This window comes from Nonomuraea sp. NPDC051941, from assembly GCF_044593615.1.
Window position 1 is genome coordinate 1 of sequence record NZ_JBIUCF010000015.1, and the last position, 222,998, is coordinate 222,998.

Genomic DNA, 222,998 nt, shown 5'->3' on the forward strand with positions numbered 1-222,998 from the left:
CTCGGCACCGGGAACGGGGTGGCGGCGGCGTTCACCGCGGCGGTGGCGGTGCTGATCATCGCGTGCCCGTGCGCGCTGGGGCTGGCCACGCCGACCGCGTTGCTGGTGGGCACCGGGCGGGGCGCTCAGCTCGGGATTTTGATCAAGGGTCCGGAGGTGCTGGAGTCCACCCGCAAGGTCGACACGGTTGTGCTGGACAAGACCGGCACGGTCACCGAGGGCAAGATGACCCTGGTCGCGGTGCACCTGGCCGAGGGGGAGAACCGCGAAGAGGTCCTCCGGCTGGCGGGTGTGCTGGAGCACGCCTCTGAGCACCCGATCGCTCAGGCCATCGCCCGCGCGGCCCAGTCAAAAACGGCGGTGGAGGACTTCGCCAACGTCGAAGGCCTGGGCGTGCAGGGCATCGTGGACGGCCACGCGGTGCTGGTCGGCCGGCCCCGGCTGCTGGCGGAATGGTCCCAGCAGCTGCCCGACGGCCTGAACAGCGCGCTGGAAGCCGAGCAGGCCAAGGGCCGCACCGCGGTGGCGGTCGGCTGGGACGGCCAGGCCCGCGCCGTTCTCGTGGTGGCCGACGTCATCAAGCCCACCAGCCGCCAGGCGATCGAGCAGCTCAGGGCGCTCGGCCTGCGGCCGGTGCTGTTGACCGGGGACAACGAGGCGGTGGCCAGGACGGTGGCGGCCGAGGTGGGCATCGATGAGGTGATCGCCGAGGTGCTGCCCGCCGACAAGGTCGAGGTGGTCAAGAAGCTGCAGGCCGAGGGCCGGGTCGTGGCCATGGTGGGCGACGGGGTCAACGACGCCGCCGCGCTGGCCCAGGCCGATCTGGGGCTGGCGATGGGCACCGGCACGGACGCCGCGATCGAGGCTGCGGACCTGACGCTGGTGCGGGGTGATCTGCGGGTGGCGCCGGAGGCGATCCGGTTGTCCCGCAGCACGCTGAAGACGATCAAGGGCAACCTGTTCTGGGCGTTCGCCTACAACGTGGCCGCCCTTCCGCTGGCCGCCCTGGGGCTGCTCAACCCGATGATCGCGGGTGCGGCGATGGCGTTCTCAAGCGTGTTCGTGGTGAGCAACAGCCTGCGGCTGCGCCGCTTCAAGTGACCGCTGTCCCCATCTTACGGCCGGCGCCATCAAGGCGCCGGCCGCCGCGAACGCCGCGCCGAGCAGCAGCCAGCCGAGGGTGCCACCGCCGAGCACCAGCGTGGTGAGCGCGACGGGCCCGAGCATCCTGGCCACGGCCACGCCGGTGCCGAAGAAGCCCTGGTACTGGCCCTGCTTGTGGTCGGGGGCGAGCCCGAAGCTGATCTCCCAGGACCCGGAGGCCAGCAGCATCTCGCTGAGGACCTGCAGGCCGGCCGCCACGAGCAGGAACAGCCACCCGTACGGGCTCAGTGCGAACACCGCGCAGGCCGCGAACATCACCAGACCCGCGTACCGCACCGACCGGGCGGCGGACTGCAGTCCCTTCACGCGCCGGGCCACCCGCACCTGGAAGAGCAGCACGGTGACGGTGTTGAGCAGCAGCAGGACCGAGACCATCCAGGTGGGCGCACTCGTACGTGAGGCGATCCAGAGCGGCACGATCAGGCTGAGCAGCGGCATGTAGAAGAGCATCACCGCGTTGATCAGCGTGATCAGCGCGTACGGCCGGTCTCTGAGCACCGCCAGCCGGGGGCCGGGCGCGGCCGGCGGGACCCGTACGGAAGGCAGTTTGAGCAGCAGCCCGGCGGCGACCAGGAAGCTCACGGCGTCGAGCGCGAACACCGCCAGATAGGCCGGCCGCGTGCCGAGGTGCAGGGCGAGCCCGCCCAGGGCGGCGCCGACGGCCAGGCCGCCGTTGAGCGTGGACTGCAGGACCGCCCGAACGACCGTGCGCTCCTCGGGGGCGATCAGCCCGGCGAGCAGGGCCTGGCGGGCGGCCGACAGGCCCGTCTGCGCCGTCCCGTACAGGCAGGTCACCAGCACGAAGAGCCCGAACGAGCGGACGAACAGGAACGAGGCGACCGCCGTGGCGGTCGTGAGCGCGAGCAGGACGGCGACGCCGCGCGGCCCGCGCCGGTCGGCGAGGTGGCCGAGCGGCACGCCGGCCACCATGCCGACGGCCCAGCCGAGAGTAAGGCCGAGGCCGATCTCGGCGGCCGACAGGCCGACGATCCTGGTGAAGTAGAACGCTGAGGTGACGAGGTAGACGCCGTCGCCGATGGAGTTCGCGAGCTGGGCCTGAGCCAGGATGCGCCGGGGTGCCATACCCTCATCTTCGATCCCCCATTGTCCCGATATAAGCTCCAATTTCCGGCAAAGTGATTGGGCCAAGTTGGACGTTCACATAAGCCTTCAAGGGCGGGGTGACCTGGCCGCACAGGTCTACCGGCAGCTGCTCGACGCCATTCTCGACGGCCGGCTCAGATCGGGCGAGCGGCTGCCTCCGACCAGGGAGCTGGCGCGCAGGCTGGAGATCTCCAGGAACACGGTCGCCGTGGCCTATGACCGCCTGGTCGCCGACGGGTTCCTGGTGGGACGGGCGGGGGCGGGCACGTTCGTGTCGGGGGAGTCGGTGCGCGGCAGGGCGGCCCCGAAGGGCGTGGTGCGGCCGAGGGCGTTCTGGCAGGGGATCGAGGCACCGCGAGCCATGCGAGGCGCCCGGTACGACTTCCGGGTCGGCATGCCGGACCCGCGCCTGTTCCCCATGGAGACGTGGCGCCGGCTGGTGGCCCGCGAGCTACGGGTGAGCGCCGCCGCGTACAGCAGCCCGTCCGGATATGAGCCGCTAAGAGCGGCTATTTCACGTCATATAGGTATCAGCCGCTCGGTCCACGCCGGCCCCGACGACGTGCTGATCACGAACGGCGCCCAGCAGGCGCTCGACCTCATCGGCCGCGTCCTGATCGAGCCGGGCGCCTGCGTGGCCGTCGAGGAGCCCGGCTACCCGCCCGCCCGCCTGCTGTTCCGCTCGCTCGGCGCCCGCGTGGCCGGGGTGCCGGTGGACGAGGAGGGCATCGACGTCCGGGCCATCCCCGGCGCCGCGCGCATCGTGTACGTCACCCCCTCACACCAGTTCCCCCTGGGCACACCCATGTCGCCGGCCCGCCGCGCCGCCCTGCTGGCCTGGGCCGAGCGCCGCAGGGCGGTGGTGATCGAGGACGACTACGACAGCGAGTTCCGCTTCGGCGAGCGCCCGCTCGAACCCCTCCAGAGCCTCGACCGCGCGGGCCGCGTCATCTACGTGGGCTCCTTCTCCAAGACCCTGCTCCCCATGCTCAGGCTCGGCTTCCTCGTCGCCCCGGCCTCGCTGGCCCCGGCGCTGCGCGCGGCCAAGCAACTGTCCGACTGGCACAGCGACGTGCCCGCGCAGGCCGCCCTGGCCCGCTTCATCGACGAGGGGCTCCTGTCCAGGCACATCAGGAAGGCGACCCGCGAGTACGCCGCCAGGCACGCCATGATCGCCGAAACGCTGGCGGGCGACGAGCGGCTGCGATTGGTCCCGTCCACCGCAGGCCTGCACCTGTGTGCCCGGCTCGCCCCGGATATAGAGGTACGTCCCGCGCCGGATCTCGCGGTGGAGCCGCTGGAGGCGTACTGCGGTGAGAGCCCGGCGCAGCCCGGCGTGGTCCTCGGCTACGGCGGCATCACCAGGGACGACATCCCCGAAGGACTCAGGCGCCTACGGATGTCGGCGGCTCCAGAACCGGCGGGCCCGCTCCCCTGACAGCTCAGGGTCGTCGGGCGGCGCCGGCTGCTGAACGATCACGACCGTGGTCCGCGCGTGGCGGGCACAGTACATGCTGGTCGAGGGCAGGAAGATGCGGCTGAGCAGCCCGCGCCGGCTCCGCCCCAGCACCAGCAGGTCGCCCTCGCGGGCCAGGTCGACGAGGTGATAGCCGGGATCGCCGACCCGGCCGATCACCGCCGTTCTGATGTCGTCGGGCACGCCGCCCGCGACGTCGTCGAACACGCCGGCGATCACCTCGCTGCAGCGCGCCTCCTCGCCGGCCCGGAGCGCGTGCTGGACGGGCAGAGCCTCGGGGAATGGGTGGACGGGCGCGCGGCTGACGTGTACGGCGACCAGGGCCATCCGGTGCAGCCTGGCCGCACCGATGGCCCAGGCAAGCGCCCAGCGCGAGGCCGGGGACTCGTCCACCCCCACGATCAGCCTCGCACCGCCGGGCAGTTCCTGTTCCACGGTGCCTCCTGTTAAGAAGTACGACCATAGTGCGCCCGCCGGTCTGTTACCGGGAGGTGGCACTTTTCGAACTATGGAGTCCCCCCGCGAACCCCGGCGTAGCATGCGGGGGTGGACCGAGGGTGGGTGCGACCCCGTCCCGCCCTCGACCGGCGGCTGGACGCGGCGCTGACGTACAGGCTCACCTCGCTCGTCGCAACTACAGGCTACGGGAAGTCGACTGCCCTGGCAGGGTGGAGCCAGGCCGTCGGCGCGGTGCTGCACCGGCTCGGGCCCGCTGATCGTGATCTTCCCACGCTGGCGGGGGCCGTGGCATCGGCTCTGTCGGAGCGGGTGGCCGGGTTACCCGCCGACCTGGTGACCGCCGCGGACGCCCCGCTCGGGCCCGACGCCGACGAGGTGTCCAGGGCCGCGGCGCTGGCGGGCGCGCTGGCCGAGGCGCTGGGCAGGCGGCTGCGGCGCGGCCTCGCGCTGGTCTTCGACGGCATCGACGCCATCGCGGGCGCCCCGGGCTCCGTGCGGTACGTGGAGACGCTGGTCCGCGTCGCCCCCAGGCACCTGCATCTGGTCACCGCGTCGCGGGCGCCGCTGCCGTTCCCGACCGCCCGGCTGCGCCAGGACCACGAGGTGCTCGACCTCGACGCGACCGATCTTGCGCTCACCCCGGACGAGACGGCCGCCTGGGCGCGCGACCGGCTGGGCGAGCAGGGCGCGGCCGTCGCCGCCACGCTCCACGACGCCTGCGGCGGCTGGCCCGCCGCCGTGCAGGCCGCGCTCGACGCGCTGGCCCGCGAGGACCCGTCCGGCTGGCCGCGCACGGCCGCCGGGCTGGCCGCCAACTCCGCCACGCTCGAACGTCTCACGCTGGCCGCGTTCAAGGACCTGCCGCCGGCGATGCGGGAGCTGCTGCGGGCCGCCACCGTCCTGCCCGTGCTGACCTCCGGGCTGGCCGCCACGCTGGGCGCGCCGCCCGACACGCTCGACTCGCTCACCAGCCGCGGCCTGTTCCTCGAGGCCGGTCAGGACGGCCACCGCCTGACCCTGACCAGCCGCCACGTGCTGGCCAAGCACGCGCCGCTCGACCGGCACGAGGCGCACGACGTGGCGGCGGTCGCGTCCCGCTGGTACGTCGAGCACGACCAGCCCGAGCTGGCCCTGCGGGCCGCCGTCGCGACCGAGCACCCGGGCCTGGCGGCCGCGCTCCTCGACTCGTACGGCCTGCGCCTGGCCGAGCGCGGGGACGTGGTCGCGGCGCTGGAGCTGCTGCCCGAGGCCGCCAGGAACGCGCCCACCATGATCAAGCTGGCCGGCGTCTCCGAGCAGAACCGCGGCCAGTGGACCCGCGCCCGCGACCTGCTCGCCCGGGCCGCCGAGGGGCCGGCGTTCGACGCGTTCGTGGCCAGGCGGCTCGGCCTCATCGACCACCTGCGCGGCGACCTCGACGCGGCCCTGACCGGGTACGCCAGGGGATACGAGTACGGCCTTCCGCCCGCCGACGCCGCCATGTGCGCCGCGTCCATGGCGTCGGTGCTCTGGCTGAAGGGAGACCGGGCAGGCTGCGCCGAGCTCGCCGACAAGGCGCTCGAACAGGCCGGCAGCCTGGGCGACCCGAGCGCGCTGGCCATGGCCAACACGGTCCTGGCCATGCTCGCCGCGCTCGACGGCGACCGCCGAGCCAACGACGCCCACTACCTGCGCGCCCTGGAGTACGCCGAACGCGCGGGCGACATCGTCCAGCTCATCCGCATTCACGCCAACCGGGCCTCCCGCCACGTGGACGAGGGCGCCTACACCGAGGCGCTGGCCGAGACGGAGATCGGGGGCCGGCTGTCCGACCTGGTGTCGTTCGCCCCCTATGCCGCCCTGAACGTCTCCAACCGCGCCAAGGCCCTGATCGGGCTCGGCCGCCTGGAGGAGGCGGCCACCGAGGCCGCCGACGCGGTGGCCAGGTGGGAGGCGATGGGCTCTCGCCTGGTCGGCACCGGCCTGAACCGGCTCGCCGAGATCAACGTCCTGCGCGGCGACCGCAGGGCGGCGGCGGCGATCTACCGGCGGATCATCGCCGACTCGGCGCCGTCGGGCGAGGTGCAGTCGCTGTCCAACGCGCTCAACGGCCTCGCCGAGCTGCTGGCCGACGACGATCCGGCCGAGGCCGCACGCGTCGCAGAGCAGGCGCTCGAACACGCCGAAGGCATCGCGGGGGTGACCGCCAGGGTCGTGGCCGCCCGCGTGGCGCTGGCGGGCGGGCGCCACGACGACGCCAGGGCGCTGCTCGACGAGACCGAACCCGTCGCGGTGAGCCGCAGGGACCACGCCTCGCAGGCCGCCATCGCCGAGCTGCGGGCCGAGCTGGACGGCGACACGCGGCCGGCCGACGAGGCCGTGCGCACGTGGACGATGCTCGGCGACCCGGTGGGACAGGCCAGGGCCGAGCTGGTCAGGGCGGCCCTGGCCGACCCGGCGACCGGCGGCGAGCTGGCGGCCGGGGTGCGCGAGCGCATGCACGCCATCGGCTGCCGGGCGCTCGACGACCGGATCGACGCGCTGATCGCCCGCGCCGCTCCCGCGCCGGGCGTGAAGGTGATCGTCGAGACCATGGGAACGTTCCGGGTGCTGCGGGGTGGCGTGCCGGTCCCGCGTACGGCCTGGCAGTCGCGCAAGGCGCGCGACCTGCTGAAGATCCTGGTCAGCCGGAGGGGGAGCGGGATCGGCCGGGAGCGGCTGGTCGAGATCCTCTGGCCGGACCAGGAGGGCGAGGCGGTCGGGCTGCGCCGGCTGAACGTCATGGTGTCCACGCTGCGCGCGGTGCTGGATCCGGCGCACGAAAGCCCGGCGGACGAGATCGTGGTCTCGGACGAGGGCGCGTTACGGCTTGACCTGTCCAATGTGGACGTCGATGTCGAGAAATTTCTGGATCTGGTGGCTCAGGCCGTACGGCTGGACCAGGCAGGACGTACGGCCGAGGCGTTGGAACGGTGGACGGCGGCCGAGAGCGCGTACGGCGGGGAGTTCTGCGAGGAGGACCCCTACGCGGACTGGGCCGTGGGGCTGCGCGAGCAGGCCCGCCTGGCCTACACGCAGGCGGCGGCCAGGCTCGCGGCGGCGCGGGCGAGCGAGCGGCGCTACGACGAGTCCGCCCGCTACTGGCTGCGGCTGCTGGAGCGCGACCGCTACGACGAGCGCGCCCACCTGGGCCTGGTACGGGTGCTCGACCTGGCCGGCCGCCGCGGCGACGCCCGCAGGCGCTACCACCTCTACACGGAACGCATGCGCGAGCTGGAGGTCGAGCCCGCCCCGTACCCCACCTGAACCAGACCTGAACCGCCCGGCGAGATGGTTTCCAGATGAGAACGGTCATCGTCCGGCTGGTCGAGCCCGAGCAATCCGGCGGCCAGCTCCGCGGGCTGCTCGAAGAGGTGGGGGGCGAGCCGGTGCCGTTCAGCGGCACGGAAGCCCTCCTCGACCTCCTGCGTTCCGCCGCCGGGCTGGGCATAGAGCATTCCTGAACCTCGCGCGAACCTCCGTGACGACGATGGGTGTCGAGAGGAGGCGCGATGAGCGAGCAGGGGAGCGGTTGGCCGTTCGTCGGGCGAGGGGGGCCGCTCACGACCGTGCGGGCGGCGCTGCGGTCGGGAGCGGGCATGATGATCGCCGGTGAGGCCGGGGTCGGGAAGAGCAGACTGGCGGCGGAGGCGCTGGCCGGGTTACCGGGGTACGCGGTGGTGCGCGCGCTCGGCACGGAGACCGCGTCGATGATCCCGTTCGGGGCGTTCGCGCACGTGCTGACGGGCCCGCCGGCGGGCGGCGAGAACCTGCTGAGCTGGGCCGCCCGCCACCTGCGCGAGCGCGCGCCGCGGGGCGAGCTGCTGGTCAGCGTGGACGACGCGCACCGGCTGGATCCGGCCTCGGCGGCGCTGGTGCACTACCTGGCGGACAGCGGCGCGGCGCGCGTCCTGGTGACGGTGCGGTCCGGGGAGCCGCAGCCGGCGCCAGTGGCCGCGCTGTGGAAGGACGAGCTGCTCGACAGGATCGAGCTGCCGCCGCTGACGAGGGCCGAGGTCGGGCAGGTGCTCGCGGGCGCGCTCGGCGGTGAGGTGGCCGCGGAGACCGTACGGCACCTCGCGCGGGTCAGCGAGGGGAACGTGCTCTACCTGCGCGAGGTCGTGCAGGCGGGCCGCAACGCGGGCTGCCTGACCGAGCGGGACGGGCAGTGGCGCTGGCGGGGCGAGCTGTCCATGACGACCAGGCTGCGCGAGCTGGTGGGCGACCGGATCGGCCACCTCGACGAGGACGAGCGCGAGGTGCTGGAGCTGGTGGCGTTCGGGGAGCCGCTGGGCACGGAGCTGCTGGTCTCGCTGACCTCGGCCCGGGCGGTCGAGCGGGTCGAGGACCGCGGCCTGGTCGTGGCCGTCAACGAGGGCAGGCGCGAGCAGCTGCGGCTCGGCCACCCTCTCTACGGCGAGGTCGTCCGCGGCGGCTGCGGCACGCTGCGGACGCGGCGGCGGCTGCGGATGCTGGCCGACGCGCTGGAGGCCAGCGGGCTGCGGCGGCGCGAGGACGAGTTGCGCGCGGCCGTGTGGCGGCTGGACTCCGGCTCGGTCGCGGCCCCCGAGATGCTGGTGTCGGCCGCCCGGCTGGCCTGGGGCAGGCAGGATCCCCACCTGGCCGAACGCCTGGCCAAGGCCGCGATCGACGCGGGTGGGGGCGTGGCCGCGGTCGCGGTGCTCGGCGAGGTGCTCATGGTGCTGGGCGACGCGGACGCGGCGCTGGCGGCGCTGCGGCGGGCGGCGCGCGACGCGGTCACCGAGGCCGATCGCGCCCAGCACGCCTTCAGCCTGGGGATCAACCTGGCGTGGGCGGGCGCGGACGCCGAGGCGTGCGAGGTGCTCGACCTGGCCGCCGTGACGCTGACCGAGCCCGTCTGGCTGCAGGAGGCGCACATCTACCGCGCTGTGACGGACTGCTTCGCCGGGCGGCTGACCGGGGCGGCGCGCTCGCTGGCGCGGTCCCGTTCGTACGGGCCGATGTCGCGGCGTGCCGACGCGCACGCGGCGGCCATGGAGGCGTGGGCCGCGGCGTACTCGGGGCGTACCGGGGAGAGCCTCGCCATCGCCGCGCGAACGCTGGAGAGCGTCGACAACTGGCGGGACGAGGCGCCGCACGCGCTGCCGAGCTTCCTGGACGCGCTCTGCGCCGCCCAGACGTTCGCGGGCCTGCTGGAGGCGGCGGACCGGTCGGCGGAGCAGGGGATGGAGCTGCCGGCCGCCGAGCTGTCGGTGTCGGGGTTCGCGGCATATCGGGCGATGGTCGGCCGGTTGCGCGGGGACGTCGCCGGGGCGCTGCGCTGGTGCCGGGACGACCTGGCCAGGATGCCCGGGCGGGAGCCCTATCTGGGGCGGGTGCTGGCCGAGCAGGCGCACGCGCTGGCGCTGCTGGGCCGTACGGAGCAGGCTCGGGAGGTGCTGGCGGAGGCCGGCGCGACGGCGTCCAGGTGGGCCTTCACCCGGCAGCACGTGCTGCAGGCCGAGGTGTGGGTGGCGGCTTCCGGCGGCGAGCTCGACGAGGCGGTACGGCTGTGCCTCGCGGCGGCCGACCACGCCGAGCGGCACGAGCTGCACGCCGGCCTGATGTTCGCGCTGCACGACCTGGTACGGCTCGGCGCCCCGGACCAGTCCGCCAGGCTGGCCGGTCGGGTGGACGGCCTCCTGGCCGTGCTCCTGGCCAGGCACGCCCGCGCGATCGGCGACCCGGTCGAGCTCCGGGCGGTGGCCGGGGAGTTCGAACGGCTCGGGATGCTCCTGTACGCGGCCGAGGCCACGGCCCAGGAGGCGGCGGCGCACCGGGACGCGGGCCGCGGCACGCTGGCCAAGGGCGCGCAGACCAGGGCGTGGGCGCTGGCCAGGCGCTGCCCTGGCGTGTCGACCCCGGCACTGGTGGAGCTGGCCACGCCCGAGCTGACGCCGCGCCAGCGGGAGATCCTCCAGCTCGCGGCCGCCGGGCTGACGAACCGGCAGATCGCCGACCGGCTCACGCTGTCCACGCGTACGGCCGCCAATCACCTGCAGGCGGCCTACGAGAAGCTCGGCGTGAACGACCGCACCCAGGTGGGCCGCCTGCTGGCGGCGCTTTAGATCAGTTTCAGCAGGCCGTCGTACAGCGCCCGCCGCTCGTCCTCGGCCAGCACCTGGTACGGCCGCGCGGCCCGCAGGTTGGTCTCCGCCTCGATCCGCGCGCGGACGGGCCCGTCCCGCAGGCCGACGATCTCGGTCGCGGACAGGCCCTCCGCCTGCCAGGCCCGGGCGTGGGCGTCGGCGCGGTGGTAGCGGAGGACGGCGAGCCGGTTGAACAGGAGCAGGCCCGGCCCGCTCCCCTCGGGCTCGTAGGGAGGTGCGACGAGTTCGAGCGCGCCGCCCGGCAGCCGCTCGGCCCCGTCGAGCACCCTGCCGGCCAGGTGGGCCAGCCGTGGCAGGTCCTGGCCTGCCCAGCTCCGCCCGGCGGCGGCGCCGTGCGCCTCGTACAGCTTCCGGATGAACGCCAGCCCCGGGGCCGTCGCCCTCAGCGCCCCGTCGCCGTCCTCGGCCAGGGTGCCCTCGCTCAGGTGCTCCCGGATCCCGGCCTCTCGCTCGGCCGCGTCGCGGTAGCGGTAGACGGCGCTCAGGCCGGCTCGGGTCAGCGGGCGCAGCGGCAGCACGAACCTGAGGTCGTACAGCAGCCCTGTGCTCACGCCGGTGGTCTCGGCCAGTGCGGTGATCGCTCTGCGGGCGGAGGCGTGCACGTTGACCTGGGCCGCGTCGATGACGGGCGCGATCGCCGCCGCATACTCAGATATTTCCCGAATTTCCGGCATTGTCCGCCATTATGCCCGCGTTCGTCGGGTCGGGGCCGTCATCTTCAGCCCTGCGTACGTCCTGCTGCTGACCCCGGCGGCGGGTCGCTGGTTCGATCGCTGAGCCCGGTGTCGCGCGTTCCGGCGATCAGACGGGTGTGTTCGCTGATCGCCGGTGCACGGCACCACGATCCGGGTCTTAGCCCTTGCTCCAGATCGCCGCGATGGTGCTGCCCTCGGTGTCCAGGACCTCGGGACGGTAGCCCAGCGCCTTCAGCTCGGTGGCCTTGAGCGTGTAGGTCAGCTTGGACAGGTTCAGGTACTCCTTCAGGCCGGTCGCGCTGCCCTTGCTCCACACGGTGGTGTAGAGCTTGCCGGGCTCGACGGCCATGAGGACGGGACGCAGCCCGGCCTTGGTCTTGGCAAGGAGCTCCTGGCCGCGCTGCGTGACCGTCTGGCCGGTGGTCACCTGCACGGCGCCGGTCGCGGCCCCGGCGACCCAGACGGCCGCGTAGAGGGGCTTCTCGACCGTGCCGTAGACGTCCAGCGAGGCGACGCTGAAGCCGGCGGCGGCGAGCTTGGCGTTGGTGGACGCGAAGACGTCCTTGGTCATGCCGAGCTTGGACTGGACCTTCTCGGTCGTCTTCTCGAAGACCGCCGCGAAGATGGCGCTGGGGCCCGTGCCCGTGCCGGTGATCATGGACGGCACGAAGCCGCTCTTCGCCTGCTCGGCGATACGCGTCGGCAGGTCGGTCGCCGACAGGCCCTGCAGGACGCTCACCTTGCGGGTGGTGTCCTTGATCCAGACGGACGTGTACTGCGGGTTGGCGGCGTTGGTCACGCTCAACGCCTCGGGGACGTAGCCGGTGCCGAGCAGCTCCTTGACCTTCTTGAGCTGCTCGGTCGGGTTGAGGCTATCGAGGGAGAGCCAGTCCAGCAGCGGCAAGCTCTGGACGCTCTTGGTGGTCTCGGTGGACTGCTGGGCGCTCGCCGGGGTCGCGATGGCCAGCAGGGGAGCGACTGTCGCCGCCACAGCCGCAGTGATGGCGACGGTCCTCGGGGTCCTCATGATCCTCCTCGGGTAAAGGGTGTCCGTTTCTGGACAGTGAGTGACCATAACAAAGGATGAGCGAGAGTTCACCAGGTGTGACCACATACGCCGCAATCTGCGTCAGAAAGCTGGGGGCCCAGGTGTCAGGATGACTGTCAACCCGGGGACGGCAGGGATCGTTCCAACATCGCGAGGGTCCGGTACGGTTCCAGGCGTGAATGCGGGCATCATCGGGCAAGCCGCCGGCCTGTTCGCCGTGACCAATATCGACGACATCGTCATCCTGGCGCTCTTCTTCGCCCAGGGGGCCGGGCACCTGCGGATCGTCCTCGGGCAGTACATCGGCTTCGCCGGGATCCTCGTGGTCGCCGTCGCGGCCGCCTTCGGGGCCACGTTCCTGCCCGAGCCCGCCGTCCCGTACCTCGGCCTGCTCCCCCTCGCCCTGGGCCTCAAGGCGGCCTGGCAGGTGTGGCGCGACCGCGCCGACGGAGGCGGCGACGACGACCCGCCCGCGCGGGGCGGCGGGCCGAAGGCGCTGGAGGTCGCCGCGGTCACCTTCGCCAACGGCGGCGACAACATCGGGGTCTACGTCCCCGTCTTCGCCACGTCCGGCACCTCGGGCATGACCGTGTACGTGGTCGTCTTCCTGATCCTGGTCGCCGTCTGGTGCCTGGCCGGGAGGTTCTTCGCCACCCGCCCGCTGATCGCCGGGGCGCTCAGCCGATGGGGGCACATCCTGCTGCCCCTCGTCCTGATCGGGCTCGGCGTGGTCATCCTCGTCGAGGGTGGCGCTTTCGGACTCTGAAGTCCGCCGAGAGCTGAAGATCGCGTGCCCTGGCAGCCCCCGCGGCTACGCTCGCACCATGACAGCTACCTGGGAGCCCACGGCGGCGGGAGTGCTGCGGCTGCCCTCAGGCCGGCTCGTCCGCGGCCGGGGCCTGCGGCGCCCGCTCCCCGAGGGGCCGCTCCCCACGTTCGCTCTTTACCTGCTGGGCCGCCGGCCCCCGGCCGTCGACTGGGAGCACCGGTGGGTGCGCTGGCCAGACTTCTGGCTGCCGTCCGACCGGGGCGCGGCGGCCGGCGCGTTCCGCGAGGCGTGGGCCCGCGCCGAGTCCGAGCGTGTCGAGGTCGCGTGCGGCGGCGGCCGGGGCCGCACCGGCACCGCCCTGGCCTGCCTGGCCGTGCTCGACGGGGTGCCCGGAGACCGGGCCGTCGCCTACGTACGCGAGCACTACGACTCGCACGCCGTCGAGACCCCCTGGCAACGCCGCTACGTCGCCCTATTCGACCGTTCTTAGGATCTGCTCGATCGAGGTGGTGCGGGCGCGCAGCTCGGCCAGGTCGGCGGCCATCCGCTGCTGGGCGTCCATGGTGTTCTCGGCGAGCTGCTCGAACCGGCGCACGAGCTGCCGCAGGTCGTCCGCCTGATGGGCGTCGAGCTTGGCCTTGCGCATCTCGAACATTCCCACGGCGAAAAGGGCGATCAGGAAGCCGACGACGAGCAGCACCCCTAACGAGAAGATCGCCGCGGGCCAAGAATCGATCATCAGGAGTGCTCCTTGGGTCCTGGACCCTTCCCCGGGTCCGGCCTGGTGAGGGTCTTGGCCGCCTCAGCCAGCGCCGACGCGGTCAGGTGCAGGCTGAAGTCCGCGACTTCGTAGTACTTCATGGCCTTGCCGTCGTCGGACAGCTCCAGGGTGCCGACGATCAGCCCGGCCGCCTCGAGCCGTTGCAGGTGCATGTGGAGGAGCGGGCGGCTCACCCCGATCTCGCGGGCCAGGTGGCTGACGTAGTCGCGCCCGTCCGCCAGCACCGCCATGATGCGCAGCCGCAGCGGGTTGGCCAGCGCCGCGAAGATCTCGACCAGGTCGTCACCTGTCGGCCCCGGCACTGTCATGGCTTCCCGTCACGTGTAATAACTTCCTTACACGTGACCCTAGCACTCAGGTGGCGGTCCGGGAAAGCTCAGGGCTGGGGGTCCCCGCGCGTTCCTGCGAGGACGGCGACCGGGCGCCGAGGGCCAGTCCCAGGGCCAGGCAGACCAGCGGGATCGCCGGGATCACGTACCGCACGTCGAAGGCCGCCAGGAACGGCGGCGAGCAGACCAGCGCGAGCGCCGTGACCCCGGGCAGCAGCGCGTCCCACCGCCGCCGCACGAGCGCCGTCGCCAGCGCTCCGACCAGGGCCAGCATGAGCAGCGGGAACGGCACGTACCCGAACCGCTGGTACGCCCGCAGCCACCCCGCGAACGGCTCCACGACCCGGGTGGCGGCCGGCCCGGCCTCGTACGACTCGGCGATGCCGCGTACCGACTCGCTCAGCGGCCGCTCCGCGGAGGGGAACTTGTACGGCGTCTTCTCGTCCACGGCCGTGCGCTCCCAGCGCAGCAGCTGCGTGAGGTCGGTCGCGACCGCCGCGGCGTAATCGACGGGCTGGGCGAGGATGGCCGCCCTGGCGAACTCCCCGGCGAGCTGGTTGCGATTGGCCGTCCCCGGCACCTTGAGCAGGGGGGAGAAGCTCTCCCACAGCCAGTACGGCGGATACGGGCGCTGCTCCACCGGCATGTTCGGGCAGAGCACGGCCAGCCGCTCCGGAGGCTTGATCACCGAGCAGTCGGCGAAGCTCATGGTCCTGGACCACAGGAAGTTCCCGTCCGCCTCGGTCAGCGCGAACTTCCCCTTCTCCACCTTCGCCCAGGTGGCGTACGCGCCCAGCGGGATCGCGCCCGCTACCACCAGCGCCACGAGCGGGCGCCAGCCGTACCGCCGGATCAGCAGGTAGGCGGCCGTGAGGATCAGCAGCGGCAGGCCGACCGTCCTGGTGATCCCGGCCAGGCCGAGCAGCAGGCCGCCGACGGCCGCCGTGGTGGGGGTGACGCGCCAGACCACGAGCAGGATCGCGACCGTGACCAGCACGACGAAGACCGCGTCCGCCATGATCATGTGTTCGAGCAGCACCAGGAACTCGTCGTACAGCAGCGGGGTGACCAGCAGGGCGGCGCCCCAGCCCGGCAGGCCGCGCCGTCTCAGCAGCGCGTACACCGCCACGGCCAGCGCCAGCATCAGCAGGTGCTGCAGGACCGTCACCAGCGTGAGGCTGTGCGCGGGGCGCAGCAGCGCCAGCAGCAGTGAGTATCCGGAGGGCCTGGTGGTGCCGGGGGTCAGCTCCTCGCGCAGGAAGGCGAACGAGTCGCCGTAGAAGAGGATCGACGGAGGGTATCCGAGCACGGCGAGCACCCGCAGCGCGATCGCGGGCAGCAGGGCGATGACCAGGGCGCGATGTGCCAAGGTGGATCCGCTTCCTCGTGTGTCCGGGCCCCCACAATAGTGGGTGAACCGGGCATCAGCCTGGCCTGATAGGTCAGTTCTGCTCAGGCAGGGGATCGACGAGGATCGCCGGGTCCAGATTTCGCAGGATGCCGGGGCGGTCGGTGAGGATCGGCCACTGGGTGGCCCGCGCGCATAAGATCACGTGGCCCGCGGTGATGTCGCTCGATCCGTCGAGGATCTCGGCGATGTCGGGCACCTTTCCCGCGGTGAGGTCGTCGACCTGGACGGCGGAGCTGCTGATCAGATCGAAGAGTTCGACTTTCGTGGCGAGCGGGACGATCGAATAGACGAGGGTGAGTGCGGTCGTGGGAATGCACAGCCCGCCGCCCCGATAAAGACACAGCGCCGCGATGCTGCGCGAATGATTCGTTTTGGCGACCGCGATGTCGACGAGCGCTCCCACATCGAGAACGCGCCCAGGAAGCATGGTCAATCCTCTTGATTCCGATGCAGGCCGAGCCTGAGCATCACGTCGTCCGAAATCCGGTCCACCTTGAGGGCGTCGGCCGCTCTGTCGAGGTCGTCGCACTGCAGGTTCCAGCGTTGGATCAAGATGGTCGCGTGCGTCATGTTGCCCACTTCGCGCTCCACCGCGGCGCGAATCACATCGGAAATCATACGGCCATCGGAGCGCGCTTTTTGATGAACCGCATCAAGTGTCGCCTTGTCTAAATTTACGATGATTGATGCTGTTTCCCCGGATTGTGCCCTGGGTTCGGCGGAAAGGCGGGGAGCCGACATAGGCCAGGACGGTGCGGCGGGGGTGTCAGGGGCCTTGTCGTTGTCCGCGGAATTCCGCCGTGATGGAATGGGGATCGCCATGCGCACGACGGTAGTCCCATAACGCCGCCGCCGATAGTCACCCATCGAGATCGGGTGGTCACAAGGGCCTCCGGAGGAGTCACATGTACCGCGTCACGGCGAAAGACGGCACGTCCATCGCGTTCGACCGGCTGGGCGTCGGCCCCGCGATCGTCCTGGTCGGCGGCGCCGCGGTCGACCGCTCGGCCAACGCGCAGCTCGCGCACGAGCTGGCGGAGCGGTTCACCGTCTACAACTACGACCGGCGCGGCCGGGGCGAGAGCGAGGACACCCTCCCGTACGAGGTCGACCGCGAGATCGAGGACATCGCCGCGCTCATCGCCGAGGCGGGCGGGGCGGCGCACCTGTTCGGGATCTCGTCGGGCGGCGCGCTCGCGCTCGAAGCCGCCGCCACGGGGCTGCCGATCGCGAGACTGGCCGTGTACGAGGTGCCCTACGACGTGGCGCCGGACGGGCCGCGGCGCTCGCGGGAGTACACCGACCGGCTCCGCGCGCTGCTGGCCGCGGGCCGCCGCGGCGAGGCGTTCGCGCTGTTCATGGTGACGGCGGGCGCCACCGAGGAGATGGTGGAGCAGGCCCGCGAGTCGCCGATGTGGCCGGGTTTGGAAGCCATCGCGCCCACGCTCGCGTACGACGCCGCCTGCCTGGGCGACGGCCGACCGCCCGCCGACCGCCTGCCCGGCATCGCCTGCCCCACGCTGGTGGCCACGGGCGGGGCCGGCGCCGACTCGTTCGTGGGCGGGGGCGGCGACTTCTTCGCCCGCGCCGCCGACGCGATCGCGGAGCTCGTCCCGGGGGCCCTGCGCGAGACCATCGAGGGCCAGACGCACATGGTGGACCCGAAGGCGCTGGCCCCGGTGCTCACCCGCTTCCTCGGACAGTAGACCCAGCACTACTGCCTGGCCCGCCAACCTGCGGATACCGTCAGAAAGTGCTCAACCGGACCGCGCTGGAGGCGCTCACGCAGCGGCCGCTGCCTTTCCTGTGCTCCGCGTGGCCCTGGCGGTGCGCGGCGTACCTGCTGGCCAGCGCCGTCCCCGGCGTGGCCGTCGGGGCCGCGGCGTTCGCCACGATCCCGCTCGGCGTGGTCGCGGCCCCGGTCGTGCTGGCGCTGTGCCTGCCGCTCGTCGCCTGGTTCGAGCGGCGCAGGCTGCGGCTGGTGGATGGCGTGCCGCTGCCCGAGGTGCCCGGCGGGCGCGGGCGGGAGGCCGGGCTGGCCGTCATCACGGTGCTCGCGCTGTGGTGGATCGACCTGATCATGCTGGGGTTCACGGTGGGCGGGCCGGTGGTCCTGATGCTCTCGCCGGTCGTGCAGCCCGAGGCGGAGCCCGGCGTCGCCGCCGTGGGCTCCGTGGCGGGCGTGCTGCTGCTGCCCGTGGCCGCGTACACGATCACCGCCTGGGGCGGCGCCCGTGGGGCGATGGTACGCGCGGTGCTCGCGCCGCAGGGCTCCGAGCTGAACGAGGTGCTGCGGTCACGGGCGCGGCTGGTGGACGCGTTCGAGACGGAGCGCCGCAGGATCGAGCGGGACCTGCACGACGGCGCGCAGCAGCGGCTGGTCTCCCTGTCGATGGCGCTCGGCATGGCCCGGCTGGACCTGCCGGACGACTCGCCCGCGGGCCGGATGGTCGGGCAGGCACACGAGGAGGCCAAGCGGGCGCTCGCCGAGCTGCGCGAGCTGATCAGGGGCGTGCACTCGCAGGTGCTCACCGACCGCGGGCTGGGCGCGGCGGTCCGCGACGTGGCCGGGCGCTCGCCCGTGCCCGTGGACGTGGACGTGGAGCTGGCCGGCCGGTTGCCCGCGCCCGTGGAGGTGACCGCGTACTACGTGGTCAGCGAGGCCCTCGCGAACCTGGCCAAGCACAGCCGGGCCACCAGGGGCGCCGTCACCGGGCGGGTCGAGGGCGGCACGCTGGTCGTGGAGGTGCTCGACGACGGCGTGGGCGGGGCCGACCCGGCCAGGGGCACGGGGCTGACCGGGCTGGCCGACCGGCTGGCCGTGGTGGACGGGAGGCTGTCCCTGTCGAGCCCGATCGGCGGTCCGACCCTGATGAGAGCGGAGATACCGTGCGCGTAGTGATCGCCGAGGACGCCGTCCTGCTGCGGGAGGGCCTGGTCGGGCTGCTGGAACGCTTCGGCCACACCGTGGCCGCCGCCGTCGGCGACGCGCCCGCCCTGCTCGCCGCCGTCGCCGAGCACCGCCCCGACGCCGTGGTGACCGACGTGCGCATGCCGCCCGGCTTCGCCGACGAGGGGCTGAGGGCGGCGCTGGAGCTGCGCGAGCGGCATCCGGACCTGGCCGTCCTGGTGCTCAGCCAGTACGTCGAGCAGACCTACGCCGCCGAGCTCCTGGAGCCGGGCGCCGGCGCCGGGATCGGCTACCTGCTGAAGGACCGCATCGGCGACGTGCGCGAGTTCGTCGACGCGCTCGACCGGGTGGCCGCCGGGGGCACGGTCGTGGACCCGGAGGTGGTCCGTCAGCTGCTCAGGCGGCGCCGCGACCCGCTGGCCCGGCTCACCCCGCGCGAGCAGGAGGTGCTCGGCCTGATCGCCGAGGGGCGGACGAACGCGTCGATCGCCAAGGAACTGTTCGTCACCGAGGCGGCCGTGGCCAAGCACATCGCGAACATCTTCGCCAAGCTCGACCTCCCGCCCGCCGCGGACGGGCACAGAAGGGTGCTGGCGGTGCTCGAATACCTCAAATGACGCGGCTTAAAAGTAGGGTTCGTTGGCATGAACGAGCAATGGCAGGAGGTCGGCGACCGGGTCTACGTCCGGCGCCACAAGTCGTACGACATGAACGTGGGTCTGGTCGTGGGCGACGGGCACTGCCTGGTCCTCGACACGCGCGCCTCACACCGGGAGGCCGGTGACCTGGTCGAGGCGGTCAGGAGGATCACCGCCAGCCCGTGGACGGTCGTCAACAGCCATTCCCACTTCGACCACTACTTCGGCAACGCGATCTTCCGGCCCGCCGAGATCTGGGGCCACGTCAGGTGCGCCGAGGAGATCGAGCAGTACGGCGAGCAGCAGCGTGCCGTAATGATCAAGGGGCGGCCCGAGCAGCGTGAGGAGTTCGAGGAGATCACGATCGTGCCGCCGGACCACACGTTCACGAGCGCGGCCAGCCTCGACATCGGCGGGCGGATCGTGCATCTGCAGCATTTCGGGCTCGGGCACAGCAGCAACGACGTGGTCGTGCACGTGCCGGACGCGGGCGTGGTGTTCGCGGGCGACCTGGTGGAGGAAGGGGCGCCGCCGGCGTTCAGCGACTCGTACCCGCTCGACTGGCCGCTCACCACGGCGGCGATGCTGGACGAGCTGCCCGACCAGGTGATCGTGCCGGGGCACGGCGCGGTCGTGGACCGGGCGTTCGCGCAGGCGCAGCAGGCCGAGCTGGCCCTCGTGGCCGAGCTGGCCAGGCGGGCCCACGTGGAGGGGCTGCGTGACCTGATCAAGCTCTTCCCCTATCCGGAGGACGTGGCCAGGCAGGCGATCGAGCGGACCTTCCTGCAGCTGGATGTCTGAGTTATATTGCAAAGTGCAATATGGAGGGAGGCATCATGGCGCAACGCCACAGCTTGGTCGGCCTGACCGTGCTGGCCCTGCTCACCGTGCGCCCGAGCCACCCGTACGAGCTGCACCGGTTCATCATCGACACGCACAAGGACTACATCACCGGCCTGCCGCGCAGTCTCTACCACGCGGTGGAGCGGCTGGCCAAGGACGAGCTGATCGTCCCCTCGAAGACCGACCGCGAGGGCCGCAGGCCCGAGCGCACGGTCTACGAGATCACCGACGAGGGCCGCAAGGAGCTGGTCACCCGGCTGCGGCAGCTCCTGGAGAAACCCGATCCCGACCGGCGCGCCTTCGTCGCGGCCGTCTCGCTCATCGGCTGCCTGCCGCTCGCCGAGGCGCAGCGGGCGCTGCGCGGGCGCGCTGCCACGATCGAGGGCGTCCTCGCCGGGATGGAGGCCCACCTGCGAGCCATGGCCGACAGCGGCCTGCCCGCGATCCTCATGCTGGAGGTGGAGTGCGAGCAGGCGCTCTACACCGCCGAGCTGGGCTGGATCAGGGGGCTGCTCGACCGGCTCGACAAAGGAGAGCTCGACTGGGAGACAACGGTCGAGATGTGAGAAAGGCCGCCGGGGTGCGCCAACACCCCGGCGGCCGGAAATCCGAACAAGGCGCCTGCCCTGCCCGAACTCGCATTCACAGGATAGGCGCCGCGACACAGGGAGCAGTGCCATGTCCACAGAGATCGTTCGGCTCCTCGCGCGGATCGCGGAGACCTGGAACTCCGGGGACGCCGAGGGTTACGCCGGTCTCTTCACCGAGGACGCCGACTACATCACGTTCTTCGGTCAGCACCTGGAGGGCCGGCAGGCCATCGAGGAGGCCCACCGCGAGCTGTTCAAGCTCGGCATCAAGCTCGAAGGGGGCGGCGGCGAGCCGCTGATCAAGCCGCTCACCGACGACGTCGCGCTGGTGATCGTGGGCGGTGGCTCGTCCGTGAACGGCGCGGCCGACCCGAGCCGCCGGTCCGTCGTCACGCTGACCGCGCTCCGCACGGCCGAGGGCTGGCGCTTCGCCTCCTTCCAGAACACGCGGGTGAGCGCGCCGTGAGCAGGCGGCTCATCGTCGAGGTCACCGGAGTGATCGAGGCTCCGGTCGAGCGGGTGTGGCCGGAGATCGTACGGGCCATACCGAGGACGGAGCTGGGCGAGCACGTCCTGGCCTACCAGGGCGGCTGGTGGTACCGCGGCGAGTGGTCGGTCACCCCCGACCACGGGGGCACGCGCCTGGTCCACCGCGTCTACAACGTGGCCGGCAACCACTGGGCCGTCGCCCTGGCCAACCGGCTGTTCATCGGGTTCCGCGAACGTACGCGCCGGTCGTTCGCCGAGGGCCTGGCCGACATCGGAACCCGGTTGGGGTGCGCCACCAGGCTCGCCTAGGCTGCCGGTCATGGAATGGGGACCGCTGACCGGGGCGGACGTCCAGGCTCTGGCCGAGCTCTGGGCCGCCATGGAGGCCGAGGACAGGACCGGCGAGGTCCACGACGTCGACGACGTGGCGGAGCAGGTCTCCAGCCACCTCATCGAGCTGGACACGGGCACGCTCGCGGCCAGGGACGGCGACCGGATCGTGGCCTTCGGCTACCTCCCCGTCAGGCAGACCGCCGACGACCTGCACATGATGCGCCTGTCGGGAGGCGTGCACCCCGCCTACCGCGGGCAGGGGCTCGGCAGGCACATCATGGACTGGAGCATCCGGACGGCGCCGGGGGTGAGCGAGCGGGCTCACCCCGGCGTCCCTCTGGAGCTCCACGTCGACGTCCCCGACGGCCGGTCCGACCTCGCCGCGCTGGTGGAGGGGGCCGGACTCACGGCCGTACGGTGGTTCGCCCGCATGGAGCGGAGCCTGCCGGGCGACCTGCCCCCGGTGCGGCCGCCGGAGGGAGTCTCCATCGCCGCCTGGTCGCCCGAACTGGACGAAGGCGCCCGCCTCGTGCGCAACGAGTCGTTCCTCGACCATTGGGGCAGCGTGCGGCACACGTCCGAGAGCTGGCGCGCCATGATGACCGGCTCCAGGAACTTCCGCCCCGAGTCGTCGTTCGTGGCCCTGGCCGACGGCCGCCCGGTCGGGGTGCTGATCACGCACTTCTTCGAGGCCGCCGCCCGGCGCGGCGAGCGCCAGGCGTGGATCCAGATCATCGGCACGCTGCGGGAGTGGCGCGGCAAGGGCGTGGCGAGCACGCTGATCGGGCACGCCCTTGCCGCGTTCGGAGATCAGGGCTACGAGAGCGCCGGGCTCGGGGTGGACGCCGACAACCCCACGGGGGCCGTGAACGTGTACGCCCGCGCCGGCTTCGAGATCACCAAGCGCAGCACCACCTACGCGTTGCCGATCAAGCCAGCCTGATCTTCCCCTTCGAGACCTTGATCTTCTTGCCGGCGAGCGGCTTCTTGGCGGGGCCGTTCACCACCGCGCCCGTCGAGGCGCTGAACTTGCTGCCGTGGCACGGGCAGTTGATCGTGCCACGGCTGACGCTCGCCACCGTGCAGCCCTGGTGGGTGCACTTGGCGCTGAAGCACTTGTAGACGCCCTTCCTCGGCTGGGTGATCACGTACTTGCCCTGGACGATCTTCCCGCCCCCTACCGGGATGCTCTTGGTGGTGGCGAGGACGGGCTTGGCCGCCTCCGCTTCCGCCTCTGCCGGGCGCGGCCACAGGAACACGACTCCTGCGCCCGCGGCGCTGCCTCTGGTGATCAATGCGCGGCGTGTGAGCATTGTTGCCTCCTTCAACCACTCACACGTTTGCAGATCTTCAGTGGTTCAGGGGAAATTTGGCGATAAATCCGGAATCTGCGTACACGAGCGTGCCACCGTGCAGGTGCGCGATGTCCCGCGCGATCGGCAGCCCCAGCCCGGCGCCGCCCGCGTCCCTGGCGCGCGCCTCGTCCAGCCTGGTGAACCGGGCGAAGACCGCCTCCCGCTGCTCCGGCGGGATCCCGGGCCCGTCGTCCCGCACCTCCAGCACGGCCTGATCCTCCTCGGCGCGTACAAGCACCCGCACGGTGGAGGCGGCGTGCCGGACGGCGTTGTCGGCCAGGTTCGTCATCAGGCGGTCGAGGTGGGCCCGGGAGCCCTTCATCACCACGTCCGGCTCGATGTCCAGCTCCAGGCGCACCTCGGGCCGCCGCCTGGCGCGTACCGACTCCTCGGCGGCCACCTGGCCGAGGTCCAGCTCGGCCGCGCGCAGCGGCTCACCCGCGTCCAGCTTGGCCAGGATGAGCAGATCGGCGGCCAGGGACTGCAGGCGTTCGACGTCGGCCAGCGCCTCCCTGGTCAGCTCGCTGGGCTCGGCCAGCTCCAGGCGGGCGCGCAGGGTCGCGATGGGGCTGCGCAGCTCGTGCGCCGCGTCCGCGACGAACCGCTTGTGCGTGTCCACGGCCGTCTCCAGGCGGTCGAGGGTGCCGTTCACGGTGGTGGCCAGGGAGGCGATCTCGTCCTTCGAGCCGGGTACGGGCACGCGCTGGTGCAGGTCGCGGGCCGTGATGTCGGCGACCTTGGCCCGGATGGCGGCCACGGGGGCCAGCGCGCGGCCCACCGAGATCCACGTCATCCCGGCCACCACGAGCAGCACGGCGGGCACGCCGGGCAGCAGCGCGCCGTAGAGCGTCTGCAGCGCCTTCTCGGTGCCCTCCAGGGGGACGCGCGACCAGACCATGGCGGGGCCGCCCACGGTGGCCACCTTGACGCCGGCGACGGCGTACTTCTGCGGCGCCGCCCACTCGGTGGCCGAGGCGCTCTTGTCGTCGGTCAGCAGGACGTCGGGGTCGGCGATCGTGGCCGTCGTGCCGTCGCGCAGCTGGACGGTGCCGCTCTTCCCGACGATCGCGAGCGGCTCGGCCTTGCCCCGCTCGGTCACGTCTTTGGTGATGGCGATCGAGCTCTCGTCGAGAGTGTCCGCGGGTGCCGCGACGCCGGGCGAGAGCGGCGTGGCGCGCACGAAGTCCAGCGTCTCCGCGTACGGCGCCGCCGCCACGGCCTTCCTGGTGGCCTCGGCGTCGGCGTTGTTCTCCAGCGTGCCGCGCAGCACCGCCACCAGCGCCAGCGCGGCCAGGCCCAGAGCGAGGGCCACCACCAGGGTCGCGGCGGCGGTCGCCCGCAGCCGTACGGACGAGAGCGCGGCCGACGCCTTGCGCAGTGGGCTCATGCCGCCTCCAACCGGTAGCCCGCGCCGCGGACCGTCATGAGCGTCGTCCGCCCGAAAGGCGTGTCGATCTTGCGGCGCAGGGCGCTGATGTAGACCTCGACGATGTTCGGGTCGCCGTCGTAGGAGAAGTCCCAGGCCTGGGCCAGCAGCTCGCCCTTGGACACGACCTCGCCGGACCGGCGGGCCAGCGCGTGCAGCACCGCGAACTCCTTGGGCGTCAACCCGATCTCCACCTCGCCCCTGCGGCACTTCAGCGCCGCCGGGTCCACCACCAGGTCTCCCACGGTGATCGACACGGGCCGCTCCCGCCCGCCCCGCCGCACCAGCGCCCGTAACCTGGCCAGCAGCACCACGTACGAGAACGGCTTGGCCAGGTAGTCGTCGGCCCCGTTGTCGAGCGCCTCGGCCTCGTCGTAGATGCCGTCCTTGGCCGTGAGCATCATGATCGGCGTCCAGTCGCCCGCCTCGCGCAGCTTGGCGCAGACGGCGTAGCCGTTCATCCTGGGCAGCATCACGTCCAGGACGATCACGTCGTACGCGTTCTCGGTGGCCATCCACAGGCCGTCACGCCCGTCATGGGCCACGTCCACGGCGAAGCCCTCGCCCGCCAGGCCGCCCTTCACCAGGTCGGCCAGCCGCTCCTCGTCCTCCACCAGTAGCACTCGCACACCGACCAGGGTGCCTCAGGCCACCTAAAGCCAACCTGAAGATCATTTAGGGCCTCTTCAGGATCACTTCAGGTACACCGGGCCAGTCTCGGAGGCGTTCGACCGATCTCAGTGAGGAGAACCCATGTTCAAGCGTCGTCTCGCGCTGCTCGGCGCGGTCGCCGTACTCGCCATCACCGGCCTGACCGGCTCCGCCATGGCCGACGAGACCCCGGGCACCGCCGGGGCGAAGGTGACCTGCAAGACGGCCGACGGCAAAACCGTCGAGGTGGCCGAATTCTCGCGAGCTGTCCCGGCCGACAAGATCGTCGGGCCTGACGGCAAGGTGCGCGAGTTCAAGCCCAGGGACACGGTGAAGGTCGACGCCCTTCCCGACGGCGAGGCGCCGCCGCTGGATGGGGCCCGGGCCGGGACCGTCACGCAGGAGGGCGAGGGGCTGGCGGTGACGAAGGCCGTGCCCGTCCCGGAGGACGGCGAGATGCTGGAGGTGACCAAGACCGTACCCCTCCCGGAGGACGGCAAGCTGCCCGAGGGCGTGCAGGCCATGCCCGCCCAGCCCGCTCAGCCGGCTCAGCCGGCGAAGCCCGGCGAGAAGCTGGACGCGCCGTCGGTCGCCATCAAGGCAGTGAAGATCATCTGCGAGAAGACCGACTAGGTCATTCCGGGAAGGACGGGTGCGGTCCGAGCGCCCAGTACTCGTAGAGGCCGTGGCCGACGAGCCCGTCGTACTCGAAGCGCCCGACGGCGTCCACCATGCCCCACATTCTGGCGGCGTCGTCGGGCAGCCGGTACGTCACGCCCTGCACGACCGGCCCCTCACCCTGGTACATGCCGTGCTTCCAGTCCGGCTCCAGGCCGTACCCGGTGCCGACCATGAGGTGCACCGGCAGGATCGGGGTGCAGCGCACGTCGAACGGCTTGCCGCCGGGAGGCGAGAAGGTGATCGTGGCCTCCACGACGTCGCGGGTGCCGGGGGCGTAGACCGGGCGGTAGTCCGGTCTGCCGAGGTATTCCTCCTCGCGGCCGTCGGGCCAGACGCGTACGGCCTCCTCCAGCATCCGGCGGCCGCGCTCGTCCTCCTGGATGATGCAGAGAATGGCGTGGTCGTCGAACTGCATGGGCGTGTAGAGCCAGTAGAACGTGCCCGCGTTCTTGGTCTGGATGCCGGGCGGCTCGGGCTCGCCGACCGGTCTGATGCCCCAGGAGCGGTCCCTGGTGCCCTGCCAGCGGTCGGGCGTGACCGGTATGTCCTCCTCGCCGATCCTGATATTTCCGGACCAGCGCCCCGTCTGTGCCAGGCGTACCGAGTCGAACATGACCCGCTCCTGCCACCGCAGGAAGTGCCGCGGCTCCAGCGTCGCCGGGATCGTGCCCTCCCAGAGCAGGTCGAAGGACAGGCCATGCTCGTTCGGCTCCAGGACCACCCTGAGCCGCTTGAGCCCTTCGAGCACCTCGACGCGGAACGGGCCGATCTCGGTGTTCATCCGGTCGGTTCCCAGCTCGCGGGAGGCCCGTACGACGCGGTGCAGGTCTCCGTGGCGTACGCAGGCGAAGGCGTCGGTGACGCCCAGGTTGGGATACTGGCCGAGGCCGACGATCAGCATGAGCTCGTCGGTGCCGGGGTGGCAGTTGAAGTAGTAGCGGTCGTAGAAGTTGCGGTCGGAGGTGGCGACGTGCCGCATGACCTGCGCGGCCTGGTGGACGGGGTAGTCGTCTAAGGGAGACAGCGCCATGCCGGGTTTGTAGCAAGCGCTTGGTGGTTAGTCAACGGGGGTCCGGAAACGGGAAGCGCGCCCTCGGGATCAACCGAGGACGCGCTCCCCTTCCGGCAGCACCGGATCAGGACATCTTGCGAGATGCCTCATCTGCCTTGTCGGACACACGGCCCGCCATCCGGTCCGCAGGCTCGGCGGTCCTGTCGGCCTTCTCACTGGCCCAACGTGACGCATCGGAGGCGGAGTCCTTCATGTGCTCGGTCCACTGCTGGGCGTTGCGGCGATAGAACATGTAACCGATCGCCCCCACCGCGAGGCCGGTCAGCAGAACGAGCGTCGGCCATCGCCGCGACCGCGTGGGCGTGGGGTCGATCTTCCTGGCCGCCGTGATCAGCATGGAGCTGACCCTGGGAGCGACCTGATCCTCGAACCCGTGCGCCGCGGAGTGAATCCGTGGCGCCGCCCAGTAGCGGGCGTCCTCGAGGCGCTGGGCGGCGGCCATCTTGGCCTGGTCCGCCACGGGCGCCATCAGGTGGCCGGTTCGCACGGCCCGGGCCTTCATTCGGCCCGTCCACGTGGCGGGTACCTCTATGACCACGCGGCGTCTTTTCATTGTCAGGGACACGACAACCTCCCCTGTCGTTGGGGCCCCGAGCCTGACCTTCCCTGGACAAGGCGGCTCAATCATGGCGAGCCGTGGGAGGATGGCTCTGGAGGCCTTACGGCCATAGTCCTCAAAACATCACAGAACTAACCCTGTACATAGAGGGGGCGGCTGTCTCGTGGCTGAGAAGCTGATCGCAAACCTGCAGACCAATCGTGGAAAAATCAAGGTGGAGCTCTTCCCCAACAGAGCCCCGAAAACGGTGCGCAACTTCGTCGAGCTCGCAGAAGGCTCGCGAGAGTGGACGCACCCGGGCACCGGGGAGAAGAGCACCGCACGCTACTACGACGGGACGATCTTCCACCGGGTGATCTCCGGATTCATGATCCAGGGCGGCGACCCGCTCGGCCAGGGCACCGGCGGCCCGGGCTACGAGTTCGACGACGAGATCCACCCGGAGCTGTACTTCAACCGCCCGTACCTGCTGGCCATGGCCAACGCGGGCGTCCGCTTCGGCAAGGGGACGAACGGATCCCAGTTCTTCATCACGGTCGTGCCGACGCCGCACCTGAACGGCAGGCACACGATCTTCGGTGAGGTGATCGAGGGCCAGGACGTCGTGGACGCCATCGCCAAGACCCAGACCGACCGCCGGGACCGCCCGGCGGAGGACGTCGTCATCGAGTCCGTCACCATCGACCGCGTCCCCGCCTGACCCACCACCCACCCCCGCCCCACCCACAAGGCCGTGGGGCGGCCCCACCCATGCCCCCACCGGCCGGCCCTCAGGCCGGCCCGGGGCTACGTCCCGCCGGACGCTTATCCGTCCGGCCCGGGGCCCATCCCACCGGGCGCTTATCGGGTCGGCTAGGGGCTACATCCCCATCGGGCGCTCATTGGTCCGGCTTGGGGTCGTATCCCCCTTCGGACGTTTCTCGGGCGCCTCGGGGCCGTGTCCCCCATCGGGCGCTTATCGGGCGGCTCGGGGTCGCGCCTGCGGCGGCGTTCTCGGGACGGGACGGCCCGGTCGCGCTCGGCCCGGCCGTCCTCCCTCCCGGTCGTCCCCCGTAGGAGGCACTCCGCCCGCCCTGCCCGCCCAGGAGCGGCGGACATCGGCACCCCAGCCCAAGCGGGCACCACACGCTCACACGGCCGACGTGGCGCCATGAACGAGCCAGCGCACTGGCCGCCGCACGATGGCGCCGGGCTCCAACGCACCCCACCTCGCCGACGCGGCGCAGTGAAGGCGGGTGTGGCGTCTCGATGGTGCGGCGGTGTGGTCGTCGCCGTGCGGTGACGCTGGGCCTTAGGGCCGCCGCGTTCCGTCGCCTAGCCGCCGTCGACCGTCCGCCGTCGACCAGCCGCTGTCCGCCATCCGCTGTCCGCCGCCCGTGAGCCGCCGTCCGTCAGTCGCGGGCCGCGTTCCGCTGGTCGGTGGCGGGGTTCGGGGTGAGGGGCGAGGGGTGGGGACACGCGGGTAGGGCGTGTAAGCCATAGGCTTTCGGTCATGACCAGCCAGCCGCCCAGCCCGCCCCCGCAGCCCGAGCAGCCCGCTGAGGCGGTGCCCACGTGCTACCGGCACCCTGAGAAGGAGACCTGGGTCCGGTGTCAGCGGTGCGAGCGCCCCATCTGCCCCGACTGCATGCGCGACGCCGCCGTGGGCTTCCAGTGCCCTGAGTGCGTGGCCGAGGGCAACAAGGGCATCCGCCAGGCGAAGTCCACCTTCGGCGGCAGCGTCGTACGCACGCCGATCGTGACGTACACCATCCTGGTCCTCAACGTCCTGGTCTTCGGCGCCCAATACCTCACCGGCGAGCGCGTCACCGCGGAGCTGGAGATGTTCCCGGCGCGGGTGGCCGTGCTCGGCGAGTTCTACCGGCTGATCACCGTCGCGTTCGTGCATGGCAGCATCTTCCACATCCTGTTCAACTGCTGGGCGCTCTACGTCGTCGGCCCCTACCTCGAGCGCGCCTTCGGTCACGTCCGCTACCTCGCGATCTACGTCATCAGCGCGATCGGCGGCTCGGTGCTGAGCCTCTGGATGGATGCCCTCAACCAGCCGACGGTCGGCGCGTCAGGGGCCATCTTCGGCCTGTTCGGCGCCGTGTTCGTGGTCGGGCGCAAGCTCAACATGGACGTACGCGGCATCGCCGCGCTCATCGCGATCAACCTCGCGATCACCTTCATCGTGCCCGGCATCAGCTGGACGGGCCACATCGGCGGCCTGATCACGGGATCGGTGCTGGCGGGCGCGCTGGCCTACGCTCCCAAGAACAGCAAGCCCCTGTGGCAGGTGCTGGCGATCGTGGGAGCGCTGGCCGTGCTCGCAGTGCTCGTGATGGTCAGGGTGTCGGCCATCATGAGCGCGGTGTGACTTCCCCAGGCTGTGGAAAAGGCTGTGGAAAGAACTAACGCCAGCGGGTGGAAAGCACCACCCCGAAGATGATGAAAACAAACCCGATCAGCAGGTTCCAGTTCTGGAGGTCGCTGAGGAAGGGCGCCCGTGGTGCGACGTAGTAGATCGCGATCCACAGGATGCCGATGATCCACGCCGCGACCATCGTGGGTGCCAGCCAGCGGGGGCTGACCTTGACCTGCTGCGATCTCTGCGGCGGCGTGTAGACCGCCTTCTTGCGAGCCTTGGGCTTGGGCACTGGTAACTCCTGCTGAGGGCCTGGGCTTCCGGATCGTCCACAGGCTCTTCGGTAAGCCTAATTGAAGTGTGGTCCAGGATAGCCGCCACGCGCGGGACATGGCGATCCCCGGTTGCGGCTTCTGACCCGAATACGCTGATCGCATGCGGGCCACGCTGCGGGCCGTGGGAGAGACGAGCATCACCGCGGGCCTGATCATGATGCTGTTCTGCGCGTACCTGCTCTGGGGCACCGGCGCGTACACCCAGAGCCAGCAGCGGCTGCTCCAGCGCCAGTTGGCGACGCGGAAGGCGGTCAAGCCCGAGCCGGGCAGGCCCATGGCGCTGCTGCGCATCCCCAAGCTGGGCCGCGACTACGAGTACGCCGTGGTCGAGGGTGTGGACACCGAGCACCTGAAGAAGGGCCCGGGACACTACCCGGACAGCGCCCTGCCGGGCCAGGTCGGCAACTTCGTGGTGTCGGGGCACCGCACCACGTACGCGGCCCCGTTCAACGAGATCGACGAGCTCGAACGCGACGACGAGATCGTCGTGGAGGCCGGCGGCACCACGTACACGTATCGGGTGACCTCTCAGGACATCGTGAAACCCGATGAGGTCGACGTGTTCGCCCCCGTGCCCGGCAAGCCCGACATCCGCCCTATCCGGGCCTTCATCACGCTGTCCACCTGCCACCCCGAATACTCGGCCGCCGAGCGCCTGATCGTCTACGGGGTGCTCAAGGACGCGACCGAGGACGAGGAGTGACATGTACGCCTGGCTCTGGCGCAAGCTGCCCGGCACCGCGCGGACCAAGCTGCTGACGGCCGCCGTGATGGTCGCCGCCGTGGGGGTCGTACTCTGGTATGTCGTGTTTCCGCTACTCGAGCCCATGGTGACACTCGACGAGGTGAGCGTGAGGAAATGAGCCGCGTGCTGGTCGTGGACAACCACGACAGCTTCGTCCACACCATCGTGCAGTACCTTCGCGGGCTGGGCGCCGACTGCGACGTACGGCCGCGCGACGACGTACGCGTGAGCGACGCCGACGGCTTCGACGGCGTCCTGATCAGCCCGGGCCCGGGCACCCCCGAGGCGGCCGGAGTGAGCGTGCCCCTGGTTCACCACGCGGCCGAGAGCCGCCGGCCGCTGCTCGGCGTCTGCCTCGGCCACCAGGCCATCGCCGTCGCCTACGGCGCCACCGTGTCCCGCGCGCCCGAGCTCGTCCACGGCATGACCAGCCCCGTCACCCACGACGGCAAGGGCGTGTTCGAGACGCTGCCCTCGCCCGTGCGGATGACCCGCTACCATTCGCTCGCCGTGCTGCCCGAGACCGTCCCCGACGTGCTCGACGTGACCGCCCGCACCGGTGACGGCGTCATCATGGGCCTGCGCCACCGTGAGGCGCCCATCGAGGGCATCCAGTTCCACCCCGAGTCCGTGCTGTCGGAGCACGGCCACCGGCTGCTCCAGAATTGGCTGCGAGGAATCTTGTAACAAATGTCCCCCGGCGAGCGACTACCAAGTGAACGTCCCCGCCGTTGCCCCCGAGCGGCGGGGGCGTTCTTGTGTCAGCGACGACATGAAGAAGGGCCGCCCGTTCCCGGGCGGCCCTTCTTCATGTCTCAGTTGCCGTTGCCTCCGAGGCCGTCGTCACCGATCGGGTTGTCGTCGGTCGGCTCGTCGCCGTCGGACGGGAAGTCCGTCTGGTCGTCCGTGGGCGTGTCCGTCGGCGCTTCCGTGGTGGGCTGCGGGTTGTTCGTGTCCAGGCCGGGACCTGTGGACACCACGATCGTGATGGTCGTGCCCGGTGCCTGCTTGGCGCCCTCACCCGGGTTCTGCTGGATGACCGTGCCCTCGGGCTGCTCGTTCGGCTGCGGGACGACCCTGGACTTGAAGCCGGCGGCCTTGATCTGGGCCTTGGCGTCCGCCTCCGTGAGTCCGATCACGCTGGGCACCTCACCGAGCTCCTTGGGCACGTAGAGGGTGACCGCGCCGCCCTTCTCGATCGCCTCGCCGGCCTTGGGACTGGTGTCGATGACCGTGCCCTGCGACTTGCTGGAGATCTTGGTCTTGACCGTGCCGCGCAGGCCCGCGTCCTCCAGCGTCTTCATGGCGTCTTCCTGCGATTGGCCGATGAGGCCGTCGGGCACCTTGACCTTCTCCGGGCCCTTCGAGATGACCAGCTTGACCGGGGAGCCCTTGTCGACCTTGGAGTTCTCGGGAGGGTCGGTCTTGATGACGCTGCCCTTGTCGACGTCGTCGCTGGACTCCTGCACCACCTGGACGGTGAGCCCGAGGTTCTTGAGCTGCTCTTCCGCGTACGCGCGCTCCTGGCTGGCCAGCGACGGGATCGTGACCTGCGTGGCGGCCGGAGTGCCCTTCGACCCGAACACCGAGTAGCCGACCCCGATGAACGCACCGATGATCGCCAGCGGGACGATGATCCACAGCGCGGTCTTGACGGCGTTGTTCCCGCCGCCGCTCGCCCTGCGCCGCCCGCCACGGCCGCCGCCGCCACTGCCACCCTCGTCGTACTCGTAGGGTGGGACCGCGGTGGTGCGCTGCGTGGCCGGGCCCTGTCCCGCCTGGGTCGCGGTCATCATCCGCGTGCCCTGGTTGAAGTTGCCGTTCATGGCCATCGTCTGGGCGTCGGTCGGCATCCCGGACATCGCCCGCTGGATGTCGGCCCGCATCTCGCCCGCGCTCTGGTAGCGGTGGGCAGGGTCCTTGGCCATGGCCTTGAGCACGATCGCGTCGGCCCACGGGGGGATGTCGCGGTCGATCTGCGACGGCGGGATCGGGTCCTCGCGCACGTGCTGGTAGGCGATCGCGACGGGAGAGTCGCCGGTGAACGGTGGCTGCCCGGTCAGCAGCTCGTAGAGCAGGCAACCGGTGGAGTAGATGTCGCTGCGCGCGTCGACCCGCTCGCCCCGCGCCTGCTCGGGAGACAGGTACTGGGCGGTGCCGATCACCTGCGCCGTCTGCGTCATCGTGGCCGCGGAGTCGGCCATCGCGCGCGCGATGCCGAAGTCCATCACCTTGACGTCGCCGGCGCGCGTGATCATCACGTTGGCCGGCTTGATGTCGCGGTGCACGATGCCGCCGCGGTGGCTGTAGTCGAGGGCTCGCAGGATGCCGTCGACCAGCTCGACCGCGCGCTCCGGCAGCAACCGCCGGTCCTGGCGCAGCAGGTCGCGCAGCGTCCGGCCGTCGACGTACTCCATCACGATGTACGGCACGGGGGTGCCTTCGGTACCGTCTTCGCCGGTGTCGTAGACCGCGACGACGGCCGGGTGGTTCAGAGAGGCGGCCGATTGTGCCTCGCGGCGGAAGCGGGCCTGGAAGGTGTGATCGCGCGCCAGGTCGGACCGGAGGGTTTTGATCGCGACTATGCGGTCCAGCCGGATGTCTCGGGCACGATACACCTCGGCCATGCCGCCGCGCCCGACGACACCGTCGAGCTCGTAGCGACCTCCGAGTAGCCGAGGCTGAGTCATTTCCTGCACTGTCCCTTACCGTTCATCTTGGGTACCGGCCTGCTCGGGGGGCCGCCGGTGTCCATCATCGACCCCAAAGCGCATCACGTCTCCTCCTTGGGCGGGTTTGTATCACCCGGGTCCGGCGAGGCGGTGGGTGTCGGAGTTTTGGGTGTAGTGGTGGGCGTTGGGGTCGGTGTGGGCGTAGGGGTACGGGTGGTCGGGGTCGGTTTCGGTGTCGGCTTCTTGGTGGGTGTTGCCGACTTGCTTACCGTAGCTGACCGCGAGGGTATAGGCCTCGGTGACTTCACCGGAACCACGGAAGGCCGCTTGGTACGTCTTTTCGTGGGCAAGGGTGTCGCCCGGTCCGGCGGCGCCACCGCCGACCTGGTCGGCTCGGCCACGTCCGGCGTGGGCTGCGTGGGCTGCCGGTCGGCGAACGTGATGGCGCTGAGCCCGACCGCGGCCGCGCAGCCCGCGGTGGCCACCAGGGCCAGCGTCCTCCTGTGGCGCTTTCCCACGGCCGGCTCCTGCGGCGTGGTGGCCGAGTGGAGGTGGTCCGTCTCCTGCTCGTCCTCCGGAGCCGGCTCGCGTACCCGGAAGCCTCCCGGGTCGGTGAGCATGCTGAGGTCGGCGCCCTGCTCGGCGCTGGCCAGCGACTCGCGCAGCAGGTAGGCCCGGTCGGCCACCTCCAGCGCCGAGGCCGGGCGCCGCGCGGGGTCCTTCGACAGCAGCGACATGACCAGCTCGCGCACCGGCGCGGGCACGTCCACCCCGAGGGGCGGCGGGTGCTCGTTGAGGTGCTGCAGCGCGATCGCCACCTGGCTGTCGCCGCGGAACGGCGTGCGCCCGGCCAGACACTCGTAGGCCACCACGCCCAGCGAGTAGAGGTCGGTCGCGGGAGTGAGCGGGAACCCCTGGGCCTGCTCGGGGCTGACGTACTGGGCCGTGCCCAGCACCGTGCCCGTCTGCGTGACCGGAGCCGCCTCCAGGGCCCGCGCGATGCCGAAGTCCGTGACCTTGATGGTCCCCTCTGAGGTGACCAGCAGGTTTCCCGGCTTGATGTCGCGGTGGATGATCCCGGAGGTGTGCGCGGCGTGCAGCGCCTTGGCCGTCTGGCCCACCACGTCCAGCGTCACCTCGGGCCCGATGGAGCGGTTGCGCGCCAGGATCGCCGACAGCGGCTCGCCGTGCACCAGCTCCATCACGAGATAGGCCAGGTCGCTCTGCTCGCCGTAGTCGAAGATCTGCGCCACTCCCGGGTCGGCCAGGGCCGCGGTGATGCGCGCCTCGTTCCTGAACCGCTCACGGAAAGTGGGGTCGGCGTAGATGTGGCTGCGCAGGATCTTCACCGCCACCTCGCGCCCGAGCAACTCGTCACGGGCGCGCCAGACCTCCCCCATACCGCCTGTGGCGATGCGGGAGATCAGGAGATAGCGGTTACGGAGCCGCATGACCCAGCAGGTTACCGTCACTCACTTGTTCAGCACCGCCTCCAGCACGGCCTTTGCGATCGGCGCGGCGGTGTGGCCGCCGGTCGCCTCCGCACCGACGTTGGCAGCACCGGACTCGACGATGACCGCCAGGGCCACCTTCGGGTCCTCGGCAGGCGCGAAGGAGATGAACCAGGCATGCGGTGGCTGGCCGTCGGCCGTCTCCGCGGTGCCCGTCTTACCCGCTACTTGGACGCCTGGGACCTGCGCCAGGTTTGCGGTGCCGTTCTGGACGACGCTGACCATCATCTCACGCAGCTTGCCCGCCGTCTCGGAGCTGACCGCTTCCGACAGCTCCTCGGGGTCGGCCTGGTTGATCGTGTCGCCCTTGGCGTCGGTGATCTTGTTGACCAGGTACGGCTTCATCACCTTGCCGTCATTGGCGATGCCCGCGGCGATCATGGCCATCTGCATCGGGGTCATGCGGTTGCTGCGCTGCCCGATCGAGGCCATGGCCAGGGCCGCCTTGTCCTCTTCCGGGCCGAAGTCGCTGGCGGTGACCGACATCGGCACGGCGACCGGCTGGCCCATGCCGAACTTCTCGGTCTGCTCCTTCATCTTGTCGTAGCCCAGGTCCATGCCGATCTTGCCGAACGGCGTGTTGCAGGACTTCTCCAGCGCGTACGTCAGCGTGACCGAGCCGGAGCCGCAGGCCGCGCCGCCGTAGTTGGGCAGGCTGATGTTCGTGTTGGGCAGCGGCAGCCGCTGCGGCGCGTCCACGGTGGTCTGCGGCCCGCGCGAGGAGTCGTCCTCCAGGTAGGCCGCCATGGTCACGACCTTGAACGTCGAGCCGGGCGGGTAGGTCTGCGCGATCGTGCGGTTGAGCAGCGGCTGGCCCTTCTCCTTGGCCAGCTCGTCGAAGCGGGGGAAGACCTTGCCCTTGTCGGTGCCGGACAGCTCGGTCGGGTCGTAGGTGGGCAGCGAGACCATCGCCAGGATCCCGCCCGTCTTCGGGTCGAGCGCCACGAGCGCGCCGCGCTTGCCGCTCTGCCGCAGCGCGTCGTAGGCCGCCTTCTGCGCCTTGGGGTTGATCGTGAGATCGACGTTGGCGCCCCTGGTCGGCTCGCCGGTGAACAGGTCGATGCTCCGCCGCAGCAGCAGGTCGGCGCTGGAGCCGTTGAGCAGCTGGTTCTCGGACCTCTCGACGGCGCTCTCGCTCTCCGGCGAGAAGAAGCCGGTGACGTGGGCGTAGAGCCTGGCCTCGGGGTATTGCCTGAGGAACCTGAACCGGGGGTCCTTGGTCTCGACGGACTGCGCGAGCACCTTGCCGCCCGCCGTGATCCGGCCGCGCTCGATGGCGTAGCGCTCGTAGAAGTTGCGGGTGTTGCGGGCGTCGCCGCGCAGGTTCTCCGCCTTCACCGCCTGCAGGTAGTTCACGTTGATCATCAGGAGCGCGAACATGGCCAGGCAGGCCACCGCCACGCGCTTCAGAGTGCTGTTCATCGCTGGAACACCTGCGTCAGTCCTTCGTTCTGGATCGCCTGGGGCGGAGGCCGCCGGGCCGCATCTGACATGCGTACCAATAGCGCGATAAGGATCCAGTTAGCCAGCAACGCCGAGCCACCCTGGGACATGAACGGGGTGACCAGGCCGGTCAGGGGGATGAGATTCGTCACACCGCCGACGATGATGAAGACCTGCCAGGCCAGGATGAACGACAGGCCGCCCGCCAGGAGCTTGGAGAACGGGTCGCGGGCCGCCAGCGAGGTGCGCAGGCCGCGCTCGACCAGCAGGGCGTACATCATGAGCAGCGCCATCAGGCCGGTCAGGCCCAGCTCCTCGCCGGTCGCGGCGAAGATGAAGTCGGAGAACGACAGCGGGATCAGCTGGGGGTTGCCCTCGCCGAGCCCCGTGCCCAGGATGCCGCCCGCGCCGAACCCGAACAGGCCCTGCATGATCTGGAAGCTCTTGCTGCACATCGGGTCGCCCGGCGGATCCTTCAGGCAGACGGGGTCGTTGCCGTAGTAGATCGGGTTGCTCGGATCGAGCCAGGCGTCGAAGCGGGCGCCGACGTGGTCGAAGACTTGCCCGGCGAGGAAGGCGCCGCCGACGAAGAGGAGCACGCCGATCAGCACCCAAGAGGTGCGCTGGGTCGCGATGTAGAGCATCGCGATGAACGTCCCGAACAGCAGCAGCGAGGTGCCCAGGTCCTTCTCGAAGACCAGGACGAGCAGGCTGAGCCCCCAGGTGATGAGGACGGGGCCGAGGTCCCTGGCCCTGGGCAGGTCGATGAAGAGCAGCCGCCGCCCGGCCAGCGCCAGCACGTCGCGCTTGGCCACCAGATAGCCGGCGAAGAAGACGACCAGCGCCAGCTTGGCGAACTCGCCCGGCTGGATGGAGAAGCCGCCGATGCGGATCCAGATCTTGGCGCCCTGCACCTCGCTGAGGCTGCCGGGCAGCAGCGCGGGGATGGCGAGCAGGACCAGGCCGACGGCGCCCGCGGTGTAGGTCATGCGCTGGAGCATGCGGTGGTCACGCAGCACGATCAGGGTGATCGAGAACATGACGACGCCGAGACCCGTCCACATGATCTGGTTGGTGGTGGACGCGCCGCCCATCTTGGCGGCCTCCAACCGGTAGATCATCACCAGGCCGAGACCGTTGATCAGGGTCACCAGCGGCAGGATCAGGGGGTCGGCCCAGGGGGCGAACTTCGCCAGCACGAGGTAGGCGGCCAGCATCAGGCCGCCCAGACCCAGTCCGTACGCCAGCATGCCCGCGGGGACCTTGCCGTCCACCGCCAGGCCCACGTTGGCGTAGGCCCCCATGACGATCAGCACCGCCAGAGCGAGCATGACGAGCTGGGCCATGCGGCGCTTGGCCGGCATCGGGACGGGGGAATCTGCGACTTCGCTCATTTACCGTTGCTTCGTCTTGGTCGCGCTCACGGATGGCGTGGGCGACGAGCTGGCGGTCGTGGCGGGGGTGTCGCTGCTGCCCTTGTCGTCCTCCTGGGCGAACTTCAAAGCGTTGATCTTCGTCATGCCCTCGTCGACATTGGTGACCGGAATGCCGCCCTTGATCAGCGCCTGGTCGGCATCGGACAGCTTGGAGAGCTGCCGGCCTGTGGCCTTGGAGACCTTGAAGAGCTGGAAGGGGCCCAGTTCTCTCTGGACCCCCTGGAACACGACCACCTCGTCGCCCCTAGCACCGACGAAGAACTGGTCCTGGGTCCACTGATATCCAAAATAACCGCCGACGCCGACGGCGACGACGCCTATGCCGAACACGGTGACCAGCACGGGCCACACACGACGACGCCTGCGCCGGGGCGCCTCGGCGACCGGCTCATCGAAGTCGTCGTCGGTGAGGACCGGCTGGGGCGCGGTCACCGCGCTGGCTCGCCCCGGATGGGTCTCCTGGGGGTTGCCATGCAGCCGGGTCATGCCGGCGGCACCGACGATGGCGGCCTCGGCGGGCACCTGCTGCCCGTCGGTGATCTCCACCACGTCGGCCAGCACGCAGGTGATGTTGTCGGGCCCGCCACCTCTGTTCGCCAGATCGATGAGCTGGCGCACGACCTCTTCAGGATCGTCGATGTTGGTGAGCGTGGCGTGCAACGTCTCCGCGCTCACCACGCCCGACAGGCCGTCGGAACACAGCAGGTAGCGGTCGCCGATCTGCGCCTCGCGGAGGGTCAGGTCGGGATCGACCTCACCACTGCCGTCGAGCGCGCGCAGCAGGATCGAGCGCTGCGGATGCGTGGCCGCCTCTTCCGGCGTGATGCGCCCGTCGTCGACGAGCTGCTGCACCAGCGTGTGGTCATGGGTGATCTGGTAGAGCTCCCCGCGCCTGAGCAGGTAGGCGCGCGAGTCGCCGACGTGCACCAGAGCGACCTGGGTGCCGTGCCAGAGCATGGCCGTCAGAGTCGTGCCCATGCCTTTGAGGCTGGGATCCCGCCCCACCATCTCGTGCAGCTTGCGATTGGCGTCGCGTACCGCTGCCTCGATGGCGTTGAGCAGGTCACCCCCCTGTTGGGCCTCTTCCAGAGAGGCCATGGCGGCGATGGCGACTGAGCTCGCCACCTCGCCGTGTGCGTGCCCGCCCATACCGTCTGCGACGGCGAGCAGGCGGCCGCTAGCGTACGCCGAGTCCTCGTTTCCTTCGCGGAGGAGGCCGACGTCCGAGCGGGCGGCGTAGCGGAGTGCGATGGTCATTTGCGCAATTCAATGACTGTCTTGCCGACGCGGATCGGAACACCGAGCGGCACCGGGGTCGGGCGGGTGACTTTCGAGCGGTCGAGATACGTGCCGTTGGTGGACCCAAGATCTTCCACGATCCATTGACCGTCCTGGGGAAAGAGCCGGGCATGCCGGCTGGAAGCGTAGTCGTCGGTGACTACCAGCGTGGCGTCATTGGCCCGGCCAATGGTGATGGGCGTCTCCGTGAGGTTAATGGTGGTGCCCTGCAAGGGGCCACCGGTAACGATGAGCTGGCGTGGCTCGCCCTTTTTGTTCTTGGGCTTCGCCGCCGGTTTGGTGGGTTTCACGCCTTTGCGTGGACCCGCGGGAGCCGTGCGTGAACCGAACAAGTCAGTCCGGATCACGCCGACTGCGGCAATGACGAAGAACCACAGCACCGCCAGGAAGGCGAGCCGGATCAGCAGCAGCGTGAGCTCGGACATGGACCGCTTGTCTACCCCTAATCGCGCCGGAACACCAGAGTCGTGCGCCCCAACGTCACTCGCGTGCCGTTCTGGAGCTCGATCCTGCGTACCGGCTGGCCGTTGACAAAAGTGCCGTTGGTGGACCCGAGATCGACGAGGGCCACCGTCTGGCCCTCGACCCGCAACTCCGCATGGTGTCGCGAGACTCCCGGATCGACCAGACGAAGATCGCAGTCGGTGCCCCTGCCGAGCAAGGTCACCGGAGTGGTGAGCTCGTAGGAACGGTCGCCCTGCGGGTCGTCCTGAGTGGAGACGAGCAGCCTCGGCCGCCCGTTGAAAGCGTTCGGCCTCGACGGAGGCAGGTCGCTCGCCGGCTGGCGAATCTCGTCCTGCTCGACCGTCGCGCCGCGGATGACGCCGGACCTGATGCGGAACAGCCCCACAGCCAGATCGCCGGCGGTCTCGAAGCGGACCCGGACCGGTCCCACAAAGGAGTAGCCCTGTTCCTTGGCGTACTCCCTGGCAAGGTTGGCCAGCTCGTGACTGATGCTGTCGGCGTAGACCTCAAGCCGTTCGCTGTCGGTCGTGGACAGCTCAACCACGAAGTCGTTGGGCACAAGCGTGCGACCTTGAGCGACGATCGCCGCACGCTCATCCATCTCCCGCTGAACCGCGCTGGCGACCTCGACCGGCTGAAGGTCAGATTTGAACGCCCGCGCAAAGGCCCCCTCAACCAAGCCTTCGAGCCTTCGCTCGAAGCGCTGAAGGACTCCCACCGGGTACCTCCCTTCCTCCGTGCATATGATCGCGGCCCCCAGACGCGTCCGGCGCCCGGTTCCCGCTCGTTCCACGTCACGGCATCCCTGGCGCTCGTCGGCTGTCGCGCCCAGCTCCTCCGCTCCCGTGTCTTATGCGATCGTATCCGGGTTCAGTACCAGTGGCTGTTCCGTGCTAGTGTTCTTTCCGCACCCACAAGGGCGGGTGGCGGAACGGCAGACGCGCACGGTTCAGGTCCGTGTGTCCGAAAGGACGTGAGGGTTCAAATCCCTCCTCGCCCACTCGGTGACTGGGGACTCTTGGTCGCAAGCTTTTGGCTTGCTTCCGTGGGTCCCCTCGTCATTTATTCCGGGGGATAACCCCCGGGCCCCCAGCGTTTTCCGGGGGAGGTCCCCCGGACCCCCCTGTCTGGGAGTGGGCTCCCAGACCCTCCATCGCCGCTGGCGTCTTCTGTCTTCTGTCATGGCAGACCCACACTGGCGAAGTGTTTGATGGATCGCAAGAGGGGGCGTCTCTCTTTTCAAGAACCTGTTGGTAACGGGCGTGCCGTGTTTTGACGGTACGCCCGTTTGGTTGCAACCTGCTTTCGGGTGACTTGTCGGTGTGTTTTACGTCACAGTGGCTAGGGTTCTGGTGTCCAGGAGTTCGCCGAGGAGGTCTGTGAGGCTCACCATGCCGATTACGTCGCCAGGTTGAGCTGTCACCAGTGCCAGGTGGGCTCTTGCCTCCTGTAGGGCCGTTACCGCCTCTGGGACCTGGGTTACGCACGGGAGCTTCGGTAGCGGGCGGCAGAGGTCTTCTGCCTTGCTTGCCGGCTGTAGGAGGGCGTCTCTTGCGTGGAGGGCGCCTCTTACGTTGCCTGGCGTGCCTACCAGGAGTCTGAGGTGGCCGCTCTTTGCCGCCGCTTCCTTGATCTCCTTCGCGTTTGCCTGGGGTGGGACCATGACCGCTTGGCCTATGGGGATCATCAGGCGTTCTATGCCCTCGTCGTCCAGGCGGAGGGCGCGGGTCAGGAGGTCGTGTTCGTCGCGGTCCAGGAGGCCCATGCGGCCTGACTCGCCCACCAGCATCGCCAGCTGGCGGGGGGTTCTGGTGGTGGCCAGCTCGTTCCTGGGCTGGACGCCGAACAGGCGAAGGATGAGGTTGGTCAGGCCGTTCAGGGACGACAGGAGCGGGCGCATCACCCAGGTGAAGGCGCGGAAGGGGACGGTCAGCAGCAGGGCCGAGCGTTCCGGATGGGTCAGGGCCCACGACTTCGGCGCCATCTCGCCCACCACCATGTGGACGAAGGTCACCAGGGCCAGGGCGATCGTCAGCGCGATGGGCATGCGCAGGCCCTCCGGGACGCCGAGGGCGGCGAAGACCGGCTCCAGGGTGTGCTCGATCGCGGGCTCCGTCACCTGGCCGAGGCCCAGGGTGCACAGCGTGATGCCCAGCTGGGCGCCCGCCAGCATGAGGGAGAGCTGCTTGGTGCCGCCGACCGCCGACCTGGCCGCCAGCCTGATCAGGCGGTTGTTGCGGGAGGCGATCTCCTCCAGGCGGTGGCGCCTGGCGGAGACGAAGGCGAACTCCGCGGCCACGAACAGCGCGTTGAAGGCCAGCAGGGCGAGGCTGACGACGAGCATGGTCATCGGGCCGCCTCCGCGTGCTGGACGGGGGCCACGCGGACCCACTCGGGCACTCTGCGGTTGAGAGATATCACTGTCAGCTCTGCCAGGTGTTCCTGCTCGTCCTCTGCGAAGGGGTCGGTGTCCTGTTCGATCGGCACCGTCACCGTGTCGCCCTCGTCGGGCATCCTGCCGAGCCTGGCCAGGACGAGGCCCGCGAGGGTGTCGTAGTCGTCGCTCTCCGGGAGCGCGACGCCCGTGGCGCGCTCGACCTCGTCGAGCCGCAGCCTGCCCGGGACCTCCCAGATGCCGCCCGGGTGCTCGACCACGCCGGCCGGCTCCGGGTCGTTCTCGTCGACCAGCTCGCCGACCAGCTCCTCGGCCAGGTCCTCGACCGTGATCACGCCGGCCAGGCCGCCGTACTCGTCGATGACGCAGGCGATGTCGTCCTTGGCCACGCGCATCCGGTCGAGCACGGCGGGGAGCGGGACCGAATCCGGGACCAGCAGGGCCGGGCGGGTGATGCTCGCCATCTCGCCCTCCTGCAGGCCCGATGAGAGGAGCTCGCGTACGCCCGTCACGCCTATGACGTCGCCGTCCTCGTTGATGACCGGGTAGCGGGAGTGGCCGCAGCTGCGCATGATCTCGATCAGGTCCGAGATGGGCTGTTCGGAGCGCAGCACGACGACGCGCGGGCGGGGGACCATGATCTCCTCCGCCGTGCGGTCGCCGAACTCCAGGGCCCGTTCCAGCAGGTCGGAGAGTCTCGGCGGGAGTTCGCCCGCCATGGTCGACTCCTCGATGATGCGGGAGAGCTCCTCCGGCGTCGCGCCGTGCTCCACCTCCTCCACCGGCTCGATGCCCACGCGCCTGAGCAGGCCCGTCGCCGCCGAGTCGAACAGCTTGACCACCGGGCCCACCACGGCCAGGTAGACCAGCGTCGAACTCGCCAGGAACTTGGCCACCGGCTCCGGTCTGGCGATGCCCAGGTTCTTGGGCGCGAGCTCGCCCAGGACCATCTGGACCACGGTCGCCACGAAGACCCCGATGGCGACCGAAAGTCCGGTGATCACGGTGTCGGACAGTCCGGTGTCCGTCAGCCATGGTCGTACGATCGTGGCGATCGCGGGCTCGGCCAGGAAGCCGACCAGCAGTGCGGTAACGGTGATGCCGAGCTGTGCACCGGAGAGCATGAAGGAGAGGCGGGACGTGACCTGGAGCGCTTTTTCGGCGGCCTGGTCACCCGCCGCCGCCTGCTCGCGGAGCAGGGCGCGGTCGGCGGCCACGAAGGCGAACTCCTGAGCGACGAAGTAGCCGGTCGCCGCCGTGAGGAGGATGAGGGCCAGCAGGCCCAGATAGGCGCTCACCATGGTGAGCTCTCAGAGGAACCCGTGCTGGCGCACGGGCAAAGACTCCACGGGTCCGGAGCGGACACGATCTTCCCTTCGATAGAGGTCGTCCATAACCGTAACGATGCTGGTGGCATCTATGTTTCCGTGGTGACTCTTCCCTGGTTCTGCGTACTTTTCCATGGGAAAACCTTGGCCGAGTGTCTTCACTGGTAAGGGGTTCGACGTAGCGTTTATGACAAACCGAAGGGAAGAAGGCGAAGTGTCTGAGGACGACCGTACGCGGGCCATGCGCTCACCAGGCGACGGCCGCCCGCTGCCGCCGAGGCCAGGTGACGGTCTGCGCGCCGGGGGCGCGCCGGCCCACCAGGTCCCGTCGGCGCCCCCCGGTGGGCCGGCTGCGCCCACGCACAAGCTGCCTGTGGCCCCGCAGTACCCCGAGCCGGGGTCAGGCGCCGCCTCTCCCGGCTCCGCCCCGGACGAGCCGCCCCAGGGTCGTTCGCGCGTGTACGGCCGGGCCCGCTCCGGCGGTGGCGGCGGTCCGGTCAAGCCGCTGCGGTCGAGGAGCGGCCCCTCGGACCCGTCGAAGCCCCGCAGGCGGGTGTCCGGCAAGACGATCCTGAAGATCGTCGGCGGGCTCCTGGTCGTGCTGCTGGTGGCGGGCGTGGGCATGCTCTTCTGGATCAACTCCCGAATCGCGGGCATCGACGGCGTGCTCGACGAATACACGGGCCGGCCCGCCGACACCCCTGGCACCAACTGGCTGCTCGTCGGCTCCGACAGCCGCAAGGGCCTGTCGGCCGCCGAGCGCAAGAAGCTCGCCACGGGCCGGGCGACCGGCGGGAACCGTACGGACTCGATGATGCTGCTGCACATCCCCGAGGGCAGCGACAAGCCGACGCTGGTCAGCCTTCCGCGCGACCTGGCCGTCGACGTCCCGGGCAAGAGGCGCGACAAGCTCAACGCCGCCTACAACGGCGGGCCTCAGCTGCTGGTCCGCACCGTGGAGTCGGTCACGGGCGTGCACATCGACCACTACATGGAGATCGGGTTCGCCGGATTCGTCGGCATCGTGGACGCCATCGGAGGCGTCGAGATCAACGTACGGGCCGCCGTGGACGACCCGAAGGCCGGGCTCAAGCTGAAGAAGGGCACGCAGGTGCTCAACGGCGCCCAGGCCCTGGGGTACGTACGGACCCGCAAGGGCGGCGCGCTGCCCGACTTCGAGCGGACCAAGCGGCAGCGGCAGTTCCTGGGCGCGGTCGTGAAGAAGGCGGCCAGCCCCGGAGTGCTGATCAACCCGTTCACGTCGATCCCGCTGGCGATGAGCGCCACCGACGCGGTCTCGGTCGACGGCGGCACGGGCGCCTTCGACCTGCTGTCGCTGGGACTGGCGATGGGCGACAGCCCGGTGACGACGGTGGTCCCGTTCGGCGGCACCGAGCGGCTCGCGGACGGCGGCGAAGCGATCAAGTCGGACCGGCCCAAGGCGCTGGCCCTCTTCAACGCCCTGAAGGAGGACAAGCCGGTGCCGAAGGACGTCATCGACACCGGCAACTAGCGCGGCTCACCCGGAGGTGGAGGTCGTCGCGGCGACGGTCGCCGCGGTGACCGCCGCGATCATGGCCGCGTTGATGGCGGCGATGGTCTGGGCGACCGCGTCGGCCGTCCAGGCGCCCTCCGCGATCTCCTTGACGCGCTGCCTGCTCGCCTCGGGGAAGGCCTTGCGGTCGAGCTTGGCTGCGTGCGCGATGGCGATCAGGACGGCCGTGCGGGCGTCGGGGTCGGCGCCCGCCAGCGCGCTGGTCACCCGGTCCCTGACCGCGGCCTCCACGTCGGGGTTGGCTTCAGGCCAGCGCGTCGTGGGGAAGATGCCCAGCACCTTGCCGCGCTGCTCGGTCAGCACGCCCGACTCCGCCAGCCTGGTGAGCAGGCGCCCGCGCAGCTTGGCCGACTGCAGCCGCTGGACCCACCAGGCGGGCTTGCGCTCCTTGCCCTCCTCGGCGATGCGGGCCAGCGTGGCGTCCAGCTCGGAGTCGCCGAGCGGGGACGGGTCCATGACCGTCACCTTCTTGTCCGACAGCTCCAGCCGGCCGTTGACGGCCAGCTCGGCGAGGAGCGCGCCGGCGAGGGCCGGGTCGAGCTGGGTCCCGGCGACGAGCGGCGTGCCCTTCTCGTCGTCGTGGGCGAGCAGGAGGAGCTCTTCGGCGATCGTCACAGTCATGCTTCGACACTAACCTCCCAGCCATGACTGTCTCGGAGAAGTTGCACGCCGTCGGCCGCCCGCTGCTCCGGGCTCAGCTCGACCATCCGACCGTGGCCGGCATCGCGCGTGGCGACCTGCCCGAGGCGGTGTTCAGGTCGTGGCTGGAGCAGGACTACCTGTTCCTGCTCGACTACGTACGGGTGTTCGCGCGGCTGGCCTGGCAGGCGCCCGACGGGCATCTGGGTGATCTGGTGGACCTGGCGCACACCACGTACCACGACGAGTTGAGCCTGCACAGGTCGTTGTCGGCGGAGTTCGGCGCCGATCTGGAGGGGGCGGTGAAGGGGCCGGCGTGCGCGACGTACACGGCGTTCCTGCTGGAGTCGGCGGCGTCGTATGGGGAGGGGCTGGCGGCGCTTTATCCGTGTATGTGGGGATATTCGAGTCTCGGACAGATATTGGCGGAAATTTCCCCTGCTGAGTCGAAATATCGGGCGTGGGTGGACACGTACGCGGATCCGGCCTTCGCGGCGCTCACCGCGCGGATCGCGCAGATGATCGACGAGGCCGCGCCGGACCCGGCGCGGGCCGAGGAGCTGTTCGCCGAGGGGATGGCGCACGAGCTGGCCTTCTGGAGTGTGCCGTAGCCGTCCACAGGCTGTGGACGGCCGGACGCGCACGTACCCTGGGGACATGCCGGAACTTCCCGAAGTGGAGTCGCTCACCCATTTCCTGCGCGAACGGGCCGTGGGCCGCACGGTCCTGGGGATCGACGTGGTGGCCTTCCAGGCGCTCAAGACGTTCGACCCGCCGGTGACCGCGCTCGGCGGGCTGACCATCACCGGGGTGTCGAGGCACGGCAAGTTCCTCGACCTCGACTGCGACGGCCTCCACCTGGTCATCCACCTGGCCCGGGCGGGGTGGCTGCGCTGGCGCGACGACCTGTCGGGCGCGAAGCCCGTACGTCCCGGCAAGGGCCCGCTCGCGGTACGGGTCCGGCTGGCGCCCGACGAGGAGGGCCTGGCGCCCGGGTTCGAGCTGACGGAGGCCGGGACGCAGAAGCGCCTGGCCGTCTACGTCACCAAGAACCCGGACGACGTCCCCGGCGTCGCCGCACTCGGCCCCGACCCCCTCGACGAGTCCTTCACCGTCGACGCGCTCAAGCGCATCGTGGGCGGCAACCGCACCCAGATCAAGGGGCTGCTGCGCGACCAGAAGATCATCGCCGGCATCGGGAACGCGTACTCGGACGAGGTGCTGCACGCGGCCAAGATGTCCCCGTTCAAGATCGCGGCCACGCTGACGGACGCGCAGATCGCCGACCTGCACGAGGCCATCATCACCACCCTGGGGGAGGCGGTGGAGCGGGCGCACGGGCTGGCGGCCAAGGACCTCAAGGCGGAGAAGAAGTCGGGGCTGCGGGTCCACAACCGGGCCGGGCAGCCGTGCGACGTCTGCGGCGACACGATCCGCGAGGTGTCCTTCGCGGACTCCTCGCTGCAGTACTGCCCCACCTGCCAGACCGGCGGCAAGCCCCTCGCCGACCGCCGGCTGTCCCGCCTTCTCAAGTGAGCTCGACGGAAGAAGGCACTGTGGAACCGCTCGACGACTACGACGTGCGCCAGTGGGACACGCGCGAGGACTGCGAGGTGCGCCAGATCCTCGACCGCATCGCCGACAAGTGGTCGCTGCTCGTGATCGCCCTGCTCGACTGCCAGAGCCTGCGCTTCACCCAGCTCCGCCGCGAGATCGACGGCGTCAGCCAGCGCATGCTCAGCGTGACCCTGCGCCAGCTGGAGCGCGACGGCCTGGTCAGCCGCACGGTGCACCCCGTCGTGCCGCCCAGGGTGGACTACGCGCTCACGCCGCTCGGCCGTACGCTGCACGAGACCATCAAGTCGCTGGTCACCTGGACGGAGACGCACCAGGAGGAGATCGCCGCGGCGCGTGCGGCCTACGACGCCAGGCGCGAGATGATGGAGTCATGACCGTTCCTGAGATCGAGGCCAGTGCCGTTCCGGCAGACGCTTACCTGCTCGACGTCCGTGAGCAGGACGAATGGGTCGCGGGGCACGCCCCGGAGGCCGTGCACATCCCCATGACCCAGATACAGGGGCGGGTCGACGAGGTGCCCGGCGACCGCACGGTCTACGTCGTCTGCCGGGTGGGCGGCCGGTCCCTGCAGGTCGCGGCCTGGCTCAACCAGCTCGGGCGCGACGCCGTCAACGTCGGCGGCGGCATGCAGTCGTGGGAGTTCGCGAGCCGCCCGATGGTCAGCGAGACCGGGCAGCAGCCGTTCGTGGCGTAAAAAGGCCCCACTGTGGCGGTTTCGCCGTCGCTGAGGCATGATGAGGGCGCCAACTGCAGATTGTCGCGGGAGCTCGGGGTGCGCCGGGCTGAGAGGGCAGCCATAGATCCGCTGCCGACCGCCTGAACCTGTCCGGGTAATGCCGGCGTAGGGAGTGTGCGATGACGCATGTCGTCGACGAAGTTCCGCTGACTCTTGAAGGCAGGCCGCCGAAGACCCTGGGCGTGCTCGATCAGGGCGCGCTCTGGGCGAATCTCGGAGTCAGCCTCCTGGGCTTCTCCGGCGCGTTGCTCCTGCTCAACCCCCTGTCCGACGCTCCCCTCAGCCTGACCGCCGCGCTCCTGGCGACCGTGGTCGGCAGCCTGATCGGCACCGCCATGGTGGGCCTGTCCGCCGTCCCCGGCACCCAGACGGGGCAGCCCGCGATGGTGCTGCTGCGGGGCCTGTTCGGGGCGCGGATCTCGTACGTCCCCACGGTGCTGAACATCGTCCAGATGCTCGGCTGGGCCGCGTTCGAGCTGTGGGTGATCGCCAAGGCGGCCAGCGCGATCTTCGGCGCCGTGCCGTACCAGGTGTGGGTGATCGCGGCGGGGGTGCTGACCACCGCGCTCACGATCTGGCCGCTCGGGTCCGTCAGGCTGCTGCGGCGGTACGTCACCATCGGCGTGATCGTGTCGATGGTGTGGTTCGCCTGGTTCTTTCTCACCAGGGCGCCCGCGCACACCGGCGGGTCCTGGACGGCCTTCGCGCCCGCCGTGGACTACGTGATCGCGCTGTCGGTGTCGTGGGTGCCGATGGCGGCCGACTTCGCCCGGCACTCCAGGTCGAGCAGGGCCGCGTTCACCGGCGTGGTCGGCGGCTACACGCTGGCACAGGTCGCCTGCCTGGGCCTGGGCGTGTTCGCGGTGGCCATGGCGGGGGCCGACAAGGTGGCGGCCGACGGGACGTCGGTGTTCGGCGCGTTCGTGGCGGTGCCGCTGGGCGCGCTGTTCTTCGCGATCCTGGTGCTGCGCGAGACCGACCAGTCGTTCGCCAACGTCTACTCCACCACGGTCTCGCTGCAGAACCTGATGCCGCGGGTGGACCGGCGCGTCTTCTCCGTCGCCATCGGCGTGCTGAGCGTGGCGATCGCCCTGGTCGTGGACGTCAACTCGTACGGGGCGTTCCTCGGGGTGATCGGGGCGGTGTTCGTGCCGATGTTCGCGGTGCTGGCCGTGGACTACTTCGTGCTCGGCGGCTCGCGGAGCTGGAACACCGCGGAGAACGCGCCCTCGCGCTGGTCGAGGCTGGTGCCGTGGGCCCTCGGCTTCGTGGCGTACTGGCTGACGACCTCCGCGCCCACGCTCAAGCCATGGGACGGCTTCTGGCAGGGGGTCCGCGACGCCATCGGCTTCACCCGGCAGCCGTGGATGAACGGGGCGCTCGGCGCGGCCGTCGTCGCCGTGCTTGTCACCCTGCTGATCAGCTGGTCGACGCGCGCCTTTCGACGTTGAGCAGGTGCTGCTTGGCGGCCACGCCGCCCGCGTAGTCGCCGAGCGCGCCGTCCTCACGCACCACCCGGTGGCACGGCACGATCACGCACACGGGGTTGGAGGCCAGCGCGTTGCCGATCGCCCGCAGCGCGCGCGGCCTGCCGATGCTCGCGCCGATCTCCTCCAGCGTCGTGGTGGTGCCGTACCGGACCGCCATCGTCTTCTGCAGCACCGTGCGGGCGAAGGACGTCGCCAGCGCCAGGTCGACGGGCGTGGTGAACGCGCGCAGGCGGCCGGAGAAGTAGGCGTCCAGCTCCCTGCGCACCGGGTCGAGCCGGCGCGGATCCGGCCCGATGAACCTGCCCACGTGCCTCGTGAGCAGCTCGTACACGGCGTTTTCCGGCTCGAAGCTGCACGCCGCGATGCCCTTGCCGGTGACCGCGAGCATCAGCCTGCCGACGGCCCCGTCATAGGGGCCGAACGCGATGTCAGGAGGCGCCTCACCTCGATAGGTGCTGGAGGTCACGCGCAACAGGGCATCGAGATCGTTGCTCGACATGCCGCCAGCCTCCCCGCCGCCGAGAATCACCGTGACCGCAGCGTATCGGACGGATCGCCCGACGCACTCACCACGCCACGTGCACTATGGAGGAGTGGGGGACGAATGGGCCGGTAGTGACGACGAAATAGCTCGCGCTGCCCTCGCCGGTTCGCCCAACGCCGTCGTGGTCGTCGACCGTGATCAGAGCGTACTGGTCTGGAACGAGGCGGCCGAACGGCTGTTCGGGTGGACGGCGGAGGAGATGCTCGGGCGCCGGGCGCCGATCGTGCCGGGCGAGCTGACCGCCGAGCACAACGCCGTGCTCGAACGCGTGCGCACCGGCGGCCAGGTCTCGGTCCGCACCAAGCGCCTACGCGACGACGGGACCGTGCTCGACGTGCGCGTCGACATCAGCGCGCTGCGCCTGGGCAGCTCCGTGGCCGGGTACGTCTGCGTGCACCACCTCGCGCGGGCCGACCAGGTGGCCAAGGACCGCATGGCGCGCCGGGCCAGGCTGGTGCGCCGGCTCACCGACGTGGTCGGCGACATCAACTCCGAGCTGGAGCTGTCGGCCGTGCTCGACCGGATCTCGGCCAGCCTCACGGAGCTCACCGGGGCGGACGCGGGCGGGTTCGTGCTGATCGAGGGTGAACGGTTACGGCTGGTCAGCACGTACCAGCTCCCGGAGGCCATCAGGGGCACCACCACGGACCTGCGCACGAGCCTCGTCGACAAGCTCTTACGCACCGGCAAGACCGTCATGCTGGAGTCGAACGGGCTCGAGGATCTGGTCTGGGCCCGGCTGAAGGGGCTGCACACGATCGCACTGGGCCTTGCCGCGGTCGGAGGGCGCCCGTACGGGGCCCTGTACGCGCTGTTCGCCCAGAGCACACCCGGACACCTCGAACTGGAGCTGCTGGAGCTCCTGGCCGGTCACGCGGGCATCGCCGTCGGCAACGCGGTGGCCTACCAGGAGGCGGTGCGGCAGCGGGCGCACGAGCAGGCCGTCTTCGACGCCAGCGCCGACGGCATCGCCGTGCTCGACGGATCGGGGCGGGTCGTCCGGTGGAACCCGGCCGCCGCCGAGCTCACCGCGTTCCCGGCCGACGCCGTCATCGGCGGGCCGCCGCCGTTCCCGCTGCCCAAGCCGGGCGAGAAGGTCACGTTCCAGATGGAGACCGGGCGGTGGCTGGACGTGGTGAGCGCGCAGATCGAGGAGACCGGCGAGGTGGTCATCGACTTCCGCGACGTGACCACGGCCAAGGAGCTCGAGGAGGCCAAGGACCTGTTCCTGGCCACGACCAGCCACGAGCTGCGTACGCCGATCACGATCGTGCGCGGGTTCGCCAGCACGCTCGACCGGCGCTGGGACAAGATGAGCGACCCCGAACGCCGCTCGGCCGTGCACACGATCTCCGAGCGGGCCAGGTCGCTGGGCGAGCTCATGGACCACCTGCTGCTCGGTGCCAGGGCGGGGGCCGACGAGCTCAAAGTGCGGATCGAGGAGTTCGACCTGGCCGAGCGGATCGACGCGGCCACGCTCGGGCTGCCCGCGCTGTCGGACAAGCACCGGGTCGAGGTGGTCATCCAGGACGGGCTGCCGAATGTGCTGGGGGATGCCCTGGCCACGGACATCGTGCTGGGGCAGCTGCTGGAGAACGCGTTCAAGTACTCACCCAAGGGCGGGCTGATCAGCGTGGAGGCCTGGGCCGAGGCCGACAACGTAATCGTGGTCGTGGACGATGAAGGGGTCGGTATCGCCCCTACTGACCGAGAGAGGATCTTTGAGAGGTTCGTCCAGGTGGACAGCGGCGACCGGAGACGGTTTGGTGGAGTGGGGCTCGGTCTCTACATAGTCCGCAGCCTCGCCAGGGCCCAAGGCGGAGACGTGAGCGCGCACCCGAGACCCGGAGGCGGCACACGGATGCGTCTCGAACTGCGAGCGTCGGGGGCCTAGTTTCACTATCGGATCCGACACACCGAGGCGGTAACGAGGTGGTCACAGTTGAGCTGATCTATCGTCCAATGTGTACAAGCTGTGATCGAGATGCGGTTTCTGGGATCGAGTAACGGGGCATTTCGGTCGTACCGGGGAGTGTTCCCGCGGGGGGCACAGGGAACGGGGAGGTGGGTGTGTCAAGCGTGGTGCTGCTGCCGTACGCGCCGTCCAGCGTCGCCGTCGCCCGCCAGCGCCTGAGCACTGAGCTGCAGGACAGCGGGGTTTTTTCGACGGCGATCGATGACGCGGTGCTCGTGGTGAGCGAGCTGCTGAGCAACGCGCTGAGGCACGCGCATCCCCTTCCGTCGGGGATGGTGAGAGTGGCGTGGCTTCGGAGTGACGATCACATCGAAGTGGCGGTGAGCGACGGGGGTGCGGCGACCGAGCCGCGCGCGGGCCGCCCGACCCTGTCGTCGCTCGGGGGCCGGGGGCTCGGCATCGTGGAGTACGTGGCGGAGAGCTGGGGGGTCCGGCACGACGGTGACACGACCACGGTGTGGGCCATCCTGCCCGCTCCTCGCGGGTCGATGAACGGGCAGGTCACAGCCCTCAGAGAGGCCGGCTAGCCAGCACCGCCCGCTCGGTCGTGGCCCATGCCATGGACACGAGCAGGTAGAGCCCGGCCGCGAGCGGCAGCACCAGCGTGGCGAGCACGGAGCCGTACGGCATCCATGGCAGGAGTCGCTTCAGCCAGTCCGGCTGGTCCTCGGTCACCTTGATGTTCCTGGCGGAGAACCATGCCACCACCGCGACCAGCGCGATGACCAATACAAAGACCAAAACCGGTGCACTGACCAGACCGAAATTGGCCACTGCCCCGGCGACCTGCTGACCCAGCGGAGCGCCGAAAAGGGTATGTCCGGCCAGCGCGGTCGGATGCGTGGCCACCCGGTACATCAGCCACATGAACGGAAACTGCACCAGCATCGGCAAGAACCCGGCGAACGGCGAAGTGCCTTCCTTGGCGAACAGCGCCGAGGTCTCCTTGGCCAGCCGCTCGGGGTTGCGCGCGTGGCGCTTCTGGAGCTCGCGCAGCTTGGGGGCGAGCCGCTGGCGGAGCTTCATGGTCCGGGACTGGCGGACGTTCAGGGGGAGCAGCAGGAGCCGTACGGCCAGGGTGAACAGCACGATGCCCAGCGCGGCACTGCCCCCGGACATGCTGATGACGAACGTGACAAGAGAATCGATCATGAGCCCTACTTGGAGTGAGATGAGGGAAAAGGGCTCACTCGTACGAGGAGCCCCGCTTGACGATGAAGCGGGGCATGCCTAAGGGGCTCGTGGACGCGAGCGACCGGCCGCGTCAGGGTCGCGCTGCCGCTGGAAGGCGGTACGGCGCGCGTAACTCAGCGGAAAGCTCGGCGGCCCTCCACTGAGGATGGGCAGGAACGTGGCTGCCCACGTGGCCAGCAGCAGGATCGCCAGCATGGTGATCCCGACCAGCCACGGGTCGAACAGGAAGAACGTCAATGCGATCGGGAGGACTTGCCCACCACGGTGACCGCGACGAAGACGAGCAGAGCGATCACCCCGATGATCAAAGCGATCTTGACCAGGCCTACCAGCATCGGCAGCAGGAAATTGAACAGCACGAAGAGACCCAGCAGGGTCCCCAGCACAAGCATCACGACTCTACCCATGCAGCAACCGTACGTCCTCCGGACATGATCCGCGAGGCTTACGAAGCAATGACGTACCTGACACTTACGTGTTCCCCGGCCGTACCGTGAAGTCGTGAACACGCGCATCCTGGTGGTCGATGATGATCCGACCGTTTCCGAGGTCGTCGCGCGCTATCTGGAGCGCGACGGTCACGAGGTCGAATGCGTCGGCGACGGGGCGGAGGCGCTGCGCAGGGCGCTGGCCCATCCGCCCGACCTCATGGTGCTGGACCTGATGCTGCCCAAGCTCGACGGGCTGCAGGTGTGCAGGAAGCTCAGGGAGCGCTGGCCCGTACCGGTGATCATGCTGACCGCGCTCGGCGAGGAGATCGACCGGGTGGTCGGGCTGGAGACGGGGGCCGACGACTATGTGACCAAGCCGTTCAGCCCGCGTGAGCTCGCGCTGCGCGTGCAGTCGGTGCTGCGGCGGGCGCGGGGTGCGTCCGTCACCGGCGGCACCGGGGTGCTGCGCGACGGGGATCTGGTGGTGGACGTGGGGGCGCACGAGGTTCGGCTGCGGGGGGACGAGGTGATGCTGACGGCGCGGGAGTTCGATCTGCTGGCGCATCTCATGCGCAATCCGCGGCAGGCCTTCAGCCGCTCCGCGCTGCTGAACCAGGTGTGGGGGTGGTCGTTCGGCGACTCCTCCACCGTGACCGTGCACGTCAGGCGGCTGCGGGAGAAGATCGAGCCGGATCCGACCGAGCCGCGGAGGATCGTCACGGTGTGGGGGGTCGGATACCGGTATGAGCCGATGGAGGGCGGTTCCTGATGCCGCAGCCCGGTGACCTGCCCATGGTCGTGGCGGTGGCGGCCGGGCTCGGGCTCGTGGTCGCGCTGCTGGGCATCGGGGTGATGTGGCGGCTGCGTACCAGGTCCATCGGGGTGATGATGGCCGTGGTCGTGGTGGTCGCCGTGGCGGCCACGCTGGTCGGGGTCGTGGCGATCATCATGAAGATGATCATCGAGGGTTCCGTCAAGGACTTCGTGCTGAGCGTGGTGGCCGTGGGTGGGCTGGTGGGGCTCGGGGTGGCGTTCGTGCTGGCCAGGCGAGTGGTCGCGGAGAGCCGGCGGCTGGTGGCCGCCGTACGCGACGTGCCGTTCATCGCGCCCCGGGGGCTGCCGGCCGAGCTCCAGACCATCGCGAACACCCTGGAGGAGGCGTACGCGCGGGAACGGGCCCTCGAAGGGGCGCGGCGGGAACTCGTCGCGTGGGTGAGCCACGATCTCCGTACGCCGCTGGCCGGGATGCGGGCCATGGTCGAGGCCCTGGAGGACGGGGTGGTGTCCGACCCGCCCACGGTCGCGCGCTACCACGCCCAGATCAAGCTGGAGGTGGAACGGCTCTCGGGGATGGTGGACGACCTGTTCGAGCTGTCGCGGATCCACGCGGGGGCGCTGCGGCTGTCGCGTTCGCGCATCGGCCTGGCCGACCTCGTGGCCGACACCGTCGCCGGGGCCGAGCCGCTGGCCAGGGCCAAGGGGGTGGTCCTGACGGCCGAGGCGTCGGCGTCCCTGCCGGTGGAGGCCGACGCGGGGGCGTTGGGGCGGGCCCTGCGGAACCTCGTGATCAACGCCATCCGGCACACGCCGTCGGACCGGACCGTGGTGCTGCGGGCCGGGGTGGATGAGGAGGGGATGGCTTGTCTGTCGGTCGCGGACTGCTGCGGGGGGATTCCTGAGGAGGACCTGCCCCGGGTGTTCGAGGTCGCCTTCCGGGGGGAGGCCGCTCGTACCCCTACGCCCGACGGCGGGGCGGGGCTGGGGCTCGCCATCGCGCAAGGGATCGTGGAGGCGCACGACGGGGTGATCGGGGTGGTCAACGACGGGCCGGGGTGCCGGTTCGAGATCCGGCTCCCCCTGGTCGCCGGCTGACCGGCCCGCTCGTTCCTGACCGGGCTCCTCGGCTGCCTCCTGCTGTACGGTAGCTCGTGCGCCCCTGCCACCAGCCTCGTGACGCTTGGCGCTGGGGCGCTCCTGGTATCGGCCTCCCGGCGCGGCCCTCAGACGCTCTCCGGGAGCTCCGGCTCGGCCGGATCCCTCGGGGCGCCGAACGACTCCGACATCGCTCGAAATGTCGGGCAGGGCCAGCGCCACATGCAGCTCCTGCACCGCAGGATCGGATGGGCGGCGTCGCTGGTGATGCCTCCCGCGTCCCTCGGTTGGTGAAGCTCGAGCAACCTCAGCCCGAGCTCCAAGAACCTGAGCAGATCAGCCCGGGCACCGCCCAGGAAGTCAAGGTCCTCGATCGCGAGCCGGGTGCGGATGGGGACGTAGCCTTCGCGGTTCACCAGGCTGCGGAGGCGCTCTGCTTCGTCATGCCATGAGGTGGCCTTCTCCGTACGGATGAGGATGTTCTCCAGGCGCTCTCGGAGCCCTTGACGCTGAGGGTCTTCAGGTTTTTCTGCTGTCATCGTCGCGGGACCCGTCTGTCGTGCCCCTGCCCCTCCTTCGCCGTGAAGTCGTGCCGTGTCCGGTGTCACGCTGTCAAGCTTCGCGTACTCTCCGTTTCCATGGAGCCCAAACGGAGGACAAAAACCTGTGGTTGCCCTATCGGCGTGACAACGTGACCGGAAGCCTCCGCGCCGCTAGCCTGCCCATGTGGAGCTCAAGGTCTCGACTCGATCACATGCCGGGTGCGCACTGGTTGCCATCACCGGGGAAATCGACCTCTATACGGCGCCTCACCTGCAGTCCGAGTTCACTCGGCTGCTGCAGGAAGGGCCCAGCCGAGTGGTCATCGACATGTCCGCCGTGGATTTCTGCGACTCCACGGGGATGAACGTCCTGCTGTCTGCGCTCAAGCGGATGAAGGAGCAGGGAGGGGCGCTCGACGTGGCCGCCCCACGTCCTGCGGTCCGCAAGATCCTGCAGGTCACCGGGCTCGACTCGGTGTTCACCGTGTACGACGAGGTGCCGCAGGAGTTCCTCATAACCGAGGGCTCATGACGGGATCCGTGCTCGGATCCGAGGACGTACAGAGCGGGGTCGCCTCGACCCTGGCCGCAGGGGCGGCGCGCTGGACAGCGGCGCCGCTGCTCGTGCATGCAGCACACCGGGCACCTGCGGCGCGCTCTGAGAACGTGTCGTGCAGGACTCGGGCAATGCGACCTGGGGACATGCTGCGCAGGACCTCAGCAGCGCATCCTGAGGGCGCGTCGCCGTCGCGCGGGACATTAGCACCGCGACCTGCCGGGACGTCCTGCGTTACGGCAGCACCCCGGCCGGCACATGGGACATGCAGGACAGCTGTGCCTCAGCCTGCGCATGGGACGTCACTCGTGGCAGCACTCCCGCCTCTGCATGAGGCCCTGCCTGAGGTCGTGCATGCGCTCCGGCACGAGGCCCTGCACGAGATGGTGACGGCGACGGTGGCGGTGAATGCCACCATGCGCGGCACGTTGCAACCGCCTCACAACGTGCCGTGCTGCCGCTGCCGTACCGACCGTGGCTGGAACGTCGGCTACGGTGGCAGTAACGGCCCGAGTCGGGTCGCGAGTCACGGCCCGGGTCGAGTCGCCGGCTACGGCCCGGACGTCGTTCCCGGCCCCGGCGCTCGGCTGAGGAGAAACGGAAGCGTCGTGTGCGGAGGTGGCGCTCGGTGAGCAGCAGCGGCGACACAGCGGTCATCATCCCGGCCGCCAACGAAGCCGACCGCATCGCGGCCACCGTCACGGCTGCCGCGGCCCTGCCAGGCGTGGACCTGGTCGTGGTCGTGGACGACGGCTCGCGGGACCAGACCGGCAGAGTGGCCCGCGCGGCCGGCGCCAGGGTGGTGCGCCACAGCCGCAACAGGGGCAAGGCCGCCGCGATGGAGACCGGCGCAGAGGCCGTCCGTCTCCTCGACGAGGATGCCACCCCCCGCCACCTGCTCTTCCTCGACGCCGACCTGGGCGAGACGGCTCACGCCGCCGCACCCCTCATCGAGCCCGTACGCGCGGGCAAGGCCGACATGACCATCGCGGTCTTCACGACCAGGGTGAAGCTGGGCGGCCACGGCCTGGTCGTACGCCTGTCGAAGGAAGGCATCCGCCGCGCCACCGGCTTCGAACCCGTCCAGCCGCTCAACGGCCAGCGCTGCCTCACCAGAGCCGCTTTCGAGGCGGCCCGTCCGCTGGCGCACGGGTTCGGGGTGGAGACTGCGCTGACGATCGACCTGCTCCACAAGGGGTACCGGATCGTGGAGGTCGAGGTCGACATGGCCCACCGTGCCACGGGGACGGACTGGCGAGCCCAGCTCCATCGAGCGATCCAACTCCGGGACGTGGCCCTTGCGCTAGCCACGCGAGAGCCGCTAATCGCCCAAAACCTCAACAAAGTCCGCCCCAATCGCTGACCATCTCCACACCTGGGGACGACCACAAAGCCGTTTTCCCTCCTCGGGCCAGGGCGGCGGCCTTCCCCTCCACAGGGACCCACAGCCTGATCCCGGTTATCCACAGGAAGGTCCCGTCCGGCCGAAGCCCCCTCGCGAGTGTGCTGGAATTTGCCGGTGACTTCGGAGAAGCGGCACGAAAAGGCACGGGGCCGGCTCGCAGGGCTGGTCACGGCGGCGATCGGCGCCTCGATCCTGCTGACGATCACCATAGGCCTCCTCGGCCCATCCCCGATGGTGCCCGCGTTGACCGGCCCCAGCTGGCAGCCGCCGTACTCTCTCGACGTCCACCCCAACCCTTACCTGGTGATCGCCTTCGCCGCCGCCGCGATCACCCTGGGCGGCCTCGGCCTCCTGACCGCCCTCACCCTGACCCGCCCCCCAAAGCTCCCCCACCCACCCACAGCCACCTCCGGCACCCCACCCACAGCCACCCCACCGCCCACCAGCCCGGACCACACCACCTCCCCACAACCAACTCCGACGCAACCCGATGGGCCGCAGCCACCTGCGCCGGGAGCAGCCGGTCCTCGGACCGACATGACGGGGACTGACGTGCCGCAACCCCCTGCGCCGGGGACAGCCGGGCCCGGGACCGACGCGACGGGGACAAATGCGCCGCGTGGGGCACTGTCGGGCAAGCTTTGGAGGCTGCCGAACGCCCGCCTCCTCGTCCTGATCGGCTGCGCAGCCGCCGCAATCCTGGCGTTCCTACCGCCATCCGGCTCCGGCGACCACCTCAACTACGCCGCCTACGGCCGCATGGTGACACTGGGCCTCAGCCCGTACACCCATGGCGCGGTGGACCTGCCGAGCGACCCCATCGCGGACGCGGTCGAGGAGCCCTGGCGCGAAGAGCCGAGCGTGTACGGCCCGGTGGCCACGGCCGTACAAGCGGTGGCGAGCTGGATCGGCGGCGACTCCCTCCGCCTGACGATATTCGTGCTGGCCCTGTTCAACGCCGCCGCGTTCATAGCGACGGGCCTGCTCATCGACCGTTTCACCAGAGACGACCCGACCAGACGCCTGCGCGCCGCCCTCCTGTGGACGGCCAACCCCCTCCTGCTCTACCAACTGGTGGCAGGAATGCACGTGGACACCCTCGCCATCGCCTGCATGGTCGCCGCCCTCCTGGCCAGAAGCCGCCCCACAGGATCCGGGGCCCTGCTCGGGCTGGGAGTGGCGATCAAGGTCAATGCCGGCCTCGTGGCCCTCGGACCCGCCTGGGAGCTAAGACGCCGGCCTGCCCGCCTGGCCCTCATGGCGGCCTGCGCACTCGCGGTAGTGGTCATCGGGTACGCGATCGTCGGCCCGGAAGCGATCGCCCCGATGACGCGCACCAGCAAGTCGATCTCCCACGCCTCGTTCTGGAAGCTCGTCCAGGGCTGGCTTCAGTCCATCGTGGGCACAGGCAGCGCCTACCGAGGAGAGATCCAGATCGGCTCACTCCTGGTGCTCGCACTCCTCGCCTGGTCCCTGCTCCGCCTGGCCTCCCGCTCCCGCCAACCCGGCCTCCCCCCAGCACCCACCCCGAGCAACGAGGCAACCCCCCTCCCATCGAACGGACCTGGCCACCACACGACCTCCACAACGAGCTACCGGGCAGCCAGCGAGCCAAGCAGCGCCATATCGAGCGCAGTGACCCACCCACCGGCAGGTGGACCAGGCAATGCCACCTCGAGCGGAGTGAGCCACCACCCGACGAGCCGGGTGAGTGACGCCCCATGGGGCGGACCGAGTACCGACCCAGGAACTGGGACAAGTAACGACCCAGGGAGTGGGCCGAGCAACGACGCGAAAGGTGGGACGAGTAACGGCGCAGGTCGCTGGTCGAACCGCTGGGCAGCGTCGCACGGCAACGGCGGGCTTGAAGCACCGGTCGTGGCGGCCGGGCTGATGGTCGCCTACGTATTCGCCACGCCGTACATCCTGCCCTGGTACGACGGACTGGCCCTCGGATTGCTGGCGCTGGTGGCAGCCTCCACGGTGGACAGGTTCGTGGTCGCCCACCTGCTGGTCCTGTCGTTGGCATACCTCCCGGCCAGAGTTAACGGGCAGCCAGAGGATCTCGACTGGCTCAGGGAGGTGGTCCGGCCTCAACTCGCGTGGATGCTGCTGGCCCTGACGGTGGCATTGGTCCTATGGGCGTGGCGAACTGCCAGACGCGAACGCCTCCCATCGGCGTCGGCTCAGGCGCGGCGCGTCGCAGGGTGAGCGCTGATCGTTGGCGTCGGCCGGGTGGGGCTTGGGTGCTGGTGGTTGGCGTCTGCTGGACGCTGTTGCCTACCGGCTGACCCTCGCTGCTGGCGTGTGTTGGGTGGGCGGATCGTAAGGCTGGCGCTGGTGCTGGTAGCCGCCGTGGTGATCGGCAGACGAGCCCAGGGGCACCCGGTCCGGTGTCGGACGCCACCGCCCCCTGCTCACCGGGAGCGATGGGCAGGGGCAATCGGGCCGTCCAGGCCGGACCGGACGCCTGCGGGAGTGAGGGACCCGACCCGGCTTCCCCCTTCCCCGGACCCCGTCATCCCGAACCGCAGACTCGAACCGCAGACCCCGGACCCCGGGCCCCGGGCCACGGATCACGGGCCACGGATCACGGGCCACGGATCACGGGCCACGGATCACGGGCCACGGATCACGGGCCACGGATCACGGGCCACGGAGCCCGGGCCACGGGCCACGGAGCCCGGATCACGGAGCCCGGGCCACGTACGCGATTTGTGCTGCCTGGGCGCGGTGCGTATGCGGGCGACCAGAACGCTCAGCACCGTTCGGAGCGTTCGGCTGAGCATGTGCCACTCATGCTCACTCCATAGGAACGGTGGTGAGCTGGAGGGCACGGACGCAGGCGGCCAGGGTCAGCGGAACGGCCACCGTCAGGGCCATGGCGGGGATGGCGATGCCGGAGTCGTTCATGAGGAAGCCGACGAAGGCGCACGTGAGGGCGCCGAACAGGCCGGCTCGGAGGGTGGGGGCCACGCGGTAGGCCTGGCCGAGAGCGGAGGCGCCCCATCGCGAGGGGCGGTCGAGTATCAGGAACAAGAAAGCCAGTGCGACCAGGGAGAGGAGGGTCAGTGACCAGTTCCCGACGGTTACGCCGATCATGGCGCTGAACTTGCGCCCGACGACGGTCCACGCCTGGCCGTCGATGACCTGCTGGACGAAGTTACCCAGGTGGGTGCGCTGGGAGTCAGGGCGCAGCCAGTCGAACACCGAGAGGGCGCCCACGAACGCGGCCCCCACGAGGCCGACGAGCAGGAGTCTCAACAGCGATACGCGTTTGCCGGAAAGCAGAATGAGGAAGACCGCCAAGCCGATCACGAACGCCGGTACACCGCCGAAGTCAGCTCCCCACGAAGGCCATCCGTCCGCGAAGACCGCAAGTCCCCCGTACAGGGCGCAGGCTGCCACGACCACGACCCTGGACACGCCTCTGCTGAGCAACCACTGCGCTACGCCTGCGAGTCCGAGGATGGTGCCTGTGGCGTAGACGGCGAAGGCGATGTTGCTGAAGCCGTAGAAGCGGCCTCCGGTCACGGGCTCGTAGCCGGTTACTGCGTTCACCTGGAGCTTGGAGCCGGTCATGACGTCGATGAGGAGCGCGAGGGAGGTGACGGCGGCGACCACGGTGAGCGGGCCCAGCACGTGCGCCCGCCACGGACCGGCGAAGGCCAGGGCGGTGATCAGTCCGGCGATGGCCACGATCGTCACGATCACCGACAGCATCGGTACGGGCAGGCTCCACCAGGGCACCAGTTGGGCCAGGAATGTGGAGACGGGGATGGCTCCGCTGATCACCGCGACGATCTGGACGGATTTGAGGAGCTTGGAGCTGCTCGCGAAATCGCCGCCTGGGGTGCCGGGGGCTGAGGTGCCATCCTGCGCAGTGGGCGAGGGCTTGATGGATGGGTGTTCGGCGGATGAGGGCCCGGTGGGCGGGAGGTTGGTGGCGGAGGGTGACGTGGATGGGTGTTCGGCGGCGGATGGGGATTGCGCGGATGGAGGTTCGGTGGCTGAGGGGTCGGTGATTGAGGAGGCGCTGGGCGAGGGTTCGGTGGGTGGGGGGTTGGTGGAGGGGGGCCTGGTGCCGGGAGGGGTGGGGGAAGTGGTGTCTCGGCGGCGGCGGAGGGCCAGGGCGGCGAAGGCGTAGAAGAGGAGCTGGACCGTCACGAGGACGGCGAAGAACGGGCCGCGTACCTCCCGGAGCACCTGGCTCGCCAGGTCCCCGTCCGCCAGTTCCGCCACCGTTTCGGCCGGTGCGGCGGCGGTCGGGCCGTTGGGTTGCCAGGGGCGGCCGACCACTTGGCGTGGGGCGGGGAGGCCCAGGAGTTGGATGGCGGTGGCGGTGAGGTCGGTGATGGTGACCAGGGCGTCCTGGCGGGTGGAGGTGGCCGTGAGGTAGCCGTGGTCGTACGGTCGGCCGTTCGGCGACGGGCCCTTGGCGATCGCCACGTGGAGGTGGGCGATGGCGGACACGTCCGAGATGCCGGCCACGAGGGTGGTGGTGTTGGGGGGCACTTTGGCGATCAGGGCGCCGATCTGCTGGTCCGCCTTGGTCGCGGCCGCCTGGCGGGCTGCGGCCGGCAGCGGGGTGGGGACGCCGTACTCGTCCAGTGGCTGCGCGGTCCAGGCGGTTGCCAGGTCGGCGGCTTCCATGATGATCAGGTTGTACGGGGTCAGGTCGCCGGCGGCGTCAAGGGTGGGGGCGTATTTGGCGATATTTCCGGACTTGTCGGCTCCGGCCAGTGCAGCGCCTGGGCCGATGGCGGCGACCTTGCCTCCGTTGTCCGTTACCAGCTGGCCCAGCGTGCCGAGTTGGGCGTCGAACCCGGTTTCGGACTGGTACGCGCTCAGGGCGGGCCAGCCCGGGATCTTGGCCGCTTCCCCGGTGAGCTGGGGGGTGGGGGGTTGGAGGCAGCCCTTGCCTGCCGTACCGGCTCGCTGGCCTGCTGAGATGGTCAGCCAGCCCGCTGTGGGGCAGGTGATGCCGCGGTCCGGGGGTGGTACGGCTCGCGTGGAGAGGGAGGCCGAAGCGCCCTGGTTGAGGAGGGACCACAGGTGGGGGGTCCGGGATGGGTTGAGGTCGCTCCATTCGAGGCCGGGCACGCCGATGAGGGCTACGTGGGCTTGATCGAGCCCTTGGGCGGACTGCCGGTGCTGCCGTGCAGCGGTGGTGGATGGGTTTGCGGACGTGCCGGGGGATGTCGCGGCGGAGGCCGGAAATGGGGCCAGCGAGAGGCAGGTTGCGGTGGCCAGGCCGAGGGTGAGGACGAGGGTGCCGAGAGTGCGCCTGCTCGCATGGGTGCGCTTGGGTGCTCTTGCCTTGGAGGCGGGCCGGAGCACCGACCTGGCGGAGGCGTGCGCGGGCGTGGGCCTGGTAGCGGTGTGGGTGGCCGGGGTTTGATGTGGTGCCGCGGTGGGGTGTTCTGATCTGGGCCGGGGGGCGGTGGCATCGGCTGTGCGCGTGGGCGTCAGTCCGGTGGTGCTTGGAGCGGGGGTGGGGTGGGCGCCGTCCCGATTGGGCGTGGCGTGTGGCATGTACGGACCCCCATTGTTTGCCCTCGATCAACAACAGCCACGGTAACGTGCCACATCGTGACAAGTGGCGAGGTGCGAGTGGTACGGCGGCAGTGGTGGGCGTGGGCGGTCGTGGTGCTCGTGGTCGCGGCGGCCGTGGCGCCCCTGGTGGTCGTGTGGCTCACCAATCCGGATGACCAGCGGCTGGTCGACCTGGACGTTTACCGTACCGGGGGCCAGATGCTGCTCGAGGGCCGGCCGGTGTACGACTATGTCACACCCGCCCCGCAGCTGTTGCCGTTCACGTATCCGCCCGTCGCGGCGATGCTGGCGGTGGCGCTGGCCGAGATGTCGTGGGGGACGGCCCAGTGGGTCTGGACGGCCGGGATATTCGCGGCGCTGGCCGTGACCGTGTGGCTGTCGTTCAGGCAGGCGCTCAGGAAGTACGTGCCCTGGGCGTTCGCGCTGCTCATGGTGGCCTGCACGTACCTGATGCCGATCAGGGACCAGGTGCGGTTCGGGCAGGTGGACATTCTGCTGGTCGCGTTGTGCCTGGCCGACTGCGTGGTCAAGCGGCCCTGGTGGCCGCGGGGGTTCCTGATCGGGCTGGCCACGGCCGTGAAGCTCACGCCGGGCGTCTTCCTGATCCACCTGCTGGTCACGCGGCAGTGGCGGACGTTCTTCATGGCGGCGTTCACGACGGCGGTGCTCACGCTGCTGCCGTTCGCGGTGATCCCGCGGGACGCGTCGCAGTTCTGGTTCTCGGCGCTGCTCGATCCCGACCGCCTCGGCTCGAACGCGGGCACCACCAACCAGTCGATCCGCGGCATGCTGATCCGGCTCTACCTGCCCGAGACGGCGACGTCCGCGATCTGGCTGGTGATCGTGGCCGTGGTCGGGTGGTACGGGTTCCGCGGCGCGCGGGCGGCGTACCGGGCGAATGACCAGCTCACCGCGGTCGCCCTCGTCGGGCTCATGGCCGTGCTGCTCTCGCCCGTCGCCTGGATCCACCACCTCGCGTGGGTGGTCGTGGTGCTCGGCGCGATCGTGGGCGACGGGCGCGATCCGGTCAGGCTGCGGGTGGCGGCGGGCGTGTGGCTCTATTACGTGCTGCCGATCCCCTGGTGGGGCGTCTCGTTGAAGGCGGCCGACATCCCGGGGGTCAGCCTGGTGCTGGGGAAGATCGTTCAGAACGGGTTCGGGCTGGGGGCGCTGGTCCTCGTGTGGTTGTTGGTGTCCTGGTTGCCGAAACGGCGTCAGATCGCGTGATCGAGCCATTACTCTCTGTGCCGTGCTCGTTACCACATGGGTCATCGTGGGCGTCGTCGCCGGGGTCAGCGGCGTGTTCGTCGGGTATCTGTCGCTCCGGCAGGCCAGAGCGGCGGTGGAGGACTGCCAGCGGATGCTCGCCCGGCAGACCAGCGAGGGCATGGGCGATCTCAGGGCCATCAGGGATGTGGCCGTCTGCCGGTACGACGCGCTCTCCGAGATGACCGGGCGGCTGTCGTTCTCGGTGGCGATGATCAACGGGCTGGGTGACGGCATCGTGCTGACCTCGATCAACGGGCGCAGCGAGACCCGTACGTACGTGCGGCCCGTGATCGGCGGGAAAGGGCGGGAGCCGCTGTCGCCCGAAGAGGAGGAGGCGGTGCGGGCGGCCAGGCTGGGGCTCGGGCCGATGATCCTGTCCCGGGCGTCGGGCCCGCTGTAGGCCGGTATGTCGCGGGCCGGGGCATCGTGCTCGTTGAGCAGCCGGGCCGCCGTAGGCGGGCGGTTCCCTGGGTGAAAGAGGCGCGCGGCGCGCCCACCTGCGGATACTCTGGATGCATGCCCAGACTCGCCTATCTCGGACCGGAAGGCACCTTCACCGAAGAGGCCCTGCGGCTCCTCGACCCCACGGCCGAGCGCCTGCCCTGCGCCAACGTGCCCGCCGCGCTCAACGCCGCCCGCAGCGGCGAGGCCGACGGCGCCGTCGTGCCGCTGGAGAACTCCATCGAGGGCGCGATCACCACGACGCTCGACGAGTTCGCGTGGGGCGAGCCGTTGCTGATCACGGCCGAGCTGCTGCTGCCGGTGCAGTTCTCGCTGCTGGCCCGGCCCGGCACCGAGATCCCCCACATCAAGCGGGTCTACACGCATCCCGCGGCCATCACCCAGTGCCGCGCCTTCATCGCGCGCGAGCTGCCCGACGCCGTCGTGGTGGCCGCTCCGTCGACCGCGGCGGCGGCCCAGGAGGTCTCGCTGCCCGGCTCGCCGTACGACGCCGCCATCGCCGCCCGCATCGCCGGCGAGCACTACGGGCTGGTGGAGCTGGCCACGGACATCGGCGACAGGTCCGACACCGTGACCAGGTTCGTGCGGGTGGCCCGGCCCGGTCAGCTGCCCGAGCCGACCGGCTCCGACCGCACCACGCTGGTCGTCTTCCTCGCCGACGACCACCCGGGCGCGCTGCTGGAGATGCTGACGGAGTTCTCCGTACGCGGGGTCAACCTGACGCGCATCGAGTCGCGGCCGACCGGTGACGGCATCGGGCGCTACTTCTTCCACTTCGACTTCGAGGGACACGTGGCCGACGCCCGGGTCGGGGAGGCCCTCGCCGGGCTCCACCGCATCTGCGGCGAGGTGCGTTTCCTCGGCAGCTACCCGCGCGCCGACGGCATCGCGCCGCAGATCAAGCGCGGCACGTCGGATCCCGAGTTCGCCGAGGCGGGCGGCTGGCTCGCCCGGGTCCGCGCGGGTCAGGTCTGAGGCCACGGCGGGCCGAGTCGGCGTGTACGCGCGGGTCAGGTCTGAGGCGACGACCGATCGAGTCCGCGTGTACGCGGTAATACTGGGGCGGGCTGCTGCCGCGCGCCGGTAGCCTTTGGCTTGTGATTGACCTGCGTACCCTTCGTGAGGATCCCGACCGGCTACGGGCGTCGCAGCGTGCCCGCGGTGAGGACGACTCCGTCGTCGACACGCTGCTCGACCTGGACGAGCGCCGCCGATCCGCGCTGACCTCGTTCGAGTCTCTGCGCGCCGAGCAGAAGAGCATGGGCAAGTCGGTCTCCAAGGCGCAGGGCGAGGAGAAGGCAGCGCTGCTCCAGCGGGCCAAGGACCTCGCGAGCCAGGTCAAGGCCGCCGAGGCCGAGGCGGAGAAGCTGACGGGCGAGCTCGACGAGCTCGTCCAGGCGGTGCCCAACATCGTCGAGGAGGGCGCGCCCGAGGGCGGCGAGGACGACTACGTGGTCCTCGAGACCCATGGCGAGCCGCGCCAGTTCGACTTCGAGCCCAAGGACCATCTGGAGCTCGGCGAGGCGCTCGGCGCCATCGACATGGAGCGGGGCGCCAAGGTGTCCGGCTCGCGGTTCTTCTTCCTCAAGGGCGTCGGCGCCCGCCTGCAGCTCGGCCTGCTCAACATGGCCATGCAGCAGGCCATCGAGGCCGGGTTCACCCCGATGATCACACCGGTGCTCGTCAAGCCGGAGACCATGCAGGGCACCGGCTTCCACGTGGCCCACGACAAGGAGATCTACCGCCTCCCCGAGGACGACCTCTACCTGGTCGGCACCTCGGAGGTCGCGCTGGCCGGCTACCACGCCCAGGAGATCCTCGACGGCGGCGACCTGCCGCTGCGCTACGCGGGCTGGTCGTCGTGCTTCCGCCGCGAGGCCGGCTCGTACGGCAAGGACACCAGGGGCATCATCCGCGTCCACCAGTTCGACAAGGTCGAGATGTTCTCGTACGTGCGCCCTGAGGACGCCCACGAGGAGCACCTTCGCCTGCTCGCCTGGGAGAAGGAGATGATGGCCAAGATCGAGGTTCCGTACCGGATCATCGACACGGCGGCGGGGGACCTCGGCATGTCGGCGGCCCGCAAGTTCGACTGCGAGGCGTGGATCCCGACCCAGGGCCGCTACCGCGAGCTGACCTCGACCTCCAACTGCACGGAGTTCCAGGCCCGCCGGCTCGCCGTCCGCTACCGCGACAAGGACGGCAAGCCGCGGCACCTGGCCACGCTCAACGGCACGCTGGCCACGACCCGGTGGATCGTGGCCATCCTGGAGAACCACCAGCAGGCCGACGGCTCCGTGGTGGTTCCCGAGGCGCTGCGGCCCTACGTGGGCCTCGACGTGCTGGAGCCGTCCAAGTAAGCGCGGCGGGCGTCGTTCCTGATGAGGACGGCGCCCCCGAGCACGACCAGGCCGGTCAGCAGCACAGCCAGGGCGACGGCGACCCAGTACGGGCCCGGGGTGCCCTCTGACCAGCCGTAGAAGGGCGTGTAGACGGTCAGGTAGACGAGAGGGGCGCCCAGCACCCCGACGGCGGCGGGAGCTGGCCGCGCCCGGCCGGCCCCGGCCAGCGCGAGGCACACCACCGCGCCCACCAGGGTCGCGAGCATGCCGAACAGGATCAGGCCCGCCGCGTACTCGCCGGCGAAGAACGGATCAGGGCTGCTGAGCGCAGTGAAGAGACCGAGGCTGGCGGCCGCGGCGAATCCGATGTACGCGCGCTGGTAGCGCTGCAACCCCGCTGCGGCGCCGCCGAACAGCATGCACACCGCCAGGAAGATCGCCACGTTGCGCTCCGGCGACAGGTCGACCCCGGTGGGTTCCGGCGAGCCGGGCAAGCCGACGCGCCGCCACTCGCCGGACACGTCGCGGACCAGGATCCCGTCCAGGCCGTTCGCGACGACCACGACGTGCCCGCCCGGACGGACCTGCACGGCCAGCGCCATCGAGTGCCGGCCGGCCCAGGACGGGTACCGCCGGGCGAGCCGCTCGCGATCGTCCGCGGTGAGCGCCCATGAGGGGCCCCAGGTCTTGCCGCCGTCGTCGGACTGCTCGACGGCCACCCGGTCGGGTATCACCCGGTAGCACCGCGTCGGCTGCCGAGGCACGCAGGCGGCGCTCTGCAGCGGCCTGCTCTCCCGCGCACCGCCGTCCTCCTCCCAGGTGACCCCGCCGTCGTCGGAGATCTGGGTGAGGCCGTCCCGCACGTGGACGACGATCGAGTCCCCGTCCACATTGACGGAGCTGGCGCGGGGCACGGGCGCGGCCGATGTGGCCGTCACCGCCAGTACGGCCAGCGGCATCGTGACGATCACGCGCCAGCGCGCGGAGTACGACTCCAGGCTGCGGCGGCGTACCCACCAGGCCAGGGCGAGCGCGGGCAGGGCGAGGAGGTCCGTGGGATCGGCCAGGACGCGCGATGGGCCCGCCACAAGGGTCCAGGCATGGGAAGCCAGCTCAGCGCCCGTCTCCGTGGTTTTCACGAGCGTGAAGAGCACCCCGGTCAGCACGGTGGCCGCCAGATCGGCCCGCCGCCAGAAGAGCAGGGCCACCAGCGCGGGGGCGACGACCAGTCCCGCCACGTCGCTGAGCTTGCCCGTGAGCGGCCCGGGCCAGGCCTGCTTGAGCAGGTGGTCGTTGATGAACAGCACGAACACCCCGGCAACGGTCACGGGGTGACATAACCAGGCGTACCTCATGTAGGGGTGGATGGCCGCGAAGCCCAGAAGGTTCGCGGCCGTGACCAACCCGGAACAAGCAAAAGACCGAGGCCCGCTGGAAGCGAACCCCGGCCTGTCTCGCTGCTACAAGGTCAGATGGCGCGGACCTGGGAGGCCTGCGGCCCCTTCTGGCCCTGCGTGATCTCGAACTCGACCCGCTGACCGTCTTCAAGGCTGCGGTAGCCACTGCCTTGAATCTCGGAGAAGTGCACGAACACGTCCGGCGCACCGCCGTCCGGGGCGATGAAGCCGAAGCCCTTCTCGGCGTTGAACCACTTGACGGTTCCCTGAGCCATAAAAGCTCTCCCTCAGGATGTGAATCTATGGGACCCACACCTCGTGGGTCCCGGTGTGTCGTACAGCAAGCACCCGGGGTGGCTCAGACAAAGTCATGCTGGTTTTCACTACGGGATCAGCTAATACAACGCCATCACATCTAACACCATTCTGGCGCGTTGGTGTTCCCGTACCAACGAAGATTTCTGTCAGGCGGCATCACCCGGCAAACTGGAACCTGTTATGCAGAGCCTTCCCGCGCCCCGTCTTGTGGCCACCGACCTCGATGGCACCGCGTTGCGTACTGACGGAACCGTGTCTCCCCGCACTGTGGCAGCCTTCGGCAAAGTCGAGGAATCCGGTGCTGTGCTCGTGTTCGTGACGGGGCGTCCGCCCCGGTGGATGGGCGGGGTCGCGGGTGCCGTACGTCACCGTGGGCTCGCAATCTGTGCGAACGGGGCACTGATCTACGATCTCCATACCGAACAGATAGTGGAATCTCACCTGATCACGGTCGATGTACTCGAGGAAGTCGTGGATCAGCTAAGAGCGAACGTGTCCGATCTCGTATTTTCGGTCGAGTATGAAGCGGGTTTTGCGCATGAGTCAGAATTCCTCCTGGGTGGCCTGGACAGGGGGGCCCTAACGGCACGAGTCGACTCGGTAACGGCGCGTCCGTGCGCCAAGCTGCTGGCCCTGCACTCCAGAATGGACGCGGACGAGCTGCAGGCCACCGTCGAGGGGTTGGTGGGGCATCTGGTGACCGCGACCCACTCCAGCCGGAGGGGCCTGATCGAGATGAGCGCCCAGGGTGTGACGAAGGCCACGGCGCTGGCGGCGCTCGCCGGACAGCACGAGATCAAGCCCTCGGAGGTGATCGCGTTCGGTGACATGCCGAACGACCTGCCCATGCTGGGCTGGGCAGGTACGTCGTACGCGGTCGCGAACGCACATCCGGACGTGCTCGCGGCCGTCGACCACGTGACCGCGGCCAACGACGACGACGGCGTCGCTCAGGTGATCGAGCGGCTCTACGGATAGCCGGCGGCTGCCCGGAGCAGGCGCTCGCGCCCGTTACAGGTAGGGGCCGGAGCCGCCGGGCGGGCGGTGCTGGTCGTCCCCCTGAGGCACACCGGGCAGCGCCCTGCGCATCTGCTCCAGCTGGGCACGCGCGGCCATCTGCTGCGCGAACAGCGTGGTCTGGATGCCGTGGAACAACCCTTCGAGCCAGCCGACCAACTGGGCGTGCGCGATGCGCAGCTCCGCCTCGCTCGGCGGCGCGCCGTTCTCCTCCGTGAACGGAAGGGACAGCCGCTCCAACTCGTCGACCAGCTCAGGAGCCAGGCCGTCCTCGAGCTCCTTGATCGAGGACGCGTGGATGTCCTTCAGCCGCTTGCGGCTGGCCTCGTCGAGGGGCGCGGCCCGGACCTCGTCGAGGAGCTGCCGGATCATGCTGCCGATGCGCATCACCTTGGCGGGCTGCTCGACCAGGTTGGTGACCGATCGATCCTCTTCGCCACTATCGCCCTGACCTTGGAAGTCAGGGCCCACCACCACGATGTGAGGGGTGTTGTTGTCCTCAGCATTCATAACACTCACCGTACTAGCAGGATCTTGCCGACGTGCTCCCCCGAATCCAACAATCGGTGGGCTTCGGCGGCCTCGGACATCGGTAGTTTCGCGTGCACCACAGGACGCACGGCCCCGGCGCTGACCAGGGGCCAGACGTTGTCCACAACACTACGGACGATTGCCCCCTTCTCGTCCACCGGACGTGAGCGGAGCGCGGCCGCGTGCACGGAGGCGCGCTTGGCGAGCAGGGTCCCCAGGTCGATCTCGCCCTTGAGGCCGCCCTGCAGCCCGATGATCACCAGCCGGCCGCCGGTGCGGAGCGCCCGGACGTTTCCGGCAAGGTATTTGGCGCCCATGATGTCGAGGATGACGTCCGCGCGTACTTTGTCGGCGAAGTCTTCCTCGCGGTAGTTAATGACCTCGTCGGCGCCCAGCTCCCTGACCCGCTCGCCCTTGGCCGCCGAGCCGACCGTCGCGACGACCTGCGAGCCGAGCGCCTTGGCGAGCTGCACGGCGAACGTGCCGATCCCGCTGGCCCCGCCGTGCACCAGCAGCGTCTCGCCCCTACGCAGCCGCCCGACCATGAAGACGTTGGACCACACCGTGCACGCCACCTCCGGCAGCCCGGCGGCCTCCACCAGCGGCACGCCGTCCGGCACCGGCATGACCTGCTCCCACGGAACGGCTACGCGCTCAGCGTAACCGCCGCCCGCGAGCAGCGCGCACACCTGGTCACCAGGCTTGAACTGCTCGACGTCCGCGCCGACCTCGGCCACCACGCCGGAGACCTCCAGCCCCGGGTACGGCGACGCGCCGGGCGGAGGTGCGTAGAACCCCTGCCGCTGCAGGACATCGGCCCGATTGACCGCCGAAGCGGTCACGTCGATGAGGACCTCTCCCCGCTCGACCCGGGGATCCGGCACCTCACGCCACTGAAGTACCTCTGGTCCGCCCGGCTCGGCGATCTCAATGGCTCGCATGCGAACTACGGTAGCCGGGCAAAGAAGTTGTGGGTTGCCGAGCTGTGTGGTTGCCCATGGCGTTAATCTGCAAGGTATTTGCTGCCCCTTTAGACCCACCCGAGGGGGAACACGGTGGCAAGACACGATCGAGAGGAATCGCTCGAGGAGCAGCTGGCGTGGCTCGACGCGATCAAGGAGACGGAGGAGGCCCCCGTCTCTGTGAGCGCCTCGACCGCGGCTGCCGACGAGTCGGTCGCCTCGCCGTACCCCCAGGACCCGTGGCGGATGGTCCCCACGCAGCCCGACACGCCGACGCCGCCGCTGTTCCGCGCGGCCGTCGACTCCGTGTACGGCGCCGCGGCGGCCGAGGACCTGCCCGACGGTGAGATGGAGGCCGCGGAGTGGCTCGGCACGGCCAGCGCGGCCACGAAGGAGCCCCCGGCCGCCCCACCGAGCGCCCCGCGCGAAGAGGATCCGTTCCACGCTCCGTTGAAGCCGCTGCCGCGGCCCGACGACACCGACACGTACGCGCTGTCGTTCACCCCGTCCGAGCCGTCGGGGCCGCCGGAGCCATCGGATCAGGAGACACAGGACACGTCCTGGTCGTCCGTGCCCGAGTGGGCCCGGGCGCCTGAGCCGCCCCGCGAGGAGCCGGAGAAGGAGAGCGCCCGAGCGGAAGCCGAGCCTGCCGCGGAGAAGGACGACGAGTCCGCCTCCGAGGAGACCTCTCCGAAGACCGAGCGCCCGCAGTGGTCGGAGCCGTTCGACACCCTCCCGACGATCCAGCCGCCCAAGTGGGCGGAGCCGGCCGCCACGCGGGAAGCCGAGCCCCAGGAGCGGCCGGCGGACGAGCGCGCCGAGCCCGCGTGGCCGAAGGACGAACCCGCGGAGCCGTCGTGGCCCAAGGGCGAGCACACGGAGCCGCCGTGGGTGAAGAACGCGGAGCCGTCGTGGTCGACGGACGCCGAGCTGTCATGGCCGAAGGACGCGGAGCCGTCGTGGCCGAAGGCCGAGCCCGCGGAGCCTGAGGAGCGGCGTGAGGAGCGGCCTTCGTGGTCGGAGCCGACTCCGCAGGAACGGTCCTCGTGGTCCGACTCGGCCCCTCAGGAGCGGTCCTCGTGGTCGGAGCCGGCCCAGCAGGAACGGTCCGAGCCGGCCCCGCAGGAGCGGCCCTCCTGGTCGGATCCGGCTCAGCAGGAGGGGCCCCCGCAGCGGACCGAGCAGCACGAGTGGCGTCCCGCGGAGCGCGAGATCCCTCCGCCCGCGGAGCGGCGGCGCCGCCCTGCCCCGATCCCCGTGTTCACCGCATCGCCCAGGCCGCCGATCACCGGCCGTCCGACCGCCGACAGCCTCGACCCGGAGTCCCTGCTACGCGGACGGCGTAACGCCCCCTCCAAGGGCTGGCGCCGCCTGATCTACAAGGCGTCGGGAGGCTGGATCAAGCCGGGCGAACCCCCGGAGGTCCGCCGCCGCCGCCAGCTGGTGAGCAGGGCCCGCACCCCGGTCACCGCCGGCCACCACCGCGTGGCCGTGCTGAGCCTGAAGGGCGGCGTGGGCAAGACCACGACCACGGTCGGTCTCGGCGCCACCCTGGCCCAGGTCCGCGGCGACCGGGTCATCGCCGTGGACGCCAACCCCGACCGCGGCACCCTGTCCGACAAGCTCGTCCTGGAGACCTCGGCCACCGTGCGTGACCTGCTCAACGAGCGTGACCAGGTCAAGCGCTACGTGGACATCAGGGCGTTCACGTCGCAGGCGCCCTCACGGCTGGAGGTGCTCGCCTCCGACCGCGACCCGTCGGTGTCCGAGGCGTTCAGCGGCGCCGACTACCAGGCCGTCTCCCAGGTGCTGGAGAACTTCTACTCGATCTGCATCACCGACTGCGGCACCGGCCTGCTCCATTCCGCGATGGGCGGCGTGCTCGGGCTGGCCGACCAGATCGTGCTGGTCAGCTCCCCGTCCGTGGACGGTGCCAGGGCGGCCTCCGCGACGCTCGACTGGCTGGAGGCCCACCACTACGGCGACCTGGTGAAGAACGCGACCGTGGTGCTGTGCAGCGTGCGGCCGCGCTCGAAGTCGGCGGTGGACATCAAGAAGCTGGAGGCCCACTTCGCCGCCAGGTGCCGCGCGGTGGTCCGGGTGCCGTACGACCCGCATCTGGAGGAGGGCGCGGAGATCGACCTCGACCGGCTGCAGGAGCCGACCAGGGACGCCTACCTGCAGCTCGCCGCCTGCGTGGGCGACGGGTTCGCGGGCATCCGCGAATGAGGGGAGTGAGCGGAGGGTGTGGGATTCGAACCCACGAGGCCATCGCTGACCTGGCCGCTTTCAAGGCGGCTGCACTCGTCCACTATGCGAACCCTCCTGTGCGGAAACCACGATAGCGGCTGCGGTGACAGGGGTGTACGTTCAGGAGGTGGCGGATCTCAACGTCGAGGTGGAGCGCGGCCGATCGGCAGCGCTCGTCCGCCTCGACGGAGATCTGGACAAGCTCACCGCGCCGCAGCTCAAGGAGTGTCTGGGCAAGCTCCTCGCCGAAGGGCTCGTGCGGGTCGACATCGACGCGAAGGCGCTGGAGTTCTGCGACTCCAGCGGCCTGTGGGTGCTCGTGGAGCACCAGCGCCGGGTTACCGCCCAAGCCGGTAGGTTACGCCTGGTCGGAGTCCACGGCGTGCTTCAGCGCGTGCTCGACGTGACGGGCCTGAAAGCGGCCTTCGACGCCGTGCTCGCCGCGGAACGCTGAGGGCAGGTCAGCCGCTGAGGGCAGGTCAGTCGGCCAGCTGCGAGAGCAGCCACTTCGGGCCCACGGTCTCGGCGCCCAGCTCGTGCACGCGTTCCTTCAGCCCCCGGTCCGCGGTGACGACGAGCACCCGTTCCCACGGCTTGGCCAGGCGTACCACGTCGACGATCGCGTCGTCGCCGCTCCCGGTGGCCGCCACCACCTGAACCCCCGGCAGCTCCGGCGCGCTCCTGGCGGCGCCCTCCACGACCGCCACGACGCGCGGATACCACTGCGCCAGCACCGGATGCGTCAGTCTGAGCCGCGACACGGCCTCCAGCAGCCGGGTCGCCGCGCCGAGCCGGTCGCGCCACCAGCCGTGCTCGGCCCGCGCGCCCACGATGTTGGCCACGTCGAGCACGAGGGTCTCCGGCCTGATCTCCCCCTGGATCTCGTCCCAGGTGGCGGCGAAGCCGGGATGCAGCTTCCGGTCGGTCACCTTCGGCAGCGGGAGCCAGCGCATCTCGCTGCTCTCCGCGTTGGCGGGTGCGGCGGCCAGCAGCTCGGACGACGCGGCGATCACCGTCTCGAACGCCCACCCGCCGTGATCGTCGCGGTAGACGCCCTGCACCCGCAGCCCGTCGCCGGCCAGCGCCGCCTCCTCGCGGGCCTCCCGCAGCGCGGAGGCGACGGCGTCCTCGTGGCTGTCGCGGGCCCCGCCCGGCAGCCCCCAGGTGCCGCCGTGGTGGCTCCACCAGGAGCGTTTCTGCATGAGCACGTACGGCGTGCCGAGCTCGTCATGGTGGACGACGAGCAGCCCCGAGGCGCCGTGCAGCCCCCAGTGCCTGTGGCCTTGGGAGCATTCGATCCAGCCGTCCCCGTCCTTAGCCGCCATGGGGGATTCTCTCAGCCTCCGCCCTTGCTGAAATGCTGCAGGTCCCTGGCTCCTGACCAGTAGCCGCCCCACTCCCAACCAACCTGGTCAAAGGCCTTAACTACCTTGTCGCCGGGATTTATTACGCCCTTTCCCTTCATGGGGCGTTTTGTGAACTTTTTGGATGCTTGGTGGGCTGTGCTACCACTTGCGGTGACATATGGGTTCTGGATGGGATTGACGTCTATCGCTTGCCCGTAGGCGTGCTTGGACCAATGAGTGGACCCGGTCGCTTGGCGGCAATTGAAGGCCGAGGTGTTGTTGGCCTCGATCGAGTCGAAGTCGTCACCCTTGTACGCGTCCACCAGCTTCATCCGCTCGATCGGCCAGCGCCAGCCGTACAGCTTCTTGAAGACCGTCACGATGTCGTCGGTGACCGCCTTGTTCACCACCAGCTGCCCGGTGTGCGGCTTGTCGTCGAAGCCCCAGAACGTCATCGTGACCAGCCGCAGGTCGCGGTAGTGGACCGGGCAACCGGGCCGCCACGAGTACGGGAGCTGCTCGCGGGAGAGCCGCGAGATCTTGGCGCTGAAGGCCGGCGGGGCGGTCGAGCCGGGCGCGCCCGTGGTGGGCGACGGCGAGGGCGTGGGCGAGTCGAGGCTCTCGAAAGCGGGAGCGGTCTCCTGGGGGACGGAACCGGTGGCGGCAGGCTTGCTCGTCCCGCACGAAACGGACGCGAGCACCACGAACGCCATGGCGGCAGCACGTTTCATCTCGCCACCATATGCGACGTCCCACCAGCTCAGGGCACTATCAGCACAGTACGGCGAGCTCGTTTCGCCAGCCCGACCGCCACCGAGCCGTGCCAGGAGGAACGCGAGCGTCCCACCACGATGGCGTCGGCCATATATGAGCTGGCCAGCGTCTCCAGCTCGCGCGCCGCGTCACCGCGCATGCTGACGAACTGCCACGGAACGCCCGCGCCTCTCAGCTCGTCCCGCAGATCCTCGGTCAGGTCGGCCGCCGCGTCAGGAATGATCGGCGACCCGGCGAAGAACCACAGCGCGGCGCTGTTGAGCGATTCCACGAAGGCGATGAGCAGCGCCGCGTTGTCCCGCCGGGCGAGCCCGGCCGCGTACGCGAGCGCGTTGCGGCTCGGGCCCGATCCGTCGAAGCCCACCACGAGCAGGCCGGCACCGTCCTTGCCGATCTCGAACTGCCCGGCCGGGAGCCTGCCGGTCAGTGGCTCCCGTCCGGGGTCTGTGTCACCGCCGAACACGGCACGTCTCGCGTTATGAGTCGGCGTGCTTGCCGCGGAGGGCCAGCTCGCGCAGGGCGTCGGCCGCGTAGATCACCAGGGCCACGAACGAGACCGCGGCGACCGAACCCCCGAGCCACAGATCGTTGACCGTCGCGTCGACGTAGGCCGCGCCCCTGCCCTGGTAGCCGACCGCGAACGGCGCGGCGACCAGCCACAGGCCACCGAGGAACAGCAGGACGAGGGCGGAGACGCCCAGCTTGGCCTTCATCGGTTGTCCTCCACTCCGACCAGGGAAGCCTTGCCGTTACGGCGGTGCTCACCCGAGTTGTTCATGTCCTCGCGCAGCGCCTCGACGAGGGGGGCCAGCAGGCTCGCCAGCTCGGCGGACGACGCCTGGGGCGCGACCGGCACGGGCTCCGGCTCCGACTCGGGCTGCCGCTGCCGGACGGCCACGAGGCCCCGTACGACGAGCTCCTCGTGGATGGCCAGCACGAAGCAGATCGCGCCGATGAGCCCCACGACGGCCACGCCGAGGCCGGTGAAGAACTCCGACTGGGTGGTGTTCGTCCAGTCGGCGTCCTCCGGCTGGGAGCCCAGGGCGAAGGGGGCGATCATCAGCCACAGCCCGGCCAGGACGGCCAGGGCGGCCGCGACGGCGCCCACGAACTTGCGAATCACTGTGAGATTCCTCCTGATACGAGGTCTTTCTGCGGGGGTGCGGCCTGCGCGATGAGGGTTCGCGAGGTCGGCCGCAGCACGTTCTTGGCGACGGACCGGGCCCGCTCGCGTTCCGGGCGGTCGTCCGGTGGCGCCATCCTGGCGACCGCGGTGAGCAGGGCGGACGGTTGGCCGTTGGCCCGCTCGACGCGCTGGGCGATCAGCTCGAGCAGCAGCCCGGCCAGGACCAGGTCGTCCTTGCTCAGCGGCGTCGGCGCCGGGGCAGCCGGCGTCGAGGAGCCGCGCAGCGGCAGCTCCTTGAGGAAGATCGTCGCCACGAACCCGAGCAGCGCGATGGGCACGCCCACCATGAACACCGTCTCCAGGCCCCTGGTGAACGCCTCCAGCACGATGTTCTTGATCGGCGTGGGCAGCTGCTGGATGGCGCTCGGGCTGCCGAGCTTGACGTTCGAGCCGCCGGGCAGCGCGATGTGCGCGGCCCTGAGCATGTCGGCTATCTCGTCCTTCAGGCGGTTCGTCAGGATCGCGCCGAAGGCCGCCACGCCGACGGCGCCGCCCAGCGAGCGGAAGAACGACACGCCGGACGTGGTGGAGGCCATGTCACGCAGCTCGGAGCCGTTCTGGGCGGCCAGGATGAGCATCTGCATGGACAGGCCGAGCCCGGTGCCCAGCACCGCCACGTCGAAGCCGATGAGCCATTCGCTGGAGTCCACGTGCAGCCGGGACAGCAGGAACAGTCCGACCGCCACGACCAGCAGGCCCAGGACCGGGAAGATCTTCCACCGGCCGGTCTGGGTGACGATCTTCCCGGAGATCACGCCGGCCAGGAACAGCGCCACCACCATGGGCAGCGTCATCAGGCCGGACTCGGTCGGGCTGAGGCCCTTGACGATCTGCAGGTACTGCGGCAGGTAGATCATCGCGCCGAACATCGCCATGCCGACGAACAGCGAGGCGAGGCCGGTGAGCACGAACGTACGGTTGCGGAACAGCCGCGGCGGCAGGATCGGGTTGCGCGCGGTCCGCTCCGACAGCACCGCCAGGGCCAGCATCAGCAGGCTGAGCGCCGCCAGGAAGTACGTCCAGACCGAGTTCCACTCGAACTCGACGCCGCCCAGCGTCAGCAGCAGCATGAGCGCGCTCGCGCTGGCCGTGATCGTCGTCGCGCCCCAGATGTCGATCGAGGTGCTCCGCTTGATCTTCGGCAGCTTCAGCACCTTCTGGATCACGATGAAGGACACCAGGGCGAACGGCACCACGACGTAGAAGCACCAGCGCCAGCCGAGCCAGTCGGTGTCCACCAGGAACCCGCCGAGCAGCGGCCCCGCGACCGTGGAGATCCCGAAGACCGCCCCCATGTAGCCGGAGTAGCGGCCACGCTCGCGGGGGGACACGATGTCGCCCAGGATCACCTGCGCGAGCGCCGACAGACCACCCACGCCAAGGCCCTGTACGGCCCGCGCCGCGATGAGCTGCCCCATGTTCTGCGACAGACCGGCCACCAGCGAGGCCGCGACGAACAGCCCGAGCGCGGTCTGGAAGAGCAGCTTCCGCCCGAACACGTCGGACAGCTTGCCCCACAACGGCGTGGACACCGTCATGGTCAGCATGGTCGCGGAGGCGACCCATGAGTACTGGTCCTGACCGCCCAGCTCACCCACGATCGTCGGCAGCGCCGTGCCCACCACCGAGGTCGAGATCATCGACGTGAGCATGGCGAGCATCAGCCCGGACATGACCTCGAGGATTTCGCGGTGGGTGTACTGCCGCCTCGCGGGGGCTGCGGCCTGAGCATGCGCCACCAAGGCTTCATCATCCCCTTACTACAGTTTTGCGAACTTGAGTATACGCCCGTTTACTAGCCGCGCGGCAAGTGGGGGTGCGTTCAGTAGAGTTCGGTGTGTGGATGCTCAGCTGTCTGAGGCCAGGCCCCGCGACCGCGAGGCCACTCGCGAGCGGATCCTTCGTGCGGCCCGCACGCTCTTCGGCGAGCAGGGGTACGAGCGCGTGACCGTTCGCATGATCGCCGCTGCCGCGGACGCCAACATCGCCCTGGTCGGCCGCTACTTCGGCTCCAAGGCCGGCCTCTTCGGCGCAGTCCTGGACGGGGAGCCGACCATAAGGGACCTGTTCGGCGGCGACCGCGGGAGCCTGCCGCGCCGCCTGGCGGAATATGCGGCCGAGCGCATGGAGCACCCGCCGGAGAGCCCGATCCTGCGCACCCTCGAACGCTCCGCCGGCGATCCGGATATCCAGGCCGTGGCCCGCGAGCGCCTGATCACGGCGCTGCTCGACCCGCTCGAGGAGCAACTGGGCGGCCCGGACGCCCACGCCAGGGCCCGCATGGCCACGGCGGTCTTCCTCGGCATCGGCGCCATGCGCCGCCGCCTCGGCCCCGAGGCGCCCAGCCCGGCCGACGTCGACCGGCTGACCGCGGTCTTCGAGGCCTGTCTGCGCTGAAAGTTTCACCCCCTGTCAAGGGTCTGGCCTGGGAAGACGTGGATGGCAGCGATCGGATGTCTTTGAGCGGGCACTGACGGTTACCTACGATCCGGGGAGCTGGTGGGAGCGCTCCCACATGACGGACGGAGTGAATTTCATGTCTCGCAGAAGGCCCGTCCTGGCGGTGCTCCTCTCGGCGGCCGCCATGGCCGCGGCGGGGGCGATCGTCCTGTCCTCATCCACCGCCGCGGCCGCCGACTCCGCTTTCTACGTGGATCCGCAGACGAACGCGGCCAAATGGGTCGCCGCGAACCCCAACGACAGCCGCACCCAGGTGATCAGGGACCGGATCGCCGCCGTGCCCCAGGGCCGGTGGTTCGCCACGTACAACCCCGCCACCGTGCGCAGCCAGGTCGACGCGTACGTCGGCGCCGCCGCCTCGGCGGGCAAGATCCCGATCATGGTCGTGTACGACATGCCGAACCGCGACTGCGGCGGCGCGAGCGCGGGCGGCGCGCCGGACCACGCGTCGTACCGGGCCTGGATCGACCAGATCGCGGCCGGTCTCGGCGGCCGGCCCGCCACGATCGTGCTGGAGCCGGACGCGCTGGCGATCATGACGAACTGCATGAACGCCTCGCAGCAGGCCGAGGTCAAGGCGTCCATGGCGTACGCCGGGAAGAAGTTCAGGGGGACGTCGTCGCAGGTCAAGGTCTATTTCGACATCGGACACGATGCCTGGCTGTCCGCCTCGGAGGCCGCGTCCAGGCTGACCGGCGCGGACGTGGCCAACAGCGCCGACGGCATCGCCGTCAACACCTCCAACTACCGCGCCACCTCGGGCCTGGTGTCGTACGCGAAGAGCATCATCGCGGCGACCGGCGTGTCCAGGCTGAAGGCGGTCGTCGACACCAGCCGCAACGGCAACGGGCCGCAGGGCAGCGAGTGGTGCGACCCGGCGGGCCGCGCCACGGGCATCTGGAGCACCACGAACACGGGTGACTCGGCCGTCGCCGCCTACCTCTGGGTCAAGCCGCCCGGCGAGGCGGACGGGTGCATCGCGAGCGCGGGACAGTTCGTGCCGCAGCGGGCCTACGACCTGGCCGTCGCCGCCCCGCCGCCCACCGTCGGCCCGACCGTCACTCCGACCGTGACGCCCACGGTCACCCCCACCGTGACGCCGACCACCGGCCCTGCGGGATGCGCGGCCACGTACAAGGTGACGAGTCAATGGCAGGGCAGCTTCCAGGGTGAGGTCACCGTGAAGAACACGGGCTCGGCCGCCATCGCCGGCTGGAAGGTCGGCTGGACGTTCCCGAACGGGCAGACGATCACGCAGCTCTGGAACGGCAACCTCTCGGGCAGCGGCACCGTCACCGTGACGAACCTCAACTGGAACGGCGCCCTCGGGGCCGGAGCGAGCACCACGTTCGGCTTCGTCGCCAACTGGAACGGCCAGAACGGCGTCCCTTCACCGGTGACCTGTACGACCTCATGAGACTCGATGGGCCCCTGCGCCCGCCAGGGGCCCATCGGTGAAATAACGGCGCCTTCGCGGCTGTTGTCCACAGCCAGGTCGAACCGCTCTGCGAAAGGCGCGTACTCATGACTCTGCCGCTGTCCATCCTTGATCTGGCGATCATCGGCGAGGGCGAGACGGCGGCGGACAGCTTCGCCGCCAGCGTGGCCCTGGCCCAGCGGGCCGAGGACCTGGGCTACCGGCGGATCTGGTACGCCGAGCACCACAACATGGCCAGCATCGCCTCCTCGGCGACCAGCGTGCTCATCGCCCACGTCGCCGCCCACACCCGGACGATCCGCCTCGGGGCGGGCGGCGTCATGCTCCCGAACCACGCCCCGCTGACCATCGCCGAGCAGTTCGGCACCCTCGAAACCCTGCATCCGGGACGCATCGACCTGGGCCTCGGCCGCGCGCCGGGCAGCGACCAGCAGACCATGCGCGCCCTGCGCCGCACCCCGTCGGCCGCCGACACGTTCCCGCAGGACGTCCTGGAGCTGCAGGGTTACCTGTCGGGTGAGTCCCGGATCCCGGGCGTGGACGCCACGCCGGGCAAGGGCACGAACGTCCCGCTCTACGTCCTCGGGTCCTCGCTGTTCGGGGCTCAGCTCGCCGCCGCGCTGGGGCTCCCGTACGCGTTCGCCTCGCACTTCGCCCCGGCCGCCCTGGAGGAGGCCGTGGCGCTCTACCGGCGTGACTTCCAGCCGTCGGCGCAGCTCGACCGGCCCCATGTCATCGCCGCGCTCAACGTGATCGCGGCGGACACGTCGGAGGAGGCGCAGGAGGAGTTTCTGGCCTCGAAGCGGCTGAGGGTGAGCAGGTTCCTGGGGCGGGGGCGCACGTTCACGACCGAGGAGGCGGACATGATCCTCGAGTCGCCGGCCGGGCAGCAGATCGTGCAGATGGCCAAGTATTCGGCGGTCGGGGACGCGGCGGAGGTCAAGGAGTATGTCGACCGGTTCGCCAAGCTCGCCGACGCCGATGAGCTGATCGTCGCCTTCTCGGCCGCCGACAGGAAGGTCTGGCTGCGCTCGGCGGAACTGCTGGCCGAGGCACACGGGCTCTGATCAACAGGGGCGGCGGCGGAGGAGGCGGGCGGGGGGAGCCCGATCGTTCGGCCTTGAGATGGTCGGCGGTCAGCATCGAGGGCCGGTCTTCTATCCTTCGCCGAGCAGGCGTCTGCGCAAGTATGGGCCGGTGGCCTCGGACGTGGGCACGGGAGCCATCCCCGCGGCGATGAGCTGGGCGCGCAGGGCGACGACGGTGCGTTCGAGCGCGCGGATCTGGGCCTGGAGCTGGCCGATCTGGTCGCGCATCGCCGTGGTCGTGCTCTGCTCGCCGATCAGGTCGGTGCTGAGCTGGGAGGCTTGATTCTGCACCCTGCTCAGCTGTTTCTCCATCTGGCTGAGCGCGTCCTCGTAGATCGTCTTCGCTCTGAGGAAGGCCTCGGCGTCCACCTTGGAGCGTTCTAACTCGGCTTGGCGCTCGGCCTGGAGGATGGCGGTCTGCTGGGTCTTCTTGTTGGCGTCGGTGGCGGAGCGGAAGGCCAGGTATGCCACGCCGAGCGGGACGATCCCGACGGCGACCTGGATGAGGATGTCAGTCAGCGTGGCCTCCTTCCACTGGGCGTATCACGCCGGTGTACGTGATCCCGTCGTCGCTGTGCCAGGCGTTGACGGTCAGCGCGATGGCGAACTCCGTGCCGTCGCGGCGTAGGCCGACCAGCGGAATGATCCGACCGGCCAGCTCGGAGTGGCCGTTGACGCGGACCTTGGTCAGCCCCATGTCGTGCCTGTCGCGGAAACGCGCCGGCATGAGCATCGTCAACGGCCGCCCGACCGCCTCGTCGGTGCTCCAGCCGAACATGGTGGCGGCCTGCGGATTCCAGGACTGGATGATCCCGGCGGCGTTGGCGACGATCACCGCCGAGCCGGAGCCCGGGAGCCGGTCGAGCGTGACGGCCTCCGGCCAGGTCGCGATCAGCGTGATCCAGCCGCCGAACGCCAGCCACACCGCACCCCCGACCCAGCCTCGCGGATTGTCACCGGTGAACGTCGAGGCCAGGAACACCAGGCCGTACAGGAGGACCAGCGCGGTGGCGGCGGCGAAGGCCATCCGGTCGGAGCGCAGGAACATCTGCACCAGGCACAGCACGCCGGTGGCGAGCCAGAGCACCGCCCAGACGTCAAGCGGCGCGATGGAGGCCAGCACGGCATAGGAGGGGGTGGCACGCTGGCTCGCCGGCGCGAAGGCCAGCGAGGCGGCGATGGCCAGAGATAACAGGCCGACGAACGCCAGGGACGCGCCGCGCCGCCCGATCCGCCGGAGGACTCTGTTACTCACGGTGGCAAGACTAATGCAGCCGGTTAATGTTTCGGGGGATTGTCAGCCGAGAGCCGAAGCGCAGGCACAATGAGGCCATGCCAGGCTTCGAGAGGCTCACTGTCGAGGAAGCACGCACCCTCACCCGCGCCGAGCTCCTGCCGCGGATCGAGGAGGAGCAGAAGTACTGGTACGAGCGCATTCACCGCTGCCAGATGAAGCCGGGTGACGACGAGGCGTTCAGGGCCTTCAACCGGATCCTGCACGTCACCGCCGACCTCGGCCGCACCCACGACGACACCGAGGCCCTCCTCCAGAGCAGGTCCCTCGACGAGGACTACTGGCGTAAACCCCTCGGCGAGCTGGGCCTGCTCTGAGGCTCATGCCGGGGGCCGGCAGATGGTGCCCCTCGCGGGGAGGCGCAGGCTGGTCAGATAGCGGTTGACGTGGGCGATGATGCAGGAATCGCCGCTGTTGTACAGGCCGTGGCCGTTCCCCTCGTAGCGGACCGCGGCCGAGCCGGGCACCCGCCGTACGATGTCCGCGGCCCCGTCGAAGTCCGTCCAGGAGCCGACGCCCAGGTAGGGCGGCAACCCCTCGGCAGGCAGCGGCGCGGGCGGGTTGGTGACCGGGGCCGGCCAGCCGACGCAGGCGAGCGGGTGCCACAGCTCGGTCCCGGCGAGGTTCGGCAGCAGGCGCTCACCCAAGCGGCGCCTCTTCTGGTACTCCTCGTAGTCGCGGAATCCCATGCCGTCGAGGCAGTGGGTCATGTTCACCCCGGTGTACGAGGGGACCTTCAGGCTTTTCGTGCTCTGCCGGACATAGTCGGCGAACCCTGAGGCGTCACCGGCGGCGGCCCGCTTGATCGCTTCGGCGAGCTCCTTCCACCGGGAGTACTCGGGCTTCGGACCCGGTGAGATGACGCTGGGGGCGGCGGCCTCCTTGATGTCGAACCCGCTGTAGGCGGTCCGCTCTCCCCTGACCGGCACAGGGGAGCGGTCGGCCCGCGCCACCAGCGCCCGCCAGACCTCGCCGACGTCCTGGCCATGCAGCGCGCAGGCGGTGGTCGCCGCGCACCAGGCCGCGAAGCGGGCGAAGGATTCCTCATGTGGGAGCCTGCCCTGCGCGCGGTCCTCATAGGGGTTCGCCGGGCCGTCGAACACCATCGCGCGCACCCGGCCGGGGAACAGCCGGGAGTAGGCGATCGCGGGGACGCCGCCGTAGGAGTTGGCGATGAAGCTCAGCTTCTCCTCTCCCAGCGCGACGCGGATCGCCTCCATGTCCCGCGCCACGGAGGCCGAATCCATGTGGTCGAAGAGCTCTGGATCGGCGGCGCGGCATCGCTCAGCCGCCGCCCGGTTGCGCCTGCCCAGCTCGGCGTACTCGGCGCGGGTCTCGGGCCAGGTGATCCACGGGCCGGAGGCGAGGCAGTCGTACGGCAGCACGCCCTTGTCGATGGTGTTGCGGGGCTCGACGCTGACCACGTCGAAACGGTTCCGCAGCTCGGCGAAGCTGCCCGCCGCAGTGCTCAGGTCCTTGACGCCCGAGCCGCCGGGGCCGCCGGGGATCGCGAACACCGTGCCGATCCGGCGTTCGGCGCCGGTCGCGGGCAGCATGCCGACGGTCAGCCGGATCTTCCGCCCGGACGGCCTGGCCCAGTCCACCGGCACCTCGATCGAGGCGCACCGCATGTCCTTGGAGGCGTCCTTACAGGCCGCCCAGGCCAGTGACGACGGGCCGGAGCCCGGCGAACCGGCCGCGGCGGCGGGCACCGCCGACACCAGGACGGCGGCGGCCGTTCCCACCACCAGCGCCTTGATCCTGCGCCCCTTCAACGCGATCGTCACCGCGCCCGCCGTCAGCGCGGCGACCACGTACGCGACCAGCAGTCCCGCCGCCGCGGCAGGCGGCAGGATCCCGCCGCCGACCCCCGCGATCTGGAGCGGCAGGTTCTCGATCATGAACGAGGCGGCCTGGGCGCGCAGCGGCATGGGCAGCGTCCTGGCCACCACCGGCAGCACCACGATGATCACGATCAGCGCGACCAGGGCGCCGGGGGTAGAGCGGACGGCGGCCCCGACGCCGAGTCCGATCAGCGCGACCGCGGCCATCGACAACCCGGCGAGCACCACCGAGGCGAGCACGCCCGGCTCCGACAGCGACGTGCCCAGCGTCTGCCCGTCGCGGAGCAGCTGCCCGGCCCGGTCGCCGAGCACCGCCATGGCCGCCGCGTGCATGCCGAACGCCAGGACCTGCCCCGCCACCAGCGCGACCACGGCCAGTCCCGGAACCTTGGCCAGCAGCAGCGCCTGCCGGCGCGGCACGGCCACCAGGCTCGTCTGAATCATCCCGGTGCTGTACTCCGAGGTGATCGCGAGCGCGCCCAGCGCCGCGAACACGAAGTAGGCGACCGCGAGCCCGTTGCCGAGGCCGTCCCCATTGCCGGGAAAGGCCATCCGCTCATAGAGCGACAGGTTGTCGAACCCGCGCCCGATCATGAACGCCACCGCGGCGCACGCCAGCACGGCCGCCACCGAGCAGGCCAGCAGGTAGAGGTTCGAGCGGAGCGACCGGAGCTTCTGCCACTCCGAAGCGATCACGTCGATCATCGGCCGCCCGCCTTGTACTCGGCGCTGTCCTCGGTGAGCCGTACGAACGCCTCCTCCAGGGACGCGCCACGCGGCGACAGCTCCGCGAGCGCGATCCCCTCGGAGAGCGCGAGCACGCCGATCCGGGCCGCGTCCAGGTCGTGCACCGACAGGGCGCCGTCGTCCTCGAAGGTCACCGCCGCCCCGTGCGCGCGCAGGACGCCGGCGAGCCGCTCCGGGTGCGGCGTACGCACCAGCACGTCGCGCTGGAAGTGCCCGGCCAGGGCCTCCATGTCGGTGTCGGCGATCAGCCGGCCCCGCCCGATGACGACGACGTGGTCGGCGGTGAGCGCCATCTCGTTCATCAGGTGGCTGGACAGCAGCACGGTGCGGCCCTCGGCCGCCAGGGAGCGCAGCAGGTCGCGGAGCCAGCGGATGCCCTCCGGGTCCAGCCCGTTCAGCGGCTCGTCGAGCATCAGCACCCCCGGGTCCCCGAGGAGCGCCGCGCCGATCCCCAGGCGCTGCCGCATGCCGAGCGAGAAGCCGCTGATCCGCTTGCCGGCGACGGCGTTCAGGCCGACCTGGTCGAGGACGGCGGTCACCCGGCGGCGGCCGATGCCGTTGCTGCGGGCCAGGCAGGCGAGGTGCGCGTACGCGCTGCGGCCCCCGTGCACCGCCCCGGCGTCGAGCAGCGCCCCCATCGAGCGCATGGGCCGGCGCAGCGACGCGTACGGGTGGCCGTTCACCAGCGCCTTGCCGGCGGTGGGGACCTCCAGGCCGAGGACGGCGCGCATGGTGGTGGACTTGCCCGCGCCGTTCGGGCCGAGGAAGCCGGTCACCAGCCCCGGTTTCACGGTGAACGTCAGGTCGTCGACGGCGACCTTGTCCCCGTATCTCATGGTCAGTCCGCTCACTTCGATCATGGTCTCCTCCCGGTCGTCCGGCTGACGGCCGCCAGCCTGCCGGTCCGGCGGGCGGATCTCGATGGGGGTGCGCCCACCTACGGAGGTAGGTCTGGGCCTACCGCCTGCGCGCCGCGCGTCGGGCAGACTGCAGGCGTGACCGGGATCCGCCGAGCGTTCGCCGCCGGTGGCGGGCTGTTGCTGAACGCCGCCACGGGCGTGGCCGCGCCGGCGCTGATCGGCATGCTGCTGGTGAGTGTCGTGCTGGTCCCGGTGGCCGGGCTCGGCGTGCCGTTGCTGCGCCGCGCGCTCGCGCTCGTCCGGTCCCTGGCCGGGGTGCAGCGGGCCTGGGCGGTACGCATGCTCGACCCGGGTCCGCGGCCCGCTCCGCACGAGGTCAGTACCTGGCGGGAGCTGGCCTGGCTGGGCGTGCACGCCGTCACGTGGCCGGTCCCCGCGCTCGTCGTCTGGGGGCTGCTGGCCGCCTTCGACTACATGTTCTTCCGGGTACGCGGGATCGAGACGAGCACGCTGAACACGTTCTCCCTCAGCGTCTCCATCGCGGCCATCGCGGTCGTCATCGTGATGTCCCTTCCCCTGCTCACAACCGGACAGGCGCGGCTGTCGGCGCTGCTGCTCCTCCCGGAGGCGACCCCGGCCGCGCGGATCAGGCAGCTGACCGAGTCGCGGGCCGTGGTGGTCGACGCGCAGGCGGCCGAGCTGCGCCGGATCGAACGCGACCTGCACGACGGCGCGCAGGCCAAGCTGATCGCGATCCGGATGAACCTGGGGCTGGCCCGCGACCTCCGCGATCCGGCCCAGGTCCGGATGATGATCGACGAGGCCCGGGAGGTCGCCGGCCAGGCCCTGACCGACCTGCGCGACCTGGTGCGCGGCGTCCACCCTCCGGTGCTGGCCGACCGCGGCCTGGCCGGCGCGGTCGAGGCCGCCGCGCTGCTGTGCCCGGTGCCGGTCGAGGTCGAGATCGACCTGCCGGGCCGCCTGGAGGCGCCGGTCGAGTCCGCGGTCTACTTCGCCACCGCCGAGGCGCTGACCAACGTGGCCAAGCACAGCGGCGCGTCCCGTGCGTGGCTGCGGGTGTCCCACACGGGCGGCCTGCTCCGCGTGGCGGTACGCGACGACGGGCGCGGCGGGGCCGACCGGGCCGCCGGCACCGGCCTGCGCGGCATCGACAGACGCCTGTCCGCCTTCGACGGCCGGCTCGTCCTGCGCAGCCCGTCCGGCGGCCCGACCGAACTCACCATGGAGCTCCCGTGCGCGTTGTCATAGCCGAAGACCTCGCCCTCCTCCGCGACGGCCTGATCCGCCTGCTGACGGCGAGCGGCTTCGAGGTGGCCGCGGCGGTCGACAACGGCCCGATGCTGCTGGACGCGCTGACCCGCGGCCGCCCGGACGTGGCCGTGGTCGACGTACGGCTGCCGCCCGGCTACTCCGACGAGGGGCTGCGCACCGCGCTGGAGGCTCGCCGTCTGGTGCCGGGGCTGCCGGTGCTGATCCTCTCCCAGTACGTGGAGCAGCTGTACGCCCGCGAGCTGCTCTCCGACCGGTCCGGCGGCGTGGGCTACCTGCTCAAGGACCGGATTGGCGACGTCGACCGGTTCGTGGACGCGGTACGCCAGGTCGCCGCGGGCGGCACCGTCATGGACCCCGAGGTGGTCTCGCAGCTGCTGACCCGCCGCAGCCGGGACGAGCCGCTGGGCGGGCTCACGCCGCGGGAGCGGGAGGTGCTGGCGCTGATGGCGGAGGGCCTGTCCAACCTCGCGATCGCCGCCCGTTTCCAGGTCACGGACAAGGCGGTCGGCAAGCACACGAACAACATCTTCGCCAAGCTGGGCCTCCCGCCGGACGACGACCACAACCGCCGGGTGATGGCGGTCCTCACCTACCTGCAGCATGTGACGTAATGGGGGCCCTGTCACACCCCGGAACAGCTCGCCCTCCCATGCGGCGTCCGGCGACGGCACAGTGAGTGTCGACGACCGGAGAGGAGCCATTCATGGAGTACCGACGTCTGGGACGCACCGGCGTCTCGGTCAGCAAGCTGTGCCTCGGGGCCATGATGTTCGGCGACTGGGGCACCAAGGATCACGACGAGAGCATCCGGATCATCCACCGTGCCCTGGATGCCGGGATCAACTTCATCGACACCGCCGACATCTACTCCGACGGCGAGTCCGAGATCATCGTGGGCAAGGCCCTCGCCGGCGGCCGGCGCGACGACGTCGTGCTCGCGAGCAAGGCCCACATGCCCATGGGGGAGGACCCCAACCAGCGCGGCAACTCCCGCCGCTGGATCGTCCGCGAGGTCGAGAACTCGCTGCGGCGGCTGGGCACCGACTGGATCGACCTGTACCAGATCCACCGGTACGACACCGAGACGGACATCGACGAGACCCTCGGCGCGCTCACCGACCTGGTCCGGGCCGGCAAGGTCCGCTACGTCGGCCACTCGACCTGGCCGGTCTCGGCGATCGTGGAGGCCCAGTGGACCGCACGCGAGCGCGGCCGTGAGCGGTTCGTGTGCGAGCAGCCGCCGTACTCGATCCTCACCCGTGGGATCGAGGCCGACACGCTGCCGACGCTCGCGCGCTACGGCATGGGCGTGCTTTCGTACAGCCCGCTGGCCGGCGGCTGGCTGACCGGCCGCTACCGCGCGGGCGCGGACGCGGAGGCGCCGTTCTCCGCGGCTCGCCGGCGCCTGGCCAACCGGTTCGACCTGTCGCTGCCGGAGAACCAGCGCAAGCTGCAGGCCGCCGAACAGCTCGCCGAGCTGGCCGACAAGGCGGGGACGACGCTGGTGGAGCTGGCGATCGCGTTCGTCCTGCGCCACCCCGCCATCACCTCGGCGATCATCGGCCCTCGGACGATGGAGCACCTCGAATCCCAGTTGCCGGCCGCCGACATCGAGCTGCCCGACGACGTACTGGACCGCATCGATGAGATCGTGGCGCCCGGGGTGACCATCAACCCCGCCGACAACGGATGGGTCAGCCCGGCGCTCCTGCCCGCGGCACGGCGCCGGCCCTGATCCGGTGCCGGCGCGCACCGAGGCCCAGGCGGGGTGAGCGATACTGAGCTGATGGCCATCCTCACCGTTGGCCGGGCGGCCGCGCTCGTCGGGGTCAGCGTGAAGACGCTGCACCATTGGGACACGATCGGCCTCGTACGCCCGAGCGGGCGCACCTGGGCCGGATACCGGGTTTACTCCGACGACGACGTCGCCCGGATCCACCGAGTCCTCGTCTACCGGGAGCTGGGATTCCCGCTCGCCGAGATCGGCCGGGTCCTCGACGACCCGGACGTCGACGCGCGCGACCACCTGCGCCGGCAGCGGTCAGAGCTCGTGGAGCGCATCACCCGGCTGCAGAAGATGGTCAGCGCGGTCGACCGCATGCTGGAGGCGTCGAAGAAGGGGATCCGGTTGACCCCGGAGCAGCAGGTGGAGATCTTCGGCGACGACTGGCAGCCCGCCTGGGTCGAGGAGGCGGAGGACCGCTGGGGTGACACCGTGCAGTGGGCACAGTACGCCGAGCGGGCCGCCGCGATGACACCGGAGGACTGGAAGGGCATCGCGGCCACGACCGAAGCTCTGAACGCCGACCTCGCCGGCGCGATGCGCGCCGGCGTCGTGCCCGGCTCCGGCGACGCCGACGCCCTGGCCGAGCGCCACCGCGCGCTGATCTCGACGTACTTCGACTGCACGCACTCGATGCAGGCGTGCATAGGGCGGATGTACGCCGCCGATCCCGGGTTCGCGGAGCACTTCGAGGCGGTCGCACCGGGTCTGGCCGCCTGGCTGCGCGACGTGATCTTCGCGAACGCGAAGGCGCACGGCGTCGACCCGGAGTCCGCGGTCTGGGAGTGACCTCGCCGCAGCGTCAGCCGCGGGGGCTGTCGGTGGGCGGCTTGATCCGGACCCGCTCCTCGGGGCGGCTGTCGATGTCGTCGAGCTGCTCGCGGATCGTCCTGCGCAGGTCGTCGTAGTCCTCGAAGCGGTAGTCGTTGAACAGCGTGTAGCCGGTCCACATCAGGTTGGCGCACACCTTCGGCGGCACCTGGCCCGTCGCCGCGCCCATGCCGACCAGCGCGACCGACGTGATGCTGCCCGGCTCCTTCTCGTTCTGCATGTGGATGGCCTGGAACGCGGCGGCGCACGCCATGGCCACGTTCAGCGTCTCGCTCACGTCCTGCGCCGACTGCACCATCGTCGGCGTCGAGATCAGGAATTTCGGGTTGGTCGCCCCGGACGGCACGCACACGGCACTGCCCACCGGCAGCGACCCGTCGAACCGGTCGCGGATCGCCCGCTGGACGCGTAGCTGGATCCCGGCCCCGAGATGCCGCTTGATGACCGCGTCCACCCCGCCGTCCATCCGCCCGCGGGAGTTGGTCGGGCTGACCCAGGCGTCGGCCTGCTCGGAGACGATCGAGCCCTTGTGGATCTCGACCTCAGGAGTGTCGGCGAACGCGGCCAGCCACTCTTGCACCACCTTCGCGTTGACGTCCACCAGGACCACCTTGAGCGGCGGCTGCACGGGATCGACGGTCATGGCTCACTCCAGGCGAGGGGGATGGACGTTTCCAGCGGACACGAACATACAGCTCCACAACGACAAAACCGGATCTTGCCTGGGATGTGTGAATGATCTCCGCGTATGCGAACGCATCACATTCGGGATCTTCACGCGGCACAATGCCTCCACCTCAGTCCCCTGTGCCGCCACCGGCACGCCTCGCCGACCCGGGAGCCCATCGATGCGCGACGCCAACACCCCCTCGTCACCTGACGCCAACCCCACGTCGCCCGGACCGGATGACGCGAACAGTCCGGATGACCCGCTGGCCTTGGCCGACCTCTTCAAGGGCGGCGGCGAGCCGTGGCTACCGCTCCTGAAGCCGGTCATCGAGGCACAACCGGCCGCCGCCACCTTCATCGGCCCGAACCGCAGCCCCCAGGTCGTACCCGTCCGCGAACTGACCTTCCAGGCGCTCAAGCCCAACCCGCCGCACAAGTGGAAGGTCGTCGTCTTCGGCCAGAACCCGTACCCGCGGGCCGAGAGCGCCACCGGCATCGCGATGTTCGACAACACCTTCCACGACTGGGCCGACAGCCAGTTCGGCAAGGTCATCACCATCCGCTGCATCATCAAGGCGGCGGCGATGTGGAAGCACGGGATCCCCAAGAAGACGCCGATCGCCAACATCCGCGCGCTGCTGAAGCAGCATGACACCGTGCAGCCGCCCGAGTGGTTCCAGGCGATGCTCACGCAGGGCGTGCTGCTGCTGAACGCGGCGCTCACCGCCAGCGGCGACGGGGCCATGGGCACCGACCAGCACACCGCGTTCTGGCGGCCGGTCGTCGAGAAGCTCGTCGAGGAGATCCTCAGGGCCAAGCAGAACGCCGACGAGGCGGACCGGGGCGTGGTGTTCGCGTGGTGGGGGGCGCACGCGCGCAGCCTGAAGGAGGTCGTACTCCGGCTCCAGAAGAAGTACCCCGAGGTCGAGGTCCGGCACATCGACCACCCCAACCCCGCGGCACAGGGCGACATCTTCTGCGACGGGAACCACTTCGCCGACGTGAACGCGGCACTCGCGGCGCTCGGCGCCGACGAGATCGACTGGCTGCCCAGCAAGGGGTGGAACAAGCTCGCCGCGCAAGGGGGCGGGGCGGACGCGGACACCGCCGACCGGATGGGGGCGTTCATCGCGTCCACGATGGAGCTGCACAAGCTCTACCTGGAACGGCTCGCCAGCGTCAAGGACGAGGGCCTGGAACTGCCGGCGATCACCGGCGTGTTCGACACCCCGCTCATGGACTTCCGCGAGGCCGTCTCCCCGGTGGCCAAGCTGCTGTCGGGGCTCGACTGGCACACGGAGCAGTCGTACCGGTTCGGCGAGAAGCAGTCGGCCGGTGCTGTGGATGGCCTGTCGGCCGACGAGATCGCGGCCCTCTACCTCTACACCTGCGAGTCGGCGTTCTACCGGCAGATCAACGCCACCCTGCGCAATCCGGACCGGACCCGCATCGTTCCGTACCTCCCTTACCTGCGGCTCCTGTTCTCGGCCGTGTCGCGCCTCCCGGCCCGCAAGGAACCGCTGTGGCGCGGTGTGTCGCTGGACCTGCGGGCGCAGTACCCGCTCGGCCGGACCGTGACGTGGTGGGGCGTGTCCTCGTGCACGTCGGAACTCGGCGTGGCCCAGGCGTTCCTCGGCCGCCGCGGCAAGCGCACCCTCTTCGAGGTGCACCCCGCCCGGGCCGTCGGCATTCGCAGCTTCTCCGCGTTCACCGGCGAGGAGGAGTTCATCCTGGCGCCGGGAACGCAGCTCAAGGTGACCGACGTCAAGGCGGAGCGCGGCGGCCTGTGCACCGTGACGCTCACCGAACTGGCCGAGCAGCACCTGGTGGCCTGAGCGACTCCGATCACCGAGCGCCCGGCACGCCGCGCCGCCTGCCGGGCCCTCAGCTTTTACGTATGAGAGAGCCACCCGGTGGTCCCGGGTGGCTCGGGGAACGGATGGACCGGTCAGAACACCGTTTCGGCGTTGGCGGAGCGTACGGTCCACGGCGGCCCGCACGTGCCGCGTCCGGTGAACCGGTTCCCGGCGAAGATGATCGGGCTGGCGAACTGGTAACCGTCGGAGCAGGTCACCAGGATCCTGATCGCCCCGGTGAACACCGAGCAGTCGATGTCGATGTAGTACGCCGGGATCGGGACGCTCCGGGAACATGAGTAGGTGGCGGTCAGCGCGGCCCCGCCGTCCTTGCCCTGGGCGTCCTTGAGCGTCGTGGTCGACTGGTCGGTGAACCCTCGTTCGGGCGCCGCGGCGGCCGAACCCGTGTGAAGCGCGACAGAGAACAGCAGCGCCGTGATCGCGGCCAGCACGCCGACGAGCATTCTTCTCGCATGTACTGCCATGTGATCGAACCTTTCGCTGGATTTCCCTTTCGGCCCGGCCGAGCCTTACCAGTGATACTTTCGCCAAGCCAGGAGCGCCGGTCATCGTCACTTCGGGAGAATCTCCGCCATGGCGCCGGGCAGGCGTTCATCACTAATGTCAAAATGGCGGTCAGACAAAGCCGTGCTCGTTCCACGCGCCGGCCAGCAGCCGGGTGACGGTGGTGCTCAGCACCCGGACGCCGTGCGTGGAGCCCGGCTCGATCCCCACCAGCTCCCGCACCCGCCGCAGCCGATAGTCGAGCGTGCGCGGGTGGATGTGCAGCGACTCGGCCGTACGCAGCCGGTTCATGTCGTTGCGGTAGTAGGCGTCCAGCGTGGGCACCAGGTCGGGCCCGTCGCCGAGCCGCCGCGCCGTCTCCCGCAACCACTGGTCCACCTGCGGCGTCTCCACCGCTCCCAGCTCCGCGAACACGTCGGCCACCCCGTACGGCCGGCGCGGCACCCGTTCGATCGGCGCCACCCGGCTGACCTTCCGCGCCAGCGCGGCCGCCTGGACCAGCGCGCGGCGGCGCCCGTGGGCGGTGCCGACCGAGCACGGCCGCCCCACGACCTCGGCGACCGCCCGCGCCAGCGCCAGCCCGGACCCCTCGGCCGCCGTCCGGTGCTCCGGCCGCGTCCCGTGGTAGGGCACCAGCGCCACGAACTCGTCCGGTTCCTGCCACCCGAACGGCATCCGGTGCCGCTGCAACAAGGTGCCTATGACCTCCTCCCGGCACTGCTCCGGCGGCTCCGTGGCCACCCGTACCACTGTGACCAGATAGTGCTCGGTCATCGGCACCCCGAGGCTCCCGGCCAGCTCGCCGACCATCGGGTCGTCGTGCAGCACCATGGTGGCCAGCAGGTGGACGCGTGAGGCCGTCGGCAGGAACCGCTCGTACCCCCGGAAATAGCCGCGGGTGTAGACCGCCTGCGCCGCCGTGCCCTGCTCGGCCAGCCAGTCGATCATGCGCATCGTGTCGGTCAGATCGCCGGGCCCGGCCGCCTCGGAGATCTCGCGCAGCGTGAAGGCGGCATGCAGCGCGAGCGCGCCGCGCTGACAGCCCGGTGCCACGCCCTGTGCGCCGCGCTGCTCGCCGACCGACTCGATGAAGGCCAGGTCGCTTTCCAGCAGCGGCTCGCCGGAGGCGGCCAGCTCGGCCGTCCGACGCCGTACGACGACCGCGAACTCCATCATCGACGCCCGCGATCCCGACTCGATCGCCTGGAAACCGGCGATCTCGCCGGCGCAGGCGTCCACCACTCTCCTCGCGTTGTCGTCGGCCCTGCGTTTGAGCATGCCGAAGAGGTCCCCCATGTCGAATTCTCCCCGTGACGTCCGTCTCTTCTGGAACGCGCAGTGCGATATTCGTCGGCGGGGTTGTTTCGTATCAGTGGGCTTTTCCGGCGTTTTCGGTCACCCAGCAGAAACGGGGATGTGGCCAGGTATGAAAGGAGCATTCCTGGATTTCGGACCGCCGAGGTCCGGTGAAAGTTTCATGACGACGGACTATCCCGCGGTCCAGCGGGATCCGGAGCTCAGGATGCGGTCCAGAGTGCGTCGGCCCATCCGGCTCATGGGCGGGTTGGTCTCGAGGTAGTACCAGACGACGCCCATCGCCTGCTGGAAGGCCCACGCTTTGCCTCGCTCCCATTCCAGGTCGTCGCACCCGAGGTCCAGGCGGAGCACCTGCCGCGGCCCGGCCTCAAGCAGATGCCAGGCACTCACAAGATCCAGAGCGGGGTCGGCCGGCCCGAAGCCGCCGACGTCGAGAACCCCGGCCAGCCGGCCGGCGGACACGAGCACGTTGCCCGGAATGAGATCACTGTGGGTCATCACGTCGGCGTCCTTGCGCGGCAGACTCCGAAAGTCCTTCCACAGTCCGCGAAGCCGGGGGACGTCGAGGAGTTGTTCGCTCTGCTCGAAACAGGTCTCCATCCACCCGTCATGGGCTTGCAGGTCGCCTCCCCGGCCTTGGCCGGCGAACGTGCGGCCACGCGTGTCGATCGCGCGCAGGCCATTGATGAGATCGGCCAGGTCGTGGGCGAACGCGACCGATTCGCCCGGGTCCTCATCGGTGGCCACGGCGCCGGGCAACCAGGTCTGCACCGACCACGGGAGGGGGTATCCCGCGCCGGGCTCACCGAGCGCGACGGGCTCGGGCGTGGGAAACCGCGTGCGACCTGCCAGCTCCCGGGCGGCTTCCGCTTCGGACTCCAGCCAGCCGCGAATCGAGTCGACGTGCCCGTCCTGCAGAGGGAACCGAGCCGCGAAGTGGTCGCCGATGCGAAAGATGGCGTTGACCGTCCCGTGGGACGCGATGCCGGTGATCGGCAGGCTCCGCCACTCGGGGAACTGTTCATCCACCAAGGCGCGTACTGTCTCCGGTGACACCGTCAGCTGGTTGGCGTGCATATCCACGCCGGAAGCGTTCCGCGTCCCAGCCTTCTCCCGCAACGGCTTTTCGGCCCCCAAGGCGGCGCGCTCCGGCCGCCACGAGTGGGCGAATGCGCCTCCGCATGGGCGCCACGATCAGCCCCGAAGCCGAAGCCGAGGCCGAAGGGGAGGAGGGTGAGATCGCCGCCTTCGAAGTCGATGGCGGAGTCGTTCTGGCCGAGCCGAACGGCTACGCCGCGACCCTGGACGAGGTGATCGCCCGGCTGTCCAAAGACACCGTGGCGGCCACGGTGTTCTACAACGTCAATCTGGATCAGCAGTTCGTGTATGCCGAGGGCGGCGTGGTCGTCACCGCGTTCGAGCCCGACCAGCCGGACAGCCGCGCCGGCAGCGACCCTGACCGCCTGCTGCCGCGCATGCGCGAACTGGGCATGGAGACGGAGAGCGACCTGGTCAAGGCCGCCGAGCTCGCCCAGATCGTCACCGGCCTGGAGCTGCCCGGCGATGACGCCGATCCCACCTTGATCGGCATCATGCCGGACTACTGACGGGACCTCGCCGCTGAGCGGTAGGCGCGGTGTTCGTGTCAGTGGCGATCGGCTGCTTCTGGGCGCGCGCATCGTTCACGAAGCGAGCGTGATCTCGGCCAGCTCGCGCCAGTCCCTCCGCGCACCGTCATGGGTCGCCTCGGCGAACAGGGTTTCGCCGAGGCGATTCCGCGTGTCCGCGGCGATCCTGGAAGCGTCCGGCAGCGAACGATCCGGCGTGCCGCGCACGCTGTCGCTCGCCCCGAGCAGTCGCGCGGCCTGCTCGTACTGTCCCTGGCGCAGCGCGAGATCCGCGATCCCGATCAACAGCTCGGCGACCGCCGGTAGATACGCATGCTCCACAGTCGTGCGGAACGCCTCGGTCCGGTGCGCGCGGGCCGTCTCGAGATCCTCGGTGAGGTAGCCGTACAGGTCCATGGTCTTGGCGAAGATGGAGCCGACCCTGTCCGAGTCGCCCAGCACCGCCCGCACCGTGGCCAGGTGCTCGTGTGCCTGTTCCTGCTCGCCGCGCCAGCGCGCCAGCACCGCCTTCGACAGCGCCAGCTCGGCAAGCGCGTCCGGCCACGCGATCCCGCCCGCGCACCGCTGCGCTTCTGCCATGGCGGACGTGCTGGATCGCTCATCGCCGAGCAGCCAGTACAGCTGAGCCTGCCGCGCCCGCAGGCCGATCACGTCCTCGGTCGCGCCTATCTCGGTCAGCGCCACGGCCGCCTCTTCGTAGTGCTCACACGCGCGCGTGAACTCGCCGCGCATGGCGAGCCGTTCGGCCAGGAAGGTCAGCGCCAACGAGATCCCCCACCGGTCACCCAGCGTGCGGAACTCGGCAAGGGCGATCTTGGCGTCGACGTCCACGTCGGTCTCGTCGCCGCCGAGCGTGAGCCGGAACCGGCCACGAGTGAGCCTGGCCTGCGCGCGCACCCATGGATCATCATCGGTGATGAGCGGCTCCAACGCGGGCAGGAAGTCCGTCGGACCCTCCAGAATCCGCTCCAGCAGCCCGACGAACCCGAGCAGCGGGTGGTGATACCCGCTGCGCTGGGACAACCGGTACGCCTCCTGGATCCACTCCCGCGCCTGATACTGATCGCCGCCGACCCCGGAGCTCACGAAGATGGTCACGAGCAGGCACGCCAACGCCCGCACCTCATCGGGCACCTCACCGGGCAGCGAGACCGCCGCGATGCTCAACTCGGCGCCCTCGACCCTGTGCCTGCTGAAGTAGTACCAGCCCGCGGCCCCGACCAGCCGCGTCGCCTCCTCGGCCCATCCCTCGGCGATCGCCCCGCGCAGGGCCGCGCTGATGTTGTCGTGCTCGGGCTCGAGCGTGGCTAGCCATTCCAGTTGCTCGGCCCGACGCAGGTGCGGATCGGCCGTCTCGGCCAGCTCGGTGAAGTACGCAAGGTGCGCCCGGCGCGCCTGCTCGGACTCCCCGGCTTCGGCGAGCCGGTGCGCCGCGTACTCCCTGATGGTGTTGAGCATCCGGTAGCGCGGCGTGTCCTCGCCGTCGGCGAGCAGCAGCGACTTCTCCATCAACGCGGTGAGCACGTCGAACACCTGCTCCCCGGCGAACGCCTCGCCCCCGCACACCCGTTCGGCCGCCTCCAGGCTCGCCCCGCCGGAGAACACCGACAGCCGCCGCAGCACGCCACGTTCGGCCTCGGTCAACAGGTCCCAGCTGTAGTCCACGACCGCGCGCAGCGTCTTGTGCCGGGAAAGCGCCGTACGGCTGCCGCCGGTCAACAGACGGAAACGGTCATCGAGCCCGCGTGCCAGCTGATCGACGGACATGGTGCGCAGCCGTGCCGCGGCCAGCTCGATCGCCAGCGGCATCCCGTCGAGCGCCCGGCAGATCCGCGCCATGGTCGCCAAGGTGTGCGCGTCGGAGCCGATGTCCTTGCGCACCAGACCCGCGCGGTCCCGCAGCAGCCGCACCGCGGACGAGGACGCGACCTCGGAGGGGTCGGCTCCCTCGGCGGGCAGCGCGAGTGGCTCGACCCCCCACAGGACTTCCCCGAAGATACCGAGCGGTTCCCTGCTCGTGGCCAGGATCCGCAGCCTGCGGCACTCTCCCAGGAGCCGATCCGCGAAGGCCGCGGCCGCCTCGATCACGTGCTCGCAGTTGTCCAGGATCAGCAGGATCGTGCGCTCCCGGACCGCGGTGATGAGCCGATCCATCGGGTCCCCGGCCCGCGCGCCACCGAGCAATGCCTGGTCACGCAGGCCGATCGCGGTGAGAACGGCCTGAGCCAGCTCACCGCTTGCCCCCACCGAGGCCAGTTCGACCAGCCACGCCCCATCCGGCAGCTCGGCGAGCATCGTTCGCGCGGTCTCCGTGGCCAGCCGGGTCTTGCCCGAGCCGCCCGCCCCCGTCAAGGTCACCAGCCGGTGCTTGACGGCCAGTTCGGCGACCGCGGAGACGTCGTCATCCTTGCCGACGAAACTCGTCAGCTCGGCGCGCAGGTTCGTCCTGTGGTTCTCCGTTCGCCGGCCCAGCTCGCCGCGGAGCAACGCGGTGTGCAGCGCGGAGAGCTCGGCCGACGGATCGGCGCCCAGCTCCTCGGCGAGCCGCTCGCGCGTCCGCTGGTACAGGGTCAACGCCTCGTTCTCACGTCCGGCCTCGGCGAGCGCTCGCATCAAGGCCGCCACGAACCCCTCCCGCAGCGGGTGCGTGGCGACCAGGTCGGTCAGCTCGGAGACCAACTCCGAGCCGTGGCCGAGGCGGATGTCGGCATCCACCCGGTCCCCGAGCGCGGCGACGTAGAGCTCGTTCAGACGCGCGACCGCGGCGTCGAACGCGTCGCTGCCTTGCAGCGCGATGTCCGCCATGGCCGTACCACGCCACAACGCCAAGGCCGGGCGCAGCAGATCCGCCCGCGCCGCAGGCTCGGCGGCACGGGCCTGACCGACCAGCTGCTCGAACCGGGACACGTCCACGGCATCAGCAGCCAGAGCCAGCCGGTACCCGCCGGAATCCGCCTCGATCACACCGGCCGGCAACACTCTGCGCAGCCTGGACACCAGCGCCTGCAAGGCGTTCACTTCGTCCGCGGGCGGCTCTTCCCCCCAGATCCAGTCCACCAGCCTCGCACGCGTGACGATCCGGCCGGGTTCGAGGGCGAGCGCCGCCAGCAGTGCGCGCAGCCGAATCCCAGGAACCTCCACCACGGCCCCGTCATGGTTCAGGACCTCGAACGGTCCGAGCAATCCGACTCGCATATCGGTAATTGTGCCGAACCGCGGCAACGACTACCGCCATCGCATGCAATCCGAAGGCGTTGTCGCAGGTCAGGCGAATGTTTTGGGTCTTCAGCGACCCCTGCGGCAGCGGCGGATGCCCGCGGCCTGAGCGCCGCCGGCAACCAGGACCGGCCCGTAGCCTGCCTGCCGGACTGGTCGGCCAACAGGTCAAACCTGGGCGCCTTGATCTCCGCTGCCGCAGCACTACGTCGTGCCGGTGCTGAACCTCCTGTGCTTCGGCCTCTTCGTGGGCCACCCGCTTGTGACGTTCTGAGCCGTCAGTCCCGGCGGGTGGACCAGGCTCAGGAGGACGCCGACCTGGGCGGGCGACAGCGGCATGCCGCTGAGCAGCTCTTTCATGGGGATCATGGGTCCACCCTGACGGAGATCACGACGCCGGGTCCAACACCGGAAAAGCCGGGATTAACGCGGATCTGTTGTTAATGTTGTCGCGTGGACCTGCATCCCCGGCTGCTCAGGGTGTTCGTGACCGTCGCCGAGGAGCTGCACTTCGGCCGCGCCGCCGCCCGCCTGTACGTGGCCCAGCAGGCGCTCAGCCGTGACGTGCGGCGGCTGGAGGAGCAACTCGGGCAGGCGCTGTTCACCAGGACCACCCGGCGGGTGGAGCTGACCCCTGCGGGAACGCGGCTGCTGTCCGGGGCCAGGCGGCTGCTCGCGCTGCATGACGAGCTGGTCGCGGAGGTCTCCAGCGCCCGAGGGCCGCTGCTCGTGGACGTCAACATGCAGGGGCACGAGCCGCCGCGGCCGCTGGTCAGGGCCAGGGAGCTGGCACCGGGAGTGGAGATCCTCGCCCGCTTCCACGGCGGGCTGGCCTCCGGGGCCGCCGCCATGCGGGAGGGGCGTCTCGACGTGTCGTTCGGCCGCTTCGCCGGACTGCCCGCTTCCGTGCGCAAGGGGCTGGCCCAGGTGCCCGTACGGCTGGATCCGCTCGCCGTGCTGGTGTCCGAGGACCATCCGCTGGCCGCGCTGGAGGAGGTGCCGCTCGGCGTGCTGGCCGATTTCCCGCTGGACGCCATGGCGGGCAATCCCGCCACCACCGAGTGGACCGACCTGGGCGAGCGCCTGGCGGAGGAGTTCGGGCTCACCCTGGCCACGCCACACGAGCCACCGGTCGGATCCCACGAGATGGGCCTCTACCTGCAACGGCACCGAGAGCCCGTGCTGGCCACGGCGAAGGTCGGCGGAATTCCGGGCGCTGTGGTGCGGCCGCTGGTCGATCCCGTGCCGCTCGCCCTGGAGAACCTCGTCTTCCCCGAGGGCCTGCGGCATCCGGGTCTGGACGCGCTGCTCCAGGCCGTGACGGAGATCCGAAGCGTGGAACGCCGGCTGCGCCGGCCGCCGCACTCCTGGCTGCCCGAGGCCGACGAGGCGCTGCTGAAGCGGTCGGGACGTGCCCACGGGGATGGCGTCTCGGAGGCGGGCCCAGGTTCGGGACGACGGCCAGCATGACCGAGGCGACCCGCAACGACGTGGACGGGCAGCGCGCCCGTCGATCACGCACCGCGTAGATCGTCCTGAAAAGCACGAAGGCCGGCTCCAGGTTTTCCCTGGTGGTGGGCCGTTTCCGGGGTGCCTAAGGTCAGTCCGCACGGGCCGGCTCGACATGATGATCGTTGTAGGGGAAGAGGTCATCACCGTGATCGACGACGGTGCTGCACCGGTACCGGACAATCTCGATCTTCGACGCCGGGTCGAGATCCTCGTCGTCTCTCCACTGCACCTTGTGCGGATCCAGGGCCTCGTCCACGTTGTAGTGCAATCGGCCGTCGACCAGGTAGTCGCGGCGGAAGTCAGTTCTCCACTGTGAGTTGCTCCCCCAACCGTGCGAGAGGTCGTGGGTGAATCGTGACCGGCGCCAGAAGGTCCAATACAGGCTGGAGCGATCGGCAACCCCCGCAACCAGATGCCGCGCCCCGGCGGTGACAACCACCCCGGCCCGCGTCAGCAGCATCGATCCCATCATGTAACCGGGCCAGCGCTCCTCGATGATCGAGGGTGGCTCATCGGGATCGTTGACCGGCCGCACCTCGACGACCTCGTGGAAGAACGGATGGAAGCCCTGCCTGCCGATCCGGTCCGCGCCCAGCGCCTCACAGAAGGCGGGATAGACGCCGACCGGTGGGTAAACCTCGTTCGGGCTCGCTGCCGAATCGTCCGGGGGATCCTGGTAGTTCAGGATGAGCAGGTCGAGGATGCGGTTCACGGCATACAACCGCTCCAGCGGGCTGTATCCCCTCCTGGGCGGCTTCCCCAGAGGGACCAGGTGACTTTCGGGCCGGCCTGCCTCCCGCACCTCCGCCACGTGCCCCGGATGCTCATCCAGCCACCGCAGCAGCATGTCGCCCAGCCCGTCGCCCTCGTGGTCAAAGACGCCCTCGTACAGGGAACGCCAGTGGTGGCCCGAATAGACATCGTCGTTCATGTGGCTCAGGGTCCCGTACCACGGCACTGTGCGGCACTCGCCGGGAGGATCGGCCCAGACGGCGGATTCAAGGGCCGCGCTTCCACTACCCGAACCATGCGCCCCAGTACTCCTAGCCACCCGATCCGGGCGCTCGACCGGTTGAATAAGCGTCTGACTACCGAATCAGACGGTTAGCCTCGGGGGCGTTGCTGTAAAACGCTGCTGTATGACCACGAAAAAGGCCCTTCGGACCGATGCCGAAGGGCCTTTGAGCTGGAGCGCGGCCGACAGGAGTCGAACCCGTAACCTTCTGATCCGTAGTCAGATGCTCTATCCATTGAGCTACGGCCGCTCGCTGCGTAAGCAAGCATAGCGGGTTCTGCGGAGTACCTCGAACCAGATATGGCAACCGTGGGGCCCGCTCCCTCCATCTTGCCCGTGATCTCGCTGGTTGGCCGGGGGTGGCGGTACATCGAAGGGTGTATCCACAGGCGGGTCCCGCGCAGGAGGGAACAGGGCGTGTGGGGTGGTGGGATGGGGACATGAAACGGGAGGCGTTGGGGGCCGGGGTGGCCTTTGCGATGGGGGTGGTTCTCATCGCGGGTGGGGCCGCGCTCCAGCGGGGCGTGCCCGTCTGGCTGCTGTGCGTGCCGCTGGCGATCACCTGTGCCGGGGTGCTGGTGCGGCAGCGGGCGCCCCTCGCCTCGCTGGGGCTGGGGGTCGTCGCGATCACGATCGACGCGTTCGTGGGGCCTTCACTGGCGACGGTGCTGCTTTTCACTGACAACCTCTATGCCGCGGCGCTTTACGGGCCGGCTCGGTTCGCTCGGTGGCTGCTCGGGATCACCGCCGTGCTGGCGGTCGTGGCCGGGGCCGTGGCCGGGTTCCTGGCCGCGGACTGGCGGCTGCTCGCTGTCATGGGGGTGCAGGCGGGGCTGGTGCTGGTGACCCCCGTCACCACGGCGCTGGTGCTGCGGGAGCACCGGGATCGGGCGGCGGCGGAGCGGGAGCGGGCCGAGCAGGTGGCTCATCTGGCCGAGCTCGACCGGCAGGCGGCCGTCGCGGCGGAGCGTACGCGGATGGCTCGCGAGCTGCACGACATGATCGCGAACCATTTCAGCGCCATCGCCATCCAGTCCACTGCCGCGCTTTCGCGTAAGGATCTCGATCGGGCGACCGTCCGGAAGGTCATGGAGTCCGTACGGGAGAACAGCGTGAAGGGGCTGGCCGAGATGCGGACGATGATCGGGCTGCTGCGGCAGGAGGGTGACGATCCCGCTGAGGCCATGCGGCCTCGGCTGGCCGATGCGGAGACGTTGGTGGAGCGGGTCACGCGGGCCGGGCTGGTCGCCGAGCTGCGGGTCGAGGGGGAGCCGCGGGAGCTGCCCGCATCGGTTGATCTCGCCGGATACCGGATCCTGCAGGAGGCGCTCACCAACGCGCTCAAGCATGGGGACTCGCCGGTCCGGGTCGTCATCGCGTACGAGGCGGGGCGGGTTCTGATGAGTGTCGAGAACGCGGTCGGCGGGCGTGGGGCGCGGCTGCCCGGTGCTGGGGCAGGGCTGATCGGGATGCGGGAGCGGGTCTTGCTGGTCGGTGGTTCTTTCGAGGCCGGGGCTTCGGGGGACGGTGATCTGTGGCGGGTGTCGGCCGAGTTGCCCACCGGTGATGAGCAGGCGGTGCCGTACGCGGCCGTCCTGGGCCTTGGTTCGCGGGAAAGGGAGTCGGGGGTCGAGGCGCGGTGACGATCAAGGTGCTGGTGGCCGACGATCACGCGGCGGTCCGGGCGGGGATCGTGCTGATTCTGGACGGGGCCGAGGACATCGAGGTCGTCGGCGAGGCAGCGGACGGGGAGCAGGCCGTGGCCATGGCCCGGGAGGTGCGCCCGGACGTGGTGTTGATGGACGTGCGGATGCCGCGGCTCGACGGCATCTCGGCCACGCGGGAGCTGGCGGGGGTCAGCGACGTGCTGATCCTGACCACGTTCGATCTTGACGAGTACGTCTTCGGGGCGCTGCGGGCGGGGGCCGCCGGGTTCCTGCTGAAGAACACCGATGCCGAATCGCTGGTCGAGGCCGTACGGCTGGTGGCGCGCGGGGATGGGCTGATCTCGCCGGGGGTCACGCGGAAGCTGATCGCGGCGTTCGCCGGGCAGGCGCCGCGGAGGGAGCCGGTGGCCGATCCGGGGGGTTTGACGCCTCGGGAGCGGGAGGTGCTGGCCTGCATCGGGCGGGGGCTGTCGAACGCCGAAATCGCCAGAGAGCTGGACATGGCGGAGGCCACGACGAAGACGCATGTCAGCCGGGTGCTGAACAAGCTGGGGTTGAAGAGCCGGGTGCAGGCGGCGATTTACTACTCGGGAGAAGGGGCGTAGAGGCTTAATCTGGGCGTTGTGAGCACACCGCCGCCCCCGCCCCCGGAGCAGCCCGGAGAGCCCACCCCGCCTCCGGGGGAAGGGTCATCCGAGGGGCAGGCCGGTTGGGTCCCCCCGTCTCCGGGGGGCGGATCCGGGCAACCGCCGTACGGGCCGCCGCCTCCGTACCCGAGCGGTCCCGGTCAACCGCCCCACGGGCCGCCTCCATACGGTCAGCCGCCCTATCCTCAGGGGGCGCCGGCGGCTGGGCGTACGTCTACGGGGGTGTTCGTCGCGTTGGCGTTCGCCGGCGTGGCCATCTACAGCGTTTTCAACATCGTCATCGGGCTGCTCGTCTTCGTCGCCGCGTTCGGCACATCCGACAGCGCCACCACCCCCTACCTGGTGGTCGGCGCGATCTTGCTCGCCCTCATCGGCCTGGGCGCCGGCGCGGGGCTGCAGTTCGTCCGCAAGCCGTGGACCAAAGGCATAGGCCTCGGCCTCATGATCGGATGGGCGCTCTGGTCCATCGTGACCGCCGGCTTCTGCACGGGCCTCAACCCCGGCCTGTACACCTGACATGCCCTACCACGAGATATTCGTCGGCCTGGGCGTGCTCGTGGCCTCCGTCGTCTTCGTACGGGAGGCGCGGCGGAGGGGCGCGCTCAACGAGCAGTCGCTGACCGCCGTCGCCGGCGCGCTGGTCGGGGGAGCCATCGGGATGCGGCTGGCGGGCTGGCTGGAGACGCTGGATCTCAAGGACCTCTGGCTGTACGGCTCCCGCAGCATCCTCGGCGGCCTGACCGGCGCGTACGTGGGCGTGCTGCTGGCCAAGAAGATCATCGGCTACAAGGAGCGGACGGGAGATCTGTTCGCCCCGGCCGTCGCGCTGGGCATGGCGGTCGGCCGGATCGGATGCCATCTGACCGAGGCGCCGGGCAGGCCGACCGAGCTGCCATGGGGAGTGCACGCGCCCCCGACCACTCCCGAGTGCCCCGGGTGTCTCACTGGGCAGGCCATGCACCCGTCGTTCATCTACGAGATCATCTTCCAGCTCGCCGCCTTCGCCGCGCTCCAATGGGCGCGCAAGCGGCTCACTCAGCCGGGCGAGCTGTTCACGCTCTACGTCGCCGCGTACGCCGTCTTCCGCTTCCTCGTCGAGTTCACCAGGGCGAACGAGACGGTCTGGCTCGACCTGACCAGGCCCCAGTGGTTCCTCGTCCCGAGCCTGCTGCTGCTCGCCCTCAGGCTCGGGTACGGCTGGCAGCGCGGCTATTACGATCCCCTGTTCGAGCGAAGGGTCATGGCATGAGTGCAGGTATGGGCTTGCGGGGCGACCGCATCCACAGGTACGTCAATGCGTTCTGCCCCCACTGCCACGGCCAGGACCTCGACAAGGTCGAGCGGCTGAGCGGCTATCTGGCTGAACGCGACGGCAGGATCTGGCTGGAGCGCGGCTGCCGCGAACACGGCCTGATCAAGACGTTGTACGACGAAGACCCAGAAATCCTGAAATATCTCGAAGAGTGGACCGCTCCGACCAAGCAGCACGTACCCGATATTTCCGGGAACTTCCTCCCCATCCCTTCCGCCTACCTCCACGGTCTCCCCGAAATGCAGACCCAGCACACCTGCATTCTCCTTGAGGACATCGCCGAAGCCTGCAACCTCCGCTGCCCCACCTGCTTCGCCGACAGCTCCCCCGACCTGACCGGCATTGTCCCCGTCCAGGACATTCTCGCGAACGTCGACCAGCGTCTCGAAAGGGAGAACGGCAAGCTCGACGTCCTCATGCTGAGCGGCGGCGAGCCCACGCTCCACCCCGAGCTCAAGACCCTCCTCACCGAGCTCGAACAGCGTCCCGTCACCCGCATCCTGATCAACACCAACGGCGTCCTCGTCGCCAGGGACGACTCCCTCCTCGACCTGCTCACCGAGCACAGGGATCGGGTGGAGGTCTACCTCCAGTACGACGGCCCGTCGGCCGAGGCCTCGAAGCACCACCGGGGCGGCGACCTGACGCGCATCAAGGCCCAGGCCGTGAGCAGGCTGTCCGAGCGGGAGATCTTCACGACCCTCGTCATGACCGTCGCGCTGGGCGTCAACGACGGTGAGATCGGCGACGTCGTACGCCTCGCCCTCGACACGCCGTACGTGGGAGGCGTGTCGATCCAGCCCCAGTTCGGGTCCGGCCGGTCGGGCGCCATCAACCCCATGGACCGGCTCACCCACACCGGCGTGCTCAAGCGCCTCGGCCCGCAGACCGACGGCCTCGTGACCTGGCGCGACCTGACTGCCCTGCCCTGCTCCCACCCCCATTGCTGCTCGGTCGGCTACCTCCTGCGCGACGACTCGAGAAGGTGGCGCTCGCTCACCGCGCTGATCGGCCACGACCGCCTCAAGCAGAACCTGGGCCTGGTCTCCAACCGCATCGCCGACACCGAGCTGCCGCGCGAGCTGCGCCTGGCCGTACAGGAGTCGCTGCTCGGCCTGCTGTCGGAGCAGTCGTCACTGTCGCACCCGCAGATCGGCGACCTGTGGCGGACCATCAGCGAGAACTGCGACCTGGGCATCTCCACGCTGCTCGCCCTGACCGTCAGGCGGAAGAAGCTGCGCAGGATGCTGGGGGAACGGGTGGTCCGGATCACGATCAAGCCGTTCATGGACATCTCGACCATGATCGAGGAACGGCTCGCGCAGTGCTGCGTGCACGTGGGGACGCGGGCCGAGCAGGACCAGTGCGCGCCGTTCTGCGCCGTGCAGGCCTGGCCCCAGCTCTCGCGGCAGCGCCTGTCGGCGGTGGCGGCGCGGCCGCGCGCGCCCTTCGAGCCGGTGCTCATCGAGCGGCCAGGTTCACCACAGTGAACTCTTGTCCGCCTCCGCCGGACATGGTGTTGTAGGGGGTTGTGCCGGTGCCCCAGAAGGGCGTGTCGGAGGGCGAAGAGGATCTTCCCGGACCTTTAGCCCAGCGACCGAGCCGGCCCATTGTCCCGGTGGACAGGTCGTAGAGCACGACGGTGTCCGTTCCGCCGCGCAGCACGAAAAGGGCGTACCGGTCGCCGATGAGCGAGTCCGGTCTCCACGGAAGCAGCTCAGGAGGCAGAGTCCGCCGTTGGGAGCCGTCCACACGCTGTACGATCACGCGACTGCCCTGCACACCGGCGCACCATTGTGGATGGCACCGCATGAAGCTCACATCGCGCGGCAGCGGCACGTCGACGGCCTGGCCGGTCTCCAGGTTGACGAGCCGGTTCTCGTTCATTTTCCGCTTGTCGCCGACCTTCCGGGCCGCCCAGGGCCAGGAGGTCAGATGGAGGCCGTCGGCGCGTGGCATCCGCGCAGGCGTCCCGCCGGTGATCGGCATGCGGTAGACGCCGCCTTCCGCCGGCGACCACACGAGGGAGTCGCCCACGATGCCGATCGCATCGACGTTCGCCGCGACCTCGCCCACCCGCCTGGCCGTGCCCCCCGCACGGGGCATGATCCAGAAATCTGACCATTTGCCCCCATTCCAGGTCCCGCCGAACCAGGCGATGTACTGCGCGCTCACCGCTATCTTCGCCAGGTGATACTCCTTACGCGGAGCCGGGACGTCGCCGAGGACGCGCGTGGTCTTCGTGGTCGAGTCGTACGCCTCCAGCCGCACGGTCGACTTCCCTGATGCGGATATCGCGGCCAGCAGCACCTCGGTCGCGCTCAGACTGGTCACTGGTTCCGTGGTCAAGCCCAGGGCGTTCTTGGCCGGCACTTTGACGATGGCCCGCGGCCACACCTCGGTGACCGATCTGACCCCTTGCGAAGGGGTCACGGGCTCGGCCCGGCGACCGTCCATGCGTGAGACGACCGCCGCCGTACCCGCCACGACCGCCACCACCGCCGCGGCGGCGAGCATCACCCGCACGCGCCGCCTGGTACGCCGGGCGCGGCGCCGGTGGGCCACGCCGTCCGCCAGATCTTGGCCCTCGACCTGGACGGCGGCCGCCCGCAGGGTCCGGACCAGGTCGCGCTCGTCCCGCACCGCGTCACCACGCCTTCCCGAAGCCCCGTTCATCGCGCCTCCTGCAGCACTCGCTTGATCCGGAGCTTGTCCAGGGCGCGGGCTGCCTGGCTGCGTACGGTTCCGCGGGAGACACCGAGGATCTCGGCGATCTCTATGTCCGAGAGGTCCTCGTAGTATCGGAGCACGAGTACGGCCCGCTGCTTGCGGGGCAGTTCCTGGAGCTCGGCCCAGAGGTCGGCGTCGCCGTAGCGATCGAGTTCGCCGCGTTCGGGGACGGTGGCCACCAGGTCCTCCCGGCGCCGCCGGCGCCACGACCTGATGTGGAGCCTGACCATGGTCGTGCGGACGTACCCCTCGGGGTCGTGCTTCTTGCGCACGCGGGGCCAGGCGTCACCCAGCCGGGCCAGGGCCTCCTGTACGAGATCGGCCGCGTCCTCGGAATTTCCGGCCAGCACGAAGCCGTACCGGAGCAGCGCGTCGCCCCGGGCTCGGACGAACTCGTCGAAATCCTCCACGAACCCAGGGATCACACGGGACGCGCTTCTGTTGCAAACCTACTCGGCGGGAACGTACAGGCTCAGCGTCTCGGCGATGCAGGCGGGCCGCTTCTCGCCCTCGATCTCGATCGTCATCTTCAGGTTGGACAGGTAGCCGGCGGGGGTGCCCTTCACGTCCGTCAGCTCGCCCACGGCCCTGATCCGCGCGCCGACCAGGATCGGCCGGGGGAAGCGGACCTTGTTGAGGCCGTAGTTGACGCCCATGGCGATGCCCTCGACCTTGACCATCGAGAACATGAACGACGGCAGCAGCGACAGGCTCAGGTAGCCGTGGGCGATCGTGGCACCGAACGGCCCCTCCTTGGCCCGCTCCACGTCGACGTGGATCCACTGGTGGTCGTCGGTGGCGTCGGCGAAGAGGTTGACCTGGTCCTGGGTGACGGTGCGCCACTCGGTCGGGCCGAACTTCTCGCCGACGGCCGCCTTGAGCTCCTGAACATTCGCGAAGGTCCGCATGGATCCGAACGCTATTGCGCAGGCGGGACGGGTGCCAAGTTCGGCGCCGCCGTGACCTGTTGCGAAGATCTTTACTCGAAACCATCGCATAGGTGTTCGAGTCCGCGCTACAGTTCTGTGTACCGCAATCGAACAAGGGTTCGGCCTGGTGAGAGGGGGTGTGTCCGATGACGGTGCTCGCAACCGCCCCTGCTCGGACACGCCGTAGCACTTTCTTCCCAAATCTAAGACGGCCGCTATATCCGGCAATAAAGTCCGAGAGCGTGGACCCTGTGCGAAACCCCTACGCCCCCGGAGCCGGCCAGCGTCCGCCGGAGCTCGCCGGGCGCGATCGAGAGCTGCAGCAGTTCGAGGTCGTGCTGGAGCGGGTGGCCCGCGGCCGTCCCGAGCGCAGCATGGTCGTCACCGGCCTGCGAGGGGTCGGTAAGACCGTCCTGCTCAACACGTTCAAGTCCATGGCCATGCAGCGGCTGTGGGGCACGGGCAAGATCGAGGCCCGGCCCGACCAGTCGATCCGGCGCCCCGTGGCGGCCGCGCTGCACATGGCCATCCGGGAGCTGGCGCCGCGCCACCGCGCTCCTGAGCGCATCGAGGAGTTCCTCGGCGTGCTCAAGGCGTTCGCGATGCGCGATCCGGCGGCGGCCAAAGGCACCTCGCACTGGTCGCCCGGCATCGAGGTGCCTGCCAGCCGCGGGCGCGCCGACTCCGGCGACCTGGAGATCGACCTCACCGAGCTGTTCGTCGACGCCGCGAGCGTGGCCACCGACCTGGCCGTGGGCATCGCGCTCTTCATCGACGAGATGCAGGACGTCCCGGCCGCCGACGTCTCCGCGCTCTGCGCCGCCTGCCACGAGCTGTCCCAGACGGGCGGGCCGCTGATCGTGGTGGGGGCCGGGCTGCCGCACCTGCCGAGCGTGCTGTCGGCCAGCAAGAGCTACTCCGAGCGGCTCTTCCGCTACGCGCGCATCGACAAGCTCGACCGCGAGGCGGCCGATATGGCGCTGATCCTGCCGGCGCGGGAGGAAGAGGTGGAGTTCACCCAGGAGGCCCTCGACGCCCTCTACGAGGCGGCCGACGGTTATCCCTACTTCGTCCAGGCGTACGGCAAGGTCGCCTGGGACCTGGCGCCGCGCAGCCCGATCACCATCGAAGACGTCAAGGTCTCCGCGCCGGAGGCCGAGGAGGAGCTCGCGGTCGGGTTCTTCGGCAGCCGCTACGAGCGGGCCACCCCGGCCGAACGCGATTACATGCACGCCATGGCGCAGATCGGCGACGAGCCGGTCGCCACCGCGGAGGTGGCCGACGCCCTCGGGCGAAAGCCGTCCAGCCTCTCACCCGCCCGTGACAGTCTCATCAAGAAAGGGCTCATCTACAGCGCCGAGCGCGGCCTGATCGCGTTCACGGTGCCGCACTTCGGGAAGTTCCTGCGCGCTCAGCCGATCTGAGCGACGCCCCTAGACCTCTATTGGGCTGTCTAGTGGGGAAGCTAGACAGCCCAATAGAGCTATATCGCCATGCCTGTCGAGCGGAATCTAACGCTTTCTAGTGTCAGGCCGATACTGGCGTATATTCCGGCAGAGTGCCGTTGCCCGCCGCGCTGACCACGGCCATCCGCACCGCCGGGCGCCGACCGCTGAGGTAGACGGCGAAGACCACGTCGTCCGCGTCGTGGTTGCGGAAGGTGTAGAAGCGCCAGCACAGCTCGCGCCAGCTGTCGTACGGCTCAGCCGAGGTCAGCTCGCCCGCGTGGGCCCGCCAGGTGCCGCTCGACCTGAGCCTGGCCAGCGTGACCGACTCGGCGGGGCCGCGGCGTTGCTCGCAGGGGGCGCGGAACCGTACGCGGTCGATCAGCTCCTCGATCTCCGGGGAGAGGAGCGCGAGCACGGCCACGCCCGCGACCGTCAGCCACTGCGGGTGGACCACGGCCACCCACCCCGGCACCGGTGCCCACACCGACAACCCGGCCATCCCGGTCAGCGCGACCGTCCGGCCGACCGAACGCAGTCCGACCGGCGCCGAGCTCACCTCGCCGAAGCAGCCGCAGCCGGCGTCCGGCCGGCGTCTGCGCAGCTCCAGCAGTACGTACGTGGACAGGGCGAAGAAGGCGACCGTACCCCACCGGAAGAACGGATGCGTCGTGACCAGCAGCCCCACGGCCAGGAACAGCTCACCCGCCGCGCAGACCAGCAGCGCGACGGCCTGCATCCGCCCCGGCACCAGGACCGCGGGCCCCAGCCTGGACAGCGAGCCGGGTTCGCCTCCCGTGCGCACGGTGATCAACTTGGCCACCATGCCCAAGAGGAGCACCGCGATCAGAAGCGGCAGCTGCGATTCGAACACGTGCCCGTCACCCCAATCCGATCTGAGCGTTGAAACAGCCTTTGACCAGGTCGCCGCCGAGCTCCACGTAGGAGAACGGCGACAGCTCCACGACCCGCCCGCGCGGCGACGTGTCGCACTCGACGCAGCGGTCGCAGAAGCGCCCCGCCACGCACCCGCACGCCACCACGGGAACGTTGGCGTTCCGCTGCGAGCACAGGTTCCTGACCTGGAGCAGCGACCCGACGGCGAGGTACGGCAGCCCGGTGCACGACACGCCGGCGTCGGGGCAGCCGGTGTCGGAGCGCTCCAGCATCGGGTACGCGGCGCCGCGCTCTTCCTCGTCGAACGTGTCCGACCAGGTGGCGGGGCCCGAGATGCGGGACTGCAGCCCGGCGTACGCGGGCGGCGGGGTGGGCACCGCGCGGGCCGGGTAAGGGGGCTGCGAGGTCGCGGGCAACATGGCCAGGCTCGTCCCGTTCTGCCTGATCCCGATCGCGTCGAACAGGTAACCGGGCTCGAACTTGGGATGCCGCACCTGCAGCCGCCCCGACGCCCGGTAGGGGATGACGACCGTACGGTGGCCCCGGTGCGGGCCGCAGTCGAGCTCGACCGTCAGGTCCCTGCGCCCGCTGATCGACAGGATCGTCCCGGTGATGCGGGTGGTGTCCGCCCAGATGCGCTCCACAACGCGTCCGTCACGCGTACGCATGACGACCATGGAACCCGCGGGGAGGTCGGCGGGCGCGGCGTCCTTCCCGTGCCAGGCGGTGGCCCAGGGGGCGATCACGAGCCGCTCCTCGGCGCCGTCGGGGGTCTCAATGATGATCAGATGCGGGCTGACGTCCTTGATCTCGCCGGCGACGGCGCGTAAAGGCTCCCCATTGTCCGGGTCAGGACCGGGAACGCCGGATTCGCGACCGAGCGCGGCCGCGGCGAGCACCCGACGGCGCTCAACGCTCGGATACCCCATCGACCCCTCCCTCGTCGGTACTAGATTCACACGACTTGGGCGTAGCGCACACCGTAGCGGCGCAGACGGGATCAAAATACGCATCCCCGGGGAAGTGAGATGACACCCGGCGTCGAACAAACCGCCACCGACCTTGACCTACCTTTATCGTCGGCGGGCCGAAACCTGAATTCTGGTTCAAGCTCAATAGAGCATCAGGCTGCGATTCTGGCCACGATGCAGACCACCGGTTGGGAAGACGAGTTCCGCGAGTACGTGAGGGCGCGCGGTCCTGCGCTGCTGCGCGCGGCCCACCAGCTCACCGGACACCCGCTGGACGCGGAGGATCTGCTGCAGAACGCGCTGACCAAGACGTACCTGGCCTGGGACCGCATCGAGGACCGGGGGGCGCTCGACGGGTACGTGCGGCGGGCCATGGTGAACATCAACATCTCGCAGTGGCGGCGGCGCAGGCTGGAGGAGTACCCCTCGGACGATCTGCCCGAGGTGTGCTGCGCCTCCGAGGAGCCGCACGGGGACGTGCACGAGCAGCTGGAACAGGCTCTGGAGGAGCTGCCGGAGCGGATGCGGGCGGCGATCGTGCTGCGGTATTACGAGGACATGACCGAGCCGGAGATCGCCAGGACGCTGGGGATCAGTGTGGGCACGGTAAAGAGCACGGTGTCGCGCGCGATGGCCAAGCTCAGGAACGCGCTGGGCCTTCCATCGCACGGGCACGGCTCATGACCTTCGATCTGCGACCTCGGCCTCATGGGGCTTCGGCTTGCACGCCCATGGCGGCTTGCGCCGGGGCCGTGGCTTCTTCCGGCCGGTGTGCGGCCATCTCCGTGCATGCTGCCGTGGCCTGAGCCCCAGTTGCCCCACTTGCCCCTGCGGTGGCGCAGGGCCGTACCACGTCCCTGATCTTCCGCAGCGTGGCCAGGAACGTCTCCAGCTCCTCCGCGCCCAGCAGCCCGGTGAACCAGTCGTCGATGTCCTGCACGTGCTGCGGCAGCACGGACTCCAGCCGCGCCCGCCCGGCCTCGGTGAGTACGGCGTAGGAGGCCCTGCGGTCGCTGGGACACGCCTCCCGGGTCACCAGCCCTTCCCGCTCCAGCCGGTCGACGACCCTGGTCACCCCACTCGTCGACAGCTCGGTCTGCGCGGCCAGATCGCTCATCCGCAGCCGCTGTCCCGGGGAGCGGCCCAGCCGGAGGACGGTCTCGAAATCGATCTCCGACAACCCCGCGCCGCCGAGCACTGGCTGAAGTCTGGCCAGCAGCCCCCCATGCACCTCCGTCAGAAGCCCAACGGCCGTCAGCCGGTGGTCGTCAAAGTTCATCACCCTCATAGCGTAGCCGACGATAGTTGACGCGCGGAATATTCCTCGTGTAGAAATTTGTTGCCGCAGACATCCGCACAGCAACGAACCCCTATCGAGGAGAACCCCGATGACCACCACCCGCACCTGGGAGTCCCTGACCATCCCCGCCGCCGGCACCTACAACTTGGACGTGGCTCACACCCGCATCGGTTTCGTGGTCAAGCACATGATGGTCAGCAAGGTCCGTGGCCACTTCGGCTCCTTCAGCGGCTCGGTCACGATCGCCGAGAACCCGCTCGAGTCGACCGCCGAGCTCACGATCCAGGCCGACAGCATCGACACCGGGGTCGCCGACCGCGACGGCCACCTGCGCAGCGACGACTTCCTGGCCACGGAGAAGTTCCCGGCGATCACCTTCAGGAGCACCCGCGTGGTCGGCCACTCGGGCGACGAGTTCACCGTCGCCGGCGACCTGACCGTCCGTGACGTCACCAAGGAGGTCGAGCTCACGGTCGAGTACGGCGGCGCCGGCACCAACCCGTGGGGCGCTCCGGTCTGGGGCTTCTCGATCACCACGGAGTTCGACCGCGAGGAGTTCGGCCTGACCTGGAACCAGGCCCTGGAGACCGGCGGCGTCCTGGTGGGCAAGAAGGTAAAGATTGAGATCGAGGGCGAGGCCAACCCGGCCGCGTAACCCGGTTATCCACAGCCCCGAAGCCCGTCCACGCTCTGGGCGGGCTTCATCCACAGGCAGTTACCCACAGGCTGTTGATAACTCTTGGCGAAGGACGGGGATCAATCACTTTGCCGCCTCGCCAGAAGGCCGGTACGCTGTCCTGAGCCGCGAAGGCTTCCAGGAGGATTCGCCTAGTCAGGTCTATGGCGCCGCACTGCTAATGCGGTTTGGGTTTACCGCCCATCCGGGGTTCAAATCCCCGATCCTCCGCAGGCGGAAGGCCCTCTCCCCGAGTACGGGGAGAGGGCCTTTTTGATCTTTGAGGGCGTCGTAGTTGCAGGGCTAGTTGCAACGGCTAGGGATTTCCCCAGAGAGCGGAGGCGAGTCGCTCCCCCGCGTCGCGCATCAGGGGTGTGGATACGTGGGTGTAGCGCTCGGTGGTGGTCACCCTGGTGTGGCCGAGTACCTGCTGTACGACGCGGATGTTCACACCCTGCTCGATGAGGAGCGTCGCGGCGGTGTGCCGGGCGTCGTGCACTCGGACGTCCCGGACGCCAGCCTGCTGGAGGATGGCCTTCCAGCGCTTCCAGTCCTCGGTGCGCTCGATGGGCGAGCCGTGCTTGCTCGCGAAGACCAGGTCGTGGTCTTCCCATCGATCTCCCGCCCTCTCCCGCTCGGCATCCTGCACCTCGCGGTGTGCCTTGATCTGGGCGAGGAGCTCGGGCGGGCACTGGAGGGTGAGCTTGCTCTTGCCTTTGCGCTGGCGGAAGACCAGGCCGCCGCCGGTTCGCTTGGGGCACTTGTCCGCATGGCCGGCGCAGTCCTTGAGACAGGGCCGCTTGTAGCAGGCATGGCCTGATTTGGTGCAGCCCGGCTTGCAGGTCGGCTGGTGTCCGTGGATCTTGCATCTCTTGCGGCATGGCTGGCGGTGCCACTTCTCGCCGCAGGCGTGCGAGTCGGCGCAGCCGTGGCGCCATTCCTGGCGCTGCACCTGGAACCAGGCCCGGATCTCGCCCGTGTCCATGTCGATGTACGACCACCGGAGCCCGAGAGCCTCGCCCTGACGGATGCCAAGCGCGAGCGCCACCGACCACCGAGCGCCGTTCCTCTTGGCCTTGGCTACGTCGAGGATGCGGCGAGCCTCCTCCCGCGTGAGCGGCTCGATCTCGGTTTCCGCGGCTGTAGGCGCGTCCACGAGGGTGGCCACGTTTCGCATGACCTTGTCGCGTCGGACGGCCACCTTGAGGGCACGGGAGATGATGCGGTGCACCTTGAGGACCGTGCTTGTGGACAACCCCTTGTCCAGCATCGTCGTGTATGCGGTGTCGAGGTGCTCAGGGGCGAGCCGGTTCAGCTTGTGTCGGCCGAGAAGCGGGATGATCCAGTGGCGGGTCTTGGAACGGTAGTCAGACAGCGTCCGCGGAGCCATCTTGCCCGAGGCCACCAGGCGTTCACAGATCACGTCGAAGTACTCGGTCATCCACTCGGCGACCGTGGGCACGCGGCCAGGCTTGGTGACCTGTCCGGTCTCGCGGTTGCCTTCCAACTCGGCGACCTTGCGGGTTACCTCGGTCTCGGTCTTGGCCATCCGGTGGCGACGATCAGGAGAGCCGTCGGGCTTGATGCCGATGGTGACCCAGCCGTGCCAGTAGCCGTCCTGGCCGAAGTAGATGGAAGAGCGCCCGTTCGGCTTCTTCGCCATCACGCCGCCCTCTCCGTCCGCGCCAGGCCCGCCTTGGCCTCCAGCGCGCGGGCGAAGTCGACGAGCGCCCACCGGGGCACGAGCCGGTACCCGTCTTCTTTGATCGACTTGAGTTCACCGGCTTTGATCAACCGGAACACTGCGGTTCGGCTCATTCCGAGCAGGGCAGCCGCGTCCTTTGGCCGGTAGAACAGGGGCTCCATTACGCTGCCTCCTCCCGATTTGCCGAAAGATCTTGGCCGTCCGCTCTCGCCTGGAGTTCGGCCATATGGGCGCGCCAGCGTTCGCGTTCGGCGACGGCGCGGAGGAGGCGCACGGCCAGCGGGGGCACGTTGGCGTCTCCGGCCGGGACGGGCTTCCAGACGTAGCGGTGAGGGTCGGTGGGCTCGTCAGGTTGGCCGAGGGCTTCCAGGACCCAGGTACGGCGGTCTTGCCTGTGCTCGGCGAGGGTCTTGTTGGACCACTTGCGGGAGACCAGCACGCGGCGTCCGGCGTAGCCGAGGTGATCGGGCTTGTGGGCCTTGCCCCGGCACTGGCCGGGGACCATGCCTGACTTGGCGGCCTTGGGCTGGATGCCGTAGCGCAGCCAGTTGGCGCAGGTGGGCGAGCAGGGTTCGAGTCGCAGGGCCTCAAGCATGCGTTCGGCGTGTCGGCGCTGAGCACGGTGGTTAGGGTTCCAGCCGCCGCCAAGGGACTTGGTCAGGTACTTCGACAGGTACCGGATGCACTGGTCGGCGTCGGGAGTGCCGGCCAGGATGCCTTTCACGTCCACCTGTGCACCGAAACGGATCACGTGCATCGGCTGGGCGCTCTCGTCGGCGTCGAGCTGGTCGAGCGCTTCGTCCCAGGTGGGCAGTACCTCCCCGGTGCCGGGATCGAGGTAGCCGACGCCGTTGTCCCACACGGGCGGGCGGTCACCCTCGAAGACGACACGATCGGCTGGCGGCCACCACACCTGGTGGTAGGTGGCCGCGGCGATTTGCTTGATCTCCGCGCGTGGCAGGGTGCCGCGGACAGCCATGTGGAGGTGCGGGGCGAGCCGCCTTTGGGGTTCGACGGTGGCGAAGTACTGCACGTCATAGCCAGCCACGCGGCGCAGGTTCTGCACGAAGCGGTCCACCAGCTTGGAGAAGTGCAGCGCGTCCCGAGCCGCCCGGACATAGTCGTAAGTGTCAGGATCGACAGGCACGCCATCGCGGATCTTGCCGTAGGACGGCAGGGTCAGCGTGACGAACAGCGAAGGCCGGTAGACGTTACCGCCCGAGCTGGCGAACGTCCGGCCCAGCGTCGTGTTCGCCATCTTCCGCTGGGGCAGGTCCGGGGCGTCCTGGCGCCGCCTGGTCGAGCGGTTCCGCTTGCCGCTGGCGCCCGCCAGCACGTTGCCGCGCATTCCAGCGGTGTTGATCTCCTCATCGAGACCCGTGATGATCGCGTCCAGGTCGGCCGTGTCCTTGCCCGCCTGGTCTGCCTGGTCGCGCTTGGCCTGCATGTCGGCTCGGAACTCGATCAGCCAGCGTTGCTCGTCGTCGGGCTCGTCCGGCGTGATGGTCGGCTCGTGGTCGAGGTGCCAGCCTTCCCGGCATTGCGCCATGCGGAGTTGCCGGTTGCGCTTGGCGCATGGCGGGCACACGGCGTCCAAGGTGGCGCCGCACGGGACATCGATGATCTCGCGTTGGCCGGTGTGGGTGTCGAGCCGCTGGAGCGCGATGGGCCGGATGCAGACGCCGTGTTGCTCGGCGACCTCTCGGGCGACATCGCGCGCCCGGGGCATCCGCTGGCGCACGGCCCGGGGCAGGGAGCGGTCGTAGGTCATAGCTCCTCCCCGGCATCGAGGGAGACGAGCGCCCCTTGGCCGCACTCACGACACTCGACCACACCCGCCGCCAGATCTATCCACAGCGTGTTCTCGGAGAGGCAGCAGGAGCAGCGCAGTCCTTCCAGGAGGTAGGCCAGCTCACGCATGGTCGCCCACCTCCGTCTCGGTCAGGTCGGCGCACAGCCGGTAGTGCTCCTGGTAGGGGTGGCGCAGCACGTGCGGGTGGAAGACCTCGAAGACCCGCAGCCGGGGCAGGTCCCGGGCGGTCAGCAGGATCAGCAGCGGGCGGCCCGCGACCAGGGCGATCTCTTCGGCGGTGCCGTGGAAGCAGACCCGCATCACGCACCACCGCCGGAGGCGAAGGCGCTGGCCATGGCGCGGATATCGGCGTCGGAGACGTAGGCCGCGCGGACTCGGATCGGGTCGGGGCTGGTTTCCAGTCGGACGTAGCCGACGCCCGCGCCCAGTTCGGGGACGGGGGAGATGTGGTCGGCCAGTGCGCCGCGGTCGCGTGCGCCGTCGCCGAGGACCATGTCCACCTGTTCGGACTCGTCGAGGCGGAGGGCGATCTTGTCGGGGAACAGGTTGCGGATGTTCATGACCTCCTTGCGGGGGTCCTGGAGCGCTGCCAGCACGCCGACGCCGACCGCGCGCCCTTGGGTGGTCAGGGTGGCCAAGGCAGCAGAGATGCGGCGCCTCAGCTCTCTGTCCGACTGGTAGGCGGTCAGGAACGCCACCTCGTCGACGACGACCAGGACGAACGGGTCATCGATGGTGGGGACGTGGTTGCGCTGGAGTCCGGCGAAGCGCGCCGCGCGTTCCTGCATGACCTGGACCACCTGTTCCAGCAGCTCGGCGCAGTCTTCCGGAGTGGCCGCGTACCGAGGGCCGAACAGGGCGCGGCCATAGGACAGCTCCATCAGCTTGGGATCCAGCGCCCACAGCTCCACGAGGCCCGCACGCACGGCCGGGAGCAGCCCGCGGATGACAGACCAGATGATCGAGCCCTTGCCCGCGCCGGTGGCACCGGCGACCAGGACGTGTGTGCCGTGCACCTTGAGCCGCCATGGTCGCCCGTCCTCCTGCTTGCCGACCTCGACCGCGCCCACGCTCGGCTCAGCGAGCAGGGGAAGGGCCGGCAGCGGCGTGGCCAGCGGATCGGTACGCGGGAACGTCAGCGTGATCCGGCCCGCCTGTGCCAGCGCCACCCGACAAGAGGTCGCGCCGAAGCCCTGAGCGAGGTGATCGATGCGGTCGGCCCAGTCCTTGACCGCCTGCCCCTTGAGCATGCGCACGCTGACCAGATCGGCCCACGGGGTACAGGTGACCTTCACCAGGCGTGGCAGGTAGTCGCGGCCACGGATGTGCCGTCCCAGTCCAGAGACGATCATGACGGGTTGCCAGTGCCGCCGGTACACCCAGATCAGCCGCCACCAGGCCAGCAACCGCCAGCCGATCAGCCGGGCGAAGGAGTCCCGGTTGGTGAGCGCCCAGGCGAGCAGCCCGACCGGAGTTGGTGTGCTGAGCAGGAGGGCGACGCGCCAGCCGTACAACAGCGTGAGCACACCGGGCGCGGCGGCGGCGAGCATGGCGATGGGGTGTCGCCATGTCGCCCGGACGAGGCCGACCACAATGCGCCCAGCGAGGATGATCAGGGTAAGGATGGCAGGGGTGGTGACGACGGCCGGGCGGAACACCACAGCCGTATCCGGAGTCGTGGTGACGAGGTTGCGCGCCTCGTCACCAGGAAGCCGCCTGAACATAAGCTTGATGCCTCTCGTGATGTGGAAGTCAGGGGAGAACCGAAGGGGCCGCCGGAAGTTGCCGCTTCTGGCGGCCCCGCCTTACTGGTCAGGTCGCCGTGGTGTCGGCTTCCTTGGTGGTGGCCGACTGTTCGGTGTGCAGGCGCTCGCAGTCGGCCAGGTAGCGTGCGGCGGCGTTGAAGATCTCGCGGGCGGTGGACAGGTTGGCGTCGGTGACCGGTCCGGCCGCGGTGGTGGAGATGTGCACGTTCGCTTCGCGGGAGCTGAGCTCCAGGTACGGGCGCGGGTTGCTGAGCAGGATTCCGGAGCTGACGCGCAGGCCGGGCGTGTGGAACGAGATGCCCAGGTGCGGGGTGGAGTCCGGGCGCATCGTCAGCGTGATGTAGGTGTACGGCTGGGAGCTCATGCCGCGGTCTCCCTGCTGGTGGGCGCCGTCTGCTGCTTGGGACGGGCCGGGCGCATGCCGGTGGCCCGGTAGGAGTAGGCCAGGCGTCCGGCCGGGTTGACGTACGGGGTGACGGTCATGCCGGTGAACTCGACCGCCGCGATCGGCAGCCCCGAGATCGGAGGCGGCGCGACGGGCGGGGTCTGGGACAGGATCTTGACCGCGACCGTCTTCTGGCCGGCCTTGAGTGTGGTGTCGCCGTCCATGACCGGGACCTGCCAGATCGGCTCACCGGTGGTCTTGTCCTTGGCGTAGACGGTCTTGCCGTTGGTGGATGCCTCGAAGTTCTTGACCTGTTCGACCTGGCCGACCAGGAAGCAGCCGTGCGGGAACGCCTGCTCGAAGGTGATCGGGATGGGGCCTTGGAGTGCCATGGGGTTCCTCTCGCCCGGGACGCGCTCTTCGTTCGCTCGTCCACTTGTCCGCATAAGTTGAGAGTAGGTGAACGCAACTCATCCGCACAAGTGGTTAAGCCGAAGGGGCGAGGTAAGAGTTAGCTCACCTTGAAGACATCCTCAAGCTCGTGCAGGCTGCCCGGCAGCGTCACGCTGACCACCATCAGCACCGCGCCGGCCGGATCATGCACCGTGGCCAGCACACCGAGCACCGGGTTGGACGAGCCGAGCAGCTCGGCTTCCTCCGTGGTCGGCTTGCGCGCGGTCACTCGCTCGGTGATGTGATCGAAGCGCAGGTGCTTGACGGCCTGGAGATGCTGCCGGATCCCGTGCCGCAGTGGTTCGGGCTTGTCCAGGTCGGTGCCTAGTGCGTGCTCCAGGGGCACCCAGAACGTCTCCGCCGCCGAGATCACGTCACCCTGGCGAGCAATACGCTTCCGCATGATCACTGGCGTGTGCTCAGCGACACCCAGCAGGCGCGCCACATGCCGAGGAGCCGGAACACGCCCCGCTTCCACCACGGCATCAGGGCTCTCGCCCTGCTCGGTGGTCGTCTGACTGGGCCGAACCTGATTGGCGACACTCTCCGGACGCCCCTTCACGAAGGAGCCGCGCCCATGCTCGCGCTCGATCCAGCCCTGCATGGCCAACGTCTGAAGCGCCCGCACCACCGTCGTACGGCCGACACCGAGCTCCCGCACCAACTGCGTCTCGGACGGCAACATGTCGCCCGGGGCATACTCGCCTGACTCGATCCGCTCCTGAATGGCCCGCATCACCTGGGCGTATTTAGGTGGGGCGAAGTCCATGCTCATCTCAACCGCCCGTTCACTCTTGCACTCGTGCGCATAAGTACAGTACCGGTTGAGAACGCGCCTGTCAGGACCCGCCAGGTACAGGCATAGCTGACCCTTCACGCCCTTCCAACCGGGAACCATTGACCAGCGTGACGCACTTCGGGCATGCCTGAGGAACGGTAGGGGAGAAGGACAGCGACCACCCGCAGAACGGCAATGGCTTGACCGGCGACGAGCACACAGCCACATCCGCCCCAGGCAACACCGCATGTTGCTCCAGAGCGCGGCCAACTTTCGAGAACCCCGCCACGTACGTCTGGGCAGAGACATCAGGCACACTCGCCCGTTCATCCAAGACCAGATCATCCCAAGCGACAGGCCAGCGATGCACGCCCCGCGGGAGTTCATGAATTCCGTCGTCGAGTTTGACGAGAGCGACCTTGCTGTCGCGCAGCACGGCCACCACGACACCTACACGACCGAGCAGCATGGAACCGTAGGCGCGCGTGGACCTGGGGCTGTGTTCCATGGTCACGATGGTCACGCGATATCCGACTCGCGCCCACGCCCTGCTCACTGTGGCTCTCCTGGGGACGCCTCGTGCCGGCCCGCCGCGCGCAAGTCGACGGCCCCTTGTTGCGTGCGCAGTTCGGCGTACCGCATGGCGATGCGGCGAGCTGCCCGAAATGGATCATTCGCCGGATGCCATGCATAAATGACGCGTCGGCGATCGACATTCCATCCAGTACGCCACCAAAAGCGCCCTCCATCGCACCAGACGACGAGGCCCACCCAGACCGAAACCAGCGCCAGCCCATAGCCATCATGGACATCGGCGTTGATTCCGTCGCGCCGCAACGCCTCCCGGAGAAGGTCGGCCGACCAGCAGGGATCAACCGTGATCGTTACCGGGGAGATCATTTGACTACCCGCTCGAATCGCACAGATCCCGCCGGATCGATGTACGCACGGAAAATCTCGCGCCTGGACCAGCCGTCATCGCCCGCGCCGAAGTCGTAAACCATGTGCGCGATGGCGCCCCGGATCGAGACGTCCCGTGGCATGCCCCTCATCGCCTTGCGCAGCTCGTCCATGGCCGTGGCCTGGAAAGCGCTGGAACCACACGGTCCCAGCGCCTCACCCTGCGCTGATGCGATACGAACTTCCCACTCGAACCGCTCGTGCGGCGTCTCGGCCGGGGTGGGGCAGTGCAGACATTCCTCTCGGGCGGATACCGCCAGGCCAACCCCGGAGGCAGTCACATGACCGCGCCGACTAACGATCTTCCAGCCGCGTCCTTCGCATTCTGTGCATCTAACTGGCGTTGTCATGCCGGACAGCATGGGAGCCATACCGTTTGAGACCTATCCCACGCTGGTATCCCACTTTGAGATATAGGCTCGCCAACACCTCAATGCATGATTCCCGGGTCCCACAAGTTGGAGGTCCAGAATGCAAAAGGGTGTGGCCAGCCGGATCGATATACCCGCATCCGTCTGGGACTCCGACGACACTCGGGAAATACTCAGAAAACGCGACTTCGCCGGACTTTTCGCCATAGCCGTCAAATACGGCGCCAGCCAGGTACGCATCGGCGCAGTCGCCGAACTCGGACAACCCGCCGTAAACGCGATCCTGCACGGCAAACGATCAATCGCCGAACTCCACGTCATCGAACGCGTCGCCACAGGCTTCGGCCTCCCCGACCACGCCCGCATGCTGCTCGGCCTGGCCCCACAAGACATCGCCTCACCCACCGGCGACCACAACGACGCACACGAGGAACAGACCACCGAACTGATCGGCCGCCTCGATTTCGCCGCCACCATCGACCCGATCACGGTCATGATCCTGCGCACCGACACCAATAACTTGCGCTATCTGGACCGCAAGCTCGGCGGCCCTGCCATCGCCGACAAGATGCGCGCCCAGATAGCCCAGATCGAACGCGCCCACCGCCACGCGATACGACACGGCATCCGCACCCAACTCGCCCACCTACTCGCCGAAACCGCCTCCTTGGCTGGCTGGCAGGCCATCAACACCCTGGCCCTCAACGACGCCTGGACCCACTACGAACACGCCAAAGCCGCCGCCTACGAGGCCGAAGACCCTTCCCTCCTCGCCTACGTGTCCGGCGAACAGGCCTACGTCCTGACGGAACTCGGACGTCCCGCCGAAGCCACCGCACTCCTCCAACACGTCCACGCCCAACACCGCGATCACGTGCCGCGCCGCCTGCGCACCTGGCTGTCAGCCGCCGAGGCAGACGCCGCCGCCATCCTCGGCGACGAAACCACCTGCCGCGCAGCTCTCGACCAAGCCGCCGCTCTACTCCCCGAGGGCGACAGCGACCCGGACATGCCCTACCTGTTCATCAACGCTCACCACGTAGCCCGTTGGCGCGGCAACTGCCTCGTCCGCTTCGGCGATCCCGACACCGCCGACGACCTCCGCTCAGCCCTGGCCGGCATGGACGGCACCCACATCCGCGCCGAATCCGGCGTCCGCTGCGACCTCGGCCACGCCCTCCTGGCCGCTGGCGACCCTGAAGCCGCTCAACCCCACATCCACCGCGCCCAACAGCTCGCCACTATGACCGGCAGCCGCCGCCAGCGCCGCCGCATCGACGAGCTGTCGAAAGCCGTCAACCGCGCCCTCGGCCGTTGAGCCACACCTGAGCCTGAAGCAATCCGATCAACGTTCCCGACGTCCAGATGTCTCCGCGGGCGATCATCGATGGAATCTCCGCCATCGGAACCCACTCGATCCGATCAGCCTCCACCTCACCCTCAGGCGAGCCCACCAACTCGGCCCCATGCGCGACGAACAGGATGTGCTCTGAGTCCACCATGCCGGCCATCGGCTGATAGGTCACAAGAGGCTCAACGTTCTGCGGCCGGTATCCGGTCTCCTCTTCCACTTCCCGGACCGCGGTCGCCATCGGGTCCTCACCGGCCTCGACGAGCCCGCCGGGAAGCTCCCACCCCCATCGATCGAACACGAACCGATGCCGCCACATCAGCAACACACGATCCTGCTCATCCAGAACGACTGCGATCGCGGCCCTATCTAGATGCACCACGTGGTGCTCGAAGCGCTCCCCGCCTGGGATCTCCACATCGGCCAGACCCAGCCGAATCCACCGGTTGTCGTAGACCAGCCGTTCCCCATGCACGACCCAGCGGGTCAGCTCAGCGTCATCAGCCACATTGCGAAGTTACCTGCCAGCCTCGTCCCCGTACACGTCTTCTCAGCGACAGCCGGGACGAGACGCTACATCTGTGATGGGCCGCGTCCCTACAGGTTCGATGCCGGCCCCTGCCCACCGGTTGACCACACGCCGGACCCACCAGATAGCGGCACTGCGACTCCTCGTGGCCAGCACTCCGCTTGCACGCACCTACAGACCACGACGCCAGCCAAGATGAACGCTGGCACACGCTCGGACAGTAGCGGGCCGCCTACAGCGCGCTTGGGGAACCCGCATCCCGGAGGAACGCTCGGACGACCTTGCAGCGAGCAAACGTGTAGACAACGCTTTTCTCGTCCAGATATACATATATGAATCGGCAACCGTAGCTGGACCTGGGACCTAGAGAGCGATGACAGTCATCCAACGATCATGCTTCATGCGCGCAGTAAGCAATATTGCGGATCGCGGAGATACCGATGTCTTTCCATTTCCCATCGAAAACCATGTCTTCCATGACGAGCCAGACGAAGTCGTCGGGCTGCTAGAAGCGATTTCCCAAGATATTGATGGCTCTCTCAATCGGTTGCCGCTAACAAGCTATTCAAGCCTAGCGTCTGTTGGGTATACGGGTTATAGGTGGGCAACCCAAATTGATCCGCTCTGGAATGCCTACCTCTTGTCGCTCGTCATTTCGCTGGCGCCTGCAATAGAGGCAGCCCGCATCGATCCGAGTGAGCAAACCGTCTTCTCGTACCGCTATCAGGCGGGACCGGATGCAGGTTTATTTAATACAGATGGCTGGCGAGCTTTCCAGGACAGATGCTTCGAACTGGCAAACCAGCACGCGCTCATCATCTGTGTGGACGTAGCTGACTTCTATTCGCGTATATATCATCACAGACTAGAGAATGCGCTGCAAGAAGTTGATTATTCCAGTTTCGCTCGGACTAAGGAAATAATCAAACTCCTTGGGCGACTTAGCGGCGGAACATCATACGGACTACCGGTCGGAGGTAATGCGGCGAGGCTCCTGGCTGAGCTGGTGCTGAATCGCGTAGACCACCTGCTCATGGCGGAGGGATTTGAGGGCAAGTTCTGTCGATATGCGGACGATTATCGATTTTTTGTAAACGATCTTCAGTCTGCCCACCGATGCATCGGAATGCTATCCGAGAAGCTTATGAGGAACGAGGGCTTTTCCCTACAAAAAGCCAAGACTCGGATCATGACATCAGCTGAGTACCAGCTTGTGACCGAGCCGCACCAGCATGCGGAGCCCGGCAGCGCGGGAAAGTTCCTCGGCTTGCGTTTGCATTTCGACCCGTATTCGCTGACTGCCGTCGAAGATTACGAGAGGATGATGGCTCAGATCGCGGAGTTTGATGTTCTGGGCTTGCTGCGCGATGAGATCACAAAGGGACGCATCCATATCAATCTCACCAGGAAACTGGTTTCGGCGCTGCAATACATGGACGCGACCAGTAGAGTTCAGGCAGTAATCTCCTTGCTGGAGAATATCGACACGCTAGCTCCCATTACACCTCAGGTTATGTTAGCAGTCCGCCATTGCCTGGACGATCTCAACGACTCAGAAACGGCCGGCCGGATTACAGAGACCGTTCGTAAGCTCATCGATGACGAGCATTATCTAGCCAAGAACGATCTGAACCTTGCATATATGATACGGGTCCTCGCGAGTGGTCAGTCGCGAGAGAACGAGCGCATGCTGATCCGTCTGTACGGTTCAACACATGGCTATGGAGGGCAGTCTGCCCCGAACATCCAGCGCGACATCCTGCTAGCAATGGCAAAATGGAACGTGAGGTACTGGCTGAGCAGTCGCAAGCCTTCTTTCAATACCGATCATGTGTGGGTTCGCCGCGCTTTCCGAGTGGCCAACTATGCGCTAGGTGATGAAGGCAAGCATTGGAGGAAGGCAAATCCGCCCGAAAGCCAGAGTCTCGATTCAATAATTCAGAACTGGGCCGCCAAGCGCTCCAGTAATTCTAGATGGTCGATTCCGATATGATTTCCGTCCGGCGTTTCTCGCTGCAAGGATCAATATGGCGCCAGCGGACACCTATGATGGAGCAGCTGGTTCGATGGATAAATAGTCGCGTTGCACCTTTCGGTAGACCTATCAACGTGAGCCATGAACCGAACCGCAGTGCGCTCGTCTCCGAGACCGCGTTTCGCCGGGCCGCCGTGGGTGCACCGCTGTTTCGCCACGACGATGGGTCCGAGAACGCTGCGCGTGACCTCCTACTGCTTTTGCCGCGGGGACTGTACGGCGAGGCGGTTCTAACCGAAGCTGAGCAACTCGAGGTTGATCTTGTGCAGCAGAACATCATGCACTATGCATCAACCCTCACAAAGGCCATATACTTCCATCCCGTGCCCGGCTGTGGGGTAGTAAGTGCAGCAACTGCGGATATCGTTGATGCGAATGGGATAACGGAAATAAAGGCCGTCGGGCGAGCATTTCGCGGCAATGATCTTCGTCAGCTACTTACTTATGCCGCAATGCTGTATGCGTCCGGTGCGTCTACGCAACGCCTAAATCTCTATAATCCACGTAGAGCCATCCTGTTCTCGAGCGGGCTCGATGAGATTTCGCTCAGCGTTTGTGGGCGATCGTCTGTTGAATTAATGCAGGACCTGGTAGATGATATGATTGGATTTCAGGTTTCCGCTTAGTGGAAATCTTCTAGCAAGCGCTGTTCTCCATTGTGACGGGCCGCCCGCGTCGCTATGCGGCCTCTGGTCCTCAGGTGTGGCGGTTCTGCAGTTTGATTCAGCGTTGCACCGGAATCTTCGGATGGCCCTGTGCATCCGACTGGTTCGGACTGCTCTCTGAAGCGTCTCTTGTCCCGCTGCTGACCGCAACGTCCTCAATCGAGGTAGAGAGTGGAGAACTCTGCATCCATCTCAGCGCGGACCCTGATGTCCTCCCTCAACTTAGTGTCGCACGCATCGAGGAAGTGAGCGATACGCTCCATCGCCTCCTGGAAGCGCCTCAAGTGAACCCGAGGGAGAGCCCTGAGGGTCTCGGTCCCGTCCTTTTTGACTGGATATCTGGAATGCTCGGATGTGGGGTCGAAGACATGGAGCTGATGAAGCACCGCTTCCACGTTCTCGACTGCTTCCGCATCTTCGCTGTCTAGCTCGTCTCGGAGGAGCAGGTCTTTTGTGGTGCCCCAAAGCGCGTCGATCCTGTGGGTTTTCGGGAGGCTGCCAGGGACTCTGTGCCACTTCTGCAGGAGAGTAATTAGCACCTTGAGCTGCAACTCAACGTAGTGGCGCCAGCAAAGCAAGAAGGGATAAACGAGGGTGTCCTGGTGGTGGCCTGTTGTGGCTACATGTGTGACCAGAATCTCGGCTGCATGGCGATATCCGAGGACATAGCCAAGCCACCTGTCACGCGGCCAATCCATGCACGCGACTAGCCACCACTCGTCGTCTTTGCTCATAGCTGCGAGACTGTCGTTGGCTACCGGCCATGGTGCGGAGGCCGTCCAGGCTGCTGGGCTGCTGGAATCAAACGCCTCGCCATCGTCCGTGGAATTCATGTCTAACAGTGTGCGGTACAAGGGGGCGAATTTTCGACCCTTTAAGGTGTTGAGGCGGCTGCGGGCAACGATAGGGGCGCCACACCAGCGGAGGAGGGCGATGGCCGTGCACAGGTCTCGATCTGGCTCCGTTCCAGGCTATTCTCAACGGGTTGTGCCTGATCTCAATTGATGCTTGGGTCGCGGGACAGGGCAATCACACTGCCGAGTTGTTCTTATAAGGATCAAGCGGCGGCGCGTCGCGCCGCCGTACGCCCCGCGCCGGCGTCCCGCGCTGCGCGTGCGGCCTGGGGGCCGTTCTCGCGCGAGCGCCACGCGGGGCATCGCCGTACGGCCGTCTCGCCATACGTCCCGAACCCGCCGACCAAGCGACGAACCGCCGCACAGGATCGGCCACGTCGTTCCGCTGTCACAGGTAGATGTTCAGGCATGCCTCCGGCGGGGGCCTCAGGCTCCGGGATGATCGCGACAGTCTCAGGGTTGTCAGTGGCTGAGGTGAGCTGATCTTCCCGTCGCCATCGCCCCAGGACAAGCCGAGCAGACCAGGGGGCAGGGGCGAAGGTCGTTCTTCCAGTGGGGAGCTCCACCTTCACCCCTGCCCCCTGGCCCGCTTCCCCTGACGGATGGGGCGACGGCGACGGGAAGATCAGGTTACCGGCTAGAGAACGTATGCGGATCTGTAGGTCTCTCAGTTCGTACGTTTTGCTGGTGTACAGACATGAGCCCATCTATGGTCGGTTCGTGATTTCTGCTGTCGAGATGACTCTGACAGGCTTTGAGTTCGCCTTATGGGGAGCAGCTGGGAGCTTGGCGGTCGATGGCTTGGAGCTCATCACCGAGATCAAGAAACACGGAGGGTTTCCCTGGGGCAAGAAAAATCATCCAGGGGTGACGCCCTACATCGTGTCGATCTTTATTAGGCTAGGTATCGGGGCAACCCTTGCCGCTGCCTTCGGGCTTGGAGGTCAAGTTACGGGCGTAGTCGGCGCCTTGACGGTGGGCATCGCCGCACCATTGATCATGGAAAAGCTTGGGAAGGCAGCAGCATCAACTGTACCGACAGTACAACCTGGTATCGCGCTAGACGCCCCACAGGCCTCAAACCCATCTGACGAAGGTGGACGGAGATGATGCAGCGGCCAGATAAGCGTCGAAGAGCGCACGTCAACGTGCCAGAAGTGTTATTGGAGACCTTGCTCGCGGTGTTCCGGCTGAATCTCTCCTCGTGGTCGGCGACTACAAGGTTGAGCCTGCTCCTCGGAGTGGTAGTACTCACTTCGAGCCTCTTGCTCTTCGCTAGCCTCATTAGGTGAAGATCCAGCACTACGGAATCACTACTCGGCCTAGTGGGCCAAATCGCCGCCCTAACTCGATACCCGTGCCGTTGCGTGCCCGACCGAACAGGAAACAGGGGGGACCAGCAGGGAGTCACGGGAACGTGGTAGGTGCCCTAAGCAGGGTTGATGCAGGCCACTCAAGATCGTCTTATCTATTTGCAAGCAGGATGTCAGCGGCACGCGTGGAGCCCCTACAACTTACCCTCCTGATAACCAGCAGCGCGCTGTCAGCGCGATCCGGCATGCTGGAGGAGCATAGCCGGACAAGGGCGGTGACATGACATGAGTGATCTGATCAGCCGAACCACGCGTGGTCTGTTTCGTGATCTCATGACCGGTGCCACTCTTGGCGAGATCGACGCGGCCTTCCAGGACGAGCTTTTCCCGCCCAGCACAACCAGCACCTACCAGGACAGCAGCGTTCGGCGAACTCGCACGCAGGAGTACCTTGAAGCCGTCGACTGGAGCGACATCAACCACGTCGATAGGGCTCTGCGCGTCTTCGAGCGGTTGGCCCACGGGTTCGAACCGCAGTACAGCCGTGGGTTCTTCCAGTCTTTGAAGCGCGATGGCTATGTCCTCGACGAGGAGAGCGGGCACCTCCTACCCGTGGGCCCACGATTCTCTTTAGATTCCCTGAAGAACCTGTCCGATGCCTCAGCTATCCGTCAACAGTTGGGGCGCATACAGCGGGCGATCATCGACGATCCAGCTTTGGCTGTTGGGAGCGCCAAGGAGTTGATCGAGAGCACGGCGAAGGTCGTCTTGAAGGAGCGCGGATTGCCCGTAGATGACAAGGCGGATCTTCCAGCCCTGGTGCGCGAGGCTCAGCACGCCCTCTGCTTGCACCCCTCCTCCGCCACACCTGGACCAGACGGCAGTGACGCTGTCAAGAAGATTCTCGGTGCTGTATCGTCCATCGCCATCGGCGTAGCTGAACTGCGTAACCGCGGCTACGGTACGGGGCACGGCCCTGCGAGTGTTCCGGTCGGGCTTGGTCCTCGTCACTCGCACCTAGCGGTGAACGCCGCGTTCACGTGGTGCCAGCTTGTTCTGGACACCCTGGCCGATCCCAAGGCGCCTTGGCGAAAGACCAACCCGTAACAGTCGCGGACCTCGCAGAGTTGGTCCATGAAGTGACCCAGAGCGTGTAGTTGCAGTTCTAGTTGCAATCCAGGGCTGTACAGAGCCGTTCCAGAGGGATCGGCAACGTGAAGTAGTCCAGGTTGAACGGATCTGGACGGCCAAGATCCGAGCTGCTAATGCGGTTTGGGTTTACCGCCCATCCGGGGTTCAAATCCCCGATCCTCCGCAGGTGAGAGCCCTGCCCCGTGATCACGGGGCAGGGCTCTTTGATCTTGATTGACCCGATGCCGGACCATTGCCGGACCATTGCGCTAACGATCACGGTTTTCCACAGCCCGCGGGATCGCCGCGATCGTCGCGTCCGCGGCCGCCTGGGCGACATCGGGGACCACGCTCGTATACACGTCCGCCGTGAAGCTGTGGCGAGCGTGGCCGAGCGTGGCGGAGATGTACTTCATATCGACGCCGGCCGCCAGCATGATCGTCGCGGCGCAGTGCCGCAGATCATGGAACCGGATCGGCGGAAGGCCTTCAGCCGCGCAGATGGCGGTGAAGCGCTCGCTCACGTACTCCTCACGCAGCGCGCCGCCGTCGGCCGCCGTGAAAATCAGGCCTGTGTCGACCCAGTCCGGGCCCGCGGCCAGCCGCTCCCGCTTCTGCTGAACGACGCGTTGCAGAAGTGCTCGCCGGAGTCGCTGATGATGGCGCTGATGCAGTGCGCCAGGTCCGCGTGCAGACCATCGAGGCCAACACCGGCGACGCCGTCAAGAGGCGCGTCCGCGGGCCCGAAGTCATTGCGGGGTTCTGGAACCCCGACTACCTGGGAGAGGACGAAGACATGACTGGTGGCGCGATCTACGAGGCTGCGTGGGAGCAGGACCGCATGCCGGTGCCGTACGGCTCGGAGACGAACAAGGAGTGGAAGCCGATGTCCACCTCGGCGGGTTGAGGCCGGTTTCGTGACGGGTTCGGGTCTCACCTCCTTCGATGGTGCCGCAGGCTTGCCCGGCCCGTCGTGGGTCCACGCCTTCACCACGGCGGGCCGGGGGGTCGAGAGTCCGAGGGGCCGCCGGGGTGCCGGCCTCGCTCAGGTGCGGGTAGGACATCTGCATGGCCGGGGCGGATGCCAGGTCGATCGGGGAGCTGCTCTGCAGCTGCGCGAGGACGCCTGCCGTCGTCATAGCCGGGGTGAGGGGGCGTACCAGGCGTGCGACCCACCACAGGCGCCCCGAGAGGTCGCGGCCGAAGGAGATGTCCCAGCCCGGATACGTGGTGTTCAGGACGTCGAGTTGGCGGGCTCTCAGGTGCTCGGGCTGGAGCGTCGCAAGGGCTGCCAGTGCCGCGTCGGTCTTGTCCATGACCGCCCCCTAGCGCCAGCGGGATGAGAAGCCGACCAGGCCCGCGTACAGCTGCGGAGTGTCGGCGTCGCGGGCGGCCAGCGTTATGTCGTCCGTGCCGGAGGGGCACCAGGCGTAGGTCTTGACCAGGCCGGGGGGCCGCATCGCGCAGCCGTCGAGCAGCCAGATGATCTCCCGCTTGGTGCGCAGCCTCATCGGGCCGACGTTGTCGGTGTAGACCTCGACGGCCTTGTCCACCTTCCAGGCCGGCAAGCCCTCGCTCGTGCCTACGCTGAACGCCATGAGGCTTCGCGGGGCCGGCCGCGCCCGCAGCGCACCGATGAGTTTGACGGCTTCCTCGTCGCTGAGGAAGTGCAGCACCCTGCCGGCAATGACCGCGGTCAGAACATCGGGCTTGATCACCTCGCGCAGCTGGGGATCGCTCAGGATGGCGTCAACCTCGCGCGGGTCCTGGTGTACAACTCTCACGTCCTGCACCAGGCACAGGCCCCGCAGGTGCGGCTTGTGGGTCTTGCCCCGGCAGCGGCCTGGAGTCATCCCGGACTTGGCTCCCTTGGGCTGGATGCCGTACCGGAGCCAGTTCGCGCAGGCGGGCGAGCAGGGTTCGAAGCGCGGCGCCTCGGCCAGGCGGGCGGCGTGATCGCGGCAAGACTGGTCGTCGCCGTCGAGGCTTTCGCCGAGTGACTTGGTCAGGTATTTGCACAGGTAGCGGATGCACTGGTCGGCATCGGGCGTGCCGGCCAACACGCCCTGCACATCCATCTGACTCCCGAAGCGGATCACATGCAGGGGTTCGGCCGTCTCGTCGGAGTTGAGCTGGTCGAGCGCCTCGTCCCAAGTAGGTAGAACCTCACCCGTGGCGGGATCGACGTAACCGGCCTGCTCGTCCCAGACAGGCAGGTGTTCGCCATCGAAGACGACCTGATCGGCCGGAGGCCACCACACCTGGTGGTAGGTGGCCGCCGCGCGATCGACCAGCTTGGAGAAGTGCAGCGCATCCCGAGCCGGGCCGGGCGCCGCACGCCGGCCCCGCCGTACCAACCGAACGCTCCCGCAGGGGTTGCCACGCCGCCGAGCAGATACAGCCCTTACGATCGACACGGCGTGGCCGGTCACCGTAGATTGCTGGGGGTGATCGACGATCCGTGCTTCGTTCCTCAGCACGGCTCACCGAGCTCTCTGGTCCCCACCCGCTCACTACAGGTGGAACGGCGGCGACGAGAGGACTAGCCCGATAGGGCCCGCGGCATTCCCCGTGCCGTTAACGACGCCCCCATCGGGCGAGAGCGCGAATGATGGTAGGGATGTCCTCTCGGCGCGCACGCATGAGTGCGACAAGGCCGAGCACCAGCCACGGGAGAACTGTGATCAGGACCGCAAAGGGCAAAGACACGACAGAGTCACCTCTCGGAATCGGTGTCTGTCGCTGGAGCCTGCAACGCATCATGCACGGCGACCGCGCACCCACAAAACAGAATCCAGCGTCCAGAACGCTGAGCTGAGAATCACATGTCGCATCGCCCCCCGTCAACCATCCAGGTCAGCGACTAATCGTCGTGCAATTGAGCAGGGCAGCCAAGCAGTTCCGTCATGACACCTTGACCGCAACTGCAGTGATCACATGAAGGAGTGACTGACAGGCACTCTCGCGTTGCAGTTCGGGTTGTAATACGAGACCATCCGAGAGCGTTCCAGGCGGACCCTGTACAGCCTCTGACCTGCATTGAACGATCTGGAACGGCTCGAACTGGATCTTTTAATCCGTAGGTTCAGAGTTCGAGAGCCTGTCACAATCAGGGTGTGGACCTGGACTCCTCGCTGTTGAAGGCCGCTCAGTTCTGCGCTCCCCACATCCGAACCGAGGCCGGTGCCAGCGTCTCCAATGCGCTGGAGTACCTGAAACACGGCGAATGGGAGATGGTCCTTCTTTTGCTTGAGGAGCTCGGCGACGCACGCCCCCAGCCGCCCGAGTTCTGGGATCTGCTGGCTGATGCCGCCCGAGCGATGTGGCTTGAGTCGGATGTCGCATGGTACGAGTGGCGGCGCAGCGAGGCCTGGAACGGTGCTCTCCGGGCTGAGCTCTGCCTCTTGCCCACCGAGGAGGGAGGCCGCAAGGTGCCGATACTTCCCGGAAAAGGGCTTCGACCCATGTGGGATATCGGACGGCGCACGCCTGAGGGTGAGCTTTCGATCAGTATCGCCTTCCTCTGGGTGGAGGGTCATACTCCGCTGGAACCGGGAAGGTGCGCACCTGTGAGACTCCTTCCTTTGACCCCTGAACACTGGCGACATCTCAAATCGAGTGACGTGATCACCATGCACGAGACGCGACCGCCCAGCGGAACAGCCCGCATCATCGAGGTAATGCCGCCCGTGGTGGGCGCTCCCTAGTTGCAATCCAGCACCGTCCCACGCCGTTCCAAGCGAACCGGCCGCGTTCGTCAGTCCAGGTTGAATCGATCGGGACGGGCAAGATCAGCGCTGCTAATGCGGTTTGGGTTTACCGCCCATCCAGGGTTCAAATCCCCGATCCGCCGCAGGCGGAAGGCCCTCTCCCGTAGTTGAGGAGAGGGCCTCACCCAACCGAAGGATGGTCGTTGAAGCGCAGCAGCGGAACGCGCTGTAGTGGTGCTCGTAGTCTCGTCCCTCTCGGCTGGTTGTTCCTCGTTGTGGCCGGCTGGGTCGTTCTCACTGGAACAGGGGGCGATGCGACCACAGCGGTGATCGCGCTGGTGGGCGTGGGACTGGGGTTTCTCATCACAGCCGTCGTGCTGGTGATCGAGGACCTTAACCGCCACTGATCGGGGAGACCCCAGAGGGCGTCTTTCATCTGGAGGGTTGCTACGTGGGGGTGGCGCGCCCGGTGGTGGTCACACGGATGTGGCCGAGGTTTTCCTGAACGCCGTGCTCGATGAGGAGGGCATTGTTGGCTTGGGGTCCCGTACGTCGGCCTGCTTGAGGATGGACTTCCGCTGCTTCTAGTTCTCCGTGCGCTCAATCGGGTCGCCAAGCTTCGTGGTGAAGGCCAGATCATGATTGGTCCACCTGTTCCCAGCCTTGAGCCGTTCCGCGGTCTGGGCCTTCTTGCGCCCGTAGGAGGGCCAGGAGCGCGGCAGGCAGTGTCCCGAGGGCGATCGGGTCGGATGCTGTGTCGGTGTCAGCGGCTGTGTCAGCACGCCAACGGCCCGGTATCAGAGCGGTCGGCGACAGTGAATGCACAGAGCGCGAACCGGGGCACGCCCAGCTCGCCCCCGCCTCTCGTGGAAGCCCATTTCATAACAGAGCTAAGGGAGTACGCCACCATGTCCATCACCCTTTCCGACCAGGACAAGCTCACCCTGCGGACCGCCGCGTGGGGCGCCGTCTCCCTGATGTCCGCCGCTGGTGCCGCCGGCTCGGCCCACAAGGTCGCCACCGAGGGCTCCATCGCCCTGACCTCCGCGACCGGCCTGGTCGGGCACGTGCTCGCCAAGGCGCCCAAGGGCGTGAAGTACGGCAAGTCCGTCGCTGCCCTCGCCGACCTGGTGCTGCCGGCCCTGACCGCATCCATGAACCTGCTCAAGCAGCAGGACCCGGCCGAGGCCGACAACTTCCGCAGCACCGTCAGCGTCGCCCTCGCAGCAGCCGCCCGTACCCACCAGGGCCGGCCCAGCCCCACTCTGGCCGAGATGACCCGCAAGATCACCGCAGCGCTCGACGCTGCTTGATGGGTTGTCAACCTCGTGTCGCGGGGTCCACTCCGGACCCCGTGACAAGGCGGCGTGACGGGTCAGGCACGGGTCGAGTCCCGCCACCGGGCGGCCGATCTGGTGGGCGCCGAACTTACCGACAGGCCGTGTTCAGACGCTCAGGGGCGCCTCACCGCACCCAGCCGAAGCTCTCAGAAGGCTGGCGAACGGGAGCTCACGGCGGTGAGACGGGCTTGCAGTACCGGTTTGACGGTAGGCCAGTCTTCGGCGACCACTGCGAACATGGCCGAGTCGCGGACCTCGCCCTCCTCGCCGTGCGCCCACGACATGGACCAGGCGCGCAGCACGCCCTCGAAGGGGATGCCGAGGCGTTCCAAGGCCTGGCGGCACCGGTGGTTGCGGGCGTCGGTCTTCAGGTCGACGCGGGCGACGCCGAGCACGTCGAACGCATACGACAGCAGCAACAGCTTCGCCTCGGCATTGATCCCGGTGCCCTGCGCCGAGGCGGCCAGCCAGGTGAAGCCGATCTCGATCGCGCGCAGGTCCGGCCGGTCCGGCCACCTGCGGGGATCCCACAGGCCGGTGCAGCCCACCGCCTTGCCGTCGGTGAGCCGAACCTGCGCGAATGGGGTCAGCCCGTCGCGGACGAGCTGGGCCGACAGGTAGTCCGGTATCTCGCGAGCGCGAGGCACCAGCGTGAAGTCGTAGGACGACCGATCCTCCTCGGCCGCCTCCGCGAGATCCGGCGCATGTCGCATCGCCAGCGGCTCCAATCGCACCAGATCCCCGGAAAGGACAGGAACATCAATCCGCACGCTCATCAGCTCTCCCTCATCGTTCCTGGCATTGGCACCTTTCCCGCGGGTTTCCCGCCGGGGAGGTTGCCGGACCGTCACAGGGCCAGGTCCCTCAGATCCTCTGGATGAACTACCGAGTCGAGATCATGCCCGCACAGGCGGACACCGTCAATGCGCTTTCCTCGGACGGCGCTTGAACGGGGCAGATGAGCTCTCTGGAAGAGTGGCACCCAATGTGGGAAGTGCTCACCACCGGCGGCTACCGAGAACCGGGTCTGCCCGATCAAACCCTAGGCGTTGATCGACTTGCCTAGGGCGCTGCCCGCGAGCCAGTCGTCCCATGACTTCGCCCACGGCGTCGGCCCGTTGCCGAACTCGAGCTTCCGCGACGTCCCCGTGACCTCGATGATGTCTCCCCGCTGCGTGAAGTTGTAGAACCAGCGGGCGTTGGCCATGCTGGCGTTCACGCAGCCATGGCTGACGTTGCTGTTGCCCTGCGCGCCGGTCGACCAGGGCGCGGCATGGAAGAACATGCCGCTGTAGGTCATCCTGACATTCCACTTGGTATGGGCGTAGTACTCGCCGGGCCTGCCGATGGTGGCCGAGTCCATGAGGGTCGACGCGGCCTTCTCCTGGGCGATCATGACGCCGGACCAGCTTTCGTCGCCCTTCTTGCCCAGGCTGACCGGGATGGCCTTGACGACCTTGCCGTTCTCCCGCACGACCGCCCGGTGGGTGCCATTGCGGATCTTGGTGATGTGCTCGTCGCCGACGGTGAACGTCAGGCTGCGGTCCCTGGTGCCCCACAGGTCCCGGCCCGCCCGCAGCCCGGCCAGGTGCGCGACCACCGTGACCTTCTCGCCGACCGGCCAGTACTCGCGCGGCCTGAACTGGACCTCGCGGTCGCTCACCCAGCTCCACGCCCCCTCGACCGGCTTCGACATCCGCACCTCCAGCGACCTCTCGACCGCGGCCCGGTCGCTCCTGGCGGTCACGGGGCGCGACAGCAGGAGCTGGACGGGCATGCCGACGCCGACCTTCTCGCCGTCCAGCGGGGACATGCCGCTCTCCAGCACCCGCTTCGGCTTGAGCGTGGTGAACGTGGCTCGCGCGGTGACGGGCTTGCCGTCCCTGCCGGTCGCCTGCGCGCTCACCGTGTACGCGGTCGAGGGCCGCAGCGGCCACGTGGGGTGCCACGTCCCGTCCGCACCGAGGGTTCCGCGGACCTCATGCCCCTTGGCGTCGGCGACGGTCAGCTTGGTGACCTTGCCGTCGGTGGCCTTGACGCTGACTCCGGTGTCTGGGGGCACCTTCTTCGTGCCGTTCGCCGGGATGATCGACAGCTTGGCTGCGAGGGCCCGCTCCTGTGGGCCGGCGGGCGGTGGTGGGTTCGAGCCACCCGAGGTGCAGCCTGCGGTCAGCAGCAGCGTAGCCGTGAACGTGCTGACGAGTATGGTTCGGCCGTTCCGCATCGTCGATGCCTCCACTCCCCGACAAATAGGCATCTTTCGGACAAGACGGCCTATTAGCGATACGGAGAGCTATATGCCCATAACTGTGGGTAACAATGCAAAAGTGCCTTGATCGATGCGGCAGGTTGCGAGGCAGGCGTATCCAGAGGGCGTCTGCGAGATCGAGGAGTGGGACCTCGGGACGTGGCACCCGCCCACCATGAGGTGAGGCTGTTCTTGCTTCTCGGCTGTGTGAGCGGCCCTGAGCGCGTCCGCCATGCCTCTGGGAGACTGGGTGCCTGTGACGCGCTCTGACCTGGCTCGCAGGATTCATGCCGCAGCCCACCTCACCGGCCACTTCGTGCTCCGCTCAGGACGTACCGCCACCGAGTACTTCGACAAGTACAAGTTCGAGGGTGATCCCGTTCTGCTGGATGACATCGCTCGGGCGATGGCGCCCGTGGTCCCGGGGGACATCGAGGTGTTGGCCGGGCTTGAGATGGGCGGGATTCCGGTGGTCACCGCGCTTGGCCGGCACACCGGTCTGCCGTGTGCGTTCGTCCGTAAGCAGGCCAAGGCGTACGGGACCTGTCGTCTGGCCGAGGGTGCGGATGTGGTGGGGCGGCGGGTTCTGGTGGTTGAGGATGTTGTCACCAGCGGTGGCCAGATCGTCCTGTCCACTGCTGAGCTGCGGAGCCTCGGGGCCCAGGTCAGTGACGCATTGTGCGTCATCGACCGCGAGCAGGGAGGTGCGGCGGCGTTGGCCGCGGAAGGCATCAGGCTTTCGTCGTTGTTGACCGCGACCGATCTGCGCATGACGGACTGATCCGCCGGGCCCATCGACAAGGGCTTCTCTCTACGATCGTCACCCGTCCGGGCAGGCAGAACAAGACTGTTTCTTTGGTCGGTGCCGTCGCCATGCTGTAACCGTGAACGCCGCAAATAGCGAGGTCTGGGATCCGTTCGGCACCTTGCACAACGCCCTGTGGATCGGAGGGGGACAATGGGCCGGCAAATCCACCGTCGCCAGGCGGCTGGCCACCCGGTACGGGCTGACCGCCTATCACTACGACTATCACGACGCACGTGCGCACAATGACCGTCGGATCGCCCGTCGCGTGCGGCTTGGCGAGCCCATCGCGGACCCTGAGCCGGACGCCGTCTGGGTGAACACCAGCCCGCAGAAAATGGCCGACGAGATCCTGGCAGGCTTTCCCGCGCGGTTCGAATGGGTTCTGGACGACCTGCGTGGCCTGGTTTCGGGGCGGCCGGTCGTCGCCGAAGGCTGGGGGCTGCGTCCCGAACTGGTCGCTCCCATCATCGACTCAACCTGGCGAATGATCGTCATGGTGCCGAGCGAAGAGTTCCGCCGGCGTCAGGTTCGCGAGCTGCCCCGGGCCGCCGCCGTCGATCACCAAGTCAGCGATCCTGATCGAGCACAGCGCAACCGACTCGCCCGAGACCGGCTCGTCGCCGACGAGGCCGTTCGTTCCGCTCGTCGCTTGGGCATCCGGGTTCTGGAAGTGGATGGGGTCGATGATGCGGAGGCTGTGGCGGATATTGTGGCCGACCACTTCAGTTCCTATCTGCCGCTTACGAACGTCTACGGGTCTTGATTACTCGGGCTCCGCGGAAGAGTTGTACGCATTCATGGAACCAATGGCGTGACCGTGCCCGTGGTGGTCTCGGTGATGCCGATGCCGGAGACCGTGGCGGCCAGGTTCAGGGGTGGTGCCGGTACGAGGAGAGCCGATCCCGCACCGGCCAGTGTCTTGTGGGAGGGTTGAAGATCGTGAGTAGCGTTGATCAGGGCTCCTGAGGAGACAGTGGCAGTGATCGTGCGCGAGATTCCCGAGATCTACGGCGGGCGTCGTTCCGCCCCTGTCGACCGGACATCTATGAGCAGGCAGAGCGTCATTTCGTTGCCGTTCTGACCGGCCCTCGCGTTGAACTGCGTGTACTTCCTGGTCACCGAAGGGTACGCGGCGCAGTCGCCCGCCTGCGGCGACTCCGCCGTTTGACCACCCTCCGGAGGGTGAACGGCTCCGCCTTAATTGAGTCGCAGTGGCGATGGCGTGGTTCTTATCGTGTCGGCATGCCTTTCTACGCTCACTCGCTGGCCTGGCTGCTGGGGCTGGAAGGAATCGCGCTGTTACGCGCGCAGGCGGGTGATCTGGGGGATGCGGCCTTTGTGGAGGAGCGGATCGTCGAGATCCGCAAGATGGTGACCGACCCGGATCCGGAGCTGAACGCGGGCGTGGTCGTCGGCCAGGCCTCCACCACGGAGGGGTATGCGCAGTGGGCTGAGCAATACGACGGCGAAGGAAACCCGCTGATCGCCGTGGAGGAGCCGCTGGTGCGGCGCATCCTGGAAACGTTGGCGGTGGGGCGGGCGCTGGACGCCGCGTGCGGCACCGGCCGGCATGCCGCGTTCCTGGCCGGGCTGGGGCATGAGGTCGTCGGCGTGGACTCCTCGGCGGAGATGCTTGCCAGAGCGGAGGCCAAGGTTCCGGACGGGGAGTTCCGTCAGGGGGACCTGTGTCGCATGCCGGTCCCGTCGGCGAGTTTCGATGTGGTGGTCTGCGCGCTGGCGTTGACCCATCTGCCGGCCCTGGGGCCGCCGCTGGCCGAACTGGCCCGTGTCGCCCGGCCCGGTGGGCATCTGGTGCTGTCGGACATCCATCCGCTGTCGCTGTATCTGGGAGGCGTGCCGAGGGCGGCGGGACCGGACGGGGGCGTACGGGCCATGCCGGCCAGCCGCTTCCTGGCCAGTGACTACATCAACGCCATCCACGAGGCAGGGCTGCGGATCGTGGCCTGTCACGAACCTCGGTGGGGCGAGTCGCCCGGCGGGCACGGTGGCCCTCTCGCTCAGCGGTGGTGTTCGGAAGCGGCGGCGGTGGCCTATCGGGACACTCCCGCCTTGATCGTCTGGCATCTCCGAAAGCCGCTCACCAGCTCAGCGCCTTCGGCCGGCCGGTCGTGGTGGGCGGCCGGTCACGGAGCACCCGGGCGCCCAGCGGGACCAGGGCCACGCAGAGCAGGCCGGTGACCAGCACGTCGGGGATGGAGGCGCCCTTCAGCACGCCCATCCACGTACCTCCTGCCAGCAGCAACATCACGGCGCGGGCGGTGCCGAAGAGGCCTGAGCGCCAGGCGGCGACGGCCAGCAGCAGCGAGCCCGCGTACTGGCCGACGGAGGCCCAGACCGGTACCCGCCACGGTCCGTAGGAGATGTCCACATACTCCTTCATGATCGCGCTCGTCGCCTGGTCCAGGCCGATGACCTCGGTGAGCTGGAAGGCGGTCTGGTCGGCGCCGGCGAAGTACAGGCGGGCGAACAGGCCGATGACCAGCAGCGTGGCGCCCCAGTAAGCGAGGTGGCCGCCCACCTGCTGGGCCAGGGCGACGAAGGCGGGGAAGAGCAGCAACGCCCCCAGCGCGAACACCGCGTAGGAGAGGGTGAGCAGGGCGGGCGCCGACGTGTAGGCGAGGAGCTGGCCGTAGGCGGCGAAGGGTTGTGCCTCGGCCCATGCGTGCTGCTGAGGGGTGAGGGCGGTGACCGTGCTCAGGTAACGCAGCAGATATCCGGCGCACATGATCACCGGTCCCACGATGAGCGTCACGCCGCCGATCCATCGTCCGGGGAAGGGAGTGTCCATCGGGACGCCGGTGAGAGAGGAGGGGGTGTTCATGGGAGCGAGCCTGGCGCCGCTGAGGCGGGCCCGTCATCGGCCGATGGTCAACCGGCGCCCCTGTCGAAAGTCAGGGACGCCGGGCAGAAGACCGGAAACAAGCCAGACAGGCGAGAGGAAACGAAGGGGTCAGTCGAGGATGTGGGTGGTGGCGCGGGCGTAGCGGTCGCGGATCGAGGGGACGGCGTCCCCTTCGTACGTCTCCGTCTCCTCCGACCGCCAGTCCGGCGTGGTGACCAGCGTGGCGGCCTGGTACGCGGCGCCGTTGGCGACGTACTCGGCCGGCGGCGGCACCGTGATCGGGACACCGAAGATCGTCGGGGCGATGCGGCGGACCGCCTCGGAACGGGCCGCGCCGCCGATCAGCAGCACCCGCTCCGGCTTGGTGCCCAGCGCGTCGAGAGCGTCGGCGAGGCCGCACAGCATGCCCTCGATGGCCGCCCGCGCCAGGTGGGCGGGGGTCGAGGTGGCCAGGGTCAGCCCGTGGACGGAGCCCGTCGCGGTCGGGCGGTTGGGGGTGCGCTCGCCCTCCAGGTACGGCACCAGCGTCAGCCCGCCCGACCCCGGCGGGGCCTGGAGAGCCAGATCGCTCAGCGCGTCCAGGCTCACCCCGGCGATGCGGGCGGCGGCGTCCATGACGCGGGCGGCGTTGAGCGTGCACACCAGCGGCAGGAACCGTCCCGTCGCGTCGGCGAAGCCGGCCACCGCGCCCGTCGGGTCGGCGCTGGGCGACTCCGCGACCGCGAACACGGTGCCGGAGGTGCCCAGCGACACCACGACGTCGCCGGAACGGGCGCCCACGCCGAGCGCCGCCGCCATGTTGTCGCCCGTGCCGGGGGCGATCAGCGCCGCGCCCCCTTCGTACGCCGCCTCGTCCGGCCCCAGCACCCGGGGCAGCAGGGGGATCGAGCCGAACGCCAGCTTCAGCAGATCCGTCCGGTACGCGCCCGTCGACGGCGACCAGTAGCCCGTGCCCGAGGCGTCCCCCCGGTCCGTGGCGAGCCGGTCGAGCGGCGGCACCGGGGAGTCGGCCGAGAAGGTCCCCGAGGCGAACGCGCCGGCCAGGCGCCAGGAGAGCCAGTCGTGCGGCAGGCAGACGGCCGCCGTACGGGCCGCGTTGTCCGGCTCGTGCTCGGCCAGCCAGCGCAGCTTGGTCACCGTGAACGAGGCGACCGGCACCGACCCGACGGCGGTGGCCCACGCCTCCGGCCCGCCCAGCTCCGACACGAGGTCCGCGGCGGCCTGCGCGGAGCGGGTGTCGTTCCACAACAGGGCATCACGTACGACATTTCCGGACTCGTCTAGGCAGACCATGCCATGTTGCTGCCCGCCCACACTGACGGCGAGCACGTCGTCCAGCCCGCCGGCCTCCTCGATGGCCCGCAACAACGCGTCCCACCAGTGAGACGGATGCACCTCCGTGCCGTCGGGATGCGGCGCGCGGCCCTGCCGGACCAGCGCGCCCGTCTCAGCGTCACGAATGACGACCTTGCAACTCTGCGTCGAGGAATCGACCCCAGCGACCAGCGTCACCCACGAACTCCTAACAAGTGCTCCAGCGCAAGCTGGTTGAGATGCGTGAAATGGTATCCGCGCGCGGCGGCGACGTCCGAACCGAAGTCGTCGGAGGCGAGATCGGCCGACGTCTCACCGCGGTTGAGCGTGGGCAGGCCGAGCTCCTCGACACGGTAGGCCGGCCCGGTTTCGGCAAGCGCTTTCCTGAAGGCCGCGATCGCCCGGTCGCGATCGGGCTGGACGGCCGGCAGGTCGTCGTCGTGGAAGGCGACGCCGTAGGCCCCGAGCTCGGTCAGTCGGTGCACGCTCTCCACCGGATCGAGCGGCTGCCGGCCCACCGTCCACAGACCGAAGGTGAATCGGTCTTCAGGGGTTGGCTCGAACATGTCTCGATGCTCCCCTGGCGATCAGCTGTTCACAAGCCCGAGGGGTCACGTCCCACGCTGATCTCCTCGGCGATCTTGCGGATCTCCGCCACCTCGAGGCCCGGAGCCTTGGGCAGGTGGCGCAGCAACGCCTCCATCACCACGGGCACGGGCTGGCCGGCGAACCGTCCCGCGATGCCGTGGACAGCCCTGAACAGCGCCTCATCGGTGTCGTGCATCGGCCTCTCCTTGTTCGGGTACCCGGAGAAACCTACGGCCTCGGCACGACAGTTCGCTCGCTACCCCTCCAGCGTGTTCCGCACTGCGACGCAAATCTCGTCGAGCCGGCGTACCTGCTCGGGCGTCAGCACGTCGAACAGGCTCCGCCGTACCTCCTCGACGTGCCCAGGCGCGGCGGCGGCCAGCGCGGCGAACCCGGCGTCCGTGAGCACTGCGAAGCTGCCGCGCCCGTCGTCGGGGCAGCGCTCGCGCCGGACCCACCCGCGCTCCTCCAGGCGCGCCACGGCGTGCGACAGCCGGCTCTGCGAGCTCTGCGCCCTGGCGGCCAGCTCGCTCATCCGCATCGACCGTCCGGGCGCCTCGGAGAGCGCCACGAGGATCATGTAGTACGTGTGCGGCATGCTCGCGTCCCGCTGGAGCTGGCGGTCGAGCGCCTCGTTGATGAGCTGGGTCGCCGCCAGGAAGTTCCGCCAGGTGTGCTGTTCGTCCGCATCCAGCCATCTCGTCACGGTCCCAATTTAGTTGAACTCTCATATACTTGAGACGGGACTCCGCCCGGAAAGGGGCACATCATGCCTGTTCAGCGACTCAACCACGCGGTCCTTTACGTCCGCGACGTGGAACGCAGCGTCGGCTTTTACCGCGAGGCCCTCGGCTTCGACGTCGTGATGGGCATGCCGGGCGCCGCCTTCCTGCAGGCCCCCGGCTCGACGAACGACCACGACCTGGGCCTGTTCCAGATCGGCCCCAAGGCGGACCCGTCCCCGGCCGGCAGCACGTCCGTGGGCCTCTACCACCTGGCGTGGGAGGTCGACACCCTCGACGAGCTGGAGCGGGTCGCGGTCAAGCTGAGCGAGCTCGGCGCGCTGGTCGGCTCGTCCGACCACGGCACGACCAAGGCGCTGTACGCGAAGGACCCCGACGGGCTGGAGTTCGAGGTGTCGTGGCTGCTGCCGGCCGCGCTGATCACCGACGAGGTCCTCGCCGCGCGCTCCAGCATCCGCCCGCTCGACCTGGCCGCCGACAAGGAGAGGTACGGCGCTCAGACCCGAGGCGGAGTAGGCGTGTCCATCCCCGTCTGAAGTACCGTAGGTGTGATACGACCCTTCTTTCACGGGGAACGGTCATGCCAAGCGATCCTGACCACGTGCTCGACGCCATCGACGGTGTCGTCGACGAGTGGGAGACGCTGAGCGCGGACGCCATGCGCTGGTCGCCTCCCGAAACCAAGAGTCCCGACTTCCTGACCGAGGTGACGGAGATCTTCGGTCCGCTGGTCAACGCGTTCGCGCAGGCGCTGCGTCCCGTAAGCGACGCGTTCGAGCGGGTCATGCACACCTTCGACGACGACGATCACTAGCCGGTGCGCCGGCGCCGTGCCCGGCGCGGGTAGGCCTTGGCCGTCTCGGCCAGCCGTACGGCGTGTTCGGCCTGCTTGCGCCAGTGGCCGTAGGCGTCGCCGCGCTGCGCCAGCCGGTCCAGCTCGCTCATGGTCGCCAGCGGGATGAACGCGGGCTCGGCGTCCCGCCACGGCGTGCCGGGCAGCGGCATGAACGTGTGGGTGTGGATGCGGGCCCCCAGCTCGGCCAGGTCGGAGGCGAGCTTCAGCGACTGCTCCTGATCCTCCTCGGTCTCGCCCGGCATGCCGAAGATGAAGTCGACGTTCGGCCGGAAGCCGTGCTCGACCGCGATCCTGACGGCGTCGCGCACGGGTGAGGTGTCGTGGCCGCGGCCCGAGGCGGCCAGCACCTTGTCGGAGCCGGACTGGGCGCCGATGATCAGGTTGTCGTTGGCCACGTAGCGCTTGAGCATGCGCATGGCCTCTGGGCTGACGTGCTCGGGCCGTACCTCTGAGGGGAAGCTCCCGAAGAACACCCGGCCGCGCGCCGGCAGCTCCTCCTTGACCCCGGCCAGCAGCTCCTCCACCTTGCCCAGGTCGGGATCGGGCCCGGGGGAGCCGTACGAGAGCGAGGTCGGCGTGATGAAGCGGATGTCGCGCAGGCCCCTGTCGACCATCCCGCGCACGTGCTCGCGCACGCTGGCGACCGAGCGGTGGCGGAACTGCCCGCCGAACATGAACGGCGTCTGGCAGAAGCGGCAGGTGTAGCGGCAGCCGCGGGTGATCTCGATCGGCCCGTTCCTGCCCACGAAGGAGGGGAACGCGTCGAGCGGCAGCTGCGGCGCCGGCCTCGTGCGCAGGGCGACGCCGTCGGCGTCCTTGATCGCCAGCCCTGGCACCGAGGTGAGCGGCTCGTCCTGCTGGAGCGCCCGGACGAGGGAGATGATCGTGGTCTCGCCCTCGCCGATCCCCGCCAGGTCCCAGCCCGCGTCGATGACCTGCTGCGGCTCGGCCGTGGCGTGCACGCCGCCCGCGATGTGCAGCCCCCGGCCGCCGCTCAGCGACCTGACCGTGGCCAGCTCGGCGGCCATGGCCTCGGCGTCGGGCGAGTAGAACGACCAGAGCACGAGCACGCGGTCGGCCTGGCTGGCCGTGATGTGCTCCGCGGTCTCCTCAGGGGTGGTGCCGAGTCTCAGCTCGTGCTCCACCCCGGCGCTCTCCAGCGCGGCGAGCAGCGCGTGCACGCCGTACGTCACCGCCTTGCGGTAACGGACCACCACGCCTACAGCCAGTGCCACGTCCGGCAGCGTAGCTCAGGCGGCACGCATCGAACGCAACGCGCCGGTCAGCTTGGCCAGCTCGGCGAGCATGGCGTCGGCGGCGGAGTCCATGACGTCGTTGGCGTGCACCTTGCCGTCCTCGCCGATGAACTGGGTGTAGAACGGGATGTTCACCGCCTCCAGCACCGGGATCATCCTCAGGGTGCTGGTGACCTGGCGCAGGCTGTTCGCGGCGCGGGTGCCGCCGGAGACGCCGCCGTAGCTGACGAACCCGGCCGCCTTGTGCTGCCACTCGTGGTGCAGGTAGTCGAGGGCGTTCTTCAGCACGGCGTTGAAGCTGTGGTTGTACTCGGGGGTCACGAACACGTACGCGTCGCCCCGCTCGACGGTGGCGCTCCACTCCTTGGTGTGCGCGTTCACATACTGCTTGAGCCGGGGGTGGTTGGGCTCGTCCAGGAACGGCAGCGCGACCTCCGCCAGGTCGATCAGCTCGACCTCGAACAGTCCCGACTCCACGGCCTTGCCGTGGAACCACTCGGCGATGGGACGTCCGGCACGGCCGGGACGGGTGCTGGCGACGACGATCTGCAGGACCGGCTTGCCCATGGCATGCTCCTTCACTCAGGCGGTGTAGCTACTCAACATTATTGAGCTGCTACATATTTCTGAGCAAGCGCTGATAGGATTTGTGGCATGAGTCTCGATTTGGTGTGCGCGCGCTTCCACATCGCCTTAGAGCTGATCGGCGCCCGGTGGTCGGGCGCGGTGATCCACATGATCTTCAAGGGCGCCCACCGGTACGCCGACCTCAAGGCGGCCATCCCCGGCATCAACGACACGATGCTGGCCCGGCGGCTGCGCGAGCTGGAGAGCGCCGGGCTCATCGAGCGCCGCGTGCTGCCCACGTCGCCGGTGCGCGTCGAATACCACCTGACCGAGATGGGGCAGGAGCTGCGGCCGGTGCTGGACGAGCTGGTGACCTGGGCGCACAAGTGGATCCCGCTGCCGGAGGCCAAGTCCGCCTGACGATCCCGGCCCTCAGCGGTGGGAGGACGGGATCCGCTTGGGCAGCGGCGGCGGCTCCGGGGCCTCCTGCGGAGGCGGCGGGGGCGGGTCGGTCCTGGCCGCCCGCCAGCGGGAGGGGAAGAGCGAGGCGGTCAGCAGGATGCATCCCGTGGGGAGCGACCAGGTGTAGAGCAGGGTCATGTAGCCCTCGAGAAACTGGCTCGGCACGTCGTCGAACCCCATCCGGTGGTCGCCGCCCAGGGCCATGCGCACCAGCGCCGCTCCGATGAAACCGAGGAAGGCCAGGCCGGGCAGCAGCGAGGCGAGCGGCGAGATCCTAGACCCGGCCAGGACCCCGATGAGCACCACCGTGCCGACGTACACGGCCAGCACGACCCAGTCGACGGTCATGGCCGCCGTGTGGCGATAACGCTCGATCCCCACGATGAAACCGGTTGCAATGAGCGGGGTGGCCAGCAGTCCCGCGCCGGCGCCGAGCAGATGGCGAACACCGTTTCGCAAAGAGAACACCTCCAGCAACGGGACCATACCGACCTACCAGGCCGCTCACCTTTTAGGCGATAAATCGGTCCAAAGCCCGTGTCCGAAAAGACCCCATAACACCGAAATAGAGGCTCTTTGGCATGCTGGCAGGCGCCTTAGCAACCGTTAGCTTGACAGCACCCCCACCCGAGGAGTGCACATGTCGAGTAAACGCTGTGCGTTGGTTGGCGGCGTCATCCTCGCCGCCTGCCTGGCCACCCCCCTCAGCCCCGCAGCAGCCGACCCGGCGCCTCAATCCGCCTCCCCATCCCTTCCCCCGTCCGTCGTGGACGCGCTCGAACGGGACCTCGGACTCTCCGAGCAGCAGGTCAACGCCCGCCTGGCCAACGAGGAACGCGCCGCGTCCACGCAGGCCACGCTCACCTCCCAGCTCGGCGCGTCGTACGGCGGCGCCTGGCTGAACGACGACGCCTCCAAGTTCCTGGTCGCCACCACCGACCCCAACGCCACCGGCACCATCAAGGCGCAGGGCGCCGAGCCGGTCGTGGTCGCGCGCTCGCTCGCCCAGCTCGACGCGGTCGTGCAGCAGCTCGACCAGGCGCCGAAGAAGGCCCAGGCCGGGGCGGCGCTCTGGTTCGTGGACGTGAAGACCAACAGCGTCGCCATCCAGGCGCCCACGGTAGAGGCCGCCGAGGCCCTGGCCAAGGCCGCGGGCGTGGACAGGAGCGCGGTCAGCGTGTCGGCGACCGCCGAGCGGCCCGTTCCGCTCATCAACATCATCGGCGGCGCCCCGTTCTACATCGGCTCCAGCCGCTGCAGCGTCGGCTTCTCGGTCACCAGGGGCAGCACCCCCGGCTTCGTCACCGCCGGGCACTGCCGCGTGGCCACCAACACCACCAACCCGACGGGAACCTTCCAGGGCGCCTCATTCCCGGGTAACGACTACGCCTGGGTCGCCGCTCCCGGCAACACCGCGCAGCCGTGGGTTCGCGGCTCCGGCGGCGCGAACGTGATCGTCCGCGGCTCCACCCAGGCCGCGGTGGGCTCGTCCATCTGCCGCTCCGGTTCGACCACCGGCTGGCGCTGCGGCACCATCCAGCAGCACAACGCCACGGTCACGTACCCGCAGGGCACCGTCACCGGCCTGACCCGCACCAGCGCCTGCGCCGAGCCCGGCGACTCCGGCGGCTCGTTCATCTCGGGCAGCCAGGCTCAGGGCGTCACCTCGGGCGGCTCCGGCAACTGCTCCGTCGGCGGGACCACGTACCACCAGCCCGTCAACGAGATCCTGAGCGTCTACGGGCTCACCCTCCGCACAGGCTGACCCACGGCGCCGAACTCCGCGCGGCACGCCCGGCTGGGCGCGCCGCGCGGAGGTTTTTGCGTTCACAGCGATGAGTTCTCCCGCTCCGTCCGGTCTGTCTGATGGAAAGCACGTCAACACCATCGGAGGAGCTCGCGATGAGGCGACCCGTTCTCGGCAGCCTGCTGCTCGCCAGCACGAACCCCGAGCGTCTGCGCACCTGGTACGTCGACGCCCTCGACCCGGAGGACAACTCCGACGTCGGCGGGTACGGGGTGCTCAAGTTCGGCGAGTTCTACCTGTTCATCGACACGCGGACGGATGTGTCGGACAAGAACCCCGAGCCCGGCAGGGTGATCCTGAACTTCGACGTGGCCGACGCCCGCGCGGTCGCCGCGCGCATGGACAGCGCGGGCGTGACGTGGCTGGCGGAGGTCGAGGACCGCGACGGCAGCCTGTTCGCCACCGCGATCGACCCGGACGGCAACTACGTCCAGATCATCCAGCTCAGCGAGGCCCATCGCGCAGGCATGTGACCTCAGGGTTAGGTCAGGGTCGGCTCGGGGACGGAGCCCGATGTGAGAGGGCTGTCCCCGGCGGGAGAGTTGCTTCATGACCGCAGTGAAGAGGCTCTCCCCCCTGATCGCCTGTGCCGCGATCCTGTTCTCGGTGGTCGCCGTGCTGGTCGGGCAGTTCGGGCCCGATCCCCAGCTCGACCCCATGAACGTGACCGTCAGCGAATACGCCGTGTCCGACCGCGGGGGCGTCACGGAGGTCGCCATGGCGGTGCTCGGGTTGGGGTCCCTGGCGCTGCTCGTGGGGTTGCGGGCGGCCGGGGCGCCGGTGCGGGGGATGCCTCAGTGGTTGCTGGGGGTGTGGTCCGGGGCTCTGGTCGTTGCGGCCCTGGTCCCGACCACACCCCTCGGGGCGGATCTCGACCTCGCGGCCCAGATCCACCGGTACGTCTCCGTCGCGGCATTCGTGAGCCTGCCCGCCGCCGGGCTGTTGATGGTGCCCAGACTGGGCTCAGACGCCCGCTGGAAGCCTGTGGCGCGGGTGGTGGAGTGGGTGACCCTGGCCGGGGGGTTCGGGCTGCTGGCGATCACGTACGTGGCCCTGCCCGGCGAGCGGGTGATGATCGGTCTCGTCGAGCGGTTGCTGCTGGGTGCCGAGGTGACGTTGCTGGGCGTGCTGGCCGCGTGGCTGGCGTGGCTGACCTGGCGTCCGGTCAGCCGGCGGGCTGCTGCGCAACATGCGGATTTCCTGACATATCACAGATTTATCGCAAGTCGATCTTAAAACCACCTGTTTCGATGCTATTCTCTCCCGCGATCTTCTATCCGGGAGCGGGTGTCATGGCATCGGGCAGATCCATCAGATTCAAGATCTCGACGCTGCTCGTCATCCCCTTGGTCTCCCTGGTCGCACTCTGGGGCTTCGCCGCGAGCACCACGTCGGGGGACGCGCTCAACCTGCTCAAGGTCGAGACGATCTGGACGGGCGTCATCAACAACGCCGACGGCCTGATCTCCAACCTCCAGACCGAGCGCCTGGCCTCCGCCGAGCGGATCGCGGGCACGGTCACGGACCCCGACGCGCTGAACAAGGCGCGGGCCAAGGTCGACAACAACCGCAAGACGCTGCGCGAGCGCGCCATGTCCGAGGACGTGCAGTCGGCGCTCACGCAGGACATGAAGACCCAGCTCCAGAACGTCTTCGAGGCGGTCAACCGGATCCCGGACATCCGCCGCAAGGTGGACGACCGCAAGCTCACCCCCGGCACCCTCGTCACCGAGTACGCGAAGGTCTCCGACGAGATCCACCTGCTGTACTCCAGGATGATGGTCAGCACCGACCTCCAGATGGCGCTCCAGGCGCAGGGCCTGATCGCCGCCGACGAGGTACGCGAGCTGCTGAGCCGGGAGCACGCGCTGATCGTCGCCGCTAACGGCCGGATGACCATGCACGCCGACCTCCACCTGCTGGCCGGTTTGGACAACACCCGGACGTACCTGTTCCCCAAGGCCCTGGCCAACCTCGACACCGAGCTGCGGGCCCCGTTCGAGAAGCTGTACTACTCCCCGCGCTACGGCACCATGGAGAACCTGCTGGAGAGCTACATCTCCGGCCAGCCGGTGGACGTCGAGCTGTGGCGGGGCGTGTCCGAGCAGGTCCAGAAGGAATACCGCGACGCCGTCTGGCGCACCGGCGACAAGCTGCTGGCCAGGATGGAGCCCGCGGGCATCGGCATCGTGGTGCGGGCCGCCATCGCGGGCGCCCTCGGCCTCATCGCCGTCATCTTCTCCATCGTCATCTCGATCAAGGTCGGCCGCAGGCTCACCCGCGAGATGAGGACGCTGCGCCGTACCGCGCTGGACCTGGCCGAGATCAGGCTCCCGGACGTCGTGACGAAGCTGCGCAAGGGCGAGAGCGTGGACATCGCCACCGAGGCGCCACCCATCACGGTGGGCCGCGGCTCGACCAGCGAGGTCACCGACCTGGCGACGGCGTTCGACAGCGTGCAGAGCACGGCCGTGGACGCGGCCGTCGAGCAGGCCAGGCTGCGCGAGGGCGTGTCGCAGGCGCTGCGCAACCTCGCCAGGCGCAGCCAGTCGCTGCTGCAGCGCCAGCTCAAGATGCTCGACGAGATGCAGCGCCAGACGGAGGATCCGGAGGCGCTGGAGCGCCTGTTCAGGCTCGACCACCTGACCACCCGCATGCGCCGCCACGCCGAGGGCCTGGTGCTGCTCTCGGGCGGCGCGGCGGGCCGCAGGTGGCGCGGCGTCATCCCGATCGAGGACGTGCTGAGCGGCGCGGCGGCCCAGGTCGAGGAGTACACCCGGGTACGCGTCTACCCGATGAACGAGTGCGGCGTCTCGGGCGCGGCGGTGGCCGACCTCATGCACCTGTTCGCCGAGCTGATCGAGAACGCCGCCTCCTTCTCCTCGCCCAGCAACGAGGTCTCCGTACGCGGAGAGATGGTCGGCCGGGGCTTCGCGGTCGAGATCGAGGACCGCGGCCTGGGCATGGACGATGCCGCCCGCAGGGGCATCAACGCGCGCCTGGCCAGCCCGCAGGAGTTCGACCCCTCCCAGACCGAACGGCTGGGCTTCGCGGTGGTCGGCATGCTCGCGGCCAGGCACGGCGTCAAGGTGACGCTCAAGCCCTCGCCGTACGGCGGCACCACCGCCATCGTGCTCGTGCCCGGCTCCCTGGTGGAGCCCATGGCGACCCCGGTGCAGCCGCTGGAGTTCGAGTCCGTCTCGGTCTCAGTGGTCCGGCAGGAGCCCACGGGGCCGGGCGAGCTGCCGCGCCGGGTCCGTACCAGCAAGCGGGGCCAGCAGGCGGGCGGGACCGGTCCCGTGGCCGTGCCCCAGCAAGTGTCACAGCAGGCGTCACAGACGGGCAGCGGCCCGGTGGCCCTGCCGCAGCAGCAGGAGCCCGACCTGCCGCGCCGCCAGCGGCAGCGGGAGACCGGGTTGCCACAGCGTGACCGCCAGAGGGAGACGGGGCTCCCACAGCGCGAGCGGCAGCGGGAGACCGGCCTGCCGCAGCGCGAGCGGCAGGCGGGCCTGCCGCAGCGGCTCAAGCAGACACCGCCACCAGCGCCGCCGGCCGAGGAGCGCTCACCAGAGGAGACCAGGGCGCTGCTCTCCTCGCTCCAGTCGGGCTGGCAGCGCGGGCGGCAGGACGCCAGTGAACAGGATGGGGGATCTCAATCGTGAGCGGCGAGCACGAGTGGGTCGATGAGGAGGCGGGTCCCGTCGTGCGGCCGTACGCGGTCGCGCGTGGGCGCACCAGGCCCACTTCCTCCAACGCGCTCGACCTGCTGGCGACCGTCGCCGGGACGGGGCTGCCCGTCCCGGCCAAGGCGGAGCTCAGCGCTCAGCACCGGCGGTTGCTGGGAATCGTGGCAGGTCAGACCAGGCCCGTCGCCGAGGTCGCCTCGGATCTGGGCCTGCCCGTCGGCGTCGTGAGAGTGCTGCTGGGCGACCTGCTCGACCACGGACTGGTCACGGTCCGCCCGCCGCGCGACAAGGCCGCGACGCCCACGGAGAGCCTGCTCCGAGAGGTGATCAACGGCCTCAGGGCGCTCTAGTTCGCTGAGGTCAGCGTCCGCAGGGAGTGCTCCACGAGGGCGATCATGACTTCCTTGGCGGAGGTGCGCCGCCGCACGTCGCACAGCATGACCGGCACGTCGTCGTCCAGGTCGAGCGCGATGCGCACGTCCTCGACGCTGTGCCGCGCCGCCCCCTCGAAGCAGTTGACGGCCACCACGAACGGCGTGCCGCGCTGCTCGAAGTAGTCGACGGACGGGAAGCAGTCGGTCAGCCGGCGCGTGTCCGCGATGACGACGGCGCCCAGCGCGCCGTAGGACAGCTCGTCCCACATGAACCAGAACCGCTCCTGCCCGGGCGTCCCGAACAGGTACACGACCAGCCCGTCGCGGATCGTGATGCGGCCGAAGTCCATCGCCACGGTCGTGGTGTTCTTGGCCTCCACGCCGTCGAGGTCGTCGATCCCGATCCCACGGTCGGAGAGCACCTCTTCCGTGCGCAGCGGCTTGATCTCGCTGACCGCCCCGACCAGTGTGGTCTTGCCGACGCCGAACCCCCCTGCGATGAGAATCTTCAGCGCGACGGGGTCCTCAGAGAGCACGGAGTCCATTGATCACTTCCTTGAGAATGCGCTCATTCGACCGCGACCCTCCGGATGAGGGCGACGACACCGAGATGAGCCCGTGGTCACGCATGTCGCCCAGCAGGACCCGGACGACGCCGACGGGCAGGTCGAGCTCGACGGCCAGGTCGGCCACCGAGATCGGATTGCGTGCTGCCCGCAGGATGAGCTGCTGTTCGGGGCCGAGCTCGCCAGGCGGGTCGCCGACGGCGCGCACGGTTGCCACGAGGTCGAACGTGTCCCCTGAGGAACGCGTACGGCCGCGGATGAGAGCATAGGGCCGAACGACGGGCCCCGCGTCCTCATCGAACCACTGCGGGCTATCGCTCATGACGCTCCAGCGCGCGGATTGGTGGTGATGTGCTGGCCAACCCGCTTGACCAGCATCGCCATCTCGTAGGCGATGTGGCCGACGTCCACGTTCGCATCGGCGATCACGGCCAGGCAGGTGCCCTGTCCCGCCGCTGTCACGAACAGGAAGGCCGACTCCATCTCCACAATGGTCTGACGCACGTCGCCGCCGCCGAAATGGCGTCCGGTGCCACGGGCCAGGCTCTGGAACCCGGCCGCAACCGCCGACAGATGCTCGGCGTCCTCCCGGATCAAGCCCTTCGAGTACCCAATCGCGAGGCCGTCGGTCGACAAGATGACGGCCTGGCGCACCGCGGCGACCCTGGTGGCAAGATCGTCCAGCAGCCAGTTGAGCTCACCGGTGTTGGTGGTCGGCAAAGTCATGCATCCCCCTTACTCATGGCCCCTCCTCAGAGGCTTCTTCTCGGGCGCGTTGGGTCCCCCGCTGGAACGCGGAGAACAAGTCCCTTACCTCGTCAGGAGAGCGTTCGGGCGGCGGCTCCTGGCCACGCGGCTCCTGCTCGGGAGCCCGCTCCTGCCCGAGCGGCGGGCTCTCCTTGAGCTGCGGCGCCAGGTTGGTCTGGCGCACCCGTCTGGGCAGTCCCGCGTGCGTGCCGGAGGTCACCACGGCGAGCGCCTTCTTCCGCGTACGGCTCGGCAGATCGGCCTTGCCGTCGATGTCGCCCGCCTCCAGCGCCGCCTGCTCGGTCACCATCGAACGCGGCACGAGCACGATGGCCGTCGTCCCGCCGAAGGGCGACCGCCGCAGCAGCACCTTGATCCCGTACTGTTGCGCCAGCTTGGCCACCACGAACAGGCCCAGCCTGTCGCTGTCGGCCAGGTCGAACTCCGGCGGCGCGGCCATCCGCGTGTTGAACGCCGAGTACTCGGCGACCGACAGCCCGAGCCCGCGGTCCTCCACCTCGATGACGTATCCGTTGCTCACCAGGTCGCCGCGCACCTGGACCGTGGTGTCCGGCGGCGAGTAGATGGTGGCGTTCTCGACCAGCTCGGCCACCAGGTGGGTGAGGTCGGCGGCGGCGGTGCCGTCGACCGCGGCGACCGGCATGCCCTCGACGGTGACCCTGGTGTAGTCCTCGATCTCGGCGATGGCCGCGCGGACGATGTCGATCACGGGCACCGGCTTGCGCCAGGCCCGTCCCGGCGCGGACCCGGAGAGGATCATCAGGCTCTCCGCGTGCCGGCGCATGCGGGTGGTCAGGTGGTCGAGGCGGAAGAGCTCCTCGAGCCGGTCGGGGTCGTGCGTACGGCGCTGCATGGCGTCCAGCAGCGACAGCTGCCGGTGCAGCAGGCCCTGCTTGCGCCGGGCGAGGTTGAGGAAGACCTGGCCGACCCCGCGCCGCATCGCGGCCTGGCCGACCGCCGCCGTCACGGCGGTGCGCTGCACGGAGCCGAAGGCCCTGGCGACGTCGCTGATCTCGGCGGAACCGTGCACCTTGATCGCCTTGGCCTCCTTCCGCACGTCGACGTCCTCACCCCTGCGCAGCCGCTCGACGACGTCGGGCAGCCGGCTCTGCGACAGCTCGATCGCGGCGGTACGCAGCCCGGCCAGCTCGCCGGCCAGGCGGCGACCGAAGCGTACAGAGATGATGATCGACGCGAGCACGGCGATCAAGCCCACGCCGCCGGCGACGGAGATCTTGACGATGGTGGAGGTCGCGGCCTCGGACGTGCGCGTGGCCAGCACGCCGGCGGAGGAGGAGCCGAGCTGGTCCAGCCGCGAGGTGAGCTTGTCGACGGCCTCGGTCCACCCCTCGGCGGTGGGGGGCGGGCTGCCGGTCTTGATGATCCGCGCCTCCATGGTGGCGAAGGTCTGGAACGGCTCGGCGGCGAAGACCTGCTCGTACGGCCGGCGCAGCGTCACGTCGAGCCCGGCCAGGCCGCGCGCGTGGAGGAACTTCCTGGAGGCCGCGTACTCGGTGAAGGCGGAGACCTCGGGCGCGGTGAGCCGGCGGTCGGCCAGCGCCCCGATGATGAGCGCGTGCTCCCTGGCGATGTACTCCCTGGCCATGCCCATGGCCTGCAGCGAGGACGCCTGCTGGAAGATCGTCAGGTCGGAGACGGAGACCAGGTGGTCGTAGAGGGTGAAGATCCCGTCGAGGATGCGGTTGTACTCGTTCAGCCCGGCCAGCCGGGAGCCGAGGCCGCCGTCGATGTCGGCCCTGATCGCCGAGAGGCGGCCGAGGGCGGATTCGAGAGTGCCGAGCGGCAGTCGCAGGTCGTCGCCGACCGAGCCGCCGGCCTCCATGACGGCCAGCTTGAAGTCGGTGACCGACCGGTCGGTGCGGGCGCGCTGGGCGCTGAGCACCGAGGTGAGCTTACGCGTAGTGAGCGTCTCGGCGGAGCGCACCCGCTCGGCCTGCAGCTGTAGTCCCAGGTCCGTGGAGGTGACGCCGATAGTCCGATAGAGCGTGCTCGCGCGGAGCAGTGACTGGGCGTCGCCCATGGTGAGGTTGAGGACGAAACCCCAGAGCGCGCTCAGAGACAGAAGGGGTAGCAGCAACAATAAGAAGATCTTGAACCGAATTGACCGGTTTCGCGAGCCCATGTCCCAACCTCGAGTCGGGGGCATTTCCACACCTTGTGTAAATACACCTCCGGAAGATCGCATAGGAGACTAGCACCGTTTATGGTTCCGGCGCAGTGGGAGGAACACGTTCATTACCGTGATTATTGGGACAAGATCTCGCGATCGCGACGCGCTCTGGCGGCGATCGTCCGCAGCCACAACAGCGCTACCAGGGAGATCGCGATGAGCCCGGCCCAGTTGACCATGGTGTACACGTGCACCTGCCACGCGGTCACGTTCGGGACCCGGCCGATGCGCAGGAGCTCCCACTGCCACGGCTGGCCGGTCAGCACGAGCGTGATCGCGATCGCGATGGCGGTCATGGAGTCCCAGAGGGCGTGCAGCAGCGAGACGCCGAGGTAGGCCAGGACGACGGAGCCGGTGATCCGGCCGCGCGCCGCGAACAGCACGCCGCCCGCGATGGCCGTCCACAGGCCGTGCCCGACGGGCGACAGGATGCCGCGCAGCACCTCGGTCTCGACGAGCTGGGACAGTGACAGGCCGTCGGCGGTGAAGAGGGCGTTGAAGGCGTATCCGGCGCTCTCGAACGCGGCGAAGCCGAAGCCGACGGTGGCGCCGAGCACGATGCCGTCCCGGGCGGAACGCCGGGCCATCCTCCTGGTGACGAACATCAGCGCGCCGAGCTTCACGCCCTCCTCGATGAGGCCGACGAGGACGTACATGACGATCGACGGGCGGATCAGCAGGCTCTCGAGGAGGGACGCGCCGAGCACGCCGAGCACGCCGCCCACCACGAACGCCACGAACAGCAGCTCGACCGTCACCTGCGGCGAACGGTCGCGCCCGTACGCCCAGACCACGAACGTCACGGGCACCAGGAAGCTGCCGAACAGCACCACCGTCGGCACGAGGTTGGAGTTGGCCGTCCAGGCGGTGACCGCGACGCTGGCCAGCCACAAGACGAACCCGATCAGGAAGACCCGCGGCCACAGCTTCACAGCGCCTTCACCTCCACAGCGCGGAGGGCTGCCGTGACGGCGCCGCCAGGCCGAGCCCAAACCGTCGAACCGCGAATACCCCGTCCCTCAGACGTCAATCGTCGTCTCAGGGGTCGATCGTCCCGAATGTCCGAGTATCCGGGCCCGCCGGAATCTTTCGTGCGGCCTATTACCGCGAATGCTCGTTTGGAGTAGCGTCCGGAATATCGCGAGCGGGGGGAGTCAGGTGGTCGGCAAGCAGGGCAGGGTCACGGGAAAGATCGGCCCAGGGCTCGTCGGCGAGGTCATGATCCCGGTCAGGGGCGGCGTGGAGGCGTTCTACGCACATCCCAGCGTGCCCGACGAGGAGTTCCTGACCGGATCCATCGTGGTCGTGGTCGAGTACTTCCCCCCGCGGACCGTCTACGTGGTCAGGGCGCTCGTCTAAGGGAGGCCGCTCCGATGTCCCCCGAGTTCTACATCGCCGCCGGCGGCATCGTCGCCGCCGCAGTCATCATCATCCTGCTGTTCAAGGCCGTGTGGCGGGTCGCGGAACCCAACGAGGCCCTGATCATCTCCGGGCTGGGCGCCCGCCGTCGCGGCGAGGGCGTCGACAGCCTGGGCTTCAAGATCATCACAGGCAAGGGTGCGGCGGTGCTGCCCGGGTTCCAGGCGGCCAGGCGGCTGCGGCTGGACACCAGGGCCGCCAACCTCCAGGTCTCCTGCGTCACCCAGCAGGGCATCCCCGTGCACATCCGCGGCGTGGTCATCTACAAGGTCGGCGACGACCTGTCCTCCATCGCCAACGCCGCCCGCCGCTTCCTCGACCAGCAGGACTTCATGACGAGCGCCATCCACGAGCTGTTCACCGGCCACCTGCGCTCGATCATCGGCAACCTCACCATCGAGGACCTCATACTCAACCGCGAGCGCCTGACCAGCGAGACCAGGGCCTCGGCGGCCGACGAGATGAGCAAGCTGGGCCTGATCGTCGACTCCCTGCAGATCCAGGAGATCGACGACGAGACCGGCTACATCGTCAACCTCGGCAAGCCGCACGCCGCCAAGGTCGCCTCCACCGCCCGCATCGCCCAGGCCCAGCGCGACCAGGAGGCCACCGAGGCCGAGCAGATCGCCGCCGCCAACATGGCCGCCGCCCGCCGCGACTCCCGCATCAAGGAGGCCTCCTACCAGGCCGAGATCGACCAGGCCCAGGCCACTGCCCGCCAGGCCGGCCCGCTGTCGGAGGCGACCGCCCGCCAGGAGGTGGTGGTCCAGGAGACGAGGGCCGCCGAGCTGGAGGCCAAGCTCGCCGAGCAGCGGCTGCAGTCGCAGGTGCGCAAGCCCGCCGACGCCAAGGCGTACGAGACCGTCACGCTCTCCCAGGCCGAGCGCGACGCCCGCATCGCGCAGGCGGAGGCCGAGGCCAGGGAGACCGAGCTGCGCGCCGCCGCGCAGGCCTCCCAGGTCAAGCTGGCCGCCGCGGCCGAGGCCGAGTCGGTACGGCTGCGCGGCGAGGCCGCGGGAGCCGCCACGAAGATCGCCGGTGAGGCGGAGGCCCAGGCCGCGCAGGCCCGCGGTCTGGCCCAGGCGGAGGCAGCCAAGGCGCTGGGCCTGGCCGAGGCCGAGGCGTCGTCGGCCAAGGGCCTGGCGGAGGCCCAGGCGATCAGGGCGCGCGCCCAGGCGCTGAAGGAGAACCAGGAGGCGGTCATCGCCCAGCAGCTCGCCGAGCGCTGGCCGGAGATCGTGGAGGCGGGCGCGAAGGCGTTCGGGAACGTGGACCACATGGTGGTGCTGAACGGCGCCCAGGGCGTCGAGGAACTCCTGGCCAAGGCCCTCACGCTCGGCGGCGCCGGGATCGGCCTGGCCAGGGCCCTGCTCAACGGCGCCACTCCCAACGGGACGGAACCGGAGATATCTAGTAAAGCCCCTTGATCGGGCGTACCTTCTAATTGGGGCGAGCCGGGAAGTCTGGTCGGCAACTTATACGCCGACGTCCTCCCGGAGTGGATCATGGACTTAATGCTCGCAGGCATCATCGCCCTCATCGCGTTCGTCTGCGTCGTGGCGTTCAAGCTGGTCTGGCGGGTCGCGGAGCCGAACGAGGCGATCCTCATCTCGGGCCTGGGCGCCCGCGGCCGGGAGACGCTCGGCTTCAAGATCGTCACGGGGAAGGGCGCGCTGGTCGTCCCGGGGTTCCAGACCGCGCGCCGCATGTCGCTCGACAGCCGCGTCTCCCAGCTCGAGGTCAAGTGCGTCACCAAGCAGGGCATCCCGGTGCACGTGCGCGGCGTGGTGATCTACAAGGTGGGCGACGACTTCGTCTCCATCGCCAACGCCGCCCGCCGCTTCCTCGACCAGCAGAAGACCGTGGACGAGAAGACGCACCAGCTCTTCTCGGGCCACCTGCGCTCGATCATCGGCAACCTCACGGTCGAGGACCTGATCGTCAACCGGGACGCGCTCACCAACGAGATCCGCACGTCGTCGGCCGACGAGATGAGCAAGCTCGGCCTGAACGTGGACTCCCTGCAGATCCAGGAGATCGACGACGCCACCGGCTACATCTCCAACCTCGGCCGCCCGCACGCGGCCGCCGTGGCCTCGCTGGCCAGGATCGCCGAGGCCCACCGCGACCAGGAGGCCAACGCCGCCGAGCAGGAGGCCGCCATCAAGAAGGCCGCCGCGGTCCGCGAGGCCCGCATCCAGCAGGCCGGGTACCAGGCCGAGATCGACCGGGCGTCGGCAGCGGCCAAGCAGGCGGGCCCGCTGGCCGAGGCCACCGCCCGCCAGGAGGTCGTGGTCCAGCAGACGACCGCCGCCGAACGCGAGGCCCTGCTCGCCGAGAAGCGGCTGGAAGGCGAGGTGCGCAGGCCCGCGGACGCCAGGGCGTACGAGCAGGTCACGCTCGCGGAGGCGGCGCGGCGCGCGGCGGTCGCCGAGGCGCAGGCCGAGGCCGAGGGCATCAGGCTGCGCGGCGAGGCGGAGTCGGAGGCGACCAGGCTGCGCGGCATCGCCGAGGCCGAGGCCGCGCGGGCCAAGGGCCTGGCGCAGGCGGAGGCCATCAAGGCCCGCGCGGAGGCGCTGGCGAGCAACCAGGAGGCGGTCGTCGCGCAGCAACTCGCCGAACGCTGGCCGGAAATCGTCGAGGCCGGCTCGAAGGCGTTCGGAAACGTCGAACACATGGTGGTCCTGAACGGCGCGCAGGGCGTCGAGGAAATGCTCGCCAAGGCGCTCACGCTCGGGGGTGCCGGATTGGGCCTGGCCAGAGCCCTGCTCAACAGCGGATCGCCAAACGGCAACGAACCGGAAATCGTTCGTAAAACCACTGAATCCCGCGAATAGCGACGTTACTCGGCTGTCCGGCCTTCCATTCCTCTAGCGTTTTGACAAATACCGCTGGAGCGAATTGGAGGACGAATGCTGAAGCCCATTTCCGGTATATTCCTGAGTTTGCTGGCTATTGCCGGATGTTCCGCCGACAAGGCCCCGTCGGCGGCGCCGGCGGCCGCCGCGTCGTCCGCGCCGCAGGCGTCCGCCGAGACGGCCCGGCTGCGCGGCGCCCTGCTGCCGGTGCCCAAGGGCATGCACGTCGCGTACGGGCCCGAGCTGGGCGCGTTCGGCTCGCTCAAGTCCACCCAGCAGGGCCTCGCGGCCGTCCGCGCGGCGAAGCTGCAGCGGCCGGAGTGCGCGGGCGCGGCCCAGCTCGACGCCGACAGTCCCGACGTCGCCAAGGCGCCGGCAGCGGTGATCGCCTTCGCCGCCGACCGCGGCTCGATCACGCAGGCCGTGGTGGCGCTGCCCGGCAAGGCCTTCCCGGCGCCGCTGCCCAAGGAGTGCAACTCGTACACCGCGGACGTGAGCGGCACGCAGGTGACCTACAAGACGCGCATGCTCGCGATGCCGGCCAAGGGCGACGAGTCGCGGGCCTACCTCACGACGGCGGCGGGGGGCCAGAAGAACGCGCAGATCGGGTCGGTCATGATCCGGCGGGGGACGCTGATCATGAGCATGCTGGTGGTGGGGCAGCGGGTGAAGCCGCAGGGGCTCTACGAGCTCGCCCGCCTCGCCGACCAGAACCTGGCCCAGATCACCCACTGACCCGCCGCACTTCGGCCGGGGTCCTTCCGGGGACGGAGGGCGGCACCGCCCCCCGCTGCTCTCCTCAAAGGGACGCCGGCCTAGATGAGGACGTGGTCGTCCGGGCGGCCGACGAAGGAGAACTGGGCGTTGCGGGTCAGCTTGATGTGGTCCGCCTGCCAGGTGTGCATCGACGCGTCCGCGCTGCGCCAGTAGACGAAGTTGAAGCGGTCCGCCGAGTAGATCTTGACGGAGTCCTCCTTCAGCCGCCGCACCAGGTGGGTGTCCTCACCACGGGTGATGTCCGCGAAGCCGTACGAGCGGAACATGTCCGCCTTGCCGAGGAACGTACCGCCCTGGACCAGGAAGGAGTAGCGGTGCTCCAGCCCCGGCAGGCGGAGCATGGTCGTGTTGCTGCCCTCGAAGTACGCGTAGTGCGCTCCCTTGCCGACCAGCTCGGCGTCGGAGTAGTCGAACGCGCGCACCAGGTCCGACAGGTAGTGCTCCCCGTACAGGTTGTCGTCGTCCATCTTGGCGATCAGGTCGCCCTCGGCGGCCGAGATGCCCAGGTTCATGCAGGCGCCGAGCGACAGGGACGCGTCGGCGGGCAGGACGACGACGTCCGTGATGCCCGCCATACGGGCCTTGTCGGCGACCACGACCGGGTCGATGTCCAGCCCGTGCAGCACCATGACGAGCTGGAGCGGCCGGTGGATCTGGCGGGCCACGGAGGAGATGGCGTGTTCGATCTGGGAGGCGCGGTTGGTGGGCAGCACGACCGAGATCGAGCGCGACCTGGGCTGCACCTGGTGCCCGAGGTCCTGCAGGATCTGGTCCACGCGGTGCGAGAACAGGTGCTTGTCGAAGACCTCGCGCATCGCCAGGTGCCCCATCCTGGCCCGCAGCTCGGGGCTGTTGATCAGGTGCAGGACCTGGTTGTACGACTCGACCGGCTCGCGCGCGATGGGAACGAGGTCGCCGAAGGTCTCCTCGACGGCCCGTGACCACCCCGACACGACGGGCGTGGCGCAGGCGGACAGCTCGAAGACCCGGCGGGCGCACATGGTCGGCGAGTCGAGCACCGAGTTGACGTTGAGGAAGACCTTGTACATCCGGTACGCGGCCAGCATCTGGTCGTAGGGGAGCTCGCCCACGATGTGCGGCCGGTACTTCTCCGGCCAGGCGTACTTCTCGTCCACCTCGCCGTTGCGCGCGAAGATGTGCAGACCCAGCTCCCTGACCGGGTCGATGACGGTCTCCATCTGCTCGCGGCGCTCGGGGTGCTTGTCGCGGAAGTACATCCCGGCGAAGACCACGTCGTGCAGGCGCCCCTGCCGCTGCTGGATCGGGTTGTGCACGCGGGGCTGGGCCGCGAACTGCAGCACATCAACCCGATCGTGTCCCAAAATTTCCCGATATTTCGGCACCATGTCACCGTCGCAGGTGAACACGTAGTCGAACAGCTTGGCCGTGTCGATGAAGAAGTCGAAGTTCGGCGGGTCCTCCTTGTTCCAGAAGACCGTCGGGATGCCCTCACGCCTGCACCAGGCCACCAGCTCGCGCAGCGGCTCCTTGGGCGCGTTGGTGCCGGTCATCTGGTAGCGCCAGCGGCCCTGGTTCCCGTGCCAGGCCGACTCGCAGAACAGCAGGTCGGGCCGCTTCTCGGCGAAGATCTCCGGCCAGTCCTTGAGCCCGAACTCGATCTGGTCCCACTCGTACTTGAAGGCCATCCGGGAGAAGTCGTCCAGGATCACCGCGACCTTCAGGTCCGGCCGGTTGACCGGCCCCTTCGGCCACTTCACCGCCGGCACCTCGACGAGCGGCGGCCGGTGGTTGGCGAGCTCGGTCGCCTCGGAAACCGGCACGGGCGGCTTCGGCGCCTTCTCCTTCGACCGGACCGCCTCGACGATCTTCCCCGGGCTCTTCGAGCCCAGGGCCTCGCCCAGCTTGTACGTCCGCTTCGCCTGCGTGGCCTCCAGCTTCCAGCTCGCGTACGCGGCCTTGGCCTCGGCGATCTCCAGCCGCCGCCGCAGCTCCCTGACCTCGGCCTCGAATCGCTCGACGAGCTTGCGCTCCTCGGGCAGCCAGTTGACGGGCCCGAGCCGCTGGTACGTGGGCTCTTCAGGGGTTTCGGCCATGGTGATACGCCTATCGCTTAGCGGAGGTACTGCATCTTACGGCGGATATGACCGCTATTCAGGGCGTTTGGCCTGAGAGGCGGGGGCGAGGTTGTCGCCCTTCAGCCAGGCGGAGATCACCCGCGCGATCCGCATCCCGGCCTGGCCGTCCCAGAGCACCGGCAGCTCGCCCGCCGGCGTGGCGGCCCCGTCGGCCAGCGCCTTCTCCGCGGCGGCCGGCAGGAGGGTCGGCGTGACCAGGCGGTTCGTGCCGTGCGTGATCGTGATCGGCCGCTCGGTGTTGGGCCGCACGGTCAGGCAGGGGACGCCCAGCACGGTCGTCTCCTCCTGGACGCCGCCGGAGTCCGTGACCACCAGCGCGGCGCCGCGTACGAGTGAGAGAAAGTCCACATAGCCCAGCGGGTCGACGACCTTGACCGACTCCCCGTCCACCAGGCCCGCCTCGGCCAGCCGCGCCTTGCCGCGCGGGTGGATCGGCACCACGATCGGGATCTGCCGCGAGACCTGCAGCACCGCGTCGACCAGCTCCTTGGCGGCCTCGGGGGTGTCCACGTTCGCGGGCCGGTGCAGGGTCGCCACGGCATAACGAGCCGGTATGGCCAGCCGCTCCACGACGGGCGCCGGGTCCAGCGACGGCAGCGCCGAGTACAGGCTGTCGATCATGGGGTTGCCCACCAGGTGCACCTTGGACGCGGGCACCCCCTCGTTCGCCAGGTAGGCCAGGGCCTCGGGGGAGGTGGCGAAGAGCAGGTCGGCCAGCGCGTCGGTGACGACCCGGTTGACCTCCTCCGGCATGCCCCGGTCGAACGAGCGCAGCCCCGCCTCCACGTGCGCGGTCCTGACGCCCAGCTTGGAGCAGACGAGGATCGCGGCCAGCGTCGAGTTCACGTCGCCGTAGACGACGACCAGGTCGGGGTCCTGCTCCTGGACGACCTCCTCCAGGCCGACGAGGAGCGCCGCGGTCTGCTTGGCGTGGCTGCCCGAGCCGACCCCCAGGTTCGCGACGGGCTCGGGGAGGCCGAGGTCGGCGAAGAAGACGTCCGACATCAGCGCGTCATAGTGCTGACCAGTGTGGATGATGCCCTGCCGCACGCCGAGTTCACCGAGTGCCCGCACCACCGGGGCCGCTTTCACGAAATTGGGGCGAGCGCCCAATACGTGCAGGACCAGGGGGTTCTCCCTCATTGACCTCGCCTTTCATAGCGGAAGGGGAAAAACGTTGCCTATGGTACGGTCACCGCGTGGCATCCGACGCCAGTCGTCAAGACTCCTCCAAGGTTTCCGCGAAGTCCGCCCGAGCCGGCGTCGGTGGACTTCTCAAAGGTTTCGTTCAGCACCCGATCATCGTTTCCCGCGTCGTCGTGACGAAGGTCAAATCCGACCCCGTCCGGGTGGCCCAGGCCGCCGCCGACGCGCTCCCGCCCCGGCTGCGTCCCGTCGTGGGCAGCGTCGCCTGGCCCGTCGCCCGGCGCGCCCGGCGCATCGTGCGCAAGTTCGGCATGCGCGTGGTCAAGGGGCCGTGGAACGAGGCCAAAGAGCTGTGGGACGCCGGCAGGGTGACCGAGGCCGCCGAGGCGCTCGAAGCCCACACCAAGTACCCGTTCGTCAAGCGCAGGGCCGCCTACTACCGGGGCGAGCTGGCCGCGATCAGCCCTGACCCGATCCCGCCCGGGCCGAAGGTGGCCATCACCGACCGCGTCGCGGGCCGGGTGTTGCACATGGTCACGAACGCGCTGCCGTACACGCAGGCCGGGTACACGGTGCGCACGCACCGTATTGTCACCTCGCAGAAAGCCGCCGGGCTCGACCCGCACGTGGTCACCAGCTGGGGCTGGCCGATGCTGCAGGGGCACGCGGACGCGGCGCCGTTCGAGGAGATCGACGGCATCCCCTACTACCGGCTGCTGCCCGACGGCCACGGCGAGATGCCGTTCGAGACGCGCGGGCGCATCATCAGGGGCGCCGACGCGGTCACCAAGCTCGTCACCGAGCTCAAGCCGCAGGTCCTGCACGCCGCCACCGACCACCGCAACGGCTCCATGGCCCACGCGGTGCGCGACAGGACGGGCACGCCGTTCGTCTACGAGGTACGCGGCTTCCTGGAGGAGACCTGGGCCTCGCGCGACCCGATCCGGGTGGGCAGCGAGCGGCAGGTGCTCCAGCGCGAGCGCGAGGCGTTCCTCATGCGCGCGGCCGACGCCGTGGTCACGCTGGCCGAGACCATGGCCACGGAGATCGTCGAGCGTGGCGTGCCGCGGGAGAAGATCCACCTGGCGCCCAACGCCGTGGACGACTCGCTGCTGACGGCCCACTACGACGGCGCCTCGTTCAGGAACGCGTACGGCATCGCCCCCGGCGAGATCGTCGTCGGCTCGGTGTCCAGCATCGTGGCCTACGAGGGCTTCGCCACCCTGCTGCGGGCCGCCGCGCTGCTGCGTGACGACGGCACCCCCGTAAAGGTCCTCATCGTGGGCGACGGCACCGAGCGCGAGAACCTCCTGGCGCTGGTCGACGAGCTGGGCCTCGGCGACGCCATCCTGCCGGGCCGGGTCGGCCCCGACGAGGCGTTGCAGGCGCAGGACGCCATCGACATCTTCGCCTGCCCGCGAGAGGACCTGCGGGTATGCCGACTTGTTACGCCATTGAAACCCGTCGAGGCGATGGCGCTCGGAAAGCCCGTCGTACTCAGCGATCTGCCTGCTCTGTCCGAGCTCGTGGGCTCGGACGGCGCCGGGATGCTCGTCCCTCCGGGCGACCCGGCCGCGCTCGCCAAGGCCATCGCGGGGCTCCGCGAGGACCCGGCCCGGCGCGCTGAGATGGGTGAGGCTGGACGGGCGGAAGTGGCGGCGAAGCGGACTTGGAGCCGCGTTGCCGAGACTTATCAAGCCCTATACCGGTCGCTTGCCTAATGTTGACCTTCGCGTTGGCTGTCACTTCTGACGTGTTCGGTCGCATTAGGCGTGAGCTAGGTGGACTTGAGATAACCTTTGCGACCATGAAGTGTTGTTTCCGGCTCTCTAAGGCGCTGCTGTGACAGAAATCGACTTGGCTGTCATCGGCCTGGGCTATGTCGGCATGCCGCTGGCCAAGGAGGCGGTCGCCGCCGGCCTGCGGGTCGTCGGCCTCGACGTCGACCCCGCCAAGGTCGACGCGCTCAACGCCGGGCAGTCGTACATCGATGACCTGGCCGACGCCGATCTCGAGCACATGCTGGCCAACGGGTTCAGCGCCACGCTCGACGAGACCGTGCTCGCCAGAAGCAACACGATCGTGATCTGCGTGCCCACCCCGCTGGACGAGGACCACCGACCGGACCTGTCCGCCGTGGAGGGCGCCACCAAGGCCGTCGGCCGCAACCTGAGCAAGGGCACGCTCGTCGTGCTCGAGTCCACCACCTGGCCGGGCACCACCGACGAGGTGGCCAGGCCGCTGCTGGAGAGCTCGGGGCTCGTCGCGGGCGAGGATTTCCACCTCGCCTTCTCCCCCGAGCGCATCGACCCCGGCAACCCCAAGTTCGGCCTGCGGAACACCCCCAAGGTCGTGGGCGGCTACACGCCGACCTGCCGCGACCGCGCCACGGCGTTCTACGGGCAGTTCATCGAGCAGGTGGTGCCGGTCAGCGGCACCCGCGAGGCCGAGATGGCCAAGCTGCTGGAGAACACCTACCGGCACGTCAACATCGCCCTCGTCAACGAGATGGCGATCTTCTGCGACGAGCTCGGCATCAACCTGTGGGAGTCGATCGAGGCCGCGGCGACCAAGCCGTTCGGCTTCCAGAAGTTCCTGCCCGGTCCGGGCGTCGGTGGGCACTGCATCCCCGTCGACCCGTCGTACCTGTCGTACACCGTGCGCAAGCTCGGCTACCCGTTCAGGTTCGTGGAGCTGGCGCAGGAGATCAACGAGCGGATGCCGTCGTACGTGGTGGCCCGCGTCCAGCGACTGCTGAACCGGCATAAGAAGGCCGTGAACGGCGCCCGGGTCGTTATGCTCGGCGTCACCTACAAACCGGACATCGCCGACGAACGCGAAACTCCGGCCCTCCCGGTGGCGCGTGCGCTGCTGGAGCTGGGCGCCGAGCTCTCGTTCGCGGACCCCTATGTCAAGGAGTGGGCGGTTGACGGCACCCCGGTGCCGCGTGAGGAGGATCTGGCCAAGGCCGTGATCGACGCGGACGTGACGCTGCTGCTGCAGCAGCACGCCGCTTTCGACCTCGACATGGTCGAGGAGAACGCCCGGCTCGTGCTCGACACCCGCGGTGTGCTCACCGAGGGTGAACGCGTCGAGCGGCTGTAGCGACGGAGGGCTGCGCGCAGTGCACGTGCTCGTCATGACGGTGGTGCATAACCCCGAGGATGCTCGAATTCTGCACAGGCAGATTCGTGCCCTTGTGGATGCCGGTCATGAGGTCACGTACGCCGCCTCGTTCACCGCCCACGGGGTCGTCCCGCGACCCTGGGTGACCGGCGTTGACCTCCCCCGTGCCGCCCAACGCAAGCGGATGTCGGCGGTGTGGGCCGCCCGGCGGCTGTTCAAACGCATGCGCGACAAGGTCGATCTCGTCCTCATCCACGACCCCGAGCTGCTGTTCGCCATCTGGGGCGTGCGCAACCGGCCGCCCGTGGTGTGGGACGTGCACGAGGACACCCCCGCCACGCTCTCGCTCAAGCCGTGGCTGCCGGCGCCGCTGCGGCCTCCCGTGCGGTTCTTCGCCCGCATGCTGGAAGGCACCGCCGAGCGTCACATGCACCTGCTGCTGGCCGAGACGGCTTACGCGGGCAGGTTCAAGCACGCCCACCTGATCGTCCCGAACGAGACCTGGGTGCCCGACTCCGTGACGCCTCCCGGCGACGACCGGGTGGTCTACCTCGGCTGGTTGTCCAGGGCCAGGGGCGTGTTCGAGGCCGTCGAGGTGGCGAAGCTGCTGCAGCCGTACCGGGTGGCCGTGGAGCTGATCGGGTACGCCGACCCGCAGAGCCGTCCGATGCTCAACCAGGCCGTCACCGAGGGCCTGCTGGAGTGGCGCGACTTCATGCCCAACGACGAGGCGCTCAAGCGGCTCGACGGGGCGCTGGCCGGGCTGTCGCTGCTGCACGACGAGCCGAACTACCGCCACTCGATGCCCACGAAGATCGTGGAGTACATGGCGCACGGCATCCCCGTCATCACGACCCCGTCGCCGCGCGCCGTCGAGCTGGTGGAGCGCTATGACAGCGGCGTCGTGGTGCCCTGGGAGGACCCCAAGGCCGTGGCGCAGGCCGTCCTGACGCTGCGGGACGACGTACGGGAGCGGCGGGCGCAGGGCGCGCGCGGCTACGCGGCGGCCCGGGCCAACCACCACTGGCCCAACTCGGCCAAGCGCTTCGTGACCCAGCTTGAGTCCTGGGCCGGGGTCAAGCGGGGGTAGGTTCCTGACCGTGCGCTGGCTCTTACTCGTCGTGGGCGCAGCGATCCTGGCAGTGATCGCCGCCGTGGTCATCGTCATGCCGCCGTCCGACGAGCCGGCGCCCACGGCCTCGTCCTCGACGCCCAAGCCGTCGCCGTCCGACCCCACGCCGAAGGTGTCGAAGTTCACCGACCCCTGTGGAACGTTCGAGACCAGAGAGCGGGCCCCGTACGCCGTCACCGGCTACTGGATCACCCCCAGGTCGAACCCCTGCACCTGGCGCAGCCAGCTGGAGGAGATCCACAGCGTGGGCGGCGACACGATCATCCGGATCGGGTACGGCCTGCAGTTCCGCACCGTCTCCGACTCGGGCGAGATCCTGACGAGGGACGGGGAGCTCGACTCGCTCTACAAGGCGTGCGAGGAGGACGGGCTCACCTGTCACGACGCGGCCGAGCGGGACCTGCGCGAGGCCAACCCCGGTAACCGGATCGGCCGCACGTACGTCTACCGCACGGACGAGTCGTTCGGCACCAACCTGTTCCGCTGCCCGCAGATGGAGCACCCCGTCAAGGCGGGCAAGCGGATCTATTACCGGCTCCTCACCCAGCCGGACGGCTCGGACGACGCCACGTGCGACTTCTCCGGCAAGGCCACCTCGTACGACATGATCCTGGTGGCCGGGTCGGAGGAGGACAGCCTGGCCAAGCTCCTCGACCTGGGCGACCAGTTCGGCATGCGGATCTTCCCGGCGCTGCCGCTGGCGCCGCGCGACCCCAAGACGCCCACCAGGGCGTACAAGAAGCATCTCGGCACGCTGACCACGCTGACGCGGCGCATCCTGCAGGACTACGGCGTGCGGTTCGCCAACCGTGATTCGCTCGGTGGCGTCTACCAGCCGTTCGAGGTCCAGATGGCGGACACCCTGGCCACGAACCCGACGCTGGAGGTGTACGCCGACCAGCACACGATCGTGGAGCAGGAGCTCGGCAAGCCCATCCTGATCAGCCCCTACATGGACGCGCGCAGGAGGGTGCCCTTCGGGCAGTCGCCCAAGCAGGTGGCCGAGGCGTTCAAGGCGCTGGCGAAGACCGGGGTCGGCATCATCGCGCCGCAGGACAGCCGGGGGACCGGCAAGGTGGGGCTGTTCTGGCCGGACCAGCGCGACGACGAGGTGGACGAGCGGCTGCGCCCGGTGGTGGGGGAGTCGACGTACGGGACGGCGTACTACGGCTCCACGCGGGACTACTACCGGGAGATGGCGGCGGCCCGCGCGGAGATGGTCGCGGCCGGCTTCCAGGTGGACCTGTGGGCGAACGTCGAGGCGTTCGAGCCCTCCGGCAAGGAGCCGTGCGCCCCGCAGGGCACTCGCGGCAAGACGGACAAGAAGCGCCTGGACCAGGCCGTGACCATGGCCGGGCGTTACGTACAGAAGGTCGTCTCCTACATGTGGAGCGACTTCATGACGTGCGGCACGCCGTCGCTCGAGAAGGAGATCATCACCGACTGGCGGCGGCCGATCGCGGTGGACGCGATCAGGAAGGCCCGCGACGTCCAGGACGGGGTGGAGGTACGCGGCTACAACTTCAAGGACAGCACCGTCACGATCACGTGGTCCGGCGGGACGAAGGACCTGTCGGTGCCGGCCGTCGGCTGGCTGGACGAGACCCGGCAGGAAGGGCTGGCCGAGGGCATGGTCACGGCGTGGGTGCCGTTCGACTGGACGCAGGTGCCGGCCGGCGACTGGGTGCAGGTCACCGTCAAGGGTCCGTCGGGCCAGGCCACCACAGAGCCCTTGCACGTTCGGATTGTCACGTAGGCACGGTTACCTGCCGACTACTGACAACGTGTAGCGTGCCTGCATGGTCCCGAGCATCCCGGTCAGCGTCGACCTGGTCGTGCTCACCGTGCGAAACCACGCCCTGAGCGCCCTGGTGTGGCGCCGGGACAACCCCCCGTTCCTCCGGCGCTGGTCCCTGTCCGGCGGCTTCATCCAGCTCGACGAGGACCTGCCGGCCGCCGCCCACCGCATCCTCGCCGAGCGGGCCGGTCTCCCGGGCGCGCCGGTCCACCTGGAGCAGCTCCAGACGTACGGCTACCCCGACCGCGACCCGCGCCAGCGCGTCCTGAGCGTCGCCTACCTGGGCCTGGCCCCCGACCTGCCGGCCTCGGAGAAGGCCCACATGAGCTGGCAGCCGGTCGACTCGCTCACGGTCATGGCCTTCGACCACCGCCGCATCATGCAGGACGGGATCGAGCGGGCGCGGGCCAAGCTGGAGTACACGCCGCTGGGGGCGGCCTTCTGCCCGCCGGAGTTCACGGTGGCGGACCTGCGCCGCGTGTACGAGATCGTCTGGGGCCGCCTCCTCGACCCGCGCAACTTCCACCGGAAGGTCACCAAGGCCGAGGGCTTCCTGGTGGAGACGGGGGCCACGACGACCAGGGACGGGGGCCGCCCGGCCAAGCTCTACCGCCGCGGCCCCGCCGAGCTCCTTCACCCGCCGATGCTGCGCAGCCTCAAGGAGTAGGGCTCCTCAGCACGGCGGCGGTCATGGGGGTGTGCAGGGTCCAGCCGAGGGTTTCGTAGAGGGCCTGGCCTTCCGCCGTGGCCACCAGGACGCCCGTACGCGCCCCCAGGGACGCCGCCGTGCTCGCCAGCGTATGCATGATCACGCTGCCGAGCCCGCGGCGGCGGTGGTTGCCCGCCGTCTCCACCTGGTCCACCACGGCCGTGCGGCCCGCCAGCGCGAACTGGCCCCTGGCGGCCACCTCGCCGGCGGCCGTCAGCAGGCGGGCCGCCGTGACCCCGGCGCGGGTCGTGACGGCCAGCGTGTAGCCGGGGGGAGCCTGGTAGGTCCCGCGGGTCAGGGGCGCCGTCATCATGAACTCCGGTTCCTGGACCGCCCACCGCTCCGGCAGGAGGGGGCCGACGTCCGCGGCGGAGGCGCACAGCTTCAGCCAGGTCCCGGGCGTCATGAGGGTGGCGGTCAGGCGGTGGAGGGCCTCCGGCGTCGGGGCGGCGACGATGTGGCGGGACACGTGGCCGGGCAGGCCCACGTCCACCCGCAGGCCCCACGGCACCGGTACGGGTCGGGGGGCGTTGCGGGAGATCACCCAGCCGTCCACCCAGGCCCGAACTGTTGCGGTATGGGCAGTTTTGAGAACCTCCGTCATGATGTCCAGCTTATGGTCTGGCCTCTACCACTGACCGGGGCGTAGCAGGATAAAAAGGACACGGCGTGGCACCGCCGAGTCGTGACCCGGGCCAGGTAGGGTCCCCGGTGTGCGCGTTGAGATACATGGTCACAGGGGAGCTCGTGGCCTCTGGCCGGAGAACACCCTGCCGGGGATGAGTCGCACGATGGAGCTCGGCGTCCACGCGCTCGAGCTCGACGTCGCCCTCACCGCCGATCGGCGGCTCGTGCTCACGCACGACCTCACGGTCTCCGCCGTGACCAGTGCCGACCGGCGGCCGCTCAGGGCCGACGATCCGCTCTACCCCTACGTCGGCAAGCCGATCAACGCCCTCACGCTGGCGCAGCTGCGCATGCTCGACGTGGGCGTGCGGCTGCCGCGCCACCCCGACGACCCGTTCGCGCTGACGCAGGTCGCCATGCCCGAGACCAGGATGCCGACGCTCGGCGCGGTGCTGGGGCTGGTGAACGCCTACGAGGCGGAGGGCGTACGGCTGCACGTCGAGCTGAAGTCCGACCCCACCAGGCCCCACCTGACGGCCGACCCCGAGCTGTTCACCGAGCTGGTCGTCGAGGAGCTCGACCGGCACGGCAGGCTGGACAACGTGGCCGTGCTCAGCTTCGACTGGCGGATCATCACCCATGCGGCCAGGCTCGCCCCGGGCGCGCGGCGGTTCGCGCTGATCGAGCTGGACACCCTCCACTGGCACGACGACCTGGGTGACGACATCCCCGCCGCCGCCCGCGACGCCGGGGCGACCACGCTCTCGCCCGAGCACGCCATGGTGGACGAGGCGCTGATGGCCCAGGCCCGGGCCGCCGGCCTCGACGTGGCGGTCTGGACCGTCAACGAGGCCGGCCTGGCGGCGCGGATGCTGGACCTGGGGGTGGCCGGGATCGTCACCGACTACCCCGATCGGATGCGGGACCTCTGGCGGGAGCGGGGGATGGAGCTGCCCGAGCCCGTGGGCCCGCTGAAGCCGGTGGGGGTCTAGAGCCAGCCGTTCCTGCGGAAGCCCCGATGCAGGAACACGCAGGCGGTGACCATGACGGCCAGCACCGTGGGGTAGCCCCAGGCCGAGTGGAGCTCTGGCATGAAGTCGAAGTTCATGCCGTAGATCCCGGCGATCATGGTGGGCACGGCCAGGATGGCCACCCAGGAGGAGATCTTGCGCATGTCCTCGTTGGCCAGGGCGTTCGAGCGGGCGAGGGCGGCCTGGAGGATCGAGCTGCACAGCTCGTTGGAGGACTCCACCTGCTCGCAGACCCGGGAGAGGTGGTCGCCGACGTCGCGGAAGTATTCGCGCATCTCCGAGGGGATGACGCGACGCTGCGGCAGCGCGGCCATGGGGGACTGCAACGGCATTATGGCCCGCTTCATCTCCAGCATCTCCCGCTTGAGCTGGTAGATCCGGTTGATGTCGCGGGAGCTGACGTCGGCGAACACCGTCGCCTCGACCTCTTCCAGCTCCAGCTGCATGAGGTCGGCGACCTGGAGGTACTGGTCGACGACGTGGTCGGAGATGGCGTGCAGGACGCCGGCGGGGCCGCGGTTCATCAGCTTGGGCTTGTCCTCGAGGCGCTCGCGGACCGCGCTGAGCGGGCAGTGGTCGCCGTGTCGCACCGTCACCACGAAGTCCGGGCCGATGAACACCATGATCTCGCCGGTGGCGATGATCTCGCTGGTGGCGGTCAGCTCGTCGTGGTCGAGGTAGGCGATGGTCTTGAGCACCATGAACAGGGACTCGCCGTACCGCTCGACCTTGGGGCGCTGATGGGCCTTGACGGCGTCCTCGACGGCGAGCGGGTGGAGGTCGAACACCTCGGACAGCCACTCGACCTCGGGGGCGTCGGGCTCGTGGAGCCCCACCCAGACGAACGCGTTGGCGCCGTCGGACTCCTTGTTGCGCTCGCGGACGAGGTTGAGCGCCTCGACGATGCCGGTGGCGGCGACCTTCTTGCCCTGGACGTAGGCGCCGTACTCGACGATGGAGTCGACGGGGGGCACGCACATGTCACGCACCGGCTCTGCGAGCTGGAGCGCGGTGCGCGTCTGAAGAGGGTGACGGTTGATGCGACGGAAAAGCGTGGACGAGCGCATGGCAGTCCCTTTCCGCCCGACCTGGCACGCTCCACGCGCGATGAAACTTCACCTCACAGAATGCGTGGAGGCACGATCAGGCTGCCGGATTGGAGTGGTCGGGGGTATACGAGGTGTACGTGAGCGAGCACGTACTGCTGGGATCACCAGGTTTCATCCCGGACCACCTCCAATCACATTGGGACGCCGCGAAGCCGCCCTAACTTACCACAGCCGGGTGAACTTCTTTGACGATACTCGCCAGGACCGTCTCGACTCAGGTAGAACTCCACAAAGTTATGGCCCTATTCCGGCGATTGGTGTGGCCGAGGCCCCAGCCTGTGCCAGGCTGCGGGCCTGCGACAATGGACCTCGTGCGCGTTCTAGTCATTGGTTCCGGAGGGCGTGAGCACGCCCTGTGCCGTTCCCTCAGCCTCGATCCCCAGGTCAGCGAGCTCCACTGCGCCCCGGGCAACCCGGGCATCGAGCAGGTGGCGGCCCTTCATCCCGTCGATCCGCTCGACCCCGGGCAGGTGGCCGAGCTGGCCGTGCGGCTGCGGGTCGATCTCGTGGTCGTGGGGCCCGAGGCGCCGCTCGTCGCGGGGGTGTCCGACGCCGTGCGCGACGCGGGCATCGCGTGCTTCGGGCCGTCTAAGGACGCCGCCATGATCGAGGGCTCCAAGACCTTCGCCAAGGAGGTCATGAAGGCGGCCGACGTGCCGACCGCGCGGGCCAGGACGTGCGTCACCGAGGAGGAGGCGGCCGCCGCGCTCGACGAGTTCGGGGCCCCTTACGTGGTCAAGGACGACGGGCTCGCGGCCGGCAAGGGCGTGGTCGTCACCGACGACAGGGACAAGGCCCTCGCGCACGCGCTCGCGTGCGAGCGCGTGGTGATCGAGGAGTTCCTCGACGGGCCGGAGGTGTCGCTGTTCGCGCTGTGCGACGGCAGCACGGCGGTGCCGCTGCAGCTCGCGCAGGACTTCAAGCGGGCCTACGACGGCGACGAGGGCCCCAACACCGGCGGCATGGGCGCCTACACGCCGCTGCCGTGGGCGCCCGACGGGCTGACCGAGCAGGTCATGCGGGAGATCGTGCACCCGACGATCGGCGAGCTGACCCGGCGCGGGCTGCCGTTCCAGGGCGTGCTCTTCGTGGGGCTGGCGCTGACCTCGAAGGGGCCGAAGGTCGTGGAGTTCAACGCGCGCTTCGGCGACCCGGAGACGGAGGTGCTGCTCGACCGGCTGGAGACGCCGCTGGGCGGGCTGCTGATGGCGTGCGCGACGGGCGAGCTGGGGCTCGACCCGGTGTTCAAGGACGGCTCGGCCGTGACCGTGGTGATCGCTTCCGAGGGCTACCCCGAGGCGCCGGTCAAGGGCGACGTGATCAGGGGGCCGCAGGAGAGCGGCGACGCGTACGTCCTGCACGCCGGGACCGCGCGGCAGGGTGACGAGGTGGTCTCCGCCGGCGGGCGGGTGCTCGCCGTGGTCGGCCACGGGCCCGACCAGGACAGCGCGCGCCGGGCGGCCTATGACCTCGTCGGCCGGATCGAACTGCGCGGCTCCCACCACAGGACGGACATCGCCCGATGAAGCACGTGCACTCCGGCAAGGTACGCGACCTCTACCAGACCGACGACGGCAAGCTGCTGATGGTCGCCTCCGACCGCCTGTCGGCCTTCGACTACGTGCTGGAGCCCGATATCCCCGACAAGGGGGCCATTCTCACGCAGATGTCGTTGTGGTGGTTCGACCAGCTCAAGGACGTCGTGCCCAACCACGTCCTGGGCAAGGGCGACGACTCCCGCAGCGTGCTGTGCAAGCCGCTGGCGATGGTGCAGGTCGAGTGCGTGGCGCGGGGCTACCTCACCGGCGGCGGGCTCAACGAGTACCGCGCCGACGGCACGGTCTCCGGGGTCCGGCTGCCGGAGGGGCTGGAGGACGGCTCCCGGCTGCCCGAGCCGATCTTCACGCCGTCCACCAAGGCGCCCATGGGGCAGCACGACGAGCCGATCTCGTACGAGCAGGTCGTCCAGGAGGTCGGCAAGGAGACCGCCGAGGAGCTGCGGCGGATCACCCTGGCCGTCTACACGCGCGGCGCGGAGATCGCCGCGGAGCGCGGCATCATCGTGGCCGACACCAAGATCGAGCTCGGCTGGGACGCCGACGGGGTGCTGACCCTGGGCGACGAGGTGCTGACCCCTGACTCGTCGCGGTTCTGGCCGGCCGACGAGTGGAAGCCGGGCCGCTCGCAGCCCTCTTTCGACAAGCAATTTGTACGCGATTGGCTGCTATCGCCCGAATCGGGATGGGACAAATCCTCCGGAAACCCCCCACCTGCGCTTCCTGACCACATCGTGGAGCGCACGAGGCAGCGATACCTAGAAGCATATGAGCGCATCACGGGGGCTTCCTTTAGCGGATGATTCGGCTGGGCCAGTTGGTGTTACCGACTACTGTTGGCCCGATCGAGCCTCACCGTTGATTTCAAGGAGCCGCACGAATGGTCCGTTACCGCGTGCGCGGTGGCAACGCACTGCGTGGAACCGCGTTCATCCAGGGCGCGAAGAACGCCGTGCTCCCCATGATCGGTGCGGCTCTGCTCGCCGCCAAGGGCCGCACCGTTCTACGCAACGTGCCGATCATCGAGGACGTCCGCCGCGCGGTCGAGCTGGCCGAGGCGGTCGGCGCGTACGTCGAGCTGCACGAGTCGGAGCGCACGCTGGTCATCGACGCCTCCAGGCTGACCAGCGCCGTTCTGCCGGCAGAGATCGCCAGGCGCTTCCGCGGTTCCGTGCTGTTCACCCCCGCCCTGCTCCACCGGCTGGGCGAGGCCATCATCGAGGGGATCGGCGGCTGCAACCTCGGCAGCCGCAACCTCGACTTCCACTACCTCGGCTACAAGCGGCTGGGCGCGCTCGTGGACGAGGGCGAGACCGTCATCCACGTCAAGGCGTCCGGCCTCACCGGCGCGACCCTCTACCTCGACACCCCGTCGCACACCGGCACCGAGAACCTCATCATGGCCGCCGCCCTGGCCAAGGGCACGACCGTGATCGAGAACGCGGCCCTGGAGCCCGAGGTGCTCGACGTCATCGACATGCTGACCAAGATGGGCGCGCGGATCAGCGGCGGCGGCACGGGGTTCATCACCGTGGAGGGCGTGGAGGAGCTGCACGCCGTCGAGCACACGGTGATGCCCGACCGGCTCGACGCGGGCGTGTTCGCGATGGCCGCGGCGATCACCGGGGGCGAGCTGAGCCTGGTGGGCACGGGCCTCGACCTCGGCGTCGTCCGCTACAAGCTGGAGCAGATGGGCGTCGAGTTCGCCCGGCAGGGCGCCGTCCTGCACGTGCGGTGTGAGGGCCCGCTGCGCCCGATCAACATCATCACCGACACCTACCCCGGCTTCGCCACCGACCTGCAGTCGCCGATGATGACCGTCGCGGCGCTCGCCGACGGCACCAGCTACATCCACGAGCGCATCTTCGACGGCAGGTTCGCCCTGGCCGGAGAGCTGAACAAGATGGGCGCGAACGTCGAGGTCGAGGGCAGCCGGGCCATCGTGCGCGGCCGGACGCCGCTGATCGGCACCCAGGTGACGGCCCACGATCTCCGCTCCGGCATCGCCCTGGTGCTCGCCGGCCTCGCCGCCGAGGGGGAGACCCACATCGACTCCGGATACCTCATCGATCGCGGCCACGCGCATCTCGCCGCCCGAATGCGCGCTCTCGGTGCGGACATTACACGAGAGATTTCAGAGCGCTAAAAAACGCCAGAAAAACCTCGTTGAGCTGCTAGGACATCTTGTCGGGCGGTCAACCTGAACGACTTTCCGGAAAAGTCGGGCGTGACATTACGGCCCCCGCGAGCGATCGTTCCAAAAGAGAGCACTGCAACGGACGGCAGGATGGGACGAACATTGGTCGAGAGGGCCGAAGAAACTCCCCGAGTGTCACGCCCGGGCGCTATGACACCGGACCTCACCATCGGCGTGGTCGGACCCCACGACCTGGTCGAGCGAGTCATGCTGATGGGTCATGCCGCGGCTCCGCTGCCGTGTCGCCTGGTCGCGGCCGCATACCGCGACGAACAGGAGGCGCCCGACAAGGTGACGCGGCTCGGACCCGGAGTCGACGCATGCTTGTTCGCCAGCCCGGTCCCTTATGACCTGGCCAGGCGTTCCGGTGTGCTGACGATGCCGGCGACGTACGTCCAACTCGGCGGAGCAGCACTGGTGGCGGCGTTGGCCAAGGCCGCGCTCGACACTCGCATCGACCCCCAGCGGGTCAGCATCGACGTGGTGAGCAGGGCCGATGTCGAGGAGGCGTACACCGACCTCGGCATCCCCGCGACGGACGTGCACAGCCGCGACGAGCCGGGAGCCACCGGCACGATCGCGGCCTACCACGAACGTCTGGCCAGGCAGGGGGCCACCTCGGGGGCACTGACGTGCCTCCCCGCGGTGGCCGAACGCCTGCACGCCGCGGGCGTACCGGTCATCAGGATCAGGCCGACCTCGGCGGCGGTCCGCACGGCGCTGCACACCGCGGCGCTGCTGGGGGCACACCACCGGCTGGAGGAGTCACAGCTCACCGTGGTGCTGGTGGAGGTGCCGACGCTGCGCGAACCCGTGCGCCGCGCGGCCCCCCGCTACTGGCGCGACGAGCTGCGGCTGTCACTGCATCGGCTCCTGGTCCAGGAGGCGAACCGGATCAACGCCACCGTCTGGCCCATCGACGATCACAGCTATCTGGTTACCGCTACCAGAGGCTCGATCGCGGCGGCGACGGACGGGTTCAGGGTGTTGCCGTTCGCGGCCAGGATCAGGGACGAGCTGGGACTGGCGGTCGAGGTCGGCGTGGGCATGGGTCGCACGACACATGACGCGGAGTCGCACGCCCGGGCGGCACTGGCCCGCACGCAGGCGGGCAAACAGGCACAGGGATTCGCGGTGGATCGCGAGGGGCGGGCACTCATCCCGGCCCCCCGGATGCCACCGACCGGGTCCAACGCACTCAAACCGAAGGGGGTGGAAGTACTGGCCCGGCTCGCGGCCAAGCTCGAAGGCGGAGACACCGTGGTGGACGCCGAGGGCGCGGGCAAGATGCTGGGAGTGACGCCGCGTACGGCTCGGCGGTTGCTGCGCACGCTGGTTGACGAGGGACTCGCGTGGCCGCTACCGCCGAACCGCACACCGCAGCCTGGCCGTCCGCGCCAGCTGTACCGGCTGATCGTGGAGAAGCTCGGGCCCCGATGAGGGTCCGGGACTGAGCGTTTCGGTGCCGGGCCGCCTCTCGGCACCGAGCGTCACGGGCGGGGTCCGCGCCCGCGGGCACTTCGTGCTGCCCGCCGTACGGGCCTGAGGCGTCTCTTGAGGCTGGAAACGCTCCTGGGGCAGGTCTGGTGCCCGACTGGGAGTCACCGCCCCTCTGTGTGCATTACGGAGTCGTGTGTGACTGTTGTGGGCTTTCGTATGACCTGGGGAACAGGATGGCATTGACAATCGATGTCATCTTTGCGAACTCACGCATTGACTCTTGTGAACTCATTGGTTGACCCGTGTAGATCCGGGTATGTTCTCCAGTGCCCCCGATCGACGGGATTCGGACGGGGGCGCCAATTCTTTCAGGCGTCGATCTTCCGCCCTCGCGCGCGTTCTGGCTGTGTGTTTCTGGCCGAGGCGTCGCGGTTTCGTCCAACACCACGTGGCTCGGCGCGTTTCCGCAGGTCGGAGGCCGGAAGTCGTGGTAGGGAAGCGGCCGGTTTCGGGCTGATTCGTCCGGTGTTGCGGGCCGTGCGCCGTCAGCAGGCGCAGGCGGCGCCGGACACCGGCGCCGTGAGGGCGTCCACGGGGCGCCGGGTGACGCCTGAGGCGGTCTCCACGGGGAAGCCCTCCCTCGCCCAGTACTCGAAGCCGCCGATCATCTCCTTGACCCGGTAGCCCAGCTTCGCGAACTCCAGGGCCGCCCTGGTGGCGCCGTTGCACCCCGGGCCCCAGCAGTACGTCACGACCATGGCCTCACCCGGGACCAGGCCGGGCGCCCTCGTGGCGATCTCGGCGGTCGGGAGGTGCACGGCGCCCTCGATGTGGCCCTGGTCCCAGCTCTCCCGGCTGCGCGAGTCGACGACCACGACGCCGGGGACCCCGGCGGCCAGGTCGGCGGCCACGTCCGAGACGTCGGTCTCGAAGGCGAGGCGGGCGGCGAAGTGGGCGAGCGCGGCGGCGTTGTCGGACATCGGGGGATCGTTCCCTTCGTAGCGGGTGACTGCGAAGGATCGTGTCACTTTCCGCAGGTAGCAGGACAGTGGCGTGAATGCCGCTGATCGCTAATATCCCGCCAGAGTGCGATGTCTGATACCTGCGAGAGTTCTGTCGGGGCCGCCCGGTACAGTCATGAGCCATGCGTACGGACACCACTGACAGCCGGCCCACCGTCCTCGTCTGGGGCGCCCTGGCGGTCGTCTACGTGGTCTGGGGTTCGACGTACCTCGGGATCGGCGTCGCCATCGAGTCGATCCCGCCGATGCTCAGCGGGGCCCTGCGGTTCATCACCGCCGCCGCCCTGCTCGCCGGTTTCCTGCTGATCCGGTCGGGGCCGTCGGCCTTCAGGATGTCGCGCCGGCAGTTCCTGGGCGCGGCCGTCGTGGGCGTGCTCCTGCTGACCACCGGCAACGGGCTGCTGGCGGTGGCCGAGCAGTACATCTCCACGGGCCTGGCGGCGCTCCTGGTGGCCTCGGTGCCGCTGTGGCTGGTCGTGTTCAGGTTCGCCGTGCGCGACCGTCCCAAGACGCTCACGCTCGCGGGCGTGCTGGTCGGGCTCGGCGGGGTCGCGGCGCTGTCGCTGACCGGCGCCGACGGCGGCAGCGGCGTCGGGATCGTGGTGGTCCTGCTCGGCTCGGTGTCCTGGGCCGTGGGCTCGTTCCTGTCGAGCAGGATCCAGATGCCCGCCAACGCGCTGGCCACCAGCGCGGTCGAGATGGTCGTGGGCGGTGCCGGGCTGCTGGTGCTCGGGACCGGGGTCGGCGAGCGGCTCGACGTGTCGGCCGTCACCACCAGATCGTGGGTGGCGCTGGCCTACCTGGTGCTGGTGGGGTCCCTGATCGGGTTCACCGCGTTCTCGTGGCTGCTCGGCAACGCCCCCATCTCGCTGGTGTCCACCTACGCCTACGTCAACCCGGCGGTGGCCGTCGCGCTCGGCGCGCTCATGCTGGACGAGCCGATCACGACCCAGGTGGTCGTCGGCGGCCTGGTCATCCTGGCCGGCGTGGCGCTGGTGATCTCAACCGAGCGGAAGCGACCGAAGCGCGTCCTCGAAGACGTCGACGGTGGCGGCGACGTCGGCCTCGGTGTGGGCGGTGGACAGGAACCACAGCCCGCGCGGCACCATGTTGACCCCGCGGTCGAGCAGCGCGGCGTGTAGGCGGGTCATCATGGCGCGGTCGGTCCCGGCGAAGTCGCGGTAGTCGCGTACGGCGGGCGCGTCGGTGAAGTACGTCTGGAAGACCGGCCCCGGCCCGTCCACCAGCATCGGGACGCCCACCTTGGCCGCGGCCTCGCGCAGGCCGGCCATGAGCTGCCGCCCACGCGCGTAGAGGGTGCCGTAGACCTCCTCGCGCTCCTCGTCCAGGATGCGCAGGGTGGCCTCGGCGGCGGCGATGCCGACGGGCTGGGAGTTGAACGTCCCGGCGTGCGCGACCTTGCCCGAGGAGATGGCGTCCATCACGGCCGCCCGCCCCGCCAGCGCGGACACCTGCATGCCGCCCGCCATCGCCTTGCCGAAGACCGACAGGTCGGGGCTGACGCCGAGGTACTCCTGGGCGCCGCCGGGGGCTAGCCGGAAACCGGTGATGATCTCGTCGAAGATCAGCAGGCTGCCGTGGCGGTCGCACAGCGCGCGCACCCCCTGGAGGTAGCCGGGGTCCGGCTCGATGGCGCCGGTGTTGCAGAGCACCGGCTCCGTGACGACGGCGGCGATCTGTCCCGCGTGCTCGTCCATGAGACGGCTGAGCGCGTCCAGGTCGTTCCAGGGGCAGATCACCAGGTCGGCGGCGGGCGGCTGGCCTGCGGTGCCGGGGACGGGGCGCGGGTGGTCCTGCGGCCCCGCGTCGTCCAGGGACGGGTGGACGCTGTAGAGGACCGGGTCGAGCCAGCCGTGGTAGTGGCCCTCGAACTTGAGGATCTTGGGCCGTCCCGTGAAGCCGCGCGCCAGGCGCCAGGCGGCGTGCGCGGCCTCAGAGCCGACGGTGTTGAAGCGGACGCGCTCCGCGGAGGGCACCATCGCGCACAGCCGCTCGGCGACGCGGGCCTCCGCCGCGTGCTGGGCGGAGTAGACGATGCCGCGGGCCACCTGCGCGGCCACGGCTTCCACCACGGCGGGCGGGCAGTGGCCGAGCAGCGCCGGGCCCTGGCCGAGCACGTAGTCGGTGTAGACGTTGCCGTCGACGTCCCAGAGCCTGGCTCCCGATGCCCTGTCCACGTAGAGCGGCACGCCCGCGGTGCGGCGGGCGTCGCTGGAGACGCCGCCCGCGATGTAGCGCTGGGCATTGGTGTAGAGGTCGCGGCTGACGTCCAGAGTGCGGGTCATGCCGACCATCAAACGGGGGCACCTCGCCCGGCCACAAGAAAGAGAGCAAGAAGCGGGTCTAAGCGCAAATTTCGGTGCTTGTGGAGGTCACAGGGCCTTGATGGGCTTACGGACATGTTTCTTGGACGCATTCGGCGCACCCCTTCCGGTCCCGTCGAGCTGGTGGCCCGGCGGGTGCCCGGCGAGCTCGTGAGCCTGGCCGATCTCGGGTCCGACCCGGTGGCGGCCCTGGACTCGTACGGGCTCGACCGCCTGACCGAGCTGGTGGCCGGCCACGACGGCCCCGCCTTGGACGAGAGCGCGGTGATCTTCGAGCCGCCCGTGGCCACCTGCACGAAGATCTGCTGCCTGGCGCTGAACTACCAGGAGCACGCGGACGAGAGCGGTCTGGAGGTGCCGCCGGAGCCGGTGCTGTTCTTCAAGCCGCCGTCCGCGCTCGTGGGCCACGGCCACCCGGTCATCGCCCCCGCCCGCACCCGCCACCTGGAGCACGAGGTGGAGCTGGCCGTGGTCATCGGCAAGGTGACCAGGGACCTGCCGGCCGAGCGGTGGCGCGAGGCCGTCGCCGGATACACCGTGATCAACGACATGACGGCCCGCGACCTCCAGCTGGCCAACATCGCCCGCAACGTGCCGTGGGACCAGTCGAAGGGGTTCGACACCTTCGCGCCCGCGGGCCCGTACCTGGCGACGGTGGACGAGGTGCCCGATCCGCAGGAGCTGGAGCTGACCTTGGAGGTGGACGGCGAGATCAGGCAGCGGGCCAACACCCGGCAGATGGTCTTCGGGCTGCCCCGGCTCATCGCCGACCTGTCCGACGGGATGACGCTGATGCCCGGGGACATCGTCGCGACCGGCACCATCGCCGGGATCGCCCCGCTCAAGGACGGCGACACCATGCGGGCCACGGTGGAGGGAATCGGGACGCTGGTGAATACGGTCAAATTTCGGTCCGCCTAAAGTAGAGGCATGACCTACGCCGTGGCTGCCCTGGTGGACATCGACGACTTCATGGTTTCCGAGAAGACCCGTGGCCGGCCGTGGGCGCTGCGCCAGCTCCAGCGCGCCGACCACGCGGTGCGCGCCGCCGCGAGCGCCCGCCGCGACGCGACCTGCCACCCCCGGCCCCCGGAGGAGTGGCTGATCGTGTTGTCGGGCGCCGACCCGGGCGCGCTGATGTCCGACGCGGAGGAGCTGGCCGAGGAGCTGCGGGCCAGGATCGTCCGCGAGACGGCGTGGACGGCCACGGTCAGCCTGGGCGCGCCCAGCCTCGAACACCTCGCGGCGGAGCGGGACGCCAGGCGGGTCAACGACTACAAGCTCGTGCTCGGCGGCGACCGGGTGATCGCGCCACCCGCGCACGAGAGCGCCGCGCCGGCGCCTCCGGTGCGCATCGAGCAGGAGCTGACCAGGCGGGTCCGCGCCGGTGACCGCAACGGCGCGGCGGGGCTGCTGGCCGGGTGGGTGGACAGGTGCGCCAGGGAGCCCGGGGTCGACCCGCGCACGCTGCGCAACTGGCTCATCGGCCAGCTGCTGTTCGTGGTGGACGTGGCCAACCGGAGCAGGCTGGCCGACGGGTCGACGGACTGGGTGGAGGCCTGCGCCCGGCTGCCGATCGAGGACATCATCATGGTCGGAGACATCCACGAACGCTCCTACCTGCACTTCTGGCTGCGAGAGACGCTGGGCCGGCTCATGCCGGCCGCGCCCCGCCGTGACGTGCTCGCGCTGGCCGAGGCGTACCTGGCGGAGCACTACACCGATCCCGGGCTGCGCCTGGCGACCGTGGCGGAGGCCGTGAGCGCGAGCCCGTACTACATCTCGCACCTGTTCGCGGAGGAGCGGCGGACGACGTTCCTGCGGCACCTGACCGGGCTGCGGCTGCGGCACGCCCGCCGGTTGCTGGCCACCTCGGCGCTGCCGGTGGACGTGGTCGCCGCGCACACCGGCTACCCGACCGCGAAGGCCCTGCGCAGCGCGTTCCGGCGGTACGTCGGCTGCTCCCCCACGGAATACCGCAGGGCCGGGCTCCGGCCCGAATCGTGACCAGGAGGACGCGCATGGACCTGGCGATCGACGGCGGGCAGACGGGCCTGCGGATCGGCCTGGCCGAGTCGGGGCGGATCCGGGAGATCCGCGAGCTGCCCGGCCTGTCGTACGCGGAGGGCTCCCCGGCCGAGGCCGTGCTGGAGCGGATCGGGACGGGATGGGGGCCACTCGGCACCGTCTGCCTCGGGCTGACCACGATCCTGGACGACCCCGGCAAGCTGGCAACCCGGCTGCTCTCCATGGCCCGCCGCGTGCTGATCACGACCGACGTGGTCACCTCGCACGCGGGGGCGTTCGCGGGCGGCGACGGCGTGGTGCTGGCCGCGGGCACCGGAGCGATCGCCCTGGGCGTGGGTGACGGCATCCGGCAGGTGGACGGCTGGGGCTACCTCTACGGCGACGCGGGCAGCGGCTTCTGGATCGGCCGCCGCGGCCTCGACGCCGCCTTCCGGGGCTTCGACGGGCGCGCGGAGCCCGGCCCGCTCACCGAGCGCGCCCAGGCCGTGTTCGGCGACCTGGCCGGCCTGCCCGGGCGCCTCTACCTGGCCCCCGACGCGGTGGCGCGGATCGCGCGCTTCGCCGTCCACGTCCTGGAGCTGGCAGGAGACTCGGGCCGCGTCCTGGAGCCGGCGGAAGACCGGAGCCGCCCGGATCCCACGGCCCGCGCCATCGCCGAGGAGGCGGCCCGCGAGCTGGCGGGCACGGTGGCGGCGGCGGCCCGCTGCCTCACGAAGGAGGCGGCGGTGCCCGTCGCGTGGACCGGCCGCCTGCTGCGCGACCCCGGGCTCCGCGCCGGCTTCGAGGCGGAGCTGGCCCGGCTGCTCCCTCAAGCGACCCTCCGGCCTCCCGCGGGCGACAGCCTCGCGGGCGCCGCCCTGCTGGCCGCCTCCACGGGGCCGAGCCGCTACGAGACGATGATCAGAACGGCGGAACGATGAGAGTGGGACACGGCACCGTCGAGCTGCCCGTGCCGGACGGCACGCCGATGGGCGGTTATATCGACCGGCCGGGGCCGTCCACGGGCCTGGCGGACCCGCTGTCGGTCAGCGCGGTGACCTGGTCGGACGGCGGGAGACGGTTCGCGCTGGCGATCGCCGACGTCATCTGCGTCAACGAGGACCTCGCCGCGCGGGCCAGGCAGGCGGCCGGGTGCGAGCTGTGGCTGGCGGCGAGCCACACCCACGCGGGGCCCGAGACCGGCTGCGTACCGGGCGGCGGGCCGACACCCGAGCCGTGGCTCGGCCGGCTCACCGAGGCGGTCCGCACGGCCGTGCGGCGGGCGATCGAGGCGGAGCGGCCGTGCGAGGGCATGGCGTACCGCGGCGAGCTGCACGGGGTCGGCGCCGACCGGAGCAGGCCGGGGGCGCCGGCCGTGGTGCCGCTCGACCTGATCGCCGTGCGCGACGGCGGGCTCGCCGGGGTGCTGGCGGTGCTTCCCGTGCACCCCACCGTGCTGCCCGCGGCCAACCGCCTGGTCAGCGCCGACCTGGTCGGAGCCGTACGCGCGAGCCTGCGGCGGCGGCTCGGCGAGGACGTCTGGGTTGCGGTCGCCACCGGCGCGGCCGGCGACATCAGCACCCGCCACACCCGGCGCGGCCAGGACGCGGCGGAGCTGCGACGCCTGGGCGAGCTCGTCGCGGACCGCTGCGCCGAGCTGCTGGCGGGTCCTGGGACCCCGCTCTGGCGGGCCGGACCCACCGGCATCTCCTGGGCCACGCGACGGCTGACGCTCGAACCCGCCGCCACGACGGCCGACGAGGCGGCCCTCCTCGCCGGGTACGAGCAGGCCGCGGCGTCGGGTGACCCGGTCGCCACCCGCCTGGCCCGCAGCAGGCTCGAAGGGCTGCGGGCGCGCACCGCACCGCCCGTCCGGACCGGCGTGGACGTGAACGTCGCCCGCCTCGGCGGGCTCTCCCTCGCCGGGCTGCCCGGCGAGCCGTTCCTGGCCGTCGCCGAGCGCGTCGCCGACCGGCCAGGTGAGCCGACCGTGGTCCTGGGCTACGTCAACGGCTATCCCGGATACCTGCCGACGGCCGCCGCCTACCGGCGTGCCGAGTACGAGGTCCTGGCCAGCCAGGTGGCCCCGGGCAGCGCCGAACTCATCGCCGAGACCGCACGAAACCTGCTGGAGGATCTGTGATGGACCAGAGCTCGTACGCGCTGATCGCCGGATCGGCCGTGGACCGGCTGCTCACCGCCGAACGCGACGCGATCGAACAAGCAGGCGCGCTGGTCTACGCCTCGTTGCGCGCGGGCGGAGTGCTCCAGGCGTTCGGCACCGGCCATTCGAGGTCCGTCGCGCTGGAGCTCACCGGCCGGGCGGGCGGCCTGGTGCCGGTCAACCAGCTCGGCATCCGCGACCTCGCCTACTACGGTGACGCCTCGCCGCGCGACCTCCTCGACCCGAAGATCGAGCGTGCGCCCGGCCTCGCCGCACGCGTCTGGGAGCTGGCCGACATCCGGCCCGACGACGTCTTCGTGATCATCTCGAACTCCGGCGGCAACGCGGCGATCGTCGAGATGGCCCGGCTCGCGGTCCGGCACGGGCACCCCGTGATCGCCATCACCTCTCGCGCGCACACCGCCGCGGTGGCCGTCGAGGAGCGGCTGGCCGACCTGGCCCAGGTGGTCATCGACAACGGGGCGCCGTACGGCGACGCCACGCTGCCGCTGCCGGGCGGCGGCAGCGCCTGCGGCGTCTCGACCCTCACCGGCGTGCTGATCGCGCAGCTCCTGGTCGCCGAGGTCGTCGGCCGCTTCCTCGCGGCCGGCGAGCCGCCGCCCGTCTTCAAGTCGGCCAACACCCCGGGCGGCGACGCGCACAACGCCCTGCTGCTGGACAGGTACGGCCCGCGCGTGCGCCTCGGCGACGCCTAACTCCGCACGAGCCGGTACGGCTGGCGGGGCCGGCCCGCCTGGGTGCCCTTGACCGGAGGCATGGGCCAGGCCAGGCCCTCCTCCGCGAGGCTCTGCAGCACCCGGCGGGCGCTGCGCGGGGAGATCGACAGCACCTCCGCGACGATCTCGGCGTCGACCACCATCGAGTCGCCGTCGTGCAGGCCCTCCACCAGGCGTTCGAGCAGCTTGGCCGCCTTGGTGGCGACGATCGGCTCGGTGTCCTGCCGCTTGCGCCGGCGTACCGGCAGGGACAGCACGGTGCCGTCGCCCCCGACCAGGTACGCGGCGGTCGCCCCCGCGTTGCGGGCCTTCTCGACGGCCGCCATCGCGTTGGCGTCGGCGTCGCGGGCCGTGCTGCCGAGCCCGACGCCGACCTCGACGTCGACCCCCACGTCGGAGCGGATCCGGTCCATGAACGGCGCCATCCTGAACCCCTCGGTGGCCTGGCCGAGCGCGCCCACGGTGGCGGTGACGACGTAGCCGTTCTCGTCGCGGGGCGCCACGGTGGCGCCCATCAGCCGCGCGTCGGCGAGCAGCGAGCGGTGCAGCGACAGCTTCAGCTCCTGCTGCCAGTAGTTGCCCGGCCCGGAGTAGCTGGGCTTGGCGGAGGCGGCGAGCTCGACGACCACGATGGCGATCTGCGCGTCCTCCAGCCTGCTGCCGGTGCCGAGCAGGGCGGCGGTGTTGAGCGCGAGGCGCAACGTGTGGGAGGTCGGCAGCAGGCGCAGCACGGGCACGCCGGCGGCGCTCAGCTTGTTGGCGACGCTCCTTATCGTGGTGAGCGCCGCGGTGGTCTCGCCCTGGCGGTAGAGCTCCTCGTGGAAGGCGCCGAAGCCGCGCGCCGACTCCGGCCGGTCGTACTCGGAAAGGTGCACGCCGGCCGTGCTCACGCCGATCTCGCCGTACGCCTCGTCCACGTCGGCGGCGGGCAGCGAGTCGATGCTCACCCTGGCCGGGTCGATCCCGTGGGTGAGCACCCCGCGCAGCAGGCTGGCGTACAGGCTGGCCCCGCTCATGGGCACGAACGTGGCGGGGACGGTCAGCTCGCCCGCCTGCCTGGCCAGGTCGTGCTGGAGGGGCCCGGTGAACAGCACCACGTCGATGCTGTCGGCGATCCGCGAGAACTTGTCGTAGGTCTCGTGCTCCTCGGCATGAGGCGCGCCGAGCAGCCGCCAGTCGGCCGCGGCCGGCAGGCCGGCGCCGATCATCATGATCTGTTCGACGAGATCGTGCGGTCCCACGACTCCGATCGTCACCCTGGGCCGCGACTCCGAACGCAGCCGGTCCATGATCTTGATCACCCCAGTCCGGATCTCCACTGCAGCAAGCGGGTCATCGTCGCACCGAGCACCGCGGCCTGGTCCCCCTCTGCGAGGCCACTGAAGATTACCCTCCCCAGCGAGATCCGAAGATCGATGAAGGGGAAGTCGGACCCGTAGACGACCCGGCCGGCACCGAGCTCCCGCACCATCCTGGCGATGTCGGGCCCGGTGTTGAAGGACCCGCACACCTCCAGGATGACCCCTGGGCGCCGGTGCGCCACCTCGATGGCCCGCTCGATGCCCAGCGGGGTCGCGCCCGCGTGCCCCGCGATGATCACCACGTCGGGGTGCTCCGACGCGACGGCGTCCACCGCGGCCAGGTCGTTGTAGGGGGAGCCGTCGTAGGTGTGGGTGAGCACCGGGCAGCCGGTACGCTGCGCGAACTCCCACACACCGGCGTAGCGCCTGCCGGTGAGCGGGTAGTCGTGCAGGTCGGGGTGGAGCTTGATGCCGCCGAAGCGCGGATCCGCGCTCCACCTGGCCAGCTCGCCGTCGGGGTCCTGCCAGGGGTTGATCGTCAGGTATCCGGTGAAGCGGTCCGGCGCGCGCTCCACCGCCTCGGCGGTCGCGGCGTTCCCCGCCGCCGCGTCGAGCTGGATCGCCAGGTGGCTGGAGATGACGGCGTGCGCCACGCCGCACCTGTCCATCACCCTGACCATCGCGTCGGGGGACGCCTCGGGGATGAAGAACAGGCTGTAGGGGCCGGCGTGCGCGTGCGCGTCGACGATCCGGACGCTGGTCTGCGGGCGGCGCTGCCACAGCGCCGAGGTGATCGCGTTCACATCGCCCCCACGGGCAGCAGTTCCAGCAGGGTGCCGGCGCCGATGGCGGCCACGGCCGCGTCGTCGAGCTCCGCCCACAGCAGCCGGGTGACCGCCTCGGCGGGGTCCCTGAGCGGCGCCCCCGTGCCGAACACGAGACGGCGCTCGCCGTACCGCTCGACGAGCCATTCGAGCCCGCAGTGCGAGGACAGGTTGGCCAGCCCCAGGTAGACGTTGCCGGTGCGGGAGAGCACCCCGGCCGCCTGCCTCAGCTGGCGGTAGCCGATCGCGCCGACCACGACCCGCAGCTTCGGGTGCGCGGCGGCGACGGACTCGACTGCGGCCCAGCCGGTCTGGGCCGCGTCCACGAGCAGCGGCAGCCCGGCCTCGGCGACGGCTGTCAGCATGGCCGCGCAGTCGCGGCCGGCGAGGTCGTAGCCGTGGTCGGCGGGGTAGGCGCGGACGGCGCACACCCCGCCCTCCAATGCCCCGGTCACGAACTCGTCCGGCGTGCCGGTCTCGCCGCAGGTGCCGGGCAGCATCACCCAGCAGGGGCGCAGCCTGGAATGGTCGGCGACCAGGCCGAGCAGCTCCCTGTTGCCCGTCGCGGGGTCGTGCAGCCACGACAGGGTGTGGCTGACCACGGCCTCCGCGATGCCGAAGCGGTCCATCCTGTCCAGCGCCTCCGTGATCGAGCCCGTGCCCACGTCCCTGCGGGGATGGCGGCCGAGCATCGCGTCAGCGTCGATCAGCATGAACCGTCCAATCTTCGGGGCCAATCTTCGGGCACTGCGGGGGGTTGGGCGCGGTAGGGGAAGATGCCGACGGTGAACCTGCCGTCGGCGCGCCGCAGGCCGAGCGAGTGGATCTCGCCGTACTCGGCGGTCCTGGTGGCGGGGTCCGGGATCCTGGCCGGGCCCGTCCCGTACGCCACCTCGTCGGGCGGTTCCAGCGGCACCACCAGGATTCCCGGGCCACGGGTGCCCGCGAACCCGCCGTCGCGCTCGGCCCACGGCGACAGGCCGTGGATCTGCCAGATCGCCTCCGCGTCGATCCGGTCGGTGACGATCCAGTACGGGTTGTCGCCCTTGACGAAGACGATCTCCCGGTCGTGCCGCGCGCTGTAGCCGTGGTGGTGCCCCGCGAAGACGTCGGCCCGCGCGGAGACGGAGAACAGGTCACAGGCGGCGCGGCGGTCCTCGACGTAGCCCTCGCCCGGGACGAGCAGCGTGTTGTGCGCCCTGGTCGCCTGGTACCAGTCGTAGTAGCCGGGGTCGTCGTAGGACGGCGGGCCGCCCCCTTCCCAGGCCAGCGGCACGCCCCAGCCCGACAGCACGAAGTCGAGCGCCGCGTGGTGGCTGTGCGGTTCGAGCTCGTGCCCGACATAGGGGCCGTAGTTGACGACGGTGTGGAAGTCCCCGTGGCGGAAGGTGGCGTAGCCGCTGGCCTCCAGGTTGTGCGAGCCCTCGGCCGGCCCGACGTTCTCCGGCCAGATCAGGCCGCTGTCCTGCAGATGGGGCACCCAGCCGCCGGACGTCGTCAGGACGCTCAGCCAGCGGTACATGGCCTGGCGGCGCGGGTGCCGCGCGAGCGCGGGCTCGACGGCCACGGCCCGTTCGAGGTTGTCCAGGCACATGAGGTGGTAGCTGGGCGAGCGCTCGTGGTGGCCGCCGTCGGCGCGCACGTCCTGTTCGAGGTGCTCCAGGATGCGGGCCATGGCGACCTCGGCCCACTGCCCCGCCTCGGGCAGGTCCGCGAACACCCTGGCCGTGTGCAGCAGCTCGCACGCGTTGACGAACTGCCAGTTGCCGTGGCGGAACTCGTCGTGCTCCTCGGCCGACCACCTGGCGCCGCCGACGACCGTCTTCATCATCCGCAGCCAGCACCCGTCGCTCAGCGCGGGCTCGTCCGCGAAGGCGGCCAGCGCCTCGGTGACGTACATGGCGCGGGCGCGGACGCCGAGCGAGTACCAGACCACGTCGAGCCCCGGCCAGTCGCCCTCGACCCGGTCGCGGTCGTCGTACCACTGGCGGAACAGGCGGTCCCACTCGGCGGCGTAGCGGGGATCCCCGGTCCCGGCGTAGGCCGTGATCAGCGGGGACATCCAGCGCAGGTAGTGGAAGCCGTACAGCAGCGAGCGGCCGTGGCCCTTGTCCAGGAAGTCGACCTCGATCCCGAGCAGGGCGTCCGCGCCCTCCGCGCCGAGGGCGGCCGGGACCGGCCGCCGCCGGCGCCAGGCCCTGGCCTCGGCGACGCCGCCCGCCCCGAGCGTTTCCAGCAGCGCCTCGTCGGTGATGTGCCGCATGCGCGTGGGATGCACGTGCGGCGGTTTCTCTACGAACATGTCACCGGCCGCCCCGTGCGGGCGGACTCGTGCGCAGCGGCGAGCACGGCGGTCACGTGCCGCGAGCTCTCCACGCCGACCAGCGGCTCGGCGCCGGTACGGGCGCAGTCCACGAAGTGGTGGATCGCGTCGCGGTAGGCGCCCGCCGGGATGCCGTGCACGACCCGCTGGAGCATGTTGCGCGGGTAGGAGTAGGACTTCTCGGTGGCGAGCTGGATGTTCTCCTTCTGCCGGTCGAGCTGGATGACGCCCGACTCGCCGGCCACGGTGATGTAGCTGTCGACCATGGTCGGGAAGGTGTTCGGGTAGATCCAGGCCGACTCGAACGTGGCCACGGCGCCCCGGCTGAAGCGGGCCTGGATCTGCATCGCGTCAGGGGTGTCGATGCCCATCCCGCGCAGCTTGCCGTGGCGGGCGGTGGCGAAGACCTCCACGACGTGGTCGTCGTAGAGCCAGGTGACCAGGTCGATGTCATGGCTCGACAGGAACCAGGCGCAGGTCGTCCGATCGGCCCAGCCGATCATCTCGGTGGGCACGTGGATCGTGTCGTCCTTGCGGGCGTAGCCCACGACCGGCTCGCCGATCAGCTCCATCTGCTGCTTGGCCTGCGCGTACGCGGGCACCCAGCGGTGGTTGAACAGGCACATCGCGGTGACGCCCGCCTGCCGGATCGCGGCCACGGAGCGGTCGGCGTCCTCGACCGTGGTCGTGAACGGCTTCTCGACCAGGATGTGCAGCCCTGCCTCCGCGGCCGCCACCATCACGTCCGCGTGCAGGTGGTCGGGGGTGGTGATCGACACGGCGTCGACGGTGCCGGAGTCGATCAGCTCCCGATAGCCCGGATAGACGGCCGCCTGCGGGGCGGCGTCGAGAGGACGCCGAGCGACGGCGGTGACCTCGGCGTCCGGGTGGGCGGACAGGACCTCGGCGTGGCCGCGGCCCATGATCCCGGAGCCGACGATCCCGACTCTGAGCTTAGGCAAGTGCGTCATTCCATTGCTTCTCTGCGGCGTCGAGCGCCTCCTTGGCGCTCTTGGATCCCTGGAGGAAGGCCCTGATCTCCTCGGACAGCGACTCTCCGAGCTCGGCGTCCTTGGCCGTGCCCAGCGGGACGTACTCCAGCTTCGGCAGGCCCTTGACGATCACCCGGCGGGCGACGTCCATCGGGGAGTCGCCGATGATGTCCGAGAAGAAGGCGTCCTTGGTGGAGGAGATCGTCGAGGGGTAGATCGGCACCAGCTTGCAGAACGCGAGCTGGTTGGCGCCGTTGGTGAAGAACTTGACGAACTCGGCCGCCGCCCGCTGGTGTTTGGACGCCTTGGGGATGGCCACGGTCTGCTGGGCGAGCAGCAGGTATCCGCCGGTCCCGGTCTGGACGGGCTCGGTGACGAGCAGGTCCTTGTAGACGTCGGGGGCGTTCTTCTCGACGTTGACCAGCGTCGCCGCCGACGCGCTCGCCGCCATCGCGATCTGGCCGTTCTCCAGGGTCTGCGGGTAGTTCCGGACGTCCTTGGAGATCGATCCCGGCGCGATGCCGTGCTTGTCGTAGCTCGCCTTGAACGTGTCCAGCAGCTTGGCGACCTCGGGCGTGTTGAACGTCGCCTTCTTCTTGTCGGCGCTCAGCAGTTCGATGCCGTAGTAGCGCAGCACCGAGGCGGCGTTGACGCCGGGGATGTCGTTGCTGCCGTAGACCTTGGTCTCGGCGTAGACCTTGTCGGCCAGGGCGAGGGCCTCGGCGTAGGACTTGGGCGGGGCCTTCTCGTCGAAGCCCGCCTTGCCGACGACGGACTTGCGGTAGATGCCCACGGGAGTGCCGCCGTTGTACCAGGGCACGGCGTACAGCTTGCCCGCCACGCGCAGCGAGTCGACCAGGTTCGGCTGGAAGTCGGCGAGGTCGGCGGGCTTGAGCAGCTCGTCGAGAGGGGCCAGCGACGGGGTGAACCGGCCGAGGTCGGAGGAGGCGATGTTGACCGCGTCGGGGACGTCGCCGCTGGCGACCGCGGCGAGCAGCTTGGTCGCGATGTCCTGCCCGGGCACGTCGACCCACTTGACGGTGACCTTGGGGTGCTCCTTCTGGTACTGGGCGATGAGCCCGTCGATGTAGGAGCCGAAGTTCTTCTTCAGGTTGATCGTCCAGAACTCGACCTCCCCCTCGAACGGCTGGTCGTCCGCCTGTCCCCCCGACGTGCTGCCCGACGTTCCGGCCACGCAGCCGGACGACATGAGAGCCAGCGCGAGCGCGCCTGCCCCCAACGCTCTTCTCCTCGACATCGGGGGACCTCCTGAGAATTATGGCCGTCCTTAATAATTCTTTCGGCACAATGACACTCCGGCGCCTGAGTCGTCAAGGGTCCCTGCTCAGATCGGCTCTTGACGGTCGAGATCGGCCATCTATAGTCTGCGTCCAAATTCTGGCCAACTCTTATCGAGGCTTTGGGCGTCACTATTAAAGACCGAAGGATGTGAGGCCGGTGGCCGCCAGCCGGATCCCAGGGCAGCGCTGGTACACGCCGTACCTCTTCCCCTTACCGGCCCTGGTGCTGTTCGGGGTGTTCTTCGCCTGGCCGGCCGTCACCGCCGTCCAGCTCTCCTTCACCGACTACGACGGCGTCAGCCCGCCCGTCTTCACCGGACTGGACAACTTCGTCAAGATCCTCGGGGACGCCAGGTTCTGGACCGCCCTGCGCAACTCGCTGGTGTTCCTCGTGGGCCTGTTCCCGCTGCTCGTCGTGCTCCCGCTGCCGCTGGCCGTGCTGGTGAACCAGAAGCTGCCCGGCATCAGGACGTTCCGGATGCTCTACTACCTGCCGGTCGTGACCTCGATGGTCGCGGTCGCGGTGGCCTGGAACTACGTCTTCCACCAGCAGGGCGTGGTCAACTGGCTGCTCACCGGCCTGGGCATCCTGGACGAGCCCATCCAGTACCTCCTCGACCCCGTCTGGGCGCTGCCCGCGCTGATCCTGGTCGAGGGCTGGAAGAACATGGGCGTCTACATGATGGTCTACCTCGCGGGCCTCCAGACGATCCCGTCGGAGCTCTACGAGGCCGCCAAGATAGACGGCGCCAACGGCTGGCACCGGATGCGGCGCATCACCGTCCCGCTGATGGTCCCCTACATCGCGGTCACCGTCACGATGGCCATGCTCGACGCGATGCAGGCGTTCACGACCGTCTTCGTGATGACCAAGGGCGGCCCGCAGGACGCCACCCTGATGCTCGGCTACTACATCTGGGCCGAGGCGTTCGAGAAGTACGACATGGGTTACGCCAGCGCCGTCGGCCTCGTCCTGTGGGTCCTGCTGATCGTGATGGCCCTGCTCAACTATCGGCTCACCAGCGGAAGGAAGGACGAGCGGTGACTCGGAGGCTCGGCTGGTGGGTGCGCCGCGCGGGCATGTACGTGCTGCTCACCGCGATCGCCCTGGCGTTCGTCGGCCCCTTTCTCATCCTGCTGTCGGCGGCGTTGAAACCGGCCGGCCAGGCCGTCTTCTCCTTCCCGCCGGACATCATCCCCCGGCCCCCGGTGCTCACCTGGGCCAAGGAGGCGTGGACGGCCATCCCGTTCCCGCGCTACCTGCTCAACTCCGCGTTCCTGGTGGCCGTGATGGTGCCGCTCTACATCCTGGTGTCGGCTCTGTGCGCGTACCCGCTGGCGCAGATGGCCTTCCGCGGCCGGAGCCTGATCTTCTTCGCGATCCTCGCCACCATGTTCCTGCCCGGCGAGGTGATGCTGCTGCCGAGGTTCCTGGTGGTCTCCCAGATCGGGATGGCCGACGGCTACCTGGGCGTGATCCTGCCCGGCCTGCTGTCGGCGTTCGGGATCTTCCTGCTCCGGCAGACCTTCGCCGGGGTGCCGCGCGAGGTGGTGGACGCCGCCAGGACCGACGGCTGCCACGAACTGCGCATCTTCTGGCACGTCATGCTGCCGGCCGCCCGCCCCACCCTGGCGATCCTCGGCGTCTTCGGCTTCATCTCGGTCTGGAACAGCTTCATCTGGCCGATGGTCGTGCTGAAGGACTCCTCCCTGTATCCCATCTCCCTGGGGATCGCCTACCTGGCCGGAATCACCGGCACCGACATCCGCAGCCTGGCGGCGGGCACGATCATCTCGATCCTGCCCGTGGTCGTCTTCTTCATGATCATGCAACGACACGTCCTCGAAGGCATGCGCGGCGCGGTCAAGAGCTGACGCCGCCCGTTGTGAAAGGGTCATCCATGCTTACTCGCCGCCAATTCGGCGTGGGCGCGCTCTCCCTCGGCGCCCTGGCAGCACTGCCCGGCACGGCCCGCGCCGCGGCAGGCTACGACTACACCGCACGCGAGACGTTCGACCTGTTCGACAAGGTGTTCCACGAGAGCGGCAACGCCGGTCAGCCCACCGACACCAACGAGGCGGGCGGTCTCGGCTGGGGCGCCTCCTACGTGATGGCCGCCTACATCAGGATGTACGAGGCCTACCACGACACCACCTACCTGGACCGGCTCATCCACAACGCCGACCTCGTGCTGGGCAACCGCGACTCCGAGCGCGGCGTCACCGACTACCGCGGCCTGTCGCTGCCCGCCTGGCGCAGCCTCGTCTACAGCGCGGGCGGCGTGAGCCTGCTCGACGCGTCGGGGCAGCCGCTCCTGGAGGTGCGCAGCGCGCTCGTCAACGTCAACGACGCGGTGGCGACCGTACGGGCGGGCACCTCGGACGGGCGGTTCACCCTGGAGGTGAACAACCCCGTCAAGAGCAAGGTGTCCACCTTCGCCGACCTGACGATGGACCCCGCCAGCCCCGACTACGCGGTGAAGCGGATCCTCGACGCCTACCCGTCGCCGACCATGGTGACGGCCAAGGACCTGCGCCCCTCGCCGGCGGGGGCGACGATGCCGGCGCTCGGGACGTTCAAGCTGGCCGCCGCGCCGGTGATCTTCTCGGTGCACACCGGCATGATCACCTACCCGCTCGCGTCGTTCGTCCGGATCGTCCGCCGGGACCCGCGCCTCTTGCGCAACGCCCGCTACCGGGCCAAGGCCGCCGAATACCTCAAAGCGTGCCGGGACGCCGCTGCCGCGCACGACCCCGAATGGGTGGCGGACGGCTACTACATCTGGCCGAAGGGCATGCCCGTCCCCTACGACGGCGTCGAACAGCCGATCAACCAGAGCGTCGCCCTCGGCCAGACGTACGCGGAGCTGGCGGCGGCGACCCGCGACCCGTTCTTCCGTGACCGCACCCGCCGGCTCGCCGCCACGTTCGCCCGCGACCTCAAGACCAACGACAAGGACGCCTACTACTGGCCGTACTGGCCCAGCTTCGGCAAGCTCTACAGCGGCTACACCAAGGCGGACGGCGTCTCCGAGTGGACCCCGTCCTTCGGCACGCCGCCCAAGGGCGGGCAGCAGATCGAGGACCTCAGCCACGGCGGCATCGACGTCGAGTTCGCCGCCGCCGCGCACCGGTTCGGCCTCGCCTTCACCGACGCCGACATGGGCCGCTTCGCCCGCAGCTACACCAAGAACATGGCCACCACCGACAACGGCGTGGCGACGACGTTCCTGCGGGTGGACGGCACCGGCGGCCTGGCCGCCGCCGGGCAGTACCTCCAGGCGCCGCGCTACATGCCGGTGGCCCAGTGGGACCCGGCCCTGTTCACGCACGCGCTGGCGGTCTACGCCGACCACGCCGTCCAGTCGCAGTACGGCTCCACGCTGCTGTCGGTCGCCTACCTCAACTGGCAGCCCCGCCGCTGATCAGCCGCGGAAGGCCGCGGCGGCGGTGAGGAACGCGTCGTTCGCCTCGGGGGAGCCGATGGACACCCGCGCGCCCTCCCCGGCGAACGGCCGCACCGCCACGCCCTCCACGGCGCAGGCGGCCGCGAAGTCGAGGGTGCGCTCACCGAGCCTGAGCCAGACGAAGTTGGCCTCGGTGGGCGGCACCGTCCAGCCCTGGGCGATGAGCGCCTCGCGGACCCTCGTACGCTCCTTGACCACGTGCTCGACCCGCTCCAGCAGCTCGTCCTCGGCCTTGAGCGAGGCGATGGCCGCCACCTGCGCGAGGTGGTTGACCGCGAACGGGATGATCGTCTTGCGGATCGCCGTCGCCACGGGCTCGTGCGCGACCAGGTAGCCGACCCGCAGGCCCGCCAGCCCGTACGCCTTGGAGAACGTGCGCAGCACGCAGACGTTCGGCCGGTCGCGGTAGAGGGTGAGGCCGTCGGGGACGTCCTCGTCGCGCACGTACTCCCGGTAGGCCTCGTCCAGCACCACCAGCACGTGCTCGGGCACCCGGTCCAGGAACGCCTCCAGCGCGCTCCGGCGGATCGAGGTGCCGGTCGGGTTGTTCGGGTTGCACACGAACACCATGCGCGTGCGCTCGTTGATCGCCTCCGCCATGGCGTCCAGGTCGTGGTCCTCCCCGGCCAGCGGCACCATGACCGACTTCACCCCGGCGAGGTCGGCCAGCAGCGGGTACGCCTCGAACGACCGCCACGCGTAGACGACCTCGACCCCGGGCTCCCCGATCGACTCGAACAGCTGCTGCGCCACCGTGACGGACCCCGCGCCGAGCGCGATGTTGTCGGCCGGCACCCCGAACCGCTCCGCGATGGCCTCGGTCAGCCCGACGGCGCCGGGGTCGGGGTAGCGGTTGATCTGCCGCGCCCCCTCGGCGATCGCCTCGACCACGGACGGCAGCGGGTCGTACGGGGATTCGTTGGAGGACAGCTTGAACGACCGGCCGTCGGGGGTCGCTACGACCTTGCCCGGCTTGTAGGCGGCCATGGTGTCCAGGATGTGGCGGAAACGAGGCATACCCCAACCATATGAGGCCAGGCAGGCCGAGGCACCACCTGGCCTCGCGGTGTGCCGGGGTCCGGTCTCGCCGGACCCCGGCGCCTGCTCTCAGACGAGCGAGCGCACCACCACGGTCTGGTCGCGGCCGGGGCCCACGCCGATGGCCGAGACCGGGGCGCCGCTCATGTCCTCCAGCGCCCGCACGTACGCCTGCGCGTTCGGCGGCAGATCGTCGAAGTCCTTCGCGCTCGTGATGTCCTCCTGCCACCCCGGCAGCTCTTCGTAGATCGGCACGGCGTGGTGGAAGTCCGTCTGCGTCATCGGGATCTCGTCGTGCCGCACCCCGTCCACGTCGTACGCCACGCACACCGGGATCCGCTCCAGCCCCGACAGCACGTCCAGCTTGGTGAGGAAGTAGTCGGTGATGCCGTTGATCCGGGTCGCGTAGCGGGCGATGACCGCGTCGAACCAGCCGCAGCGGCGGTTGCGGCCCGTGGTGACGCCGTACTCCCCGCCCGTCTGGCGCAGCCACTCGCCGACCTCGTCGGTGAGCTCGGTCGGGAAGGGGCCGGAGCCGACCCGGGTCGTGTACGCCTTGAGGATGCCGATGATCTTGGTGAGGCGGTTCGGCGGGATCCCGGCCCCGGCGCAGGCGCCCCCGGAGGTCGGCGAGGAGGACGTGACGAAGGGGTAGGTGCCGTGGTCGATGTCCAGCAGCGTGCCCTGACCGCCCTCCAGCAGCACGAACTTGCCCTCGTCCAGCGCCTTGGAGAGCACCAGCGAGGTGTCGGCGATGTGCGGCTTGAGGCGCTCGGCGTAGGCGAGGTACTCGTCCAGGACCGCTGTGGGGTCGATGCCGCGGCGGTTGTAGACCTTGGTGAGCACCTGGTTCTTCTCGCCCAGGGCGACCTCGATCTTCTTGGCCAGGATGCCGGGGTCGAGCAGGTCCTGGACGCGCACGCCCATGCGGGCGATCTTGTCGCCGTACGCGGGCCCGATGCCGCGGCCCGTGGTGCCGATCCTGGCCTTGCCGAGGTAGCGCTCGGTGACCTTGTCGAGGGCCTTGTGGTGCGGCATGATCAGGTGCGCGTTCGAGGAGATCAGCAGGCGCTCGGCGGAGATGCCGCGCGCGGCGAGCCCGTCGATCTCGCTCAGCAGCACGCCGGGGTCGATGACCACGCCGTTGCCGATCACGGGGACCACGTCGGGCGACAGGATTCCCGTCGGTAGAAGGTGCAGCGCGTATTTCTGGTCCCCGATGACCACGGTGTGTCCCGCGTTGTTGCCACCCTGATAGCGGACGACGTAGTCGACGTCGCCACCGAGCAGGTCGGTGGCCTTGCCCTTGCCCTCATCGCCCCACTGGGCGCCTACGAGAACGGCAGCCGGCATGGTTCAGTCTCCCGTGCACAAAACGAAAACCCCTGGCGCAAGCGCGACAGGGGCTCTTGCGTAGAGAGACTACCCGAACGTGCCTATTCGTCCCAAGACAACGAGGGCTAACCCTTGGCGAGCGCCTCGTAGCCCGTCTCGGTGCTGTCCCTGAGGAACTGTAGGCACCGCTCGGCCTCGTCCTTCTCGCCGATCGCCTGAGCGGCTCTGGACAGGGCGTACAGGCAGCGCAGGAAGCCCTGGTTGGGCTCGTGCTCCCAGGGGATGGGCCCGTGTCCCTTCCAGCCGCTGCGGCGGAGCGCGTCGAGCCCGCGGTGGTAGCCCGTGCGGGCGAAGGCGTAGGAAGTGACGGCGTGCCCCTGCGCGAAGTACTCTTCCGCGAGCGTTGCCCAGGCCGCCGGGTAGGCGGGGAAACGGGCGGCCACGTCCGCGGCCTTGGCTCCGGAGTCGAGCGCCTCCCTGGCCTCGGGCAGATCCGGCAGTTGAGTCGGGGGCGGCCCGGCGAGAAGGTTATCCATAGGACAAGTCATACCCGCCGGGCCATGAAACTGGCTAGGAGATCTTCGTCCCAGCGCTCTTGAGGTTCTCGCACGCCTCCACGACGCGCTTGGCCATGCCGGCCTCGGCGCTCTTGCCGTAGGAACGGGGGTCGTACGTCTTCTTGTTGCCCACGTCGCCGTCCACCTTGAGCACGCCGTCGTAGTTGCGGAACATGTGGTCCGCGATCGGCCTGGTGAAGGCGTACTGGGTGTCGGTGTCGATGTTCATCTTGACGACGCCGTACGAGATCGCCTCGTGGATCTCCTCCTGCGACGAGCCGGAGCCGCCGTGGAAGACCAGGTCGAAGGGCTTGTCCTTGCCGTACTTGGCCGCGACCGCCTCCTGGATGTCCTTCAGCACGCCCGGACGCAGCTTGACGTGGCCGGGCTTGTAGACGCCGTGGACGTTGCCGAACGTGGCGGCCAGCAGGTAGCGGCCCTTCTCGCCGATCCCGACGGCCTCCGCGGTGGCCAGCGCGTCCTCGGGGGTCGTGTAGAGCTTCTCGTTGATCTCGCCGACGACGCCGTCCTCCTCACCGCCGACGACGCCGATCTCCATCTCCATGATGATCCGCGCCCTGGCGGACTTCTCCAGGAGCTCCTTGGCGATCTCCAGGTTCTCCTCCAGCGGCACGGCGGAGCCGTCCCACATGTGGGACTGGAAGAGCGGGTCGAGGCCCTTGGCGACCCGTTCCAGGGAGATGTCGAGCAGCGGCCTCATGAAGCCGTCGAGCTTGTCCTTCGGGCAGTGGTCGGTGTGCAGCGCCACCGTCACGGGATATTTGGCGGCCACCACCCGCGCGTACTCGGCCAGCGCCGTGGCCCCCGTGACCATGTCCTTGACGGTCGCGCCGGACAGGAACTCGGCGCCGCCCGTGGAGACCTGGACGATGCCGTCGCTCTCGGCCTCGGCGAAGCCCCGCAGAGCGGCGTTCAGCGTCTGCGATGAGGTCACGTTGATCGCCGGGTAGGCGAATCCGCCGGCCTTCGCCCGGTCGAGCATCTCAGCGTAGACCTCTGGAGTCGCAATAGGCATGATTCATCTCCCTGAGAAGTAACGGCTTCGCGCAGGCCCAGTATCCCGACTCACTACCCCGTGTGGTAGACACAACGCGTTTGTCGCCTCTACAGGTAGGCTCTCGGCGTGGACTGGCTCTGGAATCTCCTCGACCCGACGTGGTGGCTGACCGTGTTGGGGGCTTTCGCGACGATCGGCGTTCTCGCCATCATCTTCGCCGAAACGGGCTTGCTGCTCGGGTTCTTCCTTCCCGGCGACTCGCTGCTGGTGGCCGCGGGGATTTTCAGCTCGGCCTCGGTGGCGCAGGGAATGGGCATCGAGCCGCTCTCCTTTCCCGTCCTCTTGATCGGCACGCCTCTGTGCGCCATTGCGGGCGCCCAACTCGGGCATTTCCTGGGGGCCAGGTTCGGCCGCAGGCTCTTCGAGAAACCTGATTCGCGCTTGTTCAAGAGGGAGCACGTCGTCAGGGCCGAGGAGTTCTTCCAGAAGTTCGGTCCGGCCAGGGCGGTGATTCTGGCCAGGTTCGTGCCGATCGTGCGCACGTTCATGAATCCCGTCGCGGGCGTGCTGGAGATGCCGGCCAAGCGTTTCTTCCTGTGGAACGTCGTCGGCGGCGTCGTCTGGGTCGAGGGCCTGCTCCTGCTCGGCCACTTCCTCGGCAGCAAGGTCGACCCCAAGCAGATCGACAAGTACATCCTGCCGGGCGTCTTCGTCATCGTGTTCATCTCGCTGATCCCGATCATCGTCGAGGTGATCAAGAAGCGCAGGGAGCACAAGAGCCTTCCCGAGCCCAACGGCAAACACCACCGCGTGCCGACCGACACCCAGTTCTGAGCCGAAAACCGGGGGTTACCCGGGGTACGCTGCCCCCTGTGGGACGCCACAGGTCAGATCCGATGGGCGTCGCCCGTATGGCGCTCGCCGTCCTCGCCGCGGGCGCCGTGGTGACGCTGCTGGTCATCGGCGGCCGCGCGCTGTTCGGCTCGTTCGGCGCGACGCCGCCCGAACGCGAGCGCGCGTCGGCCGTCACGCCCGGCCCCGCCGCGGAGACCACCGCGCGGGTGCCGACCGTGCACATCGAGTGCCTGGTCGATGCCTGCCCCATCGTCACCGTACGCGTGCCGGGCGGCGACGTGCTGCAGTATCGCGAGATGAGCAGGGGCGAGGAGGTCAGCTACTACGAGCCGGAGCTCGACGTCGTGCTCAGCGACGCGGGCACCGTCCGCGTCACCGAGAACGGCAAGCCGCGCGAGCAGGGGAAGGCCGGCGCCCGGGAGGCGTTCACCGTCAAGTCGGCCGGCGGCTGACGCTCGGCGGCTCCGGAGTTTCAGAGCCCGAGGTCGCCGAGGGTGAAGACCGAGCGGTACTCCAGTCCCTCACCGGTGATGCGCTCGCGCGCGCCCCGGTCGACGATCGTGGCCACGGCCACCACCTCGGCCCCCGCCTCGCGCAGCGCCTCCACGGCCGTCAGCGGCGAGGAGCCCGTCGTGGAGGTGTCCTCGACGGCCAGCACGCGCCGTCCCTTCACCTCGGGCCCCTCGATCCGGCGCTGCATGCCGTGCTGCTTCTGCGCCTTGCGCACCACGAACGCGTCGAGCGTGCGCCCGCGCGCCGCCGCCGCGTGCAGCATCGCGCCCGCGACCGGGTCGGCCCCCAGCGTGAGCCCGCCCACCGCGTCGAACTCCAGGTCGGCCGTCAGGTCGAGCATCACCCGGCCGACGAGCGGCGCGGCCACACCGTCGAGGGTGATGCGGCGCAGGTCGAGGTAGAAGTCGGCCTCCATGCCGGAGGAGAGGATGACCTTGCCGTGGACGACGGCCTTGCTCTTGATCTCGGCCAGCAGGTTGTCGCGATCCGTCATGCGCCCAAGCTTATGGGTCCGGCCGGAGGGCCCGTCGCGGCGCCCTCGAAACCTCTCGAAGGTAAAGGCGCGGGTGCGGTTTAGTCCCGGCGGGGAGTGCGGAATGAATGCGCGAGGCAACCCCGTGTAATCGTGAGGTCACTATGGGTGGCGGAACTCCGCAAAGCGACGCAGAGCTTCTCCAGGCGGTCAGAGAGGGCAACGCCGCCGCCTACGGGCAGCTCTACGAGCGCCACGCCGCCGCCGCCCGCGCGCTGGCCAGGCAGCTCGTCCGGCGCTCCGAGGTCGAGGACGTGGTCGCGGAGTCGTTCACGAAGATCCTCGACCTGGTCGGCAGGGGCGGCGGGCCCGAGTCCGGCTTCCGCACCTATCTGCTGACGGTGGTGCGTCGCACGGTCTACGACCGCTCCAGGATCGAGAGCCGTCAGGTGGCCACGGGCGAGATCGAGGAGTACGACCCGGGGGTGCCGTTCGTCGATCCGGCGCTCGTGGAGCTGGAGAAGTCGCTGATCGCCAAGGCGTTCCTGTCGTTGCCCGAGCGGTGGCGGGCGGTGCTCTGGCACATCGAGGTCGAACGGTGCAAACCGGCCCAGGTGGCGCCGCTGCTGGGCCTGTCGCCCAACGGCGTGGCGGCGCTCGCGTACCGGGCGAGGGAGGGGCTGCGGCAGGCGTACCTGCAGATGCACCTGGGCTCGCCGCCGAAGCACGACTGCCGGCCCGTCCTGGGCAAGATGGGCGCGTACGTCCGCGACGGGTTGACCAGGCGCGACGCCAAGGTGGTCGACGAGCATGTGGGCGCCTGCGAGGAGTGCAACGGGGTCCTGCTGGAGCTGACCGACGTCAACCGCGGGCTGCGCGTCATGGTCGGTCCGCTGGTCGCGGGGCCGATCTTCGGCGGGTATGCGACGACGCTGGCGAAGTCGGCCGCGGGCGGCGGCGCGGGCGGGCTGCTGCGGGCGTTCCGCCGGCTGTGGCGGGGGCCCAGGCAGCAGCTGGCCGCGATGGCCGGCAGCATGGCCGTCACCGTGGCCGTGGCGGCCGGGCTGCTGCTGGTCACCGACGAGAAGCCGATCGCGAGGCCCACCGCCGCCGTGCCGGTCGCGGGGCCGCCGCCGTTCGCCGGCGAGCCCATGCCGGTGCCGGTGCCGTTGCAGAGCGAGGAACCCACGCGGGTGCGGCCGCCGGCCAGGAGCCCGGTCAAGAGCCCTGTCACGAGCGGGGAGCCGGGCAAGGCGCGGCTGCGTGCCACCGTCGAGGCGCTGGGCTCGCTCGTACACGCCCGGCCCGGCATCGTCGGCCTGCGCCTGCGCAACTATGGCGAGGCGCCCAGCGAGGAGTTGACGGCGTTCGTGGACCTGCCCTCCGGCGTGACGCTCGTCCCGCCCGCGCGCCGCGACGACCGCGACACCGTGGGCACCGTGGACGGGTGGGCGTGCCGCCCCTCCGGGCACGACGCGCGGTGCGCCAGGGCGCCGCTGGCGGCGGGGCAGGGCACGGCGCTGTTCCTGCGGGTACGGGTGGCGGCGGAGGCGCCGGAGGGCGCGGGCCCGGCCGTCCGGATCGACTCGGGCCCGCTGCACGTGACGGCGCAGGCCGAGGACGGCGTACGGACGACCGGGGCGCCCGCCAGGTTCGCCACCGACGGGAAGGTGGCCGTCCGGGCGATCGGCAACTCGCTGCTGACCTGCCCCGAGACGGCGGACGGCTGCGCGGAGGCCCGAAAGCGCCGGCGCGGCCAGCGCGACAACGACCTCTGGCCGATGACCGCGCTCGACCGGGACGGCAGCTCCGGCACCGGCGCGTCCAGCGGGGCCGAGCTGAGCCTGCCCAAGGGGAGCAAGGTCGTGTGGGCCGGCCTCTACTGGTCCGCGAGCGCGACGACGGCCGGGCCCATCAAGGTCAGACCGCCGGGGCGGCGCCAGTACACGCTGGTCAAACCCGACGACGTGGCGCTCCGCGAGCTGCCGTCAGGGGCCGTCTACCAGGCGTACGCCGACGTCAGCGAGCTGGTCTCCGCCTCCGACCGCAACGGCACGTGGTGGGCGGCCGACATGCCCATGGAAGAAGGGGTGTCCCGGCATGCCGGATGGAGCCTGGTGCTGATCGTGACGGATCCCGCGGAGCCGTACAGCCAGGCCATGGTGCTCGACGCGGCCACCGTGGTCGGCGGGTCGGCGGGACGGGTGCGCATCCCGCTCGGCGGGCTGAGCCCGGCCGCCTCGCCCGCCAGGGTCGAGCTGGTGACGTGGGAGGGCGACGCCGACCTCAAGGGTGACAAGGTCTCGCTCGGGTCCGGCGCGCTCGCCCCCGAGGGCGGCGATCGGGACGCGTCGAACGTCTTCGACGAGTCCTCGACCGGCGCGGCGGAGATGACGTTCGGCGTCGACGTCGACACGGTCGGGGCCGAACTCGGGGTGGATCCGGGGCTGACGATCGCGACGGACAAGGATGTCGTGCTGTTCGGGGTGGCCGCGTTGAGCGTCCGAGCGCGATCATGACTGTGAACGGGACAAACTGGTACGGTCTGCCTGAATGCTCCGGGGTGGCAGCGGGTCGATGCCGAATCGTCGGGATTAACCCTCGCGCGATCACCAGCTTTCATTACCCTGAGAGAGGGCCGCCGAGTCCGGTCTCTGACGGTGCAGAGCCAGCCAGGACGGACCACCAGGAAAGGGGCGGTGCTAAGTGGATCGCTGTGCGCTGTTCGTGGACGCCGGCTATCTGCTGGCCGATGGCGCGATGGCCGTGCACGGCACGCGTCATCGTGAAGCGGTTGCCTGGGACTACCCGGGGCTGCTCCAGCTGATGACCAGCCTGTCGCGCGAGCGCACCGGCCTGCCGCTGCTGAGGTGCTACTGGTACGAGGCGACGGTCGAAGGCCGTCGCACGCCGGAGCACGACGCGCTGGCCGACATACCGGGCCTCAAGCTCAGGCTGTCGCGCATCCGGCCGGGCCGGCGCGAAGGCGTCGACGCCCAGGTCCACCGCGACCTCATGACGCTCGCCCGCAACAACGCCATCTGCGACGCGGTGGTCGTGAGCGGGGACGAGGACCTGGCCCAGGTCGTGTGCGACGCGCAGGACCTCGGCATCAGGGTCAGCGTGATCCACATCGCGGCCGACGGCGGCTGGGCCGTGTCGCGGTCGCTGCGCCAGGAATGCGACGACCTGGTCGAGCTGGGCGCCGTCCACCTGCGCCCTTACGTCAGCCTCGTCGCGGGCATCGCGGAGTCGTCCAACGGGCACCAGCCGATCAGCAACGGGCAGGCCGCCCATTCGCTGCCGCCCGCCCAGCCGGCCCTGCCCCCGTCGCTGCCCCCGCTGCCGCCGTCCAGCGGCAGCCACGCCGCCGGCTCCTCCACGCCGTCCTCGTCCAACGGGTCCTCGTCCGGGCGCGGGCAGTCGTCCACGCCGCCCGTGCTGCCGACGTACGCCAGCTACCAGCCCGAGCAGCCGCCGGTCACACCCGCGCCGCCGGCCACTCCGGCGACCGGGCCCATCCAGTCGCAGTCGCCCAGCACCGGACAGTTCGCCAGCCCGTCGTCCAGCGGCACCTACCAGCCGGCCCAGCTGGGGCCGTACACGGGGCCGCAGCCCGCGCCCGTCACCCCGCCGTCCGCGGCCACCGCCGGCGCCACCACGCTGGCGGACGCGGTCAAGTCCGCCCACCGGGAGGGGCACGACTTCGGCGAGTCCGTGGCGCGCGACGCGCCCGCGCTGTGGCTGGAGGCGGTGCTGGCGCGCAAGCCGCGAATGCCTTCGGACCTGGAGGCGCGGTTGCTGCAGGGGTCTTCCCTGCCGATCGACTTCCTGCTGCACGACGAGGTACGGCACGCGCTGAGACGCGGCTTCTGGGATGCCTTGGAACGCGCCCGTCACTGACTCACCCCCCAGGCGATCCCGCCCCGCCGGTCACTTCCCCACCTCATCGGCCGGCCCCGCCGCTCCAGCCTTGTCGCCTCGTTCCCCACGCGACCCTCCGGCCAGGAGCTCCTCGGCCACCCCACCCCTCACTACAGGAATCCCGATTACGGCGCTTCCCGTTACGCGCCCCTCCGGGCTCCTGGCCCGAGCCCCTTCGCGGCCGCTCCCACCCACCGACGCCTCGCCGACGCGGCGCTTGGGAGGCGGCGGTTGCGTGGTAATGCCTGCGCTCGAGTTGCCGCACGTCGTCGGTGCGACGCGCCGGCCGCCGTCGCGCCCGGCCGTCATCCCCCGCCTCCATGCCCCGCCGTCATGCCCGGCGGGGGCGGGGTCAGGAGAGGGCGTCGAAGCCGGCGCGGAGGTGGTTGAGGCGGTCCGTGAGGTCGGACAGGGGGACGGTGAGGGCCGGGTCCTGGGCCTTGCGGGCCAGCTCCCGAACCCGGGCCAGCTCGTCCTCCACCGCCGTCAGCCGTCGCGACAGCTCGGGCAGCACCGAGGCGTGGTCGCCGACCCCCGGCGGGAGCTCGCCGCTCACGCGGTCGCGGAGCAGGGACGCCTGCTCGGCCAGCCGCTTGTTCATGTTGTACAGCTCCGTGAACACCGACACCTTCGCCCGCAGGACCCAGGGGTCGAACGGCTTGGTCAGGTAGTCGACCGCCCCGGCCGCGTAGCCGCGGAAGGCGTAGTCGGGCGCGCTGTCCACCACGGTCAGGAAGATGATCGGGATGTTCCTGGTCCGCTCCCGCCGCTTGATGTGCGCGGCAGTCTCGAAGCCGTCCATGCCGGGCATGCGCACGTCCAGCAGGATCAAGGCGAACTCGGTGTTGAGCAGCGCCTTGAGGGCCTCCTCGCCCGACCTGGCGCGCACCGGCACCAGGTCGAGGGAGCTGAGGATGGCTTCGAGGGCGATCAGGTTCTCCTCGCGATCGTCAACGAGGAGAATCTTGGCGCGATCTGGCATCGATCACGACCCTTCGGCTGCTGAGGCTGACGAGTCGGACATGGACCCGCGCCCGCGGCTCAGCCAGCCGCGCAGGCGTTCGAGCAGGCGGTCCACGTCCACCGGCTTGGGGACGTAGTCGGACGCGCCGGAGGCGATGCTCTTCTCGCGATCGCCCCGCATGACCTTGGCGGTCAGCGCGATGATTGGCAGGTCGGCGAACTGAGGCATGCGCCGGATGGCGGAGGTGGTGGCCCAGCCGTCCATCTCCGGCATCATGATGTCCATCAGCACGAGCGCGACGTCCTCGTTTCGTTCGAGCTGCTCGATCCCCTCCCGACCGTTTTCAGCGTAGACGACCGTGGAACCATGTCGTTCCAGGACGCTGGTCAGCGCGAACACGTTACGGATGTCGTCGTCCACGATGAGGATCTTGGCGCCGCTGAGCGGGTCGTCGCCCTGCCACTGGGCCGGGGTCTCCACCGGCTCGACCAGTTCGTGCATCGGCAGGTCGAGCGGCAGCGGCGGCTCGGGCGCGACCGCGGCGGCCGACTCCTCCGCCGGCGCCGTCATCAGCTGGCGGCGGGCCACGCCGCCGTCGGTGGCGGCCAGCGGGCCGGTGTAGGAGGCCGGCAGGTAGAGCGTGAACGAGCTGCCCTTGCCCAGCTCGCTGTCCACGTGGATCTCGCCGCCGAGCAGCCTGGCGATGTCCCGGCAGATCGCGAGACCCAGGCCCGTGCCGCCGTACTTGCGGCTCGTCGTGCCGTCGGCCTGTCTGAACGCCTCGAAGATGACGTCCCGCTTGTCGGGCGCGATGCCGATGCCGGTGTCGATCACCTGGAAGGCGAGCAGGTCGTCGGCGCCGTGCAGGGTGTCGTCGTCGAAGTCGACCCCGGGCGGCGCCATCGAGACGCGTAGCTTCACCTCGCCCCGCGGCGTGAACTTCACCGCGTTGGAGAGCAGGTTGCGCAGCACCTGCTGCAGGCGCTGCTCGTCGGCGCGCAGCTCCTTCGGCACGTCGTTCTCGACGTCGACGCTGAACGACAGCCCCTTGTCCTGCGCCAGCGGCGTGAACGCCGCCTCCAGCAGGTCCACCATCTTCGGCAGCGACACCTGGATCGGGTGGATGTCCATCCGGCCCGCCTCGACCTTGGAAAGGTCGAGCATGTCGTTGATGAGCTGGAGCAGCGACGAGCCCGCGCTGTGGATCGTGCGGGCGAACTCCACCTGCTGCGAGGTCAGGTTGCCCTCGGCGTTCTCGGTCAGCAGCTTGGCCAGCACCAGCAGGCTGTTGAGCGGCGTGCGCAGCTCGTGGGACATGTTCGCGAGGAACTCGGACTTGTAGCGCGAGGAGACCGCCAGCTGCTCGGCGCGCTCCTCCAGCGTGCGGCGGGCCTGCTCGATCTGGAAGTTCTGGATCTCGATCGCGCGGTTCTGCTTGGCCAGCAGCGCCGCCTTGTCCTCCAGCTCGGCGTTGGATCTGCGCAGCTCCTCCTGCTGGCGCTGCAGCTCGTCGGAGCGCTCCTGGAGCTCCCTGGTGAGCCGCTGCGACTCGGTGAGCAGGTCTTCGGTGCGGGAGTTGGCGATGATCGTGTTCATCGTGACACCGATGGTCTCGACGAGCTGGCGCAGGAAGTCGAGGTGCACCTCGCCGAACGGCGTGAACGAGGCCAGCTCGAGCACACCGAGCACCCGGCTCTCGAACAGGATCGGCAGCACCACGATCTGCGCGGGCGTGGACTGGCTGAGCCCGCTGTCGATGGTGATGAACTGCGGTGGCACGTCGTCGAGCATGATGTGCCGGCCCTCGGCGGCCGCCTGGCCGACGATGCCCTCGCCGATCGCGAACCGCTGGCGCGGGCCCCGGTCGGGACGCACGCCGTACCCGCCGATCAGTATCAGCTCGTGGTCGCCCTCGGGGTCGATGCCGTAGAAGGCGCCGTAGCGGGCCGAGACCAGCGGCGTCAGCTCGCTCATCGTCAGCTTGGCCACCTCGAGCAGGTCGCGGTGGCCCTGCATGAGCCTGGAGATGCGGGCCAGGTTGGACTTGAGCCAGTCCTGCTCCTGGTTGGCCTGGGTGGTCTCGCGGAGGTTGGCCACCATCGAGTTGATGTTGTCCTTCAGCTCCATCAGCTCGCCCTGCGCCTCGACGGCGATCGAGCGGGTCAGGTCGCCGCGGGCCACGGCGCTGGTGACGGTGGCGATGGCGCGCACCTGCGTGGTGAGGTTGCCGGCCAGCTCGTTGACGCTCTCGGTGAGCCGCTTCCACGTGCCCTCGACGCCCTCGACCCGGGCCTGGCCGCCCAGCTGTCCCTCGGAGCCCACCTCCCGGGCGACTCGGGTCACCTCGGAGGCGAACGACGACAGCTGGTCCACCATGCGGTTGATGGTGGTCTTCAGGGCCAGGATCTCGCCCTGGGCGTCCACGTCGATCTTGCGGGTGAGGTCGCCGTTGGCCACGGCCGTGGTGACCTCGGCGATGTTACGCACCTGGGAGGTCAGGTTGTTGGCCATGAAGTTGACGTTGTCGGTGAGGTCCTTCCAGACGCCCGAGACGCCCGTCACCCGGGCCTGGCCGCCCAGCTGGCCCTGCGTGCCCACCTCGCGCGCCACTCGGGTGACCTCGTCGGCGAACGACGACAGCTGGTCCACCATCGTGTTGAGGGTGTCCTTGAGCTGCAGGATCTCGCCCTGCGCGTCAACGGTGATCTTCTTCGACAGGTCACCCTGGGCCACCGCCGACGACACGGCCGCGATCTGGCGCACCTGGGAGGTCAGGTTGTTGGCCATGAAGTTGACGTTGTCGGTCAGGTCCTTCCAGACCCCGGACACGCCGCGCACCTGCGCCTGGCCGCCCAGCTGGCCCTCCGTGCCCACCTCCCGGGCGACTCGGGTCACCTCGGAGGCGAACGACGACAGCTGCTCGACCATCGTGTTCATGGTCGACTTGAGCTCGAGGATCTCGCCCTGGGCGTCCACGTCGATCTTGCGGGTGAGGTCGCCGTTGGCCACGGCCGTGGTCACCTGGGCGATGTTGCGCACCTGGTACGTCAGGTTGTTGGCCATCGAGTTGACGTTGTCGGTCAGGTCCTTCCAGACCCCGGACACGCCCTTCACCTCGGCCCGGCCGCCCAGCTTGCCCTCGGTGCCCACCTCGCGGGCGACTCGGGTGACCTCGTCGGCGAACGACGACAGCTGGTCCACCATCGTGTTGAGGGTGTCCTTGAGCTGCAGGATCTCGCCCTGCGCATCGACGGTGATCTTCTTCGACAGGTTGCCCTGGGCCACCGCCGTCGCCACGGTCGCGATGCTGCGCACCTGGGAGGTCAGGTTGTTGGCCATGAAGTTGACGTTGTCGGTGAGGTCCTTCCAGACGCCCGAGACGCCGGTCACCTGGGCCTGGCCGCCGAGCTGGCCCTCGGTGCCCACCTCGCGGGCGACTCGGGTGACCTCCTCGGCGAAGCCGGAGAGCTGGTCGACCATCGTGTTGACGGTGTTCTTCAGCTCGAACATCTCGCCCACGGCGTCGACCGTCACCTTGCGGCTCAGGTCGCCCTTGGCCACCGCGGTGGTCACGACCGCGATGTCGCGCACCTGCGCGGCCACGCGGGACGACATCGTGTTGACGGCCTCGGTGAGGTCACGCCAGCTTCCCGACATGCCACGCAGGTTGGCGCTGCCGCCCAGCCGGCCCTCGGTGCCGGCCTCGCGCGCCACCCTGGTCACCTCGCTGTTGAACAGCGCGAGCTGGTCGACCATGCCGTTGATGGCCTTGCCGAGGCGCCGCACCTCGCCCCTGGCGGACCGGTCGAGGTCGATCCGGCGCGACAGGTCGCCCTTGGCGACCGCGTCGATCACGTCGGCCGCGCCGCTCACGGGGCTCACCAGGGCGTCGATCAGCTGGTTGACCGACTCGACGCTCTCCGCCCACGCGCCGACGCCCGGCCCGGGCGTCAGCCGCTCGCCGAACCGCCCTTCCTTGACGACCTCTTTGCGAACGCGCACCAGCTCGTTCGCCAGGTGTTCGCGGCGGTCGGCCACTTCGTTGAGCAGCAGCCGGACCTCGCTGAGGATCCCGGGAGGCGCGTGGGGGACACGACGCCGGAAATCACCATCACGCCAAGAGAAAAGGGTCTCAAGGATGGGAATGAGATCCGACTCGGTGTAGGTCCTCTCCTCCGGGGTTGGCGCGGCCTTGGCCGTGGTCATGGGGCCTCCTTCACTCGCGGCGGGCTCCGGCGAGTGATACAAGTCTGTCACGATGAGTAGCTCTGAGTCCTGCCCTTGGATTTACCCCAAGTCAGCTGGAAGTGTGGTAGGCACGGTGGGATGACTGCTTCTCCCCATGCCGTGCTCGCTGCGACCTTCGCGCCCGGCGAGACCGCTGTGACGGCTGCGATGAGGTTCACGCGCGAGGTGATGACCGCGTGGGCCACCGGCGGCGTGCTCCATACCGCCGAACAAGTCGCGGGAGATTTGGCCGAACAGGTCGCTGACGAGCCGTTTGAGGTGATCTGGAAGCATCTCGGGGATGCCGTACAGGTCGAACTGAGGCAGCGAAGCCTCTCACAGGGTGATCCGAAAGCTCCTTCCGCGAACGTCGAAGAGTGGGGCGTCACCTTCACGGGCGATTCCCGTGTCCACTGGGCTAGGCTCACGCTACCTGGCTCCCCGGACAGGGTCGCCGCCGAATGGCTGGAGGAGAGCGCCCGAGGCCCGCACTGGCTCGGGTTCCTCGCTGATGCGAGTGACCTGCTCGCGGGCACGCTCGACCCTGACATGGTACCTGCCCTCGTCGCCCAGGTCGTAGTCCCGCGATTGTCCAGCTGGTGCGCCGTCTACACCTCCGACAACTCCGTCGGGCCGATGCGGCTGGTCTACCTCTGGCACGCCGACGAGGCCAGGATCGACGGGCTGCGCGAGCAGCTCGCCGGTATAGACGTGGCCGCCGCCGACACCAGGGTCACCTCGACCGTCCACCTGGCCGACTCGCAGGTGCTCGCGGTGCCGCTCACGGCGCGCGGGCGGGGGCTCGGCATGATGTGCCTGGGCCGGCCCGACCGCTTCCCCGACGACGTCATCCAGTTCGCCGAGGACATCGGCAGGCGTGCCGCGCTGGCCATGGACAACGCCCGGCTCTACGCACAGCAGGCCGCCGCCAACCGGGCGCTCCAGCGCAGCCTGCTGCCGCCCAACGAGCCCGAGGTCCCCGGGCTTGACTACGGCGTCATCTACGAGCCCGCCGGCGAGACCAACGAGGTGGGCGGCGACTTCTACGACCTGTTCAAGGCGGGCGACGACTCGTGGCGGTTCGCGATCGGCGACGTGTGCGGCACGGGCCCCGAGGCCGCAGCCGTGACCGGGCTCGCCCGCCACACGCTGCGGCTGCTGGCCCGCGAGGGGTACGGCGTGGCAGCGGTGCTCGGGCGGCTCAACCAGGCGATCCTGGAGGAGGGCGAGCGCGCCAGGTTTCTCACGCTGCTGCACGGCGACATCACGCCCGTGGCGACCGGGCTGGAGGTGCGCCTGGTGTCGGCCGGGCACCCCGAGGCGCTGCGGCTCAAGCCGAGCGGCAAGGTGGAGGCCGTGACCACGCCGCAGTCGCTGCTGGGGGTCTTCCACGAGGTCATGTTCGAGGCCGACACCGTGCATCTTGAGCACGGCGACGTGCTCCTGGCGGTGACCGACGGGGTGACGGAGCGGCGCTCGGGCGGACGGCTGCTCGACGACGACGGCGGGCTGGCCAAGCTGCTGGCCGAATGCGCCGGGCTGTCGGCCAGAGCGGTGGCCGAGCGCATCCGCAGGGGCGCGGCGGAGTTCGCCTCCGAGCCGAGCCAGGACGACCTGGCCATCGTGGTGCTGCGCGCCCGCTAACACGCTCAATAACGCCTCCCTGTAACAGCGTCGGCACATGCTGTCACCGAGAGAGTCTGACGGTCAAGTCGATCAGTCGGGAAACTTCTTACAGTGTGTCAAATGTCACTGTGATCCAGGTGCTTCCTGGCGAATTCGAGCTGGAGGGCGGTCTGCGCGATCCGCTCCGCCACCACGAGCGAGCCGCCGATGGCGTCGTACATGTAGACCTCGTGCTCGCGCCCGTGCTCGGCCAGCTTGGCCACGTACTTCTCGATCTGGCGCAGCGGGCAGCGCGTGTCGTTCTCGCCCGCGAGGATCAGCAGCGGGCTCTTGACCTGGTCGACGTAGGTGATGGGGGAGCTGGCCGCGTACTGCTCCGGCTGCTCGTCGGGTGAGCCGCCGAGCAGCGCGCGGTGGTAGGCGCGCAGGCTCTCCGCCTCGTCCTCGTACGAGGTCTGGTGGCAGGCGATCGGCACCGCCGCGATGCCGGCCGCCCACAGCTCCGGCTGGGTGCCGAGGCCGAGCAGCGTGAGATAGCCGCCCCAGGCCGCGCCGGCCAGCACGATCCGGTTCGGGTCGGCGATGCCGCGATCGACCACGACCTGGCGTACGGCGGCCACGTCGGCCAGTTCGATGTGCCCGACGTCGCCGTGCAGCGCGTCGCGCCAGGCGGAGCCGTACCCGGTCGAGCCCCGGTAGTTGACCCGCACCACCGCGAATCCCGCGTCCACCCAGGCCGCGACCTCCGGCGAGAACGCGTCGCGGTCGTGCGCCGTCGGGCCGCCGTGCAGCAGGAAGACGGCCGGGTACGGGGCGACGCCCGTCTCGGGCTTGGAGACCAGCGCGTGGATGCGGCCGCCCTCGCCGTCGACGTCGATGTCCTCGACGGGGACGCTCGGCGGGGCGGGCGGGCCGCCGGGATTGACCACGACCTGGCCGCTGCTGGAGCGGATGACCGGCGGGCGCGAGGCGCTGGACCAGGAGTACTCGACGTGGCCGCCGGGCCGGGGGGACGCCTCCTCGATCACGCCGTGCGGCGTGTCGATGAGCGTCAGGCCGCCGCCCGCGAGGTCGTAGCGGTGCAGGTGCGTGCGGGCGCGGTGGTCGCGCAGGATGAGCAGGCCGCGGCCGTCGTCGTACCACTCGGCGTTCAGGTCGCCGGGGTCCCTCAGCCAGATCTCGCGCTGCTCGCCGCTCACCGGGTCCCAGACCAGTGGCTCGTGGCGCTGGCGGCGCTCGTGCAGGGCCAGCAGGCGGCGGTCGCCGACGACGGGGGCGAAGTGCAGGCCGGTGACGCCCTTGGTGGGCCCGTCGTACAGTTCGGCCACCGTCTCGCCGCTCGGGCGGACGACGCGGAGCGCGGGGTGGCGGAAGTCGCCGTACTCGCCGTGGTTGATCGCGATGAGCGAGCCGTCGAGGGACATGTCGGCCACCCAGGCGGCCTCGCTGTGCTCGTACAGGAGACTCGCCGGGCCGCCGACGCGTACGACATGGATCCTGAACGTGCCCTCGCTGGCCATGCTGATCGCCGCGACGCCCGTCGTGGACAGGGCGAGGCCGCCGGGCTGGCCCGGCGGCAGGTCGGGGGCGACCGGCTCGTTGGGGCCGCCGGCGAACGGCTGGCGCCACCACACGCCGAACTCGTCGCCGGCGGTGTCGGCGAACCAGTAGATCCACTGGCCGGTGGGGTCGATGGCGGCGTACGCGGTGCCCTTCGGGCGGTCGGTGACCTGGCGGACGGCGCCGCTCACGCGGTCCCAGGCGTAGACCTCCCAGGTGCCGGTGGCGTTGGAGCGGTAGATGGAGCGGTTGGGGGCCTGGCGTGCCCAGGACGGCAGCGTCATGCGCGACGCGCGGAACCTGGCCTGCCAGCGTTCCTCCGCCTTCATCCGGTGCGCCCCCTCCCATTGATGTCCCGTGCCTCCGGGCGCGGGATGCCGTCCAGTATTGCGCGTGTTCCGGGGAAAAACTCAGGGAATGTGGGGGAATTTCGGACTAAATGCCCCATCAGTAACACCAGTCCCACATGCCCGTCAAGGAACGGGTCTTGATCGGGGTACGGGCTCGAAGATAGACAGGTGAAACGCTGCGTGCGTTACTACTTTTTGCTGTCTGTTCATGGCATTTCGGGAGATAAATCCCGCTATTCGCCTGTCGAGCTCGGCCGGGTCGGTATGCCACGCACTCGGGCCCATCCCGACCACCTGGGCGATGCCGTCATGCCCCAGCTCCATCTTGAACTCGACCGAACGTCGCTCCACCTCGGCGAAGCCCTCCAGGCTCCGCGCCAGCCTGCGCTCCTTCTCGTCGTCCACGGAGAGCAGCCCGAGCTCCTCGACCAGCGGGCTCAGATGCCGCGCCGCCGGGGTCACGACCACCGCGACGCCGTCGGGCCTCAGGATCCTGCCGAACTCGGGCCCGTTCCTGGGCGCGAACACGTCCATCACCACATCGGCCACCCCATCCCTGATGGGGAGCGGACGCCACACGTCGGCCACGAACGCCCCTGCCCTGGGATGCACCCGCGCCGCCCGGCGTACAGCGTGCTTCGACACATCGAACGCCATCCCGATGCCATCGTTCACCGCGTCCAACACGGCCGCCAGGTAGTGCCCGGTGCCCGCGCCTGCGTCGACGATCAACGGCGCGGCCCTGCCCTCCGCGCGACGATCACCGTCGATTTCCGGCTCGTACGCGGGATCCGTTGATCCAGCGCCGTAACCGGCCTCCACTCCCGCCCCACGGTACGCCCTCAGCCCCGTGCCGTCATTCGTTTCGGTGGAGTACTCACGTTTTGCTGGAACGTTCTTGCTGCACGCGTACTTTCGTACAGTTTCTGCTACTGCGTCGTGCAGTGGCGCGTAGTGGCCCGCGTCGAGAAATCGCACCCGCGCGGCCACCATCTCGGGGCTGTCGGCCGTTCCCGGGGGTTTGTTGCCGACCAGGAGGCTTACGTAGCCCTGCTTGGCGATGTCGAAGGCGTGCCCTTGGGCGCACCGCAGCGCGCCGGCGTCGAGCCGGAGGGTGGCTCGGCAGACGGGGCACGCTAGGTATTCGACGATATCGGCCAGCATGCCGCCCATTCTCGTCCACCACCCCGGGACCCTTCCCACGGGGCTTGGCTCCTGACGTGCACATCACCACGCGGGCGTTGGGTGGTGGCGTGCGTCCTTTGAGGGTGGCGCGGGGCGGGGCATTACGGCGCCGATCGGAGCGCGTCGGGTGGGGGTGTGCATCCCCTGGGGGCGGTTCCGCTGAGAGGTGGCGCGCCGGGGTGGGGGTCAGGCGGCGGTGGTGGCTTCGAGGAGGAAGGCGGCGTTGGAGGGGGTGGCGCGGAGCTTGTCGACGAGAATCTCGAGCCCCTGCCGCTTCTCCAGGGAGGTGAGCATGCGCCGCAGCCGCCACACCACCTGCCGCTCCTCCGTGTGCAGCAGGATCTCTTCCCGCCGGGTCCCCGAGGCGTCCAGGTCCACGGCCGGGAAGAGCCGCCGCTCCGCGAGCTCGCGGACGAGGTGCAGCTCCATGTTCCCCGTCCCCTTGAACTCCTCGTACAGGTTGTTGTCCATCCGCGACCCCGTGTCCACCAGGGCGGTGGCGAGGATGGTGAGGGAGCCGCCGCCCTCGACGTTGCGGGCGGCGCCGAAGAAACGCTTGGGCGGGTACAGGGCCCCGGCGTCGATGCCGCCGGTGAGGACCCGGCCGCCGCCGGGCGCCAGGTTGTTGTACGCCCGCCCCAGCCGCGTCAGCGAGTCGAGCAGCAGCACGACGTCCTGGCCGGACTCGACGAGCCGCTTGGCGCGTTCGATGGCCAGCTCGGCGACGGCGGTGTGGTCGCGGTCGGGGTGGTCGAAGGTGGAGTAGAAGATCTCGCCGGAGATCGTGGCGCGCATCTCGGTGACCTCCTCGGGCCGCTCGCCCACGAGGAGGACCATGAGGTGCACCTCGGGGTGGTTGCGGGTGATCGCGGCGGCCAGCGCCTGCAGGACCATGGTCTTGCCGGCCTTGGGCGGGGCGACGATGAGGCCGCGCTGCCCCTTGCCGATGGGCGCGAAGAGGTCGATGACGCGCGTGCTGAGCGACTCGGTCTCGATGCGGAGCCGCTCGGTCGGATGTACGGGTGTCAGCTCGGCGAACCCGGGCCGGTCGCGCCACTGCGCGGCGCCGTTGACCGAGGTGACGCCGACGAGCTTGTTGCCGGCGAACGACGCGACGACGTGGTCGCCGGGCCGCAGGTCGAACTGCCGTACCTTGTCGGGCGTGAGGCGCACGTCGCCGGGTCCGGGGAGGTGCCCGGCCCGGAGGAACGCGGATTTCTCGCGTACGTCCAGGAGGCCCTCGACCTGGCGGACGGGCACGTCCGCACGCTGCTCAGGAATGTGTACAGACATGGTGAAACCCCTTTGGGGGAATGCGCCGGACCAGCCCGAAAGCGGTCGGGCGCGGTGCGAAAAGAAAGGAAGCCGGGCCCCTCGAGAGAACCGGGGCGAGACTCAGATGAAGATCAGCGGAGCCGAAGCTCGACGCCTGGTGGCAAGATACCACACCATCTGGTCCACTCAACGCCTAGCCCTCTTGGGCTATTCCCGGACCGTTCTCGGAGTTTCTCCCACGGACGCGGGCAGGGGGGCGTGACAATGTTCTTCTCGGCACCGTACTGCGAGGAAAATTACCGCACCCGGTGTGCCGGAGGGCATAGGGCCCCCGCCGAAGCAGCGCCATCGTGTCAAGTGACATGCAGGACCCCTGCAACTCGGTGAGGGTTCCATAGAACCAACAGAAACTCCTTGGGGGAGCACCCATGAAGACCGTCAACCACTGCCCGCGGTGCCACCACGAGCTCGACGAGGGCCCGATCGTGTACAGGTGCGCGCACTGCTGCCGCGCCGTCTACGCGGCCGACATCGAGAACGAGTTCGTTCCGCGTCGGCAGCAGGTAGCCGTAGCCGCCTAATCTGGGCGAGTGCCGCATACATCTATAACAGTGTCCGGCGTCGAGGTGACGCCGCTCTGCGACGCCGTAGGTCCCATGGGAGCGGCGATCCGCCGCCCGCTCGCCGAGATGTTCCCCGATTCCGGGCTTCAGGACGAGCCTTGGGTCCTGCACTTCCACTGCTATCTGATCCGCGACGCGGCCGGTCGGCTGACCCTCGTCGACACCGGCATCGGTGACGAAGACTCACCGGCCGCGAGCTGGGCCCCCGTTCCCGGCACCCTGGCCGGCGAGCTGGCCGCCGCGGGCGTCTCGCCCGCCGAGATCGGCACCGTCGTCCTGACGCACCTGCACAGCGACCACGCCAGCGGCGTGGTGACCGACGGCAGGCCCGCGTTCGAGAACGCCCGGTACGTCCTCCAGCAGGCCGAGGTGGACGCCGCGCAGGGCCTCGTGCTCGACCGGCTCCTCACCCCGATCAAGGGGCAGCTGCACGTCGTCGAGGGCCACGCCGAGGTCTCACCGGGCGTCCACGTGCATCACGCGCCCGGGCACACGCCGGGCCACCAGATCGCCAGGGTCGGCGACGTGGCCATGACCGGCGACCTCGTGCTCCACCCGGTGCAGCTCGACGACCCGGCCATCCGGTACGCCTACGACGACGATCAGGAGACGGCCGCGCGCACGCGGGCGGAGGTGCTCGCGGCGCTCAGGGCAGAGCGCGCGATTCTCGCGACCGCTCACTTCGGCGAGCCGTTCCTGCGTTTGTGACGTTTCCCAGGCACGATGTGTAATCATGAAGATACGCATTGTGACTGGTGCCACACTCGGCGCCGCTCTGGTCGTCCCGTCGGCGGCGTGGGCGGCGCCCACGCCTGATCTGTCCGGGGCCGCCGTCTACGCGGCGGCAGGCAACCAGCTCAGCCGATACACGGCCGCCGGCGAGTGGCACCCGCTCGCCAGCTTCGGAGCCACGCAGTTCGCGGCGTCGCCCGACGGTACGAAGGCCGCCTGGATCACCGAGAGCGGCAACCTCAACATCAGGCAGCGCGGCAAGACCAGCACGATCGTCAGCGGTCTCCAGGGCAGTACGCCGTGCCTCACCCCGGTCTGGTCCGCCGACTCGACCAAGGTGGCATACCCGAGCGCGAACGGCACGATCAACGCCGTCCGGGCCGACGGCAGCAACGCCCCGCACAAGCTGGGCGTGTCCAAGGGCGTCTGCCACCTCGCCTGGGCGGGGAACGGGCGCTATCTCGCCGGCTACACCAGCACCGGCGACGCCCTCTACCGGCTCGACACCAAGACGGGCAAGACCGCCATGGTCAAGAACGTCAAGTCCATCAACCACGTGCAGAGCCTGTCGCCCGACGGCAGCAAGGCGGTCGTGGCGTTCCCGGAGGGCACGCAGGCGTCCGGCACCAGGACCTGGCCCACCACGTTCAAGCCGGTCATCGTCGAGGTCCCGACGGGCAAGAGGCTGAAGCTGCCGGCCAAGGGCAACGCGATCGGCGCGTACTACCTGCCGGACGGTCGTCTCGTGATGCGGATGGCCGCCGCGCCCGCGCAGCCGGGGCACGCGGGCGGCCACACGGCCGCCCACGCGGCCGGCCACGCCCACAACACGCTGGTCGTGTTCGACAGCGCGGGCAACGAGATCCAGCGGCTGGCCGAGCCGGCCAAGGCCAAGAACCAGGCGCTGCTCCAGGTCGTGTCGTAGGGGCTACCGCCCGCTCATGACCGGCTGATCGGCCAGGAGCGACGAGGGCAGGGAGGCCATCGCGGTCAGGCCGCCGTACGGGGAGGGCGCGAGAGTGACCTTGATGCCGTGTCTGGCCGCGAGCCTGCTCACCACGAACAGGCCGAGCCGGTCGCTCTGCGCCAGGTCGAACTCCGGCATCTTCGCCAGCCGCTCGTTGAGCTCGTCCAGCTCGGCCCTGACCAGGCCGAGACCGCGGTCCTCGACCTCGATCATCAGACCGTGCGGGGTGGTCGAGGTCCGCAGGTCCACCCTGGTCTGGGGCGGCGAGAAGAGGGTGGCGTTCTCGATCAGCTCGGCCATCAGGTGGGCTACGTCCGTGACCACCGCGCCGTGCAGCGCGACCGGCGGCGGCTGGAGGATCTCGACCCGCTCGTACTCCTCGACCTCCGCGACGGCCGCGCGCAGCACGTCGAGGATCGGCACCGGGTTGCGCCAGCCGCGCCCGGGCGCCTGGTCCGACAGGATGATGAGGCTCTCGGCGTGCCTGCGCATGCGCGTGGTGAGGTGGTCGAGCTTGAACAGGTCCGCCAGGGCCTCGGGCTCCTCCGTCGCCCGCTCCATGCTGTCGAGTTGGAGCAGCTGCCGGTGCAGCAGTGACTGGTTGCGCCTGGCCAGGTTCACGAAGACCTGGCTGACGCCGTGCCGGAGCCGGGCCTGGCTCACCGCGGCCGCGACGGCCGTGGACTGCACGTCGTTGAACGCCTGGACGATGTCGCGTACCTCGGAGGTGCGGGACTTGACCTCGATCGGGGCGACCTCGTCGGCGGTGGGCGGGGCGGTGTTCGTGCGCAGCCGCTTGACCAGGCCGGACAGTCGCACCTCGGCCAGCTCCGTGGCGGCGTCGCGGAGCCCGGCCAGCTCGCGCACCAGCCGCTTGCGGAAGCGCAGCGAGAGCATGATCGACGCGATGACGGCGATCAGGCCGAGACCGCCCGCGACCCCGATCTTGATCAGCATGCCGATGGCCGCCGGGGTCACCCGGCTCACGAGGCTCTTGACGGCCAGGGCCTGGTTGCGCTCGACCGCCGCCCACAGGTTCTGGCCGTCGACGGGCCAGGTGGCGGCCGTGACGGGCAGGCCGTTCGTGGCCGCCTGGCCCCGGATGGCGTCCTCGGCGTCCAGGAACTCCTTGTAGACCGGTGACTCGGCCAGCCGCGCGTACGGGCCGCGCAGGTCGCGGTCGAGGTGCGAGAGCGCCTGCGAGAACAG

The 222,998-nt window shown here is 69.5% G+C and carries 221 protein-coding genes, 4 tRNA genes, 2 pseudogenes and 2 riboswitches (1 of these 229 running past the window's edge); of the genes and pseudogenes, 113 read left to right on the forward strand and 114 right to left on the reverse strand.

Annotated elements, in window-relative coordinates:
- The coding region (locus ACIHFD_RS24755; protein ID WP_397368882.1) for a heavy metal translocating P-type ATPase at positions 1-1,101 on the forward strand (1,101 nt) is incomplete at its 5' end.
- Here ACIHFD_RS24755 and ACIHFD_RS24760 read toward each other — a convergent pair.
- Entirely contained in the window at positions 1,051-2,247 is a 1,197-nt protein-coding gene (locus ACIHFD_RS24760) for an MFS transporter (protein WP_397368883.1), read from the reverse strand. The genes ACIHFD_RS24755 and ACIHFD_RS24760 overlap by 51 nt on opposite strands.
- Positions 2,248-2,314: 67 nt before the next feature.
- Between ACIHFD_RS24760 and ACIHFD_RS24765 the strand changes: the two genes are divergently transcribed.
- On the forward strand, positions 2,315-3,706 hold the full coding sequence (locus ACIHFD_RS24765) for a PLP-dependent aminotransferase family protein (protein ID WP_397368884.1): 1,392 nt from the start codon (positions 2,315-2,317) through the stop codon (positions 3,704-3,706).
- Here the strand turns inward: ACIHFD_RS24765 and ACIHFD_RS24770 are convergent.
- A complete protein-coding gene (locus ACIHFD_RS24770; RefSeq protein WP_319715898.1) occupies positions 3,662-4,180 on the reverse strand; it encodes a universal stress protein in 519 nt (172 codons plus the stop codon). The two genes, ACIHFD_RS24765 and ACIHFD_RS24770, sit on opposite strands and share 45 nt — an antisense overlap.
- 111 nt (positions 4,181-4,291) lie before the next feature.
- Between ACIHFD_RS24770 and ACIHFD_RS24775 the strand changes: the two genes are divergently transcribed.
- The 3 genes from ACIHFD_RS24775 to ACIHFD_RS24785 are packed head-to-tail and all read left to right on the forward strand — an operon-like array spanning position 4,292 to position 10,311.
- Positions 4,292-7,489, forward strand: a complete 3,198-nt coding sequence (locus ACIHFD_RS24775; RefSeq protein ID WP_397368885.1) for a BTAD domain-containing putative transcriptional regulator — start codon at positions 4,292-4,294, stop codon at positions 7,487-7,489.
- A gap of 35 nt (positions 7,490-7,524) precedes the next feature.
- Positions 7,525-7,686, forward strand: a complete 162-nt coding sequence (locus tag ACIHFD_RS24780) for a hypothetical protein (RefSeq protein ID WP_350732326.1) — start codon at positions 7,525-7,527, stop codon at positions 7,684-7,686.
- A 48-nt stretch (positions 7,687-7,734) separates the two neighbouring features.
- Positions 7,735-10,311: a LuxR C-terminal-related transcriptional regulator gene (locus tag ACIHFD_RS24785; protein ID WP_397368886.1), complete on the forward strand. Its 2,577-nt coding sequence runs from the start codon at positions 7,735-7,737 to the stop codon at positions 10,309-10,311.
- On the opposite strand, the gene ACIHFD_RS24790 is transcribed toward ACIHFD_RS24785, so the two are convergent.
- Both ACIHFD_RS24790 and ACIHFD_RS24795 read right to left on the reverse strand, forming a co-directional pair.
- Positions 10,308-11,027 (reverse strand): hypothetical protein, encoded by a 720-nt coding sequence (locus ACIHFD_RS24790; protein WP_397368887.1) that lies wholly within the window; start codon positions 11,025-11,027, stop codon positions 10,308-10,310. The genes ACIHFD_RS24785 and ACIHFD_RS24790 overlap by 4 nt on opposite strands.
- 178 nt (positions 11,028-11,205) lie before the next feature.
- Positions 11,206-12,075, reverse strand: coding sequence for a hypothetical protein (locus ACIHFD_RS24795; protein WP_397368888.1), 870 nt, complete (start codon positions 12,073-12,075; stop codon positions 11,206-11,208).
- Between the two features lie 196 nt (positions 12,076-12,271).
- On the opposite strand from ACIHFD_RS24795, the gene ACIHFD_RS24800 reads away from it, so the two are divergent.
- Positions 12,272-12,862: a cadmium resistance transporter gene (locus ACIHFD_RS24800; protein ID WP_397368889.1), complete on the forward strand. Its 591-nt coding sequence runs from the start codon at positions 12,272-12,274 to the stop codon at positions 12,860-12,862.
- A gap of 58 nt (positions 12,863-12,920) precedes the next feature.
- Positions 12,921-13,355, forward strand: a complete 435-nt coding sequence (locus ACIHFD_RS24805) for a protein phosphatase (RefSeq protein ID WP_355203240.1) — start codon at positions 12,921-12,923, stop codon at positions 13,353-13,355.
- Here the strand turns inward: ACIHFD_RS24805 and ACIHFD_RS24810 are convergent.
- From ACIHFD_RS24810 to ACIHFD_RS24830, 5 genes are all read right to left on the reverse strand, one after another.
- On the reverse strand, positions 13,338-13,604 hold the full coding sequence (locus ACIHFD_RS24810) for a hypothetical protein (RefSeq protein ID WP_350732337.1): 267 nt from the start codon (positions 13,602-13,604) through the stop codon (positions 13,338-13,340). The genes ACIHFD_RS24805 and ACIHFD_RS24810 overlap by 18 nt on opposite strands.
- Positions 13,604-13,954 carry a winged helix-turn-helix domain-containing protein gene (locus tag ACIHFD_RS24815; RefSeq protein ID WP_350732339.1) on the reverse strand — a complete coding sequence of 117 codons (351 nt, stop codon included), beginning with the start codon at positions 13,952-13,954 and terminating at the stop codon, positions 13,604-13,606. Before ACIHFD_RS24815 ends, ACIHFD_RS24810 begins: the two co-directional genes overlap by 1 nt.
- A 46-nt stretch (positions 13,955-14,000) precedes the next feature.
- On the reverse strand, positions 14,001-15,344 hold the full coding sequence (locus ACIHFD_RS24820; RefSeq protein ID WP_397368890.1) for a hypothetical protein: 1,344 nt from the start codon (positions 15,342-15,344) through the stop codon (positions 14,001-14,003).
- Between the two features lie 73 nt (positions 15,345-15,417).
- Positions 15,418-15,813, reverse strand: coding sequence for a hypothetical protein (locus tag ACIHFD_RS24825; RefSeq protein ID WP_350732342.1), 396 nt, complete (start codon positions 15,811-15,813; stop codon positions 15,418-15,420).
- Between the two features lie 2 nt (positions 15,814-15,815).
- A complete protein-coding gene (locus ACIHFD_RS24830; RefSeq protein WP_355203230.1) occupies positions 15,816-16,208 on the reverse strand; it encodes a hypothetical protein in 393 nt (130 codons plus the stop codon).
- An 83-nt stretch (positions 16,209-16,291) separates the two neighbouring features.
- Here ACIHFD_RS24830 and ACIHFD_RS24835 point away from each other — a divergent pair, with 83 nt between their 5' ends.
- The 8 genes from ACIHFD_RS24835 (at position 16,292) to ACIHFD_RS24870 (ending at position 22,133) form a co-directional block, all read left to right on the forward strand.
- Positions 16,292-17,092, forward strand: a complete 801-nt coding sequence (locus ACIHFD_RS24835) for an alpha/beta fold hydrolase (RefSeq protein ID WP_397368891.1) — start codon at positions 16,292-16,294, stop codon at positions 17,090-17,092.
- Between the two features lie 47 nt (positions 17,093-17,139).
- Complete coding sequence (locus tag ACIHFD_RS24840; RefSeq protein ID WP_397368892.1) at positions 17,140-18,285, forward strand: sensor histidine kinase; 1,146 nt, start codon at positions 17,140-17,142, stop codon at positions 18,283-18,285.
- Complete coding sequence (locus ACIHFD_RS24845; RefSeq protein WP_363977513.1) at positions 18,276-18,914, forward strand: response regulator transcription factor; 639 nt, start codon at positions 18,276-18,278, stop codon at positions 18,912-18,914. Before ACIHFD_RS24840 ends, ACIHFD_RS24845 begins: the two co-directional genes overlap by 10 nt.
- A 27-nt stretch (positions 18,915-18,941) precedes the next feature.
- Positions 18,942-19,736: an MBL fold metallo-hydrolase gene (locus ACIHFD_RS24850; RefSeq protein ID WP_397368893.1), complete on the forward strand. Its 795-nt coding sequence runs from the start codon at positions 18,942-18,944 to the stop codon at positions 19,734-19,736.
- Positions 19,737-19,771: 35 nt separating this feature from the next.
- Complete coding sequence (locus ACIHFD_RS24855; RefSeq protein ID WP_350732350.1) at positions 19,772-20,344, forward strand: PadR family transcriptional regulator; 573 nt, start codon at positions 19,772-19,774, stop codon at positions 20,342-20,344.
- Positions 20,345-20,456: 112 nt separating this feature from the next.
- Complete coding sequence (locus ACIHFD_RS24860; protein ID WP_397368894.1) at positions 20,457-20,834, forward strand: SgcJ/EcaC family oxidoreductase; 378 nt, start codon at positions 20,457-20,459, stop codon at positions 20,832-20,834.
- Complete coding sequence (locus tag ACIHFD_RS24865; RefSeq protein WP_397368896.1) at positions 20,831-21,166, forward strand: hypothetical protein; 336 nt, start codon at positions 20,831-20,833, stop codon at positions 21,164-21,166. Before ACIHFD_RS24860 ends, ACIHFD_RS24865 begins: the two co-directional genes overlap by 4 nt.
- A gap of 10 nt (positions 21,167-21,176) precedes the next feature.
- Positions 21,177-22,133 (forward strand): GNAT family N-acetyltransferase, encoded by a 957-nt coding sequence (locus ACIHFD_RS24870; protein ID WP_397368897.1) that lies wholly within the window; start codon positions 21,177-21,179, stop codon positions 22,131-22,133.
- On the opposite strand, the gene ACIHFD_RS24875 is transcribed toward ACIHFD_RS24870, so the two are convergent.
- Genes ACIHFD_RS24875 through ACIHFD_RS24885 form a run of 3 tightly spaced genes read right to left on the reverse strand, consistent with a single transcriptional unit; the run spans position 22,120 to position 24,600 of the window.
- Complete coding sequence (locus ACIHFD_RS24875) at positions 22,120-22,503, reverse strand: Rieske (2Fe-2S) protein (protein WP_185069693.1); 384 nt, start codon at positions 22,501-22,503, stop codon at positions 22,120-22,122. The genes ACIHFD_RS24870 and ACIHFD_RS24875 overlap by 14 nt on opposite strands.
- A 37-nt stretch (positions 22,504-22,540) precedes the next feature.
- Positions 22,541-23,932 (reverse strand): ATP-binding protein, encoded by a 1,392-nt coding sequence (locus ACIHFD_RS24880; protein ID WP_397368898.1) that lies wholly within the window; start codon positions 23,930-23,932, stop codon positions 22,541-22,543.
- Positions 23,929-24,600, reverse strand: a complete 672-nt coding sequence (locus tag ACIHFD_RS24885; RefSeq protein WP_350732360.1) for a response regulator transcription factor — start codon at positions 24,598-24,600, stop codon at positions 23,929-23,931. The genes ACIHFD_RS24880 and ACIHFD_RS24885 overlap by 4 nt, the downstream gene beginning before the upstream one ends.
- Before the next feature lie 124 nt (positions 24,601-24,724).
- On the opposite strand from ACIHFD_RS24885, the gene ACIHFD_RS24890 reads away from it, so the two are divergent.
- Entirely contained in the window at positions 24,725-25,255 is a 531-nt protein-coding gene (locus ACIHFD_RS24890) for a hypothetical protein (protein ID WP_397368899.1), read from the forward strand.
- A 1-nt stretch (position 25,256) separates the two neighbouring features.
- Here ACIHFD_RS24890 and ACIHFD_RS24895 read toward each other — a convergent pair whose 3' ends face one another.
- Positions 25,257-26,333: a hypothetical protein gene (locus ACIHFD_RS24895; protein WP_397368900.1), complete on the reverse strand. Its 1,077-nt coding sequence runs from the start codon at positions 26,331-26,333 to the stop codon at positions 25,257-25,259.
- 106 nt (positions 26,334-26,439) lie between these two features.
- Positions 26,440-26,877: a YtxH domain-containing protein gene (locus ACIHFD_RS24900; RefSeq protein WP_397368901.1), complete on the reverse strand. Its 438-nt coding sequence runs from the start codon at positions 26,875-26,877 to the stop codon at positions 26,440-26,442.
- A gap of 220 nt (positions 26,878-27,097) precedes the next feature.
- On the opposite strand from ACIHFD_RS24900, the gene ACIHFD_RS24905 reads away from it, so the two are divergent.
- Positions 27,098-27,634 carry a peptidylprolyl isomerase gene (locus tag ACIHFD_RS24905; RefSeq protein WP_364263249.1) on the forward strand — a complete coding sequence of 179 codons (537 nt, stop codon included), beginning with the start codon at positions 27,098-27,100 and terminating at the stop codon, positions 27,632-27,634.
- Between the two features lie 792 nt (positions 27,635-28,426).
- Entirely contained in the window at positions 28,427-29,293 is an 867-nt protein-coding gene (locus tag ACIHFD_RS24910) for a rhomboid family intramembrane serine protease (RefSeq protein ID WP_397368902.1), read from the forward strand.
- 34 nt (positions 29,294-29,327) lie between these two features.
- Here the strand turns inward: ACIHFD_RS24910 and ACIHFD_RS24915 are convergent, their stop codons facing one another.
- Positions 29,328-29,573 carry a cell division protein CrgA gene (locus ACIHFD_RS24915; RefSeq protein WP_350732371.1) on the reverse strand — a complete coding sequence of 82 codons (246 nt, stop codon included), beginning with the start codon at positions 29,571-29,573 and terminating at the stop codon, positions 29,328-29,330.
- 143 nt (positions 29,574-29,716) lie between these two features.
- Here ACIHFD_RS24915 and ACIHFD_RS24920 point away from each other — a divergent pair, with 143 nt between their 5' ends.
- From ACIHFD_RS24920 to ACIHFD_RS24930, 3 genes are read left to right on the forward strand one after another with little or no spacing between them, the layout of a single operon-like run.
- Positions 29,717-30,319 (forward strand): class E sortase, encoded by a 603-nt coding sequence (locus tag ACIHFD_RS24920; RefSeq protein WP_355203187.1) that lies wholly within the window; start codon positions 29,717-29,719, stop codon positions 30,317-30,319.
- Position 30,320: 1 nt separating this feature from the next.
- Positions 30,321-30,479 carry a hypothetical protein gene (locus ACIHFD_RS24925; protein ID WP_350732374.1) on the forward strand — a complete coding sequence of 53 codons (159 nt, stop codon included), beginning with the start codon at positions 30,321-30,323 and terminating at the stop codon, positions 30,477-30,479.
- Positions 30,476-31,048, forward strand: coding sequence for a gamma-glutamyl-gamma-aminobutyrate hydrolase family protein (locus ACIHFD_RS24930; RefSeq protein ID WP_355203182.1), 573 nt, complete (start codon positions 30,476-30,478; stop codon positions 31,046-31,048). Before ACIHFD_RS24925 ends, ACIHFD_RS24930 begins: the two co-directional genes overlap by 4 nt.
- 128 nt (positions 31,049-31,176) lie before the next feature.
- Here the strand turns inward: ACIHFD_RS24930 and pknB are convergent, their stop codons facing one another.
- The 7 genes from pknB to ACIHFD_RS24965 all read right to left on the reverse strand — a co-directional run bounded on the left by pknB (position 31,177) and on the right by ACIHFD_RS24965 (position 39,905).
- Positions 31,177-33,051, reverse strand: a complete 1,875-nt coding sequence (gene pknB / locus ACIHFD_RS24935) for a Stk1 family PASTA domain-containing Ser/Thr kinase (RefSeq protein ID WP_397368903.1) — start codon at positions 33,049-33,051, stop codon at positions 31,177-31,179.
- 83 nt (positions 33,052-33,134) lie between these two features.
- Positions 33,135-34,484, reverse strand: coding sequence for a serine/threonine-protein kinase (locus ACIHFD_RS24940; RefSeq protein WP_397368904.1), 1,350 nt, complete (start codon positions 34,482-34,484; stop codon positions 33,135-33,137).
- A 21-nt stretch (positions 34,485-34,505) separates the two neighbouring features.
- Positions 34,506-35,966 carry a peptidoglycan D,D-transpeptidase FtsI family protein gene (locus ACIHFD_RS24945; protein ID WP_397368905.1) on the reverse strand — a complete coding sequence of 487 codons (1,461 nt, stop codon included), beginning with the start codon at positions 35,964-35,966 and terminating at the stop codon, positions 34,506-34,508.
- Positions 35,963-37,381, reverse strand: a complete 1,419-nt coding sequence (locus ACIHFD_RS24950; RefSeq protein WP_350732383.1) for an FtsW/RodA/SpoVE family cell cycle protein — start codon at positions 37,379-37,381, stop codon at positions 35,963-35,965. The genes ACIHFD_RS24945 and ACIHFD_RS24950 overlap by 4 nt, the downstream gene beginning before the upstream one ends.
- Positions 37,382-38,680 (reverse strand): Stp1/IreP family PP2C-type Ser/Thr phosphatase, encoded by a 1,299-nt coding sequence (locus tag ACIHFD_RS24955; protein ID WP_397368906.1) that lies wholly within the window; start codon positions 38,678-38,680, stop codon positions 37,382-37,384.
- On the reverse strand, positions 38,677-39,147 hold the full coding sequence (locus ACIHFD_RS24960; protein WP_350732387.1) for an FHA domain-containing protein: 471 nt from the start codon (positions 39,145-39,147) through the stop codon (positions 38,677-38,679). The genes ACIHFD_RS24955 and ACIHFD_RS24960 overlap by 4 nt, the downstream gene beginning before the upstream one ends.
- Before the next feature lie 17 nt (positions 39,148-39,164).
- Positions 39,165-39,905: a DUF3662 and FHA domain-containing protein gene (locus ACIHFD_RS24965; RefSeq protein WP_091081864.1), complete on the reverse strand. Its 741-nt coding sequence runs from the start codon at positions 39,903-39,905 to the stop codon at positions 39,165-39,167.
- 199 nt (positions 39,906-40,104) lie between these two features.
- Here ACIHFD_RS24965 and ACIHFD_RS24970 point away from each other — a divergent pair.
- A tRNA-Leu gene (locus ACIHFD_RS24970) sits at positions 40,105-40,187 on the forward strand.
- A 327-nt stretch (positions 40,188-40,514) separates the two neighbouring features.
- Here the strand turns inward: ACIHFD_RS24970 and ACIHFD_RS24975 are convergent.
- Together ACIHFD_RS24975 and ACIHFD_RS24980 are read right to left on the reverse strand one after the other, a co-directional pair.
- Positions 40,515-41,537 carry a hemolysin family protein gene (locus tag ACIHFD_RS24975; RefSeq protein WP_397368907.1) on the reverse strand — a complete coding sequence of 341 codons (1,023 nt, stop codon included), beginning with the start codon at positions 41,535-41,537 and terminating at the stop codon, positions 40,515-40,517.
- The gene (locus ACIHFD_RS24980) at positions 41,534-42,883 is read right to left on the reverse strand and encodes a hemolysin family protein (RefSeq protein WP_397368908.1); all 1,350 of its coding nucleotides are present in this window, start codon (positions 42,881-42,883) and stop codon (positions 41,534-41,536) included. Before ACIHFD_RS24980 ends, ACIHFD_RS24975 begins: the two co-directional genes overlap by 4 nt.
- A gap of 241 nt (positions 42,884-43,124) precedes the next feature.
- On the opposite strand from ACIHFD_RS24980, the gene ACIHFD_RS24985 reads away from it, so the two are divergent.
- Positions 43,125-44,423, forward strand: coding sequence for an LCP family protein (locus ACIHFD_RS24985; protein WP_397368909.1), 1,299 nt, complete (start codon positions 43,125-43,127; stop codon positions 44,421-44,423).
- A gap of 6 nt (positions 44,424-44,429) precedes the next feature.
- Here the strand turns inward: ACIHFD_RS24985 and ACIHFD_RS24990 are convergent, their stop codons facing one another.
- Positions 44,430-45,086 (reverse strand): GPP34 family phosphoprotein, encoded by a 657-nt coding sequence (locus ACIHFD_RS24990; protein WP_397368910.1) that lies wholly within the window; start codon positions 45,084-45,086, stop codon positions 44,430-44,432.
- A 23-nt stretch (positions 45,087-45,109) separates the two neighbouring features.
- Here ACIHFD_RS24990 and ACIHFD_RS24995 point away from each other — a divergent pair, with 23 nt between their 5' ends.
- The 5 genes from ACIHFD_RS24995 (at position 45,110) to ACIHFD_RS25015 (ending at position 48,869) form a co-directional block, all read left to right on the forward strand.
- Positions 45,110-45,715: a TenA family protein gene (locus ACIHFD_RS24995; protein ID WP_397368911.1), complete on the forward strand. Its 606-nt coding sequence runs from the start codon at positions 45,110-45,112 to the stop codon at positions 45,713-45,715.
- Between the two features lie 46 nt (positions 45,716-45,761).
- Complete coding sequence (locus ACIHFD_RS25000) at positions 45,762-46,640, forward strand: Fpg/Nei family DNA glycosylase (RefSeq protein ID WP_397368912.1); 879 nt, start codon at positions 45,762-45,764, stop codon at positions 46,638-46,640.
- A 20-nt stretch (positions 46,641-46,660) separates the two neighbouring features.
- Positions 46,661-47,056 (forward strand): helix-turn-helix domain-containing protein, encoded by a 396-nt coding sequence (locus tag ACIHFD_RS25005; protein ID WP_350732399.1) that lies wholly within the window; start codon positions 46,661-46,663, stop codon positions 47,054-47,056.
- Positions 47,053-47,376 carry a rhodanese-like domain-containing protein gene (locus ACIHFD_RS25010; protein ID WP_350732401.1) on the forward strand — a complete coding sequence of 108 codons (324 nt, stop codon included), beginning with the start codon at positions 47,053-47,055 and terminating at the stop codon, positions 47,374-47,376. The genes ACIHFD_RS25005 and ACIHFD_RS25010 overlap by 4 nt, the downstream gene beginning before the upstream one ends.
- Positions 47,377-47,431: 55 nt before the next feature.
- Positions 47,432-47,547, forward strand: a riboswitch (TPP riboswitch).
- The gene (locus ACIHFD_RS25015; protein ID WP_397368913.1) at positions 47,538-48,869 is read left to right on the forward strand and encodes a purine-cytosine permease family protein; all 1,332 of its coding nucleotides are present in this window, start codon (positions 47,538-47,540) and stop codon (positions 48,867-48,869) included. Its footprint overlaps the riboswitch before it by 10 nt.
- On the opposite strand, the gene ACIHFD_RS25020 is transcribed toward ACIHFD_RS25015, so the two are convergent.
- The gene (locus tag ACIHFD_RS25020) at positions 48,838-49,407 is read right to left on the reverse strand and encodes a methylated-DNA--[protein]-cysteine S-methyltransferase (protein ID WP_397368914.1); all 570 of its coding nucleotides are present in this window, start codon (positions 49,405-49,407) and stop codon (positions 48,838-48,840) included. The two genes, ACIHFD_RS25015 and ACIHFD_RS25020, sit on opposite strands and share 32 nt — an antisense overlap.
- 94 nt (positions 49,408-49,501) lie before the next feature.
- Between ACIHFD_RS25020 and ACIHFD_RS25025 the strand changes: the two genes are divergently transcribed.
- Together ACIHFD_RS25025 and ACIHFD_RS25030 are read left to right on the forward strand one after the other, a co-directional pair.
- Positions 49,502-51,346: a PAS domain-containing sensor histidine kinase gene (locus tag ACIHFD_RS25025; RefSeq protein ID WP_350732406.1), complete on the forward strand. Its 1,845-nt coding sequence runs from the start codon at positions 49,502-49,504 to the stop codon at positions 51,344-51,346.
- 176 nt (positions 51,347-51,522) lie between these two features.
- A complete protein-coding gene (locus ACIHFD_RS25030) occupies positions 51,523-51,954 on the forward strand; it encodes an ATP-binding protein (RefSeq protein ID WP_350732408.1) in 432 nt (143 codons plus the stop codon).
- Here the strand turns inward: ACIHFD_RS25030 and ACIHFD_RS25035 are convergent.
- From ACIHFD_RS25035 to ACIHFD_RS25045, 3 genes are all read right to left on the reverse strand, one after another.
- The gene (locus ACIHFD_RS25035; RefSeq protein ID WP_397368915.1) at positions 51,938-52,579 is read right to left on the reverse strand and encodes a YidC/Oxa1 family membrane protein insertase; all 642 of its coding nucleotides are present in this window, start codon (positions 52,577-52,579) and stop codon (positions 51,938-51,940) included. The two genes, ACIHFD_RS25030 and ACIHFD_RS25035, sit on opposite strands and share 17 nt — an antisense overlap.
- A 78-nt stretch (positions 52,580-52,657) precedes the next feature.
- Positions 52,658-52,858, reverse strand: a complete 201-nt coding sequence (locus tag ACIHFD_RS25040) for a DUF6412 domain-containing protein (RefSeq protein ID WP_350732412.1) — start codon at positions 52,856-52,858, stop codon at positions 52,658-52,660.
- On the reverse strand, positions 52,855-53,028 hold the full coding sequence (locus tag ACIHFD_RS25045) for a hypothetical protein (protein WP_185079462.1): 174 nt from the start codon (positions 53,026-53,028) through the stop codon (positions 52,855-52,857). The genes ACIHFD_RS25040 and ACIHFD_RS25045 overlap by 4 nt, the downstream gene beginning before the upstream one ends.
- A 94-nt stretch (positions 53,029-53,122) precedes the next feature.
- Between ACIHFD_RS25045 and ACIHFD_RS25050 the strand changes: the two genes are divergently transcribed.
- Together ACIHFD_RS25050 and ACIHFD_RS25055 are read left to right on the forward strand one after the other, a co-directional pair.
- Positions 53,123-53,821, forward strand: a complete 699-nt coding sequence (locus tag ACIHFD_RS25050; protein ID WP_350732414.1) for a response regulator transcription factor — start codon at positions 53,123-53,125, stop codon at positions 53,819-53,821.
- A complete protein-coding gene (locus ACIHFD_RS25055; protein WP_397368916.1) occupies positions 53,821-54,924 on the forward strand; it encodes a sensor histidine kinase in 1,104 nt (367 codons plus the stop codon). Before ACIHFD_RS25050 ends, ACIHFD_RS25055 begins: the two co-directional genes overlap by 1 nt.
- Positions 54,925-55,052: 128 nt before the next feature.
- Here ACIHFD_RS25055 and ACIHFD_RS25060 read toward each other — a convergent pair whose 3' ends face one another.
- The gene (locus ACIHFD_RS25060; protein WP_397368917.1) at positions 55,053-55,463 is read right to left on the reverse strand and encodes a hypothetical protein; all 411 of its coding nucleotides are present in this window, start codon (positions 55,461-55,463) and stop codon (positions 55,053-55,055) included.
- Between the two features lie 187 nt (positions 55,464-55,650).
- Between ACIHFD_RS25060 and ACIHFD_RS25065 the strand changes: the two genes are divergently transcribed.
- From ACIHFD_RS25065 to mptB, 3 genes are all read left to right on the forward strand, one after another.
- Positions 55,651-55,998: an STAS domain-containing protein gene (locus ACIHFD_RS25065; protein ID WP_185069723.1), complete on the forward strand. Its 348-nt coding sequence runs from the start codon at positions 55,651-55,653 to the stop codon at positions 55,996-55,998.
- 652 nt (positions 55,999-56,650) lie between these two features.
- Positions 56,651-57,385, forward strand: coding sequence for a glycosyltransferase family 2 protein (locus tag ACIHFD_RS25070; RefSeq protein WP_397368918.1), 735 nt, complete (start codon positions 56,651-56,653; stop codon positions 57,383-57,385).
- A 156-nt stretch (positions 57,386-57,541) separates the two neighbouring features.
- On the forward strand, positions 57,542-59,638 hold the full coding sequence (mptB, locus tag ACIHFD_RS25075) for a polyprenol phosphomannose-dependent alpha 1,6 mannosyltransferase MptB (protein ID WP_397368919.1): 2,097 nt from the start codon (positions 57,542-57,544) through the stop codon (positions 59,636-59,638).
- 591 nt (positions 59,639-60,229) lie between these two features.
- On the opposite strand, the gene ACIHFD_RS25080 is transcribed toward mptB, so the two are convergent.
- Entirely contained in the window at positions 60,230-62,530 is a 2,301-nt protein-coding gene (locus tag ACIHFD_RS25080; RefSeq protein ID WP_397368920.1) for a hypothetical protein, read from the reverse strand.
- A 489-nt stretch (positions 62,531-63,019) separates the two neighbouring features.
- Between ACIHFD_RS25080 and ACIHFD_RS25085 the strand changes: the two genes are divergently transcribed.
- The 4 genes from ACIHFD_RS25085 (at position 63,020) to serS (ending at position 67,074) form a co-directional block, all read left to right on the forward strand.
- The gene (locus ACIHFD_RS25085) at positions 63,020-64,210 is read left to right on the forward strand and encodes a glycosyltransferase 87 family protein (protein WP_397368921.1); all 1,191 of its coding nucleotides are present in this window, start codon (positions 63,020-63,022) and stop codon (positions 64,208-64,210) included.
- A 22-nt stretch (positions 64,211-64,232) separates the two neighbouring features.
- Positions 64,233-64,652 (forward strand): DUF4446 family protein, encoded by a 420-nt coding sequence (locus ACIHFD_RS25090; protein WP_397368922.1) that lies wholly within the window; start codon positions 64,233-64,235, stop codon positions 64,650-64,652.
- A 116-nt stretch (positions 64,653-64,768) separates the two neighbouring features.
- Positions 64,769-65,689 (forward strand): prephenate dehydratase, encoded by a 921-nt coding sequence (gene pheA / locus ACIHFD_RS25095; RefSeq protein WP_350732429.1) that lies wholly within the window; start codon positions 64,769-64,771, stop codon positions 65,687-65,689.
- Between the two features lie 122 nt (positions 65,690-65,811).
- Positions 65,812-67,074, forward strand: coding sequence for a serine--tRNA ligase (gene serS, locus ACIHFD_RS25100; RefSeq protein ID WP_363977412.1), 1,263 nt, complete (start codon positions 65,812-65,814; stop codon positions 67,072-67,074).
- On the opposite strand, the gene ACIHFD_RS25105 is transcribed toward serS, so the two are convergent.
- On the reverse strand, positions 67,038-68,384 hold the full coding sequence (locus ACIHFD_RS25105; RefSeq protein WP_397368923.1) for a hypothetical protein: 1,347 nt from the start codon (positions 68,382-68,384) through the stop codon (positions 67,038-67,040). The genes serS and ACIHFD_RS25105 overlap by 37 nt on opposite strands.
- Before the next feature lie 140 nt (positions 68,385-68,524).
- Positions 68,525-68,728, reverse strand: coding sequence for a cold-shock protein (locus tag ACIHFD_RS25110; RefSeq protein WP_093173019.1), 204 nt, complete (start codon positions 68,726-68,728; stop codon positions 68,525-68,527).
- A gap of 223 nt (positions 68,729-68,951) precedes the next feature.
- Here ACIHFD_RS25110 and ACIHFD_RS25115 point away from each other — a divergent pair, with 223 nt between their 5' ends.
- Positions 68,952-69,749, forward strand: coding sequence for an HAD family hydrolase (locus ACIHFD_RS25115; RefSeq protein WP_397368924.1), 798 nt, complete (start codon positions 68,952-68,954; stop codon positions 69,747-69,749).
- A 33-nt stretch (positions 69,750-69,782) separates the two neighbouring features.
- On the opposite strand, the gene ACIHFD_RS25120 is transcribed toward ACIHFD_RS25115, so the two are convergent.
- Both ACIHFD_RS25120 and ACIHFD_RS25125 read right to left on the reverse strand, forming a co-directional pair.
- Positions 69,783-70,298 (reverse strand): bacterial proteasome activator family protein, encoded by a 516-nt coding sequence (locus ACIHFD_RS25120; protein WP_192789222.1) that lies wholly within the window; start codon positions 70,296-70,298, stop codon positions 69,783-69,785.
- A gap of 5 nt (positions 70,299-70,303) precedes the next feature.
- Positions 70,304-71,260 carry an NAD(P)H-quinone oxidoreductase gene (locus tag ACIHFD_RS25125; protein WP_397368925.1) on the reverse strand — a complete coding sequence of 319 codons (957 nt, stop codon included), beginning with the start codon at positions 71,258-71,260 and terminating at the stop codon, positions 70,304-70,306.
- A gap of 114 nt (positions 71,261-71,374) precedes the next feature.
- On the opposite strand from ACIHFD_RS25125, the gene ACIHFD_RS25130 reads away from it, so the two are divergent.
- Positions 71,375-73,510 carry an AAA family ATPase gene (locus ACIHFD_RS25130; RefSeq protein WP_397368926.1) on the forward strand — a complete coding sequence of 712 codons (2,136 nt, stop codon included), beginning with the start codon at positions 71,375-71,377 and terminating at the stop codon, positions 73,508-73,510.
- A gap of 10 nt (positions 73,511-73,520) precedes the next feature.
- Here ACIHFD_RS25130 and ACIHFD_RS25135 read toward each other — a convergent pair.
- Positions 73,521-73,607: transfer RNA gene (locus ACIHFD_RS25135), tRNA-Ser, on the reverse strand.
- Positions 73,608-73,658: 51 nt separating this feature from the next.
- On the opposite strand from ACIHFD_RS25135, the gene ACIHFD_RS25140 reads away from it, so the two are divergent.
- On the forward strand, positions 73,659-73,985 hold the full coding sequence (locus ACIHFD_RS25140; RefSeq protein WP_350732439.1) for an STAS domain-containing protein: 327 nt from the start codon (positions 73,659-73,661) through the stop codon (positions 73,983-73,985).
- A 25-nt stretch (positions 73,986-74,010) separates the two neighbouring features.
- On the opposite strand, the gene ACIHFD_RS25145 is transcribed toward ACIHFD_RS25140, so the two are convergent.
- From ACIHFD_RS25145 to ACIHFD_RS25170, 6 genes are read right to left on the reverse strand one after another with little or no spacing between them, the layout of a single operon-like run.
- Positions 74,011-74,856 (reverse strand): NUDIX domain-containing protein, encoded by an 846-nt coding sequence (locus tag ACIHFD_RS25145; protein WP_364263155.1) that lies wholly within the window; start codon positions 74,854-74,856, stop codon positions 74,011-74,013.
- Between the two features lie 11 nt (positions 74,857-74,867).
- Positions 74,868-75,608, reverse strand: coding sequence for a M15 family metallopeptidase (locus tag ACIHFD_RS25150; protein WP_397368927.1), 741 nt, complete (start codon positions 75,606-75,608; stop codon positions 74,868-74,870).
- Between the two features lie 29 nt (positions 75,609-75,637).
- A complete protein-coding gene (locus tag ACIHFD_RS25155; RefSeq protein WP_355203098.1) occupies positions 75,638-76,114 on the reverse strand; it encodes a universal stress protein in 477 nt (158 codons plus the stop codon).
- A 13-nt stretch (positions 76,115-76,127) separates the two neighbouring features.
- Positions 76,128-76,364 (reverse strand): hypothetical protein, encoded by a 237-nt coding sequence (locus ACIHFD_RS25160; RefSeq protein ID WP_397368928.1) that lies wholly within the window; start codon positions 76,362-76,364, stop codon positions 76,128-76,130.
- Positions 76,361-76,774, reverse strand: coding sequence for a hypothetical protein (locus tag ACIHFD_RS25165; protein WP_397368929.1), 414 nt, complete (start codon positions 76,772-76,774; stop codon positions 76,361-76,363). The genes ACIHFD_RS25160 and ACIHFD_RS25165 overlap by 4 nt, the downstream gene beginning before the upstream one ends.
- Complete coding sequence (locus ACIHFD_RS25170) at positions 76,771-78,579, reverse strand: MDR family MFS transporter (RefSeq protein ID WP_397368930.1); 1,809 nt, start codon at positions 78,577-78,579, stop codon at positions 76,771-76,773. Before ACIHFD_RS25170 ends, ACIHFD_RS25165 begins: the two co-directional genes overlap by 4 nt.
- 97 nt (positions 78,580-78,676) lie before the next feature.
- Here ACIHFD_RS25170 and ACIHFD_RS25175 point away from each other — a divergent pair, with 97 nt between their 5' ends.
- From ACIHFD_RS25175 to ACIHFD_RS25185, 3 genes are all read left to right on the forward strand, one after another.
- A complete protein-coding gene (locus ACIHFD_RS25175; protein ID WP_350732453.1) occupies positions 78,677-79,234 on the forward strand; it encodes a TetR family transcriptional regulator in 558 nt (185 codons plus the stop codon).
- 139 nt (positions 79,235-79,373) lie between these two features.
- A complete protein-coding gene (locus ACIHFD_RS25180; protein ID WP_397368931.1) occupies positions 79,374-80,714 on the forward strand; it encodes a glycoside hydrolase family 6 protein in 1,341 nt (446 codons plus the stop codon).
- A 107-nt stretch (positions 80,715-80,821) separates the two neighbouring features.
- Positions 80,822-81,802, forward strand: coding sequence for an LLM class flavin-dependent oxidoreductase (locus ACIHFD_RS25185; protein ID WP_397368932.1), 981 nt, complete (start codon positions 80,822-80,824; stop codon positions 81,800-81,802).
- 90 nt (positions 81,803-81,892) lie between these two features.
- Here the strand turns inward: ACIHFD_RS25185 and ACIHFD_RS25190 are convergent, their stop codons facing one another.
- Both ACIHFD_RS25190 and ACIHFD_RS25195 read right to left on the reverse strand, forming a co-directional pair.
- Complete coding sequence (locus ACIHFD_RS25190) at positions 81,893-82,294, reverse strand: hypothetical protein (RefSeq protein WP_350732458.1); 402 nt, start codon at positions 82,292-82,294, stop codon at positions 81,893-81,895.
- 40 nt (positions 82,295-82,334) lie between these two features.
- Positions 82,335-83,078, reverse strand: a complete 744-nt coding sequence (locus tag ACIHFD_RS25195) for a PAS domain S-box protein (RefSeq protein WP_363977370.1) — start codon at positions 83,076-83,078, stop codon at positions 82,335-82,337.
- 77 nt (positions 83,079-83,155) lie between these two features.
- On the opposite strand from ACIHFD_RS25195, the gene ACIHFD_RS25200 reads away from it, so the two are divergent.
- Positions 83,156-83,434, forward strand: coding sequence for a hypothetical protein (locus ACIHFD_RS25200; RefSeq protein ID WP_350732462.1), 279 nt, complete (start codon positions 83,156-83,158; stop codon positions 83,432-83,434).
- 3 nt (positions 83,435-83,437) lie between these two features.
- Here the strand turns inward: ACIHFD_RS25200 and ACIHFD_RS25205 are convergent, their stop codons facing one another.
- Together ACIHFD_RS25205 and ACIHFD_RS25210 are read right to left on the reverse strand one after the other, a co-directional pair.
- The gene (locus tag ACIHFD_RS25205) at positions 83,438-85,666 is read right to left on the reverse strand and encodes an alpha/beta fold hydrolase (RefSeq protein WP_397368933.1); all 2,229 of its coding nucleotides are present in this window, start codon (positions 85,664-85,666) and stop codon (positions 83,438-83,440) included.
- Positions 85,663-86,568, reverse strand: coding sequence for an ABC transporter ATP-binding protein (locus ACIHFD_RS25210; protein WP_397368934.1), 906 nt, complete (start codon positions 86,566-86,568; stop codon positions 85,663-85,665). The genes ACIHFD_RS25205 and ACIHFD_RS25210 overlap by 4 nt, the downstream gene beginning before the upstream one ends.
- 135 nt (positions 86,569-86,703) lie before the next feature.
- Between ACIHFD_RS25210 and ACIHFD_RS25215 the strand changes: the two genes are divergently transcribed.
- From ACIHFD_RS25215 to ACIHFD_RS25230, 4 genes are all read left to right on the forward strand, one after another.
- Positions 86,704-87,837 carry a histidine kinase gene (locus ACIHFD_RS25215; protein ID WP_397368935.1) on the forward strand — a complete coding sequence of 378 codons (1,134 nt, stop codon included), beginning with the start codon at positions 86,704-86,706 and terminating at the stop codon, positions 87,835-87,837.
- Entirely contained in the window at positions 87,822-88,472 is a 651-nt protein-coding gene (locus ACIHFD_RS25220) for a response regulator (protein ID WP_397368936.1), read from the forward strand. Before ACIHFD_RS25215 ends, ACIHFD_RS25220 begins: the two co-directional genes overlap by 16 nt.
- 92 nt (positions 88,473-88,564) lie before the next feature.
- Complete coding sequence (locus tag ACIHFD_RS25225) at positions 88,565-89,596, forward strand: aldo/keto reductase (RefSeq protein WP_397368937.1); 1,032 nt, start codon at positions 88,565-88,567, stop codon at positions 89,594-89,596.
- Positions 89,597-89,647: 51 nt separating this feature from the next.
- Positions 89,648-90,433 carry a MerR family transcriptional regulator gene (locus tag ACIHFD_RS25230; RefSeq protein ID WP_397368938.1) on the forward strand — a complete coding sequence of 262 codons (786 nt, stop codon included), beginning with the start codon at positions 89,648-89,650 and terminating at the stop codon, positions 90,431-90,433.
- A 13-nt stretch (positions 90,434-90,446) separates the two neighbouring features.
- On the opposite strand, the gene ACIHFD_RS25235 is transcribed toward ACIHFD_RS25230, so the two are convergent.
- The gene (locus tag ACIHFD_RS25235; RefSeq protein ID WP_397368939.1) at positions 90,447-91,118 is read right to left on the reverse strand and encodes a macro domain-containing protein; all 672 of its coding nucleotides are present in this window, start codon (positions 91,116-91,118) and stop codon (positions 90,447-90,449) included.
- A gap of 205 nt (positions 91,119-91,323) precedes the next feature.
- Between ACIHFD_RS25235 and ACIHFD_RS25240 the strand changes: the two genes are divergently transcribed.
- Positions 91,324-92,979: an ADP-ribosyltransferase domain-containing protein gene (locus ACIHFD_RS25240; RefSeq protein ID WP_397368940.1), complete on the forward strand. Its 1,656-nt coding sequence runs from the start codon at positions 91,324-91,326 to the stop codon at positions 92,977-92,979.
- A 113-nt stretch (positions 92,980-93,092) separates the two neighbouring features.
- On the opposite strand, the gene ACIHFD_RS25245 is transcribed toward ACIHFD_RS25240, so the two are convergent.
- The 3 genes from ACIHFD_RS25245 to ACIHFD_RS25255 all read right to left on the reverse strand — a co-directional run bounded on the left by ACIHFD_RS25245 (position 93,093) and on the right by ACIHFD_RS25255 (position 95,919).
- The gene (locus tag ACIHFD_RS25245) at positions 93,093-93,485 is read right to left on the reverse strand and encodes a hypothetical protein (RefSeq protein ID WP_350732479.1); all 393 of its coding nucleotides are present in this window, start codon (positions 93,483-93,485) and stop codon (positions 93,093-93,095) included.
- A 151-nt stretch (positions 93,486-93,636) separates the two neighbouring features.
- Positions 93,637-94,821 (reverse strand): PucR family transcriptional regulator, encoded by a 1,185-nt coding sequence (locus ACIHFD_RS25250; RefSeq protein ID WP_397368941.1) that lies wholly within the window; start codon positions 94,819-94,821, stop codon positions 93,637-93,639.
- 192 nt (positions 94,822-95,013) lie between these two features.
- Positions 95,014-95,919 (reverse strand): aminoglycoside phosphotransferase family protein, encoded by a 906-nt coding sequence (locus ACIHFD_RS25255; protein WP_397369063.1) that lies wholly within the window; start codon positions 95,917-95,919, stop codon positions 95,014-95,016.
- 104 nt (positions 95,920-96,023) lie between these two features.
- On the opposite strand from ACIHFD_RS25255, the gene ACIHFD_RS25260 reads away from it, so the two are divergent.
- Entirely contained in the window at positions 96,024-96,449 is a 426-nt protein-coding gene (locus tag ACIHFD_RS25260) for a DUF6461 domain-containing protein (RefSeq protein ID WP_397368942.1), read from the forward strand.
- Between the two features lie 75 nt (positions 96,450-96,524).
- On the opposite strand, the gene ACIHFD_RS25265 is transcribed toward ACIHFD_RS25260, so the two are convergent.
- Positions 96,525-99,665, reverse strand: coding sequence for a BTAD domain-containing putative transcriptional regulator (locus tag ACIHFD_RS25265; RefSeq protein WP_397368943.1), 3,141 nt, complete (start codon positions 99,663-99,665; stop codon positions 96,525-96,527).
- 225 nt (positions 99,666-99,890) lie between these two features.
- Positions 99,891-100,055 carry a hypothetical protein gene (locus tag ACIHFD_RS25270; RefSeq protein WP_397368944.1) on the reverse strand — a complete coding sequence of 55 codons (165 nt, stop codon included), beginning with the start codon at positions 100,053-100,055 and terminating at the stop codon, positions 99,891-99,893.
- An 84-nt stretch (positions 100,056-100,139) separates the two neighbouring features.
- Between ACIHFD_RS25270 and ACIHFD_RS25275 the strand changes: the two genes are divergently transcribed.
- Entirely contained in the window at positions 100,140-101,156 is a 1,017-nt protein-coding gene (locus tag ACIHFD_RS25275; RefSeq protein WP_397368945.1) for a LysR family transcriptional regulator, read from the forward strand.
- Positions 101,157-101,286: 130 nt separating this feature from the next.
- On the opposite strand, the gene ACIHFD_RS25280 is transcribed toward ACIHFD_RS25275, so the two are convergent.
- Positions 101,287-102,129, reverse strand: a complete 843-nt coding sequence (locus ACIHFD_RS25280; RefSeq protein WP_397368946.1) for a hypothetical protein — start codon at positions 102,127-102,129, stop codon at positions 101,287-101,289.
- 261 nt (positions 102,130-102,390) lie between these two features.
- Positions 102,391-102,463: transfer RNA gene (locus ACIHFD_RS25285), tRNA-Arg, on the reverse strand.
- A gap of 190 nt (positions 102,464-102,653) precedes the next feature.
- Here ACIHFD_RS25285 and ACIHFD_RS25290 point away from each other — a divergent pair.
- The 5 genes from ACIHFD_RS25290 to ACIHFD_RS25310 all read left to right on the forward strand — a co-directional run bounded on the left by ACIHFD_RS25290 (position 102,654) and on the right by ACIHFD_RS25310 (position 107,329).
- On the forward strand, positions 102,654-103,856 hold the full coding sequence (locus ACIHFD_RS25290) for a sensor histidine kinase (protein WP_397368947.1): 1,203 nt from the start codon (positions 102,654-102,656) through the stop codon (positions 103,854-103,856).
- The gene (locus tag ACIHFD_RS25295) at positions 103,853-104,485 is read left to right on the forward strand and encodes a response regulator (protein WP_397368948.1); all 633 of its coding nucleotides are present in this window, start codon (positions 103,853-103,855) and stop codon (positions 104,483-104,485) included. The genes ACIHFD_RS25290 and ACIHFD_RS25295 overlap by 4 nt, the downstream gene beginning before the upstream one ends.
- A 264-nt stretch (positions 104,486-104,749) precedes the next feature.
- On the forward strand, positions 104,750-105,043 hold the full coding sequence (locus ACIHFD_RS25300; RefSeq protein WP_397282849.1) for a hypothetical protein: 294 nt from the start codon (positions 104,750-104,752) through the stop codon (positions 105,041-105,043).
- A 1-nt stretch (position 105,044) separates the two neighbouring features.
- Entirely contained in the window at positions 105,045-105,776 is a 732-nt protein-coding gene (locus ACIHFD_RS25305) for a prolipoprotein diacylglyceryl transferase (RefSeq protein WP_397368949.1), read from the forward strand.
- Positions 105,773-107,329 carry a radical SAM protein gene (locus tag ACIHFD_RS25310; RefSeq protein ID WP_397368950.1) on the forward strand — a complete coding sequence of 519 codons (1,557 nt, stop codon included), beginning with the start codon at positions 105,773-105,775 and terminating at the stop codon, positions 107,327-107,329. Before ACIHFD_RS25305 ends, ACIHFD_RS25310 begins: the two co-directional genes overlap by 4 nt.
- Here ACIHFD_RS25310 and ACIHFD_RS25315 read toward each other — a convergent pair.
- From ACIHFD_RS25315 to ACIHFD_RS25325, 3 genes are read right to left on the reverse strand one after another with little or no spacing between them, the layout of a single operon-like run.
- Complete coding sequence (locus ACIHFD_RS25315) at positions 107,301-108,515, reverse strand: hypothetical protein (protein WP_397368951.1); 1,215 nt, start codon at positions 108,513-108,515, stop codon at positions 107,301-107,303. The two genes, ACIHFD_RS25310 and ACIHFD_RS25315, sit on opposite strands and share 29 nt — an antisense overlap.
- Entirely contained in the window at positions 108,512-108,979 is a 468-nt protein-coding gene (locus tag ACIHFD_RS25320; RefSeq protein ID WP_350732501.1) for a SigE family RNA polymerase sigma factor, read from the reverse strand. The genes ACIHFD_RS25315 and ACIHFD_RS25320 overlap by 4 nt, the downstream gene beginning before the upstream one ends.
- Positions 108,980-109,018: 39 nt before the next feature.
- Positions 109,019-109,477, reverse strand: a complete 459-nt coding sequence (locus ACIHFD_RS25325) for a MaoC family dehydratase (RefSeq protein ID WP_350732503.1) — start codon at positions 109,475-109,477, stop codon at positions 109,019-109,021.
- Positions 109,478-109,740: 263 nt separating this feature from the next.
- On the opposite strand from ACIHFD_RS25325, the gene ACIHFD_RS25330 reads away from it, so the two are divergent.
- A complete protein-coding gene (locus tag ACIHFD_RS25330; protein WP_350732505.1) occupies positions 109,741-110,922 on the forward strand; it encodes an ATP-binding protein in 1,182 nt (393 codons plus the stop codon).
- A gap of 103 nt (positions 110,923-111,025) precedes the next feature.
- On the opposite strand, the gene ACIHFD_RS25335 is transcribed toward ACIHFD_RS25330, so the two are convergent.
- Together ACIHFD_RS25335 and ACIHFD_RS25340 are read right to left on the reverse strand one after the other, a co-directional pair.
- Complete coding sequence (locus ACIHFD_RS25335) at positions 111,026-111,817, reverse strand: MauE/DoxX family redox-associated membrane protein (protein WP_397368952.1); 792 nt, start codon at positions 111,815-111,817, stop codon at positions 111,026-111,028.
- Between the two features lie 7 nt (positions 111,818-111,824).
- Entirely contained in the window at positions 111,825-112,769 is a 945-nt protein-coding gene (locus tag ACIHFD_RS25340; RefSeq protein WP_350732508.1) for a hypothetical protein, read from the reverse strand.
- 216 nt (positions 112,770-112,985) lie between these two features.
- Between ACIHFD_RS25340 and ACIHFD_RS25345 the strand changes: the two genes are divergently transcribed.
- On the forward strand, positions 112,986-113,495 hold the full coding sequence (locus ACIHFD_RS25345; protein ID WP_397368953.1) for a SigE family RNA polymerase sigma factor: 510 nt from the start codon (positions 112,986-112,988) through the stop codon (positions 113,493-113,495).
- 22 nt (positions 113,496-113,517) lie between these two features.
- Here the strand turns inward: ACIHFD_RS25345 and ACIHFD_RS25350 are convergent, their stop codons facing one another.
- Entirely contained in the window at positions 113,518-114,090 is a 573-nt protein-coding gene (locus tag ACIHFD_RS25350) for a MarR family winged helix-turn-helix transcriptional regulator (protein ID WP_397369064.1), read from the reverse strand.
- A 109-nt stretch (positions 114,091-114,199) separates the two neighbouring features.
- Here ACIHFD_RS25350 and ACIHFD_RS25355 point away from each other — a divergent pair, with 109 nt between their 5' ends.
- A complete protein-coding gene (locus tag ACIHFD_RS25355) occupies positions 114,200-114,766 on the forward strand; it encodes a YceI family protein (RefSeq protein ID WP_363977288.1) in 567 nt (188 codons plus the stop codon).
- Positions 114,767-114,928: 162 nt separating this feature from the next.
- Positions 114,929-115,018 (forward strand) — tRNA-Ser (locus ACIHFD_RS25360).
- 85 nt (positions 115,019-115,103) lie between these two features.
- Here the strand turns inward: ACIHFD_RS25360 and ACIHFD_RS25365 are convergent.
- From ACIHFD_RS25365 to ACIHFD_RS25420, 12 genes are all read right to left on the reverse strand, one after another.
- Positions 115,104-116,450 (reverse strand): tyrosine-type recombinase/integrase, encoded by a 1,347-nt coding sequence (locus tag ACIHFD_RS25365; protein WP_397369065.1) that lies wholly within the window; start codon positions 116,448-116,450, stop codon positions 115,104-115,106.
- Positions 116,450-116,653: a helix-turn-helix domain-containing protein gene (locus ACIHFD_RS25370; protein WP_397368954.1), complete on the reverse strand. Its 204-nt coding sequence runs from the start codon at positions 116,651-116,653 to the stop codon at positions 116,450-116,452. The genes ACIHFD_RS25365 and ACIHFD_RS25370 overlap by 1 nt, the downstream gene beginning before the upstream one ends.
- Positions 116,653-118,263 carry a replication initiator gene (locus tag ACIHFD_RS25375; RefSeq protein WP_397368955.1) on the reverse strand — a complete coding sequence of 537 codons (1,611 nt, stop codon included), beginning with the start codon at positions 118,261-118,263 and terminating at the stop codon, positions 116,653-116,655. Before ACIHFD_RS25375 ends, ACIHFD_RS25370 begins: the two co-directional genes overlap by 1 nt.
- Entirely contained in the window at positions 118,260-118,412 is a 153-nt protein-coding gene (locus ACIHFD_RS25380; RefSeq protein ID WP_397368957.1) for a hypothetical protein, read from the reverse strand. Before ACIHFD_RS25380 ends, ACIHFD_RS25375 begins: the two co-directional genes overlap by 4 nt.
- Positions 118,405-118,605, reverse strand: coding sequence for a hypothetical protein (locus tag ACIHFD_RS25385; RefSeq protein WP_397368958.1), 201 nt, complete (start codon positions 118,603-118,605; stop codon positions 118,405-118,407). The genes ACIHFD_RS25380 and ACIHFD_RS25385 overlap by 8 nt, the downstream gene beginning before the upstream one ends.
- Complete coding sequence (locus ACIHFD_RS25390) at positions 118,605-120,029, reverse strand: FtsK/SpoIIIE domain-containing protein (protein ID WP_397368959.1); 1,425 nt, start codon at positions 120,027-120,029, stop codon at positions 118,605-118,607. The genes ACIHFD_RS25385 and ACIHFD_RS25390 overlap by 1 nt, the downstream gene beginning before the upstream one ends.
- Positions 120,030-120,117: 88 nt before the next feature.
- Positions 120,118-120,435 (reverse strand): hypothetical protein, encoded by a 318-nt coding sequence (locus tag ACIHFD_RS25395; RefSeq protein ID WP_397368960.1) that lies wholly within the window; start codon positions 120,433-120,435, stop codon positions 120,118-120,120.
- Positions 120,432-120,848 carry a plasmid replication, integration and excision activator gene (locus ACIHFD_RS25400; RefSeq protein ID WP_397368962.1) on the reverse strand — a complete coding sequence of 139 codons (417 nt, stop codon included), beginning with the start codon at positions 120,846-120,848 and terminating at the stop codon, positions 120,432-120,434. The genes ACIHFD_RS25395 and ACIHFD_RS25400 overlap by 4 nt, the downstream gene beginning before the upstream one ends.
- A 119-nt stretch (positions 120,849-120,967) precedes the next feature.
- Complete coding sequence (locus ACIHFD_RS25405; RefSeq protein WP_397368963.1) at positions 120,968-121,684, reverse strand: GntR family transcriptional regulator; 717 nt, start codon at positions 121,682-121,684, stop codon at positions 120,968-120,970.
- A gap of 64 nt (positions 121,685-121,748) precedes the next feature.
- Entirely contained in the window at positions 121,749-122,210 is a 462-nt protein-coding gene (locus ACIHFD_RS25410; RefSeq protein WP_397368964.1) for a hypothetical protein, read from the reverse strand.
- 29 nt (positions 122,211-122,239) lie between these two features.
- A complete protein-coding gene (locus ACIHFD_RS25415; RefSeq protein WP_397368965.1) occupies positions 122,240-122,587 on the reverse strand; it encodes a hypothetical protein in 348 nt (115 codons plus the stop codon).
- A complete protein-coding gene (locus ACIHFD_RS25420; protein ID WP_397368966.1) occupies positions 122,584-122,760 on the reverse strand; it encodes a hypothetical protein in 177 nt (58 codons plus the stop codon). Before ACIHFD_RS25420 ends, ACIHFD_RS25415 begins: the two co-directional genes overlap by 4 nt.
- Positions 122,761-123,118: 358 nt before the next feature.
- On the opposite strand from ACIHFD_RS25420, the gene ACIHFD_RS25425 reads away from it, so the two are divergent.
- The gene (locus ACIHFD_RS25425; protein WP_397368967.1) at positions 123,119-124,336 is read left to right on the forward strand and encodes an XRE family transcriptional regulator; all 1,218 of its coding nucleotides are present in this window, start codon (positions 123,119-123,121) and stop codon (positions 124,334-124,336) included.
- Here the strand turns inward: ACIHFD_RS25425 and ACIHFD_RS25430 are convergent.
- Positions 124,314-124,877, reverse strand: a complete 564-nt coding sequence (locus ACIHFD_RS25430) for an NUDIX hydrolase (protein WP_397368968.1) — start codon at positions 124,875-124,877, stop codon at positions 124,314-124,316. The genes ACIHFD_RS25425 and ACIHFD_RS25430 overlap by 23 nt on opposite strands.
- Before the next feature lie 421 nt (positions 124,878-125,298).
- Here ACIHFD_RS25430 and ACIHFD_RS25435 point away from each other — a divergent pair, with 421 nt between their 5' ends.
- Together ACIHFD_RS25435 and ACIHFD_RS25440 are read left to right on the forward strand one after the other, a co-directional pair.
- Complete coding sequence (locus ACIHFD_RS25435) at positions 125,299-126,891, forward strand: RNA-directed DNA polymerase (RefSeq protein ID WP_397368969.1); 1,593 nt, start codon at positions 125,299-125,301, stop codon at positions 126,889-126,891.
- Positions 126,873-127,559 (forward strand): hypothetical protein, encoded by a 687-nt coding sequence (locus ACIHFD_RS25440; RefSeq protein WP_397368970.1) that lies wholly within the window; start codon positions 126,873-126,875, stop codon positions 127,557-127,559. The genes ACIHFD_RS25435 and ACIHFD_RS25440 overlap by 19 nt, the downstream gene beginning before the upstream one ends.
- Positions 127,560-127,753: 194 nt before the next feature.
- On the opposite strand, the gene ACIHFD_RS25445 is transcribed toward ACIHFD_RS25440, so the two are convergent.
- The gene (locus tag ACIHFD_RS25445) at positions 127,754-128,332 is read right to left on the reverse strand and encodes a hypothetical protein (RefSeq protein ID WP_397368971.1); all 579 of its coding nucleotides are present in this window, start codon (positions 128,330-128,332) and stop codon (positions 127,754-127,756) included.
- Between the two features lie 840 nt (positions 128,333-129,172).
- Between ACIHFD_RS25445 and ACIHFD_RS25450 the strand changes: the two genes are divergently transcribed.
- On the forward strand, positions 129,173-129,562 hold the full coding sequence (locus ACIHFD_RS25450; protein ID WP_397368972.1) for a hypothetical protein: 390 nt from the start codon (positions 129,173-129,175) through the stop codon (positions 129,560-129,562).
- Between the two features lie 488 nt (positions 129,563-130,050).
- Positions 130,051-130,872, forward strand: coding sequence for an abortive infection family protein (locus ACIHFD_RS25455; RefSeq protein ID WP_397368973.1), 822 nt, complete (start codon positions 130,051-130,053; stop codon positions 130,870-130,872).
- Between the two features lie 293 nt (positions 130,873-131,165).
- Here ACIHFD_RS25455 and ACIHFD_RS25460 read toward each other — a convergent pair whose 3' ends face one another.
- A complete protein-coding gene (locus ACIHFD_RS25460; RefSeq protein ID WP_397369066.1) occupies positions 131,166-131,570 on the reverse strand; it encodes a tyrosine-type recombinase/integrase in 405 nt (134 codons plus the stop codon).
- Here ACIHFD_RS25460 and ACIHFD_RS25465 point away from each other — a divergent pair.
- Positions 131,570-131,803: a hypothetical protein gene (locus ACIHFD_RS25465; protein ID WP_397368975.1), complete on the forward strand. Its 234-nt coding sequence runs from the start codon at positions 131,570-131,572 to the stop codon at positions 131,801-131,803. The two genes, ACIHFD_RS25460 and ACIHFD_RS25465, sit on opposite strands and share 1 nt — an antisense overlap.
- Before the next feature lie 418 nt (positions 131,804-132,221).
- Here ACIHFD_RS25465 and ACIHFD_RS25470 read toward each other — a convergent pair whose 3' ends face one another.
- Entirely contained in the window at positions 132,222-133,253 is a 1,032-nt protein-coding gene (locus tag ACIHFD_RS25470; RefSeq protein WP_397368976.1) for a replication initiator, read from the reverse strand.
- A gap of 759 nt (positions 133,254-134,012) precedes the next feature.
- Here ACIHFD_RS25470 and ACIHFD_RS25475 point away from each other — a divergent pair.
- The 3 genes from ACIHFD_RS25475 (at position 134,013) to ACIHFD_RS25485 (ending at position 135,919) form a co-directional block, all read left to right on the forward strand.
- Complete coding sequence (locus tag ACIHFD_RS25475) at positions 134,013-134,603, forward strand: hypothetical protein (RefSeq protein ID WP_397368977.1); 591 nt, start codon at positions 134,013-134,015, stop codon at positions 134,601-134,603.
- A 206-nt stretch (positions 134,604-134,809) separates the two neighbouring features.
- Positions 134,810-135,013 (forward strand): hypothetical protein, encoded by a 204-nt coding sequence (locus ACIHFD_RS25480; RefSeq protein WP_397368978.1) that lies wholly within the window; start codon positions 134,810-134,812, stop codon positions 135,011-135,013.
- Positions 135,014-135,514: 501 nt separating this feature from the next.
- Positions 135,515-135,919, forward strand: a complete 405-nt coding sequence (locus tag ACIHFD_RS25485) for a hypothetical protein (protein ID WP_397368979.1) — start codon at positions 135,515-135,517, stop codon at positions 135,917-135,919.
- A 173-nt stretch (positions 135,920-136,092) separates the two neighbouring features.
- On the opposite strand, the gene ACIHFD_RS25490 is transcribed toward ACIHFD_RS25485, so the two are convergent.
- Both ACIHFD_RS25490 and ACIHFD_RS25495 read right to left on the reverse strand, forming a co-directional pair.
- Positions 136,093-136,722 carry a GNAT family N-acetyltransferase gene (locus ACIHFD_RS25490; protein ID WP_397368980.1) on the reverse strand — a complete coding sequence of 210 codons (630 nt, stop codon included), beginning with the start codon at positions 136,720-136,722 and terminating at the stop codon, positions 136,093-136,095.
- A gap of 7 nt (positions 136,723-136,729) precedes the next feature.
- Positions 136,730-136,830, reverse strand: a riboswitch (SAM riboswitch).
- 158 nt (positions 136,831-136,988) lie between these two features.
- On the reverse strand, positions 136,989-138,170 hold the full coding sequence (locus ACIHFD_RS25495) for an Ig-like domain-containing protein (RefSeq protein WP_397368981.1): 1,182 nt from the start codon (positions 138,168-138,170) through the stop codon (positions 136,989-136,991).
- Between the two features lie 280 nt (positions 138,171-138,450).
- On the opposite strand from ACIHFD_RS25495, the gene pyrE (ACIHFD_RS25500) reads away from it, so the two are divergent.
- The 3 genes from pyrE (ACIHFD_RS25500) to ACIHFD_RS25510 all read left to right on the forward strand — a co-directional run bounded on the left by pyrE (ACIHFD_RS25500) (position 138,451) and on the right by ACIHFD_RS25510 (position 141,201).
- On the forward strand, positions 138,451-138,975 hold the full coding sequence (pyrE, locus tag ACIHFD_RS25500; RefSeq protein WP_397368982.1) for an orotate phosphoribosyltransferase: 525 nt from the start codon (positions 138,451-138,453) through the stop codon (positions 138,973-138,975).
- 103 nt (positions 138,976-139,078) lie between these two features.
- Positions 139,079-139,765, forward strand: a complete 687-nt coding sequence (locus ACIHFD_RS25505; RefSeq protein WP_397368983.1) for a hypothetical protein — start codon at positions 139,079-139,081, stop codon at positions 139,763-139,765.
- A 479-nt stretch (positions 139,766-140,244) separates the two neighbouring features.
- Positions 140,245-141,201, forward strand: a complete 957-nt coding sequence (locus ACIHFD_RS25510) for a class I SAM-dependent methyltransferase (protein WP_397368984.1) — start codon at positions 140,245-140,247, stop codon at positions 141,199-141,201.
- On the opposite strand, the gene ACIHFD_RS25515 is transcribed toward ACIHFD_RS25510, so the two are convergent.
- The 5 genes and pseudogenes from ACIHFD_RS25515 to ACIHFD_RS25535 all read right to left on the reverse strand — a co-directional run bounded on the left by ACIHFD_RS25515 (position 141,101) and on the right by ACIHFD_RS25535 (position 144,473).
- Positions 141,101-141,844 (reverse strand): hypothetical protein, encoded by a 744-nt coding sequence (locus ACIHFD_RS25515; RefSeq protein WP_397368985.1) that lies wholly within the window; start codon positions 141,842-141,844, stop codon positions 141,101-141,103. The two genes, ACIHFD_RS25510 and ACIHFD_RS25515, sit on opposite strands and share 101 nt — an antisense overlap.
- 129 nt (positions 141,845-141,973) lie before the next feature.
- Complete coding sequence (gene xylB / locus ACIHFD_RS25520; RefSeq protein WP_363977243.1) at positions 141,974-143,377, reverse strand: xylulokinase; 1,404 nt, start codon at positions 143,375-143,377, stop codon at positions 141,974-141,976.
- Between the two features lie 164 nt (positions 143,378-143,541).
- A pseudogene (locus ACIHFD_RS25525) lies at positions 143,542-143,745 on the reverse strand (xylose isomerase); the annotation flags it as partial.
- Positions 143,746-143,774: 29 nt separating this feature from the next.
- On the reverse strand, positions 143,775-143,963 hold the full coding sequence (locus ACIHFD_RS25530; protein WP_350732537.1) for a hypothetical protein: 189 nt from the start codon (positions 143,961-143,963) through the stop codon (positions 143,775-143,777).
- A gap of 60 nt (positions 143,964-144,023) precedes the next feature.
- A complete protein-coding gene (locus ACIHFD_RS25535) occupies positions 144,024-144,473 on the reverse strand; it encodes a MarR family transcriptional regulator (protein ID WP_350732538.1) in 450 nt (149 codons plus the stop codon).
- A 63-nt stretch (positions 144,474-144,536) separates the two neighbouring features.
- Between ACIHFD_RS25535 and ACIHFD_RS25540 the strand changes: the two genes are divergently transcribed.
- Both ACIHFD_RS25540 and ACIHFD_RS25545 read left to right on the forward strand, forming a co-directional pair.
- Positions 144,537-145,046 (forward strand): VOC family protein, encoded by a 510-nt coding sequence (locus ACIHFD_RS25540; RefSeq protein ID WP_397368987.1) that lies wholly within the window; start codon positions 144,537-144,539, stop codon positions 145,044-145,046.
- 44 nt (positions 145,047-145,090) lie between these two features.
- Positions 145,091-145,324: a hypothetical protein gene (locus ACIHFD_RS25545; RefSeq protein WP_185069775.1), complete on the forward strand. Its 234-nt coding sequence runs from the start codon at positions 145,091-145,093 to the stop codon at positions 145,322-145,324.
- Here ACIHFD_RS25545 and ACIHFD_RS25550 read toward each other — a convergent pair.
- Together ACIHFD_RS25550 and ACIHFD_RS25555 are read right to left on the reverse strand one after the other, a co-directional pair.
- Positions 145,321-146,601: a TIGR04013 family B12-binding domain/radical SAM domain-containing protein gene (locus ACIHFD_RS25550; RefSeq protein WP_397368988.1), complete on the reverse strand. Its 1,281-nt coding sequence runs from the start codon at positions 146,599-146,601 to the stop codon at positions 145,321-145,323. The genes ACIHFD_RS25545 and ACIHFD_RS25550 overlap by 4 nt on opposite strands.
- 15 nt (positions 146,602-146,616) lie before the next feature.
- Entirely contained in the window at positions 146,617-147,189 is a 573-nt protein-coding gene (locus ACIHFD_RS25555) for an NADPH-dependent FMN reductase (RefSeq protein ID WP_397368989.1), read from the reverse strand.
- Between the two features lie 87 nt (positions 147,190-147,276).
- On the opposite strand from ACIHFD_RS25555, the gene ACIHFD_RS25560 reads away from it, so the two are divergent.
- Positions 147,277-147,609, forward strand: a complete 333-nt coding sequence (locus tag ACIHFD_RS25560) for a helix-turn-helix domain-containing protein (protein WP_350732545.1) — start codon at positions 147,277-147,279, stop codon at positions 147,607-147,609.
- 12 nt (positions 147,610-147,621) lie between these two features.
- Here the strand turns inward: ACIHFD_RS25560 and ACIHFD_RS25565 are convergent, their stop codons facing one another.
- Positions 147,622-148,110: a hypothetical protein gene (locus ACIHFD_RS25565; protein ID WP_397368990.1), complete on the reverse strand. Its 489-nt coding sequence runs from the start codon at positions 148,108-148,110 to the stop codon at positions 147,622-147,624.
- Between the two features lie 181 nt (positions 148,111-148,291).
- On the opposite strand from ACIHFD_RS25565, the gene ACIHFD_RS25570 reads away from it, so the two are divergent.
- The 5 genes from ACIHFD_RS25570 (at position 148,292) to ACIHFD_RS25590 (ending at position 153,494) form a co-directional block, all read left to right on the forward strand.
- A complete protein-coding gene (locus tag ACIHFD_RS25570; RefSeq protein ID WP_397368991.1) occupies positions 148,292-149,416 on the forward strand; it encodes a S1 family peptidase in 1,125 nt (374 codons plus the stop codon).
- 137 nt (positions 149,417-149,553) lie between these two features.
- Positions 149,554-149,931, forward strand: coding sequence for a VOC family protein (locus ACIHFD_RS25575; protein ID WP_350732550.1), 378 nt, complete (start codon positions 149,554-149,556; stop codon positions 149,929-149,931).
- A 76-nt stretch (positions 149,932-150,007) separates the two neighbouring features.
- Positions 150,008-150,694 carry a DUF998 domain-containing protein gene (locus ACIHFD_RS25580; RefSeq protein ID WP_397368992.1) on the forward strand — a complete coding sequence of 229 codons (687 nt, stop codon included), beginning with the start codon at positions 150,008-150,010 and terminating at the stop codon, positions 150,692-150,694.
- 56 nt (positions 150,695-150,750) lie between these two features.
- A complete protein-coding gene (locus tag ACIHFD_RS25585) occupies positions 150,751-153,120 on the forward strand; it encodes a nitrate- and nitrite sensing domain-containing protein (protein WP_397368993.1) in 2,370 nt (789 codons plus the stop codon).
- Positions 153,117-153,494, forward strand: coding sequence for a DUF742 domain-containing protein (locus ACIHFD_RS25590; protein ID WP_397368994.1), 378 nt, complete (start codon positions 153,117-153,119; stop codon positions 153,492-153,494). The genes ACIHFD_RS25585 and ACIHFD_RS25590 overlap by 4 nt, the downstream gene beginning before the upstream one ends.
- Here ACIHFD_RS25590 and ACIHFD_RS25595 read toward each other — a convergent pair.
- From ACIHFD_RS25595 to ACIHFD_RS25615, 5 genes are all read right to left on the reverse strand, one after another.
- On the reverse strand, positions 153,491-154,063 hold the full coding sequence (locus tag ACIHFD_RS25595) for an ATP/GTP-binding protein (RefSeq protein WP_350732556.1): 573 nt from the start codon (positions 154,061-154,063) through the stop codon (positions 153,491-153,493). The two genes, ACIHFD_RS25590 and ACIHFD_RS25595, sit on opposite strands and share 4 nt — an antisense overlap.
- Positions 154,044-154,406 (reverse strand): DUF742 domain-containing protein, encoded by a 363-nt coding sequence (locus tag ACIHFD_RS25600; RefSeq protein ID WP_350732557.1) that lies wholly within the window; start codon positions 154,404-154,406, stop codon positions 154,044-154,046. Before ACIHFD_RS25600 ends, ACIHFD_RS25595 begins: the two co-directional genes overlap by 20 nt.
- Positions 154,403-154,810 (reverse strand): roadblock/LC7 domain-containing protein, encoded by a 408-nt coding sequence (locus tag ACIHFD_RS25605; RefSeq protein ID WP_350732559.1) that lies wholly within the window; start codon positions 154,808-154,810, stop codon positions 154,403-154,405. Before ACIHFD_RS25605 ends, ACIHFD_RS25600 begins: the two co-directional genes overlap by 4 nt.
- Before the next feature lie 13 nt (positions 154,811-154,823).
- Positions 154,824-156,950 carry a nitrate- and nitrite sensing domain-containing protein gene (locus tag ACIHFD_RS25610; RefSeq protein ID WP_397368995.1) on the reverse strand — a complete coding sequence of 709 codons (2,127 nt, stop codon included), beginning with the start codon at positions 156,948-156,950 and terminating at the stop codon, positions 154,824-154,826.
- A gap of 167 nt (positions 156,951-157,117) precedes the next feature.
- Entirely contained in the window at positions 157,118-157,975 is an 858-nt protein-coding gene (locus tag ACIHFD_RS25615; protein WP_397368996.1) for a PrsW family intramembrane metalloprotease, read from the reverse strand.
- Between the two features lie 226 nt (positions 157,976-158,201).
- On the opposite strand from ACIHFD_RS25615, the gene ACIHFD_RS25620 reads away from it, so the two are divergent.
- The 4 genes from ACIHFD_RS25620 to ACIHFD_RS25635 all read left to right on the forward strand — a co-directional run bounded on the left by ACIHFD_RS25620 (position 158,202) and on the right by ACIHFD_RS25635 (position 162,055).
- The gene (locus ACIHFD_RS25620; RefSeq protein ID WP_350732563.1) at positions 158,202-158,402 is read left to right on the forward strand and encodes a hypothetical protein; all 201 of its coding nucleotides are present in this window, start codon (positions 158,202-158,204) and stop codon (positions 158,400-158,402) included.
- Positions 158,403-158,416: 14 nt separating this feature from the next.
- Positions 158,417-159,889 (forward strand): SPFH domain-containing protein, encoded by a 1,473-nt coding sequence (locus ACIHFD_RS25625; protein WP_397368997.1) that lies wholly within the window; start codon positions 158,417-158,419, stop codon positions 159,887-159,889.
- A gap of 87 nt (positions 159,890-159,976) precedes the next feature.
- Complete coding sequence (locus ACIHFD_RS25630; protein ID WP_397368998.1) at positions 159,977-161,299, forward strand: flotillin family protein; 1,323 nt, start codon at positions 159,977-159,979, stop codon at positions 161,297-161,299.
- Between the two features lie 108 nt (positions 161,300-161,407).
- Complete coding sequence (locus ACIHFD_RS25635; protein WP_397368999.1) at positions 161,408-162,055, forward strand: hypothetical protein; 648 nt, start codon at positions 161,408-161,410, stop codon at positions 162,053-162,055.
- An 80-nt stretch (positions 162,056-162,135) separates the two neighbouring features.
- Here ACIHFD_RS25635 and ACIHFD_RS25640 read toward each other — a convergent pair whose 3' ends face one another.
- Both ACIHFD_RS25640 and wecB read right to left on the reverse strand, forming a co-directional pair.
- The gene (locus ACIHFD_RS25640) at positions 162,136-164,172 is read right to left on the reverse strand and encodes a glycosyltransferase (protein WP_364254030.1); all 2,037 of its coding nucleotides are present in this window, start codon (positions 164,170-164,172) and stop codon (positions 162,136-162,138) included.
- Between the two features lie 54 nt (positions 164,173-164,226).
- Positions 164,227-165,357, reverse strand: coding sequence for a non-hydrolyzing UDP-N-acetylglucosamine 2-epimerase (gene wecB / locus ACIHFD_RS25645; protein WP_397369000.1), 1,131 nt, complete (start codon positions 165,355-165,357; stop codon positions 164,227-164,229).
- Positions 165,358-165,533: 176 nt separating this feature from the next.
- Between wecB and ACIHFD_RS25650 the strand changes: the two genes are divergently transcribed.
- The 5 genes from ACIHFD_RS25650 to ACIHFD_RS25670 all read left to right on the forward strand — a co-directional run bounded on the left by ACIHFD_RS25650 (position 165,534) and on the right by ACIHFD_RS25670 (position 172,083).
- A complete protein-coding gene (locus ACIHFD_RS25650; RefSeq protein ID WP_397369001.1) occupies positions 165,534-167,081 on the forward strand; it encodes a glycosyltransferase family 4 protein in 1,548 nt (515 codons plus the stop codon).
- A 121-nt stretch (positions 167,082-167,202) separates the two neighbouring features.
- Positions 167,203-168,465, forward strand: coding sequence for a nucleotide sugar dehydrogenase (locus ACIHFD_RS25655; RefSeq protein WP_397369002.1), 1,263 nt, complete (start codon positions 167,203-167,205; stop codon positions 168,463-168,465).
- 19 nt (positions 168,466-168,484) lie between these two features.
- On the forward strand, positions 168,485-169,576 hold the full coding sequence (locus ACIHFD_RS25660; RefSeq protein WP_350732575.1) for a glycosyltransferase: 1,092 nt from the start codon (positions 168,485-168,487) through the stop codon (positions 169,574-169,576).
- A 10-nt stretch (positions 169,577-169,586) separates the two neighbouring features.
- Complete coding sequence (locus ACIHFD_RS25665; protein ID WP_397369003.1) at positions 169,587-171,374, forward strand: DUF4434 domain-containing protein; 1,788 nt, start codon at positions 169,587-169,589, stop codon at positions 171,372-171,374.
- 43 nt (positions 171,375-171,417) lie between these two features.
- Positions 171,418-172,083, forward strand: a complete 666-nt coding sequence (locus ACIHFD_RS25670; RefSeq protein WP_350732578.1) for an NrtR DNA-binding winged helix domain-containing protein — start codon at positions 171,418-171,420, stop codon at positions 172,081-172,083.
- On the opposite strand, the gene ACIHFD_RS25675 is transcribed toward ACIHFD_RS25670, so the two are convergent.
- Positions 172,073-172,729: a GNAT family N-acetyltransferase gene (locus ACIHFD_RS25675; RefSeq protein ID WP_397369004.1), complete on the reverse strand. Its 657-nt coding sequence runs from the start codon at positions 172,727-172,729 to the stop codon at positions 172,073-172,075. The genes ACIHFD_RS25670 and ACIHFD_RS25675 overlap by 11 nt on opposite strands.
- A gap of 109 nt (positions 172,730-172,838) precedes the next feature.
- Here ACIHFD_RS25675 and ACIHFD_RS25680 point away from each other — a divergent pair, with 109 nt between their 5' ends.
- Positions 172,839-173,744: a glycerophosphodiester phosphodiesterase family protein gene (locus ACIHFD_RS25680; RefSeq protein ID WP_397369005.1), complete on the forward strand. Its 906-nt coding sequence runs from the start codon at positions 172,839-172,841 to the stop codon at positions 173,742-173,744.
- Here ACIHFD_RS25680 and corA read toward each other — a convergent pair.
- On the reverse strand, positions 173,741-174,763 hold the full coding sequence (gene corA, locus ACIHFD_RS25685) for a magnesium/cobalt transporter CorA (RefSeq protein WP_397369006.1): 1,023 nt from the start codon (positions 174,761-174,763) through the stop codon (positions 173,741-173,743). The genes ACIHFD_RS25680 and corA overlap by 4 nt on opposite strands.
- A 440-nt stretch (positions 174,764-175,203) precedes the next feature.
- Here corA and purD point away from each other — a divergent pair, with 440 nt between their 5' ends.
- The 4 genes from purD (at position 175,204) to ACIHFD_RS25705 (ending at position 180,085) form a co-directional block, all read left to right on the forward strand.
- Positions 175,204-176,418 carry a phosphoribosylamine--glycine ligase gene (gene purD, locus ACIHFD_RS25690; RefSeq protein WP_397369007.1) on the forward strand — a complete coding sequence of 405 codons (1,215 nt, stop codon included), beginning with the start codon at positions 175,204-175,206 and terminating at the stop codon, positions 176,416-176,418.
- Positions 176,415-177,251, forward strand: coding sequence for a phosphoribosylaminoimidazolesuccinocarboxamide synthase (locus ACIHFD_RS25695; protein ID WP_397369008.1), 837 nt, complete (start codon positions 176,415-176,417; stop codon positions 177,249-177,251). The genes purD and ACIHFD_RS25695 overlap by 4 nt, the downstream gene beginning before the upstream one ends.
- Positions 177,252-177,328: 77 nt before the next feature.
- Positions 177,329-178,594, forward strand: a complete 1,266-nt coding sequence (gene murA / locus ACIHFD_RS25700) for a UDP-N-acetylglucosamine 1-carboxyvinyltransferase (protein ID WP_350732587.1) — start codon at positions 177,329-177,331, stop codon at positions 178,592-178,594.
- A 201-nt stretch (positions 178,595-178,795) separates the two neighbouring features.
- Entirely contained in the window at positions 178,796-180,085 is a 1,290-nt protein-coding gene (locus ACIHFD_RS25705) for a GTP cyclohydrolase IIa (protein WP_185069825.1), read from the forward strand.
- Between the two features lie 545 nt (positions 180,086-180,630).
- Here ACIHFD_RS25705 and ACIHFD_RS25710 read toward each other — a convergent pair.
- Positions 180,631-181,065, reverse strand: a complete 435-nt coding sequence (locus tag ACIHFD_RS25710; RefSeq protein ID WP_397369009.1) for a rhodanese-like domain-containing protein — start codon at positions 181,063-181,065, stop codon at positions 180,631-180,633.
- Positions 181,066-181,229: 164 nt separating this feature from the next.
- On the opposite strand from ACIHFD_RS25710, the gene ACIHFD_RS25715 reads away from it, so the two are divergent.
- Positions 181,230-182,249: an EamA family transporter gene (locus ACIHFD_RS25715; RefSeq protein WP_364253991.1), complete on the forward strand. Its 1,020-nt coding sequence runs from the start codon at positions 181,230-181,232 to the stop codon at positions 182,247-182,249.
- On the opposite strand, the pseudogene ACIHFD_RS25720 reads toward ACIHFD_RS25715, so the two are convergent.
- Positions 182,184-183,422: pseudogene (locus ACIHFD_RS25720) on the reverse strand (aspartate aminotransferase family protein); the annotation flags it as partial. The gene ACIHFD_RS25715 and the pseudogene ACIHFD_RS25720 sit on opposite strands and share 66 nt — an antisense overlap.
- 105 nt (positions 183,423-183,527) lie before the next feature.
- Between ACIHFD_RS25720 and ACIHFD_RS25725 the strand changes: the two are divergent.
- Genes ACIHFD_RS25725 through ACIHFD_RS25745 form a run of 5 tightly spaced genes read left to right on the forward strand, consistent with a single transcriptional unit; the run spans position 183,528 to position 188,339 of the window.
- Positions 183,528-184,373: a fumarylacetoacetate hydrolase family protein gene (locus ACIHFD_RS25725; protein WP_397369010.1), complete on the forward strand. Its 846-nt coding sequence runs from the start codon at positions 183,528-183,530 to the stop codon at positions 184,371-184,373.
- 9 nt (positions 184,374-184,382) lie between these two features.
- The gene (locus ACIHFD_RS25730) at positions 184,383-185,459 is read left to right on the forward strand and encodes a helix-turn-helix domain-containing protein (RefSeq protein WP_397369011.1); all 1,077 of its coding nucleotides are present in this window, start codon (positions 184,383-184,385) and stop codon (positions 185,457-185,459) included.
- Positions 185,460-185,473: 14 nt separating this feature from the next.
- Positions 185,474-186,400 (forward strand): BadF/BadG/BcrA/BcrD ATPase family protein, encoded by a 927-nt coding sequence (locus ACIHFD_RS25735; RefSeq protein WP_397369012.1) that lies wholly within the window; start codon positions 185,474-185,476, stop codon positions 186,398-186,400.
- Positions 186,397-187,602 carry a hypothetical protein gene (locus ACIHFD_RS25740; RefSeq protein ID WP_397369013.1) on the forward strand — a complete coding sequence of 402 codons (1,206 nt, stop codon included), beginning with the start codon at positions 186,397-186,399 and terminating at the stop codon, positions 187,600-187,602. The genes ACIHFD_RS25735 and ACIHFD_RS25740 overlap by 4 nt, the downstream gene beginning before the upstream one ends.
- Complete coding sequence (locus tag ACIHFD_RS25745; RefSeq protein ID WP_397369015.1) at positions 187,602-188,339, forward strand: sugar isomerase domain-containing protein; 738 nt, start codon at positions 187,602-187,604, stop codon at positions 188,337-188,339. Before ACIHFD_RS25740 ends, ACIHFD_RS25745 begins: the two co-directional genes overlap by 1 nt.
- Here ACIHFD_RS25745 and ACIHFD_RS25750 read toward each other — a convergent pair.
- The 6 genes from ACIHFD_RS25750 to ACIHFD_RS25775 are packed head-to-tail and all read right to left on the reverse strand — an operon-like array spanning position 188,336 to position 195,058.
- Complete coding sequence (locus ACIHFD_RS25750; protein WP_363977140.1) at positions 188,336-189,679, reverse strand: GTP cyclohydrolase IIa; 1,344 nt, start codon at positions 189,677-189,679, stop codon at positions 188,336-188,338. The two genes, ACIHFD_RS25745 and ACIHFD_RS25750, sit on opposite strands and share 4 nt — an antisense overlap.
- Positions 189,658-190,464 carry an amidohydrolase family protein gene (locus tag ACIHFD_RS25755; protein WP_397369016.1) on the reverse strand — a complete coding sequence of 269 codons (807 nt, stop codon included), beginning with the start codon at positions 190,462-190,464 and terminating at the stop codon, positions 189,658-189,660. Before ACIHFD_RS25755 ends, ACIHFD_RS25750 begins: the two co-directional genes overlap by 22 nt.
- The gene (locus ACIHFD_RS25760) at positions 190,461-191,198 is read right to left on the reverse strand and encodes an amidohydrolase family protein (RefSeq protein ID WP_397369017.1); all 738 of its coding nucleotides are present in this window, start codon (positions 191,196-191,198) and stop codon (positions 190,461-190,463) included. The genes ACIHFD_RS25755 and ACIHFD_RS25760 overlap by 4 nt, the downstream gene beginning before the upstream one ends.
- Entirely contained in the window at positions 191,192-192,748 is a 1,557-nt protein-coding gene (locus tag ACIHFD_RS25765) for a heparinase II/III family protein (protein WP_397369018.1), read from the reverse strand. The genes ACIHFD_RS25760 and ACIHFD_RS25765 overlap by 7 nt, the downstream gene beginning before the upstream one ends.
- 29 nt (positions 192,749-192,777) lie before the next feature.
- Positions 192,778-193,779: a Gfo/Idh/MocA family protein gene (locus ACIHFD_RS25770; protein WP_397369019.1), complete on the reverse strand. Its 1,002-nt coding sequence runs from the start codon at positions 193,777-193,779 to the stop codon at positions 192,778-192,780.
- Entirely contained in the window at positions 193,763-195,058 is a 1,296-nt protein-coding gene (locus ACIHFD_RS25775; protein ID WP_397369020.1) for an ABC transporter substrate-binding protein, read from the reverse strand. The genes ACIHFD_RS25770 and ACIHFD_RS25775 overlap by 17 nt, the downstream gene beginning before the upstream one ends.
- A 200-nt stretch (positions 195,059-195,258) precedes the next feature.
- Between ACIHFD_RS25775 and ACIHFD_RS25780 the strand changes: the two genes are divergently transcribed.
- Genes ACIHFD_RS25780 through ACIHFD_RS25790 form a run of 3 tightly spaced genes read left to right on the forward strand, consistent with a single transcriptional unit; the run spans position 195,259 to position 198,526 of the window.
- Positions 195,259-196,146 carry a sugar ABC transporter permease gene (locus ACIHFD_RS25780; protein WP_350732609.1) on the forward strand — a complete coding sequence of 296 codons (888 nt, stop codon included), beginning with the start codon at positions 195,259-195,261 and terminating at the stop codon, positions 196,144-196,146.
- On the forward strand, positions 196,143-196,976 hold the full coding sequence (locus ACIHFD_RS25785) for a carbohydrate ABC transporter permease (protein ID WP_350732611.1): 834 nt from the start codon (positions 196,143-196,145) through the stop codon (positions 196,974-196,976). The genes ACIHFD_RS25780 and ACIHFD_RS25785 overlap by 4 nt, the downstream gene beginning before the upstream one ends.
- Before the next feature lie 26 nt (positions 196,977-197,002).
- Complete coding sequence (locus ACIHFD_RS25790) at positions 197,003-198,526, forward strand: hypothetical protein (RefSeq protein WP_397369021.1); 1,524 nt, start codon at positions 197,003-197,005, stop codon at positions 198,524-198,526.
- Here the strand turns inward: ACIHFD_RS25790 and hisC are convergent, their stop codons facing one another.
- The 4 genes from hisC to fbaA form a co-directional block, all read right to left on the reverse strand.
- A complete protein-coding gene (gene hisC / locus ACIHFD_RS25795; protein ID WP_397369022.1) occupies positions 198,527-199,585 on the reverse strand; it encodes a histidinol-phosphate transaminase in 1,059 nt (352 codons plus the stop codon).
- Positions 199,586-199,675: 90 nt separating this feature from the next.
- The gene (locus ACIHFD_RS25800) at positions 199,676-200,959 is read right to left on the reverse strand and encodes an adenylosuccinate synthase (protein ID WP_397369024.1); all 1,284 of its coding nucleotides are present in this window, start codon (positions 200,957-200,959) and stop codon (positions 199,676-199,678) included.
- A gap of 107 nt (positions 200,960-201,066) precedes the next feature.
- Positions 201,067-201,477, reverse strand: coding sequence for a DUF3151 domain-containing protein (locus ACIHFD_RS25805; protein WP_397369025.1), 411 nt, complete (start codon positions 201,475-201,477; stop codon positions 201,067-201,069).
- Between the two features lie 34 nt (positions 201,478-201,511).
- Positions 201,512-202,534, reverse strand: a complete 1,023-nt coding sequence (gene fbaA / locus ACIHFD_RS25810; RefSeq protein WP_364253943.1) for a class II fructose-bisphosphate aldolase — start codon at positions 202,532-202,534, stop codon at positions 201,512-201,514.
- A 108-nt stretch (positions 202,535-202,642) separates the two neighbouring features.
- Between fbaA and ACIHFD_RS25815 the strand changes: the two genes are divergently transcribed.
- Entirely contained in the window at positions 202,643-203,350 is a 708-nt protein-coding gene (locus tag ACIHFD_RS25815; protein WP_350732620.1) for a DedA family protein, read from the forward strand.
- Between the two features lie 62 nt (positions 203,351-203,412).
- Positions 203,413-203,823, forward strand: coding sequence for a hypothetical protein (locus ACIHFD_RS25820; RefSeq protein ID WP_397369026.1), 411 nt, complete (start codon positions 203,413-203,415; stop codon positions 203,821-203,823).
- Between the two features lie 20 nt (positions 203,824-203,843).
- Here ACIHFD_RS25820 and pyrE (ACIHFD_RS25825) read toward each other — a convergent pair whose 3' ends face one another.
- Complete coding sequence (gene pyrE, locus ACIHFD_RS25825; protein WP_350732624.1) at positions 203,844-204,377, reverse strand: orotate phosphoribosyltransferase; 534 nt, start codon at positions 204,375-204,377, stop codon at positions 203,844-203,846.
- Positions 204,378-204,520: 143 nt separating this feature from the next.
- Here pyrE (ACIHFD_RS25825) and ACIHFD_RS25830 point away from each other — a divergent pair, with 143 nt between their 5' ends.
- Both ACIHFD_RS25830 and ACIHFD_RS25835 read left to right on the forward strand, forming a co-directional pair.
- Positions 204,521-206,875, forward strand: a complete 2,355-nt coding sequence (locus ACIHFD_RS25830) for a sigma-70 family RNA polymerase sigma factor (RefSeq protein ID WP_397369027.1) — start codon at positions 204,521-204,523, stop codon at positions 206,873-206,875.
- Between the two features lie 187 nt (positions 206,876-207,062).
- Positions 207,063-208,259, forward strand: a complete 1,197-nt coding sequence (locus ACIHFD_RS25835; protein ID WP_397369028.1) for an NYN domain-containing protein — start codon at positions 207,063-207,065, stop codon at positions 208,257-208,259.
- Positions 208,260-208,632: 373 nt separating this feature from the next.
- Here ACIHFD_RS25835 and ACIHFD_RS25840 read toward each other — a convergent pair whose 3' ends face one another.
- Both ACIHFD_RS25840 and ACIHFD_RS25845 read right to left on the reverse strand, forming a co-directional pair.
- Positions 208,633-209,262, reverse strand: a complete 630-nt coding sequence (locus ACIHFD_RS25840) for a response regulator (protein WP_350732628.1) — start codon at positions 209,260-209,262, stop codon at positions 208,633-208,635.
- Between the two features lie 3 nt (positions 209,263-209,265).
- Positions 209,266-213,450: a HAMP domain-containing protein gene (locus tag ACIHFD_RS25845; RefSeq protein WP_350732629.1), complete on the reverse strand. Its 4,185-nt coding sequence runs from the start codon at positions 213,448-213,450 to the stop codon at positions 209,266-209,268.
- A gap of 570 nt (positions 213,451-214,020) precedes the next feature.
- On the opposite strand from ACIHFD_RS25845, the gene ACIHFD_RS25850 reads away from it, so the two are divergent.
- Positions 214,021-215,115, forward strand: a complete 1,095-nt coding sequence (locus ACIHFD_RS25850) for a PP2C family protein-serine/threonine phosphatase (RefSeq protein WP_397369029.1) — start codon at positions 214,021-214,023, stop codon at positions 215,113-215,115.
- Between the two features lie 98 nt (positions 215,116-215,213).
- On the opposite strand, the gene ACIHFD_RS25855 is transcribed toward ACIHFD_RS25850, so the two are convergent.
- The 3 genes from ACIHFD_RS25855 to rho all read right to left on the reverse strand — a co-directional run bounded on the left by ACIHFD_RS25855 (position 215,214) and on the right by rho (position 219,485).
- Positions 215,214-216,986, reverse strand: a complete 1,773-nt coding sequence (locus tag ACIHFD_RS25855; protein WP_397369030.1) for a S9 family peptidase — start codon at positions 216,984-216,986, stop codon at positions 215,214-215,216.
- A 144-nt stretch (positions 216,987-217,130) separates the two neighbouring features.
- Positions 217,131-218,180, reverse strand: coding sequence for a putative RNA methyltransferase (locus tag ACIHFD_RS25860; RefSeq protein WP_397369031.1), 1,050 nt, complete (start codon positions 218,178-218,180; stop codon positions 217,131-217,133).
- Positions 218,181-218,378: 198 nt separating this feature from the next.
- Positions 218,379-219,485 (reverse strand): transcription termination factor Rho, encoded by a 1,107-nt coding sequence (gene rho, locus ACIHFD_RS25865; protein ID WP_397369032.1) that lies wholly within the window; start codon positions 219,483-219,485, stop codon positions 218,379-218,381.
- 410 nt (positions 219,486-219,895) lie between these two features.
- Here rho and ACIHFD_RS25870 point away from each other — a divergent pair, with 410 nt between their 5' ends.
- From ACIHFD_RS25870 to ACIHFD_RS25880, 3 genes are read left to right on the forward strand one after another with little or no spacing between them, the layout of a single operon-like run.
- Positions 219,896-220,048 carry a hypothetical protein gene (locus ACIHFD_RS25870; RefSeq protein ID WP_397369033.1) on the forward strand — a complete coding sequence of 51 codons (153 nt, stop codon included), beginning with the start codon at positions 219,896-219,898 and terminating at the stop codon, positions 220,046-220,048.
- Between the two features lie 30 nt (positions 220,049-220,078).
- Positions 220,079-220,798, forward strand: a complete 720-nt coding sequence (locus tag ACIHFD_RS25875) for an MBL fold metallo-hydrolase (RefSeq protein WP_397369034.1) — start codon at positions 220,079-220,081, stop codon at positions 220,796-220,798.
- Positions 220,799-220,823: 25 nt separating this feature from the next.
- Positions 220,824-221,747, forward strand: coding sequence for a hypothetical protein (locus tag ACIHFD_RS25880; protein WP_397369035.1), 924 nt, complete (start codon positions 220,824-220,826; stop codon positions 221,745-221,747).
- A gap of 3 nt (positions 221,748-221,750) precedes the next feature.
- Here the strand turns inward: ACIHFD_RS25880 and ACIHFD_RS25885 are convergent, their stop codons facing one another.
- On the reverse strand, positions 221,751-222,998 hold the 3' portion of the coding sequence (locus ACIHFD_RS25885; protein ID WP_397369036.1) for a nitrate- and nitrite sensing domain-containing protein. Its footprint extends 654 nt past the window's final position; the window shows 1,248 of its 1,902 coding nt (coding positions 655-1,902); its start codon lies beyond the right edge, outside the window; its stop codon occupies positions 221,751-221,753.

Bases quoted from the DNA above. Each gene is read 5' to 3' on its own strand.
- ACIHFD_RS24760 (WP_397368883.1), bottom strand. From the start codon at position 2,247: ATGGCACCCCGGCGCATCCTGGCTCAGGCCCAGCTCGCGAACTCCATC.
- ACIHFD_RS24780 (WP_350732326.1), top strand. From the start codon at position 7,525: ATGAGAACGGTCATCGTCCGGCTGGTCGAGCCCGAGCAATCCGGCGGC.
- ACIHFD_RS24785 (WP_397368886.1), top strand. From the start codon at position 7,735: ATGAGCGAGCAGGGGAGCGGTTGGCCGTTCGTCGGGCGAGGGGGGCCG.
- ACIHFD_RS24790 (WP_397368887.1), bottom strand. From the start codon at position 11,027: ATGCCGGAAATTCGGGAAATATCTGAGTATGCGGCGGCGATCGCGCCC.
- ACIHFD_RS24795 (WP_397368888.1), bottom strand. From the start codon at position 12,075: ATGAGGACCCCGAGGACCGTCGCCATCACTGCGGCTGTGGCGGCGACA.
- ACIHFD_RS24805 (WP_355203240.1), top strand. From the start codon at position 12,921: ATGACAGCTACCTGGGAGCCCACGGCGGCGGGAGTGCTGCGGCTGCCC.
- ACIHFD_RS24810 (WP_350732337.1), bottom strand. From the start codon at position 13,604: ATGATCGATTCTTGGCCCGCGGCGATCTTCTCGTTAGGGGTGCTGCTC.
- ACIHFD_RS24815 (WP_350732339.1), bottom strand. From the start codon at position 13,954: ATGACAGTGCCGGGGCCGACAGGTGACGACCTGGTCGAGATCTTCGCG.
- ACIHFD_RS24825 (WP_350732342.1), bottom strand. From the start codon at position 15,813: ATGCTTCCTGGGCGCGTTCTCGATGTGGGAGCGCTCGTCGACATCGCG.
- ACIHFD_RS24830 (WP_355203230.1), bottom strand. From the start codon at position 16,208: ATGGCGATCCCCATTCCATCACGGCGGAATTCCGCGGACAACGACAAG.
- ACIHFD_RS24835 (WP_397368891.1), top strand. From the start codon at position 16,292: ATGTACCGCGTCACGGCGAAAGACGGCACGTCCATCGCGTTCGACCGG.
- ACIHFD_RS24850 (WP_397368893.1), top strand. From the start codon at position 18,942: ATGAACGAGCAATGGCAGGAGGTCGGCGACCGGGTCTACGTCCGGCGC.
- ACIHFD_RS24855 (WP_350732350.1), top strand. From the start codon at position 19,772: ATGGCGCAACGCCACAGCTTGGTCGGCCTGACCGTGCTGGCCCTGCTC.
- ACIHFD_RS24860 (WP_397368894.1), top strand. From the start codon at position 20,457: ATGTCCACAGAGATCGTTCGGCTCCTCGCGCGGATCGCGGAGACCTGG.
- ACIHFD_RS24870 (WP_397368897.1), top strand. From the start codon at position 21,177: ATGGAATGGGGACCGCTGACCGGGGCGGACGTCCAGGCTCTGGCCGAG.
- ACIHFD_RS24875 (WP_185069693.1), bottom strand. From the start codon at position 22,503: ATGCTCACACGCCGCGCATTGATCACCAGAGGCAGCGCCGCGGGCGCA.
- ACIHFD_RS24880 (WP_397368898.1), bottom strand. From the start codon at position 23,932: ATGAGCCCACTGCGCAAGGCGTCGGCCGCGCTCTCGTCCGTACGGCTG.
- ACIHFD_RS24890 (WP_397368899.1), top strand. From the start codon at position 24,725: ATGTTCAAGCGTCGTCTCGCGCTGCTCGGCGCGGTCGCCGTACTCGCC.
- ACIHFD_RS24895 (WP_397368900.1), bottom strand. From the start codon at position 26,333: ATGGCGCTGTCTCCCTTAGACGACTACCCCGTCCACCAGGCCGCGCAG.
- ACIHFD_RS24900 (WP_397368901.1), bottom strand. From the start codon at position 26,877: ATGAAGGCCCGGGCCGTGCGAACCGGCCACCTGATGGCGCCCGTGGCG.
- ACIHFD_RS24910 (WP_397368902.1), top strand. From the start codon at position 28,427: ATGACCAGCCAGCCGCCCAGCCCGCCCCCGCAGCCCGAGCAGCCCGCT.
- ACIHFD_RS24920 (WP_355203187.1), top strand. From the start codon at position 29,717: ATGCGGGCCACGCTGCGGGCCGTGGGAGAGACGAGCATCACCGCGGGC.
- ACIHFD_RS24925 (WP_350732374.1), top strand. From the start codon at position 30,321: ATGTACGCCTGGCTCTGGCGCAAGCTGCCCGGCACCGCGCGGACCAAG.
- ACIHFD_RS24930 (WP_355203182.1), top strand. From the start codon at position 30,476: ATGAGCCGCGTGCTGGTCGTGGACAACCACGACAGCTTCGTCCACACC.
- pknB (WP_397368903.1), bottom strand. From the start codon at position 33,051: ATGACTCAGCCTCGGCTACTCGGAGGTCGCTACGAGCTCGACGGTGTC.
- ACIHFD_RS24940 (WP_397368904.1), bottom strand. From the start codon at position 34,484: ATGCGGCTCCGTAACCGCTATCTCCTGATCTCCCGCATCGCCACAGGC.
- ACIHFD_RS24945 (WP_397368905.1), bottom strand. From the start codon at position 35,966: ATGAACAGCACTCTGAAGCGCGTGGCGGTGGCCTGCCTGGCCATGTTC.
- ACIHFD_RS24950 (WP_350732383.1), bottom strand. From the start codon at position 37,381: ATGAGCGAAGTCGCAGATTCCCCCGTCCCGATGCCGGCCAAGCGCCGC.
- ACIHFD_RS24955 (WP_397368906.1), bottom strand. From the start codon at position 38,680: ATGACCATCGCACTCCGCTACGCCGCCCGCTCGGACGTCGGCCTCCTC.
- ACIHFD_RS24960 (WP_350732387.1), bottom strand. From the start codon at position 39,147: ATGTCCGAGCTCACGCTGCTGCTGATCCGGCTCGCCTTCCTGGCGGTG.
- ACIHFD_RS24975 (WP_397368907.1), bottom strand. From the start codon at position 41,537: ATGACCATGCTCGTCGTCAGCCTCGCCCTGCTGGCCTTCAACGCGCTG.
- ACIHFD_RS24980 (WP_397368908.1), bottom strand. From the start codon at position 42,883: ATGGTGAGCGCCTATCTGGGCCTGCTGGCCCTCATCCTCCTCACGGCG.
- ACIHFD_RS24990 (WP_397368910.1), bottom strand. From the start codon at position 45,086: ATGACTGTGACGATCGCCGAAGAGCTCCTCCTGCTCGCCCACGACGAC.
- ACIHFD_RS24995 (WP_397368911.1), top strand. From the start codon at position 45,110: ATGACTGTCTCGGAGAAGTTGCACGCCGTCGGCCGCCCGCTGCTCCGG.
- ACIHFD_RS25000 (WP_397368912.1), top strand. From the start codon at position 45,762: ATGCCGGAACTTCCCGAAGTGGAGTCGCTCACCCATTTCCTGCGCGAA.
- ACIHFD_RS25010 (WP_350732401.1), top strand. From the start codon at position 47,053: ATGACCGTTCCTGAGATCGAGGCCAGTGCCGTTCCGGCAGACGCTTAC.
- ACIHFD_RS25015 (WP_397368913.1), top strand. From the start codon at position 47,538: ATGACGCATGTCGTCGACGAAGTTCCGCTGACTCTTGAAGGCAGGCCG.
- ACIHFD_RS25020 (WP_397368914.1), bottom strand. From the start codon at position 49,407: ATGTCGAGCAACGATCTCGATGCCCTGTTGCGCGTGACCTCCAGCACC.
- ACIHFD_RS25035 (WP_397368915.1), bottom strand. From the start codon at position 52,579: ATGATCGATTCTCTTGTCACGTTCGTCATCAGCATGTCCGGGGGCAGT.
- ACIHFD_RS25045 (WP_185079462.1), bottom strand. From the start codon at position 53,028: ATGGGTAGAGTCGTGATGCTTGTGCTGGGGACCCTGCTGGGTCTCTTC.
- ACIHFD_RS25055 (WP_397368916.1), top strand. From the start codon at position 53,821: ATGCCGCAGCCCGGTGACCTGCCCATGGTCGTGGCGGTGGCGGCCGGG.
- ACIHFD_RS25060 (WP_397368917.1), bottom strand. From the start codon at position 55,463: ATGACAGCAGAAAAACCTGAAGACCCTCAGCGTCAAGGGCTCCGAGAG.
- pheA (WP_350732429.1), top strand. From the start codon at position 64,769: ATGCCCAGACTCGCCTATCTCGGACCGGAAGGCACCTTCACCGAAGAG.
- ACIHFD_RS25110 (WP_093173019.1), bottom strand. From the start codon at position 68,728: ATGGCTCAGGGAACCGTCAAGTGGTTCAACGCCGAGAAGGGCTTCGGC.
- ACIHFD_RS25115 (WP_397368924.1), top strand. From the start codon at position 68,952: ATGCAGAGCCTTCCCGCGCCCCGTCTTGTGGCCACCGACCTCGATGGC.
- ACIHFD_RS25120 (WP_192789222.1), bottom strand. From the start codon at position 70,298: ATGAATGCTGAGGACAACAACACCCCTCACATCGTGGTGGTGGGCCCT.
- ACIHFD_RS25125 (WP_397368925.1), bottom strand. From the start codon at position 71,260: ATGCGAGCCATTGAGATCGCCGAGCCGGGCGGACCAGAGGTACTTCAG.
- ACIHFD_RS25145 (WP_364263155.1), bottom strand. From the start codon at position 74,856: ATGGCGGCTAAGGACGGGGACGGCTGGATCGAATGCTCCCAAGGCCAC.
- ACIHFD_RS25150 (WP_397368927.1), bottom strand. From the start codon at position 75,608: ATGAAACGTGCTGCCGCCATGGCGTTCGTGGTGCTCGCGTCCGTTTCG.
- ACIHFD_RS25160 (WP_397368928.1), bottom strand. From the start codon at position 76,364: ATGAAGGCCAAGCTGGGCGTCTCCGCCCTCGTCCTGCTGTTCCTCGGT.
- ACIHFD_RS25180 (WP_397368931.1), top strand. From the start codon at position 79,374: ATGTCTCGCAGAAGGCCCGTCCTGGCGGTGCTCCTCTCGGCGGCCGCC.
- ACIHFD_RS25185 (WP_397368932.1), top strand. From the start codon at position 80,822: ATGACTCTGCCGCTGTCCATCCTTGATCTGGCGATCATCGGCGAGGGC.
- ACIHFD_RS25200 (WP_350732462.1), top strand. From the start codon at position 83,156: ATGCCAGGCTTCGAGAGGCTCACTGTCGAGGAAGCACGCACCCTCACC.
- ACIHFD_RS25205 (WP_397368933.1), bottom strand. From the start codon at position 85,666: ATGATCGACGTGATCGCTTCGGAGTGGCAGAAGCTCCGGTCGCTCCGC.
- ACIHFD_RS25210 (WP_397368934.1), bottom strand. From the start codon at position 86,568: ATGATCGAAGTGAGCGGACTGACCATGAGATACGGGGACAAGGTCGCC.
- ACIHFD_RS25225 (WP_397368937.1), top strand. From the start codon at position 88,565: ATGGAGTACCGACGTCTGGGACGCACCGGCGTCTCGGTCAGCAAGCTG.
- ACIHFD_RS25230 (WP_397368938.1), top strand. From the start codon at position 89,648: ATGGCCATCCTCACCGTTGGCCGGGCGGCCGCGCTCGTCGGGGTCAGC.
- ACIHFD_RS25235 (WP_397368939.1), bottom strand. From the start codon at position 91,118: ATGACCGTCGATCCCGTGCAGCCGCCGCTCAAGGTGGTCCTGGTGGAC.
- ACIHFD_RS25240 (WP_397368940.1), top strand. From the start codon at position 91,324: ATGCGCGACGCCAACACCCCCTCGTCACCTGACGCCAACCCCACGTCG.
- ACIHFD_RS25245 (WP_350732479.1), bottom strand. From the start codon at position 93,485: ATGGCAGTACATGCGAGAAGAATGCTCGTCGGCGTGCTGGCCGCGATC.
- ACIHFD_RS25250 (WP_397368941.1), bottom strand. From the start codon at position 94,821: ATGGGGGACCTCTTCGGCATGCTCAAACGCAGGGCCGACGACAACGCG.
- ACIHFD_RS25255 (WP_397369063.1), bottom strand. From the start codon at position 95,919: ATGCACGCCAACCAGCTGACGGTGTCACCGGAGACAGTACGCGCCTTG.
- ACIHFD_RS25260 (WP_397368942.1), top strand. From the start codon at position 96,024: ATGGGCGCCACGATCAGCCCCGAAGCCGAAGCCGAGGCCGAAGGGGAG.
- ACIHFD_RS25265 (WP_397368943.1), bottom strand. From the start codon at position 99,665: ATGCGAGTCGGATTGCTCGGACCGTTCGAGGTCCTGAACCATGACGGG.
- ACIHFD_RS25270 (WP_397368944.1), bottom strand. From the start codon at position 100,055: ATGATCCCCATGAAAGAGCTGCTCAGCGGCATGCCGCTGTCGCCCGCC.
- ACIHFD_RS25280 (WP_397368946.1), bottom strand. From the start codon at position 102,129: ATGAACGACGATGTCTATTCGGGCCACCACTGGCGTTCCCTGTACGAG.
- ACIHFD_RS25290 (WP_397368947.1), top strand. From the start codon at position 102,654: ATGAAACGGGAGGCGTTGGGGGCCGGGGTGGCCTTTGCGATGGGGGTG.
- ACIHFD_RS25305 (WP_397368949.1), top strand. From the start codon at position 105,045: ATGCCCTACCACGAGATATTCGTCGGCCTGGGCGTGCTCGTGGCCTCC.
- ACIHFD_RS25310 (WP_397368950.1), top strand. From the start codon at position 105,773: ATGAGTGCAGGTATGGGCTTGCGGGGCGACCGCATCCACAGGTACGTC.
- ACIHFD_RS25315 (WP_397368951.1), bottom strand. From the start codon at position 108,515: ATGAACGGGGCTTCGGGAAGGCGTGGTGACGCGGTGCGGGACGAGCGC.
- ACIHFD_RS25325 (WP_350732503.1), bottom strand. From the start codon at position 109,477: ATGCGGACCTTCGCGAATGTTCAGGAGCTCAAGGCGGCCGTCGGCGAG.
- ACIHFD_RS25340 (WP_350732508.1), bottom strand. From the start codon at position 112,769: ATGGGGTATCCGAGCGTTGAGCGCCGTCGGGTGCTCGCCGCGGCCGCG.
- ACIHFD_RS25345 (WP_397368953.1), top strand. From the start codon at position 112,986: ATGCAGACCACCGGTTGGGAAGACGAGTTCCGCGAGTACGTGAGGGCG.
- ACIHFD_RS25350 (WP_397369064.1), bottom strand. From the start codon at position 114,090: ATGAACTTTGACGACCACCGGCTGACGGCCGTTGGGCTTCTGACGGAG.
- ACIHFD_RS25355 (WP_363977288.1), top strand. From the start codon at position 114,200: ATGACCACCACCCGCACCTGGGAGTCCCTGACCATCCCCGCCGCCGGC.
- ACIHFD_RS25365 (WP_397369065.1), bottom strand. From the start codon at position 116,450: ATGGCGAAGAAGCCGAACGGGCGCTCTTCCATCTACTTCGGCCAGGAC.
- ACIHFD_RS25370 (WP_397368954.1), bottom strand. From the start codon at position 116,653: ATGGAGCCCCTGTTCTACCGGCCAAAGGACGCGGCTGCCCTGCTCGGA.
- ACIHFD_RS25375 (WP_397368955.1), bottom strand. From the start codon at position 118,263: ATGACCTACGACCGCTCCCTGCCCCGGGCCGTGCGCCAGCGGATGCCC.
- ACIHFD_RS25380 (WP_397368957.1), bottom strand. From the start codon at position 118,412: ATGCGTGAGCTGGCCTACCTCCTGGAAGGACTGCGCTGCTCCTGCTGC.
- ACIHFD_RS25385 (WP_397368958.1), bottom strand. From the start codon at position 118,605: ATGCGGGTCTGCTTCCACGGCACCGCCGAAGAGATCGCCCTGGTCGCG.
- ACIHFD_RS25390 (WP_397368959.1), bottom strand. From the start codon at position 120,029: ATGTTCAGGCGGCTTCCTGGTGACGAGGCGCGCAACCTCGTCACCACG.
- ACIHFD_RS25395 (WP_397368960.1), bottom strand. From the start codon at position 120,435: ATGAGCTCCCAGCCGTACACCTACATCACGCTGACGATGCGCCCGGAC.
- ACIHFD_RS25400 (WP_397368962.1), bottom strand. From the start codon at position 120,848: ATGGCACTCCAAGGCCCCATCCCGATCACCTTCGAGCAGGCGTTCCCG.
- ACIHFD_RS25405 (WP_397368963.1), bottom strand. From the start codon at position 121,684: ATGAGCATGGACTTCGCCCCACCTAAATACGCCCAGGTGATGCGGGCC.
- ACIHFD_RS25415 (WP_397368965.1), bottom strand. From the start codon at position 122,587: ATGATCTCCCCGGTAACGATCACGGTTGATCCCTGCTGGTCGGCCGAC.
- ACIHFD_RS25420 (WP_397368966.1), bottom strand. From the start codon at position 122,760: ATGGACGAGCTGCGCAAGGCGATGAGGGGCATGCCACGGGACGTCTCG.
- ACIHFD_RS25425 (WP_397368967.1), top strand. From the start codon at position 123,119: ATGCAAAAGGGTGTGGCCAGCCGGATCGATATACCCGCATCCGTCTGG.
- ACIHFD_RS25435 (WP_397368969.1), top strand. From the start codon at position 125,299: ATGCGCGCAGTAAGCAATATTGCGGATCGCGGAGATACCGATGTCTTT.
- ACIHFD_RS25440 (WP_397368970.1), top strand. From the start codon at position 126,873: ATGGTCGATTCCGATATGATTTCCGTCCGGCGTTTCTCGCTGCAAGGA.
- ACIHFD_RS25445 (WP_397368971.1), bottom strand. From the start codon at position 128,332: ATGAGCAAAGACGACGAGTGGTGGCTAGTCGCGTGCATGGATTGGCCG.
- ACIHFD_RS25455 (WP_397368973.1), top strand. From the start codon at position 130,051: ATGAGTGATCTGATCAGCCGAACCACGCGTGGTCTGTTTCGTGATCTC.
- ACIHFD_RS25485 (WP_397368979.1), top strand. From the start codon at position 135,515: ATGTCCATCACCCTTTCCGACCAGGACAAGCTCACCCTGCGGACCGCC.
- ACIHFD_RS25490 (WP_397368980.1), bottom strand. From the start codon at position 136,722: ATGAGCGTGCGGATTGATGTTCCTGTCCTTTCCGGGGATCTGGTGCGA.
- ACIHFD_RS25495 (WP_397368981.1), bottom strand. From the start codon at position 138,170: ATGCGGAACGGCCGAACCATACTCGTCAGCACGTTCACGGCTACGCTG.
- ACIHFD_RS25510 (WP_397368984.1), top strand. From the start codon at position 140,245: ATGCCTTTCTACGCTCACTCGCTGGCCTGGCTGCTGGGGCTGGAAGGA.
- ACIHFD_RS25515 (WP_397368985.1), bottom strand. From the start codon at position 141,844: ATGAACACCCCCTCCTCTCTCACCGGCGTCCCGATGGACACTCCCTTC.
- ACIHFD_RS25530 (WP_350732537.1), bottom strand. From the start codon at position 143,963: ATGCACGACACCGATGAGGCGCTGTTCAGGGCTGTCCACGGCATCGCG.
- ACIHFD_RS25540 (WP_397368987.1), top strand. From the start codon at position 144,537: ATGCCTGTTCAGCGACTCAACCACGCGGTCCTTTACGTCCGCGACGTG.
- ACIHFD_RS25545 (WP_185069775.1), top strand. From the start codon at position 145,091: ATGCCAAGCGATCCTGACCACGTGCTCGACGCCATCGACGGTGTCGTC.
- ACIHFD_RS25555 (WP_397368989.1), bottom strand. From the start codon at position 147,189: ATGGGCAAGCCGGTCCTGCAGATCGTCGTCGCCAGCACCCGTCCCGGC.
- ACIHFD_RS25560 (WP_350732545.1), top strand. From the start codon at position 147,277: ATGAGTCTCGATTTGGTGTGCGCGCGCTTCCACATCGCCTTAGAGCTG.
- ACIHFD_RS25570 (WP_397368991.1), top strand. From the start codon at position 148,292: ATGTCGAGTAAACGCTGTGCGTTGGTTGGCGGCGTCATCCTCGCCGCC.
- ACIHFD_RS25575 (WP_350732550.1), top strand. From the start codon at position 149,554: ATGAGGCGACCCGTTCTCGGCAGCCTGCTGCTCGCCAGCACGAACCCC.
- ACIHFD_RS25580 (WP_397368992.1), top strand. From the start codon at position 150,008: ATGACCGCAGTGAAGAGGCTCTCCCCCCTGATCGCCTGTGCCGCGATC.
- ACIHFD_RS25585 (WP_397368993.1), top strand. From the start codon at position 150,751: ATGGCATCGGGCAGATCCATCAGATTCAAGATCTCGACGCTGCTCGTC.
- ACIHFD_RS25595 (WP_350732556.1), bottom strand. From the start codon at position 154,063: ATGGACTCCGTGCTCTCTGAGGACCCCGTCGCGCTGAAGATTCTCATC.
- ACIHFD_RS25600 (WP_350732557.1), bottom strand. From the start codon at position 154,406: ATGAGCGATAGCCCGCAGTGGTTCGATGAGGACGCGGGGCCCGTCGTT.
- ACIHFD_RS25605 (WP_350732559.1), bottom strand. From the start codon at position 154,810: ATGACTTTGCCGACCACCAACACCGGTGAGCTCAACTGGCTGCTGGAC.
- ACIHFD_RS25625 (WP_397368997.1), top strand. From the start codon at position 158,417: ATGTCCCCCGAGTTCTACATCGCCGCCGGCGGCATCGTCGCCGCCGCA.
- ACIHFD_RS25630 (WP_397368998.1), top strand. From the start codon at position 159,977: ATGCTCGCAGGCATCATCGCCCTCATCGCGTTCGTCTGCGTCGTGGCG.
- ACIHFD_RS25640 (WP_364254030.1), bottom strand. From the start codon at position 164,172: ATGGCCGAAACCCCTGAAGAGCCCACGTACCAGCGGCTCGGGCCCGTC.
- wecB (WP_397369000.1), bottom strand. From the start codon at position 165,357: ATGAGGGAGAACCCCCTGGTCCTGCACGTATTGGGCGCTCGCCCCAAT.
- ACIHFD_RS25670 (WP_350732578.1), top strand. From the start codon at position 171,418: ATGGTCCCGAGCATCCCGGTCAGCGTCGACCTGGTCGTGCTCACCGTG.
- ACIHFD_RS25675 (WP_397369004.1), bottom strand. From the start codon at position 172,729: ATGACGGAGGTTCTCAAAACTGCCCATACCGCAACAGTTCGGGCCTGG.
- corA (WP_397369006.1), bottom strand. From the start codon at position 174,763: ATGTGCGTGCCCCCCGTCGACTCCATCGTCGAGTACGGCGCCTACGTC.
- ACIHFD_RS25695 (WP_397369008.1), top strand. From the start codon at position 176,415: ATGAAGCACGTGCACTCCGGCAAGGTACGCGACCTCTACCAGACCGAC.
- murA (WP_350732587.1), top strand. From the start codon at position 177,329: ATGGTCCGTTACCGCGTGCGCGGTGGCAACGCACTGCGTGGAACCGCG.
- ACIHFD_RS25705 (WP_185069825.1), top strand. From the start codon at position 178,796: ATGACACCGGACCTCACCATCGGCGTGGTCGGACCCCACGACCTGGTC.
- ACIHFD_RS25710 (WP_397369009.1), bottom strand. From the start codon at position 181,065: ATGTCCGACAACGCCGCCGCGCTCGCCCACTTCGCCGCCCGCCTCGCC.
- ACIHFD_RS25715 (WP_364253991.1), top strand. From the start codon at position 181,230: ATGCGTACGGACACCACTGACAGCCGGCCCACCGTCCTCGTCTGGGGC.
- ACIHFD_RS25725 (WP_397369010.1), top strand. From the start codon at position 183,528: ATGTTTCTTGGACGCATTCGGCGCACCCCTTCCGGTCCCGTCGAGCTG.
- ACIHFD_RS25730 (WP_397369011.1), top strand. From the start codon at position 184,383: ATGACCTACGCCGTGGCTGCCCTGGTGGACATCGACGACTTCATGGTT.
- ACIHFD_RS25735 (WP_397369012.1), top strand. From the start codon at position 185,474: ATGGACCTGGCGATCGACGGCGGGCAGACGGGCCTGCGGATCGGCCTG.
- ACIHFD_RS25740 (WP_397369013.1), top strand. From the start codon at position 186,397: ATGAGAGTGGGACACGGCACCGTCGAGCTGCCCGTGCCGGACGGCACG.
- ACIHFD_RS25745 (WP_397369015.1), top strand. From the start codon at position 187,602: ATGGACCAGAGCTCGTACGCGCTGATCGCCGGATCGGCCGTGGACCGG.
- ACIHFD_RS25760 (WP_397369017.1), bottom strand. From the start codon at position 191,198: ATGCTGATCGACGCTGACGCGATGCTCGGCCGCCATCCCCGCAGGGAC.
- ACIHFD_RS25765 (WP_397369018.1), bottom strand. From the start codon at position 192,748: ATGCGGCACATCACCGACGAGGCGCTGCTGGAAACGCTCGGGGCGGGC.
- ACIHFD_RS25770 (WP_397369019.1), bottom strand. From the start codon at position 193,779: ATGACGCACTTGCCTAAGCTCAGAGTCGGGATCGTCGGCTCCGGGATC.
- ACIHFD_RS25775 (WP_397369020.1), bottom strand. From the start codon at position 195,058: ATGTCGAGGAGAAGAGCGTTGGGGGCAGGCGCGCTCGCGCTGGCTCTC.
- ACIHFD_RS25790 (WP_397369021.1), top strand. From the start codon at position 197,003: ATGCTTACTCGCCGCCAATTCGGCGTGGGCGCGCTCTCCCTCGGCGCC.
- hisC (WP_397369022.1), bottom strand. From the start codon at position 199,585: ATGCCTCGTTTCCGCCACATCCTGGACACCATGGCCGCCTACAAGCCG.
- ACIHFD_RS25800 (WP_397369024.1), bottom strand. From the start codon at position 200,959: ATGCCGGCTGCCGTTCTCGTAGGCGCCCAGTGGGGCGATGAGGGCAAG.
- ACIHFD_RS25805 (WP_397369025.1), bottom strand. From the start codon at position 201,477: ATGGATAACCTTCTCGCCGGGCCGCCCCCGACTCAACTGCCGGATCTG.
- fbaA (WP_364253943.1), bottom strand. From the start codon at position 202,534: ATGCCTATTGCGACTCCAGAGGTCTACGCTGAGATGCTCGACCGGGCG.
- ACIHFD_RS25820 (WP_397369026.1), top strand. From the start codon at position 203,413: ATGGGCGTCGCCCGTATGGCGCTCGCCGTCCTCGCCGCGGGCGCCGTG.
- pyrE (WP_350732624.1), bottom strand. From the start codon at position 204,377: ATGACGGATCGCGACAACCTGCTGGCCGAGATCAAGAGCAAGGCCGTC.
- ACIHFD_RS25830 (WP_397369027.1), top strand. From the start codon at position 204,521: ATGGGTGGCGGAACTCCGCAAAGCGACGCAGAGCTTCTCCAGGCGGTC.
- ACIHFD_RS25840 (WP_350732628.1), bottom strand. From the start codon at position 209,262: ATGCCAGATCGCGCCAAGATTCTCCTCGTTGACGATCGCGAGGAGAAC.
- ACIHFD_RS25845 (WP_350732629.1), bottom strand. From the start codon at position 213,450: ATGACCACGGCCAAGGCCGCGCCAACCCCGGAGGAGAGGACCTACACC.
- ACIHFD_RS25850 (WP_397369029.1), top strand. From the start codon at position 214,021: ATGGTACCTGCCCTCGTCGCCCAGGTCGTAGTCCCGCGATTGTCCAGC.
- ACIHFD_RS25855 (WP_397369030.1), bottom strand. From the start codon at position 216,986: ATGAAGGCGGAGGAACGCTGGCAGGCCAGGTTCCGCGCGTCGCGCATG.
- ACIHFD_RS25860 (WP_397369031.1), bottom strand. From the start codon at position 218,180: ATGGGCGGCATGCTGGCCGATATCGTCGAATACCTAGCGTGCCCCGTC.
- rho (WP_397369032.1), bottom strand. From the start codon at position 219,485: ATGTCTGTACACATTCCTGAGCAGCGTGCGGACGTGCCCGTCCGCCAG.
- ACIHFD_RS25870 (WP_397369033.1), top strand. From the start codon at position 219,896: ATGAAGACCGTCAACCACTGCCCGCGGTGCCACCACGAGCTCGACGAG.
- ACIHFD_RS25880 (WP_397369035.1), top strand. From the start codon at position 220,824: ATGAAGATACGCATTGTGACTGGTGCCACACTCGGCGCCGCTCTGGTC.